187 protein-coding genes, 3 tRNA genes, 3 rRNA genes, 4 pseudogenes and 3 riboswitches (2 of these 200 cut by a window edge) are annotated in these 230686 nt (G+C 64.9%); of the genes and pseudogenes, 120 read left to right on the top strand and 77 right to left on the bottom strand.

Annotated features, from left to right (window positions below; translation table 11 throughout):
• Positions 1–1672 carry the 3' portion of a hypothetical protein gene (locus tag QE394_RS05075; protein ID WP_349033901.1) on the top strand. 1535 nt of this gene lie to the left of the window's left edge, so the window shows 1672 of its 3207 coding nt (coding positions 1536–3207); its start codon lies off the left edge, out of view; the stop codon is at positions 1670–1672.
• Positions 1673–1696: 24 nt separating this feature from the next.
• Positions 1697–1930, top strand: a complete 234-nt coding sequence (locus tag QE394_RS05070) for a hypothetical protein (protein ID WP_349033900.1) — start codon at positions 1697–1699, stop codon at positions 1928–1930.
• 94 nt (positions 1931–2024) lie between these two features.
• Here QE394_RS05070 and QE394_RS05065 read toward each other — a convergent pair whose 3' ends face one another.
• Positions 2025–3395, bottom strand: a complete 1371-nt coding sequence (locus QE394_RS05065; RefSeq protein WP_349033899.1) for a competence protein CoiA family protein — start codon at positions 3393–3395, stop codon at positions 2025–2027.
• Between the two features lie 158 nt (positions 3396–3553).
• Here QE394_RS05065 and QE394_RS05060 point away from each other — a divergent pair, with 158 nt between their 5' ends.
• The 3 genes from QE394_RS05060 (at position 3554) to QE394_RS05050 (ending at position 5936) form a co-directional block, all read left to right on the top strand.
• Entirely contained in the window at positions 3554–4150 is a 597-nt protein-coding gene (locus tag QE394_RS05060; RefSeq protein ID WP_349033898.1) for a hypothetical protein, read from the top strand.
• Positions 4147–5148, top strand: coding sequence for a nucleotidyl transferase AbiEii/AbiGii toxin family protein (locus tag QE394_RS05055; RefSeq protein ID WP_349033897.1), 1002 nt, complete (start codon positions 4147–4149; stop codon positions 5146–5148). Before QE394_RS05060 ends, QE394_RS05055 begins: the two co-directional genes overlap by 4 nt.
• Before the next feature lie 410 nt (positions 5149–5558).
• Positions 5559–5936, top strand: a complete 378-nt coding sequence (locus QE394_RS05050; RefSeq protein ID WP_349033896.1) for a hypothetical protein — start codon at positions 5559–5561, stop codon at positions 5934–5936.
• A 666-nt stretch (positions 5937–6602) separates the two neighbouring features.
• Here the strand turns inward: QE394_RS05050 and QE394_RS05045 are convergent.
• The 9 genes from QE394_RS05045 to QE394_RS05005 form a co-directional block, all read right to left on the bottom strand.
• Positions 6603–7772, bottom strand: a complete 1170-nt coding sequence (locus tag QE394_RS05045) for a hypothetical protein (protein WP_349033895.1) — start codon at positions 7770–7772, stop codon at positions 6603–6605.
• A gap of 317 nt (positions 7773–8089) precedes the next feature.
• On the bottom strand, positions 8090–8422 hold the full coding sequence (locus QE394_RS05040) for a DUF6804 family protein (RefSeq protein WP_349033894.1): 333 nt from the start codon (positions 8420–8422) through the stop codon (positions 8090–8092).
• Between the two features lie 424 nt (positions 8423–8846).
• A complete protein-coding gene (locus tag QE394_RS05035) occupies positions 8847–9029 on the bottom strand; it encodes a hypothetical protein (RefSeq protein ID WP_349033893.1) in 183 nt (60 codons plus the stop codon).
• Positions 9030–9233: 204 nt separating this feature from the next.
• A complete protein-coding gene (locus tag QE394_RS05030; RefSeq protein WP_349033892.1) occupies positions 9234–14036 on the bottom strand; it encodes a type ISP restriction/modification enzyme in 4803 nt (1600 codons plus the stop codon).
• A gap of 159 nt (positions 14037–14195) precedes the next feature.
• Positions 14196–15035, bottom strand: coding sequence for a hypothetical protein (locus tag QE394_RS05025; protein WP_349033891.1), 840 nt, complete (start codon positions 15033–15035; stop codon positions 14196–14198).
• Positions 15036–15220: 185 nt separating this feature from the next.
• Complete coding sequence (locus QE394_RS05020) at positions 15221–15865, bottom strand: DUF6308 family protein (RefSeq protein WP_349033890.1); 645 nt, start codon at positions 15863–15865, stop codon at positions 15221–15223.
• 1383 nt (positions 15866–17248) lie between these two features.
• Positions 17249–18037 (bottom strand): metallophosphoesterase, encoded by a 789-nt coding sequence (locus QE394_RS05015; protein ID WP_349033889.1) that lies wholly within the window; start codon positions 18035–18037, stop codon positions 17249–17251.
• Positions 18030–18347 (bottom strand): hypothetical protein, encoded by a 318-nt coding sequence (locus tag QE394_RS05010; RefSeq protein WP_349033888.1) that lies wholly within the window; start codon positions 18345–18347, stop codon positions 18030–18032. Before QE394_RS05010 ends, QE394_RS05015 begins: the two co-directional genes overlap by 8 nt.
• The gene (locus QE394_RS05005) at positions 18332–18568 is read right to left on the bottom strand and encodes a hypothetical protein (protein ID WP_349033887.1); all 237 of its coding nucleotides are present in this window, start codon (positions 18566–18568) and stop codon (positions 18332–18334) included. Before QE394_RS05005 ends, QE394_RS05010 begins: the two co-directional genes overlap by 16 nt.
• A gap of 91 nt (positions 18569–18659) precedes the next feature.
• On the opposite strand from QE394_RS05005, the gene QE394_RS05000 reads away from it, so the two are divergent.
• Positions 18660–18932: a helix-turn-helix transcriptional regulator gene (locus QE394_RS05000; RefSeq protein ID WP_349033886.1), complete on the top strand. Its 273-nt coding sequence runs from the start codon at positions 18660–18662 to the stop codon at positions 18930–18932.
• Between the two features lie 106 nt (positions 18933–19038).
• Here the strand turns inward: QE394_RS05000 and QE394_RS04995 are convergent, their stop codons facing one another.
• The 5 genes from QE394_RS04995 to tmk form a co-directional block, all read right to left on the bottom strand.
• Entirely contained in the window at positions 19039–19455 is a 417-nt protein-coding gene (locus QE394_RS04995) for a hypothetical protein (RefSeq protein WP_349033885.1), read from the bottom strand.
• 189 nt (positions 19456–19644) lie between these two features.
• Positions 19645–19717, bottom strand: a tRNA-Thr gene (locus tag QE394_RS04990).
• A 106-nt stretch (positions 19718–19823) separates the two neighbouring features.
• Entirely contained in the window at positions 19824–21389 is a 1566-nt protein-coding gene (locus tag QE394_RS04985; protein WP_349033884.1) for an alpha/beta hydrolase, read from the bottom strand.
• Complete coding sequence (locus tag QE394_RS04980) at positions 21386–22549, bottom strand: DNA polymerase III subunit delta' (protein ID WP_056076555.1); 1164 nt, start codon at positions 22547–22549, stop codon at positions 21386–21388. Before QE394_RS04980 ends, QE394_RS04985 begins: the two co-directional genes overlap by 4 nt.
• Positions 22546–23244 carry a dTMP kinase gene (gene tmk, locus QE394_RS04975; protein WP_349033883.1) on the bottom strand — a complete coding sequence of 233 codons (699 nt, stop codon included), beginning with the start codon at positions 23242–23244 and terminating at the stop codon, positions 22546–22548. The genes QE394_RS04980 and tmk overlap by 4 nt, the downstream gene beginning before the upstream one ends.
• A gap of 127 nt (positions 23245–23371) precedes the next feature.
• Here tmk and QE394_RS04970 point away from each other — a divergent pair, with 127 nt between their 5' ends.
• Entirely contained in the window at positions 23372–24562 is a 1191-nt protein-coding gene (locus tag QE394_RS04970) for an aminotransferase class I/II-fold pyridoxal phosphate-dependent enzyme (protein WP_261620689.1), read from the top strand.
• 9 nt (positions 24563–24571) lie between these two features.
• Positions 24572–24922, top strand: coding sequence for a DUF2516 family protein (locus QE394_RS04965; RefSeq protein WP_056076549.1), 351 nt, complete (start codon positions 24572–24574; stop codon positions 24920–24922).
• Positions 24923–24991: 69 nt separating this feature from the next.
• On the opposite strand, the gene QE394_RS04960 is transcribed toward QE394_RS04965, so the two are convergent.
• On the bottom strand, positions 24992–25816 hold the full coding sequence (locus QE394_RS04960) for a class I SAM-dependent methyltransferase (protein ID WP_261620688.1): 825 nt from the start codon (positions 25814–25816) through the stop codon (positions 24992–24994).
• Between the two features lie 148 nt (positions 25817–25964).
• Between QE394_RS04960 and QE394_RS04955 the strand changes: the two genes are divergently transcribed.
• Positions 25965–26711, top strand: a complete 747-nt coding sequence (locus QE394_RS04955; RefSeq protein ID WP_056076547.1) for a phosphoglyceromutase — start codon at positions 25965–25967, stop codon at positions 26709–26711.
• A 78-nt stretch (positions 26712–26789) separates the two neighbouring features.
• Here the strand turns inward: QE394_RS04955 and phoU are convergent, their stop codons facing one another.
• The gene (gene phoU, locus QE394_RS04950) at positions 26790–27452 is read right to left on the bottom strand and encodes a phosphate signaling complex protein PhoU (RefSeq protein WP_056076545.1); all 663 of its coding nucleotides are present in this window, start codon (positions 27450–27452) and stop codon (positions 26790–26792) included.
• A 206-nt stretch (positions 27453–27658) separates the two neighbouring features.
• Between phoU and QE394_RS04945 the strand changes: the two genes are divergently transcribed.
• A complete protein-coding gene (locus QE394_RS04945; protein ID WP_349035375.1) occupies positions 27659–28918 on the top strand; it encodes an ATP-binding protein in 1260 nt (419 codons plus the stop codon).
• Positions 28915–29595, top strand: coding sequence for a response regulator transcription factor (locus QE394_RS04940; RefSeq protein ID WP_056076541.1), 681 nt, complete (start codon positions 28915–28917; stop codon positions 29593–29595). Before QE394_RS04945 ends, QE394_RS04940 begins: the two co-directional genes overlap by 4 nt.
• 136 nt (positions 29596–29731) lie before the next feature.
• On the opposite strand, the gene QE394_RS04935 is transcribed toward QE394_RS04940, so the two are convergent.
• A complete protein-coding gene (locus QE394_RS04935; RefSeq protein WP_056076539.1) occupies positions 29732–30274 on the bottom strand; it encodes a hypothetical protein in 543 nt (180 codons plus the stop codon).
• A 272-nt stretch (positions 30275–30546) separates the two neighbouring features.
• Between QE394_RS04935 and QE394_RS04930 the strand changes: the two genes are divergently transcribed.
• The 8 genes from QE394_RS04930 (at position 30547) to QE394_RS04895 (ending at position 38126) form a co-directional block, all read left to right on the top strand.
• Complete coding sequence (locus QE394_RS04930) at positions 30547–31029, top strand: CarD family transcriptional regulator (RefSeq protein WP_011690592.1); 483 nt, start codon at positions 30547–30549, stop codon at positions 31027–31029.
• 121 nt (positions 31030–31150) lie between these two features.
• On the top strand, positions 31151–31933 hold the full coding sequence (ispD, locus tag QE394_RS04925; RefSeq protein ID WP_056076537.1) for a 2-C-methyl-D-erythritol 4-phosphate cytidylyltransferase: 783 nt from the start codon (positions 31151–31153) through the stop codon (positions 31931–31933).
• A gap of 11 nt (positions 31934–31944) precedes the next feature.
• On the top strand, positions 31945–32445 hold the full coding sequence (gene ispF, locus QE394_RS04920; protein ID WP_349033882.1) for a 2-C-methyl-D-erythritol 2,4-cyclodiphosphate synthase: 501 nt from the start codon (positions 31945–31947) through the stop codon (positions 32443–32445).
• A 23-nt stretch (positions 32446–32468) separates the two neighbouring features.
• Positions 32469–33935 carry a cysteine--tRNA ligase gene (gene cysS, locus QE394_RS04915; protein WP_056076533.1) on the top strand — a complete coding sequence of 489 codons (1467 nt, stop codon included), beginning with the start codon at positions 32469–32471 and terminating at the stop codon, positions 33933–33935.
• Between the two features lie 91 nt (positions 33936–34026).
• Entirely contained in the window at positions 34027–35016 is a 990-nt protein-coding gene (gene rlmB, locus QE394_RS04910; RefSeq protein WP_056076531.1) for a 23S rRNA (guanosine(2251)-2'-O)-methyltransferase RlmB, read from the top strand.
• Between the two features lie 122 nt (positions 35017–35138).
• Entirely contained in the window at positions 35139–37250 is a 2112-nt protein-coding gene (glgX, locus tag QE394_RS04905) for a glycogen debranching protein GlgX (RefSeq protein WP_349033881.1), read from the top strand.
• Between the two features lie 17 nt (positions 37251–37267).
• On the top strand, positions 37268–37762 hold the full coding sequence (locus QE394_RS04900; RefSeq protein ID WP_349033880.1) for a ribonuclease domain-containing protein: 495 nt from the start codon (positions 37268–37270) through the stop codon (positions 37760–37762).
• A 7-nt stretch (positions 37763–37769) separates the two neighbouring features.
• Positions 37770–38126: a barstar family protein gene (locus QE394_RS04895; RefSeq protein ID WP_349033879.1), complete on the top strand. Its 357-nt coding sequence runs from the start codon at positions 37770–37772 to the stop codon at positions 38124–38126.
• A gap of 7 nt (positions 38127–38133) precedes the next feature.
• On the opposite strand, the gene QE394_RS04890 is transcribed toward QE394_RS04895, so the two are convergent.
• Both QE394_RS04890 and glgP read right to left on the bottom strand, forming a co-directional pair.
• Positions 38134–39921, bottom strand: coding sequence for a thiamine pyrophosphate-requiring protein (locus tag QE394_RS04890; protein ID WP_056076523.1), 1788 nt, complete (start codon positions 39919–39921; stop codon positions 38134–38136).
• 80 nt (positions 39922–40001) lie between these two features.
• A complete protein-coding gene (glgP, locus tag QE394_RS04885; RefSeq protein WP_349033878.1) occupies positions 40002–42620 on the bottom strand; it encodes an alpha-glucan family phosphorylase in 2619 nt (872 codons plus the stop codon).
• Between the two features lie 193 nt (positions 42621–42813).
• Here glgP and QE394_RS04880 point away from each other — a divergent pair, with 193 nt between their 5' ends.
• From QE394_RS04880 to QE394_RS04845, 8 genes and pseudogenes are all read left to right on the top strand, one after another.
• Positions 42814–44856, top strand: a complete 2043-nt coding sequence (locus QE394_RS04880; RefSeq protein ID WP_349035374.1) for an alpha-1,4-glucan--maltose-1-phosphate maltosyltransferase — start codon at positions 42814–42816, stop codon at positions 44854–44856.
• Positions 44853–46650, top strand: a pseudogene (treS, locus tag QE394_RS04875) (maltose alpha-D-glucosyltransferase). Before QE394_RS04880 ends, treS begins: the two are co-directional and overlap by 4 nt.
• Position 46651: 1 nt before the next feature.
• Complete coding sequence (locus QE394_RS04870; RefSeq protein WP_349033877.1) at positions 46652–50374, top strand: 1,4-alpha-glucan branching enzyme; 3723 nt, start codon at positions 46652–46654, stop codon at positions 50372–50374.
• 496 nt (positions 50375–50870) lie between these two features.
• Positions 50871–52392: ribosomal RNA gene (locus QE394_RS04865) — 16S ribosomal RNA — on the top strand.
• Positions 52393–52896: 504 nt separating this feature from the next.
• Positions 52897–56025, top strand: a 23S ribosomal RNA gene (locus QE394_RS04860).
• A gap of 161 nt (positions 56026–56186) precedes the next feature.
• A 5S ribosomal RNA gene (rrf, locus tag QE394_RS04855) occupies positions 56187–56303 on the top strand.
• The 16S, 23S and 5S rRNA genes sit together here, the layout of an rRNA operon.
• 307 nt (positions 56304–56610) lie before the next feature.
• A complete protein-coding gene (locus QE394_RS04850) occupies positions 56611–57102 on the top strand; it encodes a hypothetical protein (RefSeq protein ID WP_349033876.1) in 492 nt (163 codons plus the stop codon).
• Positions 57103–57161: 59 nt separating this feature from the next.
• On the top strand, positions 57162–58532 hold the full coding sequence (locus tag QE394_RS04845) for an FAD-linked oxidase C-terminal domain-containing protein (RefSeq protein ID WP_056078585.1): 1371 nt from the start codon (positions 57162–57164) through the stop codon (positions 58530–58532).
• A gap of 3 nt (positions 58533–58535) precedes the next feature.
• On the opposite strand, the gene QE394_RS04840 is transcribed toward QE394_RS04845, so the two are convergent.
• From QE394_RS04840 to QE394_RS04825, 4 genes are all read right to left on the bottom strand, one after another.
• Entirely contained in the window at positions 58536–59954 is a 1419-nt protein-coding gene (locus QE394_RS04840; RefSeq protein WP_056078580.1) for a DUF4032 domain-containing protein, read from the bottom strand.
• Between the two features lie 148 nt (positions 59955–60102).
• Positions 60103–61185, bottom strand: coding sequence for a sn-glycerol-3-phosphate ABC transporter ATP-binding protein UgpC (ugpC, locus tag QE394_RS04835; RefSeq protein ID WP_056078576.1), 1083 nt, complete (start codon positions 61183–61185; stop codon positions 60103–60105).
• A gap of 219 nt (positions 61186–61404) precedes the next feature.
• Complete coding sequence (otsB, locus tag QE394_RS04830) at positions 61405–62235, bottom strand: trehalose-phosphatase (RefSeq protein ID WP_349033875.1); 831 nt, start codon at positions 62233–62235, stop codon at positions 61405–61407.
• Complete coding sequence (locus tag QE394_RS04825) at positions 62225–63727, bottom strand: trehalose-6-phosphate synthase (protein ID WP_056078571.1); 1503 nt, start codon at positions 63725–63727, stop codon at positions 62225–62227. The genes otsB and QE394_RS04825 overlap by 11 nt, the downstream gene beginning before the upstream one ends.
• 179 nt (positions 63728–63906) lie before the next feature.
• Between QE394_RS04825 and QE394_RS04820 the strand changes: the two genes are divergently transcribed.
• The 5 genes from QE394_RS04820 (at position 63907) to QE394_RS04800 (ending at position 69169) form a co-directional block, all read left to right on the top strand.
• Complete coding sequence (locus QE394_RS04820) at positions 63907–64782, top strand: thioredoxin domain-containing protein (protein WP_056078567.1); 876 nt, start codon at positions 63907–63909, stop codon at positions 64780–64782.
• A gap of 189 nt (positions 64783–64971) precedes the next feature.
• Positions 64972–65048 (top strand) — tRNA-Thr (locus QE394_RS04815).
• 114 nt (positions 65049–65162) lie between these two features.
• Positions 65163–65585: a ChaB family protein gene (locus QE394_RS04810; RefSeq protein WP_056078601.1), complete on the top strand. Its 423-nt coding sequence runs from the start codon at positions 65163–65165 to the stop codon at positions 65583–65585.
• A gap of 138 nt (positions 65586–65723) precedes the next feature.
• Positions 65724–67892 (top strand): elongation factor G-like protein EF-G2, encoded by a 2169-nt coding sequence (locus tag QE394_RS04805; RefSeq protein ID WP_349033874.1) that lies wholly within the window; start codon positions 65724–65726, stop codon positions 67890–67892.
• An 11-nt stretch (positions 67893–67903) separates the two neighbouring features.
• A complete protein-coding gene (locus QE394_RS04800; RefSeq protein ID WP_349033873.1) occupies positions 67904–69169 on the top strand; it encodes an MFS transporter in 1266 nt (421 codons plus the stop codon).
• An 84-nt stretch (positions 69170–69253) separates the two neighbouring features.
• Here the strand turns inward: QE394_RS04800 and mmsB are convergent, their stop codons facing one another.
• The 3 genes from mmsB to chvE form a co-directional block, all read right to left on the bottom strand.
• Positions 69254–70534 (bottom strand): multiple monosaccharide ABC transporter permease, encoded by a 1281-nt coding sequence (gene mmsB / locus QE394_RS04795; RefSeq protein WP_056078557.1) that lies wholly within the window; start codon positions 70532–70534, stop codon positions 69254–69256.
• Between the two features lie 4 nt (positions 70535–70538).
• On the bottom strand, positions 70539–72068 hold the full coding sequence (gene mmsA / locus QE394_RS04790) for a multiple monosaccharide ABC transporter ATP-binding protein (protein ID WP_056078554.1): 1530 nt from the start codon (positions 72066–72068) through the stop codon (positions 70539–70541).
• A 109-nt stretch (positions 72069–72177) separates the two neighbouring features.
• Positions 72178–73308 (bottom strand): multiple monosaccharide ABC transporter substrate-binding protein, encoded by a 1131-nt coding sequence (gene chvE, locus QE394_RS04785; protein ID WP_200937757.1) that lies wholly within the window; start codon positions 73306–73308, stop codon positions 72178–72180.
• Positions 73309–73725: 417 nt separating this feature from the next.
• Here chvE and QE394_RS04780 point away from each other — a divergent pair, with 417 nt between their 5' ends.
• The 6 genes from QE394_RS04780 (at position 73726) to QE394_RS04755 (ending at position 78579) form a co-directional block, all read left to right on the top strand.
• Positions 73726–74442, top strand: coding sequence for an L-ribulose-5-phosphate 4-epimerase (locus tag QE394_RS04780; RefSeq protein ID WP_056078552.1), 717 nt, complete (start codon positions 73726–73728; stop codon positions 74440–74442).
• Positions 74443–74477: 35 nt separating this feature from the next.
• Complete coding sequence (gene araA / locus QE394_RS04775) at positions 74478–75998, top strand: L-arabinose isomerase (RefSeq protein ID WP_349033872.1); 1521 nt, start codon at positions 74478–74480, stop codon at positions 75996–75998.
• Between the two features lie 54 nt (positions 75999–76052).
• Positions 76053–77066 carry a LacI family DNA-binding transcriptional regulator gene (locus QE394_RS04770; protein ID WP_056078594.1) on the top strand — a complete coding sequence of 338 codons (1014 nt, stop codon included), beginning with the start codon at positions 76053–76055 and terminating at the stop codon, positions 77064–77066.
• A 92-nt stretch (positions 77067–77158) separates the two neighbouring features.
• Complete coding sequence (locus QE394_RS04765; protein ID WP_056078545.1) at positions 77159–77347, top strand: hypothetical protein; 189 nt, start codon at positions 77159–77161, stop codon at positions 77345–77347.
• A 104-nt stretch (positions 77348–77451) separates the two neighbouring features.
• Entirely contained in the window at positions 77452–77754 is a 303-nt protein-coding gene (locus QE394_RS04760) for a DUF4193 domain-containing protein (RefSeq protein WP_349033871.1), read from the top strand.
• Between the two features lie 273 nt (positions 77755–78027).
• Positions 78028–78579, top strand: coding sequence for a hypothetical protein (locus QE394_RS04755; RefSeq protein ID WP_261621057.1), 552 nt, complete (start codon positions 78028–78030; stop codon positions 78577–78579).
• A gap of 79 nt (positions 78580–78658) precedes the next feature.
• Here QE394_RS04755 and QE394_RS04750 read toward each other — a convergent pair whose 3' ends face one another.
• Positions 78659–80212, bottom strand: coding sequence for an APC family permease (locus QE394_RS04750; protein ID WP_349033870.1), 1554 nt, complete (start codon positions 80210–80212; stop codon positions 78659–78661).
• 222 nt (positions 80213–80434) lie between these two features.
• Between QE394_RS04750 and QE394_RS04745 the strand changes: the two genes are divergently transcribed.
• Entirely contained in the window at positions 80435–80914 is a 480-nt protein-coding gene (locus QE394_RS04745) for a DNA starvation/stationary phase protection protein (protein ID WP_015936097.1), read from the top strand.
• 111 nt (positions 80915–81025) lie between these two features.
• Here QE394_RS04745 and QE394_RS04740 read toward each other — a convergent pair whose 3' ends face one another.
• Entirely contained in the window at positions 81026–82585 is a 1560-nt protein-coding gene (locus tag QE394_RS04740; protein WP_349033869.1) for an MFS transporter, read from the bottom strand.
• An 86-nt stretch (positions 82586–82671) separates the two neighbouring features.
• Between QE394_RS04740 and QE394_RS04735 the strand changes: the two genes are divergently transcribed.
• The 4 genes from QE394_RS04735 to QE394_RS04720 all read left to right on the top strand — a co-directional run bounded on the left by QE394_RS04735 (position 82672) and on the right by QE394_RS04720 (position 89161).
• Positions 82672–83208: a TetR/AcrR family transcriptional regulator gene (locus QE394_RS04735; RefSeq protein ID WP_349033868.1), complete on the top strand. Its 537-nt coding sequence runs from the start codon at positions 82672–82674 to the stop codon at positions 83206–83208.
• 96 nt (positions 83209–83304) lie between these two features.
• Positions 83305–83402: riboswitch (glycine riboswitch) on the top strand.
• 188 nt (positions 83403–83590) lie between these two features.
• Positions 83591–86455 carry an aminomethyl-transferring glycine dehydrogenase gene (gene gcvP, locus QE394_RS04730; protein WP_349033867.1) on the top strand — a complete coding sequence of 955 codons (2865 nt, stop codon included), beginning with the start codon at positions 83591–83593 and terminating at the stop codon, positions 86453–86455.
• Positions 86456–86548: 93 nt separating this feature from the next.
• Positions 86549–87697, top strand: a complete 1149-nt coding sequence (gene gcvT, locus QE394_RS04725) for a glycine cleavage system aminomethyltransferase GcvT (RefSeq protein ID WP_349033866.1) — start codon at positions 86549–86551, stop codon at positions 87695–87697.
• A 6-nt stretch (positions 87698–87703) separates the two neighbouring features.
• Positions 87704–89161, top strand: coding sequence for an L-serine ammonia-lyase (locus QE394_RS04720; protein WP_349033865.1), 1458 nt, complete (start codon positions 87704–87706; stop codon positions 89159–89161).
• A 52-nt stretch (positions 89162–89213) separates the two neighbouring features.
• On the opposite strand, the gene QE394_RS04715 is transcribed toward QE394_RS04720, so the two are convergent.
• On the bottom strand, positions 89214–89759 hold the full coding sequence (locus QE394_RS04715; RefSeq protein WP_056083699.1) for a TspO/MBR family protein: 546 nt from the start codon (positions 89757–89759) through the stop codon (positions 89214–89216).
• Positions 89760–89964: 205 nt separating this feature from the next.
• Here QE394_RS04715 and QE394_RS04710 point away from each other — a divergent pair, with 205 nt between their 5' ends.
• The 3 genes from QE394_RS04710 (at position 89965) to QE394_RS04700 (ending at position 94043) form a co-directional block, all read left to right on the top strand.
• Positions 89965–91038 carry a peptidoglycan bridge formation glycyltransferase FemA/FemB family protein gene (locus tag QE394_RS04710; protein WP_349033864.1) on the top strand — a complete coding sequence of 358 codons (1074 nt, stop codon included), beginning with the start codon at positions 89965–89967 and terminating at the stop codon, positions 91036–91038.
• A gap of 106 nt (positions 91039–91144) precedes the next feature.
• The gene (locus tag QE394_RS04705) at positions 91145–92455 is read left to right on the top strand and encodes a peptidoglycan bridge formation glycyltransferase FemA/FemB family protein (RefSeq protein ID WP_349033863.1); all 1311 of its coding nucleotides are present in this window, start codon (positions 91145–91147) and stop codon (positions 92453–92455) included.
• Between the two features lie 52 nt (positions 92456–92507).
• A complete protein-coding gene (locus QE394_RS04700; protein ID WP_261621200.1) occupies positions 92508–94043 on the top strand; it encodes a threonine/serine exporter family protein in 1536 nt (511 codons plus the stop codon).
• 83 nt (positions 94044–94126) lie between these two features.
• Here QE394_RS04700 and QE394_RS04695 read toward each other — a convergent pair whose 3' ends face one another.
• Positions 94127–94966, bottom strand: coding sequence for a siderophore-interacting protein (locus QE394_RS04695; RefSeq protein ID WP_349033862.1), 840 nt, complete (start codon positions 94964–94966; stop codon positions 94127–94129).
• Between the two features lie 14 nt (positions 94967–94980).
• Positions 94981–95751, bottom strand: a complete 771-nt coding sequence (locus QE394_RS04690) for a uracil-DNA glycosylase (RefSeq protein ID WP_349033861.1) — start codon at positions 95749–95751, stop codon at positions 94981–94983.
• Between the two features lie 131 nt (positions 95752–95882).
• Between QE394_RS04690 and QE394_RS04685 the strand changes: the two genes are divergently transcribed.
• The 5 genes from QE394_RS04685 to groL all read left to right on the top strand — a co-directional run bounded on the left by QE394_RS04685 (position 95883) and on the right by groL (position 100512).
• Positions 95883–96236 carry a DUF3263 domain-containing protein gene (locus tag QE394_RS04685; protein ID WP_056083715.1) on the top strand — a complete coding sequence of 118 codons (354 nt, stop codon included), beginning with the start codon at positions 95883–95885 and terminating at the stop codon, positions 96234–96236.
• A gap of 44 nt (positions 96237–96280) precedes the next feature.
• Entirely contained in the window at positions 96281–96925 is a 645-nt protein-coding gene (locus tag QE394_RS04680) for a LytR C-terminal domain-containing protein (protein WP_056083719.1), read from the top strand.
• A 185-nt stretch (positions 96926–97110) separates the two neighbouring features.
• Positions 97111–97317, top strand: a complete 207-nt coding sequence (locus tag QE394_RS04675) for a cold-shock protein (RefSeq protein ID WP_261620684.1) — start codon at positions 97111–97113, stop codon at positions 97315–97317.
• Positions 97317–98588, top strand: a complete 1272-nt coding sequence (locus tag QE394_RS04670; RefSeq protein WP_349033860.1) for an ABC transporter substrate-binding protein — start codon at positions 97317–97319, stop codon at positions 98586–98588. The genes QE394_RS04675 and QE394_RS04670 overlap by 1 nt, the downstream gene beginning before the upstream one ends.
• 289 nt (positions 98589–98877) lie before the next feature.
• A complete protein-coding gene (gene groL, locus QE394_RS04665) occupies positions 98878–100512 on the top strand; it encodes a chaperonin GroEL (protein ID WP_349033859.1) in 1635 nt (544 codons plus the stop codon).
• Between the two features lie 89 nt (positions 100513–100601).
• Here groL and QE394_RS04660 read toward each other — a convergent pair whose 3' ends face one another.
• Entirely contained in the window at positions 100602–101912 is a 1311-nt protein-coding gene (locus QE394_RS04660) for a sugar ABC transporter substrate-binding protein (RefSeq protein ID WP_261620682.1), read from the bottom strand.
• Between the two features lie 255 nt (positions 101913–102167).
• Between QE394_RS04660 and QE394_RS04655 the strand changes: the two genes are divergently transcribed.
• Positions 102168–103301 carry an RNase H family protein gene (locus tag QE394_RS04655; RefSeq protein ID WP_349033858.1) on the top strand — a complete coding sequence of 378 codons (1134 nt, stop codon included), beginning with the start codon at positions 102168–102170 and terminating at the stop codon, positions 103299–103301.
• Between the two features lie 5 nt (positions 103302–103306).
• Here QE394_RS04655 and QE394_RS04650 read toward each other — a convergent pair whose 3' ends face one another.
• The 3 genes from QE394_RS04650 to QE394_RS04640 form a co-directional block, all read right to left on the bottom strand.
• On the bottom strand, positions 103307–103594 hold the full coding sequence (locus QE394_RS04650) for a WXG100 family type VII secretion target (protein ID WP_056083737.1): 288 nt from the start codon (positions 103592–103594) through the stop codon (positions 103307–103309).
• A 110-nt stretch (positions 103595–103704) separates the two neighbouring features.
• Positions 103705–105180, bottom strand: a complete 1476-nt coding sequence (locus QE394_RS04645) for a HAMP domain-containing sensor histidine kinase (protein ID WP_349033857.1) — start codon at positions 105178–105180, stop codon at positions 103705–103707.
• A gap of 2 nt (positions 105181–105182) precedes the next feature.
• Entirely contained in the window at positions 105183–105893 is a 711-nt protein-coding gene (locus QE394_RS04640) for a response regulator transcription factor (protein ID WP_056083743.1), read from the bottom strand.
• Between the two features lie 325 nt (positions 105894–106218).
• On the opposite strand from QE394_RS04640, the gene QE394_RS04635 reads away from it, so the two are divergent.
• Positions 106219–106959 carry a polysaccharide deacetylase family protein gene (locus tag QE394_RS04635; RefSeq protein ID WP_349033856.1) on the top strand — a complete coding sequence of 247 codons (741 nt, stop codon included), beginning with the start codon at positions 106219–106221 and terminating at the stop codon, positions 106957–106959.
• 3 nt (positions 106960–106962) lie between these two features.
• Positions 106963–108132 (top strand): phosphotransferase, encoded by a 1170-nt coding sequence (locus QE394_RS04630; RefSeq protein WP_349033855.1) that lies wholly within the window; start codon positions 106963–106965, stop codon positions 108130–108132.
• Positions 108133–108156: 24 nt separating this feature from the next.
• On the opposite strand, the gene QE394_RS04625 is transcribed toward QE394_RS04630, so the two are convergent.
• A complete protein-coding gene (locus QE394_RS04625) occupies positions 108157–108657 on the bottom strand; it encodes a DUF427 domain-containing protein (protein WP_349033854.1) in 501 nt (166 codons plus the stop codon).
• A gap of 236 nt (positions 108658–108893) precedes the next feature.
• Here QE394_RS04625 and QE394_RS04620 point away from each other — a divergent pair, with 236 nt between their 5' ends.
• Positions 108894–109151: a hypothetical protein gene (locus QE394_RS04620; RefSeq protein ID WP_056083756.1), complete on the top strand. Its 258-nt coding sequence runs from the start codon at positions 108894–108896 to the stop codon at positions 109149–109151.
• Between the two features lie 26 nt (positions 109152–109177).
• Complete coding sequence (locus QE394_RS04615; protein WP_349033853.1) at positions 109178–110026, top strand: FHA domain-containing protein; 849 nt, start codon at positions 109178–109180, stop codon at positions 110024–110026.
• Positions 110027–110044: 18 nt separating this feature from the next.
• Here QE394_RS04615 and QE394_RS04610 read toward each other — a convergent pair whose 3' ends face one another.
• The 3 genes and pseudogenes from QE394_RS04610 to QE394_RS04600 form a co-directional block, all read right to left on the bottom strand.
• Positions 110045–111691: a DNA repair helicase XPB gene (locus QE394_RS04610; RefSeq protein ID WP_349033852.1), complete on the bottom strand. Its 1647-nt coding sequence runs from the start codon at positions 111689–111691 to the stop codon at positions 110045–110047.
• A gap of 13 nt (positions 111692–111704) precedes the next feature.
• A pseudogene (locus tag QE394_RS04605) lies at positions 111705–114186 on the bottom strand (helicase-associated domain-containing protein).
• 10 nt (positions 114187–114196) lie between these two features.
• Complete coding sequence (locus tag QE394_RS04600) at positions 114197–114430, bottom strand: hypothetical protein (protein ID WP_056083768.1); 234 nt, start codon at positions 114428–114430, stop codon at positions 114197–114199.
• Between the two features lie 207 nt (positions 114431–114637).
• On the opposite strand from QE394_RS04600, the gene QE394_RS04595 reads away from it, so the two are divergent.
• Both QE394_RS04595 and QE394_RS04590 read left to right on the top strand, forming a co-directional pair.
• The gene (locus QE394_RS04595; RefSeq protein WP_015936126.1) at positions 114638–115021 is read left to right on the top strand and encodes a cold shock domain-containing protein; all 384 of its coding nucleotides are present in this window, start codon (positions 114638–114640) and stop codon (positions 115019–115021) included.
• A 6-nt stretch (positions 115022–115027) separates the two neighbouring features.
• Complete coding sequence (locus QE394_RS04590; protein ID WP_349033851.1) at positions 115028–115666, top strand: DUF3027 domain-containing protein; 639 nt, start codon at positions 115028–115030, stop codon at positions 115664–115666.
• A gap of 116 nt (positions 115667–115782) precedes the next feature.
• Here the strand turns inward: QE394_RS04590 and serC are convergent, their stop codons facing one another.
• A complete protein-coding gene (gene serC / locus QE394_RS04585) occupies positions 115783–116913 on the bottom strand; it encodes a phosphoserine transaminase (RefSeq protein WP_268159126.1) in 1131 nt (376 codons plus the stop codon).
• 308 nt (positions 116914–117221) lie between these two features.
• On the opposite strand from serC, the gene QE394_RS04580 reads away from it, so the two are divergent.
• The 10 genes from QE394_RS04580 (at position 117222) to QE394_RS04535 (ending at position 128534) form a co-directional block, all read left to right on the top strand.
• Positions 117222–117917 (top strand): metal-dependent transcriptional regulator, encoded by a 696-nt coding sequence (locus tag QE394_RS04580; protein ID WP_056083778.1) that lies wholly within the window; start codon positions 117222–117224, stop codon positions 117915–117917.
• 116 nt (positions 117918–118033) lie between these two features.
• Positions 118034–118277: riboswitch (cyclic di-AMP (ydaO/yuaA leader) on the top strand.
• A 10-nt stretch (positions 118278–118287) separates the two neighbouring features.
• The gene (locus QE394_RS04575; RefSeq protein WP_349035373.1) at positions 118288–119118 is read left to right on the top strand and encodes a M23 family metallopeptidase; all 831 of its coding nucleotides are present in this window, start codon (positions 118288–118290) and stop codon (positions 119116–119118) included.
• Between the two features lie 112 nt (positions 119119–119230).
• Positions 119231–119428: riboswitch (cyclic di-AMP (ydaO/yuaA leader) on the top strand.
• Between the two features lie 70 nt (positions 119429–119498).
• Positions 119499–120185, top strand: a complete 687-nt coding sequence (locus tag QE394_RS04570; protein WP_056084183.1) for a C40 family peptidase — start codon at positions 119499–119501, stop codon at positions 120183–120185.
• 157 nt (positions 120186–120342) lie between these two features.
• Complete coding sequence (locus QE394_RS04565; protein WP_261620670.1) at positions 120343–121122, top strand: NlpC/P60 family protein; 780 nt, start codon at positions 120343–120345, stop codon at positions 121120–121122.
• A 246-nt stretch (positions 121123–121368) separates the two neighbouring features.
• Positions 121369–121869: an HNH endonuclease gene (locus QE394_RS04560; protein WP_056083784.1), complete on the top strand. Its 501-nt coding sequence runs from the start codon at positions 121369–121371 to the stop codon at positions 121867–121869.
• Between the two features lie 129 nt (positions 121870–121998).
• A complete protein-coding gene (locus QE394_RS04555) occupies positions 121999–122664 on the top strand; it encodes an NTP transferase domain-containing protein (protein ID WP_349033850.1) in 666 nt (221 codons plus the stop codon).
• Between the two features lie 12 nt (positions 122665–122676).
• Positions 122677–122973, top strand: coding sequence for a DUF6457 domain-containing protein (locus tag QE394_RS04550; RefSeq protein ID WP_235501575.1), 297 nt, complete (start codon positions 122677–122679; stop codon positions 122971–122973).
• Complete coding sequence (locus QE394_RS04545; protein WP_349033849.1) at positions 122970–124436, top strand: molybdopterin-binding protein; 1467 nt, start codon at positions 122970–122972, stop codon at positions 124434–124436. The genes QE394_RS04550 and QE394_RS04545 overlap by 4 nt, the downstream gene beginning before the upstream one ends.
• A 66-nt stretch (positions 124437–124502) precedes the next feature.
• Positions 124503–125381: a formate dehydrogenase accessory sulfurtransferase FdhD gene (gene fdhD, locus QE394_RS04540; protein ID WP_349033848.1), complete on the top strand. Its 879-nt coding sequence runs from the start codon at positions 124503–124505 to the stop codon at positions 125379–125381.
• 123 nt (positions 125382–125504) lie between these two features.
• Positions 125505–128534 (top strand): glycoside hydrolase family 38 C-terminal domain-containing protein, encoded by a 3030-nt coding sequence (locus QE394_RS04535; RefSeq protein ID WP_349033847.1) that lies wholly within the window; start codon positions 125505–125507, stop codon positions 128532–128534.
• Positions 128535–128821: 287 nt separating this feature from the next.
• Here QE394_RS04535 and QE394_RS04530 read toward each other — a convergent pair whose 3' ends face one another.
• Positions 128822–129559 (bottom strand): hypothetical protein, encoded by a 738-nt coding sequence (locus QE394_RS04530; protein ID WP_349033846.1) that lies wholly within the window; start codon positions 129557–129559, stop codon positions 128822–128824.
• Positions 129556–130293, bottom strand: a complete 738-nt coding sequence (locus QE394_RS04525; RefSeq protein WP_056083797.1) for a hypothetical protein — start codon at positions 130291–130293, stop codon at positions 129556–129558. The genes QE394_RS04530 and QE394_RS04525 overlap by 4 nt, the downstream gene beginning before the upstream one ends.
• Before the next feature lie 250 nt (positions 130294–130543).
• Here QE394_RS04525 and QE394_RS04520 point away from each other — a divergent pair, with 250 nt between their 5' ends.
• Both QE394_RS04520 and QE394_RS04515 read left to right on the top strand, forming a co-directional pair.
• Complete coding sequence (locus tag QE394_RS04520) at positions 130544–132205, top strand: ABC-F family ATP-binding cassette domain-containing protein (RefSeq protein WP_261620664.1); 1662 nt, start codon at positions 130544–130546, stop codon at positions 132203–132205.
• Between the two features lie 2 nt (positions 132206–132207).
• Positions 132208–134122, top strand: a pseudogene (locus QE394_RS04515) (ABC transporter ATP-binding protein).
• A 14-nt stretch (positions 134123–134136) separates the two neighbouring features.
• Here the strand turns inward: QE394_RS04515 and QE394_RS04510 are convergent.
• From QE394_RS04510 to QE394_RS04500, 3 genes are all read right to left on the bottom strand, one after another.
• On the bottom strand, positions 134137–134616 hold the full coding sequence (locus tag QE394_RS04510) for an NUDIX domain-containing protein (protein WP_056083806.1): 480 nt from the start codon (positions 134614–134616) through the stop codon (positions 134137–134139).
• Entirely contained in the window at positions 134613–135107 is a 495-nt protein-coding gene (locus tag QE394_RS04505) for a DUF6314 family protein (protein WP_200937908.1), read from the bottom strand. The genes QE394_RS04510 and QE394_RS04505 overlap by 4 nt, the downstream gene beginning before the upstream one ends.
• A gap of 1 nt (position 135108) precedes the next feature.
• Positions 135109–135181: transfer RNA gene (locus QE394_RS04500), tRNA-Arg, on the bottom strand.
• Positions 135182–135264: 83 nt separating this feature from the next.
• Here QE394_RS04500 and QE394_RS04495 point away from each other — a divergent pair.
• A complete protein-coding gene (locus QE394_RS04495; RefSeq protein WP_349033845.1) occupies positions 135265–136023 on the top strand; it encodes a DUF998 domain-containing protein in 759 nt (252 codons plus the stop codon).
• Between the two features lie 48 nt (positions 136024–136071).
• Here QE394_RS04495 and QE394_RS04490 read toward each other — a convergent pair whose 3' ends face one another.
• Positions 136072–136707 (bottom strand): hypothetical protein, encoded by a 636-nt coding sequence (locus tag QE394_RS04490; RefSeq protein WP_056083812.1) that lies wholly within the window; start codon positions 136705–136707, stop codon positions 136072–136074.
• A 32-nt stretch (positions 136708–136739) separates the two neighbouring features.
• Here QE394_RS04490 and QE394_RS04485 point away from each other — a divergent pair, with 32 nt between their 5' ends.
• The 5 genes from QE394_RS04485 (at position 136740) to sucD (ending at position 143293) form a co-directional block, all read left to right on the top strand.
• Complete coding sequence (locus QE394_RS04485) at positions 136740–137570, top strand: inositol monophosphatase family protein (RefSeq protein ID WP_056083815.1); 831 nt, start codon at positions 136740–136742, stop codon at positions 137568–137570.
• Positions 137571–137649: 79 nt separating this feature from the next.
• The gene (pcrA, locus tag QE394_RS04480) at positions 137650–140169 is read left to right on the top strand and encodes a DNA helicase PcrA (protein WP_349033844.1); all 2520 of its coding nucleotides are present in this window, start codon (positions 137650–137652) and stop codon (positions 140167–140169) included.
• Between the two features lie 94 nt (positions 140170–140263).
• A complete protein-coding gene (locus QE394_RS04475) occupies positions 140264–140986 on the top strand; it encodes a hypothetical protein (RefSeq protein ID WP_349033843.1) in 723 nt (240 codons plus the stop codon).
• Between the two features lie 223 nt (positions 140987–141209).
• Positions 141210–142379, top strand: coding sequence for an ADP-forming succinate--CoA ligase subunit beta (sucC, locus tag QE394_RS04470; protein WP_015936150.1), 1170 nt, complete (start codon positions 141210–141212; stop codon positions 142377–142379).
• A gap of 11 nt (positions 142380–142390) precedes the next feature.
• The gene (gene sucD / locus QE394_RS04465; RefSeq protein WP_056083823.1) at positions 142391–143293 is read left to right on the top strand and encodes a succinate--CoA ligase subunit alpha; all 903 of its coding nucleotides are present in this window, start codon (positions 142391–142393) and stop codon (positions 143291–143293) included.
• Positions 143294–143438: 145 nt separating this feature from the next.
• On the opposite strand, the gene QE394_RS04460 is transcribed toward sucD, so the two are convergent.
• Together QE394_RS04460 and QE394_RS04455 are read right to left on the bottom strand one after the other, a co-directional pair.
• Complete coding sequence (locus QE394_RS04460) at positions 143439–143921, bottom strand: SRPBCC family protein (RefSeq protein ID WP_261619433.1); 483 nt, start codon at positions 143919–143921, stop codon at positions 143439–143441.
• Entirely contained in the window at positions 143921–144277 is a 357-nt protein-coding gene (locus QE394_RS04455) for a metalloregulator ArsR/SmtB family transcription factor (RefSeq protein WP_056083829.1), read from the bottom strand. The genes QE394_RS04460 and QE394_RS04455 overlap by 1 nt, the downstream gene beginning before the upstream one ends.
• Before the next feature lie 169 nt (positions 144278–144446).
• On the opposite strand from QE394_RS04455, the gene QE394_RS04450 reads away from it, so the two are divergent.
• From QE394_RS04450 to QE394_RS04410, 9 genes are all read left to right on the top strand, one after another.
• Positions 144447–144851, top strand: coding sequence for a tautomerase family protein (locus tag QE394_RS04450; protein ID WP_268159096.1), 405 nt, complete (start codon positions 144447–144449; stop codon positions 144849–144851).
• 175 nt (positions 144852–145026) lie between these two features.
• Complete coding sequence (iolC, locus tag QE394_RS04445; protein WP_349033842.1) at positions 145027–146043, top strand: 5-dehydro-2-deoxygluconokinase; 1017 nt, start codon at positions 145027–145029, stop codon at positions 146041–146043.
• Positions 146040–146975: a deoxyribose-phosphate aldolase gene (locus QE394_RS04440; RefSeq protein ID WP_349033841.1), complete on the top strand. Its 936-nt coding sequence runs from the start codon at positions 146040–146042 to the stop codon at positions 146973–146975. The genes iolC and QE394_RS04440 overlap by 4 nt, the downstream gene beginning before the upstream one ends.
• A 6-nt stretch (positions 146976–146981) precedes the next feature.
• Positions 146982–148964, top strand: a complete 1983-nt coding sequence (gene iolD / locus QE394_RS04435) for a 3D-(3,5/4)-trihydroxycyclohexane-1,2-dione acylhydrolase (decyclizing) (RefSeq protein ID WP_349033840.1) — start codon at positions 146982–146984, stop codon at positions 148962–148964.
• Positions 148965–149007: 43 nt separating this feature from the next.
• Entirely contained in the window at positions 149008–150522 is a 1515-nt protein-coding gene (locus QE394_RS04430) for a CoA-acylating methylmalonate-semialdehyde dehydrogenase (protein ID WP_261619429.1), read from the top strand.
• Between the two features lie 23 nt (positions 150523–150545).
• Entirely contained in the window at positions 150546–151457 is a 912-nt protein-coding gene (locus tag QE394_RS04425; RefSeq protein ID WP_056083841.1) for a sugar phosphate isomerase/epimerase, read from the top strand.
• Positions 151458–151502: 45 nt separating this feature from the next.
• The gene (locus QE394_RS04420; protein WP_349033839.1) at positions 151503–152516 is read left to right on the top strand and encodes a Gfo/Idh/MocA family oxidoreductase; all 1014 of its coding nucleotides are present in this window, start codon (positions 151503–151505) and stop codon (positions 152514–152516) included.
• A gap of 42 nt (positions 152517–152558) precedes the next feature.
• Complete coding sequence (locus tag QE394_RS04415) at positions 152559–153434, top strand: sugar phosphate isomerase/epimerase family protein (protein WP_349033838.1); 876 nt, start codon at positions 152559–152561, stop codon at positions 153432–153434.
• A gap of 2 nt (positions 153435–153436) precedes the next feature.
• The gene (locus QE394_RS04410; protein WP_349033837.1) at positions 153437–154861 is read left to right on the top strand and encodes a sugar porter family MFS transporter; all 1425 of its coding nucleotides are present in this window, start codon (positions 153437–153439) and stop codon (positions 154859–154861) included.
• 93 nt (positions 154862–154954) lie between these two features.
• On the opposite strand, the gene QE394_RS04405 is transcribed toward QE394_RS04410, so the two are convergent.
• Complete coding sequence (locus tag QE394_RS04405) at positions 154955–155404, bottom strand: MarR family transcriptional regulator (protein WP_349033836.1); 450 nt, start codon at positions 155402–155404, stop codon at positions 154955–154957.
• A 163-nt stretch (positions 155405–155567) separates the two neighbouring features.
• Here QE394_RS04405 and QE394_RS04400 point away from each other — a divergent pair, with 163 nt between their 5' ends.
• The gene (locus QE394_RS04400; RefSeq protein WP_349033835.1) at positions 155568–156791 is read left to right on the top strand and encodes an MFS transporter; all 1224 of its coding nucleotides are present in this window, start codon (positions 155568–155570) and stop codon (positions 156789–156791) included.
• A gap of 1267 nt (positions 156792–158058) precedes the next feature.
• Here QE394_RS04400 and QE394_RS04395 read toward each other — a convergent pair.
• Positions 158059–158730, bottom strand: a complete 672-nt coding sequence (locus tag QE394_RS04395; protein WP_349033834.1) for a TetR/AcrR family transcriptional regulator — start codon at positions 158728–158730, stop codon at positions 158059–158061.
• 225 nt (positions 158731–158955) lie between these two features.
• Between QE394_RS04395 and QE394_RS04390 the strand changes: the two genes are divergently transcribed.
• From QE394_RS04390 to QE394_RS04380, 3 genes are read left to right on the top strand one after another with little or no spacing between them, the layout of a single operon-like run.
• Positions 158956–159723, top strand: a complete 768-nt coding sequence (locus tag QE394_RS04390) for a hypothetical protein (RefSeq protein ID WP_349033833.1) — start codon at positions 158956–158958, stop codon at positions 159721–159723.
• Between the two features lie 23 nt (positions 159724–159746).
• Positions 159747–160394: a class F sortase gene (locus QE394_RS04385; protein WP_349033832.1), complete on the top strand. Its 648-nt coding sequence runs from the start codon at positions 159747–159749 to the stop codon at positions 160392–160394.
• A 38-nt stretch (positions 160395–160432) separates the two neighbouring features.
• Positions 160433–161056, top strand: a complete 624-nt coding sequence (locus tag QE394_RS04380) for a hypothetical protein (protein ID WP_314215409.1) — start codon at positions 160433–160435, stop codon at positions 161054–161056.
• A 338-nt stretch (positions 161057–161394) separates the two neighbouring features.
• Here the strand turns inward: QE394_RS04380 and QE394_RS04375 are convergent, their stop codons facing one another.
• A complete protein-coding gene (locus QE394_RS04375) occupies positions 161395–162207 on the bottom strand; it encodes a sigma-70 family RNA polymerase sigma factor (protein WP_349033831.1) in 813 nt (270 codons plus the stop codon).
• Between the two features lie 1469 nt (positions 162208–163676).
• Between QE394_RS04375 and QE394_RS04370 the strand changes: the two genes are divergently transcribed.
• Positions 163677–164975 (top strand): hypothetical protein, encoded by a 1299-nt coding sequence (locus QE394_RS04370; RefSeq protein ID WP_349033830.1) that lies wholly within the window; start codon positions 163677–163679, stop codon positions 164973–164975.
• A gap of 65 nt (positions 164976–165040) precedes the next feature.
• Entirely contained in the window at positions 165041–165565 is a 525-nt protein-coding gene (locus tag QE394_RS04365; protein WP_349033829.1) for a hypothetical protein, read from the top strand.
• A gap of 61 nt (positions 165566–165626) precedes the next feature.
• Here QE394_RS04365 and QE394_RS04360 read toward each other — a convergent pair whose 3' ends face one another.
• Complete coding sequence (locus QE394_RS04360; protein ID WP_349033828.1) at positions 165627–166106, bottom strand: hypothetical protein; 480 nt, start codon at positions 166104–166106, stop codon at positions 165627–165629.
• 105 nt (positions 166107–166211) lie between these two features.
• Entirely contained in the window at positions 166212–166769 is a 558-nt protein-coding gene (locus QE394_RS04355; protein WP_349033827.1) for a hypothetical protein, read from the bottom strand.
• 1199 nt (positions 166770–167968) lie between these two features.
• Here QE394_RS04355 and QE394_RS04350 point away from each other — a divergent pair.
• Entirely contained in the window at positions 167969–168394 is a 426-nt protein-coding gene (locus QE394_RS04350; RefSeq protein ID WP_268159071.1) for a hypothetical protein, read from the top strand.
• A gap of 198 nt (positions 168395–168592) precedes the next feature.
• Here QE394_RS04350 and QE394_RS04345 read toward each other — a convergent pair whose 3' ends face one another.
• On the bottom strand, positions 168593–169459 hold the full coding sequence (locus tag QE394_RS04345) for an AraC family transcriptional regulator (RefSeq protein ID WP_349033826.1): 867 nt from the start codon (positions 169457–169459) through the stop codon (positions 168593–168595).
• Between the two features lie 314 nt (positions 169460–169773).
• Here QE394_RS04345 and QE394_RS04340 point away from each other — a divergent pair, with 314 nt between their 5' ends.
• The gene (locus QE394_RS04340) at positions 169774–170139 is read left to right on the top strand and encodes a DUF6188 family protein (RefSeq protein WP_268159067.1); all 366 of its coding nucleotides are present in this window, start codon (positions 169774–169776) and stop codon (positions 170137–170139) included.
• Positions 170140–170214: 75 nt separating this feature from the next.
• Here the strand turns inward: QE394_RS04340 and QE394_RS04335 are convergent, their stop codons facing one another.
• Positions 170215–170901 carry a hypothetical protein gene (locus tag QE394_RS04335; protein WP_268160799.1) on the bottom strand — a complete coding sequence of 229 codons (687 nt, stop codon included), beginning with the start codon at positions 170899–170901 and terminating at the stop codon, positions 170215–170217.
• A gap of 3160 nt (positions 170902–174061) precedes the next feature.
• On the opposite strand from QE394_RS04335, the gene QE394_RS04330 reads away from it, so the two are divergent.
• Positions 174062–174634, top strand: coding sequence for a recombinase family protein (locus QE394_RS04330; RefSeq protein ID WP_349035372.1), 573 nt, complete (start codon positions 174062–174064; stop codon positions 174632–174634).
• Positions 174635–174661: 27 nt separating this feature from the next.
• Here QE394_RS04330 and QE394_RS04325 read toward each other — a convergent pair whose 3' ends face one another.
• From QE394_RS04325 to QE394_RS04315, 3 genes are all read right to left on the bottom strand, one after another.
• Complete coding sequence (locus QE394_RS04325; RefSeq protein ID WP_349035371.1) at positions 174662–175642, bottom strand: LacI family DNA-binding transcriptional regulator; 981 nt, start codon at positions 175640–175642, stop codon at positions 174662–174664.
• 73 nt (positions 175643–175715) lie between these two features.
• Positions 175716–176609: a 5-deoxy-glucuronate isomerase gene (gene iolB, locus QE394_RS04320; RefSeq protein ID WP_056083973.1), complete on the bottom strand. Its 894-nt coding sequence runs from the start codon at positions 176607–176609 to the stop codon at positions 175716–175718.
• 19 nt (positions 176610–176628) lie between these two features.
• A complete protein-coding gene (locus QE394_RS04315) occupies positions 176629–177369 on the bottom strand; it encodes a GntR family transcriptional regulator (protein ID WP_349033825.1) in 741 nt (246 codons plus the stop codon).
• A gap of 281 nt (positions 177370–177650) precedes the next feature.
• Between QE394_RS04315 and QE394_RS04310 the strand changes: the two genes are divergently transcribed.
• Together QE394_RS04310 and QE394_RS04305 are read left to right on the top strand one after the other, a co-directional pair.
• Positions 177651–179069 (top strand): sugar porter family MFS transporter, encoded by a 1419-nt coding sequence (locus QE394_RS04310; RefSeq protein WP_349033824.1) that lies wholly within the window; start codon positions 177651–177653, stop codon positions 179067–179069.
• A gap of 161 nt (positions 179070–179230) precedes the next feature.
• Positions 179231–180364: a Rossmann fold nucleotide-binding protein gene (locus QE394_RS04305; protein ID WP_349033823.1), complete on the top strand. Its 1134-nt coding sequence runs from the start codon at positions 179231–179233 to the stop codon at positions 180362–180364.
• Positions 180365–180403: 39 nt separating this feature from the next.
• On the opposite strand, the gene QE394_RS04300 is transcribed toward QE394_RS04305, so the two are convergent.
• Positions 180404–181276, bottom strand: a complete 873-nt coding sequence (locus QE394_RS04300; RefSeq protein WP_349033822.1) for a matrixin family metalloprotease — start codon at positions 181274–181276, stop codon at positions 180404–180406.
• A gap of 97 nt (positions 181277–181373) precedes the next feature.
• Entirely contained in the window at positions 181374–182549 is a 1176-nt protein-coding gene (locus tag QE394_RS04295; RefSeq protein WP_056083989.1) for a VIT1/CCC1 family protein, read from the bottom strand.
• A 278-nt stretch (positions 182550–182827) separates the two neighbouring features.
• Between QE394_RS04295 and QE394_RS04290 the strand changes: the two genes are divergently transcribed.
• Entirely contained in the window at positions 182828–183052 is a 225-nt protein-coding gene (locus tag QE394_RS04290) for a hypothetical protein (RefSeq protein ID WP_056083993.1), read from the top strand.
• Between the two features lie 128 nt (positions 183053–183180).
• On the opposite strand, the gene QE394_RS04285 is transcribed toward QE394_RS04290, so the two are convergent.
• On the bottom strand, positions 183181–184707 hold the full coding sequence (locus QE394_RS04285) for a sodium:solute symporter (protein WP_056083997.1): 1527 nt from the start codon (positions 184705–184707) through the stop codon (positions 183181–183183).
• Positions 184708–184968: 261 nt separating this feature from the next.
• Here QE394_RS04285 and QE394_RS04280 point away from each other — a divergent pair, with 261 nt between their 5' ends.
• Complete coding sequence (locus QE394_RS04280; protein WP_045731969.1) at positions 184969–185544, top strand: cupin domain-containing protein; 576 nt, start codon at positions 184969–184971, stop codon at positions 185542–185544.
• A gap of 129 nt (positions 185545–185673) precedes the next feature.
• Here the strand turns inward: QE394_RS04280 and QE394_RS04275 are convergent, their stop codons facing one another.
• On the bottom strand, positions 185674–186504 hold the full coding sequence (locus tag QE394_RS04275; RefSeq protein ID WP_056084210.1) for a DUF559 domain-containing protein: 831 nt from the start codon (positions 186502–186504) through the stop codon (positions 185674–185676).
• Between the two features lie 288 nt (positions 186505–186792).
• Between QE394_RS04275 and speB the strand changes: the two genes are divergently transcribed.
• The 10 genes from speB to QE394_RS04225 all read left to right on the top strand — a co-directional run bounded on the left by speB (position 186793) and on the right by QE394_RS04225 (position 200850).
• Positions 186793–187857 (top strand): agmatinase, encoded by a 1065-nt coding sequence (speB, locus tag QE394_RS04270; protein ID WP_261619369.1) that lies wholly within the window; start codon positions 186793–186795, stop codon positions 187855–187857.
• Positions 187858–187863: 6 nt separating this feature from the next.
• Positions 187864–189576, top strand: coding sequence for a thiamine pyrophosphate-binding protein (locus QE394_RS04265; RefSeq protein ID WP_349033821.1), 1713 nt, complete (start codon positions 187864–187866; stop codon positions 189574–189576).
• A gap of 167 nt (positions 189577–189743) precedes the next feature.
• A complete protein-coding gene (locus QE394_RS04260) occupies positions 189744–190241 on the top strand; it encodes a MarR family transcriptional regulator (RefSeq protein WP_056084004.1) in 498 nt (165 codons plus the stop codon).
• Positions 190234–192447, top strand: coding sequence for an MDR family MFS transporter (locus QE394_RS04255; protein ID WP_349033820.1), 2214 nt, complete (start codon positions 190234–190236; stop codon positions 192445–192447). The genes QE394_RS04260 and QE394_RS04255 overlap by 8 nt, the downstream gene beginning before the upstream one ends.
• 183 nt (positions 192448–192630) lie before the next feature.
• Positions 192631–194364, top strand: a complete 1734-nt coding sequence (locus QE394_RS04250; RefSeq protein ID WP_349033819.1) for an ABC transporter ATP-binding protein — start codon at positions 192631–192633, stop codon at positions 194362–194364.
• Positions 194361–196439, top strand: a complete 2079-nt coding sequence (locus QE394_RS04245; RefSeq protein ID WP_326493582.1) for an ABC transporter ATP-binding protein — start codon at positions 194361–194363, stop codon at positions 196437–196439. The genes QE394_RS04250 and QE394_RS04245 overlap by 4 nt, the downstream gene beginning before the upstream one ends.
• A 47-nt stretch (positions 196440–196486) precedes the next feature.
• On the top strand, positions 196487–196903 hold the full coding sequence (locus QE394_RS04240) for a thioesterase family protein (protein ID WP_261619366.1): 417 nt from the start codon (positions 196487–196489) through the stop codon (positions 196901–196903).
• Positions 196904–196977: 74 nt separating this feature from the next.
• Positions 196978–197235 (top strand): hypothetical protein, encoded by a 258-nt coding sequence (locus tag QE394_RS04235; protein WP_056084017.1) that lies wholly within the window; start codon positions 196978–196980, stop codon positions 197233–197235.
• Between the two features lie 110 nt (positions 197236–197345).
• Positions 197346–199577, top strand: a complete 2232-nt coding sequence (locus QE394_RS04230) for an AAA family ATPase (protein ID WP_349033818.1) — start codon at positions 197346–197348, stop codon at positions 199575–199577.
• A gap of 73 nt (positions 199578–199650) precedes the next feature.
• Positions 199651–200850 carry a restriction endonuclease gene (locus QE394_RS04225; RefSeq protein ID WP_349035370.1) on the top strand — a complete coding sequence of 400 codons (1200 nt, stop codon included), beginning with the start codon at positions 199651–199653 and terminating at the stop codon, positions 200848–200850.
• Here QE394_RS04225 and QE394_RS04220 read toward each other — a convergent pair.
• On the bottom strand, positions 200847–202502 hold the full coding sequence (locus QE394_RS04220) for an ATP-binding protein (protein WP_056084024.1): 1656 nt from the start codon (positions 202500–202502) through the stop codon (positions 200847–200849). The two genes, QE394_RS04225 and QE394_RS04220, sit on opposite strands and share 4 nt — an antisense overlap.
• Before the next feature lie 94 nt (positions 202503–202596).
• Between QE394_RS04220 and QE394_RS04215 the strand changes: the two genes are divergently transcribed.
• Positions 202597–203361, top strand: a complete 765-nt coding sequence (locus QE394_RS04215) for a response regulator transcription factor (RefSeq protein WP_200937916.1) — start codon at positions 202597–202599, stop codon at positions 203359–203361.
• On the opposite strand, the gene QE394_RS04210 is transcribed toward QE394_RS04215, so the two are convergent.
• The 5 genes from QE394_RS04210 to bioB all read right to left on the bottom strand — a co-directional run bounded on the left by QE394_RS04210 (position 203334) and on the right by bioB (position 206328).
• The gene (locus QE394_RS04210; RefSeq protein ID WP_261619363.1) at positions 203334–203744 is read right to left on the bottom strand and encodes an Hpt domain-containing protein; all 411 of its coding nucleotides are present in this window, start codon (positions 203742–203744) and stop codon (positions 203334–203336) included. The two genes, QE394_RS04215 and QE394_RS04210, sit on opposite strands and share 28 nt — an antisense overlap.
• A gap of 319 nt (positions 203745–204063) precedes the next feature.
• The gene (locus QE394_RS04205) at positions 204064–204498 is read right to left on the bottom strand and encodes a very short patch repair endonuclease (RefSeq protein ID WP_056084034.1); all 435 of its coding nucleotides are present in this window, start codon (positions 204496–204498) and stop codon (positions 204064–204066) included.
• 19 nt (positions 204499–204517) lie between these two features.
• Positions 204518–204952: a pyridoxamine 5'-phosphate oxidase family protein gene (locus tag QE394_RS04200; RefSeq protein ID WP_056084036.1), complete on the bottom strand. Its 435-nt coding sequence runs from the start codon at positions 204950–204952 to the stop codon at positions 204518–204520.
• A 54-nt stretch (positions 204953–205006) separates the two neighbouring features.
• On the bottom strand, positions 205007–205318 hold the full coding sequence (locus QE394_RS04195; protein ID WP_349033817.1) for a hypothetical protein: 312 nt from the start codon (positions 205316–205318) through the stop codon (positions 205007–205009).
• Positions 205315–206328: a biotin synthase BioB gene (gene bioB, locus QE394_RS04190; RefSeq protein ID WP_349033816.1), complete on the bottom strand. Its 1014-nt coding sequence runs from the start codon at positions 206326–206328 to the stop codon at positions 205315–205317. The genes QE394_RS04195 and bioB overlap by 4 nt, the downstream gene beginning before the upstream one ends.
• A 215-nt stretch (positions 206329–206543) precedes the next feature.
• On the opposite strand from bioB, the gene QE394_RS04185 reads away from it, so the two are divergent.
• The 4 genes from QE394_RS04185 to QE394_RS04170 all read left to right on the top strand — a co-directional run bounded on the left by QE394_RS04185 (position 206544) and on the right by QE394_RS04170 (position 211333).
• Positions 206544–208271: a hypothetical protein gene (locus QE394_RS04185; RefSeq protein ID WP_268158988.1), complete on the top strand. Its 1728-nt coding sequence runs from the start codon at positions 206544–206546 to the stop codon at positions 208269–208271.
• A gap of 217 nt (positions 208272–208488) precedes the next feature.
• On the top strand, positions 208489–209145 hold the full coding sequence (locus tag QE394_RS04180; protein WP_349033815.1) for a DUF6318 family protein: 657 nt from the start codon (positions 208489–208491) through the stop codon (positions 209143–209145).
• Positions 209146–209373: 228 nt separating this feature from the next.
• Positions 209374–209913 carry a hypothetical protein gene (locus QE394_RS04175; protein WP_349033814.1) on the top strand — a complete coding sequence of 180 codons (540 nt, stop codon included), beginning with the start codon at positions 209374–209376 and terminating at the stop codon, positions 209911–209913.
• Positions 209914–210253: 340 nt separating this feature from the next.
• Positions 210254–211333, top strand: coding sequence for an alkene reductase (locus QE394_RS04170; protein WP_261619358.1), 1080 nt, complete (start codon positions 210254–210256; stop codon positions 211331–211333).
• A 237-nt stretch (positions 211334–211570) separates the two neighbouring features.
• Here QE394_RS04170 and QE394_RS04165 read toward each other — a convergent pair whose 3' ends face one another.
• Positions 211571–211867 carry a hypothetical protein gene (locus QE394_RS04165; RefSeq protein ID WP_349033813.1) on the bottom strand — a complete coding sequence of 99 codons (297 nt, stop codon included), beginning with the start codon at positions 211865–211867 and terminating at the stop codon, positions 211571–211573.
• 185 nt (positions 211868–212052) lie between these two features.
• Between QE394_RS04165 and QE394_RS04160 the strand changes: the two genes are divergently transcribed.
• Positions 212053–214545, top strand: coding sequence for a Tex family protein (locus QE394_RS04160; protein ID WP_349033812.1), 2493 nt, complete (start codon positions 212053–212055; stop codon positions 214543–214545).
• An 80-nt stretch (positions 214546–214625) separates the two neighbouring features.
• Entirely contained in the window at positions 214626–214976 is a 351-nt protein-coding gene (locus QE394_RS04155; protein ID WP_349033811.1) for a hypothetical protein, read from the top strand.
• A 4-nt stretch (positions 214977–214980) separates the two neighbouring features.
• On the opposite strand, the gene QE394_RS04150 is transcribed toward QE394_RS04155, so the two are convergent.
• The 3 genes from QE394_RS04150 to QE394_RS04140 form a co-directional block, all read right to left on the bottom strand.
• Positions 214981–215826, bottom strand: coding sequence for a DUF2071 domain-containing protein (locus QE394_RS04150; protein WP_349033810.1), 846 nt, complete (start codon positions 215824–215826; stop codon positions 214981–214983).
• Between the two features lie 73 nt (positions 215827–215899).
• Positions 215900–216760: an NAD-dependent epimerase/dehydratase family protein gene (locus tag QE394_RS04145; protein ID WP_349033809.1), complete on the bottom strand. Its 861-nt coding sequence runs from the start codon at positions 216758–216760 to the stop codon at positions 215900–215902.
• Between the two features lie 3 nt (positions 216761–216763).
• Complete coding sequence (locus QE394_RS04140; protein ID WP_268158976.1) at positions 216764–217684, bottom strand: MSMEG_6728 family protein; 921 nt, start codon at positions 217682–217684, stop codon at positions 216764–216766.
• 156 nt (positions 217685–217840) lie between these two features.
• On the opposite strand from QE394_RS04140, the gene QE394_RS04135 reads away from it, so the two are divergent.
• Entirely contained in the window at positions 217841–218422 is a 582-nt protein-coding gene (locus QE394_RS04135) for a hypothetical protein (RefSeq protein WP_056084063.1), read from the top strand.
• Between the two features lie 134 nt (positions 218423–218556).
• Here the strand turns inward: QE394_RS04135 and QE394_RS04130 are convergent, their stop codons facing one another.
• On the bottom strand, positions 218557–219225 hold the full coding sequence (locus QE394_RS04130) for a transglycosylase family protein (protein ID WP_349033808.1): 669 nt from the start codon (positions 219223–219225) through the stop codon (positions 218557–218559).
• Between the two features lie 332 nt (positions 219226–219557).
• Between QE394_RS04130 and QE394_RS04125 the strand changes: the two genes are divergently transcribed.
• From QE394_RS04125 to QE394_RS04115, 3 genes are all read left to right on the top strand, one after another.
• Positions 219558–220619 (top strand): adenosine deaminase, encoded by a 1062-nt coding sequence (locus QE394_RS04125; RefSeq protein ID WP_200937918.1) that lies wholly within the window; start codon positions 219558–219560, stop codon positions 220617–220619.
• A gap of 258 nt (positions 220620–220877) precedes the next feature.
• On the top strand, positions 220878–221810 hold the full coding sequence (locus tag QE394_RS04120; protein WP_349033807.1) for a glycosidase: 933 nt from the start codon (positions 220878–220880) through the stop codon (positions 221808–221810).
• Between the two features lie 104 nt (positions 221811–221914).
• Complete coding sequence (locus QE394_RS04115) at positions 221915–222229, top strand: acylphosphatase (protein WP_056084069.1); 315 nt, start codon at positions 221915–221917, stop codon at positions 222227–222229.
• Here the strand turns inward: QE394_RS04115 and QE394_RS04110 are convergent.
• From QE394_RS04110 to QE394_RS04100, 3 genes are all read right to left on the bottom strand, one after another.
• Positions 222207–225851 (bottom strand): TM0106 family RecB-like putative nuclease, encoded by a 3645-nt coding sequence (locus tag QE394_RS04110; protein ID WP_349033806.1) that lies wholly within the window; start codon positions 225849–225851, stop codon positions 222207–222209. The two genes, QE394_RS04115 and QE394_RS04110, sit on opposite strands and share 23 nt — an antisense overlap.
• Before the next feature lie 198 nt (positions 225852–226049).
• The gene (locus QE394_RS04105) at positions 226050–227249 is read right to left on the bottom strand and encodes a TerC family protein (protein ID WP_268158967.1); all 1200 of its coding nucleotides are present in this window, start codon (positions 227247–227249) and stop codon (positions 226050–226052) included.
• A gap of 37 nt (positions 227250–227286) precedes the next feature.
• Positions 227287–229002, bottom strand: coding sequence for a RecQ family ATP-dependent DNA helicase (locus tag QE394_RS04100; protein WP_349033805.1), 1716 nt, complete (start codon positions 229000–229002; stop codon positions 227287–227289).
• Between the two features lie 188 nt (positions 229003–229190).
• Here QE394_RS04100 and QE394_RS04095 point away from each other — a divergent pair.
• Positions 229191–230686, top strand: a pseudogene (locus QE394_RS04095) (FdhF/YdeP family oxidoreductase); it runs 833 nt beyond the window's last position.

The raw sequence follows: 230686 nt of genomic DNA, 5'->3' as shown, positions 1-230686 counted from the left end.
AGGCCTCCCAGACGACGTCCTGACCGATCTACTCCGCGCGGACCGTCCCGCTTGGGTGCGCAGGGTGGCGGCCGGCAGGCTGCCCCTCACAGACGCGATAACCCGCACAATCCTGCTCCATGATACTGATCCCGAGATTCGCTGGGACGCGGTGAAACGCTCGGTCCGCCACCAGGGTGACGACCTCACTGCCTTCCTCGCCGACCTCGGAGGATCCCGGGAAGCAAGGCTGCTGTTCCGCACCTCAGGGCTCGGCTCCCGGCGCGAGTGGCGGTACACCGCCGCAGAATATGAGAGCCAGACAATGTGCGTACTTGCCGCCCACCCGTCGACCCCCAATAGCATCCTGCGGGGCCTGGTAAAGGACTCCCCGCCGGAGGTGCTCGCCAGCCTGATCGAAAACCCGATACTGAAGGCCGAAGATCACGAGCGGCTCATCGGGACTCTGCAGGCCAGCAGATCCATAGCGGTCCGCGAGATGCTCGCGTCGCTTGGGTCCGTGCCGGAGACCGCGCTGATCGAATTGGCATCCGACCGAGACGCCAGGGTCCGGGAGGCGGTCGCGCGGCATCACGCAGCGCCCCTGCAAGCGCTCACCCGCCTGGCGGGGGACTGTCATCGGGAGGTGCAGTTGGCCGTACTGGAAAACCCGGGAAGTACCGCTGAACTGGCCTGCTCCATCGCAGAATCGCTGCTCCTGACTGACGTTGAGGAAGACCTGCTCGAAATGCTGCGGCTGATGAGCAGGCGGGAGGACATCGAGGTGCCGGTACGGGTCGTCGAAGGAGCTCTGGACCGGCTGTCTAAGAGCCGAAGGCGGGACCCTGACATGCGTCTCATGGTCGCGGGCGACGAACGAACGGGCGAGAAGACCCTTGCACGCCTTGCCCGAAGCACCGATGAGGACGTGCGCCGGGAGGTTGCATCAAACCCCAGCACCTCCGGGGTCGTGCTGGAGCAGCTCACCGGAGACGCCGAGCCAGGCGTTCGGGCATCGGTGGCTGCCAACCCGGGTGCACCCGCGGCTGTTCTCTACCGAGTCGCCCACGACGACGAGCCACAGGTTCGGGCGGGTGCGGCCGGGAACCCCTTCCTTCCACAAAGCCTCCTGGAAAACCTGCTCAGCGACACCGCGGACAGTGTCCGGACAGCCGCGATGCGAAACCCTGCGGTGCCGGAGGAACATGTTCGGGAAGTGGAAGCCGAACTGGTGTTTGCCCAGCAGCGGTCGCGTCCGGACCGTGCAGTCCTGGAGCAGATGGTCGAGGATAAGAGGGCGGAGGTGCGGATGGACGTCGCCTTCAGCCCGGTCGCCGACGCCGACCTACTGAGGATGCTCGGTGGCGAACGAAGGAGTACCCAAGTGCGCCGTGCCGTGGCCGCCAACCCGAATACTCCTGCCGAAGTCCTGCGCGCACTTGCCGGCGACGAGGACCGCCAGGTCCGCCAGGCGGTCACGTTCAACAGCGCGACACCACAGGATTTGCTCGTTGAGACTGCCGGTCGAAGCATCGACTTGGCCATTCTCGTCGCCATGAACCCGGACGTCCCGCAGGGGGTCCTTGACGCCCTGGCCCAGGACCGCAGTCCTCTTGTCCGCTTTGTCGCCAAAGGCCATTTGCAATCTAGGGCTGGCCTAGACGCTGGAACTAGCACTCCACGACTTCTTTGAGCGGCCGAACAGATCCGGAGGGTCATGCTGTCGATTGAACAGGCCAAAAAGATCGCCTACGGGGCGCTGACTCCTACCTGGGAGGCGGGGGAGTGCGGCGACGACACCGTCGCGGACTACGGCTACGAGGACGAGACCGCCTGGCTCCTCATCGACGGCGGAAGCCGGCTGGTCATCAACCGCGACGGCTCCTGCCAACTCATCGGCCGGGGGAGGGCACCTTCGTGGACAAAAGGACCGGCGAGATCTTCTTCCTGACGTACCTGGAAGACCCGAACCGCTTCGACGCCATGACGCCGGTGGGCGAGCACCCCGACGAAGATCTGTAGCTCGCCCTATTCGATCGCCTACGTCATGGGGTGGGGACCCGCTTGCCCAGCCGCGGTTCCTGCCGGTTTTGGCACCAGGCGCACCATTCCCTTGGCGTCGCGTGAAGGCCGCACCGCGCCCCCCGATCTGGGCTCGGCATGACGCCGACTCGAATGGGTGGAGTCGGAACTGGAGCAGGGCTTGCTGCCGGGCTGGGCTTCACGACGGGCGAGGGCGGCCTTAACTTCCCGCCGGGGCTGCTAAGGATGGACCATTTCTCGGACCGGATTTGGGAGATGAAGATCTGCCCCATGGTGCTGTCGCAGGAGGGGCACACGAATGCGCTGTAGAGCCGACCACTGGCTTTGGTGCGCCGTGGTTTGATGGCTGCCTTGGGGATGTCAGGCTTGGCAGCCTTGATCCAATTGTCGACGGCCCGATGCACTTCGGGGTGGTTCTCGAAGCGCTTTCCGCCGACCTCAGGCTTTACTTGGAGGCTGGGCGTCCCACCTCCCCATGCCCAGATGCGCGCGTCCCAGACCAGCATTGGTTCTTCGCAGTTCCAGCAGCAGGTGAGGCTACCCCAGACATAGGTGTCTGTATGGGTGTGCACGACGTGGGGACCGAAGGCTAATTCAGGTGAGGCCGAGCGATCGTTCATCGCTACGATGGCTTGCTCGATCGCTTCCTGCTTCCTGCGCCCGGCGGCAGCGGCAGCATCCGCGGCCTCGGCTGCAGCCTTCTGTGTGTCTGCCTGGTCCTGCGGGCTTCCGTGTATCCAAGACGGACCTCTGCGGAGCAGGGCCTCGACGAAGGCTCCGAGATTGTTGTCTGCGTAGACGAGGTTCTGGTTTGCCGGCAGGGCAAGCAACGCAGAGACGTCGTCCGGGACGTCGCTCGTTTTGCCAAAGCCAGTCACCACCACGGGCACTATGGTCTGGCTGGACTCAAGTTGCCGGGGGATAAGCCACACCGGGAAGGCTCCGCTATCGAAGTAGCGTTGGGAGCGGGCGAAGTAGTTTTCAGGTGTTTGGGATGACAGCTGCACCTCGAACGCGATCCGTCTGGTGAGGTCATCCGCCTCGGCCAGGACGTCGACGATCCATTCCCGCGACGGGTGCGGGTGCTCGACGATCGCGTGCCAGCCAAGGACCTGGTCGATGCAGAGCTTCAAGGCCTCTTTCATGGCCAGGTGCTGCGCTGTCTCGCCGCCGTGGTCGACCTTGCAGCCGGCTTTGCGGAGGTGCGCGAAGAACATGGTGGTTTCACCTCTGGCCTTAGCCACGGCGCGAACGCCACATACCGGCATGACCATGCGCTTCCGGTCCTCCGAGTTCTGAAGCTCAGCCCAGGATTCCTTGGTATGCGCTGTGGCGTCGACCCGGTTCCCGTCGAGCAAAGCGGTCAGCAGCAAATTTCCCCCCATAGTCGTGAGCCACCCCCGGCCTTGGGAGTGATTGGATCAACGCCTCGGGCTTTGTGTCAATGGACAGTTTGCCCGACAGTTCCGAGGCGGTTCACCAGGGCCCATCAGCTTGTCGATCTGTCACAAACTCCGTAAGCTTTTGTGACATGAGCACGACTACCAAGGTTTCCGCGACCGCCTTCCTGGAACAGATTCCCGAGAAGTCTTACGTGCGTGTCTCCGACATCCCGTGCAGCTCGACTGCATCCCGTGCTGCACTGTCACGGGCGGCGAGAGACGGCAAGCTGGTCAAAGCGGCACGCGGCCTGTACTACAAGGGTCCGAAGACTCGGTTCGGCATGGCCAGGCCCAGCATTCTGGAAACCGCCTTGGAAGTCCTCGGCTCCGAAGGCACCGGTCCGTGCGGCTATTCTGCAGCCCGCGCCTTCGGTCTCACTACCCAGGTTCCTGCCAAAGTGGACCTCGCAACTACCGGACCAATGCGAGAAGGCCTGGAAGGAGTAGAGCTGCACAAGAGAAGCAACCCTGCACGGCAAAAGCTGTCGTACTGGGACATCGGTCTGCTCGAACTGCTCCGCGAACCAGGCGTCATCGAATCTGGCTGGTCCGCCCTCGTTGCGGCGTCAAAGAAGTTCGTCAGCGAACGCCGTATACATCCGGACCTCATCGCTGACGCTGTTCCCCGAGAGGCTCCTGACGTCCGTCGCCGATGGGGTCAGCTGGCTGCGGAGTTGACGGCTTGACGGCTCCACAGCTGCGAAGCGCACTCGACGATCTTCAGGCGCTCGTTGACGCTGCGGCGCGGCATTTGGGCCTTCCGCAGGCTTTCATCGAAAAAGACTTTTGGGTTATCGAAGTGCTTCGCTCGGCTATGGAGGCCCGCACCATAACTGACAAATCGGGGGCCGTCCTGCCGGTTACCGCCGTCTTCAAGGGTGGCACCAGCCTGAGCCGCGCATTCGGCATCATCCACCGGTTTTCGGAAGACGTTGATCTGCTGATCGGGTTCCCCGGCGAGTGCTCCACAAAGGTAAAAGACAAATTCCTCAAGGCCATCTGTAATGAGATCCGCGCACATCTCGGCCTCGACGGTGACCACGGAAATCTGGAAGGCTCATCAACAGGCGTCAAGCGCAACATGCGCTACTACTTCCCGGCCTCCTATGGCTCGCCGGCAATTACCGAAGGCGTCCTATTGGAGATGGGCACCCGTGGAGGGACGTTCCCCACCGAGACACGGCACATCCGCTCGCTGGCCGCTGAATACGCCATTGATGTGCTCAACGAGTCCGAGTCGGCGTACGAGGAGTTCGCGGCCGTGCCGGTACGGGTGTTGGCGCCGGAGAGGACCTTGCTGGAAAAGCTCGCTTTGGTCCACGACGCGGTGACCAGGTTGCCGGAACAGAGCGCCCAAGCAGCACTGGAGCGGGGCGGCCGTCACTTCTACGACATCCATCGCCTCCTTAACGACGACCGGGTAGTGTCTGCCCTGGCGGAAGCTGGCCAAGACGGTGTAGCCAGCCTTGTCGCCGACATCGGAGAGCACTCTACAGCCGCCAGCTTTCCGTTCACGGAACGTCCAGCGGAGGGGTACGCTGCGAGCCGCGCCTTTTCACCTGACGAGGAGTCTCTGCCCCATCTGGAGCGGTCCTACCAGCTCGCCACCGGCCTGATTTACGGGGACGCACCGACTTTGGAGGAATGTCTGGCCACGGTGCGGTCCGCCGCCCATCTGGTCTGACCGGATCGGCGAGCTTATGGCCAACGAGGCAAGGAAAGCGGCGGTACTTCGGGCGCTGGAGCGCTTTGTGGTGCGCGCGCGCCTGGTGCAGGAACACTCCCTTGCGGCTGACCTGCGGGTGCTGGAGAAACACGCTGCCTGGGAGATGACCTTCAGCCTCACCTACGATCCGGCCTCCGGTAAGCGGGGCGTTACGATGAAGCCCGCTGCATTGCTCCCCACGGAGCAGGTCGAATCGGCCGCCGCTCGAGTGCGCCCGCTCTTTCTGATGAGCGACGGCGTGCACTACGACAAAGTCCTCAATGCGCTCGGAGAGGCCGTGTCTTCCGCCGCGGTCAAGAAAGAGATCGAGGCCCTAAGAGCTGACTTCAGGGTCGCTGACCCCGACTATCCCAACAGCCGAACCCAGCATGACCAACAAAGAAGTCGCCGGAGCTTGGCTTTACGGCCAACTGCTGCACGAGGACGAGATACGGCGAACCTACGCTGCAGGAATCAGTGCCGAAGAGATGCTGCTGAACGCAACAAAAACGGTCTGTGCTGAGATGCTGGCAACCGTCAAGGCACTTCACCTGATCGAACGGCTCGTCGTCGACGACAGCCTGGATCTTTCCGAAGAACTCTTCACGGAACCCGTATCCGTAACGGCCACGGAGTGGGCGCCTCAAATCTCCAAGGCTTACGTGGCTGAACCAGGCACGGCCATGCCCGCCACTCTTACTGAACCTCCGGGTACCGAGTGGAGCGAAGTCCACGACGTCTTCGGCCCCGGGCGGACTCACTCTTGATAGGGCTACAGTGGGGTCCGCCAGGAGAACTGAGGTATTTTTGGGCTTAGCCCTGACCGCCCAGCCAATACAGCGCCACGTCGACTTCGCGGGCGGACCAGCTGCGCCCGTGATGCTTCGCCGCGGACTACAGGTCGCTGACGATTTGCATGTAGCGTCCATACCTTCCTGGCGTCGCCGATAGTGAGAGCCCGAGCGTTTCCAATCCCTTTTTGGGCGCGGCGATCATACACCGCCATGCGTTCCGGCGCGGCGGCCGTCAGAAGGGCCGATGCTAGCGCGTCTCCTCGCGCGAATCCTGGCAGTGCAGAGATTGCCGCACGGCCCCGGCTGGCTGCGGCGGGTAGGCCCAAGGAAGTGTTGTTGACAGCTGCCGCAGCCTTCTCTGTGACAAAGCGAACCTCGAGGACCCTCATGGCCATCAGGTCCCTGACCCAGCGCATGTCGGCGCGTAGTCTCTTCCAAAACAGCAGGGAGCCGATGTCGGCTTTGCCGATGCTCGCCGAATCGCGAATCCTTCCGGAGACCTCAACGAGTACCTCGTCATATGCCGGAGAAGCCCCCGACTGGAAGTCTCGGTGCGCCCGCAGAAGCGTTTCCCATGCCGCACTGGTCAGGTCGTTCGTTGTCAATCCCTTGGTCATGGTCAGAGCCCTCCGCGTGCGTTTACTTCCCGACAGGTGCGATGACGTCCAATCCTTCTCGGGAGGGAGCGAGCTCGAGAACGGTCTGATCGGACTCCGTCAAAAGGGGCAGGCTGTCAGGCGTCGAGTGAAGTGCTCGGGCGAGGCGGCCGAAGCTCGTGCGAACTTCGAGTGTGCCCTTGCCTGCAAAAGCAACCGGCACCTTGCTCGAATCAATCTGCAAGACATTGAGGTCATCGATGAGCCCGACAAGCTGCTCCTGTCGCTTCGCGAGTACTGACAGCTGGTCGCGCAGTACCTTCTCGACATGTGGAAGCGGCCGATCTGCGTTCGAGAACTCAGCTGCGATTTTCTCGAGCACGACAACTCGAGCCCGAAGCGCCAGTGCCGTGTAGGTCTGGGTCACCATCTGCTCGAATTCCCGCACCGGATTCTCCCGTTTGTCGACGAGTTCCTTCATGAGATCAGGTCCGTACACGCGGGCCGAGTTCCGATGTTTCCCGGCCACCTCCAGCCAGCGGTCGAGCCGGCGGACGTATTTGGTGGTCAGGGTGTCCAGTTCGCCGAACGCGTGGCTGACGGATGAAATTTGGGGTATCTCGGCCTGATCCAGCAGGTAACCCGCCACGTTGTGGGCTTGTTGCTCTGCCGTTGCCAGGACCGAGCGCTCGTCCTCGTCCATGCGGAACTGGATTCCGCTCACTGCGTTCTTGATCGCGTCGAGCTTCTTGTTCATCTGATGCTGCGCGAGCATCTCTCCCGCGACGGCAAGGCCCACGGTAGCGATGAGGGGCCCGGCTGCCAGGGTTGCGCCCGTACCTGCCGCTGCTGCGGGTACGAGGCGTACGTGTCCGGCGATCTTTGTTGATCCTGCCGCCCGTGCGATTCCACGAAAACCGCCACCAACGGCGGGGACGAGATCTCGGGCCACCGCTCCGCTCGGCAAGATCACCTGGTATAGGTCGTTGTTCGACGCGGCACGGCCAGCTTGCCCGATCGCTTGGCTGATTGCTTTAGCGAACGCTCCGGAAGCCGGCGCGACCATTCCGGTCGTAGTGCTTTCCGCAGGCCGTGGGGATTGGCTGATGACGAGAGCCTCACGGTTCAGAAGCATCCGGAGCATAGTCTCGGTGCTCAGCTCCGCTTCCAGTGGGACGAGCGGAACAACAACGGCTTCTTCTTCATGTCCCACAAGGCCCCCAGAATCGTGATTTATCAACCAGTCACTAAGTATCCCCTACCCGAGTGATCGATCCCCAATTGCGTGTGCAGGCAAAGCAGTTCCAGAGGTGAACTAGCCGGTACACCTAGTAACTTGCATTTCATCGTCCTACTGCCTGAAGGGGCGCAAGTGACGTTATCGCCAGCTATGCGAAGTGGACAACGGTGGTGATCATGATCAGGTGGAGAGACGACGCTGCCGCCACGGGAATGACTACGCCGAGGTCGGCGCCTGAGTCCGGGGCAGATGGAACGTTAAGCTAGCACTGACCGGGCGGTCCCTTATGGTTACAGCGGAACCGGGGGTTCCCTGCGGAGCGCCGGCTGAGACGCAGGCATGTTGTACCCGGCCAGACTGAACACTGCGGCGCCGAGAATGTCCAGAAACGCCCACGCGTTGCGGGGCATCTCAACAGGAATGATCGGATTCCACAGGACGGCCGCCAAGGCCAAGCTGACAACCCAGCCTGTCTTCTTTTGTCCGCCAGCGATCGTGCAGATCCAGATAGCCATTGCCGGCACGGCGACGCGCAGCAGGACGTAGAACTCGTAGGGCATCGGCAGGATGGCAAGCACGAGGGCGATGGCACCTATGGCGGCAGGTGCTGCGGCCGGATACACGGTTTCGAGGATCCGTCCGTCGAGTTGCTGCTCCGTGATCCTTGGGGCCGCCGGACGCCGGATGCTGTCGTGCCTGTACGGATTGAACTCGGTCTCGTAGGGGGAGTTAGGCGCTGAAAGAGTGACAGGGGATTCATTCCGTAAGGGTTTCCGCAACTTGAGTATGTGAGACAGGGAAGCCCGGTTTCGCTGTAGATGCGCCCGGCTCCGGCTCGATGGCCTTCGACCAAGCTGGCGGCCGCACACCGGCTTCAATAGAGGCCGCAAAGCGTTCCTGCTCCCCGTCTCCGGATCCTACTGACGGCCACTCTGGCCTGATTTCGTTCCACGCTGCGTTGACCCCGGCGGATACGGCACTGCCGTCATCCTGCAATGCGCCGGCGAGGAGGGAGGGGCTGGAGGAGCCGCCTGTGAGCACGCTTCCCTACCGCCACACGGCGTTCGGTCCTTCAATGCGGATCCAGCCAACGAGCTCGGACTGCTCGATGAGGAGTATCGGCTCACGTACGCCACGTACTGTGATCGTCGCGAGGTCCACGCCAATGTCGTGGTGCAGAGTCAAGTAGGCCGACGATTGGAGTGTCTTCAGCGCGTCGAGCTTGTCCACTGCATATCCTTCGGCCAATGCCCCCAGCGGGCGTTCGATTAATCGTAGCCGTGAACTTTGCCATGACACGGGAGTCTTCCCTTGGTGAAAGAAATGAGTAAGATCGTCAGCTGATTTCTGGACGGCGCTGAGGTTGTCCCATGTCAGGTCGAGCTACTACCGGCCTCCGTTGGAAGACATCGGCGGGGCTCCGCCTAGCCGAATCTAATTCAGATCGAGATCAGGCAACGAGTCCACGACCCGGTTGGTCTCCAGGCTGAGCGCCACGACGCGGCCGATGAGGTCGATGATGTAGCGGGGCTGCTCATGCTCGCGCGACCAATCGTTCGGGTCGTTCGCGATCCCAGAGGCCTTGTCCGTCTTGACCTGGTACCGCTCGAGGATCCAGTCCAGCGCCGATCGGGAGCCGAGCATGTAGCGGTGAGCCTCGGCCGGGATTCCCTCCAATGTGATGTGGGAGTTGTAGATGATCTGAGTCTTGTCCCAAGCCCCGGCCTTGCCGGCGTACTTCATTTTCGTGACTGCGTACCGGGCGTAATCGTCGTGCTCGGCGACCAGCCTGGTAGCCACCTCGTTCAGCGCGTACGGCTCCAGTGACTCGTAGCCGATGTGCAGGTCGGAGAGTGCCTTGCCGGCCTCCAAGACGGCACGGAACCGCTCGTTACCTGACACCAGTGGGATGCGGGGGAGCATCTTCTTGAGGTCGGCGGCGAACGTAGATCTGTACTGAGGGGAGTGGAGGATTCCGTAGACGTAATGGAAGACGTCATCCTTCGTGATGTCCGGGCCGTAAGCGGCACGATACTCGACAAGCGCGGCGTCGGTGATGTTGTCTACGGGCTGCACTTTGCCCTCAGTTGTCTCGAAAAGCGTTCCCACGGCTGAAGTGGAGTATGTATAGCGCGGGAAGAACTGACCAGTGTCCAGCATGTGCAGATCCGGAACGGAGTCGACCATGAGCGCTTCGAACGTCGGGTAGTGGGATGAGGGGGACGTGATGTAGATGCCTTGGTTGACGGCATCGGGGGTAGGAAAGACCGCGGGCAGCTGACGGGTGTCCTCGTTCAGTCCTTCCCCGAAATACAGCCATGACCTCTGGAACGGCCGGTAGATGGCGCTGCGAACCGCCCGGCGGCTGAAGACCAGCTCGTTTCCGCTCTTGTACCGTGATTGCAGCCTGCGAGACCAACTGAAACGGCTCGGGTCATTCGGAAGATCAGAAAGTTCAACTCCCTCCCTCAGCTGTGAATTGAACCCGTCTACGAGGAGCCCGGTATGCCGCACGAGCTTTGTATCGGAGTAGTTATAGACCCAGGAGTCCCGGTTTGAGGTGAGTCCGCGGGATGTCAGGGCGAAGATTCCGGTCTGGTTGGCCGTGCTGACGAGTGGGGTCAGAGAGTCGAAGGCGACATTGCGTTGGTTGATCCAGTCACCGTCCGCGTTAGGAACGATAGTTGACCACTCAATGGTGTCCAAGCTCGCTTCATTGACGATGCTGAGTTTCTGCTTCCTGTCCAAGTAGTCCCCGATGTCCCGATAATGCAGGACGGCGCCGCTGGCGGCTCCGGACCGCTTGACCAGAATGACAACAGCCACTGTGTTCCGGCTGCCAGAGTCGAAGATCTTGCCGCCCTCCCTGCGGCTCTCCTCGCCTGCCGTGCGCTGATTGCCACGCAGGTTGTAGACGTAGATGTCATGGAACTCATCGACCAGGGCTTTTCGGAGTCCATCGGCATTGTTGGAATCGATGTAACCCCCGTTGGAAACGTAGGCGACGACACCTCCGTTGGGTGAACTGAGGATCCTGTTCGAAGCCCAGCGGATCGCCCGGATGTATGAGTCGTAAAGTGCGCGGTGGCTTGTTCCGGACGAGGCTTTCACATAGGTGCTGCGAATTGATTCGTCGAGGGTCGGGTACTTGAGGTTGGCGTTGTTGTCATTGCCACTGGACTGGCCAACAGAGTAGGGCGGGTTGCCGATGATGACCCGGATGTCGAGAGCGTTCTGCGCCTTGACGCGGTCGTTGTTGGAGGTGAATACGAAGTCGTCGAGGGTGTCGCCGTCTTCGGTCATCTGGAAGGTGTCGGTGAGGACAATGCCGTCGAAGGGGAGATACGGCACCTCGCCAACGTCCTTGCCTTCGACTGTCGCCTGCTCTTCCAAGAGGCCATGCACGGTGGCCTCGATGTTGATCGCGGCAATGTAGTAAGCCATAAGCAACAGCTCGTTGGCGTGCAGTTCCTGCGTGTACTTGCGGAGCAGGTCTTCCGGTTTGATCCGGCCCGACTGGAGCAGTCGGACGATGAAAGTGCCCGTTCCCGTGAACGGATCCAGGACGTGGACACCTTCGTCACTGATCGAGGCACTGAAGTCCTTGGCGAGGACGTCGTCGACGGCGCGGATGATGAAGTCGACGACCTCCACCGGGGTGTAGACGATACCGAGTGACTCGGCGGTGCGGGGGAAGGCCAGCTTGAAGAACTTCTCGTAGAGTTCCGTTACTATCTTCTGCTTGCCTTCCGCGTTGGTGATGCCCTCGGCACGAACCCGGACGGAGCGGTAGAAGGATTCGAGGCTGGCGACCTCGGAGTCCAGGTTGTACTTCTCCAGGATGTCGACCATCGAGTCCATGACCTGGGAAACCGGGTTGTTGGCAGCGAACGAGTAACCCTCAAAAAGAGCCTCGAACACCGGTTTGGTGATCAGGTGCTGGGAGAGCATGTCGATGGCATCGGCCTCGGTGATGGAGTCGTTCAGGTTCCCGCGCAGGCCCTGCAGGAAGATGCTGAATTCTTCGCGCGGACGCTGGTCTTCGCCGTCGAGGATGGTCTTGATCCGAAGCACGTGGCGGTCGGCGATCTCCTTGACGTCCTTGGCCCAGGATTCCCAGTAGCGGCGGTCGCCGACCTTGCGGACCATGCGGGCGAAGATGGCGTTGCGCCACTGGTCGGCGCCAGCCATGTGGAACAGCGCCTCGGTGCCAGCCCCGTTGGGCTTGTCGCTCCCACCGCCGCCCGGGCCGTCACCGAACGGGTCGGCAACCGTGATGACGTCGATCTTGTCGTTGGCGTTCCGGTTAAGTTCGAGCTTGTTGATCATCGCCTCGAACCGGTCATCGTGTGCCCGGAGCGCCTGCAGGACATCCCAGACGACTTTGTACTTCTTGTTGTCGTTCAGGGCCGTTTCGGGGTCCTGGCTGGCCGGCACCGCGATGGGCAGGATGATGTAGCCGTATTCCTTGCCCTCGGCCTTGCGCATGACGCGGCCGACGGACTGGACGACGTCGACCTGGGAGTTGCGCGGGTTCAGGAACAACACTGCATCCAGGGAGGGGACATCGACGCCCTCGGAGAGGCAGCGGGCGTTGGAGAGTATCCGGCAGGTGTCTTCGCCGTCGGCGGTGAACGTGTCCTCGGCCTTCAGCCAGTCCAGCTTGGAGGAGCGCTCCAGAACGTTGAAGGTGCCGTCCACGTGGTCAGCTTCCAACTTCAGGGCCGGGGCCTCGGTCTCGCCGCGGTTGACGAGCAACTGCCGGCCGACGAGCTCGAAGTCCGCGGCCAGCTTCTTGGATTCCTTGATGTTGCGCACGAACGCAACCGCCCGGCGCATGGGTGAGGCGTCTGTGATGTCGAGCCGCTGACCGTTGACTCCGCGCTTCGAGAGGCCGTTCCAGCAGCCGACAATCCGGGCGGCGTCATCGAGGTTCAGGTCGCCGTTCTCCTCGAACAGGCTTTGAAAGGACTTGCTGACGGTTTCCTCGTCCACAGCAAGGACCAGGACCTTGTAGTCGGCGAGGTGGCCCATCTCTACGGCTTTGCCGAACCCGAGGTGGTGGAATTCCGGGCCGTAGATGGCTTCGTCGTCCATGGAGTACATCTTGACGTCGTCCTGGCCGGCCTTGGCCTTGGCTGCCTGGACGTAGATCCGGGGCGTGGCCGTCATGTAGAGGCGCTTGCCGGACTCGATGTAGGTGTTGTCGTGCACCTTCACAAACGCCGAGTCGTCATGGCTGGCTTCAGTGATACCGGTGGTGCGGTGGGCCTCGTCGCAGACGATGAGGTCGAACTCCTGCAGGCCCTCCTTCTGGGCCTGGTGGATGACGTCGATGGACTGGTAGGTGGAGAACACCACCGTGATGGCTTCCTGGCCGGTGCTGATCCGCGCACGGTTCAGAAGCTTTGCCGGGTCAGTTGTGGCCGGGAACGCCAGGTCGTGAACGCTGACGTCCTCGTGCTCTTTTCGACCGACCTTGGTGTCCGAGCACACGGCCAGGGGCCGCAGCGGGACGGACGCCTGGGCGGTCCACTCGTTCAGGGTCTGTTGCAGCAGGGCGATGGAGGGGACCAAGAACAGGACCGAGCCGCCGATGGGGACGATTTCTTCGACCATTTTCAGGGACGTGTAGGTCTTGCCGGTGCCGCAGGCCATGATCAGCCGGCCGCGGTCGCTTTCGGTGAAGCCCTTTTTCACATCGTCGATCGCCTGGCGCTGGTATTTACGGGGTTCCTTGCCGCCGAGCTGCTTCATCTGCTCCGGGGCATCAATGCTGAACTCGGACCAGTCGATGGTGGAGTCTGCCAAGTCGGCGAACCGGAGTCGGGTCATCGGCTTGGACTGGCCCTCCAAGGCGTCCTCGGCGTGCTTGGACCACTTGTCCGTGGTGGAGACGACCATGCCGTACGAGAAGTCGTTCTTGCCTACGGCGGTGAAGAAAGAGTCAATCTGTTTCTTGTCCAGCGTCCGGGCCGGGTCGTAAAACTTGCACTGGATACCGGTCAGCTCGCCGGTATACCGGTCCTTCGCCACAAGGTCGATGCCGGTGTCCACGTGCCCGTTCCGGCCCGGCCATTCATTCCACAGCCAAACGTCCGAGAACTGGTCGGCGTACTTGGGTTCGAGCTCTAGATACCGTTTCATCAACTGCTCGAATTTGGTGCCCTTGTCGTGCTGATCACTCGCCGAAAAATACAGACGATCGAGGACGTCTTCGAAACTTGCTGAACCCATGGGAAGTATCTTGCCCTATGCGAATCTGGCACCGGCAATTTGCCGCCCACACGTTGCCACATCAGACGCGACCCGACACGCTGTCATGAAACGTGGTCCGCTGGAGCTAACGCGATGTCCACTCGTCGATGATGCGATCCACTTCTTCGTCGTCCGGCCTCAGTAGCGAGGCCGGGTCATTTCCGACATCTCCGAGAGCACATCCCGCAAGAGGTCCTTGTTGGCCTTTCGCTGCTCGCTGCTGGCAGGCTCCGGCCGGCCGGTGCGGGCACGCCACTCTTCGGGGGTCTCACTCCACCTGAGGGACTTCTTTACACCTGGGTTCTCTCCGGCGATCGGGGATGCCGTGATCCTGCCCGTGTGAGGGTCACATACCGCCCCGGAACTGGACACGCACAGCTTCCCTGCCTCTGCGTGGCAGTACGGGCATGGCCGGGACTTGATGTCCTCCAGGACCTCCTCGACGAGGATCCAGTAGTTCTCCCGGCGGGTGGCCTGGTTGGCCTTGTCCCGGAGCATCTTCTCGGCGTCTCTGCGGCGTGCGATCAGGGCAGGAACAGCGTCTGGCTCCTGCTCCATCGCCTGCCGGTAGGTGACCGAGGCCTGGACCTGGTCCCGGTCCGCCAGGACGGACAGGTAGACGACTTGCTTGGGGCTGAGGATCGCGGCGGATTCGTGCTCCTTTCCTGGCCCAAACCATTTTGGTCCCGTCGGCTCGAACCGCGGCGCCAGCAGCACATCATCCTCGATCGCCAACCGGGCCTTCTCCAGCTCGGGGACGGCAGCCTCCAGATGCTCGGCGAAGATGTCGGCCGCGTCCATTTGCGCCTTCAGGTTCAGCGGCATCCTGCAACCCAGGAGAGTCGCCCGGTAGGCGGAAAGCGCTGCATGCACGGCCGCGGCGGCATCAGTCACGTCCCGCAAAGCCGACGGCTCGACACCCTCTCCTGTCGGGTCGAAAGCGTCGTAGGGCTTGCCCTGCTGTCCGTCAATAGTCACCGAGCCATCTTAGTTCGGCGGCGGGAGCCGCCCTGGCTCGTCCTACATGAAGATGGTGCCACCTATGCGGCGACTTCTTCTATGCCAAGTTCGTCAGCATCGTCCAGCACGTCGCTCCTGATTGGCGCTCTGCCCCGCCGACGTGCAGTCCCGTAAGGGCGAGTTGCTGCGAGCCTAGATAATTATCAATTCTTGCGTCTGCCCAGCTCCCAGCCAATGATGTCCAGGGCTCGCAGCGTTGAGATCTTTGGATCAGGAGCGAGAGCAGCGATCTCTTCCCATTGTGCGTGCTGCTGATCCAAATCATGTTGCAGCGCTTCCAACCATGCCAACCGGTAATCCCGCTTGCTTCGCTTCTTCTTGGGAGGGACGGGAGCGCCGAGACAGTCTGTGTAGCAGTAGCGGATCTTTGCGTCGAAGAGCGGTAGCAGGTCAGGGCGCTTCCGGTGGAGGACTTTGGACAACGTGGTGAGCTTTACGTTGTCGGCGGGTTTCTCTTCCAGAACGTCGAAGAGGTCGGCAATAGCTTCAAGGGTGGCAGCTGACGCGTCGCGTAGGCTGCCCTTCAGATTGGGGCTCTGCAATCGCTCGTTGAGAAGCTCCAACTGCCCCTGCAGGCCGTAGTAGACCTTGAGAGGCTTGTTCGAGACGTTCAACAAGGCCACTGCGAGAAGATCCTGTGGCCCGATCAGATCGCCGTCCGATCCCGGGTACCCGTCGTATGCCGGGTACGCCGATGCCCCGGGTCTCCCAACCAAATACTCGGTTGCCCAGATCTTTGCTTCCTCGAAATCAACCTGTGCGGCCCCAACCCTCAGCGTTGTCGTCATGACGACATCGTACGGTGAGTCCGAAGAGCTGCCTCGGAGGCGCGGTCCCAGAAAGACAACCCGTGGTCGGGGAGCAACACTAGATAGCCGCCCGGACAGAATCCTGCGAGCTGGGTAGCAGCCGTCGTTGGGTCATCTTCTGCGTTGTGCTGGGTGCTGTTGGAGCTTCCGTTCTTCCGCACGCGGAATCCTGGTCTTACTCCTCAACCTGGCATGTCGCCTTATGTCTATCGGCGCCCTGCTACTTTCTTTCACCTGCCACATGATCGTGCCGCTGGTCCGCCCCTCAGGGGCAGTTTCGCTATGAAGTTCTCAAACAATCGGCCTTCGCGAAGCCTGACACGCGATCGTGTCTGCCCTAGACCATGCGTAGGCCCAGCCGCTAATGGTGCCCGCCCCGCTTTGGATGTTCCGCGCCGGGCCGTTCGGCTCGGAATCGCCCTTCTAGGGGTGTCCACTGTAAGACCGCATCAGGTGCGGCTACCGCCTCAGGCCGGAGGCGAACGGCAGCGACGCGTTGGCGGGACAGCACGTACCGCTCAATGAAGGGCGCGGCCATCATTCCTCCGCACTTGTGAGCATGCGCCGATTACCGTCACCGCTCTCACCGTTGAGGGGTGTTTTGGGGCGGTTGGTGTTGAACCGACCGGAACCGACCAAGACCGACCGGGTGGTCGGTCTAAATTTTGATGCAAAAAGCCCGTGAATAAAGGGAAGTAGGCCCTATCTATCTATCTATACCTACTTACCTACCTTAAAACATACATACACATAGGGGCCCTCAGTGATGATGTTTTCTTGATCTGGAATCATTAACATCACTGTTCTCTCATGGAGATGTTGTTCCCCGGTCGGTGTGGTCGGTTTACCCCTTCGCGAACACCCAAAAACCCCTAGAATTCGCGGCAAAATGGGGCAAAAACTAGACCGACCGGGGGTCGGTTCCAGGCTGGTGCGGGGTGGGTTCGGCCCTCAGAAGGGTGGGTTTTTCGTCCATTGGGGTGTTTTTTGCTGTCCCGCGCTGAAGTCCGATGGCAACGAAATGGTGCGGCGCCCCGTCCGAAAATGGGCCTGCAGGCCGGTAGGTCTAAACCGTCAGCGTATCGCGGAGGTCATCTCGAGCATCGGATGGACCGCTTCGGACCACTTCCGCCAGGCCAATATCCCGGGCATATCGACGTGCCGGTTTGACGAGTATCGAATTCAACTTCTTCCACCGGGTCTTGATGGCTGGAGGCAGCCGATAAGCATGCGCAGGTTTCCCGGTATCGCGCCGGGTAGCGGATGACGTTCGACAGACGGGAGAGTGGGTCTTTCGCCACTATGCTGTCTCCATTGCCGGACCTGGGCTGCTTGTACCCAGGTTGCCTGCTCTTGGAGCCTTCACTCTCCCGGGCGATTACCGCGGATATGAAGCGGTTCGACATTGAGCCCGGAGCTTCCGGGCCTGAGGAGGATGCCGTTGCCAATCCGATCGTGCTCTTGACCCAACGCATCGACGCGTGTGGAACGCCCAGTTGGATGGACGATTCGGTCCACAACCCGCTGGTGCCAGTGCCCGCAGATGAGATTCGCGGGCTGCAGTTTCCGTACGACCTCAGCAAGGAGGAACCTTGTACGGTCCGCCTTCTCGCGAACTGTGTCCGAAAGATCGAACTGTGAGGACACTGGCACGCCCATAGGAGCGTCATGGGTGATGAGAATGTCCACGGGGCCGTCGGCAATGAGACGTTCCGCCTGCTCGACGGTGGGCTCCTCGTCGCTCCACCAATCGCGACCCTCAGTTCTCCACTCTTGGTCCACAGAGTAAGCGCCGCCCAGGCCTCCAACAGTCAGGCCTGCGATCAAGGTCCGGCCTCCTTTGGGCAGAATCTTGATGTTGCTGCGCCACGTAATCAATCCGTTGTCATCCACGGGGAGCTTGTCGATGTTTACCAGGCAGTCGTGGTTGCCAGGAGAGAGCACGAGAACCTGATCATTCGCGACCAGGGCGTTGTTCAGACGCGTATCCTGCAATCCGCGCTTGGGACCCAGTGGCCAATCAACTCCCCAGTCACCCACGTGGACAATTGGCCGAACGCCTTCACGGGCCGCAGACTTCAGGGCTAACCTGGCCCACTGGATGTCTCCGTGCCAGTCCCCGAACACCGCGATCGCATCAGTGTCATCCATGGTCGGCCACCAGAGGCTCGATCTGGACAACCGGGGAGGTGGTGCGCAGCGTCACTACTGAGTCTGTCCCAACTTGCAGCCAAAGTTTTGCGGGTTCGCCAACCCTGCATTCCTCAACCATTAGCAGTTCGAGGGTTTCGTCATCCCGACGGAGACGCGAAAAGCCCGCAGTCAGAAAATCGACGAGAGGAGCCGTTGCGGCCATCCTTCGGCTCGCCGTCCTGTTATTCAGGTCCAGGCGGTAGTGGCTGCCTGTTGCGGTGGTGACCAGATAGACGCCCTTACCGCCGTTACTCAGCTCCTGGGACACGGCTCGTCAAGGCTTTCAGCCGGTGACGTGACCGGGTCGATGGAGGACAACGAGGACGCTGGCGTGGGAAGGGCCAGGTAGTAGGGATGGCCGGTTTTAAAGTCAGGCAGGCGAAGAATTTCGTCATCGTCCGACATATCGGCAGGGGCGAGACTCAGGAAGTGTTTCATGTCGCCGAGAGTAATCGTGACTGCTAAATCGAGGATCACTGCTATCGCCATTGCTCTATTCCTTCTCCTCTTCGACTCAGAGTGTGATGAATCTCCGCTAGCTATGTATCACTAGTAGAGCAGACATTGTTGTGTGCTTCCAATGACATGGAGTGTGCCAGTTAGACCAAGCCAGACCCCCGAAGAAGTTCTCGACCGCTGGGCGGCCCGACGACGTGAGGTGGGCGCCAGGATTCGCAGCCTTCGCCTTGAGCGGGGCCTTAGCCAGGAGTCCCTGGCACTGGAAGCCGGATTCAGCAGGAACATGGTCATTGGCATCGAATGGGGAAGGAAGAGCGTCGCCTACGAGCGCCTCTGGGATATAGCCGGAGTCTTGGGCGTCGACGTGGTGGATCTGATCCTGCCACCGAAGTAGGGATCCGTCGCCGCAAGCCGCAGTATTCTCACATACTCGGGTGTCCAGCTTCCGCCGATATTCGAGGTGGTTGGCCGCCTATGGCATGGCCCGCGGCCACTGCCCTCTACTGGGAACTGACAACGTCCAGAGGACAGGTGCGACTGAGCCATCCAAGCGCTGGTTCCCGTCGTAGTGCCTGGATAACTTTCGGCGCGCCCAAGACCAGGAGCGCAACCTGCAAATCTTCGCCGACCAAGTGTTGAAACACCGCCACGGCTGCGGGAACCTCGGGAGCCAATCTCCCCGACCCTGCATTGATGATCAGGTAGCCGTGCCTGGGCAGTCCCTCAGCCCGTCTCAAATCCTTAACTGACATCTCAATGACTGGCCATCCGGCCACCGCTGCAGTCCTACGAGCGGTATCAAGGACGAGCTCGTCACCTTTCGGGTCTTTGACTGACGCCAAAGTTATCTGCTCCATGCCGTGACCTGAATTTTTGAGGGTGTAGGCGAGATCGTCAGCCCACTCGGTGAGGCTCATAGACTCACCATAGCCTCCGGCAAGAGATTCTCCGTGATGGCTAGAATCGCAACTCTAATAGCCCAACGTTTGGAAGGGATCGAGCAAAGTGTGCCATAGGTATGCCCTGACCGTATTTAGTCCCCACCGCTTAACCAGCGAAAAACCCCGGAAACCCCTAAAAATCGGGGCTGTCCGGGGTTTATCCCGAGCTTCCTATCAGAATCGAACTGATGACCTTTTCATTACGAGTGAAACGCTCTACCGACTGAGCTAAGGAAGCACCGCACAAAATGACCGGAAGAATCCGGGCGCTTCATGCAAGAGTCAACTGTAATGGAGTCTCCGCGCCCGGGTCAAAATGGCGGGCGCTGCCGTGGGTGAGGCCTTCAGCACACCGTGTTGTCGGCCGGAACCTGTCCGCTGACCAGGTAGCTGTCCACCTTGTCCTCGAGGCAGCTGTTGGCCCGGCCGTAGGCCGTGTGGCCCTCGCCTTTCCACGTCAGGAGCGAGGAGTTGCCGAGCTGTTTCCGCAGCGACGATGCCAATTCCACAGGGGTGGCCGGATCACCGGTGGTGCCGATGACCACGATCGGCGACTCACCCGTGTACTGGACGGGTGCAGGCGTACGAACGTTCTTGTAGGGCCAGTCGGCGCAGTTGATGCCGCCGTAGGCGAAGAAGTAGCCCAGGGTGGGGGACTGCTGCATCAGCCGCTGCTGCTCTGCCCGCATGGACGCAGGATCGGAGTCCATGGGGTAGTCCAGGCAGTTGATGGCGTTGAAGGCGAACGTCGAATTCGAGGTGTAGCTTCCGTTGGTGGAACGGTCGGCGCCGAGGTCGGACAGGCGAAGCATCAGGCTCACGTCTCCCGTCATCGCCGCGTCCAGGGCCTGGGTGAGGGCGGGCCAGCTCTGGTCGTTATACAGCGGTGTGATGAGGCCGCTGACAAACATGTTGGCGTTGACCAGCCGGCCGTCCTTGGCGGTGCGGGGCTGCTGCTCCACTGCGCTGATCAGGTCGCGGATCTGCTGGACGCCGCCGTCCACTCCGCCGGTGAGGGGGCACTCCTTCTGCTGCTGGCAGCTGGCCACGTAGGTGCGGATCGCCTTTTCGAAGGCCACGGCCTGGCCGCTGGTCAGTTCCTCATTGCTGATTGAGGGATCCAGCGCGCCGTCGAGCACCATGCGGCCCACGTTCTTCGGGAACAGCTCTGCGTAGGTCGAGCCGAGGAACGTGCCGTAGGAGTAGCCCAGGTAGTTCAGCTTCGTGTCGTTGACCACGGCCCTGAGGACGTCCAGGTCCCTGGCTGCGCTCTGGGTATCGATGTGGGCCATTGAGGGGCCGGTCTGCTCAGCGCATTGTTCGGCGATGGCCTTGTTGTCCGCCCGGGCCGCCGCGAGGCCGGCGTCGGTCTCCAGGTCGTAGATCTTGGCCCTTGCCGCATCACGTTCCGCGTCCGTCATGCAGGTCACCGGCGCGGACCGCTTAACGCCGCGGGGATCGAAGCCGACGAGGTCGTAGGCGTCACGGACGGGCTGGGAGAAGTGGGTGGCTGCCGCGTCCTTCACGAAGTCATAGCCGGATGCGCCGGGCCCGCCCGGGTTGACCAGCAGGCTTCCGGTCTTATTGCCGGTACTTGAAGCCCGCAGCGCGGCAATCTGGATGGTTTCGCCGTCGGGAGCCGCATAGTCCATGGGCACTGTGACCTTGGCGCATTGGAACTGGCCTTCGCATGGCTCCCACACGATTTCCTGCGAGTAGAACTTCTCAAGCCCCGCGGGCGCAGACGCCACGATGGAGGGATCTGCCTTGGCTGTGGCGGTTTCCTGTTGGCGGTCGCCCCCGTTGATGAGGCTGCAGGACGCCAGCACCAGGGCAAGGGCCATGGCTCCGGCGGCACGGGCCGCGAACACCAGGGGTCTGCGGCGTACGGGCAGGGGGCGGGCAGTCATCGGGTCTCCTTGGAAGGCTGGATCAGGCTGGCTGCCATGGACTCAATGGCCAGCAGCGGGGCAACGTTCGTGGTGGTGATGCGTTCGCGGGCTTTGTTGATGGCGTCCATCCGGGCGAGCGTGACTTCCGGGGTGGAACGGGAGGCAAATTCCTCCAGTTCACCCCTCAACTCAACGTTTACCAGCTCAACAGCATTCCCCATCTGGATGATCAGGACGTCCCGGTAGAAGGACATCAGGTCAGTGAGGGTACGGTCCAGGGAATCGGTAATCGAACGCTTGGCCCGCCGCTTCTGGTCGTCCTCCAGCTGTTTGACCTGCGCCCGCATGGCAGGTGGAAGGGTGCCGGATTCAGGTGCGCCGAGGGTGGCGAGCAAGGCGGCTTTCTCGGCGGCGTCGCGTTCTTCGTTGGAGCTGTTCGCCTCGGCAGTGGCAATTTTCACGAGCTTGTCCGCCATCATGACAGCTGCGGTGACTCCCCGCAGGCCCAGCGGAAACCGGACAGTTTCGAGCCGGCGTTCGCGCGCAGCAGGGTCCCGCGCCAGCCGGCGGGCGATCCCCACATGGCTTTGGGCTGCCCGGGCGGCCCGTTCAGCGACTGCGGGATCGACGCCGTCGCGCTTCACCAGGAGTTCCGCGACGTCGGCCGCGGGCGGCAGCCGCAGCGCCACGCTGCGGCAGCGCGACCGGATGGTGACCAGCACATCGGCGGGCGAGGGGGCACACAGCATCCATACAGTCCGCGGCGTCGGTTCCTCGATGGCCTTAAGCAGGACGTTGGTGGTTCGCTCGGCCATCCGGTCCGCATCCTCGACCACGATGATGCGCCAGCGTCCGGCGGATGGCCTGTTGCCGGCGGTGGCCACCAGGTCGCGGGCTTCGTCGATGGTGATGGTGACCTTTTCCGTCCGGACAAACGTCACGTCCGAATGCGTTTCACCCAGAATGGTCAGACAGGCGTGGCAATGGCCGCAGCCGCGCAGGTTCACGTCTTCCTGGTCGCAGTTCAGGGCGGCTGCGAAGGCTTTGGCGGCGTTGGAGCGCCCAGACCCTGGCGGACCGGTGAACAGCCATGCGTGCGTCAGGCCTTCGCCGCTGGAAGCCTGGCGCAATTGGTCGACGACGGCGGGCTGGCCCTGGAGGTCATCCCACACGGTCATGGGGTGCCCTCGCCGTGCGCGCCGGCAGCGGGTGCGGCACCTGCCGGTTCGTTCCCCGGTGCTCCCAGCAGGCCGGCCACGCGATCGAGGATCATCGCGGCAAGGTCGTTCACCGGAAGCCGGGCAGGCAGCACCAGGTAGGACGCCGGCCGGGCCGCGGCCAGGTCAAGGAACGCGTCCCGGATGCGGGCATGGAACTCGTCAGCTTCGGATTCCAGGCGGTCCTCAGTGGCGTCTCCCGCTGTGCGCCGGCTTCTTCCGACTTCCGGTTCCACATCGAGCAGGACGGTGAGGTGCGGCTGAAGGCCGGAAGTGGCCCACTCGTTCAGCGAGCGGACCGCGTCCATGCCGAGGTCCCTGCCGGCTCCCTGGTACGCGACGGAGGAGTCGATATACCGGTCGGTCAGCACAATGTCGCCCCGCTCCAGCGCCGGGCGGATCACCTGGCCGGCGTGGGCCGCCCGGGATGCGGCGAAGATCAGCGCTTCCGTGTGGGCGTCTATATGGCCATGGCCGTGATCCAGGACCAGGGACCGGAGCTTCTCGCCGATGGGAGTGCCGCCCGGTTCACGGGTCCGGAGGACCGTAAGGCCGCGGCTTTCGAGTGCTTCGGCGAGCCTTGCCGCCTGGGTGGACTTGCCGGCGCCGTCGCCGCCTTCGAACGCGATGAAAAGTCCGGCACTCTGTTTGTTCACTGTTCAAGCCTACCGATCGGCCGGGACAAACACGGTCCCGGCCATGGGCTTTGTGGACAGTTTCACGGCGTCCCACGCTGCGCGCGGGCTTTTCCGGCGGTCCGCGGACGAACAGTACGCTGTCCCCATGAGTCTTTCCGAACAGCAGGCCGCGGGCCTGTCCGCCGAAACCATGGTGGTGGCCGCGGGCCGTCCGCCGCGGGAACGGGACCAGCCGGTGAATCCGCCCCTGGTCCTGTCCTCGACGTATTACGGAACAGGCCCGCTCGGCCCCGGAGACCGTGGTTACGGCCGGTACTCAAACCCCACCTGGGACCCGTTCGAGGAGGCCCTCGGCCAGCTTGAGGGAGCGGACCTGCCCGGCCTGCTCTATGCGTCCGGGCTTGCTGCCGTCAGCTCAGCGTTGTCGCTGATCCCCTCCGGCGGAGTGTTGGTGATGCCCAACCACAGCTACTCCGGAACCCTTGTCATGGCCGCGGAACTGGCCCAGAAGGGGTTCATCGAGCTGCGGACCGTGGACATCGCGGATACCGGAGCCGTTGAAGCGGCCCTCGCCCCGGGCGGCCCGGATGCCAAGGCCGCCGCCATGCTGTGGCTTGAAAGCCCCACCAATCCCATGCTGGGAATCGCCGACATTCCTGTGCTGACACAAGCCGCGCACGCGTCGGGCGCCATCGTGGTGACGGACAATACTTTCTCGACGCCGCTGGTGCAGCAGCCGCTCGCCTTGGGCTCCGACGTCGTACTCCACTCGGTGACCAAATACCTGGCGGGCCACTCCGACGTCGTCCTGGGCGCCCTGGTGACCTCCAACCCGGACATCCGCTCCGCACTCCTGCACCACCGGACCATCCACGGCGCGATCGCCGGGCCCTTCGAGGCGTGGCTTGCGCTGCGCGGCCTGCGTACCCTGGCATTGCGGGTGGAAAAGTCCCAGGAGTCTGCCAGGGTCCTGGCGGAGCGGCTGAGCGCCCACCCCAAGGTTGAATCGGTCCGCTTCCCGGGCCTCCCGGACGATCCCGGGCACGAACGGGCCACGGCACAGATGAAGGGCTTTGGCTCCATCATCTGCATCCAGGTGGCGCCCGACGGCGGACTCGACGGCGCAGCGGCGGCCGACAAGGTCGTTGAGGCAGTCAGCCTGTGGCTGCCCGCCACATCGCTGGGCGGCGTGGAATCGCTGATCGAACGCAGGCGGCGGCACACCGCGGAGCCGGCCAGCGTCCCCGGGAACCTGATCCGCCTCAGTGTCGGCATTGAGAACGTGGAAGACCTCTGGACCGACCTGGAGCAGGCGCTGGACACGCTGGACGGCTAGGCTGGGCTTGTGGACGGTGAACTGATTATTCGGCCTGTGGAACAGGCAGTGTTCTTTATCCTTGCCCTGGTTGCCCTGGGGCTGGAGTTGTGGGCCCTGGCAGACTGCGCGCGCCACAAGGCCAACGCCTTTGAGGCGACCGGCAAGCGGACCAAGGCCTTCTGGCTCGCCCTGACCGGCGGCGCCGCGCTGATAGGTGTCATCTCCCTCTTCGCCAGCGGCGGCATCTTCGGCACGCTCGGACTGTTCGGCCTCGCCGCCGTGGTTGCCGCATCGGTCTACCTGGCCGACGTCCGCCCTGCGGTCAAGGACGCAGGCCGGGGCGGCAGCCGCAACATGGGGCCCTACGGCCCCTGGTAAACCCCGGCGCACCCAAGCTGTTCGACGGGGACACCTGGTACCCGCCGTCTGCCGATTCGTGAATCAGGCTTACGGCAGAGGTTCCACGGCTTCCCAGTCCACCGTCAGTTCGCCCAGCCGCCACCGGGCGGGCCCGTCCTGAACCGGCCAGCCGGCGTCGCGTAACGCCCTGCACATACCCTGCCAGCGCTGCCGGTTTCCAAAGGACGCCAGCGGGGCGCACTCCAGCCACGCCTTGTCCATGGCCTGCATCAGCGCATGGACCGGTTCGCCGGGAACGTTGCGATGGATGAGGGCTTTGGGAAGGCGTTCGGCAACGTCGGAGGGCAGTTCAAAGCTGCCGAACCGGACCGACATGCTCAGCGACAGCGGGCGCTCCGCGTCCAGGGCCACCCACGTCGCGCGGCGTCCGATCTCGTCGCAGGTGCCGTCAATGAAAAGCCCGTCAGGGGCCAGCCTGCCCTGCACCAGGCGCCAGATCCCGGCGACGTCGGCCTCCTCATACTGCCGGAGCACATTGAAGGCCCGGACCAGGACGGGGCGTCCGGGGACGGGGAGTTCAAAACCGCCCACGTGGAAGCTGAGGCCGGGCCGCTGCAGGGGGAGGGCAGCACGCACCCGTTCCGGCTCGATCTCGATCCCGCAGAACCGGACATCCGGACGGATTGCGGCGAGCCGCTCAAAGAGTTCAACGGCGGTGGCCGGCGTCGCGCCGTAGCCCAGGTCCACCACCAGCGGGTCTGTGGCCCGGCTGAGCCGCCAGGCCTGGGGACCGGCCAACCAGCGGTCCACCCGGCGCATCCGGTTGGGATTGGTGGTGCCGCGGGTGACGTTGCCTACCGGCCGGCCGTGCCGGCCGGACAATCTCCTGCCGGTGATCTCGGGGCCACTCACCCGTTCAGCCTTTTGCACCACCGCCCCACTGTATCCCCGCCGCCGCGGGGATGCCGCCAGCCGGGGTACGGGCTGCCGTGTGACGATGACCATCCCTGGCCCTGTAACGCTGGGCGGGTGGCAACACTGCTCGGCTAGGATGAAAATCATGACTTACAAGCTGATTCTGCTGCGCCACGGCCACAGCGAATGGAACGCCAAGAACCTGTTCACCGGCTGGGTGGACGTTGACCTGAACGACCAGGGCCGCGGGGAAGCAGCACGCGGTGGCGAGCTGCTGGTGGAGAACAACATCCTCCCTGACGTTCTGTACACGTCCCTGCTGAAGCGGGCCATCAACACCGCCAACATCGCCTTGGACAAGGCCGACCGCGGTTGGATCCCGGTCAAGCGCGACTGGCGCCTGAACGAACGCCACTACGGTGCGCTGCAGGGCAAGGACAAAGCCCAGACGCTGGCCGAATACGGTGAAGAGCAGTTCATGGAATGGCGCCGCTCCTACGACACCCCGCCGCCGCCCCTGGATGACGACAGCGAATTCAGCCAGGCACATGATCCGCGCTATGCGGACCTTGGTGATGCCCTGCCGCGCACCGAGTGCCTGAAGGACGTCCTGGTCCGCATCCTGCCGTACTGGGAATCTGACATCAAGGCTGACCTGAAGGCGGGCAAGACCGTCCTGGTCACGGCCCACGGCAATTCCCTGCGCGCGCTGGTCAAGCACCTTGACGGCATCAGCGACGAAGCCATCGCCGGCCTCAACATCCCCACCGGCATCCCGCTGGTCTACGACCTGGATGACGACTTCCAGCCGGTCAAGCCGGGTGGCACCTACCTCGACCCCGAGGCCGCCGAGCAGGCCATCCTGGCCGTAGCCAACCAGGGCAAGAAGTAAGGCAGCAGAACGTACGACGGCGGGCTGGTCACCTCAGGTGACCAGCCCGCCGTCGTATGTACGTGGGGGAGCCGGGGCTCAGCTGTGTTCGGTGGCGTTCGGCTGCCAGGCGCCGGTCACCAGGTAGCTGACCTTCTGGGCGACGGAGACACCGTGGTCGGCGAAACGCTCGAAGTAGCGGCTGGCCAGTGCCACATCCACGGTAGTGGCGGGGGACTCGGCCCACTCGGGTGCGGCGATGGCCTTGAACACGCTGAGGTGCAGGTCGTTGATGGCGGTGTTGGCCTTCATGATGTCCCGGGCCACTTCCAGGTCACGGGTCTCCAGGAGGACGGCCAGCTTGTCGGCGATGACCTGGTCCAGTTCCGCCATCTGCTTGAACGTCCCGGTCATCGAAGCCGGGATCACGGTGGACGGGAAACGGAGGCGCGCCAGCTGCGCAATGTGCCGGGCGAGGTCACCCATCCGCTCGAGGGAGGCGCTCATCCGCAGTGATCCAACGATCATCCGCAGGTCGCTGGCCACCGGGCCCTGGAGGGCGAGGATGTCGATGGCCCGCTCGTCGAGGCTGTTCTGCAGGAAGTCGATCCGCGCATCGGCGGCAATGACGTCCTGGGCGAGGTCGACGTCCGCCACCTCGAATGATGTGGTGGCCTTGGCTATCGCTTCGCTGACCAGCCGGGAGATCTCCACCAGCTGGTCACCGACCTGGGTGAGTTCTTCCTGAAAAACCTTACGCACGTCGGCGTCCTTTCCTTGGAACTCCCGCACGCCCGCACGAGGGCAGCAGGAATCTTGTCGCCATTCGGCAGTCCAACTGGATACTCTGCCAGCATCCGGTGAACGGTTGATCCCTTGCAGGTGAACGTTAGTTGAACCGTGGGCGCAGGGGGCCCGGACGCGCCGTTGGGCCACCGGCAAGAGCATAAGGTGGACCTGTGGATCCAATGTTCATCGGCCTGATCGCGGGCCTCGTCGGCCTGGCGCTGGGCACGTTCGGTGTGCTCGCCTACCGGGTCAGCGAAAAGCAGCGCCAGCTGCTGGACATGGACGGGGACGAGCCGGGACTGCCGGACGGTGCCGCCGAGGTGCTGGCCGTCGTCGGACGCGCTTTTGTGGTGGTGGACGCTGTGGACGGCGTGGTCCGGGCAAGTCCTGCCGCGTACGCCTACGGCCTGGTCCGCGGCCACACGGTGGTCCACAAAGAACTGCTGGACATGACGGCGGGTGTACGGCGCGACGGCGTGATCCTCGAAAAGAAGCTTGAGCTGCCGCGGGGGCCGCTGGGGCAGGGAACCATCATCGTCCAGGTCCGGGCAGCCATGCTGGGTGAGGAATATATCCTCCTCCTGGCCGATGACCGCACGGAGATCACCAGGACCGAGGAAATCCGCAACGACTTCGTGGCCAACGTTTCCCACGAACTGAAGACGCCTGTGGGCGCCATCTCCCTGCTCGCTGAGGCACTGGAATCCTCAGCCGACGACGAACTGGCAGTCCGCCGCTTCGCCAAGCGCATGCATAAGGAGTCCGGCCGCCTGGCCGCACTGGTGCAGGACATCATCGAGCTCTCCCGCCTGCAGGGCGCCAGCGTGGTGCAGCAAGGCGGTCCCGTTGACGTCAATGCCGTGATCGCCGAGGCCGTGGACCGGTCCCAGCTGCCGGCCGAAAGCAAGAACATCACCATCGTGGTGGGTGGCCGCACCGAGGAGAAGGTCTTCGGTGACCAGGACCTCCTGGTCACCGCGCTGCGCAACCTGATCGACAACGCCATCCGGTACTCACCGCCAAACACCCGTGTGGGCATTGGCGTCCGTTCCAAGGAAGGACTCGTTTCCATTTCGGTGACGGACCAGGGCGAGGGCCTCAGCGCCGAGGACCAGGAACGGGTCTTCGAACGGTTCTACCGCGTGGACTCCGCCCGGTCCCGCCACACCGGCGGCACCGGCCTCGGCCTGAGCATCGTCAAGCACGTCGCCTCCAATCACGGTGGCGAGGTGACGCTGTGGTCCCAGCCGGGCCAGGGTTCCACCTTCACGCTCCGGCTTCCCGAGATGGAAGGGCCCGAGGCAGGGCCCGACGGCGACACCGACCTTCCGTCCGCAACTGTCCCGGCAACGGGGCCGGCCGGACATGCCACCGAACAGCCCGCCGTCACCCCAATACCCCGCGCCGCCGGCGCTAAAGAACGAGGAGCTAGCGCTTGAGCAGGATTCTGATTGTGGAGGACGAGGAGTCGTTCAGCGATCCTTTGTCCTATTTGCTGGGCAAGGAAGGGTTTGAGGTGGAGGTCGTGGACAACGGCCTCGATGCCATCACCGAGTTTGACCGCAACGGCGCCGACCTCGTGCTGCTGGACCTGCAGCTTCCCGGGCTGTCCGGCACCGAGGTCTGCAGGCAGCTCCGGCAGCGATCAACCGTCCCGGTGATCATGCTGACGGCCAAGGACTCCGAGATCGACAAGGTGGTGGGCTTGGAGCTCGGCGCGGATGACTACGTCACCAAGCCGTATTCCTCGCGCGAACTGGTGGCCCGCGTCCGGGCGGTGCTGCGCCGCCAGGGCGAGCCCGAGGAACTGATTTCCTCCACCGTCCAGGCCGGACCGGTCAGGATGGACATTGAACGCCACGTGGTGAGCGTGGACGGCGAGCAGGTGCTGCTGCCGCTGAAGGAGTTCGAGCTCCTGGAGATGCTGCTGCGCAACTCGGGCCGGGTGCTGACCCGTGGCCAGCTGATCGACCGGGTCTGGGGTTCCGACTACGTGGGGGACACCAAGACCCTGGACGTCCACGTCAAGCGGCTGCGCGGGAAGATCGAACCCGACCCCTCGGCGCCCCGGTTCCTGGTGACCGTGCGCGGCCTGGGCTACAAGTTCGAGCCGTAGGCCTTTGCGAATCCTGTCCCGCCGGTTATAAGTGGCTCCGGACAAGCGGGTAGCCCCTGGCACCGGGGCAGCAAAAAGGGAGGGACCGGACGGCCCCTCCCTTTTTGTTGTTCTGCTGAAGTGCTTCAGCCGGGTGCTAGTGGCCTGCGGCGCTCTCCGAAGCGGACGGAGAAGGCGTGGCCGAGGTGCTCGGCGAAGGCGTGCTGCCGGCCGGAAGGTATTCCTTGTACTCGGGCAGGGTGGTGTCCAGGACGGGCACGCGCACGGTGCTGTTCACGTTGGTGCCGTCTTCGCTGACCTGGACATCAACCAGTGAACCGGCCTTGCCGCCGGTGGTGCTGAGGATGGCTTCGTCAGTGGTGTCGTTGAGCAGGGTGTACGAGTTCGCCTTGACGGCAACTTCGGTCTGCGATCCCTCTGCGCCCTTCATGGTCAGCTTCACGTCCTTGGACGAGGAGTTGTAGACAGCACCGATGACGCGGCCGGGCTGGTCCTCACCCGCGGAGACGATGAGGATGTTCCGGAGCTTCAGCGGGCCGAGGTCGGCACGGATGCCGTCCGAAGCGGAGTACTGATGGTTTGTCTGCTGGGGCGTGATGTAGCCGCAGCCCGCGGTCAGCAGGCCCACGCCTACAACGGCGGCCGTCAGTGCCATCTTGCCCCGCCGGGCCCGGTTCATCGCAGTGAAACGCACGTCACGTACTCCTCGAGAGTCTTGAAACATTATTCAGCCCATAGCCTATCCGCAAAGGGGCTCAAACGCGGATTCGGGAGCGTCATATCATCCTTGGCAGCGCATGCGCGATGCACTATTATCCGCGTTCGTCAAGGGGGTGGAGGGGGTCGATTGGGCCGATTTTCCGCGTATTTCTGCGGTTGAGGACCCTTTCCGCGGCCGGTCATATGCCTGAATCGTGATAAACTGGTCTGCGGGAAAGGGGAAATGTCCACATGGTATTTGAGGTCGGCGAGACAGTAGTTTACCCTCACCACGGTGCTGCGAAGATTGAAGAAATCAAGATGCGCACCATCAAGGGCGAAGAGAAAATGTATCTCAAGCTCAAGGTGGCTCAGGGTGATCTGACCATTGAAGTTCCAGCAGAAAACGTTGACCTTGTTGGGGTCCGGGACGTAGTGGGCAAGGAAGGCCTGGAGCACGTATTTGATGTGCTCCGCGCCGAGTTCACCGAAGAGCCCACCAACTGGTCGCGCAGGTACAAGGCAAATCTGGAGAAGCTTGCTTCCGGTGACGTCATCAAGGTGGCAGAGGTCGTTCGCGATCTTTGGCGCCGGGATCACGACCGGGGCCTTTCCGCAGGCGAAAAGCGAATGCTGGCCAAGGCCCGGCAGATTCTGATCTCAGAACTGGCGCTGGCTGAAAAGACCGACGAGGAGAAGGCTGCAAGCGTTCTCGACGAGGTCCTGGCTTCCTAAGAATTGAGCCCCGGCAGCACGGAAGTGCGGCCGGGGTTTCTTTTTGCCCGAAAACACCCCCGGCGTGCCTCCGGCGACTGCGTCGGGACGCATCGGGCACGCGGGACGTAGGCTAGTCCGCATGAGCGAAACACCATCCCGCCCGGTCACCGCGGTGATCCTGGTGGCTGCAGGTTCGGGACAGCGGCTGGGCTACGGCATGCCCAAAGCAGCCGTGCCCCTGGGCGGCGAAACCATCCTGATGCATGCCCTCCGGGGCATCGTCGCATCCGGGGTGTCCACCCAGGTCTGCGTGGTCCTGCCCGAAGGCGACGACGGCCTGCGCTCCCTTTGCGACAGCTTCCGGGAAGAACTGGCCGACGGCGGCCCGCTCCTGACCGTCGTCGACGGCGGTCCCACCCGCGCGGACTCGGTCCGGCAGGGCATTGGTGCCCTGATGGACGGAATCGACGCTGTCCTGGTGCACGATGCCGCCAGGGCGCTAACCCCGGAAGGGGTCTTCCACCGGGTGGTAGACGCACTCGCGGCCGGGGCCGAAGCTGTGATCCCTGCCGTTCCCGTGGTGGACACCGTCAAAACCGTGACGCCCACTCCCGCCGGGGACAACGCCGTCGCGCCCGAAATGGTGGCCGGGACCCCCGCACGCGAGAACCTCCGCGCCGTGCAGACGCCGCAGGGCTTCCGTGCGGAGACCCTGCGCCGCGCCCACGAGGCAGCGCAGGCGCTGGAACCGGCGGAGGCAGCCGCCGTCACTGATGATGCGATGCTCGTCGAGATGGCCGGTACCGACGTCTACGTGGTGCGCGGTTCCACCCAGTCCCTGAAGATCACCACACCCCTGGACCTGATCTTCGCCGAAGGGCTCCTGGAAGGTCCCCTCGGAGCCCGGTGGGTGGAGGGATGAGCGCGGAGGGCATGATCATTCCCCGTACAGGAATTGGCCTGGACGTCCACGCTTTCGCCGCGGAGGGGGAAGCACGCCAACTCTGGGTGGGCGGGCTCTTCTGGCCGGGCGAGCGTGGCCTTGCCGGACACTCTGACGGCGACCCGGTAGCCCACGCTGCTGCCGATGCGCTGTTCTCTGCCGCCGGCATCGGTGACCTCGGCACCCACTTCGGCACTGACCGGCCTGAGTTCGCCGGCGCGTCAGGAGTAACCCTGCTGGCTGAGGCTGCGCGGATTGTCCGGGCGGCCGGCTTTGAAATCGGCAACATCGCGGTGCAGTTCGTGGCGAACCGCCCCAAATTCGGACCCCGCCGGGAGGAATCGCAGCAGGTCCTGTCCGACGCCGCCGGCGCCCCGGTCAGCGTCACTGCCACCACCAGCGACGGCCTCGGATTCACGGGCCGCGGCGAAGGGATCTCCGCTGTGGCCACCGCCTTGGTGTACCCGCGCCTTACCGAATCAGCCGGCTAATCTGCATCGGCTAATCTGGAGCGGTGACCCTGCGCTTCTATGACACTGCCTCCGCCGAAGTCCGGAACTTCGTCCCCCTCGTAGCCGGAAGGGCCAGCCTCTACTACTGCGGGGCGACCGTGCAGGGCATGCCCCACGTCGGCCACATCCGTTCCGCCATCGCGTTCGACCAGTTGACCCGCTGGCTGACCCACCGCGGGCTGCGGGTCACGGTGGTCCGCAACGTCACGGACATTGACGACAAGATCCTCGCCAAGTCAGAGGCGTCCTTCGCCTCCGGTTTCCAGCCGGAACCGGGCGAGGTTCCGGGCGAGGAATGGTGGGCGTTGGCCTACCGCTACGAACAGGAATTCCTCAAGGCCTACGACGCGCTGGGTGTCTCCCGCCCCACCTACGAACCCAGGGCCACCGGCCACATCCCGGAAATGCACGCCCTGATCCAGCAATTGATCGACCGCGGACACGCCTATCCGGCGCTGGATGATTCCGGTGACGTGTACTTCGACGTGCGCTCGTGGAGCAAGTACGGTGCCCTGACGCGGCAGAACATTGATGACATGCAGGCGGCAGCCGACGCCGACCCCCGGGGTAAGCGGGACCCCCGCGACTTCGCGCTGTGGAAGGGTTCCAAAGAGGGCGAACCTGCCACCGCCAGCTGGGCGTCCCCATGGGGGGCCGGCCGCCCCGGCTGGCACCTGGAATGCTCGGCGATGGTGACCAAGTACCTTGGCACGGAATTCGACATCCACGGCGGCGGCCTGGACCTGCGGTTCCCGCACCACGAAAACGAGATGGCGCAGTCACAGGCCGCCGGGCACGGGTTCGCCAACTTCTGGATGCACAACGGCATGGTCACCTATGAGGGTGAAAAAATGTCCAAGTCCATCGGCAACACCATCAGCCCCACCGAAATGCTGAAACTCGCCTCGCCCCGGGTGGTGCGGTACTACCTCGGCCAGGCCCACTACCGGTCGATCCTGGACTACCGCCCCACATCCCTGCAGGAGGCCGCTGCCGCCGTCGAACGAATCGATGGGTTCCTGGCAAAGGCCGTGGCGCGCTTCGGTACAGATTTCGGCTTCGTGGCAGGAGACTACGGCCCCTCAACGGGCAGCGTTGAGGCCTTTTATGCCGCCATGGACGACGACCTGAACGTCCCGCGCGCCCTGGCCGCACTGCATGAGACGGTGCGGGCAGGAAACACTGCCCTCGCCGACGGGGATGACGACTCCGCCCGGAAGGCGATGTACGCCGTCGTTATCATGACCGACGTGCTGGGGCTCAACGCCGTCGCCGGCTCGGAAAAAGCCAGCACCCGCGAAGCCGAAGCACTGGCTGTCCTGGTGGAGGCGCAGCTTGCCGCCCGCGCCACAGCCCGCGCCGGGAAGGACTGGGCAGCATCCGATGCCATCCGCGACACACTCAACGAGGCCGGCGTGGTGGTGGAGGACGGCCCGGACGGTGCCACGTGGAGCCTGAAACGGGATTGAGCGCCGGGAGCCAAAAGCCCGGGAACCCGATTTTTCTTCGGTCAGTAGACTGGTAGCCGGACTCAGTCAACACAATCAAGGGTGGAACATCATGGCCAACAATGGTCGCCGATCGGTTAAAGCGAAGAAGGGCCCAACCATCGGGACCGGTGGCCATGGCCGCAAGGCCCTGGAAGGCAAGGGCCCCACGCCCAAGGCGGAGGACCGTCCGTACCACAAGGCGCACAAGTCCAAGCAGCTCGCGGAGCGCTCGGCCGCCAAGCGCAACCCCGGTGCCCGCAGCGCCGGAGCCGGCAAGTCCGGCCCCAAGGGCCGCGCCACCGAGGAGGTCGTTACCGGGCGCAACTCGGTAGTGGAAGCACTCCGCGCCGGCATCCCCGCGAAGGCGCTGCACGTTGCCATCCGGATTGAAATGGATGACCGGGTCAAGGAGTCCCTCAAGCTGGCGGCCGAGCGCGGCATCCCGCTGCTGGAAACCGGCAAGCCCGAGTTGGACCGGATGACCGACGACGCCGTCCACCAGGGCCTCGTCCTGCAGATCCCGCCCTACGATTACGCCGACGCCTATGAGCTCGCCGAAGAAACCGTGGAGAAGTGGAAGAAGGGGCACGTCAGCAACGCCCCCCTGTTCGTTGCTTTGGACGGCATCACCGATCCCCGCAACCTCGGCGCCATTATCCGCTCCGTCTCCGCGTTTAGCGGCCACGGCGTGATTGTTCCGGAGCGCCGCTCCGTCGGCGTTACCGCCTCGGCGTGGAAGACGAGCGCCGGCGCGGCGGTCCGTGTGCCGGTGGCCCGGGCATCAAACCTCAACAGCGCCCTCAAGCAGTTCAAGAACATGGGTATCTTCGTCCTGGGCCTGGACGGCGACGGCGACGTGTCGCTGCCGGACCTGAGCCTCGCCACCGAACCGGTGTGCATCGTGGTGGGTTCCGAAGGCAAGGGCCTGAGCCGGCTGGTCCGCGAAAACTGCGACCAGATCGTCTCCATTCCCATCGACTCCGCCATGGAATCGCTCAACGCGTCCATGGCCGTGGGCATCACGCTGTACGAGGTCTCCCGCCAGCGCGCAGCCAAGTAATCAGTCCGGGGTCCCGCCGGACGGGGTCGTCCCGCACGGCGGGACGACGCCGTGGCCCCGGCCCGGGCGTCATGTGTGACGCTGGCGCAGGCCAGTAGCCGCCGGCGGCTACTATTTAGCTAATGGTCATGCCGCTCTTCGACACCGCCTCCACCATGGACGCCTCTACGGCTGTTCCCCTCGGTGTCAGCGTCCCGCGCGCTGATTCAGACGGCTCCGGCCAGGGTGACAGGGGCCGGGCCAACGTTGCCTGCTATGCCCCCGGTGTGCCCAGCCTGGAAATCGTGTACCAGCCCCCGGGTGGTGAATGGCGCGTCCAGCCGCTGCCGAACGTTACCCACGGCGTCCACCACGGCATCGTCGAGGACCTGCCTCCGGGCTCCCGCTACGGCTTCCGCCCTGCCTCCGGCGAGCAGTCGCTGCCTGTGGCGGTACCGGCCAACGGCCTGGACGAGGACGGCAGTCGCCCGTTGCTCGATCCGTATGGCCGGGCCGTGGATCTGCGCGACGGCCTCCTCACCAGCGCACGCACGGCCGGCGACTTTGACTGGGGAACGGACAGCCGCCTGAGGCTGCCGTGGCGGAACACCATCATCTACGAGGCACACGTCCGCGGACAGACCATGCTCCACCCCGATGTCCCAGAAGAACTCCGCGGGACCTACGCGGGGATGGCGCACCCGGCAGTCCTTGAGCACCTCAAAGGACTGGGCATCACGTCTGTGCAGCTGCTGCCGGTCCATTTCCACCTGGACGAACCGCACCTGCAGGATCTGGGCCTGACGAATTACTGGGGCTACAACACGGCGGCCTTCTTCGCCCTGCATCCCGCCTACGCCACGGGCGCGGCCCAGGATGCCGGTCCGCAGGCAGTCCAGAACGAGTTCAAGGCCATGGTCAAGGCCTTCCACGAGGCAGGACTGGAAGTCATCCTGGATGTGGTCTACAACCACACCGCGGAGGGCGGCGCGGACGGGCAGACCATCAGCTTCCGTGGCCTGGGGGAGAACCGCTACTACCGGACGGACGGCCACGGGAAGTACCTGGACACCACCGGGTGCGGAAACAGCCTCAACTTCGCCGAGCCCCGGGTTATCCAGCTGGTCCTGGACTCGCTGCGGTACTGGGTGGACGAATTCCACATCGATGGTTTCCGCTTCGACCTGGCCGTGACCCTGTGCCGCAACGGCGATAACGAGTTCGACCCCCGGCACCCGTTCCTCGTGGCCGTCGCTGCTGACCCTGTCCTGTCCGACACCAAGCTCATCGCCGAACCGTGGGATGTTGGCTACGGCGGATGGCAGACGGGCCGCTTCCCCATGGGCTGGGTTGACTGGAACGACCACTTCCGCGATTCCGTGCGGTCCTTCTGGCTCGCCGACCGGGCAGCACTGGAATCCGGCGGACAGGGCGGCTCGGTGGCAAAACTGGCCGACGCCCTGTCCGGTTCCGCTGCGCTGTTCGAAGGCTCCGGCCGTTCCCGCCTCGCGTCAGTGAATTACGTGACGGCCCACGACGGCTTCACGCTGAACGACCTTGTGTCCTACGACAGGAAACACAACGAAGCCAACGGCGAACAGAACCGCGACGGGCACGGCGACAACCGCAGCTACAACCATGGCGTGGAGGGCCCCACCGAGGACGGCGACATCCTGGGCAGGCGCGCCCAGTCGCGGCGCAACATGATGGCGTCGCTGATGATCTCCCTCGGCATTCCCATGATTACCGCCGGCGATGAACTGGCACGCACCCAACAAGGGAACAACAACGCCTACTGCCAGGACAACGCCCTGACCTGGGTGGACTGGACGCGTACCCCGGAATCGCATGAGATGCTCCGCAGCACCAAGCGCTACATCCGGCTCCGCAAGGAGTTCCTGGCCGCGCAGCCGCACCACTTCCCGGTCCGGGACGAGCAGTCTTACCTGTACTGGTACGACCACAACGGCCAACCGATGTCCATGGAACGCTGGAACGATCCGCAGCACCGCGTGATGCAGCTCCTTCTCGGCTCCGACGACGGTGAGCTGGCTGGCCTGGTGGTGGTGAACGGAACCGGCTCGGATGTCACCATCACGCTTCCGCCGCTGGCTGCCGAAGGCACTGGCCCCCGCATGTTCGAACTGCGGCTCACTACCTCCCCGCTTCACGAGCTGCGGCAGGGCGGCCTGGTGGCTTCGGGTGAAAAGGACCTGGTGGAGGCCAACTCCATCAGTATTTACCGCAACGCCTAGCCCGGGACGAACCGACCATGCGCAACCGCAAGATCCTGCCCCTGCTGCTTGCCGCCCTCGTGGTGGTGGCAGTGCTTGCCTTCGGCGGCCAGGGCGTCCTGGGCCAGTTGACGGAGGGCACGACGACGGCACCCACCACCGGCCCGGCGGCGACATCCGCGTCCGCGTCCCCGGCGCCGTCGCGCCCGGCCCAGGCGGCGCCGGCGCCCGCACAGAAGAACCCCTCCGGCCTGCCGGCCATCAGGGAATCCCAGCTGCCGGCCGAAGGGCGCCGGGTCCTGGCACTGATCCGCGCAGGCGGCCCTTACCGCTACAGCCAGGATGACCAGGCCTTCGGCAACTTTGAAGGGATCCTGCCCCGCCGCGACCGCGGTTACTACCGCGAATACACGGTGCCCACTCCGGGGGAGTCAGACCGTGGCGCACGCAGGATCGTTGCCGGTGCGGACGGCGAAAAGTACTACACCGGCGACCACTACGAATCATTCTCGTTCATTACGGAAGGCAGTTAGCAGCACCATGAAGATCTACTCCGGCGACACCTGGACCCTCGAGGAACTGCAGGACCAGGTGACGGACGCCGGCCGCCGCAGCTTGGTTATCCCCCCGGCGGACAGCAAGCGGGAGGTCCTGGAAACCTTCGGTGAGGTCCTGAGTTTCCCGGAGCACTACGGGGTCAACCTCGATGCGCTGAACGATTCGCTGCATGACTTTGCGGACAGCATTTCGGACAACGGCAACCCGCCTGTCACTGTCCTCTGGCAGGTGGCGGCACCGTTCCGCTCCGACAGGTCGTTCGGCATCCTCTGCGAAATCCTCCAGGACGCCGAGCGGTACGCCGGAAAGGACCTGGCGGTGACGGCCGTCCTGCTCTGACGGCGCATCAGCCGCCTGGTCGTTCCTCCTGCGCAGTGTAGGTGTCCAGCAGCGCTTCGGCATGGCCGCTCCCGTCCTCGGCCGCCAGCCCCTTGCGCATGTTGGCAGCCTTCTCCCGCCCGGCCGGGAACGGCGGAAGCAGCGGAATTTCGGGATCGGTCAGCACTTCGATGACTACGGGGCGGTCCGCGGCGAAGGCCTGCTCCCAGGCATCCCCGAGAAGCTCCGGGTCCTCGACGCGAATGCCTGTGAGCCCCAGTAGTTCGGCATAGCCTGCAAATGGGAACTCGGGCAGCTCCTGGCTGTCGGTAAAACGCGGTTCGGCCTCAGACTCCCGCTGTTCCCACGTCACCTCGGCCAATTCGCGGTTGTTGAAGACGCAGACCACAAACCTTGGGTCGGGCCACTGCTGCCAGCGGTGGGCCACGGTGGCCAGTTCCGCCACGCCGGCCATTTGCATGGCACCGTCCCCGGCCAGGGCCACCAGCGGCCGGTCAGGGTGGGCGAGCTTGGCGGCGATACCGTACGGGATGGCGCAGCCCATGCTGGCAAGCGTGCCGGACAGGTGCACCGGGACGCCGGGCGGAAGGGTCAGCTGGCGGGCGTACCAGTAGACGCAGCTTCCGACGTCGACACTCAGCTGGGCGTCTGACGGCAGCCGGCCGTTGAGCTCGCGGACCACGCGTTCGGGATTCACAGGTGCTGCAGGGACGGCGGCGCGGTCGGCTGCCAGGATGCGCCAGCGGCTGACTTCCTGCTCCACGGCCGAGCGCCATTCACCGTGCGGGCGGTGCTCCAGCCTCTTGTCCAGCGCCGCAAGCGCTGACGCGGCGTCCCCGGCGAGCCCCACCTCTACCGGGTACCGGTTGCCGATCTTTTTCTCGTCAATGTCGATCTGCACTACCCGGGCCGCCCCTGGCGGCGGGTAGAACTCTGTCCATGGGTCATTGGAACCCACGATGAGCAGCGCGTCGCAGTTGCCCAGCAGATGGGCGCTGGCCGTGGTTCCAAGGTGCCCCATGGTGCCTACGGCGAACGGGAGTGTCTCATCCACAAAGGGTTTGCCCAGCAGGCTGGTGGCAATGCCCGCCCCCAGCTTTTCGGCGATGGCAACCACCTCGGTAGAGGCGTGCCTGGCACCTTGGCCCACCAATAACGCCACCCGTTCGGCGGAATTGAGCAGGGCAGCTGCAGCGTCAAGGTCCCCGTCCCTCGGTACCTTGGCCGCCGACGCCCAGGACGGGGCAGTCACCACGATTCCGTGCTCCTGCTCCAGCTCAGGGGCAGGAGCCGACTGGAGGTCGTGGGGGACGATGACCACGCAGGGAGACGAGGTAGCCATTGCGGTCCGGAAGGCCCTGTCAAGGACCATGGGCAGCTGTTCCGGGGCGCTGACCAGCTGCACGAACTGTGACGCGACGTCCTTGAACAGGGACACCAGGTCGATTTCCTGCATGTAGGCGGAGCCCAGCACAGTCCGGCTCTGCTGGCCCACGATGGCAACCACCGGCACGCTGTCCAGTTTGGCGTCGTACAAGCCGTTAAGCAGGTGGACGGCACCGGGGCCCTGGGTAGACGTGACAACACCCACGCCACCGGTGTACTTGGCATGGCCCACCGCCATGAACGCCGCGTTTTCCTCGTGCCGGGCCTGGATGAACGACACCCGGCCCGAGGCTCTCCGCAAAGCACCCATGAAGCCGTTGATTCCGTCTCCGCTGTAACCGAAGACTCGGTCCACTCCCCAAACTGCCAGCCGGTCCACTATCACGTCAGAGACGGTCCGCTCGGTCATGGGTTCCTCCTGCGCTGGGTTTAGTATCCTGTCTGTCAGGACACGTACCCAGCAGGAGGCCCTCCTGTCAGGAGACGGGGTTACGCATTCACGATCAGCCCCAGCTCGGCCTTGGACGCGAGTCCCTCGTGCTGCGGCAGGACACGGACGGTGTAGCCGAACGGCCCTGACCTGTCGATCACCAGCGAACCGCTGAAGAGGTGGCGGCCGTTGCCCAGGTCCTCCTTCACCTGCAGTTCCATGATGGTGATGTCCGTCAGGGTGTCGCTTTCCTCAGCCCTGCCGTAAGCCACCTCCACGTACACGTCCTCGGGGGTGAGGCCGCTGAGGGCCACATACGCGTTGACCTGGAGGGTGTCGCCGATCTGCGGATCCTCGGAGACGCCCACCGAGTCCACATGCTCCACGTGCACCTGCGGCCAGGCCGAGCGCACCCTCGCGGTCCACGATGCCAGCGACCGGGCCTGGGCGTAGCCGGTGGCACTGGCGCTGCGGCCGGCCTCGGCTGCGGGGCGGTACAGGATGTTGACGTAGTCGCGGAGCATGCGCTCTGCCGAAACCGCCGGCCCCAGGTGGGACAGGGTGTGCTTGATCATGGATACCCAGTGCGTGGGCACCCGCTCTGCCGCCGACGTCGACGGTCCCGCAGCCCCCGCGGCCGCGGACACCGTGCTGCCATAGAACCTCGGCGCCACCTGGCTTTCGAGCAGCTCGTAAAGTGCGGCGGCCTCGATATCGTCGCGCTCTTCGGGGGATGCGCCGTTGTTGGCCGTCGGAATGGCCCAGCCGTTTTCGCCGTCGTACATCTCGTCCCACCAGCCATCCAGGACGGACAGGTTAAGCGAGCCGTTCAGGGCGGCCTTCATGCCTGACGTGCCGCAGGCCTCCAATGGCCGGAGCGGGTTGTTCAGCCAGACGTCGCAGCCAGGGAACAGGGTCCGCGCCATGGCGATGTCATAGTTCGGCAGGAATGCGATCCGGTGGCGGACCTCGGGATCGTCCGTGAACCGGACCAGGTCCTGGATCATCTTCTTGCCGGCGTCATCGGCCGGGTGGGACTTGCCGGCAATGACCAGCTGGATGGGGTGCTCCTTGTGCAGCAGCAGTGCCTTCAGCCGCTCCGGTTCGCGCAGCATCAGGGTCAGGCGCTTGTACGTAGGAACGCGGCGGGCAAAGCCGATGGTGAGTACGTCCGGGTCCAGGACGTGTTCGGTCCACCCCAGCTCGGCATCGGCGGCGCCACGCTTCTTCCACGCGGCGCGCAGGCGGCGGCGGACGTCGTCCACCAGCGCCGAACGCAGCTCACGCCGAAGCGCCCAGACGTCGGCGTCGCTGACGTTGTACGCCAGGGCCCAGCGGCCGTTGGCCTCCGCTTCGCTGCCGAACTGATCCCGGGCCAGCTGGGAGATCCGGCTGTCCACCCAGGTGGGCACGTGCACGCCGTTGGTCACCGAGGTGATGGGCACCTCGGAGTGGTCGAATCCGGGCCACAGTGCCGAGAACATGCCGCGGGAGACCTCGCCGTGGAGCTTGGCCACACCATTGGCCCGTTGTGCCAGGCGCAGGCCCATCACTGCCATGTTGAAGACGGACGGGTTGCCGTCCGCGTAGTTCTCGCGGCCCAGTTCGAGGATGCGGTCCACCGGCACGTCGGGCGCCAGCCCGGCCTGGAAGAAGTGGCTGATCTGGGCGATCTCGAACCTGTCGATGCCTGCGGGCACGGGGGTGTGCGTGGTGAAGACGGTGGAGGCTCGCCCCGCGGTGAGGGCTTCATCGAACGTCAGTGCCTGCTCACCGGACATGAGTTCCTGGATACGTTCGATGCCCAGGAAGCCCGCGTGGCCTTCGTTGGTGTGGAACACTTCCGGAGCCGCCGTGCCGGTCAGCTTTTGGAACGCCCGCAGCGCTTTCACGCCGCCCATGCCCAGCAGCAGTTCCTGCTGGAGCCGGTGGTCACCGCCGCCGCCGTAGAGCCGGTCTGTGATGCTGCGGGCGGCGTCGTCGTTACCCGGGACGTTGGAGTCAAGGAGCAGGAGGGGGACGCGCCCGACGTCGGCCCGCCAGATGTGAGCGAGCAGGCGCCGGCCGTTGGGGAGGGGCAGGGAGACCTGCACTGGCTTGCCGTTGCCATCCGGGGAGGGCTCGCGGAGCAGTGTCAGGGGCAGCCCGTCAGGGTCCAGCACAGGGTAGGTTTCCTGCTGCCAGGCGTCCCGGGAGAGGGACTGCTTGAAGTAGCCGGCCTGGTACAGCAGGCCAACGCCGATCAGCGGAACGCCCAGGTCCGAGGCCGCCTTCAGGTGGTCGCCGGCAAGGATGCCGAGGCCGCCGGAGTACTGGGGCAGGACTTCGGTGATGCCGAACTCGGGCGAAAAATAGGCGATGGAGGCAGGAGCGTCCGGTCCCAGGCCCTGGTACCAGCGGGGCTCGTCAAGGTAACGGTTGAGGTCCGCCTCGGCTGCCCGCACCTTCTCCACCACTGCCTGGTTGGTGGCCAGTTGCTGGAACTCCTCGCGGCTGACCATGCCCAGGAAGCCCACCGGGTCCTGGCCGCTTTCCTGCCACAGTGCGGGGTTGAGGCCCGCGAAAAGTTCCCGGGTGGGGCGGTGCCAGGACCAACGCAAGTTGCTGGCCAGCCGGGCCAGGGGCCGGATGGGTTCGGGGAGGACTGTACGGACCGTAAACCTGCGGATTGCCTTCACCTGCGTCACACTAACGGACAACCCCCGCGGCTGTAACCAGCTTTAGGTTTCTTTTGCGTAAATGACAGGGGAGGCGGAGCACGTGAAGCGCGGCGCAACAAAATACAGTGCGCAGGCTTAGCAATCTTCGGCATTTCTCGCTAACGTCGAGCTTGTGACGACTAACTCAGTAACCAGTGCCGCATCAAAGAAAATGCCCAAGGGACAGATCACCGACGGACTCCGGTTCGGACGTTTTCCGATCACTGCCGTTCAGCCAGTCGTCGAGGGCGGGAAGTTTCCCGCCAAGGCGCTGCCCGGCGAAGGAATCGTCGTGGGTGCCACCTCGTTCCGTGAAGGCCATGACCAGCTTGGCGTCAGCGCCGTGCTGCTGGATCCGTCCGGTGCCGAGCGCCAGCGCGTTCGGCTGACGGCTCCACGCGGGGAACGGGGCATGGGAACCGACCGATGGGAAGGCATCCTCACGCCGTCGGAACCGGGCAACTGGTCATTCGTTATTGAGGCGTGGCATGACCGCTACGGTACCTGGCACCACAACGCTGAAGTGAAGATCGCTGCCGGCATCGACGTCGAGCTCATGCTCGCTGAAGGTGCCGCCCTGCTGCGGGAAGCGTCCGGCGAGGACTTCCGCAGCGAATGGGATAAGGGCGTCCTGCGCGACGCCGCCGGCAGGCTGGCTGACCAGTCCCTCAGCACCGAGGAACGCCTCGGCGCCGGGTTCGGCCACGATGTGGCCGGGGTTGTGGCGCACCAGCCCATCCGGGAACTGGTCACCGTTTCCGAGAAGTACCCCCTCCTGGTGGAGCGTGACCGCGCAGGCCGCGGCTCCTGGTACGAGTTCTTCCCGCGGTCCGAGGGCGCCGTCAAGGACCACAACACCGGCGCCTGGACGTCCGGCAACTTCCGTACCGCCGCCCGCCGGCTGGACGCCGTCGCGGGCATGGGTTTCGACGTCATCTACATGCCGCCCATCCACCCGATCGGCGTGCAGCACCGGAAGGGCCCCAACAACACCCTTGTGGCCGGCCCGCACGATCCCGGCTCCCCATGGGCCATCGGCGCCGCCGAGGGCGGACACGACGCCATCCATCCGGACCTCGGCTCCTTCAAGGACTTTGACGCCTTCGTGGCCCGTGCCAACGAGCTGGGCCTGGAAGTGGCGCTGGACCTGGCGCTGCAGGCGGCGCCGGACCACCCCTGGGTAGCCGCGCACCCCGAATGGTTCACCACCCGTGTTGACGGCAGCATTGCCTATGCCGAAAACCCGCCCAAGAAGTACCAGGATATTTACCCGCTTAATTTCGACAATGACCCCGAGGGGCTTTCGAACGAAATTCTGCGGATTGTGTTGTTGTGGGTCAGCCACGGGGTAAAGATTTTCCGCGTGGATAACCCACACACCAAACCCGTGTGGTTCTGGGAATGGCTCATTGCCGAAGTTAACAAAACGGTTCCCGGCGTGGTTTTCCTGGCTGAGGCCTTTACCCGCCCCGCGATGATGCACGCGCTGGGCAGGGCAGGCTTCCAGCAGTCCTACACGTACTTCACGTGGCGCAACACCAAGAAGGAGATCGAGGAGTACTTCCACGAGGTCAGCCACGATTCCCCGGCGTACTTCCGGCCCAATTTCTTCGTCAACACCCCGGACATCCTCACCGAGTACCTCCAGTACGGTGGCCCGGCCGCCTTCAAGATCAAGGCTGTCCTCGCTTCGACGGCCAGTCCGCTGTGGGGCGTGTACGCCGGTTACGAACTGTACGAACATGTGGCCCGCCCCGGCGCGGAGGAGTACATCGACAACGAGAAGTTCGAATACAAGGCCCGCGACTGGGACGCTGCCGCAGAGTCCGGCCGGACCCTGGCACCGTTCATCACACGGCTGAACCACCTTCGCCGCGACCATCCGGCGCTACAGGACCTGCAGAACCTCACGGTCCACCAGAGCACCGACGACTCCACGGTGGTCTACTCCAAGCACAAGACGCTGGCGGACGGTTCGAAGGACACGCTCATTGTGGTGGTCAACGTGGATCCGCACGTCACCAAGGAATGCAGCGTAGCCCTGGACCTGGCTGCCCTGGAACTGGACCCGCAGGACATCACCGCGGGCGGCGGCTTCTACGTTGACGACCTCATCTCCGGCGAAAGCTGGGAATGGGGGGAGTTCAACTACGTCCGCCTTGACCCGCACGTAGAGCCGGCACACATCCTGAGCGTCAGGAGAATGCATCAGTGAATTTCAATCCGCAAAGTTCCGGCCAGCACTTCACGCCCAAAAGCACGTTTGAGCTGAATGCTCCGGGCCTCCAGCATGATCCGCTGTGGTACCGGAAAGCCGTTTTCTATGAGGTGCTGGTACGGGCCTTTGCGGATGCCAACGGTGACGGATCCGGAGACTTCTCCGGCCTCATCGACAGGCTGGACTACCTTCAGTGGCTGGGCGTGGATTGCCTGTGGCTGCCGCCGTTCTTCCAGTCACCCCTGCGGGACGGTGGCTACGACATCTCGGACTACAACTCCGTACTGGACGAGTTCGGGACCATCAGCGACTTCAAGCGACTGGTGGCAGAGGCTCATGCCAGGGGAGTGCGGGTGATCATCGACCTGCCGCTGAACCACACCTCGGACCAGCACCCGTGGTTCCAGGAATCCCGCAAGGATCCTGACGGTCCGTACGGCGATTTCTACGTGTGGAGCGACACCGACGAAAAGTACCAGGACGCCCGCATCATCTTCGTTGACACCGAGGAATCAAACTGGACCTTCGATCCCATCCGCCGGCAGTTCTTTTGGCACCGGTTCTTCAGCCACCAGCCGGACCTGAACTTCGAAAATCCCAAGGTCATCGAGGCGCTCTTCGACGTAGTGCGGTTCTGGTTGGACCAGGGCATTGACGGGTTCCGCGCGGACGCCATCCCGTACCTTTTCGAAGAGGAAGGGACCAACTGCGAAAACCTTCCGGCTACCCATGACTTCCTCCGGAAACTGCGCGCCATGGTGGACGAAAGCTACCCCGGCCGCGTCATCATCGCGGAGGCCAACCAGCCGCCCAACGAGGTAGTGGAGTATTTCGGGACGGAGGCGGAGCCGGAGTGCCACATGGCGTTCCACTTCCCCATCATGCCCCGGCTCTACTACGCGCTCCGGGACCAGAAGGCCGCGCCCATCATCGAGACCATGCGCGACACTCCGGATATCCCGGACGGAGCCCAGTGGGGCACCTTCCTGCGCAACCACGATGAACTGACGCTCGAAATGGTCACTGCTGACGAACGCGCTGCAATGCTCGGCTGGTACGCACCGGACCCGCGCATGCGCGCCAACATCGGTATCCGCCGGCGGCTGGCCCCCTTGCTCGACAACTCGCGGGCTGAGATTGAGCTGATCAACGCCCTCCTGCTTTCACTGCCGGGCAGCCCGTTCCTGTATTACGGGGACGAGATCGGCATGGGCGATAACATCTGGCTTGAGGACCGTGACGCCGTCCGCACACCGATGCAGTGGAACCCCGACCGCAACGCGGGATTTTCGCACGCGGACCCGGGAAAGCTCTACCTGCCGCCCATCCAGTCGCTGGTCTACAACTACAGCATGGCCAACGTGGAGGCCGAGGCCGCGCACTCCGGATCGCTGCTTCGCTGGACCCGCCAGATCCTCAGTGTCCGCAGGAACCACCCGGCTTTCGGCCTCGGCGCCTTCAAGCACGTCGAAGCCGACCACGACGCCGTCCTGGCGTACCTCCGGGAACTGCCGGAGGGTAATTCCGCAGGATTGAACGGCGAAACCGGTCCTCTGCGCCTTTAATCTCTCGCAGCATCCCGTGGCCGCCACGCTGCGTGTGCCCGAATACGCCGGCCGGGGACTGCGTGATGTCTTCGGCGGCCAGGTCTTCCCGGGGATCAACGACGACGAGACGTTGACGCTGACCCTCGGAAGCCACGATTTCTTCTGGCTCCGGCTCCGGTCGGCGACGTCCAATCCGTCGTCGCCCTACACGCAGGCACTGCCCATCCTGTCGATAGAGAATTGATATGAACCAGCCAATACTTACTCCCGCCCTGACCGCGCTCCTCAAGGAATGGCTTCCGAAGCAGCGATGGTTCCCCGTCAATAGCCCCGACTTCGAGATGTCCCAGGCAGGCAGCCTGGGAATCGAGGACCCGTCGGGGCACGCGGGGCTTGCGGTATTCCTGCTGAACATCACCACCGGCCCGTCCGACGGCGGCGGCCGCAGCTTGGTGGTGCAGGTTCCGTTGAGCTTCCGGGCGGCACCGGCGGCCGGCATGGAACGGGCGCTGGTGGGACAGGCGGCCGGGACGGACCCGTCCAGGACCTGGGTTTACGACGCCCTCCACGACCCCGACTTCATCGGCGGCTGGCTGGAACTCATCCGGCACGAAGCCACGGCACGCACCGGCGTGGCCGCGGGCTTCAAGGCATCCGGAAACTACCGGCTCCCCACCGCCCACGGAGTGGTCAAGGTACTGTCCGGCGAACAGTCCAACACCTCGGTGATTGTTGACGACGGCGAGTCCGCGGCCATCGTGAAGTTCTTCCGGACACTGTCTGCCGGAACCAACCCCGAAGTCGAAGTGGGCGCGGCCCTCACCGCCGCCGGCACCTCGGAGGTCCCCGCCACGCTGGGCTGGGTGCGGGGAGAATGGCTGGAAAACGGCACCAAAGCAGGCGGGACGGCGAGGGGCACCCGCCCGGTGCAGGGTGAGCTTGCTGTGGCGCACGAATTCCTTGCCGGGGGACTGGATGCCTGGCGGCTCGCCGTTGATGCAGCACGGGCTGGCAGGGACTTCACCGCCGAGGCGCGGGCACTCGGCGCGGCCACGGCCACCGTCCACCGCCGGCTCGCCGAAACGCTCGGCCGTTCAGAAGCTGCCGGGTCCGGCCAGGACGTCGCGGCAGGAGTAGCCCGGCGTATCCGCGCGGCCTGGGCCGAGGCCGGTCCCGCCGTCGGCCCCTATGACGAAGCCCTCGGAGCCCTTCTTGACGGGCTCGACGGCGCCAGCGCGGGTCCGCTGCAGCGGATCCATGGTGACCTGCACCTCGGCCAGATCCTGCAGGTGCCCCCTGCAGCAGGCCGAACGGAACCGCTGGCCGCCACTGAATCGGAGCCCCGCTGGGCCATCCTCGATTTTGAGGGCGAACCGCTGCGCCCCATCGATGAGCGGAACGGCCCCGATGTGCCCCTGCGGGACGTCGCCGGCATGCTGCGCTCCTTCGACTACGCGGCCGGAGCCGCCCAGCGCGAGCAGGAAGGCGCCCAAGTGCCCGCGTCCTGGGTTGACGACTGCGCCGATGCGTTCCTCGCAGGCTACGCGCACGTCACCCGCGGCACGGTGGACCGGACCTCACCGCTGTTTGTGGCATTGTGGCTGGACAAGGCGCTGTACGAAGTTGTTTATGAAATGCGTAACAGGCCCGATTGGCTGGCGATTCCAGTAAGCGCCTCCAGACGGCTCCTGGGCGGTAACGGCGCCGGCGACACCGCCGGCGCAGCATCGGAAGGTAACGAAATGACAGGCACAGCACGAACAGGACGGCCGGGGGCTCCGCTCCCGGTGGACGACGGCACCCTGGGCAAGATTGCCAACGGTGAACACCACGCGCCGCACTCCGTACTGGGGGCGCACCTGGATGACTACGGTCACGTCACCGTCCGCACGGTCAAGCACCTGGCGGAAGCCGTCAGCGTCATCACCGCTGCAGGTGAAGTGCCGATGCAGCACGAGGCCCATGGGGCCTGGGTGGCTGTACTTGAGCCGAGCGAGCACGGGCACGTCCCGGACTATCGCCTGTCCGTCACGTACCCCGGGGCTGACCCCGTCACGGTGGACGAGCCCTACCGGTACCTGCCGACAGTCGGCGAGGTCGACCTCCACCTCATCGGGGAAGGCCGCCACGAAAAGCTCTGGCAGGTCCTGGGCGCACACGTCCAGCACTACAAGTCTTCGCTGGGGGATGTGGACGGTGTTTCCTTCGCCGTGTGGGCCCCCAACGCCCAGGCCGTCCGCGTAAAGGGCGATTTCAACGGCTGGGACGGCCGCGAACATTCGCTCCGCTCACTGGGCTCCTCCGGTGTTTGGGAACTCTTCATCCCCGGGGTTGTAGCAGGGGCGTGCTACAAGTTCGAGATCCGCACCAAGGCTGGCTACTGGGTGGAAAAAGCGGACCCGATGGCTTTCGGAACCGAGGTCCCGCCGCTCACGGCATCCCGCGTGGTGGAGCCGTCCTACGCCTTCAAGGACGACGAGTGGATGCAGGCCCGCGCCGAGCGCGATCCGCACAACTCTGCCATGAGCGTCTACGAGGTCCACCTCGGCTCCTGGCGCCTGGGGCTTGGATACCGCGAGCTGGCCCAGGAACTCGTGGACTACGTCAAGTGGCTGGGCTTCACGCACGTGGAGTTCATGCCGGTTGCCGAGCACCCGTTCGGTGGTTCCTGGGGCTACCAGGTCACCTCCTACTTTGCCCCGACGTCCCGGTTCGGCCACCCCGACGAGTTCCGCTACCTGGTGGACACCCTGCACCAGGCGGGCATCGGTGTCCTGCTGGACTGGGTCCCTGCCCACTTCCCCAAGGATTCCTGGGCGCTGGCACAGTTCGACGGCCAGCCCCTGTACGAGCACGCCGACCCCACCCTGGGCGAACACCCCGACTGGGGAACGCTGATCTTCGACTTCGGCCGTACCGAGGTGCGCAACTTCCTGGTGGCGAACGCACTGTACTGGCTGGACGAGTTCCACATCGACGGGCTGCGGGTGGATGCCGTAGCGTCCATGCTGTATCTGGACTACTCCCGCGAAGAGGGGCAGTGGCGGCCCAACCGGTTCGGCGGCCGGGAGAACCTCGAAGCGATCTCCTTCCTCCAGGAAGTCAATGCCACCGTCTATAAGAGCCACCCCGGTGCTGTCATGATTGCCGAGGAGTCCACGGCGTTCCCCGGCGTGACCGCTCCCACCAGCCACGGCGGACTGGGATTCGGCCTGAAATGGAACATGGGCTGGATGCACGATTCCCTGAAGTACGCGTCCGAGGACCCGGTCAACCGCAAATGGCACCACGGCGGCCTGACCTTCTCGCTGGTTTATGCCTTCACGGAAAACTTCCTCCTGCCCATCAGCCACGACGAAGTCGTGCACGGCAAGGGCTCGATGCTTCGCAAGATGCCGGGGGACCGTTGGCAGCAGCTGGCGAACCTCCGCGCTTTCCTCGCGTACCAGTGGGCACACCCCGGAAAGCAGCTCATCTTCATGGGGACCGAGTTTGGCCAGGAAGCGGAGTGGTCAGAGCAGCACGGGCTCGACTGGTGGCTCGCGGAGATCCCCGCCCACAAGGGGATCCAACTGCTGACCAAGGACCTGAACGAGCTCTACACGTCCACTCCATCCCTGTACGCCCGCGACAACGAACCGGCAGGGTTCCAGTGGATCAACGGCGGCGACGCTGACAGGAACGTCCTCTCCTTCATCCGCCGTGATGCGGACGGCAACCCGGTAGTGTGTGCCATCAACTTCTCCGGAGCGCCCCACGCCGGCTACACCCTGGGCGTTCCCCAAGCAGGTGCCTGGGCCGAAGTGCTCAATACGGACCACACCAAGTACGGAGGCTCTGGCGTACTGAATACCGGAGACCTGAAGGCTACGGATGAAGGACAGGACGGGCAGCCGGCAACGCTGACCGTTACCCTTCCTCCGTTGGGTGCATCCTTCTTTACTCCGGAAGCGCCTGCCGCTAAGTAAGAGTCATGGTTGAACAGCCCACGACTGTTCGGCGCAGGGCAGGAGGCCCGGAATCCCTGTGATTCCGGGCCTTTTGTCGTCTGCAGGCTGCCTGAAGGGGACCCCACGGAAGCCGGGTTGGCCTTCCCGGTAAAGGGGTGGTAGAGTTTATTTCCGCGCTGCTCCACGGAGTCAGACGGAAAACCGACCACCAAGCCTTACGGCGATGAAGGTCGGAAAACGCCGGTTTGACAAGAACGAAGCAGCCGGGTAAGTTTGGAAAGTTGCTCCGGAGCGATCCTGAACGGAATGTTTGGGTGGTGCCGGGTGTGTCTGTTGTTTGAGAACTCAATAGTGTGCCAAGTTTGTTGATACCAATTTATTGTATTGAATTGGTTGAATTTGCTGTGCCGCCACCCCGTGGTTGGCATGGTGTTTTTGGCTGGTTTCAAATTTTGTGCATCCATTTTATTCCGTTATTTCCGGGGTTGGTGGGTGTGTCTGTTTTTGTTTTACTTCAACGGAGAGTTTGATCCTGGCTCAGGATGAACGCTGGCGGCGTGCTTAACACATGCAAGTCGAACGATGAACCTCACTTGTGGGGGGATTAGTGGCGAACGGGTGAGTAACACGTGAGTAACCTGCCCTTGACTCTGGGATAAGCCTGGGAAACTGGGTCTAATACCGGATATGACTGATCATCGCATGGTGGTTGGTGGAAAGCTTTTGCGGTTTTGGATGGACTCGCGGCCTATCAGCTTGTTGGTGGGGTAATGGCCTACCAAGGCGACGACGGGTAGCCGGCCTGAGAGGGTGACCGGCCACACTGGGACTGAGACACGGCCCAGACTCCTACGGGAGGCAGCAGTGGGGAATATTGCACAATGGGCGGAAGCCTGATGCAGCGACGCCGCGTGAGGGATGACGGCCTTCGGGTTGTAAACCTCTTTCAGTAGGGAAGAAGCGTAAGTGACGGTACCTGCAGAAGAAGCGCCGGCTAACTACGTGCCAGCAGCCGCGGTAATACGTAGGGCGCAAGCGTTATCCGGAATTATTGGGCGTAAAGAGCTCGTAGGCGGTTTGTCGCGTCTGCCGTGAAAGTCCGGGGCTCAACTCCGGATCTGCGGTGGGTACGGGCAGACTAGAGTGATGTAGGGGAGACTGGAATTCCTGGTGTAGCGGTGAAATGCGCAGATATCAGGAGGAACACCGATGGCGAAGGCAGGTCTCTGGGCATTAACTGACGCTGAGGAGCGAAAGCATGGGGAGCGAACAGGATTAGATACCCTGGTAGTCCATGCCGTAAACGTTGGGCACTAGGTGTGGGGGACATTCCACGTTTTCCGCGCCGTAGCTAACGCATTAAGTGCCCCGCCTGGGGAGTACGGCCGCAAGGCTAAAACTCAAAGGAATTGACGGGGGCCCGCACAAGCGGCGGAGCATGCGGATTAATTCGATGCAACGCGAAGAACCTTACCAAGGCTTGACATGAACCGGAAACGCCTGGAAACAGGTGCCCCACTTGTGGTCGGTTTACAGGTGGTGCATGGTTGTCGTCAGCTCGTGTCGTGAGATGTTGGGTTAAGTCCCGCAACGAGCGCAACCCTCGTTCTATGTTGCCAGCACGTGATGGTGGGGACTCATAGGAGACTGCCGGGGTCAACTCGGAGGAAGGTGGGGACGACGTCAAATCATCATGCCCCTTATGTCTTGGGCTTCACGCATGCTACAATGGCCGGTACAAAGGGTTGCGATACTGTGAGGTGGAGCTAATCCCAAAAAGCCGGTCTCAGTTCGGATTGGGGTCTGCAACTCGACCCCATGAAGTCGGAGTCGCTAGTAATCGCAGATCAGCAACGCTGCGGTGAATACGTTCCCGGGCCTTGTACACACCGCCCGTCAAGTCACGAAAGTTGGTAACACCCGAAGCCGGTGGCCTAACCCCTTGTGGGGGGGAGCCGTCGAAGGTGGGACTGGCGATTGGGACTAAGTCGTAACAAGGTAGCCGTACCGGAAGGTGCGGCTGGATCACCTCCTTTCTAAGGAGCACCTACAGCTTTCTATCCTGGATGTATGTCCGGTGGTGGGGGTTGTCAGGAGAATGCCCGTTGCACGGACGAATGTTTCGTGGCGGGTGCTCAAGGGTGGAATATCAACAAATAGGTGCCTGGTGGCACGGACCGTTTGCTAGTACGGACTGATCTCTTCGGAGTTGGTCCTGGAACGTTCGGTGGTCTGGTCTGCTGGGTAGTGTTTGGCACACTGTTGGGTCCTGAGGCAACAGGACCGGGGAGGGGCCCTTGGGGTTCTTGTCGGTACTTTGTTTCTGGTTTCCCTGCTGCACCGATCATGCATGGTGATCCCTTTTGGGGGGTTGTGTGTGGGGTGTGTGGTGTGGGGTTGTTGTTTGAGAACTACATAGTGGACGCGAGCATCTTGTATAAGAAGCAATTTCCAAGAATATGAACCTGGATCTGGTTCGTGCGCCTTTGGGTGTGCGGGTCGGTTTCTGTGGTTCTCTCGAAAATGTTTTTGATCTTTGTGGTCAAGTTTTTAAGAGCACACGGTGGATGCCTTGGCATTAGGAGCCGAAGAAGGACGTAGGAATCTGCGATAAGCCTGGGGGAGTCGATAACCGGACTGTGATCCCAGGGTGTCCGAATGGGGAAACCCCGCCAGGAGCGCGAGTTACCTGGTGACCCGCATCTGAACACATAGGGTGCGTGGAGGGAACGCGGGGAAGTGAAACATCTCAGTACCCGCAGGAAGAGAAAACAATAGTGATTCCGTTAGTAGTGGCGAGCGAACGCGGATCAGGCTAAACCGTTCCATGTGTGATAGCCGGCGGGCGTTGCATGGTCGGGGTTGTGGGACATTACGTGTCAGTTCTGCCGGGCTGACGGGGTGTGGGTGTGCGTATAGGTGAACGGTCTTGAAAGGCCGGCCAGAGAGGGTGTTAGTCCCGTAACTGTAATGCGTTGCACCGCCTTGTTGATGTATCCCAAGTAGTACGGGGCCCGAGAAATCCCGTGCGAATCTGTCAGGACCACCTGATAAGCCTAAATACTCCCTAATGACCGATAGCGGACCAGTACCGTGAGGGAAAGGTGAAAAGTACCCCGGGAGGGGAGTGAAACAGTACCTGAAACCGTGTGCTTACAATCCGTCGGAGCAACCTTGTAGTTGTGACGGCGTGCCTTTTGAAGAATGAGCCTGCGAGTTAGTGTTACGTCGCGAGGTTAACCCGTGTGGGGCAGCCGTAGCGAAAGCGAGTCTGAATAGGGCGTTTGAGTGGCGTGATCTAGACCCGAAGCGAAGTGATCTACCCATGGCCAGGTTGAAGCGACGGTAAGACGTCGTGGAGGACCGAACCCACTTCAGTTGAAAATGGAGGGGATGAGCTGTGGGTAGGGGTGAAAGGCCAATCAAACTTCGTGATAGCTGGTTCTCCCCGAAATGCATTTAGGTGCAGCGTTGCGTGTTTCTTATCGGAGGTAGAGCTACTGGATGGCTAATGGGCCCTACAAGGTTACTGACGTCAGCCAAACTCCGAATGCCGGTAAGTGAGAGCGTAGCAGTGAGACTGTGGGGGATAAGCTTCATAGTCGAGAGGGAAACAGCCCAGACCACCAACTAAGGCCCCTAAGCGTGTGCTAAGTGGGAAAGGATGTGGAGTTGCGAAGACAACCAGGAGGTTGGCTTAGAAGCAGCCATCCTTAAAAGAGTGCGTAATAGCTCACTGGTCAAGTGATTCCGCGCCGACAATGTAGCGGGGCTCAAGTACACCGCCGAAGTTGTGGCATTCAAATATTAGCTAAGCCCTTGTGGTTCAGGCGTTTGGATGGGTAGGGGAGCGTCGTGTGGGCAGTGAAGTCGCGGTGGAAACCAGCGGTGGAGCCTACACGAGTGAGAATGCAGGAATGAGTAGCGAAAGACGGGTGAGAAACCCGTCCGCCGAATGATCAAGGGTTCCAGGGTCAAGCTAATCTGCCCTGGGTAAGTCGGGACCTAAGGCGAGGCCGACAGGCGTAGTCGATGGACAACGGGTTGATATTCCCGTACCGGCGAAAAACCGCCCATGTTGAACAGGGGATACTAACTGCCCGAGACCTGCCCGATCACCCTTGTGGTGTGAGGGTTTTGGTGGAGCGCAGGACCTGATCCTGGGAGGCAAGCGTATTAACAGGTGTGACGCAGGAAGGTAGCCGAGCCGGGCGATGGTTGTCCCGGTCTAAGGATGTAGGGCGAGTGGTAGGCAAATCCGCCACTCATGATGCCTGAGATCTGATGGGACCCCCGTTTGGGGGGATTTGGTGATCCTATGCTGCCGAGAAAAGCATCGACGCGAGGTTTTAGCCGCCCGTACCCCAAACCGACACAGGTGATCAGGTAGAGAATACTAAGGCGATCGAGAGAATTATGGTTAAGGAACTCGGCAAAATGCCCCCGTAACTTCGGGAGAAGGGGGGCCCCAACCTTGATGGACACTTGCTGTCCGGAGGGGATCGGGGCCGCAGAGACCAGGGGGAAGCGACTGTTTACTAAAAACACAGGTCCGTGCGAAGTCGCAAGACGATGTATACGGACTGACTCCTGCCCGGTGCTGGAAGGTTAAGAGGACCGGTTAGCCTGTAAGGGCGAAGCTGAGAATTTAAGCCCCAGTAAACGGCGGTGGTAACTATAACCATCCTAAGGTAGCGAAATTCCTTGTCGGGTAAGTTCCGACCTGCACGAATGGAGTAACGACTTCCCCGCTGTCTCAACCATAAACTCGGCGAAATTGCAGTACGAGTAAAGATGCTCGTTACGCGCAGCAGGACGGAAAGACCCCGAGACCTTTACTATAGTTTGGTATTGGTGTTCGGAGTGGCTTGTGTAGGATAGGTGGGAGACGTTGAAGCCCGGACGCCAGTTCGGGTGGAGTCATCGTTGAAATACCACTCTGGTCACTTTGGACATCTAACTTCGGCCCGTAATCCGGGTCAGGGACAGTGCCTGATGGGTAGTTTAACTGGGGCGGTTGCCTCCTAAAAAGTAACGGAGGCGCCCAAAGGTTCCCTCAGCCTGGTTGGCAATCAGGTGTCGAGTGTAAGTGCACAAGGGAGCTTGACTGTGAGAGAGACATCTCGAGCAGGGACGAAAGTCGGGACTAGTGATCCGGCGGTACATTGTGGAATGGCCGTCGCTCAACGGATAAAAGGTACCTCGGGGATAACAGGCTGATCTTGCCCAAGAGTCCATATCGACGGCATGGTTTGGCACCTCGATGTCGGCTCGTCGCATCCTGGGGCTGGAGTAGGTCCCAAGGGTTGGGCTGTTCGCCCATTAAAGCGGTACGCGAGCTGGGTTTAGAACGTCGTGAGACAGTTCGGTCCCTATCCGCTGCGCGCGCAGGAAATTTGAGAAGGGCTGTCCTTAGTACGAGAGGACCGGGACGGACGAACCTCTGGTGTGTCAGTTGTACTGCCAAGTGCACCGCTGATTAGCTACGTTCGGATGGGATAACCGCTGAAAGCATCTAAGCGGGAAGCTCGCTTCGAGATGAGATTTCCATACACTTTATTGTGTGAGAGGCCCCCAGCCAGACCACTGGGTTGATAGGCCGGATGTGGAAGCGAGGACTAACGACTCGTGAAGCTGACCGGTACTAATAGGCCAACAACTTACACCACACAGAAAATACATAACTCTGCTTGCGTCCACTATGTGGTTCCCAACCAACAACCCAACACGTTGTCGGCCGGAACCAAAACAACTGAATACAACACCACATGTTGTAACCACAGATTTCCCACACCACCCCCTAAAAGGGGTTGGTGACGGGTAGAAGGGTTACGGCGGTCATAGCGTGGGGGAAACGCCCGGTCCCATTCCGAACCCGGAAGCTAAGACCCACAGCGCCGATGGTACTGCACCCGGGAGGGTGTGGGAGAGTAGGACACCGCCGGACATCATTTGAGTAGGGCCCTGACACAACTGTCAGGGCCCTACCACTTTAACCACCACCACAAACCCCCAGCCGACTCCTGGTAGCCCACACCCCCGCTCACTTGTGGCGGCACCACCCCGGACCCCCGCTCACTCGTGACGGGTCCCACCCGGATCCCCGCTCACTTATGGCGGGTCCCATCCGGCGTGGGGAACCCACCTGATACAGCAACCAGGCCCGGGGAACCCCCACACCTGAGCGAACGTCACAGGCGGAGGGGAATGGCCGTTGGGGAAGCGGGCCGCTGTTCAGCGTAAAGTTGATCAGCATGAGCAGCCTCTTCAGCCACAGCCAGGAACCGTCCGGGAACAGCCGGGAAACCGCTTCTGAGGTACTCGATGCAGTGGTCAGTTCGGTTGTGGTTCCCGGTGGCGTGGCCCATGCCTTCGCCGGCTTTACCGACCACACGCACCTGTGGTGGCCACTTGAGGAGCACGGTATCTATGGCGTCGGCTCCTATGTGGAGTTCGAAGAGAACCTAATCCTTGAAACGGCGGATGACGGCCGGACGAGCATCTGGGGGACTCTCGACGACTGGCAGCCCCCGTTCTCCTTCCACGCCACGTGGCACCCGGGTACGACGGCACTCTGGTCCACGGAACTCCGCGTAGTGTTCCAGCCGGTTGATGCGGGCACCGAGGTACGCGTTCTCCACGACGGGTGGGAGGGCGCCGAGGATCCTGCCGGCGCCCGTGCCCAGTACGCCTCTGACTGGCCCGGCATCCTCGCGCGCTTTGCCCACTTCATGGGGGCGGAATAGCCGCGTGTTGCAGCGCCCCTAGACTGGAGAAGCAATAGGCGGCGACAGCTGGAGGTTTGATGGTAAACGTACTGGACGCACTGACGGAAAGCGTCGGAGCCGGGCAAGTTGTCACGGCCGACGCGGATCTCCACCGGTACGCAGTGGACCAGGCACCGGTTACCGACTTCCAACTGCCGCTGGCGGTGGTGTTCCCCGAGTCTGTGGCCGAAGTACAGTCGGTGATGCGAGCCTGTGCCGCTGCCGGCATTACCGTGGTGCCGCGTGGTGCCGGGACCGGAGTCTCCGGAGGTGCCCATGCCACCCGGAACAGTGTTGTCCTCTCCCTCGAACGCATGGACCGCATCCTGTCCGTCAATCCCGACGATGAGACGGCCGTCGTGGAACCCGGGGTGGTGAACGCAGACCTAAATGACGCCGTCGCCCTGCACGGACTCATGTACGCCCCCGATCCCGCCAGTTTCCGCAGCTCAACCATAGGCGGAAACGTAGCCACCAATGCGGGTGGCCTGCGCTGCGCCAAGTACGGGGTCACCAGGGACTCGGTCCTCGCCCTGGACGTGGTGCTCGCTGACGGATCCCTGATCCACACGGGCCACCAGACCTTCAAGGGTGTTGCGGGCTATGACCTCACCGGGCTGTTCGTCGGTTCCGAAGGCACCCTGGGCATCGTTGTAGGCATCACCGTACGGTTGAAATACCTTCCCCGCGACGTTCACACCATCGCCGCGTTCTACCCCGGCTTCCGCGCAGCCGCTGCGGGCGTCCTGGCGGTGGGCAGGGCCAGGGTCCAGCCGGCCATCATGGAACTGCTTGACGGCGGGACGCTGGCGCAGCTGGACGAGCTGCACGGCTCCGACCTTACTGCCAGGGGACGCTCGCTCCTCCTGGTGCAGACTGATGGCTTTGGTGCCGCCGCGGAAGCGGAGGTGGTGCGCGGCGTGCTCCGTGCCGGCGGAGCCACCGTCACGACGGAAGCCAGCGCCGAGGCGGAGCGGCTGGTGGAGCTGCGCCGGCACAGCCGGGGCGCCGAAGTTGATGATGAGTACCGGGTGGGCGAGGACGTGGCCGTACCCCGCTCGCGCCTGGTCGATTATGTTGCCGCGCTGGAGGCCATGGCAGCCGAACATCAGGTCAAGCTGAAGGTGGTGGCCCACGCCGGGGACGGCAACCTCCACCCCACCTTCTGGATCGACCGCCAAGGTACCGGCGTTGACCCGGCGGCCATGGAACGGCTCCAGCGCGCCCTGGATGACTCCATCACCGTGGCACTTTCCATGGGCGGCACCATCACCGGCGAGCACGGGGTGGGCCAGTACAAACTGCGGTGGCTCGGCCAGGAACAGCCGGAACCTGTCCGGGAGCTTCAGCGCCGGATCAAGGACCTCTTCGACCCGGCCGGGATCCTGAACCCCGGGAAGGCAATCTAGGGGCTAGTCGTCCGAATCCGGGTACTCGTCAGCGGTCTCGTCGCTGCCGTAACGGGATTCTTCGGTTTCCACCTCAAGGATCTTCAGGAGCTCGGTGTCCGGGTTCAGCATGATGGCTGCCTCGTCACGGCGGTGCCGGAGGATCGAGTCGATGTACGACTGGACGGCCTCGGCCAGGGGGATATGGCGTTCCTGCTTCTCTGACATGTACCAGCGGTGCTCCAGTACTTCATGCACGGCTTCTGCCGGTTCCAGCTTCCCGGACAGGTCGCGCGGGATGGACCGGACGATCGGTTCGAAGATCTGGCTCACCCAGAGGTGTGCGCTGTACTCCTCATCCATCTCCGGGTTGTTGTCCGCCCGGAACGAATCCATGTCGTTCAGGAGGCGGCGGGCCTGGTTTTCCTGGGCATCCAGGCCGGTCAGCCGCAGGAGCCTGCGCTGATGGTGCCCCGCGTCCACCACCTTGGGCTGCAGCTGGATGGTGGAACCGTTCTGCGTGGTCTTGATGGCATATTCTTCGACGTCGAAGCCGAGTTCGTTGAGCCTGCGGATGCGCGCGCCCACCCGCCAGCGTTCCCCGAGTTCGAAGGATTCCTTTTCGGTCAGCTCTGCCCACAACCGCCGGTAACTGTCCATGATCAGTTCGCTGGTGGCCACGGGGTCCACCTTCTCCTCGATCAGGCCGCCGTCCAGCAGGTCCATGAGTTCGCCGGCGATGTTGACCCGGGCAATTTCGAGATCGTATTCCCGCTGCCCGAGGGACAGGTCCGGGTACAGTTCGCCGGTCTCGGCGTCGACCAGGTAGGCGGCAAAGGCTCCCGCATCGCGCCGGAACAGGGTGTTGGACAGTGAAACGTCGCCCCAGTAGAAGCCGATGAGGTGCAGCCTGACCAGAAGCAGCGCCTGGGCATCAATGAGGCGCGTCAGCGTGTCCTTGCGCAGCATCTGTGAGAACAGTGCACGGTACGGCATCGAAAACTTCAGGTGCCGGGTGACCAGCACAGGGTTAAGCGGACGACCGTCCAGGGTGGTCCGGCCAGTGATGACCGCAACGGGCTCAACGCAGGGCACATCCAGCCGGGCCAGCTTCCGCAGCATGTGGTACTCGTGGCGCGCAACGTGCTCGGAGGTTTCCTTGATGGCAATCACCGATCCGCCCAGGTGTGCAAAGCGCACGATGTGGCGGGAAATGCCGCGGGGGAGGGCGGCAAGGTTCTCTGCCGGCCAGTCCTCCAGTGCGATGTGCCACGGCAGGTCCAGCAGTTCGGGATCGGCGGCCGCCGCGGTAATGTTCAGCGAGCTTGAGACCGAGGCGGCCTTGTTGTCATCGGCGCTGGCGGCGGTGAACCGCGGCAGTTTTCCGATCTGCCCGTAGTCGGTGGGTTCGTCGTGCCACTGGGCGCTGTGTTCCTCGGTCATGGACTCAATTCTTCCGTACAAGGGCGTGCCCGGCTAATTCTTCCGCGGGACGGTTAACGGCCGACGGCGGCCCGCACCATTGCGAAGTGGTGCGGGCCGCCGTCTGTTAGTTAGGGCGCCGGTGGTGGGCCCACGGCGCCGGTGGGGACTAGTCGCCCAGGCGCAGGCCGGTCTTGGTGTCGAACAGGTGCACGTGGCCCGACTGCGGACGGACGTAGATGGATTCGCCCTTCATCGGAGGACGGCGGCCGTCGACGCGTGCCACGATGTCGTGGTCCTTGCCGTCGAGGGTGGTGTGGCCGTAGACGTAGGCGTCGGCGCCGAGCTCTTCGACGACATCGACCTCGACCTTAAGGCCCTCACCGTGGGGAGCGTTCTCCAGGTCCTCAGGGCGGCTTCCGACGGTGACCGTGGAGCCGTGTGCTTCCTCGAGGACGTCGCGCGGCACGGGGTAGACGGTGCCACCGAACTGTACGCCGCCGTCGACCACGGGAAGTTCCAGCAGGTTCATGGCAGGGGAGCCAATGAAGCCGGCAACGAAGACGTTCTTTGGGCGGTCGTACAGGTTGCGCGGGGTGTCCACCTGCTGCAGCAGGCCGTCCTTGAGGACTGCAACGCGGTCACCCATGGTCATGGCCTCGACCTGGTCGTGGGTCACGTAAACCGTGGTGACGCCCAGGCGTCGGGTCAGGGAGGCGATCTGCGTGCGGGTCTGGACGCGGAGCTTGGCGTCAAGGTTGGACAGCGGCTCATCCATGAGGAAGACCTGCGGGTTACGCACGATGGCGCGGCCCATGGCAACACGCTGGCGCTGGCCGCCGGAAAGTGCCTTCGGCTTGCGGTCCAGGTACTGCTCGAGGTCAAGGAGCTTGGCGGCTTCGCGGACACGCTCTGCGCGCTCCTCCTTGGAGATGCCGGCGATCTTCAGTGCGAAGCCCATGTTGTCCGCCACAGTCATGTGCGGGTACAGGGCGTAGTTCTGGAAGACCATTGCGATGTCGCGGTCCTTCGGGGGGACGTCGGTGACGTCGCGGTCACCGATCAGGATGCGGCCTGCGTTGACGTCCTCGAGGCCTGCGAGCATGCGCAGGGAGGTGGACTTACCGCAACCGGAGGGTCCAACGAGGACCAGGAATTCGCCATCGGCGATGTCGATGTTGAGCTTATCGACGGCGGGCTTATCTGTGCCCGGGTACAGACGCGTAGCGTTATCAAAAGTAACTGTAGCCACAGTTATCAATCCCTTCACCGGCAGGTACGTGCCGGACGATCCGTTGTGAATGGTTCATGTTTGTTCAGTTTTGTGTTGCATATGCGTTCCGGCAGGGCCGGAGCGCATCGAGTGACGCCGCACGGTTCTTGTGCGCCACATCACAAGAAAGAGTATGGCAGAACCTTCGCTTTTTATCGCAAATGTTACGAACGTCACACCGGGGGCGTTGCCGGCCGTTTAGCCGGCAGGCGTCCCGTCCCGTCCGCCCACGGCAGAGCTCCGCGCCGCAAGCAGCGCTTCAAGCAGCTCTGCCACGTGGACCGGAGCTTCCACCCGGTACTGCGCCTGGGTGAAGTCGAGGCCTACCTTGACCCCCACATCCCCCGGCCCAAGGCGGGCGAAAGCATCTTCGTCGGTGGTGTCATCCCCCGCGAACAGCACGGCGGTAGCTCCCGCTGCCTGGCGAAGGAACGCGACTGCCTCGCCCTTGGAGGCGTGCACCACGGAGGTTTCCAGAACCCGCTTGCCGTTCTTCAGGAACACGCCCTTGCGGTCCTCCAGCAGTGAGCGCGCGGCGGCGACGGCGTCCTCGGCGACATCGTCCGCAGCCTGCCGTGTGTGCAGCACCACGCCTGCCGGCTTGTCCTCGAGCATTGTTCCAGGGGCTTCCCCGGCGATCTCGGCGAGGACGCCCCTGACCTCGGCCAGCAGCGTCCGCTGGTCTTCGTCCAGCTCGAGCCCTGCGGACCCCGGGCCCAGCCAGGCTTCCGCGCCGTGGCTGCCGATGAGCAGCGACTCGGCCGGCGGCGAGGCCACGCCGCGCAGCGAGGCGAGGGCGCGTCCTGAGATGAGTGCCGTCGTCGTGCGTGGAAGCGCCGCCAGCCCGGCAAAGGCGGCGGCCGCGCGAGGGAGCGGCCGGGCATCGTCCGCATGCGGAACGATCGGTGCCATGGTGCCATCGAAGTCCATTGCCACCAGCAACTGGTCAGTGCTGGCGATGGTCCGGACGGCTTCCCTCAGTTCCGGTGTCAGGGCGAGCGGCGCTGCCGTACCTGGTTCAGGAGTCATCGCGGACCACCTTCTCGTTCAGCGCGCGCAGGAAGTCGGCGGACCAAAGATCCACGTCGTGTTCCAGGATCTGTTTGCGCATGGACCGCATGCGGCGCCCGGCTTCGCGCGGAGCCATCTCAACGGCATTCATGATGGTGTTCTTCAGGCCGGCGATGTCGTGCGGGTTGATCAGCAGGGCCTGCTTGAGCTGGTCAGCCGCGCCGGCGAATTCGCTGAGGACCAGGGCGCCGTCGTTATTGTTGCGCGCGGTGACGTATTCCTTGGCCACCAGGTTCATGCCGTCCCTGAGGGCGGTGACCAGCATGACGTCTGCCGCCAGGTAGAGGGCCACCATTTCCTCCACCGGGTAGCTGTGGTGCAGGTAGCGGACGGCGGTGTTCTGGATGGTGTCGTAGGTGCCGTTGATGTGGCCCACGGTGCCTTCCACTTCCTCGCGGAGCAGGCGGTACTGTTCAACCCGCTCCCGGCTGGGGGAGGCCACCTGGATCAGCGTCGCATCTCCCACGGACAGCCGGCCGTCCGCCAGGAGTTCCTCGAAGGCCTTCAGCCGGTGCCGGATGCCCTTGGTGTAATCCAGCCGGTCCACGCCCAGGAGGATGGTTTTCGGATTGCCCAGGTCCTGGCGGATCTGCCGGGCCCGCTCGATGATGTCCGGCCTGGCGGCAAGTTCGGTGATCTGCTTGACGTCGATGGAGATGGGAAACGCCTGCGCACGGGCGATATGGGTGATCTGGCCGTCGTGGCCCTTGACGTGCACCTGTTGCTGCTTGACGCTGGCGCCAAGGAAGCGCCGGGCCGAGCGCATGAAGTTGCCGGCGTCGCTGACCCGCTGGAAGCCCACCAGGTCGGCGCCAAGCAGTCCGTCGATGATGGCGTGCCGCCAGGGCAGCTGGGCGAAGATCTCCGGCGGGGGAAACGGGATGTGGTTGAAGAACCCGATGCGGAGGTCCGGCCGTGCCTGGCGGAGCATGCGCGGAACAAGCTGCAACTGGTAGTCCTGGACCCAGACGGTGGCGCCGTGGTCCGCATGGTGCACGACGGCGTCCGCGAACCTTTGGTTGACCTTGCGGTAGGAATCCCACCAGGTGCGGTGGAACTCGGGCGGTGCGATGACGTCGTGGTACAGCGGCCACAGCGTCGCGTTCGAGAAGCCTTCGTAGTACAGCTCGACGTCGTCTGTGCTGAGCTGGACCGGAACCAGGTCCATGCCGCCGTGGCTGAACGGCTTTACCGTCTCGTCGGGAGCGCCGTGCCAGCCCACCCAGGCGCCGTCGGTCTTGGTCATCATCGGAGCAAGTGCGGTCACCAGGCCGCCCGGGGAGCGGCGCCAGCCGGACCCGTCGTCCCCGCTGTCGCCGGGGGCGACCCGGTCGACCGGCAGCCTGTTGGAGACCACCATGAAGTCGTACTTCGTGGCCTGGCCGTGGCCGGATGCGGCCTTTCCTGACGGCTTTGCTGTGGCGGGTTTTTCCTGGACGGGTGTTTGCATTGCGGCCCCCTGGGGTTGCTTGTGCCTCTAAGCCACCCTAGCCGTGCGGAATCATCCGTGCTATTCGTCCGTTGGTCAACCCGGGTGGATAGTTGAAGAAGCAAGCTCTCAGGTTTCTCCCCTAAAATGGTGGAAGTGCCACGAAGTGGTCCCTCCACGTCGACCGACCCAAGGAACACATGAGCCCCGGAAACGAAGTACGTAAGTCGAAAGCTGAGCGAACCGCGGAGGCGCGGGAAAAAGCGCGCCAGATCCGTGAGGCCCAGCTGAAGAAGGACAAGCGCAACAAGCTTCTGATCGGCTGGGGCATTGTGGCGGCTGTCGTCGCCATCCTGGTGGTCGTGGGGCTGGTGGTCACCACCAGCATCAAGCAGAACACCCCCATCGCGGACCAGGGGCCCGTGCCCGCGAACGGTAACGCCAACGGCGGCGTGACGCTGGTCGCCAACACCGGTGTGAAATCAACGGACTCCGCGACGGTGGACATGGCCAAGGTGCCGGCCAAGCCGGACACGCAGCCGAACCCCGTTGTTGCCCCGGGCGCGGAAGCCGAGGCCGGCCAGCCCGTGAAGGTTGTGGCGTACATCGACTTCATCTGCCCGGTCTGCAAGCGGTTCGAGAGCACCTACAACGAGGCCCTCACCGGCCTGCGCAACGAAGGAAAGATCAGCCTGGAATACCGGCCGCTGGGCTTCCTTGACCGCCAGTCAAGCACCAACTACTCGTCCCGCGCAGCCAACGCGGCAGCGTGTGTAGCAGACAAGGCGCCGGAGAAGTACGCCGAATATGTCGACACACTCTTCGCCAACCAGCCCGCTGAAGGCAGCGCCGGCCTCTCCGATGACAAGCTCAAGTCATTGGCCGGCGATATCGGTGCAGACATCAACAGCTGCGTTGACGATAAAACGTTCCGCCCGTACGTCAAGTACTCCACCCAGCTCGCATCCAACATCGGTATTACCGGTACGCCCACCATCTTCGTGGATGGCAAGCAGTGGGACGGCAGCTCCGACCTCAACGCCGAGATCCAGGCGGCCATTGCAGCGAAGGGCTAAGACCCCTTTAGCCTCCAGGCGGCCCGTTTCCGGAACTTCCGGGAGCGGGCTGACTGCGTTAAGGGCCGGAGTCCGGCTTCCTTCCCGGCCGTGGGCCAAGGTCCCCAACCCGCGAGCCTGCCGTTTTTACCACCGGCAGCACTTGGGCTACGCTTATCTGGCGCCGTCAGGCGCCGCCCGTATGGGCACGCCTCCTTAGCTCAGTTGGCCAGAGCACCGCTCTTGTAAAGCGGGGGTCGTCGGTTCGAATCCGACAGGGGGCTCCACTCATGCCCGGGATGCCGGTACCCGTCCGTTTCGTCATTCCCCGCGCCGCCGTTCCAGGGTTAAGCTGGTGCCATCCGAATGATCAGCCTGCTGATGAATGGAGGATGGCTGCCATGCCCAAGACCGGCAAGAACGACCATGCCCGCAAGGACGAACTTCCCTCGACCCTGCAGCGTTCCGACCAAAAGGCCCAGGACACCTTCGCCAAGACGTACGACTCCGCCATCGAGTCCTACGACGACGAACGCCGGGCAGCGCGGACCGCCTACGCATCCCTGAAGCACAGCTACGAGAAGGTGGGCGACCACTGGGAAGCCAAGGACAAAAAGGGGCCGTCGGACAAGCGGGCGGAAGAGAAGGGCCCCGGTTCATCCACGCCCACGGCGGGAGGCGTGGACGCCAATGCCTCGAAGGAACATCTCTACGAACTGGCCCGGAAACTGGACGTCAAGGGCCGCTCCAGGATGGACAAGAATCAGCTTGTCCAGGCAGTGCAGAAAGCCAACGACGCCGCCACGCGCAAGGCCAGGTCCTAGTCCCTCCGGCACGCGAGGGAAAGCGGACGGCGTCCCTGGCCGCAGCGCCGTCCTGGCCCTTGCCCTAACGCCTCCCAGGGTGTCGAATTTGAGGACACGCTAGGACGGGTTGCACGGCAAAGATGCCAGGAGGTTCCCATGTCGGTGAAGAGTGCCAAAGACACGGCCAGGGCTGCAAGTGGCCGGAATGGGGCCGAACCACGCCGGGCCGATTCTGCCGCCCGCATCGCGGCACTGGAACCGGCCAGCATCCGGAACATCGCGCTGATCGGACACTCCGGAGCCGGCAAGACCCTGCTGATTGAAGCACTTCTGGCTGCCAACGGAATGATCACCCGCAAAGGATCCATAGCTGAGGGGACCACTGTAGGCGATTCCGATCCCGCTGCGATCCACCAGCAACGGTCCGTCACTCTTTCCCTGGTGCCCCTCATGCTGGACGAAACCAAGGTTAACCTGCTGGACACACCCGGTTATCCCGACTTCATCGGGGAAATGCGGGCCGGCCTCCGCGCAGCGGACGCCGCCCTTTTTGTTGTTTCCGCCGTCGACGGAATTGATGCCACCACCACCGCGTTGTGGGCGGAGTGCGCGCACCGGCGGCTCCCGCGCGCAGTGGTGATCACCCGGCTGGACCACCCGAGGGCGGATTACGACGGCGTCCTCGCGGAGTGCCGGAAGGCGTTCGGCGACGGCGTCCTCCCGCTCTACGTCCCGGTCGGCTCCGGCGGCGGACGCACCGGATTGCTGGGACTGCTGTCCGGAACGGTCACGGATTACACCCCGGGGGAAAGCCCTGCCACCCGGGACGCCGCAGCCAACGACGCGGCGGCTGCGGCCGGGGCCCGCGGAGAGCTCATCGAGGGGATCATCGCCGAAAGCGAAGACGAAACCCTGATGGAGCGCTATCTGTCCGGCGAGGAAATCGGTACCGGCGTCCTGATCGAAGACCTGGAGACCGCCGTAGCCCGTGGTTCGTTCCATCCGGTCATCCCCACGTCCGCGGTCACCGGCCTGGGAACATCAGAACTGCTGGACATGCTGGTGCGCGCGTTCCCGCCGCCCACGGAGGCGGGCGTTCCGGAGGCGACGGACCTGGAGGGCCGGCACGGCCGGTCCCTGGGCTGCGACCCGTCGGGGCCGTTGGCCGCGGAAGTGGTGAGAACCTCCAACGATCCCTTCCTGGGCCGGATCTGCCTGGTCCGCGTGTTCTCGGGAACCCTGCGCGAGGACTCGCCGGTGCACGTTGGCGGGCACGGCCTGGCGGACCGGGGGCACCAGGACCACGACACCGACGAACGCGTCACGCACCTGTTCTCGCCGTTGGGAGCTACCCTGCGGCCTGTGCCCTACTGCGTGGCGGGGGACCTGTGCGCCCTGGCCAAGCTGGGAAGCGCCGAAACCGGTGACACCATCTCGTCCCGGGAGGATCCGCTCATGCTCGCCACGTGGGAGATGCCCGAACCGCTCCTTCCCGTGGCCGTGGAAGCCGATTCCCGCAGCGACGAGGATGCCCTGGCCCGGAGCCTGGGGAAAATCGCCGCCGGCGACCCAACCATGCGCGTGGAACGGAACGCTGAAACGCACCAGCTGGTCCTGTGGTGCATGGGGGAGGCGCATGCCGACGTCGTGATGGACAGGCTCCGTGAGCAGGGCGTGAAGCTGCACGCCGTGGACGTGGTGACACCGCTGCGGGAAACCTTCGCGGGCCCGGCCACCGGGCACGGACGCCACGTCAAACAATCCGGGGGGCACGGGCAGTACGCCGTGTGCGACATCGAAGTGGAGCCGCTGGACCGGGGCGGCGGCTTCGAATTCGTGGACAAGACGGTGGGCGGGGTCATCCCGGGGACGTTCATCCCTTCCGTGGAGAAGGGGGTCCGTACACAGATGGAGAAAGGAGTATCCGCCGGGTTCCCCGTGGTGGACGTCCGCGTGCGGCTGGTGGGCGGCAAGGCCCACAGCGTCGATTCGTCCGACGCCGCCTTCCAGGCTGCCGGCGCCCTGGCCCTGCGGGAGGCGGCTGCTGCCGGACGGATCCAGCTCCTTGAGCCGGTCTCAGCAGTCAGCATCACCGTTGCGGACGAGCACGTGGGACCCGTCATGAGCGACCTCTCGGGCCGCCGGGGCCGGCTGACCGGCACGACGTCGTCGGGCGGGGGACTCACGGACATCAGCGCCGAGGTGCCGGACCAGGAACTGCTGCGCTACGCCGTCGAACTCCGCGCCCTCACAGCGGGTACGGGCCGTTTCAGCCGCATCTACCTGCGCCACGACCCCGTGCCGCCCGGCTTCAGCCCCACCTGAACCGGGCCCTGATGAATCCGGCCGCCCGCAAGATCCAGAGCGCCTACCTGGTGCTGACGCTCGGCAACACCCTTGCAGCGTCCTTTATCTGGGGGATCAACACGCTGTTCCTGCTCGACGCCGGCCTGAGCAACCTGGAAGCCTTCGCCGCCAACGCCTTCTTCACCGCAGGCATGGTGCTGTTCGAGGTCCCCACCGGGGTGGTGGCGGACAGTTGGGGCCGCCGCGCTTCGTTCCTCCTGGGAACCGTGACCCTCGCCGGCTCCACCTTCCTCTATTACCTGCTGTGGCAGTACTCGGCGCCGTTCTGGTGGTGGGCCGCCGTCTCCGTGCTGCTCGGCCTGGGATTCACCTTCTTCTCCGGCGCGGTGGAAGCCTGGCTGGTGGATGCCCTGCAGTATGCCGGCTACGACGGCACCCTCGAAACCGTGCTGGGCCGGGGCCAAATGGTGTCCGGCATCGCCATGCTGGCGGGATCCGTTGCCGGCGGCGTCATCGCGCAGGCCACCAACCTGGGCGTTCCCTTCCTGCTGCGGGTGGCAGTGCTGATGGCCATGTTCGTTGTCGCCTTCCTGCTCATGCACGACGTCGGATTCACCCCCGAACGTTCGGCCCGCCCGCTCGCCGCCACCCGCGCCGTCCTCAAGGCCTCCGTGGACGGCGGGCTCCGGCATCCGCCCGTCCGGTACATCATGCTGGCCGCCCCGTTCACGCAGGGCGTGGGTATTTACGTCTTCTACGCCCTGCAGCCCTACCTCCTGCAGCTCTTCGGGGATCCCCGTGCCTACGCAGTGGCCGGCCTTGCCGCCGCCATCGTGGCCGGGGCCGACGTGGTGGGCGGGTGGATGGCGCCGCGGGTCAGGAAACTGGTCCACCGGCGGACCACGGTGCTGATCGCCAGCAACGTGGCCAGCGCACTGATCCTTGTGGCGCTCCTGTTTACCACCACGTTCTGGCTGGCCCTGGTGCTGCTCATGTTGTGGGGGATGGTGGGTTCGGCCGGGGTCCCGGTCCGCCAGGCGTACCTGAATGACATGATCCCCTCCAAGCAGCGGGCGACGGTGCTCAGCTTCGACTCCCTCATGGGTTCCAGCGGTGGAGTGGTGGTACAGCCATTGCTGGGACGGGCCGCGGACCTTTACGGCTACCCGGCCTCCCTTGCCGTCAGCGGGGCCGTGCAACTGCTGGCCGCACCCTTCATCCTGATGAGCCGGCGCCAGCGCTCGCCGGCGGACACCGCCACGGAGCTGGCTGCCCCCGAGGAATTGACGGGGTGAACCGGTGCCGCACGGAAAGGCCCCTGCTGCCTGGACGTGGTCCACGCAGCAGGGGCCTTCGTTTCGTACGGGTTGCAGAAAGTACTACTTGCGGCCGGCCTCCACCGTTTCGTTGGAAGCCGGAGCGGGCTTCTCCTCCGCGGGCGGCGGACTGGTCTTCAGTTTGAAGCGCTTTCCAATCCCGCCGCCGCCACCGCTGCGGTTCTTGTTGAAGATGTCGAACCCGACGGCGACAAGGAGCACCAGGCCCTTGATGAGCTGCTGGTAGTCGGTGCCAAGGCCCAGGATGGACATGCCGTTGTTGAGGACGCCCATGATCAGGCCACCGATCATTGCTCCGGCCACGGTTCCGATGCCGCCGGTGACAGCGGCGCCGCCAATGAATGCTGCGGCGATGGAGTCGAGTTCGAAGCCGGTTCCGCCGGCCGGCTGTGCCGAGTTGAGGCGGGCAGTGAAGACGAGGCCGGCCAGTGCGGCAAGAACACCCATGTTCACGAACAGGCGGAACGTGACGGCCTTGGTCTTAATGCCGGAAAGCTCAGCCGCGTGGAGGTTCCCGCCAATGGCGTAGGTGTGCCGCCCGAAGACACTGTTGTTCATGAGGGCGGTGTAGGCGATCACCAGTGCGGCCAGGACCACCAGGACGATCGGCGTGCCCCGGTAGGACGCCAGCAGGAAGGTGATGATGAGCATGAGCAGCGAAGTGAACGCGGTCTTGATGATGAACCAGACCAGGGGTTCGCTTTCAAGATCGAACTTCCGGCGGATCCTGCGCTCTTTGAAGGCCTGGATCAGCAGGGCAGCGGTGGCGCCGACGCCCAGGATGACGGTGAGCCATTCCAGCACGGAGGTGCCTCCGGAGATGTCCGGAAGGAAGCCTCCGCCGAGGGCCCGCAGCTCCGCGGGAAAGGGGGTGATCTGCTGGTTCCTCAGGGTGATGAGGGTCAGCCCCCGGAAAATCAGCATGCCCGCCAGCGTGACGATGAAGGCCGGAATCCCCACATAGGCGATCCAGTAGCCCTGCCAGGCGCCCACCAAGGCGCCAACCAGGAGGCAGGCGGGGATGGCGGCCCACCACGGCCAGCCCCAGTGCACGATCATGACGCCCGCGACGGCGCCGATGAACCCGGCTACCGAGCCGACGGAAAGGTCGATGTGTCCGGCGATGATTACCATCACCATGCCGATGGCAAGGATCAGGATGTAGCTGTTCTGGACCACCAGGTTGGTGACGTTCTGGGGTTGCAGCAGGATCCCACCGGTGAGCCCCTGGAAGAGCAGAACGATCAGGATCAGGGCAACGAAAATGCCAACCTGGCGGAGGCGGCTGGTGAGGAATCCGAGCGATTCTCGTAGGGCGGACATTTCGCTATTCCTTCTCTTTGGTCATGTAGTGCATCAGGGTTTCCTGGGTCGCTTCTGCGATGGGCACTTCACCGGTGATGTGGCCGGCTGCGAGGGTATAAATGCGGTCGCAGATGCCCAGCAGTTCGGGAAGTTCCGAGGAAATCACAATGACTGCTTTTCCTTCGGCTGCGAGCTTGGCAATGATCGTGTAGATCTCGAACTTGGCGCCGACGTCTATCCCGCGGGTGGGTTCATCAAGGATGAGCACGTCGGGGTCGGAGAACATCCATTTGCTCAGCACTACCTTCTGCTGGTTTCCACCGGACAGCTTGCCGGTGATGGCGGCCACGGAGGGCGCCTTGATGTTCATGCTCTTGCGGTAGCCGTTGGCCACCACGGTCTCCTGGTTCTTGTCCACGAAGCCGCGCTTGGCGAGCTTGCGCAATGCAGCCAGGGAGATGTTCCGCCTGATGTCCTCGATGAGGTTCAGGCCGTAATGCTTCCGGTCCTCGGTGGCGTACGCGATGCCGTGCCGGATGGCCTCAGACACTGTGGAGGTGTTGATTTCCTCGCCGTACTTGTAGACCTTGCCGGAGACGGTGGTCCCATAGGTCCGGCCGAAGACGCTCATGGCAAGTTCGGTGCGGCCGGCGCCCATGAGGCCTGCCAGCCCTACCACTTCACCCTTCCTGACGTGCAGGTTTGCGTTGCGAACCACCATGCGGCTGTGATCCTGCGGGTGGCGAACGGACCAGTCCTCGATCCTCAGGACCTCGTCGCCGATGTTGGGCTCACGCTCCGGATACAGGCTCTCCAGGTCACGGCCCACCATGCCGCGGATAATCCGTTCCTGGGTGATCTGGCCTTCATCGAGCCGCAGGGTTTCGATGGTCTTACCGTCCCGGATGATGGTGACCGCGTCAGCCACTTTCCGGATCTCGTTGAGTTTGTGGCTGATGATGATGCTGGTGACACCCTGGCCCTTCAAGTGGAGGATCAAGTCCAGCAGATGGCCGGAATCCTCGTCGTTAAGAGCGGCGGTGGGCTCGTCAAGGATCAGCAGCTTCACTTCCTTGGAGAGGGCCTTGGCGATTTCGACCAGTTGCTGCTTGCCGACGCTGATGTGCTGCACGGGGGTGACCGGATTTTCATCCAGGCCAACGCGCGCCAGCAGCCTTGCTGCCTCGAGGTTGGTCTTGCGCCAGTCCACCCAGCCGTTGGTGGCCTGTTCGTTGCCCAGGTAGATGTTCTCGGCTATGGACAGGAACGGGCTCAAGGCCAGTTCCTGGTGGATGATGACAATTCCCCGCTTCTCGCTGTCCGAGATGCTGGAGAAGTTGCAGGGTTCGTTTTCGAAGAGGATCTCCCCGTCGAATGTGTTGTGAGGATAGACGCCGGACAACACTTTCATGAGCGTTGACTTCCCGGCTCCGTTTTCACCGCAGATGGCGTGGACCTCGCCACGGTTCACGTCCAGGGTGACGTCCTGCAGCGCTTTCACGCCCGGGAACGTCTTGGTGATTCCTCGCATTTGAAGAATGGGTGTGTTCATCGTCAATTCCCACTGACTGGTCGAAAGGTTGGCCGTCCTGCTGCTGCAGAAGGCTGCGGGAGGAAGCTGTGGCCGGACCCCGGGTCCGGCCACAGCTGCCGGGCGCTGACTACTTGACGTCAGCGTCGGTGTAGTAACCCGAGTCGATCAGTTCCTTCTTGTAGTTGTCCTTGGTGATGATGACGGACTTCAGCAGGAAGGCAGGGACCACCTTGACCTTGTTGTCGTAGGTCTTGGTGTCATTGGTTTCCGGCTCCTGGCCCTTGAGGACGGCGTCGACCATCTTGACGGCCTGGGCGCCGAGCTGCCGCGTGTCCTTGAAGATCGTGGAGTACTGCTCGCCGGCAACGATCGACTTAACAGAACCCTTTTCGGCGTCCTGGCCGGTGACGACGGGCAGGCTTCCCTTGGCGTAGCCGCCGGTGCTGGTAAGGGCCGAGATGATGCCGATGGACAGGCCGTCGTAAGGGGACAGCACGCCGTTCAGCTTGGTACCGGAGCTGTAGGCGGAGGTGATGATGTCTTCCATGCGCTTCTGGGCAACAGGCGCCTGCCAACGGAGGATCGCCGCCTGCTCAAACTTGGTCTGGCCGCTGGGGACCTTGAGGGTGCCGGCGTCCAGGTAGGGCTTGAGGGTGTCCATGGCCCCGGTCCAGAAGAAGTTGGCGTTGTTGTCGTCCGGGCTGCCCGCGAAAAGCTCGACATTGAAGGGGCCCTTGCCGTCCACCTTCTTGCCGCTGGCATCGACGAGGCCCAGGCCGGTCAGCAGCGAGGTAGCCTGCTGGACACCAACGGTGTAGTTGTCGAACGTGGTGTAGTAGTCCACGTTGGGCGTGCCGTTGATAAGGCGGTCGTAAGCGATGACCTTAACGTTCTGCTCCTTGGCCTTGGCCAGGACGTCGGTCAGGGTAGTGCCGTCAATGGCGGCGATGATCAGGGCCTTGGCGCCCTTGGTCAGCATGTTTTCGATCTGCGACACCTGGGTGGGGATGTCGTCATTGGCGAACTGGAGGTCCGTCTTGTAGCCGAGGTCCTTCAGGGACTTTTCGACGTTGGCGCCATCTGCAATCCAGCGTTCGGAGGTCTGCGTAGGCATCGAGATGCCAACCAGTGAATCACTGGGGTTGGCGGCAGCACCGCTGGATTCGCTCGTTCCGCCGCGGGAGCCGCAACCGGTGGCGCCCACCGTCAGGGCGAGGACAAGGGCCACCGCGCCCATCAGTTTTTTGATTCTCACCATAATCTCCTTCCGCGGCAGCACTGCCACGAAGTGTTGTTGGATCAGGCAGCACCCGTGCTGCCGATCCTGGCCACATTGTTGATGTGTCGGTTCAATATAGACCTATTTGTGAACGCTAACAAGAGGCCGGGGTTTGAATTTCAAGAACCTTTCGGCTTCATTGACTTCTACTTTGTTAGCGTTCACACTTACTGCAGCACTTAGCACTACCCGATCCCTACAGAACCCGGTAATGAGGCCGCTGCCTCCCGGACGGAGGCACCACATGCCAGATTCGTTGTTCCCTTCCATCCCCGGGCCAGGCCTCGGCCATCCCGTCATCGGTGTTCATGACGGGACGCCCTCCGGCATCCGGCGCACAACCCCGGGGATCACGCAGTCGGCCGCTGCGTCAGAGGCTCCCACGGAGGTGTCCGCATGAGCGTCGCAGCAGGAATCCTGGAGACCATTGCCCGGGTCCGGCAGGAAGTGTGCGCGCTGCATGCCGAACTGACCCGCTATGAACTGGTGGTGTGGACCGCCGGCAACGTCTCGGCCCGCGTGCCCGGAACGGACCTTATGGTCATCAAGCCCTCCGGCGTCTCCTACCAGGACCTGACCCCGGAGCAGATGATCGTCACTGACCTGCACGGCACCCCCGTCCGGGGAACCAATGTCGGTGCTGGAGGCACCGTCGATTGGGGCAATCCGCCGCTGTCGCCCTCGTCGGACACGGCAGCGCACGCCTACGTGTACCGGCACATGCCTGAAGTGGGCGGCGTGGTGCACACGCACTCCACGTACGCCACCGCCTGGGCTGCACGGGGTGAGGCCATTCCGTGCGTGTTGACCATGATGGGTGACGAATTCGGCGGATCCATCCCGGTGGGACCGTTCGCCCTGATCGGTGACGACTCGATCGGCCACGGCATTGTGGAGACGCTGAAAAATTCCAATTCGCCGGCAGTTCTCATGCAGAACCACGGTCCGTTCACCATCGGCAAGGACGCCAAGTCTGCGGTGAAGGCTGCCGTGATGTGCGAGGAAGTGGCCCGCACGGTGCACATCGCCCGGCAGCTCGGTGACCCGCTGCCCATCGACCAGGGCCACATCGACTCCCTCTACGCCCGCTACCAGAACGTCTACGGCCAATAACGCCTGTGGACACCAGGAACTTTCCAGGAGAACCCATGAGTACAGCAGCATCCACTTCCCTTGACGGCTATGAGGTCTGGTTCCTTACCGGCAGCCAGCACCTGTACGGGGAGGAAGTCCTCAAGCAGGTGGCCGCCCAGTCACAGGAGATCGCCAACCAGCTCAACGCCTCCTCCGCCGTCCCGGTCAAAATCGTCTGGAAGCCTGTCCTGACCGATTCCGACGCCATTCGCCGCACCGCCCTTGAGGCCAACTCGGATGATTCCGTCATCGGCGTCACCGCCTGGATGCACACTTTCAGCCCGGCCAAGATGTGGATCCAGGGCCTGGACCTGTTGCGGAAGCCGTTGTTGCACCTGCACACCCAGGCCAACCGTGACCTGCCGTGGGCGGACATCGACTTTGACTTCATGAACCTGAACCAGGCCGCGCACGGCGACCGCGAGTTCGGGTACATCCAGTCCCGCCTGGGCATCGCCCGGAAGACCGTCGTCGGGCACGTCTCCAACCCCGAGGTGGCGCGGCAGGTGGGTTCGTGGCAGCGTGCCGCAGCGGGCTGGGCCGCGGTCCGGACATTGAAGCTGACCCGCTTCGGCGACAACATGCGCAACGTTGCCGTCACCGAAGGCGACAAGACGGAGGCGGAGCTGCGCTTCGGCGTCGCCGTCAACACCTGGTCCGTGAACGAGCTGGCGGACGCCGTGCACGGCGCTCCGGAGTCCGACGTCGACGCCCTGGTGGCCGAATATGAGGACCTCTACGAGGTGGTGCCGGAGCTCCGCACGGGCGCGGCCCGGCACGACTCGCTGCGGTACGGCGCCCGGATCGAACTCGGGCTGCGCAGCTTCCTCGAGGCCAACGGGTCGGCCGCGTTCACCACCTCGTTCGAGGACCTTGGCGCCCTCCGCCAGCTTCCCGGCCTGGCCGTGCAGCGGCTGATGGCCGCCGGGTACGGCTTCGGTGCCGAGGGTGACTGGAAGACCGCCGTCCTGGTCCGTGCCGCGAAGGTCATGGGTGCCGGCCTGCCCGGGGGCGCGTCCCTGATGGAGGACTACACCTACCACCTGGAACCCGGGGCGGAGAAGATCCTCGGCGCCCACATGCTCGAGGTCTGCCCCTCCCTGACGGCCGCGAAGCCGCGGCTGGAAATCCACCCGCTCGGCATCGGCGGCAAGGAAGACCCCGTGCGGCTGGTGTTCGACGCCGATGCCTCCCCGGGCGTCGTCGTCGCCCTGTCCGACATGCGGGACCGTTTCCGCCTGGTGGCCAACGCCGTGGACGTCGTCCCGCTGGACCAGCCGCTGCCCAACCTGCCGGTGGCCCGCGCCCTGTGGGAGCCCAAACCGGACTTCGCCACGTCCGCCGCCGCCTGGCTTACCGCAGGCGCCGCGCACCACACGGTGCTTTCAACCCAGGTGGGTATGGACGTGTTCGAGGACTTCGCCGAGATTGCGAAAACCGAACTGCTCACCATCGACGAAGGCACCACCATCCGCCAGTTCAAGAAGGACCTGAACTGGAACGCCGCCTACTACAAACTTGCGGGCGGGATCTGATCCGATGGCACGGCTGAGGTGCCGGCCCCGGTGGCTGCCGCGGACACGGACCCCGTGACGGACAGCAGGCCACGCCGGCTGCCCAGGCTCGAGGACGTGGCGGAACTCGCCGGGGTCTCGCACCAAACCGTGTCACGGGTGGTCAACAACCATCCGAGCGTCAGCCCCGGGACCCGTGGAAAGGTGGAAGCGGCGATCGCCACACTCGGCTACCGCCGCAACACCGCCGCACGGAGCCTGGTCACCCGGCGTTCACAGACCATCGGTGTCTTGGGCAGTGAGCTCTCGCAGTACGGCCCTGCCAACACCATGTTGGGGGTGGAGCGCGCGGCCCGGGACGCAGGATATTTCGTCAGTGTGGCTGCGCTGCGGGAGGTCAGCCGGGACGCGATCCTGGACGCCGTCCGGCACTTCCTGGACCAGTCCGTGGACGGAATCGTGGTGATTGTTCCGCACCTGGAGACATTGGCCGCACTGGCAGAACTGCCCATCGGAGTGCCGGTCGTGGCCGTTGGGTCCAACGGAAATGACACAGTTGGCGGGGTCAAGGTGGACCAGCGCCGCGGCGCCGAACTGGCGGTGGAACACCTCATTGGGCAGGGGCATGTGCGGATCGGGCACATCGCGGGGCCGCAGGACTGGATAGACGCCGTGGCCCGCGCCGACGGTTGGCGTGCCGCCCTTGAAGCCGCCGGACTCGCCGCGGACCTGGTTATCGAGGGTGACTGGAGCGCGGGCAGCGGCTACGGAATTGGCCGGCAACTGGCGGCCAACCCCCGTGCCACGGCGCTCTTTGTGGGCAACGACCAGATGGCCCTCGGGGTCCTGCGGGCGCTGAACGAGGCGGGCATCAGGGTACCGCAGGACGTATCCGTGGTGGGCTTTGACGACCAGCCTGAGGCGGGCTACTTTTGTCCGCCGCTGACGGTGGTCCGGCAGGACTTTGAAGAACTCGGCCGGCGGTGCATGGACATGATGCTCGCGGAGCTCGGCGGCACGCCGGGTCCCCGGACGCTGGTGGTGGAACCGGAACTTGTCCTGCGCAGCAGTACGGCGCCACCCGGCTGAGGGCGCGCCCTCAGCCCTGGGCAGTTCCGGATTTAACCAGGCAGAGATACCGGGGAAACGCGCACACAACATCCGGCGCCTAAGTTTCAGGAATGACAGAGAACATTCCCGGCAGGTTCCGCCAGTGGTTCACCGCCTTCGCCTTCACATCCCCGGAACAGGCCGCTGACGCCATGGCTGAGGCATCCCGCTGGGGCTGGCTTCCGGCCCTGAGCGGCGTGGCAGTGGGGGCCGACCATGCCCGCGCACGGCACGACGAATCGACCGCCGGCGTAGGCTGACTGGCTGGTTGAGCACACTATTGCGCCTGTAACGGGGTCATGCCCTAAACTGCTGCACTGAGGTGCCTGAAATGGCGCTGTGCAGCAACGAAAGTGAACACGCTATGGCTACCGATTACGATGCTCCACGCAAGCAGGAAGAAGAGTCTCCCGCTGACTCGCTTGAGGCACTCCAGGCGTCCCGCGGCGGCAACGCGCAGACCGCCGTCATCGATCTCGAAGAGAACGACACCGCTGAAGGCATTGACCTGCCCGGCGCCGACCTCTCCACCGAGGAACTGACAGTTGTTGTCGTTCCGGAGCAGTCCGACGAATTCACGTGCTCCTCGTGCTTCCTGGTCCGCCACCGGTCGCAGGTTGCCCTCGAAAAGAACGGCCTCAAGTACTGCCGCGACTGCGAAGGCTGAGCTTCCACCAGGTTTCAGCGCCGCCCACCCCACTGGGGTGGCCGGCGCTTTCCTGTATCCCCCGGGCAACCGTTATGGGTGGTAACGGGCAGGTGCAGGAACGGTGCCGAACGGGTTAAGAAGGCCCCGGAAACGGCCCCTGTTTTATGCAGCCTTAATGCTGCGGACGGCAGGCTAACGGTTCCGCCCCGAAGCGGCCACAGGCCTCGTTTCACCGTTCCCGCCGTCCTAATCTGGAGCTATCCAATCGCTCCTTCCTTGGGTGGCACCACAATGAAAAAACTCTCCATCTGGTTCACGGCCATCCTTGTGGCCGTGGGACTGGGATTGCTGGTTCCGGGGCCTGCCTCGGCAACCACCTCGTATTGCGGGCTCACATGGGGCTCGCTAATGAAGACGGACGACTCCATGAGCGGCGCGCCCGTCACCAATGTCCGCACCGGACAGCACTATTGCTTCGACCGGCTGGTGGTTGACCTGGGCAGCGGCCCGGCCCCCGGCTACTCCGTCCGCTACGTTGGGCAAATCACTCAGGACGGTTCCGGCAAACCGGTCGAGATCCGGGGTGGCGCCCGCCTGCAGGTGGTTGTCCGGGCACCTGCCTATGACGGGAACGGCGACGCCACGTACAAGTCCGCCGACCAGGTTGAGCTCGCCAACGTCTCCGGTTACCAGACCTTCCGCCAGGTGGTCTGGGCAGGAAGCTTTGAGGGCCAGAGCACTCTCGGCGTGGGCGTCCGCGCCCGTCTTCCGTTCCGTGTCTTCACGCTGGACGGGCCGGGTTCAGGCTCCCGGCTGGTGGTGGATGTGGCGCACTTCTGGTGACGGCCGGCGTCGTCAAACAGGAAAGGTGCCGTCCCCGCGTTGGCGGGAACGGCACCTTTCCTGTCCTGTGCAGGCGTCTTTACTCCGGGACCACCAGGGCCGGGGTGTCTTTCCGCAGCGTTTCGCCACGGAAGAAACCGGGGCGTACCCGGGCCATGATCAGCATGAAGACCGCGCCGAGCGCCAGGATACCGACGCCGAGGATGAACACCAGTCCCACGCCGAAGATTTCGGAACCGCTGCCGAACTCGGGCGCCAGGCTGTCCACGGCGGTCTGGAAGAACACGACGAACAGGCCCACGCCGCCCAGCACCGGGCACAGCAGCCGCAACACGAAATGGCGGACGCTGGTGAAGAGGCTGTGCCGGAAGTACCAGGCGCAGGCCAGTGCCGTCAGGCCGTAGTAGAAGCAGATCATCAGGCCCAGGGCCAGGATGGTGTCATTGAGGACGTTCTCGCTGACCACATGCATCACGGCGTAGAACCCCGCGGACATGATGCCGGCAGCGATGGTGGCGAAGCCCGGCGTCGCGAACTTCCGGCTGACGCGGCTGAAGGGTTCAGGCAGGGCCCCATAGTGGGCCATCGCCAGGAGGCTGCGTGACGGGGACATGAACGTGGACTGCAGGGACGCGGCCGAGCTGGAGAGCACTGCGAGGGACATCAGGATGGCGAACGGGCCCATGATGGGGGAGGCCAGCGCTGTGAAGATATTCTCGTGGTTCTCCGCGTTGTTCAGCCCGTTGCCGGTATCGCCGACGCCGGCGAACATCATGGTGGCGATGCTCACCAGCAGGTAGATGGCCAGGACAATGACGGCCGTCAGGGTGCCCGCCACGCCGGCCGTCTTCTTGCCGTTGGCTGTCTCCTCGTTCACTGTGAGGCAGACGTCCCAGCCCCAGTAGACGAAGATGGACAGTGAAATTCCTGCGGCCACCTGGCCGAAGGTCTCGATCCTGGTGACGTCGAACCAATCCCAGCTGAAGGGGATGGCGGTCTCCGAGGTGGACCAGTTGGCGAAGGCCATGCCGACGAACAGGCCGAGCACCAGCAGCTGGAATCCCACCAGGCCGTACTGCACCACTTTGGTGGTGTGCAGTCCGCGGTAGCTGACCCAGACAGCCAGGGCGACGAACACCAGGCAGGTCAGGACGTTCAGGGCCTTGTTATCGGCCAGTTCCGCCAATTCCGGTGAACCGGTGAGCTGGGACAGGAAGAGGTAGAAGAAGTCGACGGCCACGCCGGCGAGGTTGGACAGCACGATGATGTTGGCCGCCAGGAGGCCCCAACCGCCCATCCAGCCGACCCAGGGGCCGAACGCTTTGCTGACCCAGGTGAAGGTGGTGCCGCTGTCCGGTGAATCGGCGTTGAGTTCCCGGTAGGCCAGCGAGACCAGGATCATGGGGATGAAGCCGATCAGGAAAATCACGGGCAGCTGGAGTCCGGCTTCATTGACGGTGGGGCCCAGTGCGCTGGTCAGGGTGTAGGCGGGGGCGATCGTGGAAATTCCCAGGACGACGACGGCGAGGAGCCCCAGCTGCCCGCCCTTTAGTCCCTTGGCGGTAATGTCGCCGCTGCCGTGCAATTGCTCGCCCCGCGCGGCGGTGGAGCTGGTGCGGAGTGCTTCTGTCATGGCACCGCTTTCTGAAAGCTTATGACCGGGGTCACTATATGAATGGCGTTCATTTAGTATGGGGCTGTGACGGCGGTCGCGCAAGGGGGAATATGAATCACGTTCGTTTATGACTGTGCGGCAAAATTAGTAAGCTCACTGAGAAATATCCGCCCAGGCCCATGCCCGGTGGCCCGGGCGCTGATAGTTTCGAAGTTACTGGACCAATCGAGGAGGACTCCCATGAAAGCTTCACCGACCCTGACCAACAATCTGCAGGCCGTACTCGCCGACCTGATCGAGCTGCACATCCAGGGCAAGCAGGCGCACTGGAACATTGTGGGCACCAACTTCCGGGACCTCCATCTGCAGCTGGATGAAATCGTTGATGCCGCCCGCCAGTTCGCCGATGACACCGCCGAACGCATGCGGGCCCTCCATGCACTGCCTGACGGCCGCAGCTCCACCGTGTCGAAGTCGACTGCCCTGGCGGAATTTCCCGAGGGGCTGATCAGCACCAAGGACGCCATCGAGCGGATCGTTGCAGCCATGGAGGCCGCCGTGGGCACCATGCGCAAGGTCCATGACGAGGTGGATGAGGAAGATCCCACCAGCGCAGACCTGCTGCACGAGTTCATCGCCAAGCTGGAGCAGTTCGCCTGGATGGTGAACGCCGAGACGCTCAAGCCAACCGCCAGCGTCACCGCTCCCGACGAAAAGTAGCAGCGGGCTGCCGCCACGGCATGAATAAGGCGCCCTGCGCCGGAGGCTGATCTCCGGCGCAGGGCGCCTTTTGCCGTTAAGGCCTACGCGCTGCCGCGTGCCGTGGTGCTGTTACGCGGCCTTGGGCACTTTGCGAAGAACGACGGCGGCGCAGACTGCCGCGGTGGCCATCAGGACCAGTCCAATCGCCGCGGTGACGTGCACGCCGGAGTCGAAGGCGGCGGCCGCGGCCTGGCGGACGGCATCGGCCAGCGGGGCCGGAAGCCCGGCTGCGAGGTCCATGGCGCCGGCCAGTGTTTCGCCGGCACTGTGGCGGGCCGCTTCCGTGGCGGTGCCGTCCACAGCTGCCGGGAGGTGCAGGTTGTGCTGGTAGGAGGCCGTGAGGATGGAGCCAAGTACGGCCGTCCCCAGCAGCGCCCCCACCTCGTATCCGGTCTCCGAGATGGCGGCCGCTGCACCTGACTTGTGCGCCGGAGCCGCACCGAGGATGAGGTCGTTGGAGATGGTTTCAGCCGTCCCCACGCCCAGCGCCAGGATCAGCAACGCTGCCAGCAGCAGTGTGGGCCCGCCGTCGTGGTTCCCGAACGTCACCAGGCTGTACCCCGCGGAGCTGAACGCCAGGCCCGTGCCCACCACGAAGCCGGGCCTGACCTTCCGGACCAGTGGCACCACCACCAGGCCTGCCACCACAGTGGCAACAAGGGCCGGGATCATGGCGACGCCTGCGGCGGACGGCGTCATGCCCTCGAGCAGCTGCAGGTGCTGGGCCAGGAAGAGGATGAAGCCGTTGAAGGAAAACAGGGCCAGGACGTTTGCGGTGATGGCCATGCTGAACACCCGGTTGCGGAAAAGCGACATGTCCAGCAGGGGGTGCGGCAGCCGGAGCTGTCGCCGGACAAAAACGACTGCCATGGCCAGGCCGAAAGCCATGGCGCCAAGGCCGGTGCCGGACACTCCTTCCGTAGCCACTTCCTTGATGCCGTACACCAGCGGCACCATCACCAGCAGGGACAGTACGATGCTGGGAAAATCCACCTTCCCCGGTTCCGGATTCTTCGATTCCGGAATCAGCACCGGACCCAGGGCGATCAGTGGCAGCATGAGCGGCACTGCGACCAGGAAGACTGCGCCCCACCAGTAGTGCTCCACCAGCCAACCGCCGAAAATCGGCCCCAGGGCGGCCCCGCCGGAGAAGCCGGCGGCCCAGATGGCCACCGCCAGCCGGCGGCGGTTGGGCTCCGCAAAGATGTTGCGGATGAGCGAGAGGGTAGAGGGCATTAACATGGCCCCGAAGAAGCCCAGGGCGGCGCGTCCTGCGATCAGCCATTCCGCCGTTGGCGCGAACGCCGTGGCGGCCGAGAGTGCGGCAAAGCCGAGGCTGCCGGTGAGTAGCAGCCGCCGCCGGCCGATCCTGTCGCCCAGGCTGCCCATGCACACCAGCAGCCCCGCCAAGACGAGGGGGTAGGCATCCACGATCCAGAGCAGCTGCACCCCGGAAGGGTTCAGGGACTGGGCGATCGCGGGCAGGGCGAAGGTCAGGGCCGTGTTGTCCACGGCCACCAGCAGTACGGGAAACATCAGCAGCGCAAGGGCCAGCCAGTCGCGCCACGGGGCCCGTGGCGTGGCGGGTCCCTGGAGCCGGGGTGCATCACGGTGCGTCGAGATGGTCATGGAATTAACTATACCGTCCAGACGGTACAGTTTGGAATGGTGGCTGAGTTGAGCCCCTGGCATCCCGGGAAGGCATGATGGATGGCATGCCCCGAAAGCCAGTCGCCCGCGAAGCCGTCCTTGACGCCTTCGCCACCCTGTTGATTGAGGTGGGGGAGCGAGCCGCCACCCTGGACGCCGTGGCCCGAAAGGCCGGCGTCTCCAAGGGCGGGCTCCTCTACCACTTTCCGAACAAGGAAGCCCTGATCCAGGCGCTCCTGGACCAGTTGGACACGCTCGCGGGAGAAGACGCCGATGCCATGGCCGCCGCGCCGGAGGGCGCAGCGGCCTACTTCATCCGGTCCTCGGTGTGGGGAGACACCCCCTTGGACCGGGCCATCGTCGCCGCCACCAGGCTGGCGGAGGTGGCGCATGAAGAAACCCGCCGCCGATTCGCTGCGATCCAGCGGCGGTGGCTCGACGAAATCGCCGCCGACGTGGGGCCGGCCCTGGCCAAGGCCGTGCTGTACATGGGGGACGGCCTCTACTTCAACGCCATGCTCTCCGTTGGCCCCGTCCCCGAAGGCGGCGCGGCCGCGGACGTCGACGAATTGCTGGCAGCACTGGAGCGGCTCCGGCGCTAGCAGGACATTTGCCCCGGGGGCCGTGGCGTAGGAGAATTAAGCATTGTGGGAGTCGTCACCGGACGGCCCCGCGTACACATCCAATTGAATAGCCTTTGATCTGCGGCGGGAGAGTCCTGCCACAACGTTCGGCAGGCGCCGTAGGAGCAAATCCTCCCCAGGAATCTCGCAGGCCCCTGTACCGCCGCGGCGAGGCACCTCTGGAAAGCAGCAGGCCGTCCAGGCATCCCTTTACCGGATGCCGGACCGTTGTGCTCACCGACGGTGCAAGCGGGTCCTGTCCATGCAGGCGCCGCGGAAACTCTCAGGTCCAATACAGAGCGGGGAGGGACCCGAATCGCTGTGGCGTACCCTGCGCCGCCTGAGTATCTGGAGTTCCCCCGTGACGGTTAGTTCAGCCTCCACCACTTTCGTCGACCGCCATATCGGTGCCCGGCGCCAGGACCACGTCGACACCATGCTCAAGGCCGTGGGCTACGACACCGTCGACTCCCTGGTCGATACCGCCGTTCCCCAGGTCATCCGCCAGGAGACGGCCCTCCGCCTGCAGGACGCCCTCAGCGAGGTTGAGGTCCTGACCGAGCTGCGCCGGCTGGCTGGCAAGAACAAGACCGCCGTGCAGATGATCGGCCAGGGGTACTACGACACCATCACGCCGGCCGTGATCCGCCGCAACATCCTCGAAGCGCCCGCTTGGTACACCGCGTACACCCCGTACCAGCCCGAGATCTCGCAGGGCCGGCTGGAGGCGCTGCTGAACTTCCAGACCATGGTCCAGGACCTGGTGGGCCTGCCGATTGCCAACGCGTCCCTGCTGGACGAAGCGACGGCGGTGGCCGAGGCAGTCCTGCTGATGCGCCGCGCCAACAAGGCCAAACCTGCCGCTGACGGCAAAACGGTCCTGGACATCGACGTGCTGCCGCAGACCATCGCCATCGTCAAGGGCCGCGCCGAAGCGCTCGGCTTCGAGGTGGAGGTCGCCGACCTCTCCAAGGGCCTGCCCGAGGGCGACATCAACGGCATCGTGCTCCAGCAGCCCGGCGCCTCGGGCCGTGTCTTCAACCAGGCAGATGCCATATCCGCCGCCAATGAGCGCGGCGCGCTGGTCACCGTTGCTGCTGATCTGCTGGCGCTGACCCTGATCACTCCTCCGGGTGAGCAGGGTGCGGACATCGCCGTCGGCTCCACCCAGCGTTTCGGCGTTCCGCTGTTCTTCGGCGGCCCGCACGCGGCTTACATGGCCGTCCGCAAGGGGCTGGAACGCTCGCTGCCGGGCCGCCTGGTGGGCGTCTCGAAGGACGACGCCGGCGTTCCCGCCTACCGCCTGGCCCTGCAGACCCGCGAGCAGCACATCCGCCGTGAGAAGGCCACGTCCAACATCTGCACCGCGCAGGCGCTGCTGGCCATCGTGTCCTCCATGTACGCCGTTTACCACGGCCCGGACGGGCTGAAAGCGATCGCGGAAACGACGCACGCCCACGCCCGCACCCTGGCGGCGTCCCTCGCGGCCGCCGGCGTGGAAGTCCTGCACAAGAGCTTCTTCGACACCATCACCGTTCGGGTTACCGGCCGCGCCGCCGGCATTATTGCCGATGCTGAGGCACGCGGCATCAACCTGCGCTCCATCGATGCAGATACCGTAGGCATCTCCCTGGATGAAACCACGACGACGGCCGTCGTCGCCGACGTCGCGGACATCTTTGGCGCCAAGGTCGCCGGGGACGGGAGCTTCGCACTGGATGCCGGGGTGGAGCGGTCCTCCGGCTACCTGGAGCACCCGGTGTTCAACACCCACCGGTCAGAGACGCAGCTGTTGCGTTACATCCGCCGCCTGTCAGACCGGGACCTGGCCCTGGACCGGACCATGATCCCGCTGGGGTCGTGCACCATGAAGCTGAACGCCACCGCCGAGATGGAAGCGATTTCCTGGCCGGAGTTCGCCTCCATCCACCCGTTCGCTCCGGATTCCCAGACCGAGGGCTGGCGTGAACTGATCACCGGGCTCGAGGCTGACCTGACCGAGATCACCGGGTACGACCAGGTCTCCATCCAGCCCAACGCCGGTTCCCAGGGCGAACTCGCCGGCCTGCTCGCGATCCGCGGCTACCACCACTCCCGCGGCGATCAGCAGCGCAACGTCTGCCTGATCCCCGCCTCCGCGCACGGCACCAACGCCGCCTCCGCCGTCCTGGCGGGCATGAAGGTGGTTGTTGTCGCCACCGCCCCGGACGGCACCATCAACCACGACGACCTGACGGCGAAGATCGAGGCGAACCGGGACGTCCTGTCCTGCATCATGATCACCTACCCGTCCACCCACGGCGTCTACGACGGCGACGTGACCGAGATCTGCGACGCGGTCCACGCTGCAGGCGGACAGGTGTATGTGGACGGCGCGAACCTGAACGCCCTCGTGGGTCTGGCGCAGCCGGGCAAGTTCGGCGGCGACGTCTCGCACCTGAACCTGCACAAGACGTTCTGCATCCCGCACGGCGGCGGCGGGCCCGGCGTCGGCCCGGTCGCGGCGAAGGCGCACCTGGCCCCGTTTATGCCCGGCGATGCGAATAAAGCCGCGCATGAGGAGGGCCACGGCGTGGCGATTTCCGCGTCCCGGTTCGGCTCTGCCGGTGTGCTGCCGATCTCCTGGGCGTACGTGAAGCTGATGGGCGGTACGGGCCTGACCGAGGCCACCAAGTCCGCGCTGCTGGCCGCGAACTATGTTGCTGCCCGGTTGAACGAGTTCTACCCGGTGCTCTACACGGGTGAGGGCGGGCTCGTGGCGCACGAGTGCATCCTGGACCTGCGCGAACTCACCGCCCGCACCGGCGTCACGGCCGAGGACGTGGCCAAGCGCCTGATCGACTTCGGCTTCCACGCCCCCACCCTGGCCTTCCCGGTGGCCGGGACCCTGATGGTCGAGCCCACCGAGTCCGAGGACCTCGCCGAGATCGACCGCTTCATCGACGCCATGATCACCATCCGCAAGGAAATCGACCAGGTGGCCAACGGCGACTTCGCCGTCGCTGATTCCCCGCTGCGGCGTGCACCGCACACGGCGTCAGCCGTCGTCCGCTCCGACTGGGACCGCGCCTACCCGCGCGAGCAGGCCGCATTCCCGGCACACCACAAGCAGGACAAGTACTTCCCGCCCGTGGGCCGCATCGACGGCGCAGCCGGCGACCGTAACCTGGTCTGCTCCTGCCCGCCCCTCGAGGCGTTCGAGGAAAATACCTCCTTCGAAAACTAGGTTGCTCGGTGGTTGGGCTTGCCGAAACCTTGATGTCGACAAGCCCAATCACCACATTCGACAGGCCTAACAGCTGCTCCCTAAGGACTTCCCATGACTGAGAACTACACCGCCCTTTACGGCGAGCACCAGAAGCTGGGCGCCTCCTTCACCGATTTCGGTGGCTGGCAGATGCCCCTCAAGTACAGCTCCGAGCTCGCCGAACACCACGCCGTGCGCAACGCGGCCGGCCTGTTCGACCTCTCCCACATGGGTGAAGTCTGGGTCACCGGGCCGGACGCCGCAGCATTCCTGGACTTCGCCCTGGTAGGAAAGATCTCGGCCATGCCGGTGGGCAAGGCCAAGTACTCGCTGATCTGTGACACCGACGGCGGCATCATCGACGACCTGATTACGTACCGCCTCCCCGCAGCTGCGGACGGAACAGCCAAGTACCTGGTGGTCCCGAACGCAGGCAACGCCAAGGTGGTGGCCGCGGCCCTGCGGGAACGCGCCGCCGGCTTCGACGTCACCGTGCAGGACGCCTCGGCGGAAACGTCGCTGATCGCTGTCCAGGGGCCCAAGGCGCAGGACCTTCTGCTCCGGCTGGTCCCCGCGGCCCAGCACGCAGACGTCACCGGGCTGAAGTACTACGCCGCGGTGGAAGTTCCGTTCCTGGTCAACGGAGCCGGACTCGCCCTCCTGCTGGCACGCACTGGCTACACCGGCGAAGACGGCTTTGAGATCTTCGTGCCCAACGATGACGCCGTGGGGCTTTGGCAGGCACTCCTCGCGGTGGCCGACGACGGGGAGCTCACTCCGGCGGGCCTCGCATCCCGGGATTCGCTCCGACTGGAAGCCGGGATGCCCCTGTACGGTAACGAACTCTCCCTGCAGGGCGATCCTTACTCAGCTGGACTGGGTCCCGTCGTCGCGCTGTTCAAAGAGGGCGACTTCGTGGGCAAAGCTGCGCTGGCAGCAAAGAAGGAGGCCGGCGCGGGATCAACCACCGGCCGTCGCCTGGTGGGCTTGAAAGGCCTGGGCCGCCGTGCCGGCCGTGCCCACTATCCGGTCCTCAAGGACGGGGCAGTGGTTGGTGAGGTCACCTCCGGACAGCCCTCGCCCACCCTCGGCTACCCGGTGGCGCTGGCCTACGTCGACGTCCAACACGCCGCCCCCGGAACAGCCCTCGACGTCGACCTCCGCGGCAAGGCCGAACCGTTCGAAGTCGTCGAGCTGCCATTCTACAAGCGCACCAAGTAGGACGTCATGGCTGTTGGTGTTTTTGATCTGTTTTCTGTTGGTATTGGGCCTTCGTCTTCTCATACGGTGGGGCCGATGCGGGCTGCTGCGGTGTTTGCCGAGGAGTTGAGGGGCAGCGGGGTGTTGTCCAGGGTGGCAGGGCTGCGGGTGGATCTGTATGGGTCGTTGGCTGCGACGGGGCATGGGCACGGGACGATGACGGCCATCTTGCTGGGTCTGGAGGGGTTCCACCCCGAAAGGATCCTGCCGGCGGAGGTGGAGGAGCGGTTGGCTGCGATCGCCGAGACCGGGACGCTGCAGCTGGCGGGCGCCGGCGAAGGGGGGTCCGTGGCGTTGCCGTATGGGGTGAAGGACATGGTGTTGCGGCCGTTGACGGTGTTGCCGCGGCACACGAACGGGATGACGTTCACCGTCTCGGACGGCAACGGCGGGGAACTCCACCGGGCCACGTTTTTCTCCGTGGGTGGCGGGTTCATTGTCCGTGAGGGTGAGGAGGACGCCGCGCAGCAGGAACTCGATGAGTCCAAAAAGGAGCTGCCGTTGCCGTTCCGGACCGCTGCGGAGCTCCTGAGGCATTGCGCGGATACCGGGTTGGGGATCAGCGACGTGATGCTGGTCAATGAGAAGTCTTCCCGTTCCGAGGAGGAGATCCGGGCGGGGCTGCTGCATATCTGGTCCGTGATGGAGGCATGCGTGGCGACGTCGTTGAAGCGTGACGGGGTGCTGCCGGGCGGGTTGAAGGTCCGCCGCCGCGCCCCGGACTGGTTCGACCGGCTGAAAAAGGAATGCGCCCGCCCCGGCGAGGACAGCCAGGACCTGGAGTTCACGGACTGGGATTTCCATGATCCCCGGTACTGGCAGGAGTGGGTGAACCTGGTGGCGCTGGCCGTGAACGAGGAGAACGCCTCCGGCGGGAGGGTGGTTACCGCCCCGACGAACGGTGCTGCAGGGATCATCCCCGCGGTCCTGTATTACGCGCTGCATTTCGCCCCGGGCATGGAGGAGGCAACGCAGGAAGACCGCGACGGCGTGGTGGCCAGGTTCCTGCTCGCCGCCGGTGCCGTGGGGGTGCTCTACAAGGAACAGGCGTCCATTTCGGGTGCCGAGGTGGGTTGCCAGGGCGAGGTGGGGTCGGCGTCGTCCATGGCGGCGGCGGGACTTGCCGAGGTGATGGGCGGCACCCCGACGCAGGTGGAGAACGCCGCGGAAATCGCGATGGAACACAACCTGGGCCTGACCTGTGATCCGATCGGCGGGCTGGTGCAGGTTCCGTGCATCGAGCGGAACGCGATCGCGGCGGCGAAGGCCATCAACGCGGCGAAAATGGCGCTCTGGGGCGACGGGACCCACCGGGTCTCCCTCGATGAAGTCATCATCACCATGCGCGAAACCGGCAAGGACATGTCCTCCAAATACAAGGAAACCGCGATGGGCGGCCTCGCCGTCAACGTCGTCGAATGCTGACAACGGGAACCCTGTCGGTCATGGGCCGCACCTGGTCCGCTTCGGGCGGACGCTAATTGTTGATGGCCGCCCACACGTTCAGCGTTGAGGCGTACACCAGCCATGCCACGTAGGGCAGCAGCAGCAACCCCGCTGTGCGGCTGATGGGGCCGAAATACAGGATGGTGACGACGACGGCGACGATCAGCGCCAGGATGATCACCAGCGCCAGCCACAGTGCCGGCGTTCCGAGCGTTGGGTAGAGACCGAAAAACATCGGGGTCCAGGCGAGGTTCAGGACCAGTTGGACGGCGTAGGCAATCATGGCCGGACGCGTGCGCCTGGTGCGCTTGCGCCACACCAGCCAGGCCGCCACGGCCATGGCCGTGTACAACAGGGTCCACACGGGGCCGAACACAAAGTTGGGCGGCGTCCAGGGCGCCTTTTCCGCCGTGGCGTACCAGCCGTCGACGTTGCTGGTGGAGGCGAGGCCGCCAAGGCCGGCCACGAGGAAGGACGCCACCAGGAAACCCGCCAGTCCGGCCGCCTGGACCGCCGGCCTGTACGTGCGGGACTTTCGCTCCGACGGCAAGGTGGACTGTCCCGTGTTCGGCTCCATCTCACCACCCTTGCGAATCGTGGTGCGCGAGTCAAGGCAGGCGCGCGGAGGGGTCCAGGGCCCGCCGGACGGCCGTCCGCCAAGTTCCCCGGGCGCGGCCCGGACCGCCGCAGGCTTTAGACTTGAGGCTGCATGTCCGCGCAGGAACGGCAACAGCAGCACCGAGAACAGCACCGAGCATCAACCCCGATTGGACACGGCCCCCTTGCCAGAATTCACCGCACGTTTTGCCACAGCCGAGGAAATTGAAAACTGGGACAAGCACGTCACGGCCAACCCCAACGGCGGCAACATGCTGCAGTCGGCGGCCTACGCGTCCGTGAAGAACGGCAGCGGCTGGAAGGTCCGCTTCCTGGTGCTGGAAGGCGGCGGGACCGCCAGCTACAACCTGGTCCTGGAGAAGGCCGTTCCGCTGCTGGGACGGCTCTGGTATCTCATCAAGGGCCCGGACCTCGCCGACGCCAGCCACCTCAAAGCGGCGTTGGAGTCCTGTGCCGCCCTGGTCCGGGAGCGCAGGCTCAACGTGTTCACTATCAAGATCGAGCCGGACATCGTGGATTCCGATGCCGCCCGCGCCACGCTGGCTGACGCCGGCCTGGCCAAGGCCCCCAACATCCAGTCCAACGACTCCACGGCGCTGCTGGACATCTCCGGTACGGACGAGGAAGTCCTCAAGGCCATCTCCTCCCGCGCCCGCAACGCCGTCCGGCGCGCCGAAAGGGAAGGCTGCGAGGTAGTTCGCCGGGAACCGGGGCCCGAAACCTACCGTGCCCTCTACGACCTCATGGCCGACACCGTAAAGGCCAAGGGATCCATGCCTCTGCGCAGCTACGAGTACTACGCGCAGTTCTGGGACGAATTCTGCAACCGCGGCCAGGGCAACTTCTTCTTCACCTACGAAGACGGAAAGCCCAGCGTCGGTGCGTTCGTCATCAACTACGGTGCCAAGGCAACCTATAAGGACGGCGGCTCCACGCAAAACCGCAAACAGTACGGCGACTCGCACCTGGTCCAGTGGTCCGCCATCCGGAGGATGCAGGAACTGGGCTGCACCGAGTACGACTTCTGCGGCACGCCACCGGCATCACGGATCAAGGACAAGAGCCACAACCTGTACGGCATGGGGATGTTCAAGACCAGCTTCACCAAGACCGTCACCGACTTTGTGGGGTGCCACGACTACGTTCTTTCTCCCCTCCGGCACCGGCTGTGGGTCAAGGGCGGTGAGCGGGTGTTCCGCCGGATTGAAACGGCGCGCACCGGCCAGCAGTTCTACTGACCAGTCCCCCCGGTCCGCTGCCTGGTACCCCACGGCACGGAAGACGACGCTCCCGCCCCAGCACCTGCCAGGCAGGCCCGCGACAAGTTCCAGAAAAGGTAATCCCTTGAACCAGGTTTCCACCACCGCTCCCGAATACACGGTCCTCAGCGACGACGAGTTTGAGGCGTTCGCCCTCAAGCATCCGCAAAACAGTTTCCTGCAGTCGGCCGATTTCACCCGCTTCCAGCGCGCCCGCGGACAGCAGGTGGAACTGTTCGGTATCCGCCGCAACGGAGAACTCGTGGCCGCCGGGAAACTGAACTTCACCACCGCGCGCCTCGGGTACACCGTGTGCGAATGCGCCAAGGGACCCCTGATGGACTACACGGACCCTGCCCTGGTGCGTGACGTCGTCGTACTTCTCCGCAAGCGCGCGGCCGAGCGCAAGGCTGCCGAACTGCGGATCTCACCGAACCTGAAGTACATTGCCCGCGACGAGGACGGGGCCGAGCACCCGGAAACCACTGACAACCGGCCGCTGGTGGCGCGGCTCGGCGGCCTGGGATTCCGGCACCAGGGCCTGGAGATGAACTTCGTGAACGTTAACTGGATGTTCGTCAAGAACCTCCAGGGCATCGCGGACCCGGAAGAGCTGATCATGGGCACCAGCTACCGCACCCGAAAAGCCATCCGCAAGGCCGAAAAGAACGGTGTGTTCCTGGAGCAGGCCACGCTGGAAACCCTGGACGACTTTTACGGCGCGCTGAGCCGGGCCGGCGACGAGAAGGGCTTCGTCTACCGGGAACGGGAGTACTACGAGAACCTGCTCCGCACCACGTCGCCGGAATTCACCAAGCTCATGATGGCCAAGATCGACATCCCGGCCTACCGCCGGTCCATCACCGAACGGCTCGAAGCCGAATCGGCCACGGCCGCTGAGCTTCGGCGCGACGTCGAGGAGACGGGCAGCAAGAAGAAAGCCAACCGGCTCAAAGTGGTCCAGGACCTGGTGGACAGCTACGAGCGCAGCCTCAAGGACATCGAACGCTTCCCGGACTCCGTGGGCGTGGCCACCGTGGCCGCCATCCACTTCGTCTGCTACGGCGACGAGGTGGTGTGCGTGATCGGCGGCACCGTGCAGGACTACATCTATTTCAATGGCGCCACCTCGCTGTATTGGGGCATGATGCTGCACGCCCTTGAGAAGGGGTACCCGAGGTACAACTTCTACGGAACCTTCGGCATCTCCGGGCAGGACCAAGAGGGCCACGGCGGGTACGAATTCAAGAAGGGCTTCGGCGGCGAAGTGGTCCAACTCGTGGGCGACTTTGTGATGCCGGTCCGTCCCGCAGCCTTCCACGCCAACAGGCTGGCCAGGTCCGCCGCGGCGGCGGCCCGCACCCTGCTGGGCAAGCTTCCGATCAAGCGCGCCTGACCCACACATCCGCACCAGCGCACCACACCAGCGCATCAGGGAGGAGGAGATCATGGCCGACCGGCGCGATCATCCCAAAGCTCAACCAACCGGCGCCAAGGACCGCCCGCCCACCGGGCCGGCACGGGCGCTGCCCCGCACCGAAGCCCTGCCCAAAACCGAACCGCTGACGGCCGCCCAGGTCCGCCAGAACGCTGCGGCGAAGAAGATGCTGCGCCGGCTCGTGCAGGGCGAGAACCCTCCCACCGCGCCGCTGAGCATCGTGGACAGGCTGACCGGCAGCCCCTACGCCAACCCCACCATCCAGGTGAGCGGCGTGGACGCGTCGGCCCGCAAGACCCTGGACTTTGTCCTCCACCTCGCTGAAACCATGTTCCGCTACGGCGCCGGCGCCCTCGAAGTGGAGACCAGCATTATCGCCGTCACGGCCGCACTGGGGCTGAAATACGTCGAAGTGGACATCACCAACCAGTCCGTCGGCATCAATTACGCCCCCAAGGACCAGCCGCCCATCGCACTGCTGCGCGTGGTGCGGTCCTGGACCAACAATTACGCCGGCCTGGCCAGGGTGCACCAGCTGGTCACCGACATCGTGGCCGGGGGAGTGGGCCGCGACGAGGCCATCAGGCGCCTCAACGAAATCATCACCAGCCCCAAGCCCTTTCCGCGCTGGATGGTTACCTCGGCCTTCGGTGTCTTCGCCGCTGTGTTCGTGGGCGTGCTCGGCGGCGGGCCAGTATCCTCCGGCATCGCCTTCGCAGCCAACATCGGCATCAGCCTCCTGGCCCGCCAGCTGGGACGCTGGCGGGTCCCTGACTTCTTCATCACGGCGAGCTGTTCCTTCGTGGTCACCCAGCTGGCGCTGCTGCTCTGGCAGTTCGGCCTTACCACCTCGCCGGCCATCGTGGTGGTGGGCGGCATCCTCCTGCTGCTGCCCACAGGCCGCCTGGTCTCCTCGGTGCAGGATGCCATTAACGGCTTCCCCGTCACGGCCGCCGGACGTTTCCTCTCAACGCTCCTGACGTTCGGCGCCATCGTGGCAGGCATCGCCGTCGCCTTCGTAGTGGGCGAGCTGACCGGTGCGCAGCGGATCGACGTCACCGAAACGTTCCCGCCCGCCTACGACCTGTGGGTCCTCATCATCTTCGTGGCGGTGGCCGTGATGGCCATTGGCATCACCGAGCAGACCAGCTGGCAGCTGCTGCTGCCCACCGCAGCTGTGGGAGTCATCGGCTACCTGGTGCTGCTGGGCGGCGGACTGCTGGGCATCGGCGACCGGTTCGCGCCTGCACTGGCGGCCGTGGTGATCGGCCTGCTGGCCCGGGTGCTGGCACTGCGCATGGGAGCCCCGCAACTGGTGGTGGCAGTCCCCGCAGCACTGATCCTGTTGCCGGGCCTGACGATCTTCCGGTCCATGTACGTGCTCACCATCGAGGAATCGGAAATCCTGCTCGGTGCCGGCGGGATGCTCAGCGCCGGGGCCATCGTCCTGGGCACCGCGGGCGGCATCGTTCTGGGCGACACCCTGGCCCGCCCGTTCACCCGCAGCCTGGCCAGCAATGAACGCCGGCGAGCCCGGCGCCGCTAGGCTCGGGAAGGTCCAACAAAAGCGCGCCCCGGGCTCCTGCCCGGGGCGCGCTTTTGTTGCTCGGTTCGCGCCGGGATGTGCCGCTAGATTTTACCGACGGGGAGCTTCTTCTCCGCCTGGAAGACATCCTCGACCCGGCCCTGGGCCCAGTAGCCGGACAGCGATACCTGGCTGCGCTCAAGTCCCCGCTGGGCGAAGAAGACATCCCGCAGCGCCTTCATGTAGCCGCGCTCTCCATGGGCAAAGACGTCCACCGTCCCGGAAAGCCATTTCGCACCGGCCACGGCGTCCACGAGCAAGCGGCTGGCACCGGCCGGTTCCCCGTTGCGGGTCAGCCACTCGACCCGTACTCCGGCCGGGGCAGAAACGGGCTGGATGTCGGCCTCGGTATCCACTTCAAGGAACGCCAGCCCCGTGGCCCCCGCAGGCAGTGCCTCCAGGCTCGCTGCGATGGCCGGCAATGCGGCCTCGTCACCGGCGAACAGGTACCAGTCGGCGTCGGGGTTGGGGTTGTACGCGCCCCCGGGGCCAGTGAACGTCAGGGTGTCGCCCGGTTCCGCAGCAGCCGCCCACGGGCCGGCCAGCCCTTCATCCCCGTGGACCACGAAGTCGATGGCAAGCTCGCGTGCCTCAGGATCGACCCGGCGGATGGTGTAGGTGCGGGTGGTGGGCCACTGCTCCCGCGGCATGGTTTCGCGGATGGTGGCCAGATCAAAGGAAGCGGGGTATTCCACGCCGGGCTGCGGGAAGATGATCTTGACGTACCGGTCAGCGAAGCTGTTGTTCACGAAATCCCCGAAGCCGTCACCACCGGCCACAATCCGCACCATATGGGGGGACAACGACTCCCTCCTCAGTACCGTGAGGGTGACCTGGGGGCGGCTCTTTTTCGGGGCGCCGGCGGCGGCGGGAACAGTGCTCATAAGGCAAGCCTAAGCTAGGGCAAAGGCGGGAGTTCCCAGGTTACGGCCTCGGCACCCTGCTCCTGCAGCAGCCGGTTCACCCCGCTGAAGGGCCGGGAACCGAAGAAGCCCCTCGATGCCGACAGCGGGCTGGGGTGGGCGCTGGACACGGCCGGCCGGCCGGCCAGCAACGGGCGCACCGACTCGGCGTCCTTGCCCCACAGCACCGCAACCAGCGGCAGGGGTGACCCGTCCGCAGAGGTGCGGGCCGCGAGGGCGGTGACTGCCGCCGTCGTAACCCTCTCCCAGCCCTTGCCCCGGTGCGACCCGGCCGCCCCGGCGCGGACACTCATGACCCGGTTCAGGAGCAGCACGCCCTGGCCGGCCCAGGCGGAGAGGTCGCCATGGATCCGCGGCGGCAGGCCCAGGTCGGATTCCAGTTCCCGGTAGATGTTGGCAAGGCTGCGGGGGATGGGCCGCACCTGCCCGTCCACGGCAAAGGAGAGGCCGACGGCGTGTCCCGGCGTGGGGTAGGGGTCCTGTCCCACGATCAGTACTTTGACGTCCGCCAGCGGTTGGCCGAAGGCGCGCAGGACGTTCGACGGCGCCGGGAGGACATGGCGCCCGGCGGACTCCTCCGCAGCCAGGAAGGCCAGCACCTGCCGGAGTTCGGCTTCCACGCCGGAAAGGGCGGCTGCCCAGTCGGGGGCAACGAGCCTCTCCAGCGGCAGCCCGGCAAGTTCAGCGAATCCACCGCCGGGCAGGGGCTCCGGTTCCAGTTCGAACAACGCATCTGATTCAGCCACCGTCCCATTCTTGCAGGGCACTGGACGCGCGGAACGGGCCCGGGGGCGGAGTGGGATGCCAAATGACAACGCTGTTATTCGTCCGTAGCATGGGGGTGAGACATTTTCCGTAACCAGTGAAGGAGTGCGCCGTGGCTGAACCGGCCCGGGAACAACTGACCGGTTACCTGCCGGAGGGCGGCGGGGGAGACGGCGAGGCCAACTCACTGTTGGCAGACTTCACCCTCAAGGATTCGCCGCTGACCGAGCGTGAGCAGCAGATCCTTGCCCTGGAGCGGCAGTGGTGGAAGTACGCCGGAGCCAAGGAGCAGGCCGTCAGGGAACTCTTCGACCTCTCCGCAACGCACTACTACCAGGTGTTGAATGCCCTGATCGACAGGGAAGATGCGCTGGCCCACGATCCCATGCTGGTTAAGCGATTGCGTAGACTACGTACGTCGCGCCACCGTGCACGCACTGCGCGGCGACTGGGATCCGACGCCTAGGACGCCCGCCTTTTCAGCAGCCACCAGCAAGGATCCATCCCACCATGACCAAATACGCCCGCGATGAATTCGACAAGGTCCCGGAGACAGCATCGCGACAAGGTGTCCACCGGACGGCGACCGCACCGTCCCGCGTGCGGCTGTGGCCCATCCTTGCCGTTGGCATTGCGGCCCTGGCCATCGGCCTGGTGTCCTTCCTGATCCTGCCCAAGCTGGGCCTTGGCGGGACCGAAAGCCAGGCCTCGGCGGTCGTGTCCGAGGCGCCGCTGGCTGACACAGGCGCCACGCCTTCCGCCGCTGCGGACAAGGCATCCGAACCGTCGGCTTCGGCCGAGCCATCCACGGACCCCAGTGCCGAAAGCACCGCCGAGCCGGAACCCGAGCCCAGCGCCACGGCGTCGGTGGGGCCGGAACTGGACAAGACCCAGCCGGTGGCCGTTTACAACGCTGCCGGAACATCCGGACTCGCCAGCCGGGTGGGCGGAACGGTGAAGGCGGCGGGCTGGACGCTGGGGCAGGTGGGCAACTGGGCCGGCGCCCCGCAGCAGGGCTCCACGGTGTACTACGCCGGGGCGGACCAAGCAGCCAATGCGCGCGAGCTGGCCAACCTGCTGGGCGTGCCCACCGTAGTGGCGAGCACCGAATTCCAGGTGCCGCTGGTGGTCGTCCTGGGGCCCGGCTACCGCTAACCCCGGACAAAATTCCGGCGGTCACGCCTGAATAACGTTTACCGCACCCGCTGCCGGCCGCCTGCAGGACGGGGCAGCCTTTGGCTAGAGTGAAATCCAGGCTCCTGCCCGGTCCCCGCAACGCACGTCAATGACTCGGCACCGCAGCAGGGGTCCTCCGGTCTCAACGGAAAGAGTGGGTCATCATGGCACTGGGAACCGTCAAATGGTTCAACGCCGAAAAGGGCTACGGTTTCATCACCGTGGACGGTTCCGGGGACGATGTCTTCGTGCATTGGTCGGCAATTCAGGGTGAAGGCTACCGGGCGCTCGATGAGGGCCAGCGGGTGGAACTTGAAGTCGGGGAAGGCGAAAAAGGCCCGCAGGCCGAAAGCGTCCGGCCCGCCGGGTGATGCATCCTCCCCGCCCAGCGGACCGCCGTCGACCGGTGTTTGCCGCATCCCTTGCTGCCGTCCTGGCCCTCAGTGCCTGCTCCGGAGTTACCGGCAATGCCCGTGTGGACACCGTGGAAGCGTCCGGCGACGGAGTCCTCCGTGTAGGGCTGATCCTGGACAACACCGGGGACAGCAGCTTCCTCAATACCTCCCAGCTCGCCGCGGCCCAGCTTGCCGTCCGCGAAATCAATGCCGCCGGCGGCCATAAGGGCAGGCCCGTGGAACTCCTTCCCGTCCAGGCCGGCGGGGATACCGCCGCGCAGGCCCACGCGCTGGTCTCCGACAAGGCGGACGTGGTGATCGGTCCCACCGATTCAAGCCACGCCACCGAGGCTATCGATGTCCTGTCCCGGGCGCGGACCCCACTGATATCGCCCGCCAACACCGCCGCAGGCCTCAGCAGCGCCGAATCGGGCGGCTACTACTTCCGGACCACGGCCGCGGACGTTGCGCAGGGACCCGTCCTGGCCAAGCTCGCCAAGGACGGGGGCGCCAAGACCATCGCCATCCTCCACCAGGAGGGTACCTACGGCAAGGAAGTTGCTGCCGCAGTTGCCGACGCCGCCGCAGGGGCCGGGCTGCAGGTCCTGGACAACGCCGGGTTTGCCGCCGGCGAGGCCGGGGACGCCGCCCGGAAAGCCGGGGCCGCGAAGCCGGATGCCGTCGTCGTGGTTGCCCGCGAAGGGTCGCAGGGGGCACTGGCGGAACTCAACAACGCGGGGCTCTCCGGGGCCGGCCTGCTGCTCAGCGATGGAGCGTTCGCGCGCTACGGATCGAAACTCGGGACCAAGGCGCTGGACGGCTCCAGGGCCGTAGTGTCCGGTCAGCTTCCCAGCGCCGCCTTCCAGGCCCGCCTGTTGGGCGTGGACGAGGGACTGAAAGATGTTTCGTATGCTGCGGAAACGTTCGATGCGGTAACCCTCGCTGCCCTGGCGGCGGCGCGAGCGCAGGATGACGCCGGCCCCTCCATCGCTGCCAACCTCGTGGCCGTCTCCGGCGGGACCGCCGCCGAATCCCAAGCCACTGCAGCGGCGCCCTGCACCACCTACAAGGACTGCCTGCCCGCCCTCGCCTCAGGGGCCGGCATCAACTACGACGGCGAGTCAGGTCCCATCGCCTTCGACACCAACGGGGATATCACCTCCGCTGCCTTCACGGTGTTCACCTATGGCAGCGACAACATCCCAACGGCAACAGGCCGCGAAACCGCCGGCCGCGGCGGCAGCTGATCGCCCTCGGCGAATACGGGCCATAAACGCGGACCCGGTGGTCACTTTCGCTTGCACTCTCACCGGGGGAGTGCTAATTATTGAGTTAGCACTCTGACGTACCGACTGCTAAAGGCAACGCCCGGTTAAGCCGGCGGCGCCCGGCATCGGCCGAGGAGCGAAGAAACACCTTACTGGAGTGAGGTTCCCACGCGGAGGCATACAGAGGCTGCCGTTCAGGAACCGTCCGTCGCGGGCACTGCAGCTGAGGTTCATTCTTAACGACTGTCCCGAAAGGACTATTGCCGTTATGGCCAAGATCATTGCATTTGATGAAGAGGCACGCCGCGGCCTTGAGCGGGGCCTGAACATCCTCGCCGACGCCGTTAAGGTCACCCTCGGCCCGCGTGGACGCAACGTCGTCCTCGAAAAGAAGTGGGGCGCCCCCACGATCACCAACGATGGTGTTTCCATCGCCAAGGAGATCGAGCTGGACGATCCCTACGAGAAGATCGGCGCCGAGCTGGTCAAGGAAGTTGCCAAGAAGACTGACGACGTCGCAGGCGACGGCACCACCACGGCTACCGTGCTGGCCCAGGCCCTGGTCAAGGAAGGCCTGCGCAACGTTGCCGCCGGCGCCGACCCGCTGTCCCTCAAGCGCGGCATCGAAAAGGCCGTTGAGGCCGTCACCGCCGAGCTGCTGAACTCCGCCAAGGAAATCGAAACCAAGGAAGAGATCGCGGCCACCGCCTCCATCTCCGCCGGTGACGACGAGATCGGTGCCCTCATCGCCGAAGCCCTGGACAAGGTGGGCAAGGAAGGCGTCATCACGGTCGAGGAGTCCAACACCTTCGGCCTGGAACTGGAACTCACCGAAGGCATGCGCTTCGACAAGGGTTACATCTCCGCCTACTTCGTCACCGACGCTGAGCGCCAGGAAACGGTCCTTGAGGATCCGTACATCCTGATCGTCAACTCCAAGATCTCCAACGTCAAGGAACTGGTTGCTGTCCTGGAAAAGGTCATGCAGTCCAACAAGCCGCTGCTGATCATCGCCGAAGACATCGAGGGTGAGGCCCTGGCCACCCTGATCGTCAACAAGATCCGTGGCACCTTCAAGTCCGTCGCCGTCAAGGCTCCGGGCTTCGGTGACCGCCGCAAGGCACAGCTCGTCGACATTGCCGTGCTCACCGGCGGCCAGGTCATCTCCGAAGAAGTCGGCCTGAAGCTGGAAACGGCTGGACTCGAACTCCTGGGCCAGGCACGCAAGGTTGTTGTGACCAAGGACGAGACCACCATCGTCGAGGGTGCAGGCGACGCCGACCAGATCGCCGGCCGGGTTTCCCAGATCCGCGCCGAGATCGAGAACTCCGACTCCGACTACGACCGCGAGAAGCTGCAGGAGCGCCTGGCCAAGCTGGCCGGCGGCGTTGCAGTCATCAAGGCCGGTGCCGCCACGGAGGTTGAGCTCAAGGAGCGCAAGCACCGCATCGAAGACGCCGTGCGCAACGCCAAGGCTGCCGTCGAGGAAGGCATCGTCGCCGGTGGCGGCGTGGCCCTCATCCAGGCCGGCGCCAAGGCGTTCGCCAACCTGCAGCTGTCCGGCGACGAAGCAACCGGTGCGAACATCGTCCGCGTTGCCATCGACGCCCCGCTGAAGCAGATCGCGTTCAACGCCGGCCTCGAGCCCGGCGTCGTCGTCGACAAGGTCCGCGGCCTGCCCGCCGGCCACGGCCTCAACGCAGCCACCGGCGAGTACGTCGACCTGCTGGCGGCCGGCGTCAACGACCCCGTCAAGGTGACCCGCTCTGCCCTGCAGAACGCGGCTTCCATTGCCGGCCTGTTCCTCACCACCGAGGCAGTTGTTGCTGACAAGCCCGAGAAGAACGCTGCTCCTGCCGGCGGCGACGACATGGGTGGCATGGGCGGAATGGGCGGCTTCTAGCCCTTCCGTCCGGGACCTGTCCCGCTGATACAAGAATGCGGCCCCCTCTTTGGAGGGGGCCGCATTCTGCGTTTTCCGTGCTGCCGGGTCTACTTCTTCGCGCTGGCGAGCATTCCTTCGACTTCCTTCTTGAAGGCGTCGGCGGCGGCCTGCGGAGTCAGCCGGTCATACAGCACTTCGTCGGTGTAGCGCTTGATCACGTTCTGCACGCTGCCGGCACCCACTGGCGGGACAGGGGGTGCGTCCTTGATGTCCGGAGCGATGTCCTTGAGGAAGGACACCACGGTGGTGTCTGCCGGCTTCAGGCTGGGCGTGATGCTGTCCACGATCGCAGCGTTGGTGGGCACGCCGCGGTCCGTCATCAGGATGGCCCCCGCTTCGGGGCTGTTGGTGAGGTAATCGATGAAGGCGGCCGCTTCCTTGGGGTGCTTGGAGCGGGACGAAGCGGACCAGAACATGGTGGGCTTGTAGTACATGCCGTTCTTCGCTGACGCGCCGTCCTGGCTGGGCGCACGCAGCATCTTGATGGGGCTGGCCGTGGTGGACTCGAGGGAGCCGAGCTGATTGGTCCACCACCAGGCCATGCCCACGCGGTTGGTGCCGAAGAGGCTTTCTTCAAGGCCCGCGCCGGAGTCTTCAGTTGCTACCGTGGCTGGTGGGCTGGCCTTTGAATCCCGCTGCTCCTTCAGCCGCTCCCAGAACGATGCTGCGGTGGCGGTGTCGAAGTCCAGCTTCCCGTCCTGCGAGTACAGGTCCTGGCCGTGCTGGCGCAGCCAGATGATGAGGTCCGCCTCATTACTGCCGTAGGCCGCGCCGTACGTCTTCCCGTCGCCGGAGGCGCTGATCTTGGCTGCAATGTCCAAGAACTCGTCCCAGGTCCACTTCGTATCGTCCGGGACCGGGACGTTGGCCGCTTCAAAGACTTTGGTGTTCGCCATGATGACGTAGGCGTTCTGCCCGGTGCTCAGGCCGTACTGGGCGCCATCGTACTGTCCGGAGGCGAGGGCCTCCTTGTCGAGCTTTGAAGTATCGACTCCCTCCTGCTTCGACAGGTCAAGGAGTGCGCCCCGCCCGCCGTACTCCGCGATGTACTTCTGGTCCATCTGGATAACGTCCGGGGCATCGTTGGCGGCGGTCTTGGTGGCCAGCTTGTCCCAGTAGCCGCCCCATTCGCCGGGCTCGGACTCGATCTTGATGTTGGGGTGGCTGGCTTCGAACGCGTCAATGACCTTCTCTGTCTGGGCGTTGAGGTATTCATTGCCCCACCAGGCAAACCGCAGGGTGACCTGATCGCCGCTGCCCGAACTGCCCGAGGCGCCGCAGCCTGTTGCCAGCAGCGTAATTGCCAAAGCTGCAGCTCCCAGCTGGAACCTTCGGCGGCTTACGGTTGGAATCGTCATCGATCTGCCTTCCTGAAATCTTTAGGCGCTTTCCCGGGCGTTGCGCCGGCGTCCGTGCCGTTTCGCCCAAGTGAGAAAGCGTTTTCTCATTCGATACAGTGATTGTGTCCTTGTTGGTCAGGGGCAGTCAATAGTTTTGGGTAAACGTTTTCCCGAAATGGTTTTTTCATCCTGCAAGACTTTCCGCTTCTGCGCGGTCCCGGCTGCGCCCGGCAGCGTTCAGGCATTGTCGGGCCGGTCTGGCAGGATGGACCGGTGACGATTACTGCAGCGGCTGACGGTTCGGCCTTGGGAAACCCCGGCCCCGCCGGATGGGCCTGGTACGTGAATGACGAGTGCTGGCGTGCCGGCGGGTGGCCCCACGGAACCAACAACCAGGGCGAGCTGATGGCAGTGCTGGACCTGCTGCGCGCAACCGCGCACGTCCGGCAGGAGGACCTCCACATCCTGTGCGACAGCCAGTACGTCATCAATTCGATCACCAAGTGGATGCCCGGCTGGAAGCGGAAGGGCTGGCGCAAGGCAGACGGCAAGCCGGTCCTTAATGTTGAGCTCCTCAAGGAACTCGACCGTGAGCTTGCCGGGCGCAAATACACCTTCGAGTGGGTGAAAGGCCATGCTGGCCATGACCTCAACGAGGCCGCCGACGAACGGGCCAGGGCGGCAGCCACGGCTTACCAGCAGGGGGTCGCTGCCCGTTCCGGGCCGGGATTCCAGGGCCACCAGCACGAATCCGGAGGCCGCGGAACAGCGCAGGCCGGCGCGCCTGCCACCACACGGGTTGCCGCAGAGCAGCCTTCCACCGATCAGCCTGCAGCATCGCAGCGTTCGGCGGCACAACCTGCTGCCCCGGAGCGTGCAGCAGCGGGCCATTCAGCATCGCAGCGTTCGGCGATGCCACCAGCTGCCGCACGGCCTGCCGCCAAGCCGGAGCCGGATCTGTTCACTGACCCCGGGCTCTTTGGCGACCCAAAGCTTTTCAGCGAACCGGACCTTTTCAGTGAGCTGGGAAGCGAAGCCTTCGAGACCGAACCCGGCACGGCAGAGCCATCCGCGGAAGCGCAGGTGGAGGAACTCGAACGTGAACTCCTGGGTCCCCTCGTCCGCGGCGACATGGGCCGCACAGCCGTCCTGCTGCACCCCGACTTCATGGAGATCGGCAGTTCGGGCCGGGTCTGGACCCGGGATGCCATGATGATGGCCCTCGAAGAAGACCCGGGGGAGCGGACCGATATCGAGATCCTGGGGACCGACCGCGTCGGCACCAGCGCTGTCCTGCTGACCTACCGAAGCTTCGCCCGCTCCGGCACCACGCTGAGAAGCTCACTGTGGGTGCTCGACGGCGGCCGCTGGCGGCTGCGGTTCCACCAGGGCACGCCGGAGGCATAAAGGGCCTAGCTGAAGCGCTGCGTGTTTCCCTGCTCCGCCTGGGCGTAGGTGGCCGCTGCGGAGGCCAGCGCTGTATTGATGGAGGCCAGCGAGGCCTCTACCCTGCCTTGCGTGATGGTCCACTCGGTGATCAAGGCCTGGAAGTTCGTGGCCGCGGAGCCCCGCCAGGACCCCTGGAGTTCGTCGAGGCCGCGCTTCATGGACTGGACGTCGGTGCTGATCCTGTCCACCGTGGCCTGGACGCTGGCCGACTTCAGTTGCAGCAGTTCGGTATCGACGGAGATGATGCTCATGGCTGTGCCTTTCGCTCGCGGCGGGACAGCGCAGGCTGCCCTGGCCCGGCTGGTCCGGGCCGCTGAAACGAGCCTAGGGACGGGCAGGACAGTGGGCCACGGCCACAGAGCTATATGTGGATAACCTTGCCGTCGCTGACCTCGGCTTCGCCGTCCGCCGCGGCCTCGTCCCGGTACGGCAGGCTGACCACCATCGTGGCGCCCCCGCCGTCGGTCTCCTGTACGCGGACCGAACCGCCGTGTGAACCAACAATTGCCGCAACAATGGCCAGGCCCAGGCCGCTGCCGCCCGTGTCGCGTGTCCGCGAGGTATCTGCACGGTAGAAACGTTCAAAGACCTTCGACGCGTCCTCCTCGGAGATGCCCGGGCCATGGTCCCGTACCTCAACCACGGAGCGCGGCGGCCCATCCACCGTACGCACGCCGACAGCCAGCTCGATGGGGCTGCCTTCGGGAGTGTAGCGCAGGGCGTTGCCCACCAGGTTTCCCAGCACCTGCCGGATTTTAGCCTCATCGCCGAGTACCGGTGCGGGCTTGGCCGGTCCGTCGTCGAGCCCGGCCAGCGTGATCACCCGGGAGCGGTCGCTGGCCTGCGTGTCCACCACGGCATCATGTGCAATGAGCTGGAGGTCAACGGGCTTTTGCTGCAGCGGGCGCTGCTCGTCCAGGCGGGCAAGGAGGAGCAGGTCCTCCACCATGGAACCCATGCGCTTGGCTTCGCTTTCGATCCGCCCCATGGCGGTGGCAACGTCTTCGTCCGTGGTCAAGGCTCCGTGGCGGTACAGCTCGGAGAAGCCGCGGATGGTCACCAGCGGGGTCCTCAGCTCGTGCGACGCATCCGCGGCGAAGCGCCTCATCCGTGCCTCAGACGCAGTGCGGGCCGCGAAAGCCGTCTCGATATGCGCCAGCATCGCGTTCAGGGAGCTGCTGAGCCGGCCCAGCTCGGTGGCCGGGTTTTCGACGTCCACGCGGCGGGACAAGTCTCCGGCTGCGATGGCGGCGGCGGTCTTTTCCACCCTTGCCAATGGCCGGAAAGATCGCGAAACAGTCCAGCTGGCAATCAGTGAGGCGAGCAGGAGCGTCAGCAGGCCGACGCCTGTGACCACCAGGGTGGCGTGCTTGAGGACGTCATCCACGCCCTCGAGCGGGAGGCCGATGAGCACTACCGCCGGCTGGTTATTGGACAGGACGGGCACGGCCACAACCCGCCAGTTCTCTCCGTCCGTGCCACCAACCTGGAAGGGCACGCTGTCGCGGGCTCGTGCTTGCTCCGGGCTGATGAAACTGACGGCCGGATGGTTGTCCGGGTCGCCGCCGAGCCTGAGCGGCTCCTGGTCCTGGCGGAAGAGAAGCAGGGAGTAATCGGTGGGGACCTCGGGGCTGGTGGCCTGAAGTTGCGAGAATGACTGCTGCTTGACGGCAAGCCCCACTGCGGCATTGAGCTTGTCATCAACCTGGCCCTGGAGGTAGCTGTGCAGCAGCGCCAGGGTCCCGGCCCCGGTCACCGTCAGGGCAATAATGAGCAGGGCCATGATCATGGCCACCAGCTGTGTCCTCAGGGACGAGGACTTCCACCGTTTCAGCAAGGTCAGCGCTTTTCGGCCGTCCGGAGCACGTAGCCCACGCCGCGTTTGGTCTGGATCAGGGCAGGGGCCTCGGGATCGATGTCCACCTTGCGGCGCAGGTAGGAAATGTAGGACTCCACAATCGAGGCGTCGCCGTTGAAGTCGTACTCCCAGACGTGGTCCAGGATTTGCGACTTGGACAGCACGCGGTTGGGATTCAGCATCAGGTAGCGGAGCAGCTTGAATTCGGTGGGGGAGAGCTCAATGACGGTGCCGCCGCGGCGCACTTCGTGGGCGTCGTCGTCGAGTTCCAGGTCGCCCACCCGGATGACGGCGTCGTCGTCGAGGAGCGGCTGCGTGCGGCGAAGCACGGCGCGGATGCGCGCCACTACCTCATCGAGGCTGAACGGCTTGGTCACGTAGTCGTCCCCGCCAACGGTGAGCCCGGTGACTTTGTCTTCGGTGTCGTCCTTGGCGGTGAGGAACAGAACCGGGAAGTGTTTGCCGGAGGCACGCAGCCGGCGGGTGACGGTAAACCCGTCCATGTCCGGAAGCATGACGTCGAGGACAGCCAAGTCAGGCGCGTGGGCATCGGCGGCCGCCAGGGCATCACGGCCGTTGGCCGCGGACACCACCTCGAAGCCGGCGAACCTCAGTGACGTGGACAGCAGCTCGCGGATGTTGGGTTCATCGTCAACAACGAGGAGCTTCGCTTCAGGGCCGTTCTTGTTCATGTTCCCATCATGCTCCCAGTCTCTGGGAGTTGTCTGGATGTTCCATGGAAGAACGTTGCGTATCCGCGGCACGGCCGCAGGCGGAATCCCCTCGTGCCGAAGGTGGCGGGAAATGCTCCCACCTGCCGCACGGGCCCACAAGGGTGGAACACCCCCTCCCGGCGGCCGGATTCCCCCTCTTTTGCAGCCTCCCCTGCGGCCACCTACCCGTCCTCATGGGCGTTCCCCACGTGTCACCGGGGGGCTGTTTACAGCGCCTTAACCGCCGCCGTATGGTGCTTACCTAGAGCTTACGGGAAGTCGTGGGCAAGGGAGGGCCGGCACAATGAAGAGCAAATTTGCGGCCATGGCTTTGGGAGCAGGAGCCCTTGTCATCGCCTTACTGGCGGGCGGCCCCACGCAGGCCGCTCACGCAGCCGACGAACCGCTGATTGGACTGACATTCGACGACGGGCCGTCGCCACAGCGCACGGCTTACGTCCTGGATGTCCTGAAGGCAAAGAACGTCAAGGCAACGTTCTTCCTGCAGGGGGCCAACGCACAGCTCTACCCCGACCTCGTGCGCCGGATCAAGGCCGAGGGGCACGTCATCGGCAACCACTCATGGAACCACGCCAATTTCCTCGAAATCAGCCAGGCAGACCAAAAGCAGCAGATAGACAGCACTAATGCGGCCATCAGTGCCGTGACGGGCGAGACGCCACGGCTCATGCGCTTCCCGTTTGGCAACGGCACCCCGTACGCAGTGAACTACCTGCGGACCATCGGCATGAGCGGCGGCATTCTGTGGCGTTGGCACATTGGCCAGCCCGGCGACTTTGAGTGCCCCGGGGCGGCCGGCGTGCAGAAGTTCGTCATGGATGAGGCGGCGCCAGGGGCGATCATCCTCCTCCATGATGCCGAAGACGTCCTGTCCTGCCCGGCTTCACAGTGGACATACCTGGCCACCACCATCGATGCGCTGCGGTCCCAAGGGTATGAGTTTGGCGTGGTGGCTCCCTCGGCCACAGCCAACCCGCTCAACGAGGGCTCACCCGCCGTCGTGGTTCCCCCGGCCGGCTCCTAGCCGGTGATTGGCGAGCTGGAGCTGCCCGTCCCCAGCCTGCTGCGCCAGGACCTGCCGGCAGTGGTGGACGCTGCCCTGCGCCGGCGCGGCATGGTGGTCACCTGGGCCAAAACGGAGAGCATCATCCCTCCGGGGGCCAACATGACCACTGGCGGGCTTTGGCGGATCCAGGGAATGGCACAGCAGGCAGGATCAGGCAACGAAGCGGAACCTGCGCCCTTCAGCGTCATTGCCAAGCTCACCCAGTCGCCACTGTTGTGGCCGGGCATCCAGGCTGTACCCCCGGAGTTCCGCGAGCAGCTGGCAGAGCGCTACCCGTGGCGCACTGAAGCGCAGGCGTACGCCGCCGGGGTCAGCACAGCATTGCCCTTCAACGCCCGGATGCCTGAGGCTTTCCGGATCACCGAGCTGGATGCGCAACGGATCCTCATCTGGATGGAGGACGTGGACGACGGCGGTGCCCACGGGTGGAGCGATGAGCAGTTTGCGGACGCCGCCTTTGTCCTGGGCGGCCTCGCGGGCAGCCCGGACGTGGATGCACTTGTCACGGCAGTGCCGGATGCCACGACATCGCGGCGCCTGGAGTTCTTCCTCGAGGGTGTCGGAATAAAGTTGCTCATCCCGGCGATCATGGGCGACGACGTGTGGCAGCACCCGGTGGTGGCCGGCGCAGCGGACCCCGCGGTCATCAGCGGGCTGAGGGGCCTGGCAGGAAGGGCCCGGGACCTGGTGGACGTGGTTGTGGCCCTGCCCCAGTTCCCCATGCACGGCGACGCCAGCCCCCAGAACCTGCTGGCCGGGGCAGCCAACGGTGGGGACGAAGCGTTCATCCTCATTGACTGGGGAAACTTTGGGAGGGGCCCGGCCGGTTTCGACCTGGCGCAGCTCCTGGCCGGGCGGGTCAACGACGGCGACATGCCAGGCAGCGACCTTGTCCGGTTGGCGCCGCTGTGCGTGGACGCCTACTGCAATGGGATGGCCGAGGCCGGGACCGAACCCGATGCGTCATCCGTCGCCGGCGGCCACGCAGCCGCCATGGCCGTATTCACCGGCCTGTCCGCACTGCCGCTGGACCAGCTGGCGGCGCCGCGCCCCGGGCTGGAAGACGTGGTGGCCGGGCGGCTGGACATGGTCCGGTTCATCCTGGGACGGCTGGACGCGCTGGGCATGTAGGCGCACCTGCCAGGGCAGCAGGACTCACCATCCAAGCGTGCCGGGCTCACCCTTGAACGGCCCCACCACCTGGTCGGTAACCCAGCCGCCGTAAAAGCCCCCGGCCTGGGGGCGGGCAACTTCGCCGTTCACCTCGCACCGGTCCATCGGCCCCGCATAGACGGCCACCCGGCCCGCCAGTTCCGCGTAGCCGGGAAGCGGCTGCGGGTAGGACCATGCGGCCCGCTCTGCCGACCGGCCGCCGCCGCGAACGGTGAAGTATTCGGCCTGGCCCTTGAACTCGCACCAGCTGGTTCCCTGGGCGGACTCCAAAGCGCCGGGAAGGAATGCGGCGCGAGGTAGGTAGTAGACGGGCGGATGGCTGGTTTCCAGCACCCTAAGCCAGTCTGTGGTGTCAAGGATCAGTTCTCCGCCCAGGAAGATCCGGATCCGCCCGGAGCCTGTCTCGACCCGCGGCGGCCGTGGATAGTCCCACACCGACTCCTGACCCGGTCCCGGCACTGCCGGAGTGATTCGTTGCCTCATGTGTCCAGTGTGCGTCCCGGCGGACGCTGACGCACTCGGGAACCCAAAATGCGGCAAGAACGTTCGGCTTGCGGTATCTTCCCCAGCAACGGATGCGGGAATACAGTGATGCTTGCCGGGCATGGGCCTGGCACGAACTGTTCAACGGACCACCGCGTGCTGTTCCAAGCGCTGCCGGTGGCCCCTTCCACCGGTAGTACCCGATAGTTCCTGGCCATCGAAGGGGATAGACCATCATGACTGACCTGAGCGCCACCGAAAACACAACCGCCGACGAACGCACCATCCGGGACTGGGCTGACCTTGCCGAGGAGATGTGGTCCTATCTCACGGGCAAGGGCGCAGCCATCAATTATGAGTTCATCGACATGACCGTAGAGGTTCCCCGGGACATCGGCCCCGATGCGCCGCGTGCCACGTGGAAGCTCAACGGTGCCCTGAGAGTCACCACCAGCGACCGGGATACAGCCGGGCCGGACGCGGACCGCGGCTGACGGAGATGCCGGATAACCGTCTGGACATGGATCTGGACATTTCATTCACGGACGAGTCCGGAGCGGTCACAACAGGTAAAGCCCGAGCCGCCGGCACAGAGGTTACGGTATCCCTCGAGGAGCTGGCCCCGTTAAGCGGCGGCAGATTACCTTCGGTGGAAGTCATCAAACCTTTGGCGGAGTTCCTGGCCCGCAAGGGGTTAACAGTCACCGTCGCCGGCCCGGACGGCCCCATCCTTAGCCTGGGCAAGGTGGACAGCCGGGCCTCGCAGCGGCTCATAACCCGCTCGCCCCACATCAAGCTGGGAAAACTGGGGTCCCTGCTGCCACTGGTCCGCAAAGGCAGGCGCCGGCCCAAAGGCATGCCGCTGCTGCCACCGTTCACACCCATGCCGCTTTTTCCCACCGTGCAGCGAAAGATTGTCCGCCGCGTCACCACTACCCACTACGCAAGGGGCGGGGGCCGTCCAAGGCTGATATTCGTGCAGGACGCTGCCATCTGGAACGGCCAAATCCCGAGGGAGGTGGCCCTGACGGAAGATGTCACTACTATCGGAAGCAGCCCGGGGTCCGGCCTCCAGCTCGAGGGCCTGGAGGCACTGCACGCGGAAATCAGGCACGACGATCAGGACGAGTATGTCCTGGTGCCGCACGGGCCGGTCAGCGGCAGCGTGGTCCTTTCAGGACCCTCCATTTTGCGGACCGGTGCGAGAATCCAGATGGGGCAGTGGTGCCTTGCATTCTTCCGGGAGGAATTCGCTGACCACGGCCGCCCCTATGGTGGCCGCAGCGGCGGGGAACTGGCTTATGAACGCCCCCAGCTGGACCCCCGGACCGGAACCATCGAACGGGACAGCTCCGAAGGCGTGTGGTGAGGAGGTAATCGAGGCTTGCTATTCCGCTGAGTCGGCATCCTTGGCGTCCATGATCCGGTAGGCATACCCCTGTTCGGCCAGGAACCGCTGCCGCTTGGCGGCGAAGTCCTGGTCCAGCGTGTCGCGGGCCACCAGCGAATAGAAGCGGGCCGCCCGCCCATCCTTCTTTGGCCGCAGCAGCCTGCCGAGCCGCTGGGCCTCTTCCTGGCGGGACCCGAACGAACCGGACACCTGGATGGCCACCGAAGCCTCCGGCAGGTCGATGGAAAAGTTGGCCACCTTGGACACCACAAGCGTCTGGATCTCCCCGGCACGGAAAGCATCAAAGAGCCGCTGCCGCACCTTGACCGAGGTATCTCCCTTGATGACAGGTGCCTGCAGGCGCTCGCCGAGGTCGTCGAGCTGGTCGATGTACTGGCCAATCACCAGCAGCTGCTCGCCGGCGTGCCGTGCCACCAGCTGTTCCACCACCAGGGATTTGGACTCGGAGGTAGAACACAGCCGGTATTTGTCCGCGTCGTCGGCCATGGCGTAGGCAACCCGCTCGTCCTTCGGCAGGTCCACCCGCACCTCGACACAGTCTGCCGGTGCGATGTAGCCCTGGGACTCGATGTCCTTCCATGGTGCGTCGTACCGTTTCGGCCCGATCAGGCTGAAGACCTCGCCCTCACGCCCGTCCTCACGGACCAGTGTGGCTGTCAGGCCCAGGCGGCGCCGCGCCTGCAGGTCGGCGGTCATCCGGAAGATCGGAGCCGGCAACAGGTGTACCTCGTCATAGATGATCAGGCCCCAGTCGTGGCCATCCACCAGTTCCAGGTGGGGATACAGGCCGCCGCGTTTGGTGGTCAGGACCTGGTACGTGGCAATGGTCACGGGGCGCACTTCCTTCAGCGCGCCGGAGTACTCGCCTATTTCTTCCTCGGTCAGGGACGTGCGCTTCAGCAGCTCGTCCTTCCACTGCCGCGCGGCCACGGTGTTGGTGACCAGGATCAGCGTGGTGGTGGATCCGGTGGCCATGGCCGCGGCGCCCACCAGCGTTTTACCGGCTCCGCAGGGGAGCACCACCACGCCGCTGCCGCCGGACCAGAAGTTTTCGCTGGCCAGCCGCTGGTAGGGGCGCAGCTGCCAACCGTCCTCGTTCAGTGCGATGAGGTGCGGGGTGCCGTCAACGTAGCCGGCAAGGTCCTCAGCCGGCCAGCCGATCTTGAGCAGGAGCTGCTTCACCTGGCCGCGCTGCGATGCGTGGACCACCACTGTCTCGCCGTCGATCCGAGGCCCAAGGAGCGGCTGGATCTTCTTGGCCCGGATGACTTCCTCCAGCACCGGATAGTCGTCGGTGCGCATCACCAGCCCGTGCTGGGGATCCTTCTCCAGGCGCAGCCGCCCGTACCGCGACATCGTCTCCTCGATATCAATCAGGAGCGAATGCGGTACGGGAAAGCGTGAATACTTCAACAGCGTGTCCAGGACCCGTTCGGCGTCCAGCCCGGCGGCGCGCGCATTCCACAGCCCCAGCGGCGTGAGCCGGTAGCTGTGCATGTGCTCGGGTGCCCGCTCCAACTCCGCGAACGGCGCGATGGCATGCCGGGCCTCCGTGGCGAGCTCGTGGTCCACTTCAAGCAGGATGGTTTTGTCACTCTGGACAATGAGGGGTCCGTCGTTCACGCAGGACAGTCCTTTACTGGTGCAGTTCCTCTGCAGCCTCGATATCGATGATGCGGTGGATGGACAGGACCCGTTCCGTGTCCTTGGCGGGGTCGAAGACACGGACGCGTCCGCCGCTTACTGAAAGCGGAACAACGGTTTCGAGGGTGGCATTCCCCAGGCTGTCCACCACGTTCATGCTGATCCGTTGCTTGAGCCGGATGGCGCGCTGCAGCGCCTCCAACCCCAGCTGGGTTGCCGCTTCCGCCTCATGGCCGGCCGCGCCGTGGCGGCCAGGAGTGCCGTCCGCCTGGCGCAGTACGGCAAGCTGGGCGTCCACATCGCCGGCGGCCGGTGCAAGGCGGGGCGCCGTGTACACGGGCCGCGGGCTTTCCTGCGGGACCGGTCCGCGCCGGAGCCGGACTGCGGAGTCCTCCACGCCATCCACCGACGGCGAGAGTCCGAGGCCGCGCAGGATCTGTACAGTTTCGCGTGGCGGCAAAGAGGACGCCAGGACGGTGGGAGCGAGCCGGACCAGGCCGAGCGCGGCTGCCCGTGGCCCGGACAGGAGTTCCTGCAGCGCTTCCTCGTCATCGCCCTGGATGAAGCTGGCGGCGGTCCCCACCCGGAGCTGCCCATGACGGGCGGCGGTGTCCTGGATGAGGTATTCCAGCGGCTGCGGCACCGCGGTGGCGGAGTGGTCGCGCAGGAACTGCAGCAGGCGGCCGGCGTCATAGCCGGCGTCCAGTGCGCGCCGGACGGAGGCCTCGGAGAACCGGTAGATCGTGGCTGGTCCCTGGCCTTCGGCGTCGGCCATGTTCAGGAGCTTTTCCGCCAAATCGGGTGCCAGGTAACCAGGAGCCACTGCTGTCAGGTCGGCCTGGAGCAGTACATGGTTCAGGGCGGCCGGCAGGTGCTGGCCCAGTAGCGTCATTGCCTCCTCGGGGTTGTCACCGGCGAAGGCGGCTCCCAGCTGGGTCAGGGCCCCGGATCCCACCAGGCCGAGCAGCTCGGCCTCGGCGAGGACGCCGCGGATCAGGGAGCTGAAGCGCCGCGCCATCCGGGGCTGCGCCCACTCGGCGCGCTGGAGGACCGCCGCCGCGTCCAGTACCGGCGCGGCGCCGTCACCGGACGCCGCCTCAGTGGTCAGCTCCAGCAGTATCTCCAGGATGCGTTTGCGGATGACGGGGGCGTCGGGCCGCTGCGCTTCCGCAGACAACGGGACAATGGCCCCCGCCGGCACCCGACCGGTGCGCAGCCGGAACCCCGGAGGTTCCGTTGACCGGCTGGCCCACCAGCGACGGTACGCGTTCGCTGGACAGCCAGGCATTGACCAGCCACTGCCATTGCTCCTGCCGGGGCAGCGCCAGCCACTCAAGCTGCGGTGGCTGCACCCAGGACGACGAGTCAACGTCCAGGCGGATGAGTCCAGCAAGGCCGCAGAGCTCCAGCAGCAGTCCCACCTGCGGCTGGCTGATCTGCAGCAGCTCACCGAGCCGCCGCGTTTCCCGTACCCCTACCCCACCGCTGCGCAGCGTGGCCAAGGGCTGGCGCTGCACGGTGTGCAGCAGTTCGCCCACCAGCCGCAGGGTGTCCGAGATGGCGCTCAGGGCAGCATTCCGGCGGAGGGCCGCGGTGGTGGTGCCGAGCTCCGGCACCGGCGGCGTCAGCGTGAAGTCGTTGATGATGGCGCCGCCCCGCAGGGACAGCCCTACGCTGTGGGGCAGCTCAACGTGGGCGGCGTCGAGCGGAACCAGCAGCCCCCGGGCCAGCAGCCAGTCGATGGGCCCGACGTCGGCGCCCTCGGTGGCGACTGACGCCTTGCGTTGCGCCTGGGGGACGGCACCCATGGCCCAGTTCCGGAACCTGGCGAGCAGCGCCGTCGTCCGCTCCGGGGCGTGGGCGAGGATGTCCTGCACGGCTTCCGGCGAGGACGTCCAGTGCTGCAGGGCCAGTGCCGCCTCCATCGGGGTGGTGGCATCCTGGATCTCGGCGCCGCTCCGGTGCAGTTCGGACACAAGCTGTACCGCCCGTTGGGCGAACGCAGGCTGGAGCCGGACAAGTTCGGTGTAGCTGCGGCCCAGTCCCGCGGGATAAATGCCTACTACGTCCTTGAGGCAGCCTACGGGGAGGTAGAAGCGCTGGCGGTTGCCGGAGGGGGTGCCGTGTGGTGGATCGGCCCGGTGCACCAGTGCAAGTTCCTGCAGGCGGTCCAGGATCCTTTCCAGGATGGGCACTGAGGAGCCTGCGACCATTTTGCGCAGCGCGGGTGCGCTGGCGCTGTGCCCGGTATCGGTGTTGGTGCACAGATGGAGGGTTTCAAGGACCTGCATTTGTGGCCTGTTGAGACGCTCCAGGGCACGCTGCACGCTGACCCGCGAGCTGGCCCGCGCCGCCAGGGCAGGGAAGTCCGGCACGGCGGGGGACAGCAGGTCCGGACGCGCGGCGAACAGTTCCCGCAGCGAGTCGTCGCTGCGGGCCGCCAGGTCCTTGCTGAGCGCGCGAATGAGGGACATCAGTCCAACGTTACCGCTGGTCAGGTTTTCCTGCCCGGCGCCGCCCTGCAACGCTGTCGAGAACCAGGAAGAGCATGAGGACGAACGCCGCGGGCAGGCCGTACAGCGCCGTGTAGGTGACCCACGCGGGAGCCACGGACCCGGCAAAGGCAAGGGCCATGACCGCCGCCACGGCGGCGAGCGAGAGCACGGCAATGACGGCGGCGGCAATCATGATGGGCCGCCGGTAGCGCGAGGGTGTCATGGACGTAACGCTACCGCCCCTCCGGCAGCGCGCGTAAACCCGGCGTCGGGGGCGGCATGAAGCGGGATTCGGGCGCGGGGCAGGATAACCTTGAAGGATACAGACCAACACGGTACGCAGCTGCCATACCTTAAACCCGCACAACCGGCGCGGATGCGGTGGCGGCCGGCCGTGCATCACAACAGCAGAACGAAGAAGGTTGATTCAATGCCTACCGGCAAGGTCAAGTGGTATGACAAGGACAAAGGCTTCGGGTTCCTCGCGGGTGAGGACGGCCAGGAGGTCTTCCTGCCCAAATCGTCGCTGCCCGAGGGCGTGACGGAACTCAAGGCCGGCACCCGCGTGGAGTTCGGGGTGGCCGACGGCCGCAAGGGTGCCCAGGCTTTGGGCCTGCGCGTCCTCGACAAGACTCCATCCATCGCCAAGGCGAAGCGGCCCAGCGCCCGCGACCTTGCGCCCCTGGTCCAGGACCTGGTGACTGTCCTCGACAATCTCTCGGGCACCCTGTCCAACGGCAAGTACCCGGACGGCAACAAGGGCAAGGCCATTGCCGCCGCCCTGCGTAAGGTTGCCGACGAGCTGGACGTTTAGGCAGCAATGAATCCGGAAGCTGAACAGCCCGACGCAGGAATGCAGGCCTCGGAACAGGAGACAGCCGGTGTGCCCCAGGCAGCTGCCTCGGAGCGCACAGCCGTCTCCGGCTCCGCCACGGCCGTGAAGGCGGCTCCCCAACGCAAGGCGGGCGTGCCGGTGTGGCGGACAGGGAAGCCGGATGCATTCCTGGCCGCCGCCGTCGACGTTGCCAGGACTGCCCTGGAGGGAATCACCTCAGCGTCGGACATCGGTCCACACCTGGCTGCCAAGAGCGAAGGCGACCGCCTGGTGACGCACCTCTTCGAATCCAGGTTGCCTGGCTACTCGGGCTGGCAGTGGTACGCCGTTATCACCCGCAACTCCCGCTCCAAGCTGGTGACGGTCAACGAACTGGGCCTGTTGCCCTCGGAGGATTCGATCCTGGCCCCGGAATGGGTGCCGTGGGCTGAGCGGGTGCGGCCCGAGGACGCCCGGGAAGAGGAGCACGAGCAGGAGCGCGCGGTCCCTGACGCCCAGGCTGCAGGGGAACCCGCTGATGCGGGTTCCGGGGAACCCGAAGCGGAACAGGATCCGGAAGAGGCAGAGCCTGCGCTGCAGGCCGGGTCCTCGGACGATGGCCAGGCAGACGACCCAGAGGGCTAGCCAGCCCCCTTGTGGCGGGTCCGTCGACCCAACCAACAGCAAACGGCGCCGTCCGGGGTAAACCCGGGCGGCGCCGTCGTATGTTCATTCGCCGGGGCCTTGCCGACGGCGGAAAGCTACTTGCGCAGCTCGCCCACCACAAAGTCGATGCTGGCCAGCAGGGCCGAAACGTCCTCGGGGTCGATGGCAACGAAGGTGGCGATACGGAGCTGGTTGCGGCCCAGCTTGCGGTAAGGCTCCGTGTCCACAATGCCGTTGGCGCGCAGGACCTTGGCCACCGCGGCGGCGTCCACGGAGTCGTCGAAGTCGATGGTGGCAATGACGTTCGAGCGCTCATCCGGGTTGATGACGAACGGCGTCGCGTATTCAGATGCTTCGGCCCACGTGTAGATGCGGCCGGCGGAGTCGGAGGTGCGTCCCGCTGCGAAGTCCAGGCCGCCGTTGGAGTTCAGCCACTGCACCTGGGCGTCCAGCGTTACCAGGGTGGACAGCGACGGGGTGTTGTAGGTCTGGTTCAGCTTCGAGTTGTCGATGGCGGTCTGGAGGTCCAGGAAATCCGGGATCCAGCGGCCGCTGGCTTTGATCCGTGCGGCGCGTTCCAGTGCGGCGGGGGAGAACAGGCCAAGCCACAGGCCGCCGTCGGAGGCAAAGTTCTTCTGCGGGGCGAAGTAGTAGACATCGCTCTCGGCAACATCGACGTCCAGGCCGCCGGCGGCCGAGGTTGCATCGACCAGGACCAGTGCGCCCTCATCGGCATTTGCTACGCGCTTTACCGGAGCGGAGACGCCGGTGGAGGTTTCGTTCTGCGGCCAGGCGTATACGTCGACGCCGGCCTCGGCCCGGGCAGCCGGGCGGGTACCCGGTTCGGACGTGATGATGGAGGACGCATCCAGGAAAGGTGCCTTGTTGGTGGCGGCGGCGAACTTCGACCCGAACTCACCAAAGGACAGGTGCTGGGCCTTCTTCTCCACGAGGCCGAAGGAGGCAACATCCCAGAAAGCGGTGGAACCGCCGACGCCGAGGACAACCTCGTAGCCCTCGGGCGCCCGGAAGAACCGGCTGAGGCCTTCGCGGACCGAGCCCACGAGGTTCTTGACGGGGGCCTGCCGGTGGGACGTGCCCAGGATGGTCTTCGACGCCGCGGAGAGCGCATCGATCTGTTCCTGCCTGACCTTGGATGGCCCGGCTCCGAACCGTCCGTCCCGGGGCAGGAGGTCGGCAGGAATAGTGATGCTGGTTTCGCTCACGGGTGCTCCAATGTCGGCGGGGAGGTGGCTTTGGCCGGTCGGGCGGACAACGCCGCCCGACAGTCGGCAGTGACTGCCATACAGGCCTTACCCATTCTGCCTGAACCGCCGTAGGCGCGGGAGTCGGAGCCGCTAAAGTCCAAACATTGAGACACTGGTACGTGGGGCCGGTAACTATTCGGACTAAGTCAAAATAGGCTAAGCTTGCCTCCGGACTATGTCGCGCCGCATGGCGGCGGACTGTGTAGGACAACGCGCTAGGACAACGCGGAACAACGCAGGGTATTGCGCTCGAGGAGCTGAGCTGGATGACGGATCTGATCGACACTACGGAGATGTACCTTCGGACCATCCTGGAGCTGGAGGAAGAAAACATCGTTGCCCTGAGGGCCCGTATTGCCGAGCGGTTGCGCCACTCTGGCCCCACGGTGTCCCAGACCATCGGCCGGATGGAGCGTGACGGCCTGGTGGTGGTGTCCGGCGACCGCCACCTGGAGCTCACCGAGGCCGGCCGTAAACGTGCCACAGAGGTCATGCGCAAGCACCGTCTTGCCGAACGGCTCCTGGCCGACGTCATCGGCCTGGACTGGGCCTACGTCCACGACGAAGCGTGCCGCTGGGAGCACGTGATGAGCGAGCGCGTTGAGCGCCGGATCTACGAAATGCTCAACCACCCCACCGAATCGCCCTACGGAAACCCAATTCCCGGACTGGCGGCACTGGGCGGACACCCGGAGCCGTCGTTGGCAGACGGCGCGATCAGCCTCCTCGAGGCCATGAAGACCTACGGCCCCGCCTCTGCCGTGACCATCAGCCGGCTGGCCGAACCCATCCAGGTGGAACCCGAACTCCTGTCGCAGCTCGACGAAGGCGGCATCCGCCCCGGAGCGGCAGTATCGCTGGAGCGTGTAGGGGACTATATTTCGGTCCGTGTTCCGGGCATTGAAGGCGCCCTTGAACTGCCTCCTGAAGTGGCTGCCCACGTATTCGTAGCCGTCAACTGACACCGTAAAAGCCCTGCTTCTACCCCGTGGGAGCTGAATCACGCAAAAATAACGGAATTGTTACTAAGGGACTTAAGCCCCTATAGTTAAACCAAAGCGTTGATACTTAAGCGTTACCTGATCTGGAGCCGAGCTCTGCCAGCGGATCAGGAGCACCAAGTCATAACTGGCAGAGGCGGGGGAACCACAACTGGCAGCGGGGGACTGCCTTGGGGTGAAGTCCGTCAGCAGCAAGCCTCTTCCAGTGAAGGAACCTTCCGGGGATTTCTCTGTGCCGCAGCTTGCTTACGGCGGACCGGGTCTGTGAACTCTCTGACCCGAATCCGACAGCTAACTTCGCAGGCTATCCAGAGAGGAACCCTTCTTGACCATGCAGACCCCCCGGGGCCGCCGACGCGCGGCGGGCCCCGCTGCTACGCCGCGTGCTGTCGAAACCGTCCAGGCTGCCGAGACCTCGCGCCCCCGCGATCTCCACCGTGATGCGCGCCGCCGTCGGGGTCCATTCCGCCAGATAACGGAATTCGCCTCGGCCAGCGGCATCGGCCAGAAGGCCGGCATCGCGCTAGCCGCCACCGGCCTGGTGCTCACCGTGACCGTTCCCGTCACCAGTCCCGTCATGGCCACTGACGCCAGCGGAACCGGTGCTGTTGCAGCCTCGTCGGTGACGCCGCAGCCCGCGATTTCCGCGGAAGCTGGCGCCCAGATCGACTTCAGCCGCTCCGCCGTCGTGACCCAGGCGGACCCTGACGGCAAGCTCAAGCAGCTGCTCAGCGCCCAGTCCGCAGGATCGGTCTCCCGGGCTGCATCCGCCGGTAGCCTCGGGGCTCCGCTGGCCACCATGGCCACGGCATCGCCGTTCGGCTACCGCGTCAGCCCCATCACCGGCGGCACCGGCGATTTCCACCGCGGGCAGGACTATGTTGCCCAGTGCGGAACCTCTGTGATGGCTGCCGCCACCGGAACCGTGACCTTTGTGGGCTGGCACCAGTACGGCGGCGGCAACAGGGTGGTGGTGGACCACGGCAACGGCCTGGAGACCACCTACAACCACCTGTCGTCGTTCAACGTCACCGAGGGCCAAACCGTCTCCCGTGGTGACGTCATTGCCCTCAGCGGGACCACAGGCGCCTCCACTGGCTGCCATCTCCATTTTGAAGTCCAGGTCAACGGCGAGGTCGTTGACCCCACCGGCTGGCTCTAGCCAAATGATGGCGGACTCTCGAATGGCTGTAACCCGCCGTGACCTGAATGTGACATTCAAACAAAACTGCTGTACCGTCTAACTCGCGTCAACTTTTCCGAAGTTGACGCTCTTGAGTGGATTGCCTAACTCTGCCACCGCTCAAGGTCCGTTCGCATTTCATCGTCTGGCAGGGGCGGGGGAACCAATTTTGGCCTTCTTGTTTCGAAGGCCTTGGGGTTAAGTCACGAAAGCTTCCTTGGAAGCGGTGTGGCCGGGTGACTCCCATCCGAATCCGACAGCTCACCTCGCAGGCATTGGGAGAGGCTACCTTCGTGTCTTCACGCCATAATGCTGCGCGCCACCGTGCGCAAACGGTTCGTACCAACCCTTTGGGCGCCGTGTCCAAGGCTGTTAGTGCCAATGCCGGGACTGTGGGTCGCCAGGCTGCTGTAGTTGCAGCCGCTTCCGGCCTCGTCCTGGGTATGGGCCTGCCGGCCGTCGCGGATACCACCGCGGGCGTCTCGGCATCCACCGAGTCGGGTTCGGCCCAGACCGCCCTTGCCGTCACCGCGGCACCTACCGCCACTGTTTCCTTCGAGCGCCCGGTCATCAAGACCACCGCCGCTCCGAAGCCGGAGCCGGTACGCACCCAGTCCACAGCTTCAGCAGCACGGGATGCCGGCAATGCCGTCACCGCAGCCGCTGACTCAACCGAAGCTGCTTCCGAGAAGCTCGCGGAGACTGTTTCCTCCGCTGCCACTTCGGGCATCGCAGCTATCGCGTACACCGGCATTGGCCACCCGTACGTGTGGGGCGGCACCACCCCCAACGGCTGGGACTGCTCCGGATTCACCCAGTGGGTCTACGCCCAGGCCGGCATCAGCATCCCGCGCGTCAACGCCTGGAACGCCATGAAGCCCACCTCCACTCCCCAGCCTGGCGACCTCGTCATGCAGAACGGCGGCGCACACGTTGGCATCTACGTCGGCAACGGCATGATGGTCAGCGCGCTCAACCCGTCCCAGGGCACCCTCCTGCACGCGGTTGCCGCTACCGGAACCTCCTCGTTCTACACCATGAACTAGTTCCCGGGGCCACAGGCCCCAGGAACTTTTTCTTTGCCCCCGCTTTTCGCTAAATCACACATCCCCGTTCGGGACGTGCCGGCGTACCCCCAAGATGCCGGCGCGTCCATAACCCCCGTGTTGCCTACAGGCCCGGGGACAACGAAAGAGAGAACTGATGACGACTCGTGCTACCGCACGGCATCGCGCCGAAGTCACCAAGACCAACTCAATCGCCATCATCGCCAAGGCTGTCGGCGGCAACGCCGGCGGCGTTGGGCGCCAGGCAGCGGTTATCGCCGCAGCCTCGGGCTTGGTCCTGACCAGCGGCATCGCCGCAAACGCAGCTGACACCAACATCCAGCGCGACTCCGCTCCTGCATCCGCCTTTGAAGTTGGATCAGCCGTTGAAGCCCCGATCTCCGCGGCGTCCACCATCAACATCTCCTTCGAGAAGCCGGCCGTCAGCACCAGCCCGGCTCCGGTGGTTGAGGCAGAGCCCGAGGTCGAGGTCCAGGAAGCCGCTCCGGCTCCGGCTGCCGAGGCCGCCACCGCCCAGACGGCTGCAGCGCCGAAGGTCACCGCTACAGTCACGGCGCAGCCAGCGTCTGCACCCCAGGCGTCTGCCAGCGGCAAGGGCGCAGCAATCCTTTCCGCAGCCTACGCCCAGCTCGGCGTCAACCAGGACTGCACGATGCTCGTCACCAACTCACTGGCTGCCGTGGGCATCAACTTCCACGACTGGCCCGCCGGTTACCTTTCCCTTGGCCGCACCGTCAGCGCTGCCGAGGCCCAGCCCGGCGACCTGATCTACTACGCCGACGGCGGCGCCGGCATGGCCCATATCGCTGTCTACGCAGGCAACGGCCAGGCTGTGCACGGCGGCTACAACGGCAACCAGACCGTGGTCTTCAGCGCCAACGTCGGTTCCGGACCGGTCTTCATCCGCGTCAACTGATCCCCCCGCGAGGGCTGGCCGGTACGGCCGCCCCTCGGAGTGAAAGGACCCCTGCCCACGCGGCCGGGGTCCTTTGCCGTTCACGGGCGGTGCGCCGCGGCGGCCGTTCCTGACGGTAGGGTGTGCCGTGATTAGCTGATCCTGCATTTCTTTGTTTACTCTTGTGGTGTCGATCCATAGCCCGGACATGCCGAGGGCAGCCGGCCCTCGAGCCCCTGACGGGTGCGGCCGTGAAGAGGTACGTGCATGCGCACTCTCGTTCTGAATGCTGGATATGAACCGCTGGCGGTTATTACTTTCCGCCGGGCGCTGGTGCTTGTGCTCACGGGCAAGGCAAGCGTGGTTGCCGAGGGCGAGGATCCCGTGGTGGGTCCGCAGGAAATCCTGGGCCGCCCCTCCGTGATTCTCCTCAACCGCTACATCCGGCCCAGATACAACCATGCCACAGCCGTCAGCCGGCGCGGCGTCCTGAGACGCGATGGGCACAAGTGCGCTTACTGCGGAAAAGCGGCGCACACGATCGACCATGTGCACCCCAAGTCACGGGGAGGGGCGGACTCCTGGGAGAACCTGGTGGCAGCCTGCCTGCGCTGCAACAACGTTAAGGGCGACCACACGCCCGCTGAAATGGGCTGGAAGCTGCGATTCGAGCCGGCACCGCCGCACGGCACCATCTGGCAGATCAAGGAACTGGAAAAGCCCACGCCGGCGTGGGACCCGTTCCTCCTGCCGGAGCGGGCCGCGTAAGGTGCGCTGTTTGTCTGGCCGGTCCTGACGTGTTGCCTGCGCCGGCCGCCTGGCTTGACCGCCTGACCGCCTGACCTGCCGAGTGCCTGGACTGTCCGAAGGGCGTCCGGCACTGGCTACGCTTGGACCATGCAAGACGACGTGCCGGCCTTTGATGCCCTCATCCTGGCGGGAGGCCGATCCTCGCGGCTGGGCGGCGTCCCGAAACAGGGGCTGCTGTTTCGCGGCACCACCCTCCTTGGCCGGGCCCTGGCTGCGGCTGAGGGAGCCCGGGCCACCGTGATTGTCGGCCCGGATCCCGGACCTTTGCCTCCCGGAGTGCTCACGTGCCGTGAAGAGCCGGAGTTCGCCGGCCCCGCAGCGGCCATCGCCACGGGCCTGGATGTCCTGGACCGGGCGGGGGCCGGCGCTCCGCACACCCTCGTCCTGGCCTGTGACATGCCCCTGGTTTCCGGGGCTGTGCGGACCCTCCTGCATGAGTTGTCCACGGGGCTTGGCGCGGGGTCTTATGTGGCCTTTGCCGCGGACGAAAACGGTGCGGGGCGGATGCAGCCGCTGGCCGGAATTTATAGCACGGACATGCTAAAAAAGTCCGCCCGTGGGATGGCTGCCGCAGGCCGGTTGGTCGACGGATCAGTCCGCTCACTCCTTGCTAGTCTGGACGTGCAGCTTGTCGCCGTTCCGGCCGCTTACACGGCAGATGTGGACACGTGGGACGATGCCGCCGCACTGGGGATTGCCGCCGGCAGCCCGGACGTGGAGGACGTGGACGGGGCCGGGCGCGGCCGCAGTTAACTTTGGAGGCACGTGGTGAAGAGCCAGGACGAAACACTGGAGGAGTGGTGCAGGTCGCTGCTCCAGGCCTACGAGCTTGAAGATGTCCAGGTGGACATCAATGCCATCCTTTCCCTTGCCGGTGTGGCGGCGCATTCAGTGGTCCGTCCCGCCGCCCCGCTGACCACCTTCATCGCCGGATTCGCCGCGGGCCTGGCCTCGCACTCCGGCAGCTCGACGGATGCCGCGGCCATGGAAAAGGCTCTCGCCGTCGCCCGCACGCTGGCTGCCGACTATGACGCTGAAGCCGCCGGGGCTCCCGGCGAATGACAGAAGCACCCGGGCAGGAAGCAGCATCCCCCGCAGGGCACGACCACAGCCACGGAAACCCGCGGGAACAACTGCAGGAACAACCGCAGGAGCAGAACGACGAAGGCCAGGCCGGAACCGGCCAGGACCAGGGCCACGGCCACCATCACCTGGCTCACACATGGGCGGAAGCACGCCAGGCCGCCTTTGACGCCGCAACGCCCATCCCGCCCGGCCCGGTGCCGCTGGACCAGGCCCAGGCCCGCAGGTTGGAGCAGGACATCATTGCGCTCCAGGACATGCCGCACTACGCTTCCTCGGCCATGGACGGCTGGGCAGTCAACGGTTCCGGGCCATGGATCCCCGTGGAAGCCGGAGCCCGGCTGGCGCCGCACCAGGCCAGCCCGATCGTTACCGGCGGACTCATCCCGCCAGGTGGCAAGGGGATCCTTCGCAGCGAAAGTGCCGTCCTCGCCGAGGACGAGGACGGGCTTCCCGTCCTTGAAGCGGGTGGAACCGCCCGTCCCGGTGAACCGCGAAACGGCCAGCACGTGCGAAAAGCCGGCGAGGAAGCACATGAAGGGGACACCCTTGTCCCGGCGGGGGTGACCCTGAATCCGGCGCACCTGGCACTCGCCGCACTTGCCGGATACGACGAGCTTCAGGTCCAGGGCAAACCCCTCGTACGCCTGCTGCTGACCGGGTCCGAGGTGGTGGTGCAAGGCCTGCCTGCCCCGGGGAAGGTCCGGGACACATTCGGTCATCAGTTGCCGGCCGTCGTCGGCATGCTCGGCGGTATACCGGGCGGGCAGCAGCGCATCGGCGACTCCTACGGGGAATGGCTTGCGGCCCTTGAGGACGTGGTCCCGGACGGCCCTGGCGCACCCGGGCTCCCCGCCGACGTCGTCATTACCACCGGGGGAACGGGCCGCTCCGGCACGGATCATCTCCGCCGCGCCGTTGCCGAACTGGGCGGCCGCCTGGTGGTTGACGGGGTGGCCATGCGGCCCGGGCACCCGGTGGTGCTGGCCGAACTCCCCGACGGCCGGTTCGTCCTGGGCCTGCCCGGCAATCCGCTCGCCGCCATGATGGCGCTCTTTACCGTGGGCGCGCCCCTGTTGGCCGCCCTGGGGCACGGAAGCTTGCCGGAGGTGCAGGAGGTGGCCTCCGGTACCCTCATAGACCCGGATCCGGGACGCACGCGCCTCATGCCGTTCCGGCTTCTGTACGGGATGGCGTCGCCGGCCCAGCACACCGGCCCGGGCATGATGCGCGGGCTTGCCGCGGCCGACGGCGTCATGGTGGTTCCGCCGCACGGCGTGCAGTTGGGAGAGCCGGTACCGGCGTTCGCGCTGCCGTGGGGCCCGCCCATTCCAGCCCCGGCGGATCCTGCCAAGGCCAAACCGCGCAGCAGCAGGACATCCCGGACGGCGGCGAAGGCCGGCCCCGCCGGGCCAGTGGACTGGAGTGCCCTTCTCGGCTGAGCCGGGGGCTGGCCGGGCAGGCACACTGCAGTGCGATGATGGAGACATGAACAGGCAGGACGGTCCATGGGACGCGTGACGCAGCGCCGCAAGGTGCATAAGTATGTCCTGGACGGCTCGCCGAAGGCGCTGGAGTTTCCGGTCCGCTACCGCGAGGATGTCCTGGCAGTGGAGGAACCGCTGGAAATCCGGCTGGGTAGCCTCTCCTATTCAGTCACCATGCGGACCCCTGGCGACGACTTCGACCTGGTAGCCGGCTTCCTGGTATCCGAGGGTGTGATCTGGACCCCGGACCAGCTGGTATCCCTTCGCTTCTGCGCCGGCGAGGACGAAAACGGTGTCCAGACGTTCAACGTGGTGGAGGCCCAGCTGCGCCCGGACGTCCCCCTGCCGGAGACGGGACGGAACGTCTACACGTCCAGCTCCTGCGGCATCTGCGGGACGGACTCCATCGAAGCTGTCCGGAAGTCCTCGCACCACAGCCCCGCGGCGGACCCCCTCACAATCGACGCGCACGTGCTGGCAGCCCTCCCCGCCCTGCTCCGGAAGTCGCAGCGCCTCTTCGACGATACCGGCGGGGTGCACGCTGCCGGGCTGTTCCGGATTGAGGACGACGGCGGCGTGCAGTTGCTGTGCCTTCGCGAGGACGTGGGACGGCACAACGCGGTGGACAAGGTGGTGGGCTGGGCCCTGCGCGAAGGACTCCTGCCACTGCGCGGCACCGTCCTCCAGGTGTCCGGCCGGGCATCATTCGAGCTGGTTCAGAAGGCGGCCCAGGCGGGGATCCCGGTGTTGGCTGCCGTCAGCGCTCCGTCTAGCCTGGCCGTGGAGCTCGCGGAGGCCAGCGGCCTGACGCTTGCCGGTTTCAGCCGGGGGACCAGCCTTAATGTCTACGCCGGGGACGCCAGGATCAGCAGTCCGGCAGTTGCCTCCGCGCCCGCCTGACGCTCCACCAACTCCCTTCGGCGCCTGCCGCGAGGGGGTTGGTTTGAGGGCTAGCAGCGGGTAGATTTGTCCATCGAATGGACACGATGATCCAATTTTTTCAAGCGCTAAAGAGGGCCCACATTGCATGACGACCGCAGGATCACGGAAGTCCGACTCACCAGGTTTGTGCGTGAGCGTATCGACCCTGCTGTCTACAGCCGGACCGTGCCCCTGGCCCTGGGCAGCTGGGACGTACCGGATGAGCCCGTAGCCGCCCTCGAGGCGATGCGGCAGCAGTTCCAGCCCCTCGAGCACGGGACGGCATGGGGCAAACCGTGGAGCACCAAGTGGCTCCGGCTGCAGGGGGACGTACCCGAGTCGTGGGGCACCGGCCCGGACACGACGGTCGAAGTGGTGGTTGACCTCGGCTTCACCGTCCAAACCCCCGGTTTCCAATGCGAGGGTATTGCCTGGCGGCCGGACGGCACCATCATCAAGGCCGTCTCGCCCCGTAACCGGTACATCCCGCTCAAGCTCCTGGGCACCGGCATGTCGGTGGACTTCTACGTGGAGGCAGCGGCCAACCCGGACCTCGCGCAGGACTGGACCTTTGCGGCCACTCCCTACGGTGACAAGTCCACTGCCGGAACGGCCCCGCATTACCGGCTGGGAACTATCGCCATCGCCGAACTCAACCAGACCGTCTGGGAACTGCAGCAGGACGTCTGGACGCTGTCGGGCCTGATGGAACAGCTGCCCCTGGAACTCCCGCGGCGGCACGAAATCCTCCGGGCCCTGGAACGGATGATGGACGTCATGGATCCGGACGATGTCGCCGGGACCGCGGCGGCCGGCCGGGAGGCTCTGGCCGGGGTGCTGGCCCAGCCCGCCTACGCTTCCGCCCACCAGCTGGTGGCCACCGGCCACGCGCACATCGACTCGGCCTGGCTGTGGCCGGTACGCGAAACCGTCCGGAAGTGCGCCAGGACCTTCTCCAACGTGGTGGCCCTGATGGACGAGAACCCGGACTTCGTGTTTTCGTGTTCCTCCGCCCAGCAGCTCTCCTGGATCAAGGAGTCATATCCGGAACTGTTCAGCAGGATCCGGGAGAAGGTCCGCGCCGGGCAGTTCGTTCCGGTGGGCGGCATGTGGGTGGAGTCTGACACCAACATGCCCGGCGGCGAAGCGATGGCGCGGCAGTTCATTGAGGGAAAATCGTTCTTCCTGTCCGAGTTCGGCGTCGAGTGCCGGGAGGCGTGGCTGCCGGACTCATTCGGTTATTCCGCCGCCCTGCCGCAGATCGTGAAGTCCGCGGGAAGCCGCTGGTTCCTGACACAGAAGATCTCCTGGAACCAGACCAACCGGATGCCGCACCACACCTTCAACTGGGAAGGCATCGACGGTACCCGGCTGTTTACGCACTTCCCCCCGGTGGACACCTACAACGCCGAGCTCAGCGGCCGCGAGCTTGCGCACGCGGAACGCAACTACAGGGATCACGGCCGGGGCACCGTTTCCCTGGTGCCGTTCGGTTACGGCGACGGCGGCGGCGGACCCACCCGGGAAATGCTCAGTGCCGCCGCCCGCACCGCAGATCTGGAAGGCTCACCCAGGGTTAGGATCGGACCCGCTGAGAGCTTCTTCCGGCAGGCCGAAGAGGAATATGCGGCCTTGCCCGTGTGGGTGGGGGAGATGTACCTCGAGCTGCACCGCGGCACCTACACCAGCCAGGCGCGCACGAAGAAGGGCAACCGGCGCAGCGAGCACCTGCTCCGGGAAGCCGAGCTGTGGTGTGCCACTGCCGCCGTCCGCACCGACGGCGCCTTCGAGTACCCGGCAGCTGAGCTGAAGCGGCTTTGGCAGCTGGTCCTGCTGCAGCAGTTCCATGACATCCTTCCTGGCAGCTCCATTGCCTGGGTACACCAGGACGCCGAGCGCAATTACCAAGCCATCGAGGCCGCCCTGGAAGGCATCATCAGCCAGGCCGCCGCGGCAGCGCTGGGAACAGGGGAACGGACATTCCTGCTCAACGCCGCCCCGCATGCCCGGAACGGAGTTCCGGCGATGGCCGCCGCCGAACCGTCGGACCGGGGCGGAACAGTCCGGGCCAGCAGCGGGGATGGCGGATTCGTCCTGGACAACGGCGTGATCCGGGCGGTCCTGGACGCGGACGGCCTGGTGGCATCCCTGCAGGACTATGCCTCCGGCCGCGAAGCCATAGCACCGGGACAGCGCGGCAACCTGCTGGAGCTGCACCGGGATACCCCCAACGAGTGGGACGCCTGGGATATTGATGAGTTCTACCGGCGCAACGTCACTGCCTTGACCGGCGCGGAATCGATCCGGCTGGAGGAGGGGCCTTATGGCGCCACTGTTGTGGTGGAACGCCTGGCCGGAACCTCGCCGGTCACCCAGCGCATCACCCTCGCTCCGGGCAGTCCGTCCCTGGCCATCACCACATCGGTGGACTGGCAGGAACGGGAGAAACTGCTCAAGCTCGGGTTTGCCCTGGATGTCCGTGCCGACCGGTCGGCGTCGGAAACCCAGTTTGGACATGTCTTCCGGCCTACCCACACGAACACGTCCTGGGAAGCTGCGAAGTTTGAGATCTGCGCGCACCGCTGGATCCACGTGGGGGAGCCCGGCTACGGTGTCGCAGTTTCCAACTCGTCCACCTACGGCCACGACGTCGCCAGGAACATCAGGGAGGCCGACGGCGGCACCACCACCACTGTGCGCCTCTCGCTGTTGCGGGCGCCCAAGTTCCCGGACCCTACGGCCGACCGCGGCCGGCACGAGCTGACCGTTACCGTCCGACCAGGTGCAGATATCGGGGCCGCGGTGGAGGAGGGGTACCGGACCAACCTTGTGCCCCGGTTGGTCACGGGGGCCGATCCGGTTGAGCCACTGGTCTCGGTGGGCACGCCGGGCCTGGTTGTTGAAGCGGTCAAGCTTGCCGAAGACGGCTCGGGCGACGTCGTGGTCCGCCTGTATGAGTCGCTGGGGCAGCGCACTGCCGGGCGCATCACGGCGAATTTCCCCGTGCGTGATGTTGTGGTGACGGACCTGCTGGAGCGGCCCACCGAGGCTCCCGGCGTGTCCGCGGCTGAGGGCGGTGCGGAACTGCAGCTCCGGCCGTTCCAGCTGGTGACCCTGCGCTTCGTGCGGTAATGCCCCGGAGGTCATTGTCCAGGTCTGCAGGTTCAGTGGCCTGCCGGCCCGCTGGCCTGGACAGAAGCCCGCGGCGCAGACGCGCCTGCATTGCGAAAAGGGCCCTTAAATAGGCTGAGTGGGGGCGGTCCCCAACGGCCGCCACCACTCATCCCCCCAATGCGTGTGAAGGCCCCCGAAGCAGGGCTTCGTCCAAGAATTTATCCCCGTTCAAAAACGCGCCGTGCCTCACCTTCACACATTCATGATTGTTTCATATTCTAATGATTTTGTGAAAGGCGGTTTGGTTACTTTTCGGTAAATGACGTTCCGCTGCCGGCCCGTTTGTCCTGGCGTATGCGCGCGGCCCAGATCAGTGCCAGGCCAATGACGAAGCACAGTACGGCCGTGTAGTTGACCATGAACTCCAGCGACCCCAGTTCCGGGGGGACCGCCGGGAAGAACAGCGTCAGCGCGATCGACAGGCCGCCCACCGCCAGGAGTCCGGCGGCAATGCGGACCAGCAGGGGCAGGCGGCTGCGCGCCGCGCGGACCATCGCCGGGAACAGTACGAGTGAAACGAAGGCGGGGTAGGCCCGCCCCGCGGCCCCGTAGTACTCCACCAACAAGCCGTTGCGTGGGTCCTTGCCGGAGACGGTCACCAGTCCCGCCGAGGATCCGGCCGTGTCCATCAGGAGGTACACCACCACTACCAGTGCCGAGAGGGCAGCCAGCGCCAGCATGCCTGTCCGGCCCGTGATCAGCCGGTATGCATTCGCGGCGCCGAAGCCCTTGGTGATGCGGACCCCCACAAAGTAGATGGCACCGAAGATGACGAACCGCAGCAACAGGTTGGTCAGGTTGACACCACCCAGCGCATGGTCGATGGCAACGTAGGGAGCCTCGATGCTGAGCAGGATGGCGAGGGTCATCAGGGCGAAAATATAGAACAGCGACCTGTTTTCACCCCGCACCGCACTGGGGATGCGGGCCAGCGCGACCAGTCCGCAGATCGCCAAAGTGGTCCATTGAAGGATCGTGATCATCCCAGGTTCTCCCAAATTTTTTCCGTCTGTGCCTGGTCCTGCTCCTGGCGGCGCAATACCTTGCCCAATGCCTGCATCCTGTCGCCCACCAGGGCGGTGAGGTCGCCGTCGGACATGCTGTCCAGCGCCTCCTGACGCGCTCCGGGCGCCCACCCGGCTTCCTCTTCCGTGACCAGGCCGGTGGCTACCAGTCCGCCGGCAGGACCCACCCCGGCCGCCACTGACGTGGCCACCGCCAGTTCCGGCGACAGCCTGTTGGCCGTCAGCTGGGCGGAGTAATTCTGCGGTGCGATCCCGGTGGCGGCTGACACCCGGTGCCGGACCTCGCCGTCGTCGATCGCATCCACCCAGTTCTTCACGGAGGAGGCATGCGGGACCGGGCTCAGGGCAGGTGGCGCAGCGCCCCGGCGGCCCACGGGGTCCATGGCCGGGCGTGCCAGCGCCGCGCGCAGCAAGTCCGCCGTCGAAATCTGGCTGACCAGCTCACACCGGGTGGGTGGCTGCGGCGGCCCCGCAAGGATGCGATAACTGTCAAAGCCCGCAAGGGCGGCCACCGGATTGATGTTGTACGCACGGCTGATGCTCACCACCGTGGAGACGGAAACCTTGCCGCGTACCAGTTGCTGGGCCAGCGTGGTCCGCTTGATCCCGGAGACCCGGCAGACGTCTGCCGTGCTGGCATCAGGGGCGATGCCGTGCAGCCAGCGCTGGAACGCCTTGGCGGGAAGGGTCATGAAGTGCTCTCTGCAGGACGGATGGTGAGTCGATTTTACCGTGCCGCAGGACAGCCGATTTTACCCCGGGAGGTGTTTCGACTATGCTTGATGGTCGAGCCCGTTGGTCCGTACACCCCCCAAGTCCGGACCAGCGGGTTCTTTCATGCCCGCGGCCCGGAGTGCCTTTCCCGGGACTGTCCGTACGGCATCGCCGGCCCGTTCCGGCATGGGACCGGCTGCGCATGCACCCGGGCGAAAGGACGCATCAATGACTGCAACCCTTGTTGCCAAGGACCTCTCCGGCGGCCACGGCCACCGCAGGCTTTTCGAAAATCTTTCCTTCACTGTGGCCCCGGGAGACGTGGTGGGCGTGGTGGGCGCCAACGGTGCCGGGAAATCCACGCTGCTGCGCCTCCTCGCCGGCGTCGACCAGCCCCAGGGCGGCTCCGTCAGCCTGGCCCCCGCCGATGCCTTTGTGGGGTGGTTGCCGCAGGAACACGAGCGCGTGTCCGGCGAAACCGTAGCAGCCTACATCGGCCGCCGCACCGGCTGCACACAGGCAACCGCTGAAATGGAATCCGCCGCAGAAGCCCTGGGTGCGGGAGCTCCCGGCTCGGACGACGCCTACGCACGGGCCTTCGACAGGTGGATGGCGTCGGGCGCCGCAGACCTGGACGAACGCATCCCGTCTGTCCTCGCCGACCTCGGCCTGGCAACGGGCGCCGACGCCCTGATGACCGGACTGTCCGGTGGCCAGGCCGCCAGGGTTGCCCTGGCCGCGCTGCTGCTGAGCCGGTTCGACGTTGTGCTGCTGGACGAGCCCACCAATGACCTCGACCTTGCCGGGTTGGCCAAACTGGAAGACTTTGTCACCGGCCTGCGCGGCGGTGTGGTGCTGGTCAGCCATGACCGCGAGTTCCTGGCCCGCTGCGTCACCACCATTGTGGAACTGGATCTGGCCCAGAACGCCGTGGCGGTCTACGACGGCGGGTACGACGCCTTCCTCGAAGAGCGCGCCGTGGCTCGCCGGCACGCCCGCGAGAAATACGACGAATTCGCTGCCACGAAGGCGGACCTGGTTTCCCGTGCGCGGACCCAGCGTGAGTGGAGCTCCCAGGGCGTGCGGAACGCCATGAAGAAGAGCCCGGACAACGACAAGATCCGCCGGGCCGCGAGCGTGGAGTCCTCAGAAAAGCAGGCCCAGAAGGTCCGCCAGATGGAGTCCCGCATTGCCAGGCTGGACGCGGTGGAAGAACCGCGGAAGGAGTGGCAGCTCCAGTTCAGCATCGGCCAGGCTCCCCGCTCCAGCGCCGTCGTGGCCACCCTGCGCAACGCAGTGGCACGCCAGGGCAGCTTCACGCTGGGACCGGTCAGCCTCCAGCTCAACGGCGGCGAGCGCATCGGGATCACCGGGCCCAACGGTGCCGGGAAATCCACCCTCCTGCGCCTCCTGCTGGGAACCCAGGCACCGGACGACGGCGACGCGTCCATGGGTGCCACTGTCGCCGTCGGCGAGATTGACCAGGCCCGCGGGCTGCTGGACGGCGGCTCGCCGCTGGGCGACGCCGTGGAAGCGGTCCTGGCCGACTGGAACAGCGCAGACGTCCGGACGCTCCTGGCAAAGTTCGGCCTGAAGGCGGACCACACCTCACGGACCGTGGATTCCTTGTCTCCGGGGGAGCGGACCCGGGCGGCCCTGGCACTGCTCCAGGCGCGCGGTGTGAACCTGCTGGTGTTGGACGAACCGACCAACCACCTCGACCTTCCGGCCATTGAGCAGCTGGAAGAGGCCCTTGAAAGCTACGACGGAGCCCTGCTGCTGGTCACCCACGACCGGCGGCTGTTGGAAAACGTCCGACTCGACTACCGGTGGCACCTCGAAAACGGCACGGTCCGGGAGCTCCACCACACTGCAGGCCAGGAGAAATAAGCATGAGTATGGACCGCGTGGCCTGGAGCTCGCTTTACAACATCAGCACCGCAAAGAGCGGCTCCAAGCCGTTCTCCAAGGAAACCCTGAAGCGGGTGCTGGCCTTCGCCGCCCCGCATAAGGGCAAGCTCATCGCCTTCGTGCTCGCTTCCATTGCGGCGGCTTTCCTGGCCGTGGCCACCCCGGTGCTCGCCGGCCAGGTGGTTGACGCCATCATTGCCAAGTCAGCCACCGGGACCGTGATCTGGCTTGCCGTGCTGATCGCCATCGTGGCTGTGGGGGAGGCCGGCGTGGGGCTGCTGACCCGCTGGTTGTCGTCGACAATCGGCGAAGGCGTCATCGTGGACCTGCGCACCCGGGTGTTCGACCACGTGCAGCGCATGCCCATTGCCTTCTTTACGCGCACCCGGACGGGAGCGCTGGTCAGCCGGCTCAACAATGACGTTATCGGGGCGCAGTCCGCCTTCGCCGGCACCCTCTCCGGCGTAGTGAGCAACTCTGTGGCACTGGTCCTGACGCTGGCCGTAATGCTCAATACGTCGTGGCTGGTGACCGTGCTCGCCATGGTGCTGCTGCCGATCTTCCTTATCCCGGCCCGGCGCATGGGTTCCAAGCTGGCAGACCTGCGCCGGGAAGCCGCCGCACACAACGCCGCCATGGGCACCCAGATGACGGAGCGGTTCTCCGCGCCGGGTGCCACACTGGTCAAGCTGTTCGGCCGCCCGGATGAGGAATCCCGCGAGTTTGCTGCCCGCGCAGGCAGGGTCCGTGACATCGGCGTCCGCATGGCCATGCTGCAGTTCACCTTCGTCACGGCCTTGACGCTGGTCTCCGCGCTCGCGCTGGCGCTGGTGTACGGACTGGGCGGCTGGCTTGCCCTGGGCGGCCAGTTGGCCCCCGGCGACGTGGTGGTCCTGGCGCTGCTCCTGACCCGGCTTTACGCCCCGCTCACGGCGCTGTCCAACGCCCGGGTGGAAGTCATGAGCGCGCTGGTCAGCTTCGAACGGGTGTTTGAAATCCTGGACCTGAAGCCGCTCATCCAGCAGAAGCCGGACGCTCTCCCGGTTCCGGCCGGGCCGGTGTCCGTTGAGTTCGACAACGTCCGCTTCGCGTACCCGTCGGCGGACAAGGTCTCCCTGGCCTCGCTCGAAGAAGTCTCCACCCTGGACACCAGGGGCGGCGAGGAAGTGCTGCACGGTTGTCAGCTTCCGGGTGGAGCCGGGCCAGACGGTGGCGCTGGTGGGTTCATCCGGCGCCGGCAAGTCCACTATCGCCCAGCTGCTGTCGCGGCTGTACGACGTCGACTCGGGCGCGGTGCGGCTGGGCGGCACCCTGCCGGGAACCGGGATGGATGTCCGGGACGCCACGTTCGATTCCCTCCGCGACACGCTGGGAATGGTCACCCAGGACGGCCACCTGTTCCACGAAACCATCGCCTCGAACCTTCGGCTTGCGCGCCCGGACGCGACGGACGATGACATGTGGGACGTCCTTCGGCAAGCACGCCTGGAGACGATGATCAGGTCGCTGCCGGACGGGCTGGAAACGGTGGTGGGGGAGCGCGGCTACAGGCTTTCCGGCGGTGAACGCCAGAGGCTGACCATCGCCCGGCTCCTTATCGCCCAGCCCCGGGTGGTGATCCTGGACGAAGCCACCGCCGCACTGGACTCCACGAGCGAAGCCGCTGTGCAAGCAGCCCTTGGCGCCGCCCTGGAGGGGAGGACCGCCGTGGTTATTGCGCACCGGCTGTCCACCGTCCGAGCGGCCGACGCCATCCTGGTGGTGGAGGGCGGCCAAATCGTGGAACGCGGGACGCACACCGAGCTCCTGGCCGCCGGGGGCCGCTACGCGGAGCTGTACCGGACGCAGTTCGCCGAGGCCACCGCCGTTGCCGCAGAAGCCGTCCCCGAGCCCTAGCAGCCCGTCCGGGATTAAGGGCTCGGCGGGGTGGCACCGGGAGCGGCCAGCGCAGGCAGGATGTGGTCCGTCAGCAACGGTGCGAGGTCGCCCGGAAGCGGAGCGCCGGCACCCAGCCCGGAAGCTTCCGAACCAACGGCTTCCGAAACGGCTCCGTCCCGGCCGGCAAGGTCCAGCCAGCGGATCTCCGCAATCTCGGCTGAAGGATGGGCCTGCCACGTCCCTGGCGCCATGAACACCGTGGCCTCAATGTCCGTGTCGGCTTCGTTGGCGGCATCGGCAATCCATACCCCCATCAGCCGGAGCTGGCGAGGATCGATGACGATGCCCACTTCTTCCTCCAGCTCGCGGGCCGCCGCCTGCACGGCCGTCTCCCCGGGCTCCGGTTTGCCGCCAGGGTGCATGAACATGGTGGTGCCGCGTTTGCGGACGGTGAGGAGGCGGCCGGCGTCGTCAAAAACGCAGACGGCGGACACCACGATCCGGTGCTTCATGAGTCCCCATTCCGGGTCAGGTGCGAGGTCAGGAGCAGGTCCTTGTGAGGCCCGGCCACGTCCCAGCTGTAGCTGAACCGGTGCGGGCCCTCGAACGTGTAAGCCACGCTGTAGGTATCGGGATCGCACCAGTGGTTGTCCAGGTTGGCCTCCGGAGCGAAGCTCATGCGGTGGAACGGCCGCCCGTCCGGGAAAAAGACGTCCAGGGCGTCCGGCCGGCCGCTGGGCCTGAGCATGTAGTCGCGGGTGGCGGGGCCGGTGAAGGTGGGCCATCGCATGGTGCCTTCCTCGCGAAGGTCCAGGCCGGCGTCGGGCGTTGGCGTGAAAAGTACGACGCCGGAAAAGGTTCCGCGGGTGCCGGCCGCCCGGTCCAACAGGTCCCGTTCGACGGTCCAGCGGCCGGGGCGTCCCGGTCCCACTGTCCCGTCCGGTGCACCGGCGGGGCCGAGCAGGTAGGCGCGAAGGTCGAACGCCGGGGACGCGAAATTCAAGTGCCCTCGATTGGAATCGAACCAACGACACCGGCTTTAGGAGAGCCGTGCTCTATCCACTGAGCTACGAGGGCAGGCATCCTGGGGATCGGCGGCGCCGGTCCGGACGGACACGCATACCAGCATACAAGGTACAGAGCCGTACTACGCTCAAGGCATGAGTCCTGCCCCGTCGGCCGCTCCCGCTGCCACCTTCATACCGGACACAGCGTCCACCCGGCAGTACATCGGCGCGTGGTCCGTCCTGAGCGTTCTCCAGTACTTCGCGGCGGAGGCCGCCGTGGTCATGGCCTGGGCCGGTCCGCGCCCCTACGACCTGCGCACCGGCTACATCAGCGACCTTGGCGCGCTGAACTGCGGTATCTACGATGGCCGCCAGGTGTGTTCGCCGTTGAACTGGCTGATGAATGCCTCGTTCGTGGTGCAGGGGCTGGGGATGCTGCTGGGCGCGGTGCTGCTGACGTCCGGGCTGCTGTGCGTCGCCGCCCGTTCCGGAGCCCGGGTTGAGCCGGTCCGGCGCAGGCCATGGTTCGCGGCGGCCGCGGTGCGGGTGCTGACGGCAGCGGCAGGGGCGGGAACCGTGGTGGTGGGGCTCGTCCCGGAGGACGCCGGCTCCGGTTGGCACTTCGTCGGTGCCGTCACGTACTTCCTCACCGGCGCCGCGGCGCTGCTGGTGCTGGGCGTCCTGTGGCTGCGGAAGGCCCGCATGGCCTGGTTCCTCCTGGCCTGCGGGGCCGTCTCCCTGGCGGCGCTGGCAACCGGCGGCCTGACCGGAATGGATGTTCCCGAACCAGGGACCCTGGAACGGCTGATGGGCTATCCGGTCACGGTGGGCATGGCAACCGCGGGCATCGTCATTGCACGGCGGGTCCACAGGCACCGGAAAAGCCTGCGGGCTTCATCGATTGCTCCGTAACTGCCGTTTCGGGTGTCCAAAAGGGCAGCTACGGAGCAACGGAGGGGCTCAGGCGGCCGTCGCTGCCTTCCGCTTCCGCGTCCCGATAACCACCGCGGCAGCGCCGGCCAGGAGGCTCAGGACCAGCAGCACCCAGCCCGCCACCGTGAGGCCGGACGCGAGGGCCACCTGGCCGGCGTCGGGAGCATCCGGCCCCATCAGAGCGTCAATCGCCACGTTGGCCCACAGCCGGACCACGACGAACAGCATCGGCAGGGCCCACAGCACCCAGCGCAGGGTCTTCTTGGCCACATTGGTGCCGATGAGCAGCAGCCAGGTGAAGCCGAAGATCAGCGGGAACAGGATGCCGGCGGTCTTATGGACGTAGTTGAGCTGGCCGCGCGCGTCGTCATTCATGGCGCCGCGCAGATCCTCGATGTACGCCGGATCGAAGCCGCCCACCAGGGAGTCAGGCATGGGTTTGTCGACAGAGAGCTGGGTGAGCTGGTCCATGGTCAGCAGGTGCAGGTACCAGAACAGGAACAGGCTGGCCACCACACCGGCGATCAGGATGAGGTTGCTGTTGTTCTGCGCTTTCTCGGGCGTGCGCGCGGTAGTGGGGTTCACCACCGGCGGGAGATGGTGCTGCGGCACGGCAGCCTTTGCACCGTGCTTCTTGATCCGCTGGGCAGGGGTTTTGGCCATGGCTCCATTATTCCGCCCCATAGACTGAAGCCATGACCATTGGCCGACACAGCGCAGCTGTACTTGACCCTGCACTGGACGACTACCAACTGGCTGCCGCACTGGTCCGCGAAGCCGGGCAACTGGCGCTCCTCATGCGGATGGCAGGACTGCAGTCCCGGCAGAAGACTTCCGTTTCCGACGTAGTGACGGCCGCGGACCACGCTGCGGAGGAATACGTCCTCTCCCAGCTGCAGCGGTGCCGGCCCGGGGACGGCATCCTGGGCGAAGAAGGCGCCTCCGTGCAGGGCAGCAGCGGCCGCACCTGGGTCATCGACCCCGTGGACGGCACCTACAACTTCCTGCACGGCTCCACGTACTGGTGCTCGGCCATTGCGCTCAAGGATGAGCATGACGTCCAGTTGGGGGCCATCTTCCAGCCTGAGGAGGACAAGTTGTGGCTGGGCGGCAGCGACCGGCAGGCCACGCTGAACGGCGACACCATCACCGTGTACGGCGACAACCACGGGGAACGCAACGCCACCCCGGCCGCCCAACTGGGCGCCGCCACGTACATCCACCCCAATTGGCTGATGGACCCGCTCTGCGCCATGCCCTGGCACGCAGCGGCAACCTCCGCCGCGGCGCTGCGCATGCTCGGATCCGGCTCCTGCGACCTGGGCAGGGTGGCGGACGGGCAGCTCGGCTGCTGGTTCCAGCACAGCTGCCCCGAATGGGACTGGCTGCCCGGAAAGGCAATTGTCCGCGCCGCCGGCGGAGCCGTTGACACCGTGCAGGTCAACGGCCTGGAGTGGTTCATGGCCGGGGGCACGACGGCGGTGCGCGAGTTGCGTGCCGCGCTCGAATCAGGCTCGGTAGCGTAAGCCGTTCCAGGCTCTCCGGGGCACCTCATCCACAGGCCGGGAGTGGGTGTCGGTCCCACCGCCTAGACTTGTAGGCACCATGGATATGTTGTTTGACCCGTACTCTGACGGACCGTTCAAGGCCGCCCCCGCATCTGCCACCCACACAAGGACCCGTTCCGACGGGGTGGCCACCGCGGCCGGGCCCGGTGGTTCGGCGTCCGGCGGCCATGCCGCTGACGAGCACGCAGGGCAGCACCAGTCCGGGCAGCATCACGGCAGGCGCCTGGATCCCGCCAAGCTGACGGAGGGCCTGAATCCCCAACAGGAGGAAGCGGTCAAGCACGCCGGAACGGCACTGCTGATCGTTGCCGGTGCGGGCTCGGGCAAGACCCGTGTGCTCAGTAACCGGATCGCCTACCTCATCGCCACCGGTCGTGCCCACCACGGCGAAATCCTGGCGATCACCTTCACCAACAAGGCCGCCGCGGAAATGCGTGAACGCATCGAAGCGCTGGTGGGCGGCCGCGCCAAGATCATGTGGATCTCCACGTTCCACTCCTCCTGCGTCCGCATCCTCCGCCAGGAGGCCGCCAACGTGGGCCTGAAATCCAACTTCTCCATCTACGATGCCGCGGACTCGCTGCGCCTGGTCACCCAGGTGTCCAAGGCCCTGGACCTGGACCCCAAGAAGTTTGCGCCCAAAGCCATCCAGCACAAGATTTCGGCGTTGAAGAACGAGCTCATCGACGCCGATTCCTACGCCTCGGACGCGAACTACAACGACCCCTTCGAGCAGGCCGTCGCCGAGGTCTACAAGGGGTACACCCAGCGGCTGCGCCAGGCCAACGCCATGGACTTTGACGACCTCATCGCCGAGACCGTTTACATGTTCCGGGCCTTCCCGGCGCTCGCGGAGTCCTACCGGCGGAGGTTCCGCCACGTCCTGGTGGACGAATACCAGGACACCAACCACGCCCAGTACGCACTGGTCCGCGAAATCGTGGGGGAGGGCCCCGGCGCCTCGGAACTGACCGTAGTGGGCGACTCGGACCAGTCCATCTATGCCTTCCGCGGGGCAGACATCCGCAACATCGTGGAGTTCGAAAAGGACTACCCCGAGGCGCGCACCATCAAGCTGGAGCAGAACTACCGCTCCACGCAAAACATCCTCAGCGCCGCCAACTCGGTGATCTCCCGCAACCCCAACCGCCCTGAAAAGCGGCTGTGGACGGCCGAGGGCGAAGGCCACAAGATCATCGGCTACGTGGGTGAAAACGAACACGACGAAGCCCAGTTCATCGCGAAGGAAATCGACCGGCTACAGGACGAGGACAACCTCCGCCCCGGTGACGTTGCCATTTTCTACCGCACCAACGCCCAGTCACGCTCCATTGAGGATGTCCTGGTGCGCGTGGGGTTGCCGTACAAGGTGGTGGGCGGCACCCGCTTCTACGAGCGCAAGGAAATCAAGGACGCCCTCGCCTACCTGCGCGTCCTGGTCAACCCGGACGACGACGTCAACCTCCGGCGGGTGCTCAACGAACCAAAGCGCGGCATCGGCGACCGCGCCGAAGGGGCAGTCGCGGCGCTCGCCAGCCGTGAGCGGATTTCCTTCATGGCCGCTGCCCGCCGCGCCGAGCAGGCTCCCGCCATGGCCACCCGCTCCGTCAACGCGGTCCTGGGCTTCGTGAAGCTCCTGGACGACCTCGCCGAGGTAGCGGCCGGTTCCGGTGCTGCCGCCGCCCTCGAAGCAGTCCTGGAACAGACCGGCTACCTCGCCGGCCTGCGTTCCAGCACCGACCCCCAGGACGAGTCCAGGGTGGAGAACCTCGCCGAACTCGTGGCCGTGGTCCGCGAGTACGAACAGGAGAACCCTGAAGGATCGTTGGGAGCGTTCCTGGAGCAGGTGTCGCTGGTGGCTGATGCCGACCAGATCCCCGATGCCCCCGGCGCCGACATTGACGCCGCCGTCGCGGAAGCCAAGCGGCTGGGCGTGGTGACCCTCATGACGCTGCACACTGCCAAGGGCCTTGAGTTCCCCGTGGTGTTCCTGACCGGCATGGAGCACGGCCTGTTCCCGCACCAGCGGTCCGCCACTGATCCGAAGGAACTGGCCGAAGAACGCCGGCTGGCCTACGTGGGACTGACCCGGGCCCGCAAACGCCTCTACGTAACGCGCGCCGAAGTCCGCAACATGTGGGGCCAGAGCCAATACAACCCGGCAAGCCAGTTCCTTGAGGAAATCCCATCGGAACTGCTGGAGTGGAAGCGCGAGGGTACCAGCCGGCAGGCTGCTTGGGGCGGGGGATCGATCAGTTCCGGCCGCTACAGCGGCTCCTTCTGGGGTGCGGGCACTTCCCGCGGCGCCGCCGCCGATCCTTCGGCAGGATTCAACGCCGACGTTCCCGCGGCCATCGCCCGGAACAGGGTCCAGCCGCAGAAGGAAATTATCGCCGTCAACGTGGGGGACAAGGTCAACCACACCAGCTTCGGCAATGGAACCGTCCTGGCGCTTGAGGGTGCCGGTGACAAGACCGTGGCGAAGGTGAAGTTCGACGTCGGCGAGAAACGCCTGCTGCTGCGTTACGCTCCGCTGACCAAGGTCGAGGTCCAATAGCCCGGGCGATGTCCGCCGACCCCGCAGCGGCTGCCGCCGACGTCGAGGAAGGTGTGCTCCCGCCGTCGTCCGCCTGATTCCGCCATGGAGCATAATGGAGCCCATGCGACGGACTGCTTTGGGGATGCTCGCCGCCCTGCCCCTTGTGACCCTCCTGCTCACCGCCACGGCGTGCAGCGTCACCACTGAGGATCCTGACTACGTCCCGCCGGCGCCGCTGGCACCCATGGCGCAGCTCGAACAGGCCCCGCTGGCCAACCCCGAGGACTTTTCCGGCGGCGGGGAGGACGTCCTGTCCTTTGCCACTGAAGACCGGAGCATCGTCTGCTCGCTCACCTCGGCGCGAGGGGAGCACGTCAATCTTCCCTACGAAGAAAACAGCTTCAGCGACACCGCCAACAACAAACTCGCAACTGTCCCCGTGGCCCACTGCGAGCTCGCCACCTACGCCGAGCCAGCCCGCGGGGACGTCAAGGATGACTGCGCGGGAACCAACCTCGGCTACCTGGGCGGCGTGGCACTGCTGACGCCGGACGCTGCCCGCTACGGGGAATGCCGTTCCGGCGTCACACAGACCGAAGCCACTTACGGGCCGGGCGGCAGCAAGGACGGGCCCCTGCTCCAGGTACGCGCTTTGGCCAACGGGCAGAACCTGGAACGCAACGGCCTGCGCTGCTCGGCCTACAACGGTGGCGTGGCATGCGGAAACGTCTCGGCCGGCGTGGGTTTCTTCGTCTCCCCGCAGAAGTATGAATTGATTTCCGCCCCCGAGCCCGGACCCGCCACAGCGCCCGCAGATGCCCCAAAAACCCCGTAATTCCGCCGTTTTTCTACGCCCCATAGAATAGTGTCGTTACTCACATAAGCGGTACTCTGGGACGGCTCCGTCCTTCCAAAGGACTAGAGTTCCCCATGGAGCAACAACGCCGCGTGGCTCGTTTCCATCAGGCCGCCGGTGCGTGCATTCCGCAGCCCGGTCATCGTCTTTCGATGGTGTCCGGCTGTATAGAAACTACTTCGACGTAGAAGGACACTAAACCGTGGACCTGTTTGAATACCAGGCGCGCGATATGTTCGAGGCGCACGGTGTACCCGTGCTGGCCGGCATCGTGGCGTACACCCCTGAAGAAGCAAAAGCAGCTGCCGAAAAGATTGGCGGCGTAACCGTCGTCAAGGCACAGGTCAAGGTTGGCGGCCGCGGCAAGGCCGGCGGCGTGAAGGTTGCAAAGTCCGCCGACGAGGCACTTGAGCACTCCACCAACATCCTGGGCATGGACATCAAGGGCCACACCGTCAACAAGGTGATGATCGCCCAGGGTGCGGACATTGCTGAGGAATACTACTTCTCCGTCCTGCTGGACCGGGCCAACCGCAACTACCTGGCCATGTGCTCGGTTGAAGGCGGCATGGAAATCGAACAGCTCGCCGTCGAACGCCCCGAGGCCCTGGCGAAGATCGCCATCGACCCCGCCGTCGGCATCGACCAGGCCAAGGCTGACGAAATCGTCGCAGCCGCAGGCTTTGCTGAGGAACTGCGCGGCAAGGTCGCCGATGTCATCCTCAAGCTCTGGGATGTCTTCAAGAAGGAAGACGCCACCCTGGTGGAGGTCAACCCGCTGGTCAAGACCGGTGCCGGTGACATCGTCGCCCTGGACGGCAAGGTCTCCCTGGATGAGAACGCCGAGTTCCGCCACGCCAAGCACGCGCAGCTGGAGGACAAGGACGCCGCTGATCCCCTCGAGGCCAAGGCAAAGGCGCAGGACCTCAACTACGTCAAGCTCGATGGCGAAGTGGGCATCATCGGCAACGGTGCAGGCCTGGTCATGTCCACCCTGGACGTCGTTGCCTACGCCGGTGAAAACCACGGCAACGTCAAGCCCGCCAACTTCCTGGACATCGGCGGCGGCGCCTCGGCCGAGGTCATGGCCGCAGGCCTGGACGTCATCCTGGGCGACGAGCAGGTCAAGTCCGTGTTCGTCAACGTCTTCGGCGGCATCACCGCCTGCGACGCCGTCGCCAAGGGCATCGTGGGTGCGCTGGCCGAACTGGGCCACACCGCCAACAAGCCGCTGGTAGTCCGCCTCGACGGCAACAACGTCGAGGAAGGCCGCCGCATCCTCAACGAGGCCAACCACCCGCTGGTTACCCTGGCCGCCACCATGGACGAGGGCGCCGACAAGGCCGCCGAGCTCGCCAACGCAGCTAAGTAAAGGGACGCACCATGTCTATCTACCTCAACAAGGACTCCAAGGTCATCGTCCAGGGCATCACCGGCGGCGAAGGCACCAAGCACACCGCCCTGATGCTCAAGGCCGGCACCAACATCGTCGGTGGCGTCAACGCCCGCAAGGCCGGCACCACTGTGCTGCACGGCGAGAAGGAAATCACCGTTTTCGGCACCGTCAAGGAAGCCATTGCGGAGACCGGCGCTGACGTCTCGATCGTCTTCGTGCCGCCGGCATTCACCAAGGCTGCCGTCGTTGAAGCCATCGAAGCAGGCATCGGCCTGGTCGTCGTCATCACCGAAGGCGTGCCGGTCCAGGACTCCGCCGAATTCTGGGCCCTGGCCCAGGCCACGGTTGACGCTGACGGCAACCAGGTCACCCGCATCATCGGACCGAACTGCCCCGGCATCATCACCCCCGGCGAAGCACTGGTGGGCATCACCCCCGCCAACATCACCGGCAAGGGCCCCATCGGCCTCGTCTCCAAGTCAGGCACCCTGACTTACCAGATGATGTACGAACTGCGTGACCTCGGCTTCTCCACCGCCATCGGCATCGGCGGCGACCCCGTCATCGGCACCACCCACATCGACGCCCTGGCCGCGTTCGAGGCCGACCCCGAGACCAAGGCCATCGTCATGATCGGTGAAATCGGCGGTGACGCTGAAGAGCGCGCAGCCGACTTCATCAAGGCCAACGTCACCAAGCCGGTTGTTGGCTACGTTGCAGGCTTCACCGCCCCCGAGGGCAAGACCATGGGCCACGCAGGCGCCATCGTCTCCGGCTCCGCGGGCACCGCACAGGCCAAGAAGGAAGCCCTCGAAGCTGCAGGCGTGAAGGTTGGCAAGACGCCGTCCGAGACCGCCAAGCTGCTGCGCGAGGTCTTCGCAACCCTCTAGGCTGCACCAGTACGCAAAAGCGGCGCCGCCTGCTGTCCTCCGGGATGGCAGGCGGCGCCGCTTTTTTGTTTAAGGACGACGACGGGTGGCAACGTTGGCGGCCCGAAGGTGCGGGCCCGCCGTCGCGCCCGTTCGTCGGTGCCCGTCAGACCTTGGCGGCGCTCAGCAGCTCGTCCAGCCGCTCATAGCCTTCGGTCATGCCGCCCTCCATGCCGGACTGCGCCATGCCGTCCCGGGCTTCCAGGCTGGGGTAGACGGAGTGGCCGCGGAGCCTGCACCGGCCGCCGCCGAGATCCTCGAAGGTCATGAACTCCAGGCTGACCACGTCCGGGTAGCCGCCGAACTCGAAGGTCTGCAGCGCGAACTCATTTTCGCGGACCGTGTGGAAGATCCCGCGGAACTCGTAGGGGACCCCCTCCGGCCCGGTGTGGACGTAACGGTAAGTGCCGCCGCTGCGGAAATCATAGTGGTCCATTTCCATCTTCATGCCGCGCGGGCCCAGCCACTGGGTGATCAGGTCTGGTTCCTTGTGGGCGCGGAAGACATCCGCCACAGGGAAGTCGAACTCGCGCTCGTAGTCGATGAAGGGCAGGCCCTCGGGGACGGAAAGCTTCAGGGAATTGCTCATCATTGTTCCTTTGCCTTGGCGCCGCGTTGCCCGGCGCTGGATTGAAGCATGGCATCGAGGCTGCGGAACTGACCCTCGCGGACCAGCCGGTACTGGTCGATCCACGCTGTGAGCGCCTCAAGCCGTGCAGGGTTCAGGTGGACGGGCCTGCGCTGGGCGTCCCGGGTGCGGGTCACCAATTGCGCCTGCTCGAGTACCTGGATGTGCTTCGAGACCGCCTGCTTGGAGATCTCGAATGGTTCCGCCAGTTCATTTACCGTGGCCGGGCCACGGCTCAGCCTGGCGATGATGCTCCGCCGGACGGGGTCGGCCAGGGCCAGGAAGGCCGAGTCCAGTGCCGTGCTGTCGGAGATCATCGGGAGTCCTTGCTTATCTGGGTTGCTTGGTGTTCAACCTTTTCATTGATCAACCTTTCGGTTGATCAAGGATAGGCCTGCGAATCGCCGGCTGCAAGGGGAGGGGTCTTGTTTTCCAAATTCGTAGTTTGTTAGTATGTCAGTACAAACTTTTTGAAGGAGAACTCGAATGCCATTGGTTCGCATTGATGTCAACGAAGGCCGCACCCCGGATGAGCTGCAGCGCCTGAGCCGCGGCATCCACGACGCCATTCTCGCCGAGTATGGCATCCCGGAGCGCGACTACTTCCACATCCTCACCGAGCACCCCAAGGGCCAGATCTTCGCCCAGGATGCCGGCCTGGGATTCGAGCGCACGGGTGGAGTGGTCATGATCCAGATCTTTACGCAGGCGGGCCGCTCCCAGGAGGCCAAGCAGAAGCTGTTTGCTGCCGTCGCAGGGAAGCTCTCCGAAGCGGGCGTCGCCGGTGAGGATGTCTTCATCGGCTATGTGGAAAATACGGCCGGCGACTGGTCCTTCGGCTACGGACGTGCCCAGTACATCACGGGTGAGCTGGCTGTTCCCAAGAAATAACGGCGCGGATAATTAGTGCGCTCTAACCATGTTGTAAGTATGTCAGTACAAACCTTTGACAGGACATTCGATCTAGGGCAAAGTAGTGCCTGTGGCCCACACCACGGCGTTTACGGCCCGGACCACCAGCCTTCCGAAGGTGCCACGTTCCACACCAGAAAGGTCCACGATCACCGTGACCCATGAGCTTCTTACGATCGGGCGCATCAGCGTTGATATCTACCCGAACGACATCGGGGTTGGCCTGGAGGACGTTAACTCCTTCGGCAAGTACCTGGGTGGTTCGCCCTCGAACGTTGCCGTTGCCGCCGCCCGGCACGGCCGCCGGACCGGCGTTATCACCCGCACCGGGGATGACGCGTTCGGCACCTACCTGCACCGCGAACTGCACAAGTTCAACGTCGATGACACCTTCGTGACGCCGGTTCAGGACTGGCCCACCGCTGTGACCTTCTGCGCCATCAAGCCCGCCACGGACGAATTCCCGCTCTATTTCTACGGGCGCTTCCCCACGGCACCGGACCTGCAGATCAAAGCCGAAGAGCTGGATCTGGACGCGATCCGCGATGCAGGGATCTTCTGGTCCACTGTCACGGGCCTCTGCCAGGAGCCCAGCCGCAGCGCCCACATCGCCGCGCACGAAGCGCGCCCCCGTACCGGGCTCGCCGAGGGCCAGTTCACCATCCTGGACCTGGATTACCGGCCGATGTTCTGGGCCGCCGAGGAGGAAGCCCGGGCCGAGGTCGCCAAGATCCTGCCGCATGTTACCGTCGCCATCGGCAACGACAAGGAATGCGCCGTCGCAGTGGGGGAGGGGACCCCCGACGAGCAGGCGGACCGCCTCCTGGCCGCCGGTGTGGAAATCGCCGTCGTCAAGCTGGGCGCCGAGGGCGTCATGGCCAAGACCCGCACCGAGCGCGTCGTCTCCGCACCAGTCCCGGTGGAAACCCTGAATGGACTCGGTGCCGGGGATTCGTTCGGCGGTGCCTTCTGCCACGGCCTGCTCTCGGGCTGGCCGCTCGAACAGGTCCTGGACTACGCCAACGCCGCCGGCGCCATTGTCGCCTCCCGCCTCTCCTGCGCTGATGCCATGCCGACGCCGGAGGAAGTCACCTCGCTGCTGGCCGAACGCGGCCGTACCGTGCCGGGTGCCGTTTCCGGCGCCTCCATTCCCGAAGGAGCAGCACTGTGACCCTCACCCCCGTTAGCACTGGCCGGGCCGTGGACGATGATCCCCGCCGGTACGAGCACCTGAGCACCATCCGGCTGGAAGACCCTGAGGCCGTGGCCCGTGCGGCCAAGTCGCGCCGCCGCCATCCGGGCCTCAAGGCCGGCCGGCAGAACTTCATTGTCGCCGCGGACCACCCCGCCCGGGGCGCGCTGGCCGTCGGATCGGACCCCGTGGCCATGGCGGACCGCCGCCAGCTGCTGGACCGGCTGCAGATCGCGCTGGCCAACCCGGCCGTTGACGGTGTCCTGGCCTCCCCGGACATCATGGATGACCTGCTCCTGCTGGGTGCCCTCGACGGCAAGCTGGTCTTCGGGTCAATGAACCGCGGCGGCCTGGCCGGCCTGGTCAATGAGTTCGATGACCGGTTCACCGGCCACACCGCCGCCGCCCTCGAAGTACTCGGTGCCGACGGCGGCAAGATGCTGACCCGCATCTGCTTGGGCGACCCGGACACCGTCGCCACCCTCGAAGCCACCGCCAAAGCCATTGATTCGCTGGCGGAGCGGAAGCTGATCGCCATGGTGGAGCCCTTCCTGTCCGTCCGTGAAAACGGCAGGGTCCGCAACGACCTGTCCACCAACGCGGTGATCAAGTCCATTGGCATCGCAGAAGGCCTCGGCTCCACCAGCGCCTACACCTGGATGAAGTTGCCGGTCGTTGCGGACATGGAACGCGTCATGGCTGCCACCACCATGCCCACCGTCCTCTTGGGCGGGGATCCGGCAGGGTCCCAGGACGAAGTCTTCGCCACCTGGGGAGCTGCCCTGTCCCTGCCAGGCGTCCAAGGCCTCACCGTAGGCCGGACCCTGCTCTACCCCGCGGACGGTGACGTTGCCGGCGCAGTCGCCAGCGCAGCCTCGCTCCTGCACCACACCACAGAAATTCCGGAGTAAACCGCCATGGGCACAACTACGCGCAGGATGACGGTGGCCCAGGCCGTCGTCGAATACCTTTCCAAGCAGTACACCGTTGACTCCATCAACGGGGTGGAGTACCGCGAGCGGCTCATCCCGGGCACGTTCGGGATCTTCGGGCACGGCAACGTGGCCGGTGTGGGCCAGGCGCTGAAGCAGTACCAGCAGCTGGACCCGGCCGTCATGCCGTACTACCAGGGCCGGAACGAACAGGCCCAGGTCCACCAGGCCGTCGGCTACGCCCGGCACACCCGCCGCCGCCAGACCTATGCGATCAGCACCTCCATCGGCCCCGGTTCCTCGAACCTGCTGACCGGTGCCGCGTTGGCCACCACCAACCGCCTGCCCGTGCTGTTGCTGCCCAGTGACACGTTCGCCACGCGGGCCGCTGACCCGGTCCTCCAGCAGCTGGAGCAGCCCTACGCGTACGACATCACGGTCAATGATGCGTTCCGGCCGTTGTCGAAGTTCTTCGACCGGGTCAACCGGCCCGAGCAGCTGTTCTCCGCCTTCCACCACGGCCTGCGCGTCCTCACCGACCCGGCCGAGACCGGCGCGGTGACCATTTCCCTGCCGCAGGACGTCCAGGCTGAGGCCTTCGATGTCCCCGGGGAGTTCCTGGCCGAACGGGAGTGGCGGATCCGCCGCCCCGACGCTGATGCTGATGACATCGCCCGCGCCGTCGCAGCGATCCGCTCCGCGAAACGTCCGCTGATCATTGCCGGCGGCGGCGTCCTCTACGCCTACGCCAACGACGAACTGGCGAAGTTCGCCGAGCTCACCGGCATTCCGGTGGGCAACACGCAGGCCGGCGTCGGCGTCCTGCCCTGGGACCACGCCCAGTCCCTCGGCGCGATCGGTTCCACCGGCACGACGGCGGCGAACGCCATCGCAGCCGAGGCGGACCTGATCATTGGTATCGGAACCCGCTACGAGGACTTCACCACCGCGTCCCGGACAGCGTTCCAGAACCCGGACGTGCGCTTCCTCAACATCAACGTCGCCCCGATCGACGCGTACAAGCACGGCACTACGCTGCCGATCGTCGCCGACGCCCGCAAGGCACTGGTCAAGCTCAACGCGGCCCTGGGCGGATACCGGATCGGCGCCGACCTCGAACAGCAGATTGCCTCCGAGAAGAAGCGCTGGGACGCCACGGTCGACGAGGCCTTCGCCCAGGACTACGCGCCGCTGGTGAGCCAGAACGCGATCATCGGCGCTACCAACAAAGCCATGGACGCCCGCGACGTCGTGATTTGCGCCGCCGGGTCCCTGCCCGGAGACCTGCACAAGATGTGGCGCGTCCGCGACCCATTCGGCTACCACGTCGAATACGCCTACTCCTGCATGGGCTACGAAATCCCCGGCGGCCTCGGAGTCAAGCGCGCAGCCCTCGCCGAAGCGGCGAGCACGACGGCGGCAGGCGGCCCCGCCGGGACCGGCGCGGCTGAGGTGCGCGACGTCGTCGTGATGGTGGGCGACGGTTCCTACCTGATGATGCACACCGAACTGGTCACCGCCGTCGCCGAACGCATCAAACTGATCGTGGTGCTGATCCAGAACCACGGCTACGCATCGATCGGCTCGCTCTCCGAATCGTTGGGTTCGCAGCGCTTCGGCACCCAGTACCGGGCACTGAACGAAGAGCAGCACAGCTTCGACGCGGGGGAGACCCTGCCCGTGGACCTGGCCCTTAACGCCGAGTCCCTCGGTGTGAAGGTCATCCGGATCGAACCGGGCGAGAAGGTCATCGCCGAACTCGAACAGGCCGTCCGGGACGCGAAGGCTGCCCCGGAAGGAACCGGGCCCATCCTGATCCACGTCGAATCCGACCCCCTGCTGGACGCGCCGTCGTCGGAATCGTGGTGGGATGTCCCCGTCTCCCAGGTGTCCGAACTGGATTCCACCCAGCAGGCCTTCCAGACCTACACCGACCACAAGTCCCGTCAGCGCAAACTGCTCGGCTGACCCTGTACCTCCATCCCCTTCGAACCACTCAAGGAAGAGTCCCATGACTGCCATAACCACCGAAACCACCGTCATCAACCACTTCATCAACGGCGCTGAAACCGCCGGCGAGGGGGACCGCACCACCCCGGTCTACAACCCGGCCACCGGCCAGGTCTCCGCTGAGCTGCGCCTGGCCAACCGCGCCGACCTGGACGCCACCGTCGCGGCCGCACGCGCCGCTGCCGATACCTGGGGCGATATTTCCCTGGCCAAGCGCACCGCTGTTCTGTTCAAGTTCCGTGAACTCGTCGCCGCCCACGTGGACGACCTTGCCGAGCTGATCACCGCCGAGCACGGCAAGGTCCTCTCCGACGCCAAGGGCGAAATCGGCCGCGGCCTCGAGGTTATCGAATACGCCTGCGGCGTCCCCACCCTCCTCAAGGGCGACTACTCCGACCAGGTCTCCACCGGCATCGATGTGTTCTCCTTCCGCGAACCCCTCGGCGTGGTGGCCGGCATTACTCCGTTCAACTTCCCCGTCATGGTGCCGCTGTGGATGGCGCCGATGGCCATCGCCACCGGGAACGCGTTCATCCTCAAGCCCTCCGAACGCGACCCCTCCGCCTCCTTGCTGCTCGCCAAGCTCTGGAAGGAAGCCGGCCTCCCGGACGGTGTGTTCCAGGTCCTGCACGGTGACAAGGAAACCGTGGACGGGCTGCTGACCCACCCGGACGTGGACGGCATCAGCTTTGTTGGTTCGACCCCGATCGCCCAGTATGTCCACGAAACCGCCACCAAGCACGGCAAGCGCGTCCAGGCCCTGGGCGGGGCGAAGAACCACGCCATCATCCTGCCCGACGCCGACCTCGACAACGCCGCCGACCACCTGGCCGCCGCCGCCTTCGGTTCCGCCGGCGAACGCTGCATGGCCATCTCCGTCGCTGTCGCCGTCGGGGAGGCTGCCGACGCCCTCGTCGCCAAGGTCCAGGAACGCGCCGAAGCCGTCAAGGTCAACAACGGCACCGAACCCGACGCAGAAATGGGCCCGGTCATCACCCCCGCCTCCAAGGAACGCATCCTGCGGATTGTCACCGAAGCCGAAACCGCCGGCGCCGCCATGGTGGTTGACGGCCGCGACCTCGTGGTCCCCGGCCACGAAGACGGCTTCTGGGTTGGCCCCACCGTCCTGGACCACGTCAAGACCGAAATGACCGCCTACCAGGAGGAAATCTTCGGCCCCGTCCTCGTCGTGGTCCGCGTCGACACCCTCGAAGACGGCATCGCCCTGATCAACGCCAACCCCTACGGCAACGGCACCGCCATCTTCACCTCCTCCGGCGCGGCCGCCCGCAAGTTCCAGCGCTCCGTCACCGTGGGCATGATCGGCATCAACGTGCCGCTGCCCGTGCCGGTGGCCTACCACTCCTTCGGCGGCTGGAAGGCTTCCCTCTTCGGCGACAAGCACATCTACGGCCCCGAAGGCGTATCCTTCTACACCCGCGGCAAGGTCATCACCTCCCGCTGGCCCGAAACCCACCACGCCTCCGGCGCCTCCTACAACTTCCCCTCCAACTGACACCAGAGAGAGACAACGCTGTCATGACTGAGAACAAGCTGATCATCGGCACCGCTCCTGATTCCTGGGGAGTCTGGTTTGCGGACGATCCCCAGCAGACCCCGTGGGAGCGCTTCCTCGACGAGGTGGCCGAGTCCGGCTACAAGTGGATCGAACTGGGCCCCTACGGCTACCTGCCCAACGATCCCGCCCGCCTGGCGGAGGAACTGAAGCAGCGCGACCTCAAGGTCACCGCCGGCACGGTGTTCACGGCCTTCCACCGCGGCCTTGACCAGTGGGAGACCGCCTGGGAACCGGCCCGCAAAGTGGCCGAACTCACCGCCGCAATGGGTGGCGAGCACATCGTGGTCATTCCGGCCATGTGGCGGGACGACGTCACCGGCGAAGCCGTGGAAAGCGGCCAGCTCACAGAGAAGGCCTGGAGCGACTTGTTCGCAGGGCACAACCGGCTGGGCAAGACCCTGTTGGAGGACTTCGGCCTGCAGCAGCAGTTCCACTCGCACGCAGACTCGCACGTGGGCGCACAAGCGGACATCGAAACCTTGCTCGCCGCAACGGATTCGAAGTACCTGAACCTGTGCCTGGACACCGGCCACGCCGAATACTGCGGTGCTTCCAGCTTGGAACTGATCAAGAACTACCCGGACCGCATCGGCTACCTGCACCTGAAGCAGATCAACCCGGACATCCTCAAGAAGGTCAACGAGGAAAACATGACCTGGGCGGCAGCCAACCTCGCCGGCGTGATGACCGAGCCGCCGAACGGGCTGCCCGACCTGCGCGCCGTCATCGAAGCAGTGGAGGCACTGAACCGCCCCATCTTCGGGATCGTGGAGCAGGACATGTACCCGGTGGCCTTCGACGTCCCCATGCCGATCGCCAAGCGCACCCGTAACTACCTGCTGTCCTGCGGTTCCCGCACCGCCGTCAGCTGACGGACCAGCACAGCCCACTCCCTCCAGATCCCAAAGGACAGAACAATGACTGAAACCCTCCGCGTCGCCGTCATCGGTGCCGGGCGCATGGGCGCCGACCACATCCAGCGGCTCCACCAGCGAATCCACGGCGCCGAAGTGGCCGCCGTCGTCGACGTTGACCTCGCCCGTGCCGAGGCCGCCATCGAAGGCATCCCGGGCGCTGTGGCCCTCGCTGACGCCGAGGAAGCGCTCAACAACGGCGACGTCAACGCCGTCCTCATCGCCACCCCCGGCTTCCTGCACGAGGACATCCTTTTCAAGGCCATCGCCAAGGACATCCCCATCCTCTGCGAAAAGCCGCTGACCCCGGATGCAGAGTCCTCGCTGAAAATCGTCGAGGCTGAGGTGGCCTTGGGCCGCAAGCGCATCCAGGTGGGCTTCATGCGCCGCTTCGACGCCGAGTACGCCGCCCTTGGCTCCATCATCCGGAACCAGGAACTCGGCGAACTGCTGATGCTCCACCATCAGCACCGCAACCCCACCACCCCGGCAGGCTTCACCAACGAGATGCTGATCAATGACTCCGTGGTCCACGAGTTTGACGCCATCCGGTTCTTCACCGGCGAGGAAATCACCTCTGTCCAGGTCCGCCTCGGCAAGGCCACGAAGAACGCCCCGGCCGGCCAGCACGACCCCCAGCACGTCCTGATCGAAACGGAGTCCGGTGTCCTGGCCGACGTCGAAATCTACGTCAACGCAAAGTACGGCTACGAAGTGGCTACCCAGGCGTCCTTCGAGGAGGGCGTCGTCAGCATCGGCGGTGACAAGGGCCCCTACACCCGCAGCGCCGGCCGCTGGGGCGGCAACGTCACGCCCGGGTTCGAGGAGCGCTTCGGTGCGGCGTACGACGTCGAAATCCAGTCTTGGGTGGACGCGGCACTTAGGGGCGAAATCGGCGGCCCCTCCGCCTGGGACGGGTACGCCACCGCAGCGTGCTGCGAAGCCGGCGTCGAAGCGCAGAAGAACGGCGAGAAGGTGGCAGTGAAGCTGGCCGCCAAGCCGGACCTCTACAGCTAGTTCCACCTTTCCGGCCTTCCTGATCCACAATGGAGTGTTTACGTGAAAATCGCACTTGACCCCACCCCGTACCACCACTCGCACAGTCTCCTGGAGTTTCCGCGGGTGGTGGCGGACCTTGGCTACAAGTACATGCAGATGACCCCGCACGCGGACTTTATCCCGTTCTACAACCACCCCAAGGCCGACGATGAGCTCGTTGGCCAGCTGGGCAAGGCCTGCAAGGACACCGGGATCGAAATCGCGTCCATTCTCCCGGTGCTCCGCTGGTCCGGACCGGACGAGGACGCCCGTGAAGCGGCGGTCCGGTACTGGAAGCGAGCCATCCAGATTGCTGTGGACCTGGGCGTCAGCACCATGAACACGGAGTTCAGCGGCCGGCCCGAAAAGGCCGAGGAATCCGAGCGGGCTTTCTACCGGTCCATGGAGGAACTGCTGCCCATCATCGAACGTGAGGGCATCGACCTGCTGATCGACCCCCACCCCGACGACTTCGTGGAAGAGGGCCTGGCGGCCATCCGCGTGATCCGGGGCGTGAACTCGAAGAACGTGGGCATGGTCTACGTGGCCTCGCACAGCTTCCACATGAAGAACCAGCCGCTTGAGATCATGCGCGCGGCGGGGGACAAGCTGCGCCTGGTCCACGTGGCCGACACCATGGACCACCACGCCTCGCACGGCCTGCGCTACATCACCAACCCGCCGGGCAACCCGGTCCGCGTCCACCAGCACCTGAAGGTTGGCGACGGCGACGTGAACTGGGACGAGTTCTTCGGCGGACTGAAGGAAATCGGCTTCCTGGACCGCGAGGACACCGTGATGGTTTCCAGCGTCTTCGCCGAGGACGACAACGCAGACGAGGTGTCCCGGTACCAACTGGACACCATCCAGCAGTACGTCCAGAAGGTCAGCGTATGAGTGTGCCTGCGCATACGGAAACCAAGCCCGGGAACCACAAGAAGGCGCTCCGGACAGTCACCATCATCTCTACGTTCGGCGGCCTGCTGTTCGGCTACGACACCGGCGTGATCAACGGCGCGCTGCCGTACATGCAGGAGGACCTCGGCCTGACGCCGCTCACAGAGGGCCTGGTGACATCCTCGCTGCTGTTCGGTGCGGCCTTCGGTGCACTGTTCGGCGGCCGGCTGGCCGACCGCAACGGCCGCCGCAAGATGATCATGGTCCTGGCCGTCATCTTCCTGGCCGGCACGCTCGCCTGCACCTTTTCGCCGACCACTGAAGTGATGATCGCTGCGAGGTTCGTACTGGGCCTGGCCGTGGGCGGTGCCTCCGTGACGGTTCCGGTGTACCTTGCGGAAGTGTCACCGAGCGACCGGCGCGGGCGGATCGTCACGCAGAACGAGCTGATGATCGTCACCGGCCAGCTGCTGGCCTTTATCTTCAATGCCTACCTCGGCAACACCTTCGGCGAGGCCGGCGGCATCTGGCGCTGGATGCTGGTGATCGCGACCCTTCCTGCCATCGCGCTGTGGATCGGGATGAACTTCATGCCCGAGAGCCCCCGCTGGCTCGCTTCGATGGGCAGCTTCGGCGAAACGCTCAGCGTGCTGCAGCGGATCCGGTCCCAGGAGGAGGCCCGGAAGGAGTTCGAGGAAGTCAAAGCCATGGCCGTGGAGGACTACAAGTCCAAGATGGGCACCTGGAAGGACCTCGGCATTCCGTGGCTCCGCCGGATTTTCTTCGTGGGGCTGGGCCTGGCGGTGATCCAGCAGATCACCGGCGTCAACTCGATCATGTACTACGGCACCCAGATCCTATCGGAGTCGGGCTTCGGCCGCGAAGCGGCACTGACCGCCAACATTGCCAACGGCGTCATCTCGGTGCTGGCCACTTTCGTAGGCATCTGGCTGCTGGGCAAAGTGGGGCGCCGCAGGATGCTGATCACCGGACAGGCAGGCACCACGACGGCGCTGCTGCTGATCGGGTTCTTCTCACTGATCCTGCCGGAGGGCTCCGTCCGGGGTTTCGTCATCCTGGCGCTTACCGTGACGTTCCTGGCCTTCCAACAGGGCGCCATCTCACCGGTCACCTGGCTGATGCTGTCCGAGATCTTCCCGCTGAAGATCCGCGGCCTGGGCATGGGCGCGTCTGCGTTCCTGCTGTGGATCGTCAACTTCCTGGTGGGCTTTGGCTTCCCGCAGCTCCTTGCGGCCATCGGGCTGTCCAACACGTTCTTTGTTTTCGCCGTACTGGGTGTGGGTGCCATCGCATTTGCCGCGAAGTACGTTCCGGAGACCAAGGACAAGAGCCTCGAGGACCTGGAGCACTACTTCAAGAACGTAGCCGGGCAGAAGCCCGGGGCCGCCGCCGGGAAGCTGAACTAGCCCGGCCGCCTATCGTTGCGCCACAACAGGTGATGCCCCTCCGGTGATTCCCGGAGGGGCATCTTCTGTTGGTGCTGGAAGGTTGGGCCGTGACTACGCCGGAACGTGAAGCGTGGGCAGCGCACCCACCAGGGGTGCAAGTTCCGGCAGCCGCTGCGCCTGTTCAAGCGCACGTTCCAGCGTGGCGTCGTGGACCGGGCGGGCTTCGGCAAGCAGCGTGCTTCCGCTGGGGGTGAGCTCGGTGTAGATGCCCCTCCGGTCGTCGTCGCAGAGGATCCTGGTCAGAAGGCCCCGGTCCTCGAGCCGGTTCACCAGGCGGGTGGTGGCACTGGGGCTGAGGGCCGTGGCGCGGGCCAGCTGCTGCATGCGCATGTGCCAGCCGTCCTGGCGGTTCAAGGCGTCCAGGACGGTGTACTCCACCACGGACAGTTGGGACTCCGCCTGAAGGGACCGTTCCAGCTCGCCCTCGATCAGGCCATGCAGGGCCGCCAGGGTGCGCCAGCCCTGCGCGCGGACCTCGACGGCGTCGTCCTTGATGCCCATGGATACTCCTTCCGGTAAGCGGCTGCGGAGGACCGCTGCCAGCGATATAGAAATAGTTGCTTGCGCGGTATATTTGCATGTGCAACAATAAATACCGCGCCTGCAACTATTTTAGGCGCCATTCCCCCTCAGAACAACCAGAACAGCTCAAAGGAGCATCACCATGCCTGTTGGCCTGATCGCCCTCGCCCTTGGAGGGTTTGGCATTGGACTTACCGAATTCGTTATCGCGGGCCTCCTGCCTGACGTTGCCGCCGACTTCGGGGTGAGCGAGGCGTCCGCCGGATGGTTCATCTCGGGCTACGCGCTCGCCGTGGTGGTGGGCGCCCTGGGATTGACGGCGGCCGTGACCAGACTGGAGCGCAAACCCGTCCTGGCCGGCCTGCTGGTGCTGTTCATTGCCGGGAACCTGCTGTCCGCAACGGCTGCTGACTACTGGCCCATGATGCTGGGGCGGGTCATCGCCGCACTCGCGCATGGTGCCTTCTTCGGCATCGGGGCGGTGGTTGCCGCAGGCATGGTGCCGCCCAGCAAGAAGGCCGGTGCCATCGCCCTGATGTTCACCGGGCTCACGGCCGCCAACGTCCTGGGTGTACCGTTCGGCACGCTGCTGGGCCAGGCTGCTGGTTGGCGGGCTACCTTCTGGGCCATCACCGTGATCGGCGTGGCGGCGCTCGCCGGCATCCTGGCGCTGGTGCCCCGGCAGGCCGGCGCAGCTGAAGCCGGCGGAAGCCTGCGTTCAGAGCTTGGCGCGTTCCGCTCCGGCCAGGTGTGGCTGTCCATCGTAGTGACGGTCCTGGGCTTCGGCGGTATGTTTGGGGCGTTCACCTACATTGCGTACACCCTGACGGAAGTGTCGGGATTCGAGGCCTCAACGGTCCCGTGGCTCCTGATCGTGTTTGGCGTTGGGCTGTTCGCCGGTAACACCCTTGGCGGCAAAGCGGCGGATCGGAACGTGGACCGTACCCTGCTGGTGGTGCTCGCCGTCCTGGCTGTGGTCCTGGTGGCGTTCGCCTTGACGGCAACAAACCCCGTGCTGTCCGTGGTCTCCCTGGTGCTGATGGGAGGATTCGGGTTCGCCACCGTTCCCGGACTGCAGATGCGCGTCATGAAGTACGCTCCGTGTGCGCCGACCCTGGCCTCCGGCGCTAACATCGGTGCCTTCAATGTGGGGAATGCCCTGGGCGCCTGGCTGGGCGGCGTCACCATTACGGCAGGCTTCGGGTACACATCGCCCATTTGGGCCGGAGCTGTCATCACCCTGGCGGGCGTGGCCGTTATGGCCTTCGCTGCGGCGGCTGCCAAGCGGAGCGAAACCCGCATAGGTACGCCAGCCGAAGCCCCGGGCGGGGCGTCGGCGGAGGCCGCAGGCGCGGTCCGCGTCTGAACCATCCGCCAAGTACGCGATGGAGGCCCACCTCGCCGGACAAAAGTGTTGCCTACATCGGTGGCAAACAAGGTGCTTGGACCTGCGCCTTGGACGTCGGTTTGGTCATGGTTACTGTGTTCGCCCCAGGTGGAGCGGTGGTCGGCTGGGCCCTGGCCGGCACGTTGGCAGGCATCGGACTCACCCCTGCCAGTTGTGCTGGCTGGTGGTCTGCTTCACTCCTTACCACATTCGAAAGGTGGCCACGTGGCCGATAAAATTCCGGATCCTTGGATAAGCGCCTCGTTCTTCGTTTGGGCGATCTGGTTCGCGCTGTGGCAGCCTTTTGTCTGGTGGCGAGGAGTTGCAGCAGTCTTAGCCGTGGCTCTCGGATTCTGGGGTCTTTTCCTGTGGTGGCGCCACAGGCGAAAGAACTCAGCCACTGTGCCTCCGAAACCTTATGAAACCACATCAGAGCATTGACAGAGGCGACGGCATCGTCACTGTGGAGGGTAGTCCTCCAAATGACACCGCAGCCCGAGAGCGGCAGGGGTACCCCGCCGCTCTCGGCGGTTTCATGGACTTAGCCTTGTGCGGTAGAGGATCCTTTACCGCGCGTGCCCTGTCGGCAGTGCGGCGAGATGCTCTGCTGTGGTGTCCAGTACCCGTGATTTGTGACAGTTGGGACAGAGGATGGCTACGGCGAGAGTGTCTTCCTGCCGACCTGAAATGGTCGGTGACTCGACTTCGAGGTGCAGGTCGTTGTCGCATGTCGGGCACCAGAGGCGTTTTCCTCGTGGCTGGTGTGCGTGGCGGGGAATGTAGCTGCCTGTCGGTGCGGTCGCGGTGGGGTTCATGGCAGGGTGGGGTAGCTGGTGAGAATGTAGTTGGCGGCCGCAGGTCCGGTCATGCGTATGCCTTCTCTGGGGTCAACGCGAGTTCTCATCGCGGCCCAGAATGAGCGCTCTGTCCGAGGAGTGATGCTGGATATGCTGCACCAGCTTGTGTATAGCCCATAGAACGAATCCCTATCGAGGGTCGATTCCGATTCGGGATCACGATAGGTGGCTTCCTGAAGGAATTGGTCGAACTGTGAATACGCCATCGTGTCTCTTTTCAACAAGGTGGGGTGTCCGCTGTTGGGCTACAGTGACCGCAATGTTCGGTGCCCTGCAGCAGCGATGCGACGTGGAGCGGGTACATCAGTTTCTTTGGCGATGAAGCACAGGTGCGGGCGATCCAGCCGTATCTGGTGCGGGGCCGGAAATGGGCCTGTCAGGTGTCGTCGTCAGTGGGTGAGCTTGCCGGCCACCGACGGTCCGCTCGCTGCCAGGGCGGGGGTGCCTCCGTGGGCGGAGATGAGGGAAGCGGCCATTCGTTGGGCCAGGACGGCTGCCTCCCTGTCTCCCTCGACCGCCGAGATAATGGATCCCTTCGTCAGAATGTGGCAGGACCGGGCAAATATGTCCGGTTGGTCAAGGCCTGCCTCTTCGGCGAGGGTTTGCATGAAGGCCCTTACCTGGGCCAGATAGCTGATGGCTGCCTCTCCCAGGGGGTGGGTGGGGCCCATCTCCAGCATCGTGCTCACGAACGCGCACGCCTGGAAGTCATCCCGGCGGAACCATCCGTCCAGTACGTCGAAAATGACCAGTAACTGGGCGGTTGGGTCGTCGGTTGCCCTTCTGCATTCAGCGATGATTGCCTCGACAGTGAGGGTCTGGTGGCAGCGTTCGAGGAAGGTCAGGACCAGATCGTCTTTGGAGGCGAAGTGCCCGTAGAACGTGGCCTTGGCGACCCCGGCGCGGAGTATCAGCTCATTGATGCCGACATCGCGGATGCTGCGCTGCGCGAACAGCTCATCAGCGGCAGCCAGGATGCGTTCCCGCGCACCAGCCTGCGGGGGCAGTGAACGGGCAGCGGCGCCTGTCGGGGCTGTTAGGGAAATCTGGGTGTTTGCCATCCCAGCTGACATTACACCACAACCAGACAGACCGGTCAGTCTAGCAGTGCGTACTGACCTGGGACAACATGAAGCGAAGCATGCTTATTAACCGGTTTTTGTGGGTTACGCTCCTGCTGTTCGAGGTGTGTTTTGTTTCACTGCCTGGCCCATCCCGATGGTCACTGGCCGCGAACCACTGGTGCTTCGCTCATCCCACTGTTACCCATATGAGGAGTCTCCCTGATGAATAAGGCACTTCGGCTTCTGGCCGTCCCCACATTGGCACTTGGTGCCCTGGCGCTGTCTACTGCTCCTGCAATGGCTCACGATGGTGACCATTCGTACCAGTCCACGCTGGGCCAGCTTAATGGCAGCACCGCAACCGGAACGGTCACCGTTGATGTCACCGGCAACACGGCTCATGCCGTGCTGAAGGTTTCAGGTTTGCCTGCAACGTTCAAGGACGCCCCGTACCCCCACGTACAGCACATTCACGTCGGTGCCCAGGGCGTATGCCCGGCACCTTCGGCTGATAAGGACGGCGACGGCGTGGTCTCCACGACCGAGGGCGCACCTTTCTATGGCGCCATCGGCACCACGCTCTCAGTCAGCGGTGATACCAGCCCGGCTGCAGGCCTTGACCTGAAGCTCGCAGGTCAAGGCGCAAGCTACACGGTGGACCGGATGTTTGAGCTGAACGCCGAGACGGCTGCGGCTCTTCATGACGGCAAAGCTGTCGTCGTTGTGCACGGCCTTGACCCGGCAACGCTGAGCCCGGCCGCCCAGGCTGCCCCCTCGGATCTCGTGCCGTCTCTGCCCCTGGCCGCGACGTCCCCTGCACTGTGTGGAACGCTGACAGCCGGCATGGCCATGCCTTCAGGCGGCGCTGACACCGGGGTAGCCACTGAAGCTGATGGCACGAACACCGCTGGACTGGCCCTGGGCGGTGGACTGGCGCTGGTGGCCCTGGCCGGCGGCGCGTACGTCGTCCGTCGCCGCGCCACCGCATAAGCAAAGGAACGGTTCATCACCAGATGAGACAGTTCAACGGCTACCGCTGGTGCCTTTCGGCACCGGCGGTAGCCGCACTTATCGCCCTGACCGCCTGCGGAGCCCCGGATACCCCGACCGCAGAACCTGCCGCACCCTCGACGACTGCCTCTGCCCCGGCCTCGGCCTCGCCCCAGCAGCCGCTTCAAACCCCCACAACAACGGCAGCGACCACACCCACCTCACCGCCGGTGTCCCTCAGCATTGCGGCGATAGACCTGAAAACTGACCTGCTCTCCCTGGGACTGCGTGAAAACAGGTCACTGGATGTCCCGTCCGCTACCGAAAACAACGCCCCGGCGAGCTGGTACAACGGTTCTCCTGTTCCCGGGACCGTCGGTCCGTCCGTGATGCTGGGGCACGTGAACTCCCCGAACGGAACACCAGGGGTTTTCGCCAGGCTCCGCGACCTGGCCCCGGGAGATCCGGTCACCGTCACCAGCCAGGACGGGAAAACCGTGACCTTTACCGTCGAACGGGGCGCCGCCTATAGCAAAACCGACTTCCCAACGTTCGAGGTCTACGGCAATACTCCGGGACCTGAACTACGCCTGATCACCTGCGATGGGTACGACCCCGCGACAGGGCTCTTTGACGACAACTACGTCATTTACGCCAAAATCCGGCCCTAATCCACCACCCGCTTCTCAACCCACAGGACTAAACCACCATGAACCGTCCCTATCGTTGGGTCACCGTCCTGGCCGCGTCAGCAATTCTTCTCTCCGGATGCGCCGCCACCAGCGGAACCGGCAACCCGGGCGCGCCGGCAGCTGCAGGATCAATCGCGCCGGCCACGGGCCACCACGGCACTGGCCCTGTCAGCGGTGCAACCCCGAGCCAGGGACCTACCGAAGCGGCCCAAATGGTGTGCGGGGACGAAGTCCAGAAAGATATGGCCACCCGGCTCGGACTACCCGAAGCACCCCACAGCGTCAGTAGTTTCAAAGACAAAATCTTCACTTGCACCTACCACCTCGTCGAAGGCGACCTGGTCATCTCCGTCAAGGAAACCCCCGACGAAAGCGCAGCCAGAACCTACTTCGAAGCGATGCAAGTCGAAGTCCCCAACGCAACCGTCATCAAGGGCCTGGCCAATCTAGGCTTCCCCGCCTACAGCAACGAGGCCGGATCTGTCGTGTTCCTCAAAGACCACATGATCCTCCACGTCAACGCCACGGACATCACCACACCACTCGGCCCGAACGAAATGACTCCCGCGGAATTTTCCTACCAGACAGCAACAACCATCCTCGCCTGTTGGAAAGAACATCCCGAACAAGCGCAACACTGACAGGCCCGAGAATGGCGCGGCGTCTAAAACGATGCTCAGCTGAAAGATGGACAAAGCCGTTACCGGGCTGTGGGCGGCTATATCAGGAGGACTATGACCGGCAGGACGACATCTCTCTGCCGGCACTGCGGTCAGCCGGCACGATGGCTCTAACCAGCGTTGAAGTGGTGAAAGCAGAGAACGAGAAAAAACGAACCGCTGGATAACCAGCGTTCTTCACCCACGCAACAAGTGGAGTCCCCGAGATTTTGACTGTGTCAGGCACGAGACACCGATGCCCGGCCGCTGGCTTTTTCGGCATACTTTGGCTTACCGGAGGTTCTCGACGGCTTTCGACTTTAGGCCGGTTCGAGTTGTTCTCGGAGTTGTTTTAGGCCATCCCGGATCCGGGATTTGATGGTGGGCAGGGGTTTTGAGAGTCTTTCGGCGACTTCGCGGTAGGTGAGAGGGCCGAAGTATGCGAGGACAATCGCTTCGCGTTGCAGTGCTGCCAGTGAATTCCTGAGTTGCAGCGCGTCCATGCGCTCCATGGAGGAAGCTGCGACCTCGTCGTAGGGACGGGTCCAGGAGGCGGAGGCCCAGCGTGCATCACGGTTGGTGCTGCTTTGATGCCATCGGACCTTGTCCACCGCTCTGCGGTGGGCGATCGTCAGCAGCCAGCCGGTCGGGCTTCCCAGCGCAGGATCGTATGCTGCTGCGTCACGCCAGACCACAATGAACACTTCCTGGGTCACCTCCTCGCTGAGGCCTCGCTCGAGGACTACCCGGCGAACCACCCCGAAAACCCGACGTGAGGTGAGCCGGTAGAACTCCGAAAAGGCCTCGTGACGTCCCTGACCAATTTCCTGCAGGAGTTCGATGAGATGCCCCGTAGAGTCTTGAGAGGCAGGAAACGGCTCAGTCTCGATTGCAGCCGCAGATACTAGGGTGTGGCTCGCCGCTTCCAACCCAATTACCGGCGCCGAGGGCTGCATGGGAGCGCCGCAGTGCACCGTCCGTCCGACCTGCGGCGCAGTGGTGCCGTCCAGGGTAGATCGGGTGAAGTCCGTGTGGCCTTCCGAGAGGTCGATGCCTTCGGCCGGTGATACGACACCTGGGCCCGGACCAGGCTGTGAAACTTCGGCGAAAGCAACCAGGACACTCAACTCCATTGGGAAGCAACATCAGGAACATTCGTAAGCATACATATAACTAGCACATCTAGCTAGTTTGTCTAGTGAATTCAACCTGCATCCGATAGGCATCCACGAACGGGATGGAGTCGTTTCACAAACTGCCGGTCGTGCAAGAATCGCCGTATGGATCAGGATGAGCGGCAGCCGTATGGATCAGGATGAGCGGCACAGGGAAGAATTGATGATCCTCGAGGCTCTGGTGCAGGCGATGGATCGGCGCGACGAGCTCTTCCAGGTGATTGAGGACTCAGAGGACGTGGACGAAGCAATCCGTCGCGTGGGTCAACTATTGGGCGTGGGAACCGTGGGGAGCCGGGCAGTCCTAGATTTGCAGGCCAGAAGATTCACCCGAGTCCAGCGTTTTTCGTGCAGAAGAACTCAGGTCCATGTTGCCCGAAGGGCGCTGAGCTGCCCGCGCGCGATCAACATATGGTTGATCTTCCTGGCATCGCTCCCAGCTTTCAGCGCCATGAAGTGCGTCATGAACTCCACCGGCGAAAGGCGCCCGTTGGCCGATCCCTTACCGAACACTTCGGTGTCTTCTGAAGGAGACCGATGTTGTGACAGGCTGCCTGCGCGGCATCGTGCTAGCGTCCGACATTGACGAGAGCATGACCGGTATTAAAGGGGGATCCGTGAAGCGTCAGTATTTCGGTCGATTTTCAAGTGTCTTAGTTAGCAGCAGTATGCGCTGGAATCCGGGCGGAAGCCGCTGACGTGGCCTTTGCAGCGGTAGAAGCTGCCAACCTCTCGGTACGTTTGGGGCGCAGGACGGTGGTGGAGTCCCAGTCGTGGGTCCATAGTTCGGGAATTCTTGGACTTCTTGGTCCTAACGGTGCGGGTAAGACGTCGCTGTTATCGGTGCTTGGAACCCTTCGGCGTCCTAGCAGCGGCACGGCCCGCGTTGGTGGACATGATCTCCAGACGAGGCACGGCATTGCCCAGGCGCGAGCAGCTACCGGCTATCTTCCCCAGTCTGGGTTCTTTGTTCCTTCGTTCACGGTCAGGGAATCCGTTGCTTATGCCCTGTGGCTTAAGGGCCAGCGAAACAACGTGTTGGTCGAAGAAGCTTTAGAGCGTTCAAATACCGCCCACCTTGCTACGCGAAAGATGTCCAGGCTTTCGGGCGGTGAACGTCAGCGGGTGGGGATTGCGCAGGCCGTGGTGTCACAACCGGGTGTCCTGTTGTTGGATGAGCCTACGGCCAGCCTTGACCCTATTGAGCGTCGATCTGTGCTGGATGTCCTGGCCTCCCTGTCAGGGACGACAACAATAATTATGTCCACTCACAATGTCGCCGACCTGCCCGAGATCTGTGATTCTGTGATGGCCGTTTCGAGGGGCAAGGTCCGCTTCCACGGAAGCGTAAGGGCGTTTGCCGCCGTGAATGCTCCGACAGCAACTGACCTCGAGATAGCGTATGCGCGGTGCGTCGAGGTGCCTGCATGATCAATATCTCGGATCTACGGCATTCTTCGGCAAAGTGGGCTCTGGTTGTCGTCGTACCTCTGACGTGGCTTGTGGCGAGGTCTATTGTCTGGGACGGGCTCGCCATTCTGGACAATGGCGTTCAATCGGTGGTTGCGTCAGTGACGATCGCCGGCCCACTCCTTGGCGCAGTGGCTGCCTGGGATGCTGCACGCATCAAACGGCATGGTTTGGAAGTCCCGTGGAGGGCCAGCACGATTGGGGCTTGGCGGGCGTCTCTCTCCGTGCTGATGGCAAGCTGTGTCTGGAGTGCAGCCGCTTACTGTCTGATCGGAACTGCCGTTCTTGTCCCCATGGGACTTGCTGGAGCGGCCGGGGAGGTTCCGTGGCTTTGGCTCTTATGCGGGCTGGCCGGCCTGACAGTTCAAGTGGGCTTGGGGCACACGGCGGGCACGGTCCTGCCGTACAAACTGACAGCCGCCCTGACCGGTCCGGGGCTCTACGCGCTGGTGCTCGTGTTCTTGATCCTGAACGCTCAACTGCACGAGCGGTTCTTGTTCCTCAGCCCCACCGTTCAACAATCCGCTGAACCCTATTTCGGGATTAACAATGAACTGCTGATCTGGCAAGGGGCCTGGTATCTCGGACTGCTGGCCGTCATCGTCGGCGCCCTGTCCATGGCGCTGGAAGCCAAGAAAGCCTCCACACTTGCGGTGATCGCCGGCGGCCTAGTCATGGCCGGTGTCGGTGCCACCGGCGTCTTCACCACGGCGCCAGGATTCCTCAAGGTCCAGGCCTATTCCGTCAGTGACGGATGCAAAACCAACGCTGACCTCACACTATGCCTCCACCCCTCTTATGAGTCCGTCCGCGGGCCGATCACTGCGGCCCTTACCCGAATGCAGGAGAAACTGGCAGGTACCCCACTGGGCTTTGAGAAAGTGGAAGTGAGGAACCGCGGAGCCTTCGGCACCCCGGAGGACCCGACAGCAGCAGTCATGCACGTCGATGACCTCACCACCGGATGGCAAGACCGTGACCGCACGGAGCTGGCCCTCAACCAGGCAATCAAGCCCTCCGGTCCCTGCGTCATCTACGGCATGGAAACAGCTGCACGCTCATTCCACACTGGGTTCGGGCAGGCCGTACTGAACTGGTCCATGGACAAAGAAGAATCCGCCATCGAACCAAAACATGGACAAGGCGCGGTACTCCAAGCCTTCGACGCCATCCCGGACAACGACAAAGCACAGTGGATCACAACGAACATGAAGAAGATCTGCACGGACAGCGTGTCAGCCAGCGACTTCGAATGACCCTCTTCCTCAAAGCGTTTAATGCCCTCTGGTGCACAGGTAGCGCTGCCGCGACCGCCCTGGTAATGGCGGTATTCGGGAACACCCTCGTACCGTTCCCCCTGAACCAGGACTACGAAGCACCCCTGTCATACCTGTTGCCCCTCATGATCGCACTGCTCCTGGGCTACACCACCTACACGCCAGACACCCATCACGTGACCACCACCACCCGACCCATCGGACTGATCCTAATGGCGCGTTTCATGGGCCAGCTCGTCATCGTTTCGCTGCCAGGATTGCTGGCCTACGCCCTATTGAGCGGCCGGCCCGACCTGCTGGTCGGCCTTCGCAACATCCTCATGCTGTCCGGCCTCACCCTCATCACCTCCCGCTTCACCTCGCAAGGATGGTTCTGGCTGGCCCCCGTCGCCTACATGCTCCTGGTCTTCACCCTCGGCGTTGACCCCTCCAACACACCGACAAACTGGGCACTCCCACTCCATTCCGGGGAATCAACACCCGCCGCGGCGATTAGCAGCGCCATCCTGGCCCTAGGACTCGCCTGCAGCGCCTTCAATCGCTCGCCGCTCCTGGCCTGGGGGCGCTAAACGAATAGCCGCGGTGCGCCAGGGCGTAGTGGCTTCCTTTTAGCCATCGTGCAGCGGGCGGTCAGACCGGGTTAGCTGCAGCATTCGCGGCAAGGGCGTCTTTGCGGATTGCCCATCGGCCGATAGCTGCCGCTGCGCCAACGGTGGCCCATGGGATCAGTAGCTGAGGTTGCCAGCCGAGGCCCAGGACGCTTCCCAGCAGCCAGAACACCATGGTGGGCACCGCAAAAAAGGCACCTATGTGGATCCATTGATTCCGGACCGGGCGCAAAAGATAGGCCAACGCCCAGGCCAGTGGGGCTGCGACCACTAGGGAAACTCCGAAGCCATAAAGAATCGCCATGCCTAACATGCCCCACACGTAGCCGACGTCAGTTCCGTCCCGCGCGGCGGGCACGCCATAGACTGCTGCCACCAGGAGAAGTAGCACGCCCACCCAGAGCGTGGTGGCGATGAGCCAACCCTTGATGAACGCGTAGGAATCCAGGACCACTCTGTGTGACCAAACTGCCTGCGGCTTCGCCGCATCCCCCAATGCCATGGGCTTAGCCTACCGATGCGCAAAAGCCTCCCGCCCGTGCCGAGGGTGCGGCCATCCGAAAGAGGATCCTCTACTGGACGTGGCTCCCGGTCCTGTGGCACCTGCTCAGGGGTCTGGTATTGGATTGGTGAAACACCGCGTGTTCAGGAGCTCGAGGCTTGCACGGCCGGCGGCTAGCTGGAGTGTCTTGTTCTCTGAGGTGATGGTGATTATGAGCCCTCCGGGAAAAACGGTCCAAGGGGCTTTTTCGAGATCTCCGACGGCTGTGGGCGCAGGGTAGATTTCCAGTGGCCCTGCAAGGGGCCCGTTCTCACCTGCACCCGTCTGGAAGGTGAGCCGGCTTGGTTCTGCCCTTGCATAACCTCGAGCCCATCTACTGCGAAGCCCCGATCCAGGCTCTCTGTGGGCGCATTCGAAAAGTCCTCGTTCGGTGTCCTGGGCTTTGCGCTTCCTCCGCATGGGGGCAACGAGAAAGAACTGGATTGCGGCTGTCATAGCGATGCCGGAAGTGAGCACGATGACCCATGCAGGCCATAAGCCCAGGTCAGCCTGCAGCGGGACATAGAAGATGCCGGCTAGGACGAATAGCGGCAGGGAACTGATGGTGTCATATACCTGTTCCAGCCGGCTCTTGGGAGTCGGGTCCAGATCCGGCTCGCGCATGGGAAACCTGCTTCCTGCTAGATCGGGTGTACCCAGTCAGCCACCAATTTGCTCCCGTGGAAAGGCCCTTGTGGGTTTTCTACGTTTTCTGCCCGGTCTGTCTCTCCCCATAAGGAGTCAGTATTGCCTGATGAATCCGCTGGGTGCGGCGCTTTCTAAAAACAGCGTGCTCGAGAGTTTTTAAGCGCGAGCAGCAGGGGGCCCGCAAGCCGATCCCTCACCGGACATTGCGACTGGTGAGGGACACTGCTGGCGACAGAGCCTTCACAGCGTTGCTAGATTAAGTCTGTGAAACATAAGGACTGCCATGACCCCATCTAACGAGCGCTTGCGTCATCTACAGATGTTGGCCGGCGTCGTCCTGATGAGTGGCGGCTTCCTCGTCGGGGTGCTCTGCGTATTAACGTTGGGGGCTTCGCTAGCGCAGCCGCTCTCAGCCGAATCATATGTCTTCTGGACCGCTCTGCTAGCTAGCTGCTTAGCCGCCATTGCAGTTTCTTTGGTCCTCCGACGGCGGTACAAACAATCTGCCCCCGACAAACAATGAACATCTGCGTTGGATGGTGGAACTTTCACAACGCTAATTGACGCACCGTGGGTCCCGGAAGGGGATCCCCTATCGGACGCAGGAGGGTGCGTCGGCTGACTGTAATTGAAATTGGCATTTGGGGACGCTATGGTGCGCCAAGTCCGTGGTAGCGTCCACTTATGCAAGTGACTCCACGGACCAGACGTATGGGACGCTGGCTTCTCGTTTTCCTTGCTGGATTTGTCCCGTTCGCCATTTTTTGGCCTATCTATGGCCCAACAACTGCTTTCCTCATCGGAGTGCTGGTGGCGGCCGTTGTTATTGTCACCGACCGGGCATTGCGATCCACTCGTCGAGCAAGATAAAAAGATTCGGCGAGGGCTTTATCTGTTTAGCGAGTCTCGGCGCCAGCGGGGTCCTGTCTGCAGATCTATTATCAGCGGTCCTCCGCTCATTAGCACGGACGATACCGTCTCGAACCCCCGCCCTAATCACTTTGAGCCTAGCGCCGAGTAGGCTGACAACACGGTTGAAACAGTCGAATGAGTGCCGGTCGAGGATCGGCTTACGGGCGCACAGCTGTAACGGTCGGTAGGGTTGGAGCCATGGGGGCGAAGAATTATGAACAGCTCGGCCACTGGGTGTTGCGCCAAAAGACGGTGAATACACCATGAAGGATGGCGCTAACTCAGATGCAGAGCAAACAGCCATTCCGGAGGGGTTGACGGAAGAGGACCTCAGGCTGGGCAAGGTAGCTTGCCGGCGGGTCGAAGTCGTCAAATGGATCGCCCTGGCAGTCTGCATCGGCATTGCCATTTACACATTCACGAGTGTTCCCTGGGAAACCAGGATGCCGTACGACGGAAAGTACGACAGGAGCGGCAAGGGGCTCCCCATGCAGGTTGCGATGTTTCCCGCTCCGGCTATGCTTGTCGGATTCCTGCGTTCGGGAAGGAAACCCGATGCATATCAGATGGGCAAAGGTTCACGCATTGCGACCTACATCCTCATACCGGCTGTGGCTATTGGCTTAGCCTGGGGCCAGTGGATCATGGCGGAAGGAATCCTGATTGCAGGCGGAGCGCTCCCCGGATAGGAGATATAAGCCGAAGGACCGCGGCGGTATGCCCAGCAAATCTCGCCCTGGGCGTCTACTAACTCTAGGGATTTGAGGCCCAGCGTTTGTGGCGCAGAGAGTCGACTGTCGCGTAGGAGGATCCTTCGCCGGGCACCCGAACCCCGCAGGAAAGTAAGCCGTGCGCCCGCCGGCATTGTCCTTCCGGCGGGCGGTCTGTCACGCGCGTTCTACTGGGAGCCACAATTCGCAGCTCGCTGTGCTGAAGTCGGCGGCGCGGTCTAGGACTGCCACAATCGAGGGGCCCGGGCGCAGCTGCCACGGGTTGGACGGGAACCAATCGGTGGCAGTGGAGGCCCAGGTGGATTGCAGAACTTCCGGGTACGCCCCTTCGGCGTGGAACACCGCCCAAGTGCCTGCGGGGACCTCGATCGCGTCGAGCTCCTCGGGAGCCGGGGTCGTTTCGGTGACGGCCACGCCATGGAGGTAGGTCAGTTCGCTGCCCTCCGTGTAGTCCGGGTCGACGTCGGCGCTCACCTGGAGCAGGCCCATGGGGTCGGTGTTGCTCAATTCCTTGAGCCGGGCGTGCTCTGCTGCTGGCAGTGAGGCGATGTGCGCCTGGATGTACGGGTTCGGGCCGTGGTGGATAAGCGGTACACGGGTCGAACGGCCGATGAGTCGGAATGCCGGCCGATCTGCGATGCGGGTGTCCATCGTGGTGTTCCCTTCTACGGTCAGGCGGAACCTGAGCTGTGGTTGCGTGCGAAGGGGCCCGCCGTCCCGGCGCACGTCGCCCGGACCGACGCCGTGCACTGATCGGAATGCCCGGCTGAAAGCCTCGGTCGAGCCGTAGCCATACCGCACCGCGATTGCCAGCAGCTCGCCCGTTCCGAGAACGTCTGCTGCAGCCACCGTCATGCGGCGCCTGCGGACGTACTCGGAGAGCGGCATGCCGGCCAGAGCTGAGAACATTCGGCGGAGGTGGTACTCCGTCATGCCGAGACTGACCACCAAGTCATCAATGGGGATCTCCTCAGTGAGGTGGCCGTCGATGAAATCGACGAGTTGATTGAGCGCTGCGATCACGGTTCCCCCTTCGACTACAAGCCTGCCCGTCTGGTTCACCCCGCACCCTACTATTGCTGACCGATTCGATCGCCGCTCACCTTGCAGAGCGCCCGTAGGCCGGTGGTTCACAGGACGCTTTAGGCGCCCGCTTGGGATCGGCTTACGGACGCTCCTTTGGACTACCGCGACGCCGTGAGAGACGCTCTTCGTTTTTGGGCTGCCGGGCCATGGGCAGGGCTAGGGTGGAGCTTAGTAGGAAGGGGGCCGTTGTGGCATATGTTCCGGCGTCCATGAGCGGGGCTCAAAGATCCGAGGGTTACTGGCTTCTCGAGGTGAGTGGGCAACTCATCCTGCAACTCGTCCTGGATTTCCAAGTAACTCTGGTTCTCGAACATTTCAGAATCACCATCGAGGAGAGCTTCGTTCTTGAGCACCCCGATGGCACTTCACATGTAGTCAAACCGGGCGGCGGCTTCGACCAGCTCAGTCCCGTTCTGCCGCTCTCGCGCTCCAAGGTGGTTGCTGAGGCAAGAGCCTTCGACGACGGGCGGCTTGAAATTGTCATCCAGGACGGCTTCCGGCTGAGCGTGGTGCCGGAATCCGAGTCGGCGTACGAAGCGTGGAACGTCACTGGTCCAGACGGATTACTGATCGTGTCCACGCCCGGAGGTGAGCTGGCCCTTTGGGGCAGCTCGTAGAGGGATCGGCTTACGGACGAGGTTCCCCTAGGGGGCGACGTCAAGCTTGGTGTTGCTGTGTTTGGAATGGAAGCGTTAGGTCCGGGGCGTGAATTGGACTTGGATGTGCTTGAGCTCAGTGCGGGGAAGCACCGCGGTCACCACGCCGCCGCCTGCCAGTTGGGCTCCGATACCGTAGACGAACGGGTCCGTATCGACCTCTGCACCGGGCATATCGACTCCGTTGATGACGCTCCTGGCCTGGCTGTTGACCATCCGGCCGGTAACTGTGGGGGCGTGCTGGTCCCACGGGTTGCTGCCCGGCCAGAGCTCTTGCCGATACTGGTTCATGAGGATGTGGTTGACATGGTCAACCAACAGGCTTCGAACCGAAGAACGCTCGGATGGATCGCGGTGCCAGGTGGTTCGCACGGCATCCTCAAGTTGCGGGTAACGCAGGCGCTCCACGTACTCGATCAGCCAAGGGGGCCGCGGCCATGGCGGAACTTCCTCGATCGATCTGCGTGTCTTCTCGTTGAGGTCCGCGAGGTTTACCGGGTCTGAGCGGTCATCCGGGTTTCGCCAGAGCGTATAGGTGATGCTCGCCGTCATCTCGTTGTACCCACGATCATCTTGGCCATAGGTCACACCAACGCTGTCGGTGTCCTCCAACGATGGTTGAGGCGCGAGCCCCATCACCGGAATGGGCATCAGCTTCAGGCGCTCGGCCCATCCGGCCCGCGGGTCAGGAGCGTCTGAGGGGAGAATTCCGGCCACTCGCATACCTCGAATATGAACCACACGAGGGTGCCTGTAAATGGGAACTGGGTTTCGGCCCGCATTCATGAGCAGGCCTCTATGTGTCCGTAAGTCGATCCCCAAACGGACGACTCCGAGTATTGTCCGTCTCATGGAGGCGCTAAGCATGGTCTGATGGACGGATGAAGAACTGGGTTTGGGGCGTAACAGGAGTAGCTACATTATGTATGGCTTTAGCCCTGATCGCAGTGGGCTTCCTTCAGCCTGGAGTCACATGCGCTGAAGACGATAGTTCCGCCGGCTGCCCGTCGACGCCTGTTCATGCAGTAATGCTGGGATCAGGCACTGTTCTACTTCCAACGGGTATCTTGTTCCTAATTCGATCAGGGAAACAAGAACGCCTGGCACCGGATTTGGTAGCTCCATTCAAGTAGCGGACTCTTCAAGGTCGCTACGAGTGGCACGTTGATGGATCGGCTTACGCGCGTACAGAACCTTATGAGTGCGGTGGCGTACCGTCAGGGCCGGCCTTATCAAAAAGCCGTCGCATTGATTAGACTCCCGACAATCACAGGAGGCATGTTCAATGCGCGAACTGGACTTAGAACCAACACCGCGAAGCCGGTTTGAACGGGCATACGACGTCTTCGGTTTCGTGCCGCTCTACGTGGTGGCTGGTCTACTCTTCCTACCTTTGCAGTCTGCCTTGGGACGGTGGACTGCATTCGTCATCGTCATTGTGGCCGGCATTGTCGTTATGACGGTTGTTCAAATTGCCGTCTTTGCACCCCTTCGCAAGAAGCGAGCAGTTCTGGACGCCGAACGAGGCCTCTTCGCATGTGCTCACCGCGAGCCAGGATCGGCGCTCCGAAGCAGATGGGCCCGAGGCTATGCAAGAGCAGAGCCAAACCGACTTATTTTCCAAATGGGCGCAAGCGAAAGCGGGCCCCTCACAGGGCCGATAGAAATTTATCAATCTCCTACGGCCGTTGGAGAGCTTACTAAGTCCCCCTGGGCTGTTTTTCCTGGAGGGTCAGTGATAACTATCCTGTCGAACAACACCACACTCCAGTTGGCAGCCAGTCGCGAAAGCCTTGAGCTACTCAATGAACGGTGCCTCACCTATCCCACACCCGATCCCTAAACTCGTGCAGGTCCGTCAAAGGATCGTCTACCGGTCACTACTTTCCTTTGGATCTGGCCAGATTTTGCGGTACTTGCGCCAGCGCACCCACATGATTGCGGCTGGATAAGCGAGACAATGGCCGCGATCTTTGATGTGGCAATGCCCTTCCGGTACATCATCATGAACTCTGGGTCAGGGGCGACGCGCTTCACTTAGATCACCTCCCGTGCTTTCCATGCGCAACACCGTGGTTCGGCTGCCGCCAATGATCTTCCCGATCTCGGCGGGTGTTAGCACTTGAGCTTTCAGGTCGCGGGCATGCTTGCCCTTTCCGTGGGCCGCGGTGACTTCCCGCCGTCCAGCCTTTCGCCCGTGTTCGGCGGCCGCGGCCATGCCGGGCCTTGGTTCGCTCGACCAGTTGGTCGCGTTCGAGTTTTGAGCAAACAGGGCCATCACCGGTATACGTCGGTCATGGCCCTGTTAGTTTAGAACAACCAGCCGGGTGAGTAGGTCTAGGCGATCTACAAGGGGGAGAGTCAGATGAAAGACAAAGCAATCGAGTGGCCCTGGAACAGGCCGTGGGTATGGGTCCTATTTATTATCACCACCTTTGTGGTTGCTGCTCCCATTCTTCTATTCCGCATTCGCGGATGCGGAAGATATATCACTGGAAATGACACTGATACTGCGTGCACTATGCAGCCGTTGCTTGGAACGGAGCTGACTTGGATCGTCGGCCTTGTTTCCCTCGGCCTACTAATTAGATTTACCATCGGGCTCGCCACCGCGATTTCCTATACTCACAGGGCGAGAGAGTCCCGTCAGTAGTGGTAGTGATGGTTGATTGAAGCAAGGTCGCCCGTTCCCAGCTCTGTGTCCGTGGTCGTGCAGGAGCTGCTGTTCGGGCGCATCACCTGATCGGAGCTTTGGGGAGCATGGCTCAAGCCAAACGCATGGCCGAACTCATGTGTTGCTACGCCCTCCAGAATAAACTGCCCGGGAGAGCACAGAAGATACCCGTTGTCCCGAAGAGCCCACGAATAATCGCTATTAAATGCTATATCCGCTTCCCATATGCCGCCATTGATGCCGGGATACCAGCATGTGTATGCCAGCGTGGGCTGAGGAGCATTAGCAAGGGATTTGAAGGTTATGAGCGAATACCAGTCGGACGCTGGTCCACATGTCGTATCGGAGTTTATGGAGGCGGACCGAATTGATGTTCCCTTATAGTTTGTAGAAGCTTTATGTGCAGGGTAGCTTCCAGGGCATGAAGTTTTTCGGTTTTGCCAAGATTTTGAACCTCCGGTTATGTTCCATACGTTTAGCTGGGTCTGGCCGTACGGAGGGGGATAGTTTGAGTTTTCCTACAACTGATACTGCATTCCACGCACGGGCATCATTCAGCGGGCGGGTTACTCCTCGTAGCCGCTTGCTCCGCGCAGGTCGACGGTTAGAGCGCGGGAATCGTTTGTCTGTTCCATCGGCATAGGGCTTGCCCGGAACTTGGCCCTAAGGGCGGACGAGGCCGTCTCCTTGATATTGAGGAATGAGATGAACATGCAGGTGAAACACGTCCTGCCAAGCCGCCTCGCCGCTGCTCTGAAGCAGGGTCAGACCCTCGGGATTCAGCTGTCGTTTGAGGATTTTTGCAACGCTCCAAACGCCTCGCATTGTGGCTGCAAATTCATCACCTCCGACATCGAACGCGTTGGCCGCGTGAATGCGTGGCACGACCAAGGTGTGCCCCCTCGAGTCGCTGGAGCGATATCGAGAAAAGCCACGACACCCTGATCGGCAAAGAAAATTTGGTCTCCGGGATCGCGCTCAAGGATGCCACAGAACGGACAATCGCCCGGTCGGAGTCTTGAACCTCTAGCCCATGCTCCACCTTGTGTACACGACTGGAACGCGTGCCCGTTAGCCGGTCGATCATCGTGCGCAGAAGCCCGCTGCCACGTTCCGCGCAGATGCTGACCCCGGACGTGTACGTAGGACCCGCACGATGAAATGCGCGGTGATGGGGGGATTACTGCAACCATAGTCGTCATGACTGGAATGAAGATCGGTTACGCCCGGGTCTCGACGAACGACCAAGACCTGACGGCCCAACGAAACGCCCTCCTTGCCCTTGGTGTTGATGAGAAGCAGATCTTTGTCGATCACGGCCTGACGGGAGCAAACCGTGTGCGGCCCGGGCTTCGCGAAGCAATGGCTGCGTGCCGGGCTGGCGATACCCTCGTGGTGACGAAGCTCGATCGGCTGGCGCGCTCCCTTTCGGATGCCAGAGACATCGCCGACGAGCTGACAGCCAAGGGAGTAGTCCTCAGTCTGGGCGGCAGCACCCATGATCCGACTGACCCGGTAGGTCGGCTGCTGTTCAACGTCCTGGGAATGGTGGCCGAGTTTGAGGCCGATCTGATCCGGATGCGCACCCGCGAAGGCATGGCCGTTGCAAAGGCCAAGGGGCGGCTGAAAGGAAAGCCGCCGAAATTGTCCAAGACGCAGCGAAAGTACCTTTTGACACTGCACGATGCCGGAGAGCACACACAGGCCGAGCTGGCCGAGTTGTTCAGCGTGTCACGGACGACGGTATACCGCGAACTTAAGAGGCGCACCACTGAATCTTGAGTGGCGCCCCTGCTTAGCGTCAGTCGATCAGGCTGTGGGGTCCGAGGAGCGGCGGACCATCAGGGCCGGTTCCAGCTTGCGGGTCGCTGCCGGCCCGGCGGACCCGGCGATCCGGTCCAGCATGGCCCTCGCAGCCACCTGGCCCAGCTCCCTGGCGTGCTGGTCGATGGACGTCAGGCCAATCAACGGGGAAGCCGCGAACTCAATGTTGTCGCAACCAACAATGGCCACGTCGCCAGGGATGGACAGTCCTCGGGCGGTGAGGGCCTCCATGACGCCGATGGCCGTGAGGTCATTGTGCGCGAAGATCGCCGTGGGGATCTGCGCGTCCGAGTCGAGGAACTGCTCCATCACCGCGCGTCCGCCGCGTTCGGTCATGTCGCTGTGCACCAGTTGGGGCGCGAGGCCGTGCTCCTTCATGGCGTGCAGGTACCCCTCGCGGCGGGCGGTGTAGGGGAGCCAGTCGGAGATGTCCACGTGGGCAATCCGCCGGTGCCCCAGGCCGTAGAGGTGCTCCACGGCGAGTACGCCGGAACGGAAGTCGTCCGTCAAAACTGAATCGACGCCGTCGGCCTCCAACTCACGGGTGATCACCACCGCGGGGGTCCCGCGCAGGGCGGCCGCAAGGTCCTCGGAGGTGCCGGTGTACCCGGCCAGGATGACGCCGTCCACGCGCAGGTCCACGAAGGAACGCACCGCTTCAGCCTCGGTGTGGGGATCCGCGGAGCCGACGGCGACCATCACCTGGTTGCCGCTGCCTGCCAACCCTGCACTGAGGCCGTCATAGATGTCGGCGAAGACGGAGTTGTGCAGGTCCAGGAACAGCACGCCCAGCGTGTGCGTGCGGTGGCTCGCCAGCCGGCTCGCCAGCCGGTTGGGGGAGTAGCCAAGAGCGGCGGCGCTTTCCAGCACCGCCGTCCGCTTGGCGGGGGAGACCTTGGGGGAATCGCGCATCACCAAGGACACCAGCGCGCGGCTGACTCCGGCCTCGCGTGCCACGTCCTCCATGGTCACTGACCGTGGCGAAGGGGAAGTCTGTTTCACAAGACTCCACTATGCCAGCCGGCGGCCCGGCCCGGCTTTAGGCTCCGAAGGGCAGCCGCGGGTCGATGTTTTGGGTGTCCCAGGTCTGGCGTACCCAGCCGTGGTGCGGGTCGTCGCTGATCAGCCATTCCCGGACGGGGCCCGGGCCCGCCATGACGTTGAGGTAGTACAGGTCGTAGCCGGGGGCTGCCATGGCGGGGCCGTGCCAGCCGTAGGGCACCAGGACGACATCGCCGGTGCGGACCTCGGCGGAGACGTCGATGGGGCGCTCATCCGAGGCATAGACGCGCTGGTAGCCGATGGCATCGGCGTCGGACGGTGCTCCGGATCCGTCGGCAACCTGCGTCTCGAAGTAGTAGATCTCTTCGAGGTGGGTCTCGCCGTCCTTTTCCTCGTCGTGCTTGTGGGGCGGGTAGGAGGACCAGTTTCCGGCGGGAGTAAGTACTTCGCAGACGATAAACCGGTCCGCTTCGAGCGCAGCGGGTGTGCCGAAGTTGTGGACCTGACGTGAGCAGTTGCCCGCCCCGCGAAGTTCCACGGGGGTGTCCGCAGCCGGTACCAGCCGGGTGGGGTACGAGGCCTTGGCGGGTGCCGTCGCGATAGCGACCCGGCCGCCGTCGGCCGAGCTGACAGTGACGGCGCGCCCAGTCCCGGTATAGAGAACGTCGCTGGGGCCAGCGAACACGGACGCGCGGCCGGCGAGAGGGTAGTCCGTGCCGTCCACAGTGGCGGTGAAGGACCCGTTGAGGGGCACCACAATGCGTTCTTCGTCCGCGGCGGGAAGTTCGACGGCGGCGCCCGCGGCCAGGGTGGCCACCTTCAGGCCGGTGTGTGCCCACCCATCAACAGTGAGGGAGGAATCGGACGTCCCGAGAGAGACATCCCAGATGCCGTCGGCGGCGGTGCCCAGGGGGTAGACCCAGTTGGTCATGGTGTGTGTTCCTTGCGGTTTAGCGTTGTACGAGTGTCATTTCGAAGCTGTAGGAATCGGCCCGGTAGACGTGGTGTCCGGTTTCGATGTGCCGGCCGGTATCGTCCACCGCGGTGCGCTCCATGGTGACCAGGGCCGAACCTTCGGCCGCGTCCAGCATGGAGGCCTGGTACTCGTTGGCCGTCACGGCTCCGATCCGCTGCGTGGCCAGCCGGAAGTTGACGCCGCCGCGGCGGAGGATCGAGTAGAGGCCTTCGGCTGACAGCATCGCTTCGTCCATGGAAGCGATGTCGTCGCGCACCCAGTTCTCCATCAGGGCCAGCGGCTTCCCGCCCACTTTCCGCAACCGGGTGAAGTGGTACACCTTGGATCCGGCAGGCAGTTGGAGGATGGCCAGGGTGGCGTCGTCGGCCTCAATGTGGGAGAAGCTGAGCACCTCGGTGGTGGGCTTCTTGCCGTTGTTGGTGAGGTCGTCGTAGAGGCTGGAGAGTTCCAGGGGGCGGCGGACCTGGCTGGAAACCACCTGGGTTCCCACGCCGCGCTTGCGCACCAGCAACCCGGAGCGCACCAGTTCGTCCATGGCCTTGCGCATGGTGGGCCGGGAGAGGTTCAGCTGCGCCGCGAGGTCGATCTCATTGTCCAATCGGCTGCCCGGTTCCAGGACTCCGCTGTGGATGGCTGCCTCGATGCCCTGGACTACTTGGTGGTAGAGCGGCACGGGGGAGGAGCGGTCGATGCTGAGGCCCAGGGTGTTCGCCACGGTGTATTCCTGTTCTCGGTCGCAGCGTCCGGTTCCGCCCGGATGGGGCGCAGCCGCTTTGCCGCCATATGTTCTCTTGATAGGACATACTTTCTGGTTCGATCGTAGCAGGCGGGGTTGTTGGGTCAAGGCTGGCTGCGCGCCACTTGGGCAGCATGCCGGGTAAACAACTTGTTCTGACATTAAGACTTTCTATTGACGCCGCGAATTAGAGCGCTCTAATCTAGTGGAACGCATCACATTCCGGACCGTTCGGTCCCTAAAGAATCTGAGAGGCAACAATGCTGTTGCAGAAACCTTCCCCTAGTGCCCCCGGGTCCACGCGCCGCGGCTACCTGGCCCGCCTGACCGTCATCTCCACGCTCGGCGGCCTGCTGTTCGGCTACGACACCGGCGTGATTTCCGGCGCCCTGCTGTACATGAATGACTCCCTGAACATGACCGCCGTCGAAGAAGCCACCGTTGTCAGCGCCCTGCTCTTCCCCGGCGCCGCCGTCGGAGCCCTGGCCGGTGGGCGGATGGCGGACAAACTGGGCCGCCGCGGATCGCTGCTGGTCTGCGCGCTGCTGTTCCTGCTGGGCGCGATCGGCTGTGCCATCGCACCCAACGTCACATTCATGGTCGCTGCCCGCATCATCCTGGGCCTGGGCGTCGGCGCAGCTGCCGTCACCTGTCCGCTGTACCTCGCCGAAATGGCCCCGGCCCACCTTCGCGGGCGGATGGTCACCATCAACGAACTCATGATCGTGACCGGCCAGATGCTGGCCTTCGCCATCAACGCCCTGCTGGACGCCCTGATCCACGACACCGAAGTGTGGCGCACCATGCTGGGCATCGCCTCCCTCCCGGCGCTGGCGCTCCTTGCCGGGATGCTCATGCTCCCCGAATCACCGCGCTGGTACGCCATCCGCGGCCGGCTCGAAGACAGCCGCCGCGTCCTGTCCATGAGCCGCACCCCGGAGCAGGCCGCGGCCGAATTCGAGGAAATCGCCCGGACCGCCCGCACCGCCAAGGAAGAACGCGGCCACGCCTGGCGCGACCTTAGGAACAACCCCTGGATGCGCCGGCTGCTGTGGATCGGCATCGGTCTGGCCACCGTCCAGCAGGCAACCGGCATCAACACCGTCAACTACTACGCACCCACCATCCTCGAAAAGAGCGGGCTTGGTGTCAGCGCCTCACTCGTAGCCACCATCGGCGTCGGCGTCACCTCGGTGCTGATGACCATCCTGGGCATCTGGCTGCTGGGCTTCGTGGGCCGCCGCAAAATGCTGGTGATCGGCTTCTCCGGCGTGGTGGGCTCGCAGGCGCTGCTGGCCATCGTCTTCCTCCTGCCCCAGTCCGACCTTGCCAGCTACACCATCCTGGCCGCCATGATGCTGTTCGTGGCTTTCGTCCAGTGCTTCATCGGCACCTGCGTCTGGCTCCTGCTCTCGGAGATGTTCCCGCTGGCCATCCGCGGCTTTGCCATGGGAATCGCGGTCTTCGCCCTGTGGACCGTCAACGCCGCCATCTCCTTCCTGTTCCCCATCGTCGTCAACGCCCTCGGCTCCACCGGAACCTTCGGACTTTTCGTCCTGGTCAACGTCGCGTCGCTGGCCTTCGTGGCGAAATTCGTCCCGGAAACGAAAGGCCACTCGCTCGAGGACCTTGAAGCACACTTCCGTGACGGTGCGGTGCCTGCAAAGGTTTCCGCCTAGCCCTCCGGCGGAGACCGCCGCACCCTGATATCCGACTGCCAAGCATCGTGGGGTCGGGACCAGCCCTTCCGGTACCAGCCGGGCGGGCAGGGCCCGGCCCCGCGTTCGCGTTGGCTGGCCTAGGCTGAACCCATGACCAGCGGCGGACGACGACGGCAGCCATGAGCCATACCGGAAAGCTGGGGCCCACGCCCCGCAGCCTCGAAGTCGAGGACCTGGAGAGCTTCGACCGGCTGGTCGCCGCGGGGGCGGTCCGGGCCCACGGATGGCATGCGCAGTCCCTGGACCTGCGGGGCAGGTCGGCGGCGCTCAACAGCTTGGACGTGGAAGGCGCCCTGTTCCTGGGCTGCACGTTCGACGACGGGATGGAAAGCAGGCTCCGCGGCAGGGGAGCCCTGATTTTCCCGCGGCTGCAGGGTGTCCCTTTCGATCCCTACCGCTCCGCCCTGTACTCGCCCGCCGAACTCTACGAAGGGCTGGCCGGCGCCCCCTACGAGGAACTGCCGGATGCGCGGATCTACCACTGGAGCATCCAGCCCGGCCGGGAACACCGAGTGGAAGCTACACTGGCGTCTTCGCTGCACGACCATGCCATCGGCGATGCGCTGGACGAGGTTCTCCGGGCCGGCCCCTGGTCCGGGAAACGCATGGTGGGCGTCATGGGAGGGCACGCGGCGCAACGGGGGAGTGCTGACTACGCTGAGGCTGCACGGCTGGGGCGGCTGCTGGTCAGCGGCGGACATGCGGTGGCCACCGGCGGCGGGCCCGGCGCCATGGAAGCCGCCAATCTGGGCGCCTATCTTGGCGGGTACGACGACGGCGGGCTGGAGGCCGCGCTCAGCCTCCTGGCTGCCGTCCCCGGCTTCCGTCCTTCCGTGTCCGCGTGGGCACGCGCCGCGGCAGCCGTCGTCGAACGCTACCCCGGCGGGACACCCTCGCTGGGCATACCCACCTGGTTCTACGGGCACGAGCCGCCCAACTACTTCGCCACCCACATCGCCAAGTACTTCGCCAACTCCATCCGCGAGGCCGTCCTGCTGGACGTCTGCCGGGGCGGCATCATCTTCCTCCCCGGCGCCGCCGGAACCGTCCAGGAAATCTTCCAGGACGCCTGCGAGAACTATTACGGCGCACGGGAAAAGGTAACGCCCATGGTCCTGGTGGGCACCCGGTACTGGACCCGCGACTACCCTGCCTGGCCGCTGCTCCGGCAGCTCGCGGCGGGCCGTGCCATGGAGGACCGGATCTTCCTGGTGGACACCGTGGACCAGGCCGTGGCCGTGCTGCAGGACTGACAGGGGAACCGCCCCTGGCGGGTCACGGCACATACGGGCCTAGAGGTCTTTCCGGCACTGGGCCTTGCTCAGTTCATACAGTCCGTTGCGGTCCCCGTCGGCGAGGCTCCCGGCGGCGCCAACCGAACCGCCGATTTCCGGATACATCAGCTGGGCGGGGTCCGCCACATGGTCAAGTCCCATCACGTGGCCGAGTTCGTGCAGGATGACCGCCGCGGCGTACAGCCTTCCGTCCGGCCGGCGCAGCTCATCGGTGATCTGCGGGGCATCCAGGTCCAGGCTGCCGGTGACAAACGTCTTGGGACCGCCGTCGAAACTGAAGTGGGTGCTTCCGCCCGTGCCGATCACCTTGCCCGCAAGTTCCGGAGAGGTGTCCGGCGTGGTCCAGGCAATCAGCAGCGGCGCCCAGCGCTCGCCGTAGGCTGCCGGCTGGTACGCGGCGCGCTGCGACGAGGGCTGTTCGCCGGTGGTGCCGTCATAGACGAAGGTGATGCCGGTGGCGGCCGAAATGATCCTGATGGCATCCGGGACGAGCCGTTCCGAACCGGCAGGGGCCAGCTTGTCATTGACCACGTAGTGGAGGGGGCGGCAGGGCGAGTAGCCCACCGGGGTGCCGTCACCGTTGACCGCCAGGAAGCGGTAGGAGTCGCTTCCCGCTGCTGGAACCTCCGGCTCGGCCAGCGGCACCGGCTCCTCCTCGTAGCCCGGAGGGGGCGCGTCCGTGCTGGCCGCGGATGGTTCGCCGGCGAGGCCGGGGAGGGGTTCCGCCCGGCCTGCCCCGGGCTGTTCCTGTGATTGTTCGGGGACCTGACCGGAACCCGGACCTGCGGTGAGCAGTTGGCTGATCCTCGAATCGCCCAGGGCCAGGGCGCCGCCCAGCACGGCAGCCGTGCAGAGCGCGACGACAAGCACGGCCCGGTAACCCGGACCGTGCTTCCGTGCGGGGCGGCTCCCGGCATGCCGGGGCGGGAATTCCTCCACTAAAGGGCTTTCACGGCAGGGGCCGCTACTAGCCGACGACGGTGCCGAAGACGAGCCCCAGCAGGTAGGTGACGGCGGCAGCGCCCAGGCCGATGCCCAGCTGGCGCAGGCCCCGGGTGAGGGGGGACGTGCCGGACAACAGGCCGACGATGCCGCCGGTTGCCAGCAGCGCCACGCCTACCAGGACGCCGGCTACCACCAGGGCGGAAACCCCGGTCAGGCCGAACAGGAACGGCAGGATGGGGATGATGGCGCCGGACGCGAAGAAGCAGAAGCTGGACAACGCGGCTCCCCAGGCGGTGCCCACGGCCTCGTGCTGGTCTTCCTCCTCCGGCAGTTCGGGCTGGAGGGACAGGCTGGGATCGCAGTCGCAGGAGAGGATGCCCATGCGTTCGGCCACCCGGTGTTCGGCTGCTTCGTGGGACATGCCCCGGGCCAGGTACACCAGCAGGAGCTCGTTGTGTTCCAGGTCCAGCTTGGGAGCGGCAGCCAGCGTGACCTGCGTGGGGCGGGTGGCGGCCAGGAGTTCCCGCTGGGACCTGACGGAGATGAACTCACCCGCGCCCATGGACATGGCGCCGGCCAGGAGGCCAGCGATGCCGCTGAGCAGCACCACGCTGCTGGCAACGCCGGAGGCTGCCATGCCCATCACGAGCGACAGGTTGCTGACCAGGCCGTCATTGGCGCCGAAGACCGCTGCACGGAAGGTTCCAGCCAGGCGGTTGCGGCCCCGCGTGGCCAGCCCACGGACAACTTCCTCATGGATCTGTTCGTCCGCGGCCATGGCCTCGGTGGCGTTGGGGTCCTTGGCGTAGGGCGAGCGCCCTTCGGCGCGCTGGGCCAGCGCGAGCACGAAGACCGACCCGAAGTGGCGGGCCAGGAATCCGAGCATCCGGCTGCGGGCCGAGGCCGGGCGCGGTTTTCCGGCCTGGTCGCCGAGCAGTCCCAGCCAGTGGGCTTCGTGGCGGCCCTCGGCTTCGGCGAGGGCCAGGAGGATCTCGCGTTCCTCGCCCTCACGGTTCTGGGCCAGATCGCGGTAGACGGCGGCCTCGGCCCGTTCATCGGCAAGGTACTGGCGCCACCGCTTGAGGTCCGCGGACGACGGTGCCGGATGGTGGCCCGCTGCGCCGGTACGCGGGGCGGACTCCGGGCTGGAATGGTGCGGGGTGGAATGGTTTGGCGTGGACTGGGCGTGCTGCGACACGAAGACTCCTGGGCTGGTGGGGCATGATATTCGGCCCCGTTGCAGAGCCAGCCTACTGCGAATTTCCGCGGTTTTTCGGCTGGTGTTCCTCGCATCCGGGTTTCGGTATGCCTTAATCCGGCGGCGCTCCCGGCGTTCCCCGGAGGCTCTCAAGTGCGTTGTCTGCGGCCGGCCGTTGGACTCTTGACCCGGCCCAGCCGCGGTGTTGTGATGAAAGTGCGGCGCGGCAAGGCCGCCACTCACAAGAGCACGTCAGGCGAACACACGGAGGTTGAATCATGGGCACCACCGGACAGCACCCGGACATGCCGCACCTGGACGCCGTGGAGGCGGACCCCGCATATGACTATGCCGAAGACACACCGGTCACCAGCGAGGACTGGGACACCGAGGACGAATTCCTGGACCAGGAGGAGCCGGTGGTCCATGCAGCCCCGGTGGTGGTCGACGCCGAGGACCGTGTGGTCCCGCTTGATCCGGACGAGGTCCGTGAAGACGGGTAAGCCGCGCCAAGGGGCGTAGGACGGACGACGGCGGCGCCTCCTCCCGCTGTCCGCGAAAGGAGGCGCCGCCGTCGTGCGTTGCCAGGATCTGTTGCGTGCCGAAAACCCTGCGGTTTCTTCAGGTCCGGTCAGTTGGCGGCAATCCGCTCAGCGGACTCTTCCTGCGAGTCCTGCCCTGCGACGCGCCGCTGCCAGTTGCGCATGACGTGCGCCTCGGTGGGGCGGGTGAGCAGGGAGACGGCGATGTACACCACCGCGGAGCTGATCAGGCCGTAATAGATCGGTTCATTGGCGAAAACGCCTGCCAAGGGTTCGTCGGCGTTGACCTCCAGGATGATCATGGTGCCCAGTGTCACCACGGAACCCACGGCCATGGAGGCTGCTGCGGCAATACCGGTGCCGCGCTTCCAGATGAGCCCGCCGAGGATGGCCACGAGGAGGCCGCCCACCAGGATGTCGTAGGCGATGGTGAGTGCCGCCACCACGTCCTTGGTGACAATGGCGATCAGGATGGCCACAATGCCCAGCCCCAGGACCCACAGGCGGTTGGCCTTGACGTCGTGCTCGGGGTTGTCGGAATCGTCCGTGTTGACGGTCTTGCCGAACCAGCCGGCAACGAACGGCAGGACGTCGGCACGGGCCACTGTGGCGGCAGCGATGAGGGCGCCGGACGCGGTGGACATCATGGCGGCAACGGCTGCGGCGAGGACCAGGCCGCCGATGCCGATGGGGAGCAGGTTCTGGGCCACTTCGGCGTAGACAACGTCCTTGCCTTCGGTGGCGACGTCGATGCTGGGGAGGGCCACGCGTGCACCGAGGCCGATGAGGGCGCCGGCAGCGCCGTAGAGGATGCAGTAGATGCCGGCGGTGGCGCCGCCCCAGCGGGCTACCCGCGGCGTCTTGGCGGTGAACACGCGCTGCCAGATGTCCTGGCCGATCAGCAGGCCCAGGGTGTAGACCACGAAGTAGGTGATGATGGTTTCGACGCCGATGCCGTCGATCTGGAAGAAGCTGGCTTCCACGCGGCTGCGGATGCCGTCCAGGCCGCCGGCGGCGTTGAGCGTGAAGGGCAGCATGAGGAAGAAGATTCCCACGGTCTTGATCACGAACTGGACCTGGTCGGCCAGGGTGATGGACCACATGCCGCCGATGGTGGAGTACACCAGCACGATGGCGCCGCCCACCGCGATGGCCAGGGCCCGGTCCCAACCGAACAGCACCACGAAGATGGTGGCGTAGGCGCCGGTGGACGTGGCGCACAGCATCAGGGTGTACGCGAGCATGATGATGCCGGAGGTGCGGGTGGCCTGGCTGCCGTAGCGCAGTGACAGCATCTGGGAGACGGTGTAGATCTTCAGCTTCTGGATGGTGCCGGCGAAGGCGAGGCTGAGGAGCAGGACGCCGGAGCCGATGGCGACCACCAGCCACATGCCGGAGATGCCGAACTTGTAGCCCAGGCCGACGCCGCCGACGGTGGAGGCGCCACCCAGGACGACGGCGGCCATGGTGCCTGTGTAGAGGAAGGGTCCCAGGCGGCGGCCGGCCACCAGGAAGTCGCTGTTGTTGCGGGTGCGGGACTTGCCCCACCAGCCGAACGCCAGCATTGCGACGAGGTACACCACCACGATGGCGATGTTGATGACACTTGCATCCATGTTGGGTTCCTTGGAGCTGATTGGCAGCCGACGTGCCCGGCGGGGGCCCGGGCCGAACTGCGGAAGATGGAAAAGGGGAGGAGGCTCCCGATAATTGCCTTATAGGCAACAGGTGTTTCCAAAGATTAGGCTGTGACCGCAGTAACAGTCAAGGGGAAGTTGATGGTCCGGGCCCGCGCGCCATGGAGGCGTCACACATGGTGGCGGCCATTAGTATTGCTGCAGAGCGGGGCCGGACTGCCGGCTATGAAAGGTTCGTGAATGAAGGCACTGCCAGTTGAGCCCAGCAATGTTCCGGTTGCCATCGGCTCCCGGATACGCGCGGCGCGGCAGTCCCAGCGGCTCACCATCGAACAGGTGGCGGATGCCACCGGGCTGACCAAGGGCTTCCTCAGCAGGGTGGAGCGTGACCTCACCTCCCCGTCCGTCGCTTCGCTGGTGACGCTCTGCCAGGTTCTGTCCATTTCCATCGGCGACCTTTTTGTGGCGCCGGAGACCCACCTGACCAAGCGCAATGAAGGCCCGCGGATCTCCCTCGGCGGGCAGGGGATTGTGGAACGCCTGCTGACGGCCCGGTCCGAGCGGCGCATCCAGATCATCCAGGCTGTCATCGAGCCGCATGGCCGTGGCGAGTCCGAGCTCTACGCCGTGGACTGCGACGTCGACGTCCTGCACGTCACCAAGGGCAGCATCAGGCTGATTCTTACCAATGAGGAATACGACCTCAGTGCGGGGGATACCGTCACCTTCCCCGGCCGTGAGCCACACACCTGGATCAACCCCACCGACAAGCCGGTGGAAGTGCTCTGGGTACTGGTGCCCGCCGCCAGCCGCTAACCTTCCCCCCTGTCCGCGCGCCTTCCTGCCCAGTTACTGTTGGCCGCGTTCGGCCTGAGCCGCATGTTTCCGGAGGATGCGCTCGAACAGACCCCTCTGGTGCGGCGGCAACTGGGCTGGACTGCACGATCACCGGCCCGGTTTGCGCGGCCCTGCCGCCAGGACTGTGGTGATTTCCGAGATCACCCTGCCCGGGTCGAACCAGATGTGCTCTGGCATGTAGCGGAGGACGGCATACCCGTGGACGGCGGACAGGTTGTTGCGGGTCCTGTCCCGAAGCATGTCCTCCCGCTTCGAGTGGAAGGCGAAGCCGTCAATCTCCACGATCAGGAATCCGCCCAACAGGAAATCCACGCGGCCGATTCCCGGTAGGAAAACCTGGGCGTCGTAGGCGATTCCGTGTGTCCGGAGCAGGTGCTGGGCATCGACTTCCACGATGGATTCTGCGCGGAGGTCGAGTTCACTGAGGATTCTGCGCGCGCGGCCGGAGCGGTCGGCCTGCAGTCGGGATGCCAGCAGTTCGCGCGGGACGCCATGGAGCCTGATCGCCGAGGTAGCCATGGCGGCGGATGCCGGTGGCGGCAGGCAGCCCAACGCGTGAAGCACCACATCTTCAACGGCGGCCACGGGCAGCGACGGATGTCCCGGAAACCTTACTGTGCGGTGCCGGATGAAACCGTTGCCGTGACCGTGGTTGCAGGCCAGGTGGGGCTGCTCGGGAGGTGAACGGAGCCAGAGTCCGTAGTGGCCCGCTGCGCTGGCGCAGCTCAGCCGGCCGTTATTCAGGACTGCGGCGAGGAGTCCTTTGTCATACTCCGGCAGGACGAAAATTCCTCGCCGGGGCTGGGTGGCCCCCAGTGCAGTGAGCCGTGAGAGGTCCCGGAGAGGGAACCCGGCGTCCCGGAGCTGGCCGGAGCGGGCCACGCCGCCTGATTTTCGAAGGTACTGGTGGATGTCCACGTGGCTATTGGAAGGTGTGGCGGGGGTGCGTGGAACCTGGTTGCTGGCGTATGTGGGCAACCGGGGGCTCGGGTACCTGTGCATTCCGTCCCGGTTCCTGCGGTCCGGTGGCCGTCCGGTGCCGGACTGGCGCGGATCTCAGTCGTCCATGCATAGAGACATCGGCGGTAAGTGGGCAGGAGCGCACAATGCCCCTGCCCGAGTAGGTAAACACTTGATGCGCATTAGAAAACCGAGGTGTATGATGGCAGTCACATCAGCCCCTCACTCTTCAAAGGAGAAACCCGCATGGAAGAGCTGCGCATCGAAGCCAACGGCAACCTTGGACCCATCGACTCATCCCGGATTCCGCGTTACGCCGGAGCGGCCACGTTTGCGCGCCTTCCGCGGCTGGACCAGGTGGCCAAGGCTGACGTCACGCTGGTGGGCGTCCCCTTCGACTCAGGCGTCTCCTACCGGCCGGGCGCCAGGTTCGGCGCGAACCATGTCCGCGAGGCAAGCCGGCTGCTGCGCCCGTACAACCCGGCCTGGGACGTGAGCCCCTTCGAGAACGTCCAGGTGGCCGACGCCGGCGACATGGCAGTGAACCCCTTCAACATCAACGAGGCCATCGAAACCATCCAGCAGAACGCCCTGGACCTCACTGCCGGAGGCAGCAAGCTGGTGACGCTCGGCGGTGACCACACCATCGCCCTGCCCCTGCTTCGCGCTGCCGCCGAACGCGCCGGCGGTCCGATCGCAATGCTGCACTTCGACGCGCACCTGGACACCTGGGACACCTACTTCGGCGCTGAATACACCCACGGCACCCCGTTCCGCCGCGCGGTGGAGGAAGGCATCCTCGATACCGAAGCCATCAGCCACATCGGCACCCGCGGCCCGCTCTACGGAAAGAAGGACCTCGACGACGACCACCGCTTCGGGTTCGGCATCGTCACCTCCGCGGATGTCTACTACCAGGGCGTCCTGGAAACCGTGGCCAAGGTCCGCGACCGGATCGGCAACCGCCCGCTCTACATCTCCGTGGACATCGACGTCCTCGACCCGGCGCACGCACCTGGAACGGGAACCCCCGAAGCGGGCGGCATCACCAGCCGCGAACTCCTGGAAATCATCAGGGGCTTCCGCGGCATGAACCTGGTGGGCGCCGACGTCGTGGAAGTGGCCCCGGCCTACGACCATGCTGAGATCACCGGCGTCGCCGGAAGCCACGTGGCCTACGAACTGGTGACGCTGATGGCAGACAACGCAGTGCCCGGCGACCGCTTCGGCGCAGCCACCGGCTATGCCAACCAGGCCCTCGGGCAGGAAGTCCGCCGGCCGGCAGGGTTCGCTGCAGCGGGCAAGGAGTAGGCGGCCATGATCGATTTCGATCCTGGCGCGGCGGCACCGGGCGCCAGTGCAAAATCCGGCACGGGCGCCCGCAATGGCGGGGACCTCGTCGTCGAGACCCTCGAGGCCCTGGGCGCGAAGACAGTCTTCGGCATTCCCGGCCAGCACGCGCTGGGCCTCTTTGACGCGATGGGCCGTGGAAACCTGCAGTTTGTCTCTTCGCGGGTGGAGAACAACTCCGCATTCGCCGCCGACGGGTACTCCCGTGCCACCGGTGAAGTGGGCGTCCTTTTCCTGTCCACCGGCCCCGGCGCACTGACCTCGCTGGCTGGGCTGCAGGAGGCTTACGCCACCGGCGTGCCGATGGTGGTGGTGGCCAGCCAGATCCCGCTGGAGGGACTCGGCGCCCGGCGCAAGGGCATGCTCCACCAGCTCGATGACCAGAAGGCCTCTGCCGCGAACGTCACCAAGAGCCAGCGGCTGATCCAGCACGCCTCGGGTATCCCGTCCGCCATCCAGGACGCCTGGACGGAAGCCATCTCCTCACCCCAGGGGCCGGTGTGGATCGAGATCCCGCAGAACGTCCTGCTGGATCCCATCATGGTCCCGCCGGTGGAGGACGCGCTGGCCGAGGCTGCGGATAACCCGCCGCGCATCGAACTGGTCCGCGAAGCCGTGAAATGGCTCCAGGAGGCCAGGCGTCCGGCGATCATCGCCGGCGGCGGCACTCGCCGCGGCAAGGCGGAGAAGTCTCTGCTGTCCATTGCCGAGAAACTCCGTGCGCCCGTCATCTGCACCCCGGGCGGCAACGGCGCCTTCCCCTGGAACCACGAGTTGTCGCTGCAGTCATGGATCGAAGACCGGTACATGACCGACGTCCTTGAGGACGCAGACGTACTGGTGGTCATCGGTTCGTCCCTGGGGGAGGTCACTTCCAACTACTTCACGTTCGAACCCCGCGGCCGGATCATCCAGATCGACGCCGAACCCCGCGTGCTGGAATCCAACCGGCCAGGCCTGGGCATCCGGGCCGACGCCGGCCAGGCGCTCGCAGCCCTCGATGAAGCGCTGGCGCCCGCAGAAGCCGCGGCTGACTGGCACGGCTCCAGCGCCGAAGAGTTGGTGAAGGAATCCCTGGCCAAGGTAAAGGCCAGGCTGGAGTCCCAGGACCTCGCCAAGGAACTGGCGTTCATGGCCGACATCCGCGAGGCCGTCCCCGCGGACATGCAGACCTTTTGGGACATGACCATCGCCTCCTACTGGGGCTGGTCCTGCTGGGACTCCCGCGAGGGGCAGTTCCACTCGGCCCAGGGCGCCGGCGGCCTGGGCTACGGCTTCCCGGCCGCCATCGGGGCTGCCGTAGGCCTGGAAACTGTGGGGAAGCCCGCCGGTTCTGCCCGGGTGCTGGCTGTTTCCGGCGACGGTTCGTCCATGTACTCCATTTCGGAGATGGCCACGGCCAAGCAGCACAACGTCCCTGTCACGTGGCTGATCGTGGACGACGGCGGCTACGGCATCCTGCGCGAATACATGGTGGGCGCCTTCGGTAAGGCCACCGCCACCGAGCTGGCCCGCCCGGACTTCGTCAAGCTCGCCGAAGCGTTCGGCGTGCCCGCCGTCAAGGTAGCCCCCGAGGATGTGGGGGACGCGCTTAAGGCAAGTTTCGCTACCGACGGCCCCAACGTCGTCGTGGTTGAAACGCTACTGAAAATGTTCGGGCCCACACACCTGGGCGACTAGCAGCGCATCGTCGCAGCGACGCCCCTGCACCCCCTGCCTTGGCAGCGGTGCGGGGGCGTTTGCCGTTTAAGGACGGCGGGCGTTCGACGGCGTCGGGACAATTCGTTTCCCTAAGCAACCTTTTCCTGATACAGTTGCTTGCAGCAACTAATTCTTTAGGGAGGGTCATGTCTGTCGCACCGGCCACCGCCGCCGATCTCGTCGGCCATATCTTTGACCTCCAGCGCGCGTTGCGCTGCGTCACCATGATCAACGTCAAAGGCCAGGACACCGGCATAGCCCTCCAGGGCGTGCTCAAGTTCATCGGCGAAGGGGAAACCCGCGCGGCGCACCTGGCAGAACGCCTGGGCGTCAGCCCCCCGGTGCTCAGCCGGCACATTGCAGAGCTCGCCGACGCCGGCCTGGTGGTCAGGACCCCGGATCCGGACGACGGCAGGGCCCAGCTGCTGGCCCTCTCACCGCGGGGCAAGGAGAAACTTGCCGAGCTCATCCGGCACCGGGCCGAGACGCTGCAGGGCTACCTCTCCGACTGGAACGAAGAGGATGCCATCGCAACAGCCGCGATGCTCAACAAACTGACAGCCTCACTGAAGAATTCCATCCGGGCAAGGGCGGCCGGAACCACCACCGAACACCAGACCATGCAGGAGTCCCTCAATGGCTAACGTCACCGCCGCCGCGGACCTGGAGGAGCGCCACCGCGAACGCTCTGCCAAACAGGAATCGCGGCAATCCAAGCGCCACGAACCCGGCGCACCCATGAACCACCGGCAGATCATGGAGGCCCTCACCGGCCTGCTCGCTGCCTTCTTCACCGCCATCCTCAGCAGCACCATCGTGGCCAACGCGCTGCCCACCATCATGTCCGAGCTCAAGGGCACCCAGACGGACTTCGCGTGGGTCATCACGGCGGCACTGCTCGCCAACGCGGCCACCACCCCCATCTGGGGCAAGCTCGCGGACCTCTTCGACAAGAAGGTCCTGGTCCAGCTGAGCATCGTGATCTTCGTGGCCGGCTCGGTCATGGCAGGGTTCTCGGAAAACATCCCGTTCCTGCTCACAGCCCGCGTGATCCAGGGCATCGCCATGGGTGGCCTCACGGCCCTGGCCCAGGCGATCATCGGCTCCATCATCCCGCCCCGCGAACGCGGCAAGTACTCCGGCTACATGGGCGCCGTCATGGCTGTCGGTACCGCCGGCGGCCCGCTGCTGGGCGGCTTCATCGTGGACAGCTCGCTGGGCTGGCGCTGGACCTTCTTCGTCTGCGTGCCGCTGGCCGTGGTCGCCCTGATCCTGCTCCAGGTCACGCTAAAGATTCCGCACGTCAAGCGCCCTGCCAAGATCGACTGGCTCGGTGCCATCCTGCTGACCTCCGGCGTCAGCCTCCTGCTGATCTGGGTGTCCTTCGCCGGCAAGGCCGACTACTACGACTGGTGGTCCTGGCAGTCGGCTCTGATGGTGGGCGGCGGCGTCCTCCTGCTGGCCCTGCTGGTGCTGGTGGAGTCCAAGGTATCCGCACCGATCATTCCGCTGAAGATCATCTCCGACCGCACCACCGCTTTGGCCATCGTGGCCTCCGTTGCTGTTGGCGTGGCCATGTTCGGTTCTTCAACCTTCCTGGGCCAGTACTACCAGGTGGCCCGCGGCGCCACGCCCACCGAGGCCGGCCTGCTGACCTTGCCCATGATCGCCGGCAACCTTGCCGGTTCGGTGGTCTCGGGCCAGCTGATCAGCCGCTACGGCAAGTGGAAGGGCTTCCTGGTCGGCGGTACCGTCCTGCTGATCGGTGGGCTGGCGATGGCCGGAACCATGGACCACACCACCGAACTCTGGCTGACCGGCATCTACACGGGCATCTTCGGCATCGGCCTCGGCATGCTCATGCAGAACCTGGTCCTTGCTGTCCAGAACACCGTCCGCGCCCAGGACATCGGCTCCGCCAGTGCTTCCGTTGCCTTCTTCCGCTCCGTCGGCGGCGCCATCGGCGTTTCCGTGCTGGGCGCCGTCATGGCCAACCACGTCAAGGACCTGGCCACGGACGGACTGGCGAAGCTCGGCATCGAGTCCACCGGCAACAGCGGTGCGACGCTGGACCTCAAGGACCTGCCCGCCCCGATCGCCGACGTCATGCGTGCGGCCTACGGTGACGCCACCGCCGGGATCTTCATGATCTCCGCTGTCGTTGCCGTGGTTGCCCTCATCGCCGTCATCTTCATCAAGGAGGTGCCGCTGCGCAAGACCGTGGACATCACCCCCGAAACATCGCTCCAGGCCAACGCCGCCGGCGAAGCCGGAATGACCGCCATGACCGGGCAACTGCCCGTTGTCTCCTCCACCGTTCCCCGCGACCCGGACGCCGGACACAGCACAGCGCCCGCTGTCCGGCCGACGGGGATTCACGCAGGGCCGGGGACAGGCGCCGCGCCGGCAAAGACGTACGACGGCGGCAAGGCCGCGGCCGCAGCCGCGTCCAGGTCAGTAGCAACGGAGGACTTCGAAGCGGCTTTTGCCCGGACATTCGGCAGCGAAGGGTTGGACCTCCGGTCCGCCGACTCTGTCGAAAAGGCGGCCGACGCCGTCGCCAGTGCCGCCGACACCCTCCGGAAGCTGCAGGACACCCAGCACCTGCTGGCCCGGCAGCAGGCCGAGCTGGGCGGACTGGTCCTGGATATCCAGGAGCAGTTGCGGTCCCAGCGGGATCTCGCCGCCCAGCAGGAAGCGACGGCAGCTGAACTCCGCAGGGTACAGCGCAAGCTCCTCAAGGAACGCAAGCTGCAGGCTGCTGCAGCCCTCTATCTGGCCGGACGCGGCAAGCACAGTGCCGCCAACCCGTCGTCCGCAGCACCTGCCGGGACCCCTCGGGACCAGTAAGGCGCTGCGCGTGGCCAGCCACGCGTGAACAACAGGGCCGCCGCCCGCATCCGGATCGCATTCCGGGTCCGGGCGGCGGCCCTTTTTCGCAGGGGAGCGCCGGTGGTGCCGCAGCGTTAACCGGATCGAAAAGGTGGAATAAATGGGACTCCAATGTCAGCGGGCAACACTAGAGTTGAAACCATGCTCCTTACGCTCATACGGCGCTACTCCAAACCGTATTTTCCCTACATTGCCGCCGTCATCATCTTCCAGCTCGCATCCACCATTGCGGCCCTTTACCTGCCCAGCCTGAACGCCCGGATCATCGACGAAGGCGTGACCAGGGGAGACACGGACTTCATCTGGCGCACCGGTGCCGTGATGCTGCTCGTAGCCTTTGCCCAGGTGGCCGCCGCCATCGCCGGCGTCTACTTCGGTTCGAAGACGGCCATGGCCCTGGGCCGTGACCTTCGCCGGGCAGTGTTCCGGAAAGTCACCAGCTTCTCCGCCAAGGATGTCAACGCATTCGGCGCGCCTACGCTGATCACCCGCGGCACCAATGATGTCCAGCAAGTGCAGATGCTGGTGCTGATGGGCCTGAACTTCATGGTGGCCACGCCCATTATGTGCATCGGCGGCATCATCATGGCGCTGCGTGAGGACATCAACCTGTCCTGGCTGGTCTGGGTTTCCGTGCCGCTGCTGACCGTGGTGGTGGGGTACCTGGTGGTCCGGCTCATGCCGCTGTTCAGGTCGATGCAGAAGAAGATCGACCGCATCAACGCGGTGCTCCGCGAACAGATCATTGGCATCAGGGTGGTCCGGGCGTTCGTCCGGGAACCGTACGAGACCGGCCGTTTCGGCGAAGCCAACAAGGAGCTCACCGATGTTTCGCTGAAGATCGGTGCCCTGTTCGTCCTCATGTTCCCCGCCATCAGCATGATCCTGCACCTGTCCACGGCCGCGGTGCTGTGGTTCGGCGGCCAGCGGGTCGACTCGGGCGACATGCAGGTGGGCGCCCTGACGGCGTTCCTCCAGTACCTGCTCCAGATCCTGGTGGCCGTCATGATGGGCACGTTCATGGCCATGATGATCCCGCGCGCCTCCGTCTGTGCGGACCGCATCGGTGAGGTGCTCGACGTCGAACCCTCCATCCACGATCCCGAACGCCCGGTGGCCCCCTCGGAGCTCAGCGGCGTGGTGGAATACCGCAACGTCACTTTCGCCTATCCGGGCGCCGAGTCCCCGGTGTTGAGCAACATCAGCTTCACCGCACGGCCGGGCCAGACCGTCGCCATCATCGGTTCCACCGGCGCGGGCAAGACCAGCCTGCTCTCGCTGCTGCCACGGCTCTACGACGCCGCGGAGGGCGAAGTCCTCCTGGACGGTGTCCCCGTTAACAGCCTTGACCACGCCGAGATCACCAAGCGCGTTGCGCTGGTGCCCCAACGTCCCTACCTCTTCTCCGGCACCATCGAGCACAACCTGCGGTTCGGCAAGACCGATGCCACGGACCAGGAACTGTGGGAAGCGCTGCGGGTGGCGCAGGGAGAATCGTTCGTCCGGGACAAGTCCAAGGCGCTCGAATCCCGGATCTCCCAGGGCGGCACGAACGTCTCCGGCGGGCAGCGCCAGCGGCTCTGCATCGCCAGGGCCCTGGTGACCAAACCCCGTATCTACCTGTTCGACGACTCGTTCTCGGCGCTGGACGTTGCCACCGATGCCCGCCTCCGTGCGGCCCTCAAGGACACGACCGCCGACGCGACGGTCATCATCGTGGCCCAGCGCGTTTCCACCATCACCGAGGCGGACCAGATCCTGGTGCTGGACAACGGCCGGATCGTGGACCGCGGAACGCACGAGGAACTCCTGGAAACCTCACCCACTTACCAGGAAATTGTTGAATCGCAGCTGAGCGTGGAGGAAATGGCATGAGCCCCCGCAAGAAGGACCCGGCGAACACCGGGCAAGACGCCGGGGCGCCCGCACAGGACGCCGGCAGCTCCGCTGAAACCGCTGTGGTGGAGGACGACGACTTCTACGAGGAGGAGTTCACGCCCTCCGAAGCCGACGGCGACATGTTCGGCGGCATGCCCGCCAAGAAGGCCCAGCACTTCTGGCCGTCAGCCAAGCGGCTGATGGGCCTGCTGAAGCCCGAAACCCTGGGCATCTGCGTGGTGGTGGCCATGGTGGTGGTGGCCGTGGTGCTGAATGTCATCGCGCCCAAAATCCTCGGCCAGGCCATGGACGTTATTTTCGGTGGTGTGGTGGGCAAGCAACTGCCGGCCGGCGTAAGCAAGGACCAGTTCGTGGAGGGGCTGCGCCAACAGGGCCAGGACAACTTCGCGGACATGGTCTCCCGGATGGAACTGGTGCCCGGTACCGGCATCGACTTCAATAAGCTGACCATGCTGATCGCCGTGGTCCTGCTGATGTACTTTGTGTCCAACATCTTCCTGTGGCTGCAGGGCTACGTCCTGAACCGCATCGTGATGAAGGTGATCCGCAAGCTCCGTGACGACACCGAAAAGAAGCTCAACCGCCTCCCGCTGAACTACTTCGACACCCGCCAGCGCGGCGACGTGCTCTCCAGGGTGACCAACGACGTCGACAACATCCAGCAGGCGCTCCAGCAGGCTTTCGCGCAGCTGATCAACTCCCTCCTGACAGTGGTGGGCATCGTCATCATGATGTTCATCGTCTCCTGGCAGCTGGCCCTGATCGCCCTGGTGGCCCTGCCGCTCTCGGGCGTCGCCGCAGGCCTTATCGGCGTGCGGAGCCAGAAGCTCTTTGCGGCGCAGTGGAAGAACACCGGCACGCTGAACGGGCAGATCGAGGAATCCTTCTCCGGCCATGACCTCGTTCGGGTCTTCGGCCGCGAGGCGGACATGCTTGAGCGGTTCGACGAGCGCAACGAAGCCCTGTACAAGGCCAGCTTCGGCGCGCAGTTCGTCTCCGGCATCATCTTCCCGGTGATGCAGTTCGTGTCCTACCTCAGCTACGTGGGCATCGCCGTCGTGGGCGGCCTGCGCGTCGCCTCCGGTTCCATGTCGCTTGGTGACGCCACGGCCTTCATCCAGTACTCCCGCGAATTCACCCAGCCGCTGGGCCAGATGGCGGGCATGGCCAACATGCTCCAGTCAGGCGTGGCCTCAGCCGAGCGGGTGTTCGAGTTCCTCGACGCCGACGAGCAGGACCCGGAGACCGCTACGGAGCACCTGCCGGCCAGGACCGACGGCCACGTGGAATTCCGGGATGTCACCTTCAGCTACACCGAAGACCGGCAGCTCATCGAAAATCTGTCCTTCACAGCAGAGCCGGGGAACACCGTGGCCATCGTGGGGCCAACCGGCGCCGGAAAGACCACGCTGGTGAACCTGGTGATGCGCTTCTACGAGCTCAACTCCGGCTCCATCACCCTGGACGGCGTTGACGTGACGCACCTCAGCCGGTCTGAACTCCGCTCCAAGGTGGGCATGGTGCTGCAGGACGCGTGGCTGTTCGGCGGATCCATCTACGACAACATCCGTTACGGCAACCTGGACGCCACCGAAGAGCAGGTCATGGCCGCCGCCAAGGCCACGTTCGTGGACCGCTTTGTCCGCGCCCTGCCCGAGGGCTACAACACGGTGATCGACGAGGAAGGCAACAACGTCAGCGCCGGTGAAAAGCAGCTGATCACCATTGCCCGGGCTTTTGTAGCCAACCCGTCGCTGCTGATCCTCGACGAAGCAACCAGCTCGGTGGACACCCGCACTGAGCTGCTGGTGCAGAAAGCCATGGCCGCGCTCCGGTCAGACCGCACCAGCTTCGTGATTGCGCACCGGCTCTCCACCATCCGCGACGCCGACACCATCCTGGTGATGGAGAACGGCAAGATCGTGGAACAGGGCAACCACAAGGTCCTGCTTGCGGCCGGCGGCGCCTACCACCGCCTGTACATGTCCCAGTTCGCCGGGGCCGACGCCGGTGACGTGCCAGTGGACGATTCGACGGCGGTGCACAGCTGAGCGGGCACGACGGGAACGGCGGGCAGCGGATCGAGGTCCCCGTTCCCATGCGCTGGGGCGACATGGACGCCTACGGACACATCAACAACGTACAGATCGTCCGCATGCTCGAGGAAGCCCGGATCGGCGCCTTCGGTCCGCCGCGGGGCGCTGGCCTGCCCGGCGTTGAGCCGCAGGTTTCGCTGTTCAACGATGTCCCGGACGGCATCATGGCGCTGGTGGTGGACCACAAGATCCGCTACGTCAGGACCCTGGAATACCGCAACGTCCCGGCCGTGGTGCAGGTATGGATCGGTGCCGTCAAGGGTGCCAGCTTCGACATCCATTACCTGGTCCAGGATCCCGTCACAGGGGAGGACTGCGTCAAGGCGAGCAGTCACCTTGCTTTCGTGGACGAGGCCACCGGCCGGGTGCAGCGGCTCACGCCGGAACAGAAGGCACGCATGGCGCCGTACAGGCACTAAGCCCCTGGGCGGGACCGCACGGGGCACACTGGACTGGAACCACACCACACCACACCACAGCGAAAGGAAGCCAGATGGGCAAGAACAAGACCCGCGTCGCCAGGAAGAAAAAGACCTGGAAGGAGATGTCGCCGTCCTCCAAGGCCGGCACGATCATCGTGGCCATCGTCCAGCTCTCGTTACTGGTTGCGGCGCAGCGGGATATCTCGAAGCGGCCGGCGGCACTGATCAACGGACCAAAGGGCGCTTGGCGTGCGGCATCCTTCATCAACTTCGTCGGACCCATGGGCTACTTCATCTTCGGGCGAAAGCGCTCCGCTCCGCGCACGTAAGTTTTCCGGTCTAACGGTCGGGAGCCGTCCGGCGAAGGCCGGACGGCTCCTGACCGGGCGGCCAAGCGGCTTTGAGCAGGCGTCCAGTTAGACCCTGTAAATTTGAAGTTATGACCCCCGCATCCACTGCTGCCATGACCCGCGCCCTCGGCATCTCGAAGGAGATCGAGGACGCGGCATGGTTTGTCCTGGGCCCGGGGCTGCAGGGCAAACCATCGGCCCTGGACGGGCGGACACTGACCTGGACCTCCGAGGCCGCAGCGGAACTGCTGGACCGCCTGGAACGGGGCACGCCGGATCCCAAAGCGCCCATGATGACCAATCTCCGGCAGAACCTCGACGGCGCGTCCCGCGAAGCCAAGCAGCTGGCCGCCGAGCTCCTGTTCCTGCAGTCCCTGCCGCTTGCGCATGAGGTGAAGTCGCTCAAGGTCAAGCGGGCCCGCGTCGCAGAGGCCGCCTCCTGGCTTGAGCCGCCGCTGGAACTGCCTGAAGAGCTGTACCAGGGCATGACGGACCACGGCGTGATCCGGGACCGCACGGCCGAGTTCAACTGGACTATCTGGGACCACCTCCGGTGGCTGTGCCGCTTCGTGCAGCATGTGGACGAGCAACCGCCCACCACCATCACGGCGGCCCTGCTGGACCCGTTGAAGTTCCACGCCCTGGCCGCCGGCACGCCGGGGGACCAGCCCGCCATCCGCCGCAGCATCGAGTTTCTGGCGTGGCCCAGCTACTTCGAACCCGTGGTGGCGGACGTGGAGCGGCAGGAAATCCGGGATGCCTTCGCCTCACTGGTGGGCGGCGCCAAGGGGGATTCGGAAGACGACATCACCGCGGACATCCACCGCATCCGCCTGCACCTCGATGAGCAGGCCGGCCAGCGTATCGACTGGTACGCCCGCCAGCTCGTCAGCCAGTGGCGCAAGGTGGGCGACCCCGGCCGCCGCGCGTGGCTGCTTCGGACCCATCACGACAACGCGGAGCTGCTCACCGCCTGGCGGGGCGAGGAAAAGGTGACGCTCGACGTCGAACACCTCCGCCTGCTGGAACCCGGCGTCACCGCCGGACTGGTCCAGCATGCCGTCGACGAGGACTACAAGCACCTTGGCTACGTGGAGCGCGAGGACACCAAGACCGCCGTCTTTGCCTTCCTCACCGTCATGAAGCCCGGCGACCTGGTCCTGTACCAGCACTCCGGCACGGTCCGGCTGGGCGGCGTGCTGGGCGAACCCGAGTACAACGATGACAACCGGCGGTTGCGCCGGAAGGTGCGCTGGTTCGACGAGGGCCACGCCACCACCAGCCTGCCCCGGCACGTCCAGCGGCAGCTGGCCACCCCCGGCATCGTGGTGGACGCAACCCGCGTGGTGCAGGCGCTTCAGGCCCTCCTGCCGGCCGAGGCGGAGGCGGAGCCCGACGCCGAAACGGAGGCCGCCGCCGTCGTGGAACCTGCGCAGGAGGGCTTCCGCCCGCTGACGCCGGAGTTCGCAGGGTCCCTGCACATGGACCTCGAACCCCTGCAGGAAATAGCGGACCTGCTGGAGGAGAACCGCCAGCTGGTCCTGTACGGGCCGCCCGGCACCGGCAAGACCTATCTGGCCAAGCACCTCGCCGCGGAGCTGGCGGACGACACCACTGACGAACGCGTCAAGCTGGTCCAGTTCCACCCTTCCTACGCCTACGAGGACTTTTTTGAGGGGTACCGGCCGGACAAGACGGACGAAGGCCAGGTCTCCTTCAAGCTTGTTGCCGGTCCGCTGCGCCGCCTCGCCGAGGAAGCCGCCAAGCCCGGCAACGAGAAAAAGCCGTACTTCCTGATCATCGACGAAATGAACCGCGCCAACCTGGCCAAGGTGTTCGGGGAGCTCTACTTCCTGCTCGAATACCGCGACGACCGGATCTACCTGCAGTACAGCCCCAACGAGCCGTTCACGCTGCCGGACAACCTGTACATCATCGGCACCATGAACACTGCGGACCGGTCCATCGCCATGATGGATGCGGCCATCCGCCGGCGCTTCTCGTTCATCGAGCTGCATCCGCAAACCGAGCCGGTCAAGGGCTCGCTGCTGCGCTTCCTGGAGGCCCGCGGGCTGGACACCACGCCGGCGCTGCTGCTGGATGCACTCAATGATGCCATCGACGAATGGGACCGGGACCTGATGATCGGCCCGTCCTACTTCATGAAGCCCGCGGCGCAGACACCGGCCGGGCTGCGGCGGATCTGGAAGTACGAACTCATGCCGCTGCTGGAGGAGCACTATCACGGCCAGCTGACCCGCGCGCAGCTGGAGGAACGGTTCGGGCTGGAGCAACTGCTGGGACGCCTTGCGCTCCGCTGACCCCGCCAGGGCCTTTACCACGGCGGGCACCGCCGGCGCGCGCGGCCCCGGAAATGCAGCGCGGCACCTGGTGTTGGACGAGCTGTCCCGCGGGATTGTGGAGCGGCTGGATCCTGCCAGTGCCTCATTCCTCAATTCGAGCGGCTTGGCCAAGGCCTCGCCCATGGGAATGGGGCTGTACCGCATCGAGCCGGTGGGCAAAGTGGGCTCGGTGCGCACGGCCTCCGTCCAGCTGGACGTCAGGCCCAAGGACCGGTTGGGCCTTGGCCGGTTGCTGTTCCTCCTGAGTTACGCGGGGGAGCAGGGCTTCCGGCCGGACTCGGTGGCCGCCTTCGAGGAACGGGAGCTGTGGAGTGCGCTTGCCGAGTCCTTGGCGCAGCTGGCCGAACGGGCGCTGGGACGTGGCGTCCTGCAGGGCTACCGCACCGTGGACGAATCCCTCCGCACGGTCAAGGGACGCATCCGCATCTCTGACCAGATTTCCCGCCGGCCGGGCATGCTGGTCCCGCTGGAGGTCTCCTACGACGAATTCACCGAGGACATTGCCGAGAACCGGATCCTGCGGGCGGCCCTGGAACGCATGGGCCAGGTGCCGCGGGTCCGGCCCGAGGTGCTGAGCCGGCTGCGCCTGCTTAAGGGAAAGCTCGACGGCGTCACCCGGCTCCCGTCGGGCGCGCCGCTGCCGCCGTGGAAGCCCAGCAGGATGAACCTCCGGTACCACGCGGTGCTTCGGCTGGCCGAGCTCATCCTGCGCAACGCGTCGGCAGAGGCGGGGCCGGGACGGCAACAGACGGCCGCGTTCGTAGTGGACATGGCAAGGGTTTTCGAGGACTTCGTAGGCACCGCCCTGCGGGAGGCGATGGCCACGTACCCCGGGGAACTGCGGCTCCGGTACAACGCGCTGCTGAGTGAAGCCGTACGGGACTCCGACCGCCTCACCGTGCAGCCGGACGCCGTGCACATGCTCGGTGGCCGTCCCGTGGTGGCCTACAACGCCAAGTACAGGGCCGCCACGGACTCCGGCGCCTCCCTCACTGCCGACCACTTCCAGATGCTGGCCCACTGCACGGCGTTGGCGGTGCCAACAGCATGGCTGGTCTACGCCGGCTCCGGTGACATCAAGCTCCGCAGGATCCTGAACACGGATATCGACATCGTGGAGTTTCCGCTGGACCTCTCCCTGCCGCCCGCAGAGATCCTGGCCGCGGTCCAGGACCTGGCCCGGCAGTCCTGGGGCGAAGTGGTCCGGCAGGCGCGTGCCGGCGGGCCCTAAACTGGCACGCGGAACGTGAACGTGGTGCCCTTGCCCAGCGTGCTGTCCACCGCGATGCTGCCGCCGTGGGCTTCGACGATGGCCTTGCTGATGGGCAGGCCCAGCCCCACGCCGGGGATGGCGGTCCGGCGGACGCTGCTGGTGCGGAAGAACTTGGCGAATACTTCGGAGGCGTCCTCGGGGGTCATCCCCATGCCGGTGTCCGTAACGCGGCATTCGACATGGCCATCCTCCCGGGCCAGGCTGACCAGGACGTTGCCGCCGTCGGGGGAGTACTTGATGGCGTTGGACACCAGGTTGTCCAGGACCTGGGAAATCCTGGCTCCGTCCACGTGCGCCTCGAGCTGATCCGGCGTCTCGGCCGCCAGCACCACGCCGGAGGCCGTGGCCCTCGGCACAGCGGAGGACACGCTGGCCCGCACCAGTTCTGCAACGTCCACGGTGTGCGGGGTGACGATGAGCTGCCCGTTGCGGCTGGAGAGCAGGTCTGACACCAGGGTCAGCAGGCGCTCGGAGTTGCGGCGGATGATTTCGAGCATCTCCGCCTGGGATTCCTCGGGCTCGTCGGCCAGCAGGATTTCCACGTACCCGAGGATGGACGTCAGCGGTGTGCGGAACTCGTGGGAAACGCTGGAGACGAAGTCGTCCTTCGCAGCCAGGGCGTTCACCAGGTCCGTCACGTCGCTGAAGGCGATGACCGAGCCGGCGAACTTCCCGTCGCTGTCCTTCATGGCCCTGGCAGTGGTGACGAAGGCGCGCTGGTCTCTGCCGTCGCCCAGCCACACCAGGTAGTCCGTGAAGGTTTCGCCCAGCACGGCGCGGCGGACGGGGCGGTCCTCCACCGGGATGAGGGTCTTCCTGTCCGGACCGAACACCAGCAGCTGTGACTCGTTGGGGTCCGGGTTGTCCTTGGGGCTGGCCAGCAGGTGGTTGGCCCGCTGCTTCTTGTTCATCAGGACATCGTGACCGTCCGCGTCCACCGCCAGCACGCCCAGGTGGACGGTATCCAGGACGGTGTTCAGCAGGGACTCCTGCCGCTGGCTGGTGCGGAGGTTGGCCTGGAGCTGGGCGTCCTTCTCCTCAAGTTCGCGTTGCTGGCGCATCATGCTGAGCGTGAGGACGCTGACCGAGATCCCGATGCCGAGCATCATGACCGGCAGCAGCAGGGACCGGGTGAGGTCCTGGGCCGTGACATTCCCCTTCAGGAGCAGCGGAACCCAGATGATGGCCAGCGGTGCCAGGAAGGACAACCACAGGGCGGCCTTGGGATAGTACCCGGAGGCACACAGCCAGATGACCGGGAAGACAGCCAGCAGGCTGATGCCGGTGAGGCTGTCCTGCCCGCCCTCCCGGCCCACCGCGATGGACACGAAGTCCAGCAGGGGAATGATCAGGAAGCTCGTGAAGGGAAGCCGCTCCCACGGGACGACGTAGCACAGACCCATCAGGACGAGCTGTGAAATGACGAACGAAGCGAAGAGCGGATTGCCCATTGTTCCGGGGAAGAAGGCCCACACCAGGAACATCGTCAGCAGCGTGGTGATGAACAGCGGCATCTGGCTCATGGCCACCCGATCCCGCAGTCTGTACTCGTGGAACTGGCGCCGGAAAAAGCGCAGCCCTCCCGACGACCATGCCACCGGGTTAGCCATTGACCTGGGACATTCGGGCGGGCGCGTGCGAGACCATACCAGCAGGATATCCGCAGCCAGCTATACTTCTGACGTTGGCTGCTGAGGGGGCTCTATGAGTGATGCACGTGTGGGACTTGTCATCGAGGATGACCAGGACATCCGGGAACTGGTTCGCACGGTGCTGACCCAAGCCGGATTTGATGTAACAGTAGCCAGCAGTGGCGCAGAAGGCGTCCTGGTGGCCAAAACCATCAGCCCTGATGTCATCACCCTGGACCTGGGCTTGCCGGACATCGACGGATTCGAGGTTTCCCGGCAGATCCGCGAATTTTCCGATGCCTACATCGTGATGCTCACGGCGCGCACGGAAGAACTGGACACCCTCATCGGGCTGGAATCCGGCGCGGACGACTACCTCACCAAGCCTTTCCGGCCGCGCGAGCTCCGGGCCCGGGTGGCGGCCATGATGCGGCGCCCTCGATCCGCCTCCGAACCCGCAGACACTCCCGCCGAGATCCCGGCAGAGGCCGGCGGCCACCCGGAGCGGGGCAACTACAGCCACAACGGGCTCGAGCTCAGCTACGCCTCCCGGACCGTGCTGGTGGACGGCACGGAAATGAATCTGACCCGTACGGAATTCGAACTCCTGCACGCCCTCCTGGAAGCCGGGCGGACTGTCCGGACCAAGTCGGACCTGGTGCGCCGGCTGCGGGACGAAGACTACGACGTCGGGAGTTACATCAGCGAGGCGGACGAACGGTCCGTCGAGGTGCACATGGGCAACCTGCGGAAAAAGCTGGGCGACTCGCCGCAGCAGCCGCGCTGGCTGCAGACCGTCCGCGGCGTGGGTTACAGGCTGGCGCCCATCGCGCACTGAGCCTGCAGCCGGTGCGTGGTCTGGCGGCCGCACTGGTTGATGTTGCGAAGGAACGCGACGGCCAGTTGGGGAAGTACGACGGCGGCGTCCGCGGCGTGTACCCCGGCGCGGATTTCGCTTTCGAGATTCGTGGCCAGTCCCGCAAGCCGTTCCGCGCCCACCATCTGGCTGGAGGTTTTCAGGCTCAGGACAGCGTCCACGGAACCGTCCAGGTCGCCTGTGGTCAGCGCCAGCCGGAGCTTGCTGAGCCGCCGGGGCAGGCACTCGATGAAGTTCCCCACAAACACCTTGCTGTAGCCCTCGTCTTCTTCAAGTTCTTCCCGGAGACGGTCCAGCACTGACTGGTCCACCAGCGGCAGGGGAGCGTCATCCGAGGGGCTCACGGGGTTCCTTTCAGCTGACGTTCCAGTCCGGCAGCGCATCATCGGGTTGGGGCGGGCGTGCAGTTTCAGGTTAGGACCGGGGCCAGGGGGCGGCACCGTTTCGGGGAAGAATTGTGGGTTTCTTGATGACGCTGCGGCTTCCACACCCAGTACTTGAGCCAGTGCTTACCGCACTCATACCCCGCGGCCGTGGCCGCCCGGCAGCACACATTGCGTTCAGTCCGGCGTCCGCGCCCTGGCCCGCAGTGACAGTGGCCGGTACCGGGTTCAAGGCCGCGACCACCGGCCAGCAACACTTTCCTCCGGTTTGAAGTTTGACTCAGGTCCGCTGCTGGGTTTCAAGGAACCGCACCAGCTGTGATTCGAGTGCGGAGCTGTCCTTGAGTTCGCACTCCCAGATGGTGAGGACCTCCCACCCGGCGTCCTCGAGCTTGCGGCGCTGCGCGGCGTCGCGTTCCCTGGTGCGGGTGCGCTTCTCGGCCCAGAAGCCCGCGTTGGCCTGGGGGGCATGCTGGCCAACGCGGCAGTGGTGGAAGTGCCAGAAACAGCCGTTGACGAAGATGACTTTGTGGCGGCTGGCGAACACAAGGTCCGGGTTGCCTGGCAGCTTGCCCCCGCGTGCGGCGCCATGGAGCCGGTAACGGTAGCCCTTCGCGTGCAGGAGCCTGCGCACCAGGAGTTCGGGCTTGGTGTTCTTGCCCCGGATGCGGGACATGTTCCAGCTGCGTTGCTCGGGAGTGAGCCTGTCCGCCATGCTTCCAGTCTAGGAGCGCCTAGATCTCCCGTTCGGGCTGCTCTCCGAAGTTAAAGTGCCGGCCGCTGACGGAGCTGGGATCGATCTCCACATAGAAGTCCTTGAGCGTGGGAACCCACGTCTTCAGTCCCAGCGCCTCAACCGGTTCCAGCTCCGCCGAGTTGCTCAGCACGCGTGCACTGCCGCGAAGGACCACGGACCACGCCTGGTCCGAGAGGATGCCGTCCGTTTCGAAGAGCACTTTGGAGTTGATGGTCAGCTGCGCCAGTTTATTGCCCGGCGCGGTCCTCAGGTAGATCTTCCGGTCCGCAGTGACGTAGTTGACCGGGAAAATGTCCGGTTCACCCGCAACGGAAACCACCAGCCTGCCGTGCTTGGTACCCTCCAGGAGTTCCCAGGACTGCTCGTCGGTGAGTTCGAGAACGGGTTGCCCATCTGCGTGTTCAAACATCATGCAGCCATTCTTCTACTGCTTGTAGAAAAGCGCTAGGGGGTGGTGGCTGAATTTTCACGGCTCACTGGCAGGGTAGGTGGTGACCCCATGCCGCGAGCAGGCAGCCCACCAGCCCAGCGGGGTGACCTGGACCTTCAGGCGGCGCGCGCAATGGGCGCAGAACCGCGGCGGTTCCAGGTGCAGCCTCGACGCGCACCGCAGGTGGGCGGACGACGGCGGAAGCGACCCGCCGTCGTCCGTGTCCTTTCTGCGGTGGCTGGCGTCGCCCGGGCTGCCTTCGCGGGCGTTCTCTTCGCGGGGCTGGCCGCAGTGGCCGCAGTACGGGCCCGCAGCATTGGGGGAGGCACCGGCCGGGAACGGGCTCACAGGGTCTTCTGCAGTTCCCTGATGGGCATGTTGAGGTCCACCAGGAGGTTGAGGTCGGCGGTGGCGGGGCGGCCCAGGGTGGTGAGGTAGTTGCCCACGATGACCGCGTTGATGCCGCCCAGGAGCCCTTCGCGGGTGCCGAGGTCGCCAAGCGTGAGCTCGCGTCCGCCGGCGTAGCGGAGGACCGTTTTGGGCATGGCCAGGCGGAAGGCGGCGATGGCCCGGAGGGCATCCTTGCCGTCCATGATGCCCTGGTTTTCGAGCGGTGTTCCCGGCCGGGGGTTGAGGAAGTTCAGCGGCACTTCGTGCGGTTCCAGCGCAGCAAGCTGGGCGGCGAGTTCTGCCCGCTGCCCGAGTGATTCGCCCATTCCCAGGAGCGCCCCGCAGCACAGTTCCATGCCGGCAGCCTTCACCATGGCGCACGTCCCGAGCCGTTCCTCATAGGTGTGCGTCGTTACCACCTGCGGGAAGAAGCTGCGGGCGGTTTCGAGGTTGTGGTTGTAGCGGTGGACGCCCCAGCCGGCGAGCTGGTCCACCTGCCGTTGGGTGAGCATGCCCAGGGAACACGCAATGTTGATGTCCACTTCCTCGTTGATCCGGTCGATGGCGAACTTGACCTGGTTCATCAGCTTGATGTCCGGGCCACGCACGGCTGCCACAATGCAGAACTCCGTAGCACCGGTGGCCGCAGTTTCCTTGGCGGCTTTGACCAGTTCCGGGATGTCCAGCCAGACGCCGCGGACGGGGCTGTCAAAGAGTCCGGACTGGCTGCAGAAGTGGCAGTCTTCGGGGCAGCCGCCCGTCTTAATGGAGACGATGCCTTCAACCTCCACGTCCTCGCCGCAATGCCGGAGGCGGACCCGGTGCGCCAGCTCCAAAGCCTGGGGGAGTGCTTCGTCCGGGAGGGTGAGGACCTCCACCAGCTGGTCTTCGCTGAGGCCCATGCCCCGCTCCAGGACCTGGGCGCGGGCTGTCTCCAGGATGGGCCAATTGTGGACGGTGGCAGTCATGGGTGGTCCTTTGTCTCGCGGAACGTACCTTTCCGACGCTAGTTCCAGGGGCGCCGGCCGTTTTTGTGGGGTGGCAACAAGTAGCCGGGCCGCCCATTGTTGACTGCTGAAGTCAAGGCTTTACACCGCGGAAACAGGAACGTGATGGGACTGTCTTTTCGGGTGGATAGCGTCTCTCGCAGACCTCGAACTCCGAACGAAAGCGACACACGCCCATGAGCCACGACTCAGAATCCACGCAACTGCTGGAGCCTGCCGCACCGCCCGGCGCCGCCGTCGTCGGCGGATCCACGGCGACTCCGACGGCAGGAAACGCCGCCGCGCTGAACGCCACCAAGGAAAGCCTGGAGGACTACACGCTGCGGTTCGCCCCGCGGTCCTACCGCAAGTGGAGCGCAGGCGTGGTGGCCACGAGCGCGCTGGGCGGCATCGCCTACCTGGCGGACTTCTCCATCGGCGCGAACATCGGGATTTCCTATGGCACGGTGAACGCGATCTTCGGCATCCTGGTGGCCGCCGTCATCATCTTCGCCACCGGCTTCCCGCTGGCCTATTACGCGGCCCGCTACAACATCGACCTGGACCTGATCACCCGCGGCTCCGGCTTCGGCTACTACGGATCCGTGGTCACCAACGTCATCTTTGCCACGTTCACGTTCATCTTCTTCGCGCTGGAGGGCTCCATCATGGCCCAGGGGCTGGAGCTGGGCCTGGGGATTCCGCAGTGGCTGGGGTACGCGGCGTCCACCGTGATCATCATTCCGCTGGTGATCTACGGGATGAACACCCTGGCCAAGTTGCAGGTGTGGACCACCCCGCTCTGGCTGCTCCTGATGGTGGTTCCGGTGGGGTACCTGCTGGTTTCGCATCCGGAGAGCATCGACAGCTTCTTTGCATACACCGGCGAGTCCGGCGACGGCGGTCCGAACCTGGCCTCCGTGATGCTGGCCGCCGGCGTGTGCCTGTCCCTGATGGCGCAGATCGCCGAGCAGATCGACTACCTCCGGTTCATGCCGCCGCGCACCGATGCCAACCGTGGGGCCTGGTGGCGGGCCGTGATCCTGGCCGGACCCGGCTGGGTCATTTTCGGGGCCATCAAACAGATCGTGGGCCTGTTCATCGCCATCTACCTCATCGCCACGCTGGACCCCGCGGCGTCTGCCACGGCCAACGAGCCCGTGCACCAGTTCCTGGGCGTGTACCAGGAGATGATGCCGGCATGGCTGGCGATGACCCTGGCCGTGGTGCTGGTGGTCATTTCGCAGATCAAAATCAACGTCACCAACGCCTACTCCGGCTCGCTGGCGTGGACCAACAGCTTTACCCGCATCACCAAGACCTACCCCGGCCGGATGGTGTTCGTAGTGGTGAACCTGCTCATCGCCCTGGTTCTCATGGAAGCCAACATGTTCGACTTCCTCAACACCATCCTCGGCTTCTACGCCAACTGCGCCATGGCGTGGGTGGTCACGGTTGCCTCCGATATCGCCATCAACAAGTACCTGCTCAAGATCTCCCCGAAGGTGCCCGAGTTCCGCCGCGGCATGCTCTACGCCGTGAACCCGGTGGGGTTTGTATCGATGCTGGTGTCCGCGGGCGTTTCCATCGCTGTGTTCTTCGGTGCATTTGGGTCCGGCATCCAGCCGTATTCGCCGATCTTCGCTGTCGGCCTGGCGCTGGTGCTGCCGCCGGCGCTCGCGGTCCTGACCCGCGGCCGGTACTACCTCCGCCGCACGGACGACGGCATCGACCTGCCCATGTTCGACGCCGACGGCAACCCCAGCGACGCGAAACTCACCTGCCACGTGACGGGGCTGGAGTTCGAGCGTCCGGACATGGTGCGTTCGGCACAGGACGCGCCCGACGGCGGCCCGCAGTACGTTTCCTCGCTCGCCTTGTCCACGGACAAGACCGGGGAGTTGGTGCTTCCGGCGCAGAAGTAGCCGTTCTGGAGCTCTGTGGCTGGAGCTGTTGCAGTGGGGGGAAGCCGGTGCCTGGGGGCGCCGGCTTTCTCCATGTGACTTCCGCGCGGCCCGGAGCGGTGGTAAAACCGGAGTCGGAAGCCTGTGGATAACTCTTATCGCCAAGATGTGACCTGGGCTACCCTTGAATCACTGTCCGGAGCAAGCCGTCTTGAAACTACTGGGGGAACAGCGGCCCATGACCTCGCGCAACGTTCGTACGTCCTTTGGCCCTCGGTCCGGTGCGGCTGTTATTGCGGTGGCCGGAACGCTTCTGATGGCTGGCTGCTCCGGCGGAGCCCCTGCCGATCCGGGGACCGGTACGCCAACGCCCTCCCAGTCGGCGTCTCCCAGCGTCCCGCCCACTCCCACTCCCAGCGCCGTCTACAAGCCCGCCGACGCATCCGGGCCCGCCCAGAACGTCCCTGTTCCGGTGCTTCCGGAAGTGGCGAAAACGGAGACGAAGGAAGGTTTGGAGGCGTTCACAAGGTACTGGTTTGAACTCCTTAGCTACGGCTATGAGACGGGGGACACGAAACCCTTGTCCGCAATAACTGGTCCAGATTGCAAGATGTGCGAAAACGCTAAGCAGGTGCAGGAGGGATGGCACCGGGACGGTCGCTGGTTATCGGGCGGGAAGGTAACAACGCCGGTTATCGATACCAATTTCGCAGTGGCATCCGACGGAAACTATCAGGTTGCTGTTCAGGTATCGCAGGAAGCGCTGAGCTACTACAACGCGGATAAGTCTCTTGACAGCGCGGAGCCGAAGCCCGCCGACTCGGGGAACCTAGTATTGGCCGTCTTTCGTGACGGCTCTTGGTTCGTGAAAACTGTCGAGCCGATCGTCGGCTAGAAAATGACGGCCGTATTCCGCTGCTGCGTGATTGGTTTTCTGTTTTTCGCGTTGATTTTTCCGACAACTGCTGTCGCCGCAACACATCGGGCTTTCGGACTGAACCTCGCAGGGGAAAATGACATCAAATCACCGCCGAAGGGGCACTGGACCTCTGGGGGAGCCGGAGTCTCAGGATGGCAAAAGGATCCCGGTGAGGACGAGTTCTCTCGGCCCGATCAAGGCAGCGTGCCGACTGATCCCAACGAATACAAATACGAACTTCAGTGCCACCTCGGCGGGGGAGATTTCGACACCCCGTGCCTGGCCCGCCAATTGGAATGCAAGAACGGCCCGGACGGCGAAGAAGGCATCCCTGTCATGTGGCTTTCCCGTCCCCGTGGCGTTCCGGGAGCCGTGTGGGCGCCACATTCCGGCCCTACCTGCCTTTACGACGCCAGGCCTGAGGACCTGCTGCCCCGGATCGCGGCGGACATCCAGCGGGAGTTCCAAAACCTGCCAGTGAGCGCCGGATCGGTCACCGCCCAGCCGAGTCCCCACACGCTCCGCGGTGCTGAAACCAACTTCTACGCGGAGTCCGTGGAGCAGCAGTTCGACATCACGATGTTCGGCCAGCAAGTCCACGTAGTCGCCACCCCGGTGCAATACACGTGGAACTACGGCGACGGCACTGTGTTCGGCCCGCAACCCTCAATGGGCGGACCGCTGCCGCAGGACCGGTGGGGTGAAAAGACGCGGACCAGCCACGCCTACGGGGCCCACCGGTGATTTCCAGGTAGTGCTGACTACGTCGTTCCAGGGAACTTACTCCGTCAATAACGGCCCCGCCCTGCCGATTCCCGGCCAAGGTCAGTTCAGCGCCCCGCCGCAGACCATCAGCGTCTGGCGGTCCCTCACCCGGAACTACGCGGACGACTGCAACACCAACTCACAAGGACAAGGCTGCCCCGGCACGGCCCGCTGAACCACAGTCCAGGCAGTGCCGAAATCGCCCCGTTCCGCAGCGGCGGGGGACAGTTGTCCTGTGATTCACCTCGCATCCGGAATAGTTGCATGCGCTTCTTAGTTGGCAGAAGTAGTAAGCCTTCAGCCCCCGAAAGGAACGCGCATGCTGTTTTCCACCCTCACTCTCGGTGAACTTGAGCTCCCCAACCGTCTGGTCATGGCGCCACTGACGCGCGTCCGCTCCGGCGAGGCAGGCGTCCCCGGGCCGCTCGTCGTCGAGCATTACCGCCAGCGCGCCTCGCTCGGCCTGATCGTCAGCGAAGGAACCCACCCGAGCGCCGGTGCACGCTCGTACGCCGGTCAGCCCGGGATCTTCACCCCCGAGCAGGTCGCAGGCTGGAAGAAAGTCACGGACGCAGTTCACGCCGAGGGCGGCCGGATGTTCGCCCAGATCATGCACGGCGGGCGCGTCTCGCACCAGGACATCACGGGTGGGGCGGAAATCGTAGCGCCGAGCGCCGTTGCCGTGGAAGGAACTGTCCACACGCCGGCAGGCAAGCAGTCGTACCCGGTGCCGCGTGCCCTGGACACTGACGAACTGCCTATGGTCATCCAGGAATTCGTCAACGCCTCGCTGAACGCCATTGAGGCCGGATTCGACGGCGTTGAGCTGCACTCCGCCAACGGTTACCTCCTGCATGAGTTCCTGGCCCCGAACTCCAACGTCCGCACTGACAGCTACGGCGGTTCACCCGAAAACCGCGCCCGCTTCGTCATCGAGACGGTGAACGCCGTTGTGGCAGCGGTCGGTGCCAACCGCGTGGGCATCCGCATTTCGCCCGAGCACAACGTCCAGGGCATCGCCGAGACCGACGCGGCAGATGTCCGCGCCACCTACGAAGTGCTCGTGGACAGCATCGCCCCGCTCAACCTCGCCTACCTCAGCGTCCTCCACCACGAGCCCACCGGCCAGCTGGTCCAGGACCTCCGTGCACGATTCGGCGGCCCCTTCCTGGTGAACACCGGTTTCGGCGTGGTGACCACGCGGGAAGAGGCGGTAAGCCTCGTGGCCGACGGCCATGCAGACGCAGTGGTGGTGGGACGGCCCGCCATCGCCAACCCGGACCTCGCGCGGCGCTGGAAGGAAAGCCTGCCGCTCAACGAGCCGGACGCCAGCACGTTCTACAGCACTGGTGCAGAAGGCTACACGGACTACCCCGTGTACCAGGACAGCAACTCGTAGCAGCAGGACGGCCACATGCGATGAGGGCGGCACCCACAATTGGGTGCCGCCCTCATCTGCTGCTGCACGGTGTGCTGTCCCGGCAGCGGAAAACCGGAAGCCATCCGACGACCCCCGGCCTACTCGGATTTTTGGCCCGCCGGACCCCTGTGGAAGCCGGCGGTGATCAGATGCTACTCCAACGATTTGACTTTTACTAGGCCTTCTTCGGCCTCGAAACAAGTGGAGGCTCCAGGGCTACAGAAGAGCCTCGCGGCCTGTTCCTTCCGTCATTACGAGCCTGTCGTCCTGGATGGAGACAAGCACGCTTTTAGGCTTTCCGCTCACCTTCGTAATCGCTTTCAGCCCGCGGTTGGTCACTTCGACCCCGACTTGGGATCCCTTCGCCGGCAGCTCCACGGAGACCTCAGAGGCAATGCCGAGGATGGGATTGGTGGATACATCCACGTCACGCCACACCTGCTTGCCGTTGACCGTCAGGGTGATGTTGGCCTCCTCGAACCCTTCCTGAAACACAATCAGCAGTTCTTTCATGGCGGCCTCTTCCTCGAGCGTTGATGGCCTAAGACGGCATATCAACTACAGCACTTCGCAGACGGGAGTGGAATACCCTTACCGGCCGCGCGGCCCGGCGCATGCCCCCGGACGCGCAATCTGAGGAAGCGCGCTGGCTCCTGCCGCCGGTGGAGCGCAACTGGCGGGTAAGGCAAGATGTTCTGGTGACCCAACAGCCGCAAGCCCCTTCCAAGCCCGCAGCACACCAGCCGGACGACGCCATCTACACACAGATTGCCGTGGAACTGGGCGTCAAGCCGTGGCAGGTGAAAGCTGCCGTCGATCTGGTGGACGGCGGGTCAACGGTCCCGTTCATTGCCCGGTACCGCAAGGAAGCCACCGGAACGCTGGATGACGGCCAGCTCCGCGACCTGGAAGAGCGGCTGCGCTACCTCCGGGAACTTGCCGACCGCCGTCGTGCGGTCCTGGAAGCCATCGAGGCCCAGGGACAGCTGACATCAGAACTGAAGAAGGCCATCCTGGCAGCGGACACCAAGTCCAGACTGGAGGACATCTACCTGCCCTTCAAGTCCAAGCGCCGCACCAAGGCACAGATAGCGCGCGAAGCAGGGCTTGAGCCGCTCGCCGACGCACTCGTAAAGCGTCCCGAGCTCGATCCGGAGCGCGAGGCCGCCAAGTACCTCAACCCTGAACACGCCATCGGTGACGCGGCCGGAGCCCTCGCCGGCGCCCGCGCCATCCTCGTGGAGCGCGTTGCCCAGGACCCCGATCTCGCGGCCACGCTCCGCGAGCGACTCTGGACACAGGGCCGCATGGTGTCCCGCGTGAAGAAAGGCAAAGAGGTGGACGGCCAGAAATTCGCTGACTACTTCGACTTCACCCAGGCGCCCGCAGGAATGCCGTCCCATCGTGTGCTCGCGCTGCTGCGGGGGGAGAAGGACGGCGTCCTTGAACTCGACCTCGCCGAGGCGGATCCCGCGGACGACGACGCCCTGGCCGCCTCACGGGCCCGCTACGAGTCCGCGGTGGCAAAGTTCCTCGGGGTCGCCCACCGCGGCCGGCCCGCCGATGCGTGGCTGATGCAGACCGCCCAGGTCGCCTGGAAGTCCCGGGTGCTGGCCAGGCTCACTGCAGATCTGCGCGGCCGGATGTTCGCGGCCGCTGAGGACGAAGCAGTCCGGGTGTTCGCCGCGAACCTCCGGGATGTCCTCCTGGCCGCGCCCGCAGGCAACCGCCCCACCCTGGGCCTGGACCCGGGCCTGCGCACCGGCGTGAAGGTGGCGGTGGTGGACGGTACCGGCAAGGTCGTTGCCACAGACACGGTGTACCCGCACGCTCCGGCTCGGAAGTGGGACGAAGCCTTGGCATCGCTGGTGAAACTGGCGCGGCAGCACGCCGTCGAACTCGTGGCCATCGGCAACGGAACCGCATCCAGGGAGACGGACAAGCTCGCCGCCGAGCTGATCAAGCTCCTCCCGGACGTGGACCGCAAGCCGCAGAAGCTGGTGGTTTCCGAAGCCGGAGCGTCCGTCTACTCGGCCTCCGCACTCGCCGCCGCCGAACTTCCCGGCATGGATGTTTCACTGCGTGGCGCCGTGTCTATTGCCCGGCGTTTGCAGGACCCCCTCGCGGAGCTCGTGAAGATCGATCCCAAGTCCATCGGCGTGGGCCAGTACCAGCACGACGTCACCGCATCAAAGCTGGACAGGAGCCTGGACGCGGTGGTGGAGGACTGCGTGAATGCCGTCGGCGTAGACGTCAACACCGCCTCGCCGGCGCTCCTTAGCCGCGTGGCCGGCGTCGGAGCACTGCTCAGCGAGAACATCGTGGCGTACCGGAACCAGAACGGTCCATTCGGCAAGCGTTCGGACCTCAAGAAGGTGCCGCGGCTGGGTGCCAAGGCCTTTGAGCAGTGCGCCGGCTTCCTCCGGATCACCGGGGGAGTGGAGCCGCTGGACGCGTCCAGCGTCCACCCGGAGTCCTACGCGGTGGCCCGGAAAATCCTGGTGGCGGCGGGCGCGGCGCCCGCGTCGTCGCTGGATCCGCGCGACTTTGTGGACGACACGTTCGGCCTGCCCACCGTGACGGACATCCTTGCTGAACTCGACAAGCCGGGCCGCGACCCGCGCCCGGCATTCACCACTGCCACGTTCTCCGAAGGCATTGAAAAGATTTCCGACCTGAAGCCCGGCATGGTCCTCGAGGGTACGGTCACCAACGTGGCCGCCTTTGGGGCGTTTGTGGATGTGGGCGTGCACCAGGACGGCCTGGTCCATGTGTCTGCCCTGTCCAACCGCTTCGTGTCCGATCCCCGCGAAGTGGTGAAGTCCGGCCAGGTGGTGCGCGTCAAGGTGCTGGAAGCGGATCCGGACCGAAAGAGGATTTCCCTGACGCTGAGGCTCGACGACGAACCCGGCCCGCGCGGACAGGCTCCCCGCGGTACGGGGACCGGCGTGCAGCGCCCCGCGGGTTCGTCTGCAGGCGGCGCCAAAGCGCGGGATTCCCGCAGGGGCGGTCCGGGTGCCGCTCCGCAAGGTGAACGGAATGCCCGCGGAGGCCAGGGTGGCAAGAACGCGGAAGGTCGAACCCCGGGTGCCACCGGCGGCCGCTCCGCCGGACGCGGTGCTGCTCCGCAGGCTGCGCCCGCGAACACTGCCATGGCCGAGGCGCTGCGCCGGGCCGGGCTGGGGAAGTAGGGGCGCCTGACGGGGCTGCTGGACCGGGCCGGTGGAACGGTGGGGTTTCGGGCGGGGCAGCTTTCTGCAAGGGTGGGGCCATGACCTTTTTCCTGGAGTACACGATCCCGGCCGCATCCAGCGACGACGAGTTTGAGTTTCCCCACGATGAGATCAATTCCGGCACCACTATTCCGCTGGCCCAGACCGGCGCCGGGGTGGTCCATTCCTCGGAACTTCCCGCACGCACCAGCATCGTGGGAGCCACGGTCCCCGAGGCGAAACTTGAAGCTGAGCAACTGATCTCGCACAGCCGCGCCTCGGAAGCCGCCCTGTACTTTGATCCCTCTGAGTCGCTCGGGACTGGCGTTGGCACGCTCGTTGCCACCTTCACCGACAGCAAGGGCTGGCAGGACACCCCCGGGCAGGATCCGCAGGGGAGCACGTTCTAGCGGTTCATCCCGGACGCGGGCTCCCCAGCAGGCGCGGCTTGCCGAACCTTGTCTGCACCCCGGGTGAGTAGAGGACGGACTCCGGCGGTCCTTCGGCCGTGATCCCCGCAGACTCAACCAGCCCGTCCGCGAGCGTATGGACATCTGCCTCAAAAAGGGGCCAGGGGCTGTGCGTATTGGGAATGAAGGCGGTCCGGCCGAAGAAGCGGCCATGCATGCCGAACCGCGCCGTCAGGAAGACGGACAACGGGTCTGCCGCCGCCGCGCCGAGGCGGGGAACAACCGTAAAATCGCTGCCGGCCCCTGTGCCGCCGAAGCGGCGTACCGAGTAGCCCACCGGGGCGGCCCCGCAGTCCGATACCGTGGTTCCGGCCGCCGACCAGGTCTTCTGCAGCCCACCAACCCCCAATGGGAAGGTTGGCCAGCGCCGGATCTTTGACCAGACGTAAGGAATGCCCACTGCCCGGGTGGCCATCACCACCGGCAGTCGGTTGGCGTCCAGGCTCAGGAACACCACGCCGTGCGTCCCGTCGGGCGCACGTGAATAGAGTCGGACGTTGACCTCGTTGAAGCTCCCCAGGTACGGGATGCCGGGCCCGCGCCCCAGCCCGGCATGTTCCATCCGGAATCCGATCAGCCCCACCCAGGAACTGCCGTCAAAGACGTCCGGCCGGACGCCCGCCGGCATGAACCGCGCCACCACGGACACATCGATGCGCCAGTGCAGGAAAACGGCGTCCAGCCAGCGCTGGGAGGAGAGCACCGGGGCGGGCAGCCCCGGCGGGTTGGGCCACTGGTCATCCGCAGGCCGCACTGTAAGCGGACCACCGCCCGGAGGTGGAACAGTCATGGCTGAAGCCTAAACTGCGCAGGGGCACAGAACACCGCCGACTCGAACTCCGCACCGGTCTCCACCCAGCCGCTTAGGGGTGCCGTACCCCGTTCCCGGCTAAAACATCCCGGTATCCTTCCCGGAAGCTGGGAAGCGCAAAGGTGAAGCCGGTACCGCGGAGAAGCTTGTTGGAGCACCGCTTGTTGCCGCCGCGTGCCGGTCCGGCGTCACCCACGGCTGGTTCGGGCAGCTTCATTTCCGCGGCCAGGAACCGGAGCACCGAGCCCAGGTCCGCGGCCTCGTTGTCCACTCCGATATAGACGGGCGCGGGGGTGCTTTCCATCGTGGCAAGATGCACCAGTGCGGCCGCGGCGTCGTCGCGGTGGATGCGGTTCGTGTACCGGACATCCTGCGGGACCACCGCTGAGCCGGTCCGCACCTGGTCGATCAGCCTCGTCCGGCCGGGCCCGTAGATACCGCCAAGCCGCAGGGACACCGCCGCGGTACCGGAACCCGCAAGCCTGGATTGCAGCAGGTCCTCAGCCTCCACCAAAACCCGGCCGGAGAAACCGCCCGGTTCCGGCGGCGTCCCTTCGTCCACCCAGCCGCCGCCGGCGTCGCCGTACACAGCGGTGGACGAGACAAAAAGCACCCGGCGGGGGATCACGCCGTCGCGCTCCAAAGCATCCAGCACGTGGGCCACGCCGTCCACATAGGCGGCGCGGTACGCGTCTTCCCTGGGTGCATCCGCCGCCACGGCAATCACGACGACGGACGTGTCCGCCGGGACCGGCGGCAGCTGGGCGGAGCTCAGGTCAGCCGCCACGCCTTCGATGGCCGCCGGAAGTTTGGAAGGGGAGCGGCGCCAGCCGACAACCCGGTGACCCAGGCCGGCGAACCGAAGCCCGGCCTCCGTGCCCAGGTCGCCGCAGCCTGCCAGAAGGATCGTCATGGGTTACGGTGCCTCCACCGGAAAGAAGACGCGCGGGTCCTGCAAGAGGGCCGGGTAGGCGAACGCGGAGCGGTCGATGATCTCGTTGACAGTGAAATGCCTGCCGAACCGGCCGTCGTCCAGGGTGATGGGCCGGCCTGTCACCTGGCCCACGGCGAACTTGGCGCCCTTCTCGAACGGAACGGCAACCGGCGTCTTTCCCGGCAGGGTGGAGAAGGCTTCCTCCTGCGCGAGCCGCTTGCGGGTGGGCTTCTTGGCCTGCGGCTTGGGTGCGGCCTTCCGCGACTGCTTTGAGGGCCGCCGGGACTTCTCCTCGAGGTACACGGGGCTGTAGTCGTCGTCCGAACCCGGTGCGCCCGCCGCGGCAGCGTTGCCCCTTCCCACGGGCGGCAGCGCCACCGTGTCCAGCGTCTGGGGATCGACGTCGGCATGCGGGTCCCGGAGGATCCACAGGATGTCCCCCTCGGGCTCCTGCGGGAGGAACTCATGCCGGGGTTCGGGCCAGATGTAGTCCATCTCCGGAATCGCATCGGAGAAGAGGGGACTGTAAAACTTGGAGTCCTTGTGGACCAGCTTGGACCGGTGGCTGAGGTGGAAATCCGGATCGCCGAGCCACGGCGGCAGCAGGATCTTCGACGCGTAGTCCGGGTGGGCGGCCTGCGGGGCGAACTCGGCGATGTTGGCGCGCGTGTTGTCCGGGTGGCCGCGTTCCATCCACTCGTCCACCATGGCCAGGCCGTACATGGTGAGGGCCGGGACGTAGCCCATCCACATCCGGATCGCGGGGTGGGTCTGCCACCCGTATCCGGGAAGGACCAGCGCACGGAGTGTCTGCAGGGCCTCCACCCGCTGCTTGCCCAGCCGGGCGGTGTCCAGTGCAGCGGCGCTCTGCCGGAAATCAGGGTACGGGAGGAAGGTTTGCATCCATTCAGTCTGACGGCAGGTTGCTGATGTGCCAATTGCAGTGCCGGGCGCCACAGGAAGGCCTGCCGGATGTCCAGATAGTGGACGGTTGCATACTGGCGGAAGGTCGAACCACTAAGATCACCGCAACCCATCCCGCGTTTTGGAAGCTACCTCATGACATTTACAGCTGAAAACCCCGCCTCCCGCCCCGCGCAGCCCCGGTACGGACTGATGCTCGGTCCCGAAGCCAACGGCATCCTGGTCCTCGATGAGTTCACCATCGACCCCGCCGCTGCCCGCTACGAACAGCACGGTTTCCGGGCCGGCATGGCTACCGTTGCCAGGACCATGCGCCGCATTGCGGCCCTACGCTTGGTGATCGCCCTCGTGGCCATCGGCAACCTCCCGCTGTTCCTGCTCTCGAGCGGATGGTGGATCTACGCCGTCTCGCTGGCCCTCGTCATCGGGGTGCACACGGCAGTGACGCTGTTGAACCGCCACGAGCCGCGCCTGAAGCAGCGCTCCGCACTGGAACTCCACCTGCACCGGGAACGCAGCGCCAATTACCGCAAGGTGCGCGACGCCGTGAAGTACGTGGTCGACACCCCGGCACGCATGAACGAGCACCTCTACCTGGAACTGCTCGCCGTCAAGCGCGTTGCACTGAACCTGGCCCACGGCACTGTGGCCCTGCTGGACACCTCTGACGACTCGGCCTGGAAGGTGCGCATCGTCCGGGAGATTCCCGCCAGCTGAAGCTGCAGCACCCGGATTTGGCATCCGAGGCACAAAATTAAAGAGAACGACGCCGGCACATCCCTTGTGGGGGCGTGCCGGCGTCGTTCTATGGTCAACGGAATTTGTCTATCGCCGACCGGTTTTGGAGCCCGCTAGGCGGGGAGCTGGAGCACCTGTCCTTCAAACACCAGGTTGGGGTCCGAGATGGTGTCCAGGTTGGCGTCGGCAAGGTGCTGCCAACCGCCTGCAACGCCAAGCTTATCGGCGACGATGCTCAGGGTGTCGCCGGCTTCGAGGGTGTAGGTCTCCCCGCTGAGGGCTACGGAGGTAGCGTGCCGGGCGGGTGCCTGGGCGGCGGGCGCAGCTGCTACGGGAGCGGCTTCGACGGCCGCGGCCTGGACGGGTGCCGCCTGGACCGGCGCCTGCTGCACGGGTGCCTGCTGCACGGGTGCCTGCTGCACCGGGGCGCCCCCGCCACCGTTCAGGCCGAGCTGGGATGAGCAGGAAGGCCAGGCGCCCCAGCCCTGGGAGGCCTGGACGCGCTCGGCCACGGCGATCTGCTGTTCGCGGCTGGCGTCTGCCGGCGAACCGGAACCGCCGTAGGCCTGCCAGGTGCTGGAGGTGAACTGGAGGCCGCCGGAGAAGCCGTTGCCCGTGTTGGTGGACCAGTTGCCGCCGCTCTCACACTGGGCCAGCGAGTCCCACGTTGAGGTGGGGGCGGCCGCGTTGGCGGCGCCGGTGGACAGGGCGATGCCCGCCACGGAGATAGCCGCCACGGTGGCTCCACGGCGCGCAACAGTACGGAAAGAAGATTTATTCATGGTGGTGATGCTCCTGAAGGCCACCCGCGCTGGCTCCGTCCCCGAAGATCGTCGCGCTACTGCCCGCCCCTGACAAATAGAGGTCAACGTCGGTGGCTGCCGCTGGGCAGTTCTGGTGAAGGCAGCACCTGGCATTCATGCGCCCGCCGGACGGGCATGCATTTCACGCTAAAACATAGGCTCGGCGTTATCAAATCGAGATAGGTGCTGCACTTCGCAGTGCGGGCAAGGGCAGTTGAAGGGGCCACCGACGGCGACGGCGGCCTCCGCCCAGGTGCACGGCTCCGGGGCCCGGGCAGGCGGGAACCCTCGTGGGGGATTATCCTGACCGGATGGAAAACTTTGAGGGTGAGCCCGCTGCGCCCGAAACCGAAGTGTCAGAATCCAACGCCGCTGTCCCTGCCCGGCTCCTTCCGGTAGCTGAACTGCACCTGCACATCGAAGGCACCCTGCAGCCTGAATTGATCTTTGCCCTCGCGGAACGCAACGGCATCACCCTCCCGTACGCAGACCTTGACGAACTGCGCCAGCGGTACGAATTCACCGACCTCCAGTCCTTCCTGGACCTGTACTACGCCAACATGGCCGTGCTGCAGACCGAAGAGGACTTCGCGGCCATGACCCACGCCTACCTGGAACGCGCGGCGGCCGCCGGCGTCCGGCATGCCGAGATCATGCTCGACCCGCAGGCCCACCTGTCCCGTGGCATCTCCCTGGAGACCTGCGTCAACGGCGTGGCGTCCGTGCTGGCCACCTCGATGGAGGACTTTGGGATGTCCACCATCCTGATCGCCGCCTTCCTGCGCGACCTCCCCGAAGAGTCGGCCCTCGAAGTCCTGGACGCCCTGCTGGCAATGGACGCACCGATCGGTGCCATCGGCCTGGACTCCGCGGAGGTGGGCAACCCGCCCGCAAAATTCGAGCGCCTCTATGCCAAGGCCCGCGAAGCAGGCCTGCGGCTGACGGCCCACGCAGGCGAGGAAGGGCCGGCGTCGTATGTTGTGGAAGCCCTGGACGTCCTGGGCGTGGAACGCATCGACCACGGCATCCGCTGCATGGACGACACCGACCTGGTGGAGCGCCTGGTGGACGAGCGGATCCCGCTCACGGTCTGCCCCCTGTCCAACGTCCGGCTCCGCACCGTGGACACCTTGGCTGACCACCCGCTGCCGGCCATGCTGGCCGCCGGACTCAATGTGTCCGTGAACTCTGACGACCCCGCCTACTTCGGCGGCTACGTGGATGACAACTTTGCCCAGCTGGAGGCCGTGTTCGAGCTGTCTGAATTCGACAAAGCAAGGCTCGCGGCAAACTCCATCCACTCGTCGTTTGCGTCCGAAGAACGCAAGGCAGAGCTGCTGGAGGAACTGAACAGCGGGGAACTGGCGCACTGACCCGAGCCTTGCGCGTCCCGGCCGCCCAATCTCCGGCTAAACTTGGTCCCGCAGGCGGGTCAGGGACGTGCGGGAGAAATCCCGCACCAGCGCAAGAAATGGTCGAGCAGCCGGCCTTACCCGAGACCGCCGCCTCAGTTGTTGTGACCTGCGCTTCATAGTCGGTCACGACACGCAGAGTTAACCAATTAAAGTCGCGCGATTTAACGGGCACTTGGCAAGATGCTCTCATCGGATCGCTCACACACTAGGGGAATCATGGCCAAGTCCACCGCAGAAAACACCTTCCTTCGACTCAAGACCGTGCTGGATGTCCTGACCGAAGGCGTGTGGTCCGGTGATGCGCTGAATGCGGGCCAGGTCCTGGCGGAATCCACGGCACGCGTGCCGTTCAACGAGCACGAGGCCGAGCTGCTCAGCGGCGGGATTCCCCGCGGGCACAAGACCCTCACCTCGGCCACCGCCAAGCTGGTCAAGGCCGGCTGGCTGGTCAAGGGCCGCTCCGGCTGGACCATCACCGAGGACGGCATGCGCGCCACTGTCGCCTACCCGGATGCTGTCTCCTTCGCTTCCGCGCTCGACGCCGGCACTCCCGTTCCGGCCGACACCCCGGTTCCGGCAGCTCCCGCCGGATTCGTCCGTCCGGTGTCCGCCGCTGCCGCCACCCTTGAGGTGCCGGCCAAGGACGACGCCAAGAGCGCCACCAAGAAGTCTCCAGCGAAGAAGGCGCCGGCCAAAAAGGCTGCCGCTGTTGTGGAGAAGGCCGCCAAGGCGATCGAAGACGCCGTCGAGCCCGTGGTGAAGGCCGTGCGCAAGAAGGCACCGGCGAAAACGGAAGCCGCCACACCTGTCGCAGCCGAGCCGTTCGAAGGTCCGGACGTGGAGACGCACCCGCAGCCCGAGGCCGTGGCTGTTGCCGGCGACTTCAACACCATCCTGGGTGCCCCCGAGAACTGGGCGCCGCAGTATGACGAGGCCCAGATGGAGTTCGACTTCCTGGACCAGCTGTGGAAGAAAAGCGCCGAACTGCCGGCCGGCCACTACACCTTCAAGATCGCGCTCAACCGCTCGTGGACCGAAAACTACGGCGCATTCGGGACGTTCGATGGCCCCAACCACGAGCTGCACCACTCCGGCGGCACCGTAACCATCCGCTACGACCACTCCACGCGCGACATCACCATCAACTAAGCGCCCATCCTCCCCAACTGGGTAGCAGTTGATGTCGTTTTGAGCCCTCATAACGACATCAACTGCTACCCAGTTGGGAGGGCGGATGCCGAGGAGGCCTACCCATGGCACGCCACGCAGAACCAACCGCTGACGGGCCGTCGGCTCACCAGGTTCGCTTGAGCGCCCGCGTGTTCGGGGTGGTGCAGGGTGTCGGCTTCCGGTACCGGACCATGGGTGAGGCTGAGGAGCTGGGCCTGACCGGTGAGGTGAAAAACCTCGACGACGGTTCGGTGGCCCTGGTTGCCGAAGGTGCCGGCGACCAGGTGGGGAAGCTCCTGGACTGGCTGAACTCGGACCGCGCCCCCGGCCGGGTGGAGCGGGTGGACCACTCCATGTCCGACGCCCAGGGATCATTTAGGGACTTCCGGGCACGCTGAGCCCGATAAAGGCCCCCAGTTCCTCCAGGGCCGCCGGCTTATGCGGCATGTAGTTCGTGAGCTCGGGGGAGCGGACGATGACCGCCCGCCACTGGCCACGTGACACGGCCACGTTGATCCGGTTCCGGTTCAGGAGGAATTCGGCGCCCCGTGGAGCTTCCGCCACCGCAGAGCAGGCCATCGATACCAGCACCACCGGTGCTTCCTGGCCTTGGAACTTATCCACCGTTCCCACACGGACGTCCGGCAGGCCGGCGTCGGCCAATTCCTTGCGGATCAGGTGGACCTGGGCGTTATACGCGGCCACCACCAGCAGGTCCTGCTGCTCAAGCGGCCGGGCTGCTAATTCCGGCCCGGCCGTCCATTTCAGGCCTAGGTGCCGGTGTGCCTGCCGAACCACCTCCGCCGCTTCCTCTGCCGAGCTTGTCGAATTGCCGGTGTGCTGCACGACCACGGTCTCCACGCCCGGCGGCACGGTTTCCAGCTCACGCAGGGACGCGGCCGGTGCTGATTGGAGCCTACTCTCGTAGCTGAGCCTCGACACCGCAGCGCACAGTGCCGGATGCATCCGCCAGCTGTCAGCCAGGAAGTATCCCAGCCGTGCCGGCAGGGTGGCGTGACCGGCGGCCAGCCAGCCGAGGGCGGATTCATCCACCGGCTCCGGATGGGCACCCTGCGTCACCTGGGGGAGTTGCTGGGGATCCCCCAGCAGGAGGAGCCGCTTCGCTGCCCGGGAAACGGCGAGCGTGTTGGCCAGGGAGAACTGTCCGGCCTCATCGATCACCAGCAGGTCCAGGGAACCGGCCGGGACTTCCTTTCCGGTCATGGTCCAGGCCGTTCCCCCTACCAGGCAGCCGCCGCCAGACTCCAGCAGCCGTGCGACATCGCCGTCGGCCGTAGCTTTCCACGGCACCTCGTGGGGCGCAGAGAGCTTCTTCGCCACCAGCGAGGGGTCCACCCCGCCCTTATCGATGGCCCGGCAAAGCAGGTTCTCCACCACGTTATGCGATTGGGCCACCACGCCCACCTTCCAGCCTTCGCCGACGAGCTGGCCGATCACGTGCGCGCCAACGTAGGTTTTGCCCGTGCCGGGCGGCCCCTGGACGGCCAGGTAGGAACGGTCCAGGTCCCGCAGCGAAACAGCGATGGCGCCTGCATAATCGGCAGCGCCATCGGCCCCGTGCTGAACCTCGGCCGGGCCGGGCAGCGTGCGGAACCGCGGCGGCAGTTTGCGAAGGATGTCCAGGCCCGGTTGGGAGGGCAGTGAGGGAACCGCGGACCCCACGGCCTTCGCAAGTTCCGCCAGTGCGGCCTCAATACTCACCGTCGCCAGCGGCTGGTCCTCGGTGAGGGCCATCGGGAAATGCGGGTACGCCGCCACCTTGGCGGACTCGCGTTCGGCGATGGTAATGAGGGTGTAGGCCGGGTTATCCGGTGCAGCCTGCAGGTCGCTGATACGCGTCCCGAAGTTGTACGCCCGGGCTCCCTGCGCTGCATCCGGCGCCGCCATGCCCTCCGGCGGCGGGGCGTCATAGAGACGGCACCAGGTGGAATCCGTACGGAAGTCGGAACCTTCGGTCATAGTGCCGCGTAGTTTCAGCACACGGGTCCGCATCCGCTCCCGCGGCTTCGCCAGTGCCCAGTCGGAGGACACCTCGGCGGACTCCACCACGAACACATTGCGCTGATCGGACCAGCTCTCCAGGGAAGCCTCCACCCGGTCAAAGTGCTGCCACCAGAACTGTTTGCGTTCACGGCGGTGGTATCCGGTGGCCGCCGCCACCATCGCGATGGCCCGTTCATCGTCCGTCCAGGGGCGGTTGTCCGGGAGGCCGGCAAGGTACTCGTGAAGCCGGCCCTCCTCAGGGGATTCGCCCCGCGCGTCCCGGCGTCCCGTGGTGGCATCGCCGGATCCAGGGACTCCGGATCCGGTGCCCTCCCGTGCTTCCGCCGGAAGTCCGGAACCAGCTTGGGGCTGGATGTCCAGCAGCCAGTCACGCAGGCGCAGCGTGGACAGGCAGTCGTACTGGTTGTAATCGGAAATGGAGGCAAGGACGGCGTCTGCCTCGGCTTGGTGCCCGGCGTCGCGGGCGGCGCAGTAGGCCGCGTAGGCCACCACGGACGCCCCGGCATCCTTGACGTCCCCGGAGCGCAGGTTGTCGCCCATGTACAGCGGCTCGAGCTTTTTGATGGAGTAGGACGCCTCGGAGATGCGCAGCGAGTGCTTCACCGTGGCGTAGAGGTCCACCAGGAGCCCTTTCCGCAACCAGTCGTCCACGGTGTCTTCGCCCGCCTGGTGGGCCAGGGACAGGTTACGCAGCGCCGTCTTCTCGTAGGCGGCGTAGTGGTAGACGTGCATGTCCGGATACTGCCTGCGGCGGTTCTCCACGTACTCGAGGAAATCCAGGAAGGCTTTCCGTTCCCCGGACCGGGAATGGGCCCAGAAGGGCCGGAACACCGGATCGCCCCCAGCGTCGGCGACGGGTGCCTCGATCACGCCGAACAGGTACTCGATGCCCCAGACTCCTGTTGCCGGGTCCTGCCAGAGCGGATCGCCCTCAAAGTCGAAGAAGATGTCCCCGGCACTCGGGGCCGGCAATGTGCCGATGGTGTGTTCCGGCAGGACGCTGTAGGAAACAGTGTGTGGCTCGCCGTCTTTACTGAACGTACGGGACCCGGCGGCAGCATCGAGCCCCAGCTGCATCCTGGCTTGGGCACGCAGCCGGGCCACTGAGTTTTTCGCTGCAGCAGCCGGCATGGCAGCGAGTTCGTCGATGCTGGTGATGCCGGCCGCGTGGAGTTTCCTGCGCTGGACCACCGACATTCCCGCGACCATGAGGAGGTCGCGGTGCAGGCTGACCTGTTCTGCGCAGTAGTCGCACCGGCCGCAGTGGACTATGCCTGGCTGCTGCCACCGGACCGCCCCGCTGCCCTCCCGGTGTTCGGCGGTGAGCTGGCGGAAGCGCCGGCGCCGTTCGCGGAAAACGGGGAGCAGGTCCGGCAGGGAATGGCTGCTGCGCAACCAGTCCTCACCCACGCGGGTGCCCAGCACGAGGGTCACGACGGGGGAGGGGTCCAGCCCCATCCCGAGGAGCTGGTCACCGTAGGCCGCCAGCTGCAGCAGGGCGCCCACCTTGGCGTGCCGGGCGAGCTTGGTGTCCCAGACCTCATACCGGCCCGGCAACCCTGTTCCGGCGGCCTCGTTGACCAGGAAGTCCGCATAGCCGAGGAACTCGCCATCGAAGAAGGTGGCCTGGAAGACGACGTCGGCTCCGGAGCGCAGCGCGAGCTCGGTTTCGGCGTGCTTTGCCTGGAGTTCCCCGCGGACGGTGTTGCCGCGTTCCAGTGAGTAGACGCCCGCCCCGCGGCTGGCATCCCATGTTCCGTATTTGGCCACGAGGCTGGCCAGGACGGTCTGCTCGTGCCGGTCGCCCAGCTCGCCGGCCCGGACCCGCATCTCGTCCGGAGGGAATGCGGCCTTGGGGGACCGGCCCAGTTTCTCGTCCAGGACGCGGAGCGTGCGGTATTCACATTCGCTGGCCGCCACGAGGTCGCTCGCGGAGAACACGAGGTCCGGCGCAGCACCGGGACCGGCACTGGCATCGGCTTCGAGCAGGAACACGGGGCCTCCCCATTGGACAGCCGGGCCGGGGGACGGTTCCCCTGACCCTGGTTTACAGCTGCTTCAAACGTAGCAAGAGGGGCCGACAACCAGGGCGGGAGCAGCAGCCCTGCAGCGCTTATCCTCGAATCTAGGTAGCAGTTGATGTCGTTTTGAGCCCTCAAAACGACATCAACTGCTACCTAGTTGGGCAGCGCGTCAGCCGTTGGCGTCCGCCCGTACCTGGGCTTTGTCGTGCTCGTCGTGGGCCTTGCGGATCAGGGCCAGGAACTCGGTTTCGTTCCGGACCAGGCGCTTGTACTTCTCCGGGAGCTTGCGGATCTGGTCCTCCTCGCGGACCATCTTGGCGAAGATCTTGTCCCGCTCCGCCATATCCGTTTCGTAGTTCAGGTCCACGTACTCAGTGGCATGCCGCCGGGCTCCGGAAACGGCGTTCTTGGCCTTGCCCTTGGGGCTGAAGATCGAGGCCAGGATGGTGAGCACCAGCACGCCGAGGATCACGCTGAGCGACAACCCGGTGCTGACTTCCACCACGTTGACGTGCTCGCCGTCGTTGATGAACGGCAGGGTGTTTTCGTGCAGGGCGTGCAGGATGAGCTTGACGCCGATGAAGCCCAGGATCACTGCCAGGCCGTAGGACAGGAAGATCAGCCGGTCCAGCAGGCCATCAATGAGGAAGAACAGCTGCCGCAGGCCCATCAGCGAGAACGCGGTGGCGGTGAAGACGATGAACACGTTCTGGGTCAGGCCGAAGATCGCCGGGATGGAGTCCAGGGCGAACAGGATGTCCGTGCCGCCGATGGCTACCATCACCAGCAGCATGGGGGTCAGCACCCTCTTGCCGTTCTCCATGGTGAAGAGCTTGTCGCCGTCGTAATGCTCGGACGCCGGCAGGAACTTCTTCGCGAGCCGGACCACGAAACCTTCGGAGTCGTCGTCGTGGTCGTCAGGCTTGAGCAGGTTGCCGGCGGTGATCAGCAGGATCAGCCCGAAGATATAGAAGACCCACGCGAAGCTGTTGATCAGTGCTGCGCCCAGGAAGATGAAGGCCGTGCGGGCAATCAGGGAGAAGACGATGCCGAACAGCAGCACCTTCTGCTGGTCCGCGCGGGGCACCTTGAAGCTGGACATGACGATCAGGAACACGAAGAGGTTGTCCACGGACAGGGCCTTTTCCGTGACGTAGCCGGCGAAGTACTCGGTACCCATGGTGGGTCCGCCGAAGAGCAGCACCCCCAGCCCGAACAGCAGTGCGATGCCCACGTAAATCGCCGACCAGATGGACGATTCCTTCAGCGTGGGGGTATGCGCCTTGCGGACGTGGAAGAAGAAATCGAAGGCCAGCAGCCCCACGATTCCCGCGATGGTCAGGGTCCAGACATAAAAAGGAACTTCCACGCGGCGGCCTTTCGTTGGAACGTGTCCCTGAAGCTTACTAAGCAGGCTTCAGGAGTTTATGCTCCAGCACGGCCGAACGCGACAGGGTCTTGTAGCCCTCCTGCTCGAACAGCACGGTGATCACGTCGTCCTCGTGCCGCATCACCAGGCCGGGGCCCCACTCCTTATGGACCACTGCGGACTGGAGCGGAAACGGATCGTCGGCCGCCGCGGGACCCGGCCCGCCGCCGTTGTACTCCTTCTTCCCCTTCTTGTCCTGCATCTTTCCGGAGCCGGGCCCGGCTGGCTTGCCGGGGTGGCGTGCGGCCTCGGCGCAGGCGTCGCAGTTGTTGCAGGGCGCCGCCAGGTCCTCGCCGAAATAGTTCAGCAGGAACTGGCGCCGGCATCCGTCCGTTTCGGCGTAGGCGCGCATCATGGTCAGACGGGACTGCTCCACGCGCTGCCGGGCCTCGGCACGTTCGACGGCGGCCGCCGCCAACGCAGGCAGCTTGGCTTTGGCGGCGAGGCGTATCCCGCGCTTGCCCGTGGTGACCGAACCCGCCTCCTCGAGCTGGTTCACCAAACCCGTGACCCGGCGGGCCGGGAACCCGCTCAGCTCCGCCAAGGACGACTTGGGCACAGGCCCGCCGGCATCCTTGAGGACCTTCAGCACCTTGAGCAGCTTCTCCGGATCCGGGGTGCTGGTGCTGAAGAACTTCCGCAGGCCCAGATCCTCGGAACGGTAGTGCAGCACCGCGGTGGCAGGTTTACCGTCCCGGCCGCCACGGCCGATCTCCTGGTAGTACGCGTCCAGGGACTCCGGGATGTCGGCGTGCACCACGAAACGGACTGTGGGTTTGTCGATGCCCATGCCGAAAGCGGTGGTGGCCACCACCACGTCCAGCCCGTCCGCCAGGAAGAGTTCGTGGATGCGTTCCCGTTCCGCGGCGGCCAAACCGGCGTGATAGGCCTCCGCCCGGAGGCTTTCGGCGGCGAGCTTGGCGGCGTACTTTTCGGTGTCCTTGCGGGTGGCGGCGTACACCAGGCCCTGCCCGTCGCGGGCCAGCCCTGCCACCTGGTGAAGGACGGCGCTGCGCTTGTCCTTGTCCCCATGATGGCGGACCACGTCAAGGTTGATGTTGGGCCGGTCAAAGCCGTGGACCAGCACCAGCGGGTCCTTCATGCCGAGCCGCTCCACGATTTCGTCACGCACCGGGGGAGAAGCGGTGGCGGTCAGTGCAGCCGCTGGCGGGTTGCCCAGCCGTTCGCGGACGGCGCCCAGGCCCAGGTAGTCGGGCCGGAAGTCGTGGCCCCAGGAGGAGACACAGTGGGCCTCGTCCACCACGAACAGCGAGACCCCCAGGCGGGCCAGGCGCTCCACCGTCGTGTCCTTGGCGAGTTGCTCCGGCGCCAGGTAGAGGAATGCTGCCGTCCCGGACTCGGCGGCCTGCCAGGCGGCCTCCACTTCGGCGTCGCTGTGGGAGGAGTTGATGGCGACGGCGGCATCCGGGCCGAGGTCGGCGGCCAGGCCGTCCAACTGGTCCTCCTGCAGGGCGATCAGCGGTGAGACCACGACGGCGGGACGTCCCGTTGCGCTGTGCAGGTACTGGGCCGCCACCTGGTAGATAGCGGATTTGCCGTAGCCGGTGGGCATGACGGCCAGGACATCGCGGCCGTCAACGAGCGCGGTCATTCCGGCAAGCTGGCCGTCCCGAAGCTCCGGGAGGGAAAATGTGGATGCCGCGAGGGCGGCGAGGGCGAGGTGGTCCGGCATGGTACGTCTCCGCGTTGAGGTGCCAGGCCGCTTGCTTCAGCCGTACAACCCACCTTAACGCCGGCCCGGTGCTGCCGCTGGCCGTACCCTTGACTTCCGCGGATGGCTGAACAACTGTGGAAAGAGCGGGAAGTGCCGAAGCAACCGGTGGTTTCCCGGACCCGGCGAGGACGCAAGGAGAACGCATCGTGGTGCGCGAGAACCCCAAGGTTGAAGAGCCCGACGAATCCCGGATCGAGGTCGCCGGACATCCCAAGGCCTGGGCTGCCGGTGTTCCGGGTGTTTACCACTCGATGAAGCCGGCGCTGGAGCACATGGGTGTGGACCGGTCCCGGAAGACGCTGCTGGCGCTGAACCAGAAGGACGGGTTCGACTGCATGAGCTGCGCCTGGCCGGACCCGGGCCACCGCAAGATGTTTGAGTTTTGCGAAAACGGGGCCAAGGCCGTCACCTGGGAAGCTACCCCGGTGGTGGTTGGCAGCGGTTTCTGGGCCGAGCACCCCGTGAGCGAGCTGCGGCAGCGGTCCGAGTACTGGCTGGGAATGCAGGGCCGCCTGACCGAGCCGGTGTACAAACCGGCGGGGGAGGACCACTACCGCCCGGTCAGCTGGGAGCAGGCGTTCGGGATCCTGGCGGACAAGCTGAAGTCACTGCCCGATCCCAACCAGGCCACCTTCTACACCAGCGGCCGGACCTCCAACGAGGCCGCCTTCCTGTACCAGCTCTTCATCAGGGCTTACGGCACCAACAACCTTCCCGACTGTTCCAACATGTGCCACGAGTCCTCGGGCTGGGGCATGGGCCAGACCATCGGCGTGGGCAAGGCAACGGTCTCCTACAACGACTTCGAAAAAGCCGACCTGATCATCATCATGGGCCAGAATCCGGGGACCAACCATCCGCGCATGCTCACCGCGCTGGAGGAGGCCAAGGAGGCCGGCTGCAAGATCGTGGCCGTCAATCCACTGCCCGAAGCAGGCCTGATGCGGTACAAGAACCCGCAAAAGGTGAAGGGCATCATCGGCCACGGCACGGACCTGGCGGACCAGTTCCTGCAGGTGCGGATCGGCGGGGACATGGCGCTGCTGCAGGCGGTCTCCAAACGGGTGCTCGACGCCGAGGCCGCCAACCCGGGCAAAGTCCTGGACCACGCATTCCTCGAGGAGCACTGCGAAGGGCTCGAGGAGCTCCGGTCGCACCTGGCGCAGCTGGACGAGGGTGCCGTCCTCGCGGCCACCGGCCTGCGCACCGAGGAGATCGACGAACTCGCCGCCCGCTACCTCGCAGCGGACCGCGTGATCATCACCTGGGCCATGGGCATCACGCAGCAGAAGAAGGGCGTGGCCACCATCAAGGAGATCATCAACCTGCTCCTGCTGCGCGGCAACATCGGCAAACCGGGCGCCGGAGCGTCCCCCATCCGCGGCCACAGCAACGTCCAGGGCGACCGCACCATGGGCATCTGGGAGCAGATGCCGCCCGCGTTCCTTGACGCGCTGGGCCAGGAGTTCGCGTTCGAGCCGCCGCGCGAGCACGGCCTGGACGCCGTCCAGACCGTCCGCGGAATGCGCGACGGCGGGATCAAGGTTTTCGTGGGCCTCGGCGGCAACTTCGTGGGAGCCATTTCGGACACCGCGGTGGCCGAGGAAGCCATGGAGAAGACCGAGCTTTCGGTCCAGATCTC

This window comes from Pseudarthrobacter sp. SORGH_AS 212 (genome assembly GCF_030818145.1).
Lineage (GTDB): Bacteria > Actinomycetota > Actinomycetes > Actinomycetales > Micrococcaceae > Arthrobacter.
Note: the sequence above shows the minus strand (reverse complement) of the source record. Positions and strands in the feature narration are given on the sequence as shown.

Bases quoted from the DNA above. Each gene is read 5' to 3' on its own strand.
- QE394_RS05070 (WP_349033900.1), top strand. From the start codon at position 1,697: ATGCTGTCGATTGAACAGGCCAAAAAGATCGCCTACGGGGCGCTGACT.
- QE394_RS05060 (WP_349033898.1), top strand. From the start codon at position 3,554: ATGAGCACGACTACCAAGGTTTCCGCGACCGCCTTCCTGGAACAGATT.
- QE394_RS05050 (WP_349033896.1), top strand. From the start codon at position 5,559: ATGACCAACAAAGAAGTCGCCGGAGCTTGGCTTTACGGCCAACTGCTG.
- QE394_RS05030 (WP_349033892.1), bottom strand. From the start codon at position 14,036: ATGGGTTCAGCAAGTTTCGAAGACGTCCTCGATCGTCTGTATTTTTCG.
- QE394_RS05020 (WP_349033890.1), bottom strand. From the start codon at position 15,865: ATGACGACAACGCTGAGGGTTGGGGCCGCACAGGTTGATTTCGAGGAA.
- QE394_RS05015 (WP_349033889.1), bottom strand. From the start codon at position 18,037: ATGGATGACACTGATGCGATCGCGGTGTTCGGGGACTGGCACGGAGAC.
- QE394_RS05005 (WP_349033887.1), bottom strand. From the start codon at position 18,568: ATGGCGATAGCAGTGATCCTCGATTTAGCAGTCACGATTACTCTCGGC.
- QE394_RS05000 (WP_349033886.1), top strand. From the start codon at position 18,660: ATGACATGGAGTGTGCCAGTTAGACCAAGCCAGACCCCCGAAGAAGTT.
- QE394_RS04995 (WP_349033885.1), bottom strand. From the start codon at position 19,455: ATGAGCCTCACCGAGTGGGCTGACGATCTCGCCTACACCCTCAAAAAT.
- QE394_RS04985 (WP_349033884.1), bottom strand. From the start codon at position 21,389: ATGACTGCCCGCCCCCTGCCCGTACGCCGCAGACCCCTGGTGTTCGCG.
- QE394_RS04980 (WP_056076555.1), bottom strand. From the start codon at position 22,549: ATGACCGTGTGGGATGACCTCCAGGGCCAGCCCGCCGTCGTCGACCAA.
- QE394_RS04970 (WP_261620689.1), top strand. From the start codon at position 23,372: ATGAGTCTTTCCGAACAGCAGGCCGCGGGCCTGTCCGCCGAAACCATG.
- QE394_RS04955 (WP_056076547.1), top strand. From the start codon at position 25,965: ATGACTTACAAGCTGATTCTGCTGCGCCACGGCCACAGCGAATGGAAC.
- QE394_RS04945 (WP_349035375.1), top strand. From the start codon at position 27,659: ATGTTCATCGGCCTGATCGCGGGCCTCGTCGGCCTGGCGCTGGGCACG.
- QE394_RS04935 (WP_056076539.1), bottom strand. From the start codon at position 30,274: ATGAACCGGGCCCGGCGGGGCAAGATGGCACTGACGGCCGCCGTTGTA.
- QE394_RS04930 (WP_011690592.1), top strand. From the start codon at position 30,547: ATGGTATTTGAGGTCGGCGAGACAGTAGTTTACCCTCACCACGGTGCT.
- ispD (WP_056076537.1), top strand. From the start codon at position 31,151: ATGAGCGAAACACCATCCCGCCCGGTCACCGCGGTGATCCTGGTGGCT.
- ispF (WP_349033882.1), top strand. From the start codon at position 31,945: ATGATCATTCCCCGTACAGGAATTGGCCTGGACGTCCACGCTTTCGCC.
- rlmB (WP_056076531.1), top strand. From the start codon at position 34,027: ATGGCCAACAATGGTCGCCGATCGGTTAAAGCGAAGAAGGGCCCAACC.
- glgX (WP_349033881.1), top strand. From the start codon at position 35,139: ATGGTCATGCCGCTCTTCGACACCGCCTCCACCATGGACGCCTCTACG.
- QE394_RS04900 (WP_349033880.1), top strand. From the start codon at position 37,268: ATGCGCAACCGCAAGATCCTGCCCCTGCTGCTTGCCGCCCTCGTGGTG.
- QE394_RS04895 (WP_349033879.1), top strand. From the start codon at position 37,770: ATGAAGATCTACTCCGGCGACACCTGGACCCTCGAGGAACTGCAGGAC.
- QE394_RS04890 (WP_056076523.1), bottom strand. From the start codon at position 39,921: ATGACCGAGCGGACCGTCTCTGACGTGATAGTGGACCGGCTGGCAGTT.
- QE394_RS04880 (WP_349035374.1), top strand. From the start codon at position 42,814: ATGCCCAAGGGACAGATCACCGACGGACTCCGGTTCGGACGTTTTCCG.
- QE394_RS04870 (WP_349033877.1), top strand. From the start codon at position 46,652: ATGAACCAGCCAATACTTACTCCCGCCCTGACCGCGCTCCTCAAGGAA.
- QE394_RS04850 (WP_349033876.1), top strand. From the start codon at position 56,611: ATGAGCAGCCTCTTCAGCCACAGCCAGGAACCGTCCGGGAACAGCCGG.
- QE394_RS04845 (WP_056078585.1), top strand. From the start codon at position 57,162: ATGGTAAACGTACTGGACGCACTGACGGAAAGCGTCGGAGCCGGGCAA.
- QE394_RS04840 (WP_056078580.1), bottom strand. From the start codon at position 59,954: ATGACCGAGGAACACAGCGCCCAGTGGCACGACGAACCCACCGACTAC.
- otsB (WP_349033875.1), bottom strand. From the start codon at position 62,235: ATGACTCCTGAACCAGGTACGGCAGCGCCGCTCGCCCTGACACCGGAA.
- QE394_RS04825 (WP_056078571.1), bottom strand. From the start codon at position 63,727: ATGCAAACACCCGTCCAGGAAAAACCCGCCACAGCAAAGCCGTCAGGA.
- QE394_RS04820 (WP_056078567.1), top strand. From the start codon at position 63,907: ATGAGCCCCGGAAACGAAGTACGTAAGTCGAAAGCTGAGCGAACCGCG.
- QE394_RS04810 (WP_056078601.1), top strand. From the start codon at position 65,163: ATGCCCAAGACCGGCAAGAACGACCATGCCCGCAAGGACGAACTTCCC.
- QE394_RS04805 (WP_349033874.1), top strand. From the start codon at position 65,724: ATGTCGGTGAAGAGTGCCAAAGACACGGCCAGGGCTGCAAGTGGCCGG.
- QE394_RS04800 (WP_349033873.1), top strand. From the start codon at position 67,904: ATGAATCCGGCCGCCCGCAAGATCCAGAGCGCCTACCTGGTGCTGACG.
- mmsB (WP_056078557.1), bottom strand. From the start codon at position 70,534: ATGTCCGCCCTACGAGAATCGCTCGGATTCCTCACCAGCCGCCTCCGC.
- mmsA (WP_056078554.1), bottom strand. From the start codon at position 72,068: ATGAACACACCCATTCTTCAAATGCGAGGAATCACCAAGACGTTCCCG.
- chvE (WP_200937757.1), bottom strand. From the start codon at position 73,308: ATGGTGAGAATCAAAAAACTGATGGGCGCGGTGGCCCTTGTCCTCGCC.
- QE394_RS04780 (WP_056078552.1), top strand. From the start codon at position 73,726: ATGAGCGTCGCAGCAGGAATCCTGGAGACCATTGCCCGGGTCCGGCAG.
- araA (WP_349033872.1), top strand. From the start codon at position 74,478: ATGAGTACAGCAGCATCCACTTCCCTTGACGGCTATGAGGTCTGGTTC.
- QE394_RS04765 (WP_056078545.1), top strand. From the start codon at position 77,159: ATGACAGAGAACATTCCCGGCAGGTTCCGCCAGTGGTTCACCGCCTTC.
- QE394_RS04760 (WP_349033871.1), top strand. From the start codon at position 77,452: ATGGCTACCGATTACGATGCTCCACGCAAGCAGGAAGAAGAGTCTCCC.
- QE394_RS04755 (WP_261621057.1), top strand. From the start codon at position 78,028: ATGAAAAAACTCTCCATCTGGTTCACGGCCATCCTTGTGGCCGTGGGA.
- QE394_RS04750 (WP_349033870.1), bottom strand. From the start codon at position 80,212: ATGACAGAAGCACTCCGCACCAGCTCCACCGCCGCGCGGGGCGAGCAA.
- QE394_RS04745 (WP_015936097.1), top strand. From the start codon at position 80,435: ATGAAAGCTTCACCGACCCTGACCAACAATCTGCAGGCCGTACTCGCC.
- QE394_RS04740 (WP_349033869.1), bottom strand. From the start codon at position 82,585: ATGACCATCTCGACGCACCGTGATGCACCCCGGCTCCAGGGACCCGCC.
- QE394_RS04735 (WP_349033868.1), top strand. From the start codon at position 82,672: ATGCCCCGAAAGCCAGTCGCCCGCGAAGCCGTCCTTGACGCCTTCGCC.
- gcvT (WP_349033866.1), top strand. From the start codon at position 86,549: ATGACTGAGAACTACACCGCCCTTTACGGCGAGCACCAGAAGCTGGGC.
- QE394_RS04720 (WP_349033865.1), top strand. From the start codon at position 87,704: ATGGCTGTTGGTGTTTTTGATCTGTTTTCTGTTGGTATTGGGCCTTCG.
- QE394_RS04715 (WP_056083699.1), bottom strand. From the start codon at position 89,759: ATGGAGCCGAACACGGGACAGTCCACCTTGCCGTCGGAGCGAAAGTCC.
- QE394_RS04700 (WP_261621200.1), top strand. From the start codon at position 92,508: ATGGCCGACCGGCGCGATCATCCCAAAGCTCAACCAACCGGCGCCAAG.
- QE394_RS04695 (WP_349033862.1), bottom strand. From the start codon at position 94,966: ATGAGCACTGTTCCCGCCGCCGCCGGCGCCCCGAAAAAGAGCCGCCCC.
- QE394_RS04680 (WP_056083719.1), top strand. From the start codon at position 96,281: ATGACCAAATACGCCCGCGATGAATTCGACAAGGTCCCGGAGACAGCA.
- QE394_RS04675 (WP_261620684.1), top strand. From the start codon at position 97,111: ATGGCACTGGGAACCGTCAAATGGTTCAACGCCGAAAAGGGCTACGGT.
- QE394_RS04670 (WP_349033860.1), top strand. From the start codon at position 97,317: ATGCATCCTCCCCGCCCAGCGGACCGCCGTCGACCGGTGTTTGCCGCA.
- groL (WP_349033859.1), top strand. From the start codon at position 98,878: ATGGCCAAGATCATTGCATTTGATGAAGAGGCACGCCGCGGCCTTGAG.
- QE394_RS04660 (WP_261620682.1), bottom strand. From the start codon at position 101,912: ATGACGATTCCAACCGTAAGCCGCCGAAGGTTCCAGCTGGGAGCTGCA.
- QE394_RS04650 (WP_056083737.1), bottom strand. From the start codon at position 103,594: ATGAGCATCATCTCCGTCGATACCGAACTGCTGCAACTGAAGTCGGCC.
- QE394_RS04640 (WP_056083743.1), bottom strand. From the start codon at position 105,893: ATGAACAAGAACGGCCCTGAAGCGAAGCTCCTCGTTGTTGACGATGAA.
- QE394_RS04635 (WP_349033856.1), top strand. From the start codon at position 106,219: ATGAAGAGCAAATTTGCGGCCATGGCTTTGGGAGCAGGAGCCCTTGTC.
- QE394_RS04625 (WP_349033854.1), bottom strand. From the start codon at position 108,657: ATGAGGCAACGAATCACTCCGGCAGTGCCGGGACCGGGTCAGGAGTCG.
- QE394_RS04620 (WP_056083756.1), top strand. From the start codon at position 108,894: ATGACTGACCTGAGCGCCACCGAAAACACAACCGCCGACGAACGCACC.
- QE394_RS04615 (WP_349033853.1), top strand. From the start codon at position 109,178: ATGGATCTGGACATTTCATTCACGGACGAGTCCGGAGCGGTCACAACA.
- QE394_RS04600 (WP_056083768.1), bottom strand. From the start codon at position 114,430: ATGACACCCTCGCGCTACCGGCGGCCCATCATGATTGCCGCCGCCGTC.
- QE394_RS04595 (WP_015936126.1), top strand. From the start codon at position 114,638: ATGCCTACCGGCAAGGTCAAGTGGTATGACAAGGACAAAGGCTTCGGG.
- QE394_RS04590 (WP_349033851.1), top strand. From the start codon at position 115,028: ATGAATCCGGAAGCTGAACAGCCCGACGCAGGAATGCAGGCCTCGGAA.
- QE394_RS04580 (WP_056083778.1), top strand. From the start codon at position 117,222: ATGACGGATCTGATCGACACTACGGAGATGTACCTTCGGACCATCCTG.
- QE394_RS04575 (WP_349035373.1), top strand. From the start codon at position 118,288: ATGCAGACCCCCCGGGGCCGCCGACGCGCGGCGGGCCCCGCTGCTACG.
- QE394_RS04565 (WP_261620670.1), top strand. From the start codon at position 120,343: ATGACGACTCGTGCTACCGCACGGCATCGCGCCGAAGTCACCAAGACC.
- QE394_RS04560 (WP_056083784.1), top strand. From the start codon at position 121,369: ATGCGCACTCTCGTTCTGAATGCTGGATATGAACCGCTGGCGGTTATT.
- QE394_RS04555 (WP_349033850.1), top strand. From the start codon at position 121,999: ATGCAAGACGACGTGCCGGCCTTTGATGCCCTCATCCTGGCGGGAGGC.
- QE394_RS04545 (WP_349033849.1), top strand. From the start codon at position 122,970: ATGACAGAAGCACCCGGGCAGGAAGCAGCATCCCCCGCAGGGCACGAC.
- fdhD (WP_349033848.1), top strand. From the start codon at position 124,503: ATGGGACGCGTGACGCAGCGCCGCAAGGTGCATAAGTATGTCCTGGAC.
- QE394_RS04530 (WP_349033846.1), bottom strand. From the start codon at position 129,559: ATGATCACGATCCTTCAATGGACCACTTTGGCGATCTGCGGACTGGTC.
- QE394_RS04525 (WP_056083797.1), bottom strand. From the start codon at position 130,293: ATGACCCTTCCCGCCAAGGCGTTCCAGCGCTGGCTGCACGGCATCGCC.
- QE394_RS04520 (WP_261620664.1), top strand. From the start codon at position 130,544: ATGACTGCAACCCTTGTTGCCAAGGACCTCTCCGGCGGCCACGGCCAC.
- QE394_RS04510 (WP_056083806.1), bottom strand. From the start codon at position 134,616: ATGAAGCACCGGATCGTGGTGTCCGCCGTCTGCGTTTTTGACGACGCC.
- QE394_RS04495 (WP_349033845.1), top strand. From the start codon at position 135,265: ATGAGTCCTGCCCCGTCGGCCGCTCCCGCTGCCACCTTCATACCGGAC.
- QE394_RS04490 (WP_056083812.1), bottom strand. From the start codon at position 136,707: ATGGCCAAAACCCCTGCCCAGCGGATCAAGAAGCACGGTGCAAAGGCT.
- QE394_RS04485 (WP_056083815.1), top strand. From the start codon at position 136,740: ATGACCATTGGCCGACACAGCGCAGCTGTACTTGACCCTGCACTGGAC.
- pcrA (WP_349033844.1), top strand. From the start codon at position 137,650: ATGGATATGTTGTTTGACCCGTACTCTGACGGACCGTTCAAGGCCGCC.
- QE394_RS04475 (WP_349033843.1), top strand. From the start codon at position 140,264: ATGGAGCCCATGCGACGGACTGCTTTGGGGATGCTCGCCGCCCTGCCC.
- sucD (WP_056083823.1), top strand. From the start codon at position 142,391: ATGTCTATCTACCTCAACAAGGACTCCAAGGTCATCGTCCAGGGCATC.
- QE394_RS04460 (WP_261619433.1), bottom strand. From the start codon at position 143,921: ATGAGCAATTCCCTGAAGCTTTCCGTCCCCGAGGGCCTGCCCTTCATC.
- QE394_RS04455 (WP_056083829.1), bottom strand. From the start codon at position 144,277: ATGATCTCCGACAGCACGGCACTGGACTCGGCCTTCCTGGCCCTGGCC.
- QE394_RS04450 (WP_268159096.1), top strand. From the start codon at position 144,447: ATGCCATTGGTTCGCATTGATGTCAACGAAGGCCGCACCCCGGATGAG.
- iolD (WP_349033840.1), top strand. From the start codon at position 146,982: ATGGGCACAACTACGCGCAGGATGACGGTGGCCCAGGCCGTCGTCGAA.
- QE394_RS04430 (WP_261619429.1), top strand. From the start codon at position 149,008: ATGACTGCCATAACCACCGAAACCACCGTCATCAACCACTTCATCAAC.
- QE394_RS04425 (WP_056083841.1), top strand. From the start codon at position 150,546: ATGACTGAGAACAAGCTGATCATCGGCACCGCTCCTGATTCCTGGGGA.
- QE394_RS04420 (WP_349033839.1), top strand. From the start codon at position 151,503: ATGACTGAAACCCTCCGCGTCGCCGTCATCGGTGCCGGGCGCATGGGC.
- QE394_RS04405 (WP_349033836.1), bottom strand. From the start codon at position 155,404: ATGGGCATCAAGGACGACGCCGTCGAGGTCCGCGCGCAGGGCTGGCGC.
- QE394_RS04400 (WP_349033835.1), top strand. From the start codon at position 155,568: ATGCCTGTTGGCCTGATCGCCCTCGCCCTTGGAGGGTTTGGCATTGGA.
- QE394_RS04395 (WP_349033834.1), bottom strand. From the start codon at position 158,730: ATGGCAAACACCCAGATTTCCCTAACAGCCCCGACAGGCGCCGCTGCC.
- QE394_RS04390 (WP_349033833.1), top strand. From the start codon at position 158,956: ATGAATAAGGCACTTCGGCTTCTGGCCGTCCCCACATTGGCACTTGGT.
- QE394_RS04385 (WP_349033832.1), top strand. From the start codon at position 159,747: ATGAGACAGTTCAACGGCTACCGCTGGTGCCTTTCGGCACCGGCGGTA.
- QE394_RS04380 (WP_314215409.1), top strand. From the start codon at position 160,433: ATGAACCGTCCCTATCGTTGGGTCACCGTCCTGGCCGCGTCAGCAATT.
- QE394_RS04375 (WP_349033831.1), bottom strand. From the start codon at position 162,207: ATGGAGTTGAGTGTCCTGGTTGCTTTCGCCGAAGTTTCACAGCCTGGT.
- QE394_RS04370 (WP_349033830.1), top strand. From the start codon at position 163,677: ATGATCAATATCTCGGATCTACGGCATTCTTCGGCAAAGTGGGCTCTG.
- QE394_RS04365 (WP_349033829.1), top strand. From the start codon at position 165,041: ATGGCGGTATTCGGGAACACCCTCGTACCGTTCCCCCTGAACCAGGAC.
- QE394_RS04360 (WP_349033828.1), bottom strand. From the start codon at position 166,106: ATGGCATTGGGGGATGCGGCGAAGCCGCAGGCAGTTTGGTCACACAGA.
- QE394_RS04355 (WP_349033827.1), bottom strand. From the start codon at position 166,769: ATGCGCGAGCCGGATCTGGACCCGACTCCCAAGAGCCGGCTGGAACAG.
- QE394_RS04350 (WP_268159071.1), top strand. From the start codon at position 167,969: ATGAAGGATGGCGCTAACTCAGATGCAGAGCAAACAGCCATTCCGGAG.
- QE394_RS04335 (WP_268160799.1), bottom strand. From the start codon at position 170,901: ATGCGAGTGGCCGGAATTCTCCCCTCAGACGCTCCTGACCCGCGGGCC.
- QE394_RS04330 (WP_349035372.1), top strand. From the start codon at position 174,062: ATGAAGATCGGTTACGCCCGGGTCTCGACGAACGACCAAGACCTGACG.
- QE394_RS04325 (WP_349035371.1), bottom strand. From the start codon at position 175,642: ATGGAGGACGTGGCACGCGAGGCCGGAGTCAGCCGCGCGCTGGTGTCC.
- iolB (WP_056083973.1), bottom strand. From the start codon at position 176,609: ATGACCAACTGGGTCTACCCCCTGGGCACCGCCGCCGACGGCATCTGG.
- QE394_RS04310 (WP_349033824.1), top strand. From the start codon at position 177,651: ATGCTGTTGCAGAAACCTTCCCCTAGTGCCCCCGGGTCCACGCGCCGC.
- QE394_RS04305 (WP_349033823.1), top strand. From the start codon at position 179,231: ATGAGCCATACCGGAAAGCTGGGGCCCACGCCCCGCAGCCTCGAAGTC.
- QE394_RS04290 (WP_056083993.1), top strand. From the start codon at position 182,828: ATGGGCACCACCGGACAGCACCCGGACATGCCGCACCTGGACGCCGTG.
- QE394_RS04285 (WP_056083997.1), bottom strand. From the start codon at position 184,707: ATGGATGCAAGTGTCATCAACATCGCCATCGTGGTGGTGTACCTCGTC.
- QE394_RS04280 (WP_045731969.1), top strand. From the start codon at position 184,969: ATGAAGGCACTGCCAGTTGAGCCCAGCAATGTTCCGGTTGCCATCGGC.
- speB (WP_261619369.1), top strand. From the start codon at position 186,793: ATGGAAGAGCTGCGCATCGAAGCCAACGGCAACCTTGGACCCATCGAC.
- QE394_RS04265 (WP_349033821.1), top strand. From the start codon at position 187,864: ATGATCGATTTCGATCCTGGCGCGGCGGCACCGGGCGCCAGTGCAAAA.
- QE394_RS04260 (WP_056084004.1), top strand. From the start codon at position 189,744: ATGTCTGTCGCACCGGCCACCGCCGCCGATCTCGTCGGCCATATCTTT.
- QE394_RS04255 (WP_349033820.1), top strand. From the start codon at position 190,234: ATGGCTAACGTCACCGCCGCCGCGGACCTGGAGGAGCGCCACCGCGAA.
- QE394_RS04250 (WP_349033819.1), top strand. From the start codon at position 192,631: ATGCTCCTTACGCTCATACGGCGCTACTCCAAACCGTATTTTCCCTAC.
- QE394_RS04245 (WP_326493582.1), top strand. From the start codon at position 194,361: ATGAGCCCCCGCAAGAAGGACCCGGCGAACACCGGGCAAGACGCCGGG.
- QE394_RS04240 (WP_261619366.1), top strand. From the start codon at position 196,487: ATGCGCTGGGGCGACATGGACGCCTACGGACACATCAACAACGTACAG.
- QE394_RS04235 (WP_056084017.1), top strand. From the start codon at position 196,978: ATGGGCAAGAACAAGACCCGCGTCGCCAGGAAGAAAAAGACCTGGAAG.
- QE394_RS04230 (WP_349033818.1), top strand. From the start codon at position 197,346: ATGACCCCCGCATCCACTGCTGCCATGACCCGCGCCCTCGGCATCTCG.
- QE394_RS04220 (WP_056084024.1), bottom strand. From the start codon at position 202,502: ATGGCTAACCCGGTGGCATGGTCGTCGGGAGGGCTGCGCTTTTTCCGG.
- QE394_RS04215 (WP_200937916.1), top strand. From the start codon at position 202,597: ATGAGTGATGCACGTGTGGGACTTGTCATCGAGGATGACCAGGACATC.
- QE394_RS04205 (WP_056084034.1), bottom strand. From the start codon at position 204,498: ATGGCGGACAGGCTCACTCCCGAGCAACGCAGCTGGAACATGTCCCGC.
- QE394_RS04200 (WP_056084036.1), bottom strand. From the start codon at position 204,952: ATGATGTTTGAACACGCAGATGGGCAACCCGTTCTCGAACTCACCGAC.
- bioB (WP_349033816.1), bottom strand. From the start codon at position 206,328: ATGACTGCCACCGTCCACAATTGGCCCATCCTGGAGACAGCCCGCGCC.
- QE394_RS04185 (WP_268158988.1), top strand. From the start codon at position 206,544: ATGAGCCACGACTCAGAATCCACGCAACTGCTGGAGCCTGCCGCACCG.
- QE394_RS04180 (WP_349033815.1), top strand. From the start codon at position 208,489: ATGACCTCGCGCAACGTTCGTACGTCCTTTGGCCCTCGGTCCGGTGCG.
- QE394_RS04170 (WP_261619358.1), top strand. From the start codon at position 210,254: ATGCTGTTTTCCACCCTCACTCTCGGTGAACTTGAGCTCCCCAACCGT.
- QE394_RS04165 (WP_349033813.1), bottom strand. From the start codon at position 211,867: ATGAAAGAACTGCTGATTGTGTTTCAGGAAGGGTTCGAGGAGGCCAAC.
- QE394_RS04155 (WP_349033811.1), top strand. From the start codon at position 214,626: ATGACCTTTTTCCTGGAGTACACGATCCCGGCCGCATCCAGCGACGAC.
- QE394_RS04150 (WP_349033810.1), bottom strand. From the start codon at position 215,826: ATGACTGTTCCACCTCCGGGCGGTGGTCCGCTTACAGTGCGGCCTGCG.
- QE394_RS04145 (WP_349033809.1), bottom strand. From the start codon at position 216,760: ATGACGATCCTTCTGGCAGGCTGCGGCGACCTGGGCACGGAGGCCGGG.
- QE394_RS04140 (WP_268158976.1), bottom strand. From the start codon at position 217,684: ATGCAAACCTTCCTCCCGTACCCTGATTTCCGGCAGAGCGCCGCTGCA.
- QE394_RS04135 (WP_056084063.1), top strand. From the start codon at position 217,841: ATGACATTTACAGCTGAAAACCCCGCCTCCCGCCCCGCGCAGCCCCGG.
- QE394_RS04130 (WP_349033808.1), bottom strand. From the start codon at position 219,225: ATGAATAAATCTTCTTTCCGTACTGTTGCGCGCCGTGGAGCCACCGTG.
- QE394_RS04125 (WP_200937918.1), top strand. From the start codon at position 219,558: ATGGAAAACTTTGAGGGTGAGCCCGCTGCGCCCGAAACCGAAGTGTCA.
- QE394_RS04120 (WP_349033807.1), top strand. From the start codon at position 220,878: ATGGCCAAGTCCACCGCAGAAAACACCTTCCTTCGACTCAAGACCGTG.
- QE394_RS04115 (WP_056084069.1), top strand. From the start codon at position 221,915: ATGGCACGCCACGCAGAACCAACCGCTGACGGGCCGTCGGCTCACCAG.
- QE394_RS04100 (WP_349033805.1), bottom strand. From the start codon at position 229,002: ATGCCGGACCACCTCGCCCTCGCCGCCCTCGCGGCATCCACATTTTCC.